The sequence below is a fragment of the Dactylosporangium thailandense genome, from assembly GCF_059739745.1.
Genome location: NZ_AP029195.1, coordinates 5,580,125 through 5,801,703, shown reverse-complemented (window position 1 = coordinate 5,801,703; position 221,579 = coordinate 5,580,125). Strand labels below are relative to the sequence as shown.

Sequence of the window (221,579 nt, the reverse complement as noted above, 5' to 3'; positions counted from 1 at the left end):
CCACGGTGCCGGGCAGCGTGCACACGGACCTGCTCGCCGCCGGGCTCATCGACGACCCGTACCGCGACGACCACGAGCTCGCGCTCGGCTGGATCGGGCGGACGCACTGGCGGTACACGGCGCAATTCCAGTGGCGGCCCGAGGGCTTCGACCGCGTCGACCTGGTCTGCGACGGCCTCGACACGATCGCCGCGATCACCGTGAACGGGCACCCGGCCGGCGAGACGCGCAACATGCACCGCCGCTACCGCTTCGACGTCACCGACCTGCTGCGCGAGGGCGCGAACGACCTCGAGATCGCGTTCACCGCGCCCTACGAGTACGCGCAGGCGCAGGCGGCGCGGCTCGGGGCGAGGCCGGGCCCGTACGACGAGCCGTACGCGTTCATCCGCAAGATGGCCTGCAACTTCGGCTGGGACTGGGGCCCCACGCTGGTCACCGCCGGCATCTGGCGCCCGATCGGCCTCGAGTCCTGGTCGGGTGCCCGGATCGCGCAGACCCGCACGAGCCCGCGCCCGGACGGCGTCGACGTCACCGTGGCCGTCGAGCGGACCGAGGAGTCCGCGGTGGAGGTGTCGGCCACGGTCGGCGGGGTGCGGGCCGAGGGCCGGCTCGCGCCGGGCGAGGACGAGCTCACGCTGCGCGTGGACATCCCCGAGCCGCGGCTGTGGTGGCCGCGCGGTCATGGGGAGCAGCACCTGTACGACCTCGTCGTCACCGCCGCCGGGGACACCCGCGCGAGCCGGGTCGGGCTGCGCGGCGTCGAGCTGGACCCGGACGCGTTCCGGCTCGTCGTCAACGGCGAGCCCGTGTTCGTGCGCGGCTTCAACTGGATCCCCGACGACCCCTTCCCGGCCCGCACCGGCCCGGCCGAGCTCGCCGAGCGCTTCGGCCAGGCGATCGACGCGGGCGCCAACGCGCTGCGGGTCTGGGGCGGCGGCGTCTACGAGTCCGACGACTTCTACGCGCTCGCCGACGAGCTCGGGCTGATGATCTGGCAGGACTTCCCGTTCGCGTGCGCCGCCTACCCGGAGGAGGAGCCGTTCGCCGCCGAGGTCGAGGCGGAGGCGCGGGACAACATCGCGCGGCTCATGGGCCATCCGAGCCTGATGCTGTGGTGCGGCAACAACGAGAACGTCGAGGGCCACCAGCACTGGGGCTGGCCCGCCGAGCTGGGCGGGCTCAGCTGGGGCGCCGGCTACTACTTCGGCCTGCTGCCGCGCCTGGTCGCCGAGCTCGACCCGGCCCGCCCGTACTGGCCCGGCACCCCGTATTCGGGCGCCCCCGACCGTGACGTGCACGACCCCGCCACCGGCACCATCCACATCTGGACAGTGTGGGGCTCGAAGGACTGGACGCACTACGCCGCCTATACGCCGCGGTTCGTCGCCGAGTTCGGCTTCCAGGGCCCGCCCGCCTACGCCACCCTGCGCGCCGCGGTCACCGACGACCCGCTCAGCCCCGACTCGCCCGGCGTGCGCCACCACCAGAAGGCGATCGACGGCAACGCGAAGCTGCTGTCCGGCCTCGGCGAGCACCTGCCGCGCCCGGAGACGTTCGACGACTGGCACTACTGGACGCAGCTCAACCAGGCCCGCGCGATGGCGTTCGGGGTCCGGCGGTTCCGGGCCCTGATGCCCTACTGCATGGGCACCGTCGTCTGGCAGCTCAACGACTGCTGGCCGGTGACCTCCTGGGCCGCGGTCGACGGCGGGCGGCGCCGCAAGCCGCTCTGGTACGCGCTGCGCCGCGCCTACGCCCCGCGCCTGCTCACCTTCCACGAGGACGGGGTCGCGATCGTCAACGACACCGCCGAGCCGTGGACGGGCACCCTGACGCTGACCCTGCGCACGCTGGACGGCGCGGTGCTCGGCGCCGAGTCCGTCGCGGTGACGGCGGGTCCGCGCTCCGTCGCCCACGTCCCGGCCCCGGCCGGCGACAAGGACCAGGTGCTCGAGGCGGCCTTCGACGGGCGGCGCGACCTGCGCTTCTTCGCCGAGGACCCGCACGTGCCGTTCCCGCCGGCCGCGTTCGACGCGCGGGTGGACGCGACCCCGGGCGGCTACGCCGTGCGGATCACCGCGCGCACGATCCTGCGGGACCTGGCGCTGTTCCCGGACCGCCTGCACCCCGACGCCACCGTGGACGATCAGCTGGTCACCCTGCTGCCCGGGGAGTCCGTCCGGTTCGCCGTCGCATGCCCGGCCGAGCTGGACGCGCGAGCGCTCGTGGCGCATCCCGTGCTGCGGTGCGTGAACGAGGCCCGGCCGTGACCCGCGTGCTCGCCGTCGGCGTGGGCGGGACGAAGTTCGAGGCCCGGCCGTGACCCGCGTGCTCGCCGTCGGCGTGGGCGGGACGAAGTTCGAGGCCTGGCCGTGACCCGCGTGCTCGCCGTCGACGTCGGCGGGACGAAGTTCGCGGCCGCGGTCATCGGCGCCGACGGCGAGGTCCACGCCCGCGCCGAGGAGCCGATCGCGGGCGCCGACCCGGTCGCGGTGCTGCGCCGCGTCATCGCCGCGACCGGGCCGCGGCACGTCGACGCCGCCGCGATCGGCTCGGCCGGGCCGCTGGACCGGGAGCGCGGGACCGTCAGCCCCGTGAACATCCCCGCGTGGCGGGACTTCCCGCTGACGGCGACGGTGGCCGGGTGGTTGCCGGCCGTACCGCTGAGCCTGGCCGGCGACGCCCAGTGCATGGCCCTGGGGGAGTGGTGGCGCGGCGGCCGGCCGGATTCGCTGCTCGGCGTCGTGGTGTCCACCGGCATCGGCGGCGGCCTCGTGCTCGACGGCCGCCCGCACCTGGGCCCGACCGGCAACGCCGGGCACATCGGCCACATCACCGTCGACCCGCGCGGCCAGGCGTGTCCGTGCGGCGCGGTCGGCTGCGTGGAGACCTTCGCCAGCGGCCCGGCGATGGTCCGCTGGGCGCGCGGGCAGGGCTGGTCCGGCCCCGACGCCCGGGCCCTGGCCGCCGCGGCGAGCGCCGGGGATCCCGTGGCGCGCCAGGCGTTCGACCGCGGCGCCGAGGCGCTCGCGACCGGGCTGCTCACGACGGCCGCCCTGTGCGACGTGGACCGGGTCGTCGTCGGCGGCGGCGTGGCCGAGGCCGGGGACGTGCTCTTCGAGCCGCTCCGGCGGGCGCTGCGGGCGCGGCGCGGCATGGCGTTCCTGCGCCGCCTGCGGGTCGAGCCGGCGGCCCTGGGCCGCGACGCGGGGCTGTTCGGGGCGGCCGCGCTGGCCCTTCAGGCATCGGTTGACTGAACTGCCTTTAGCTGCCTTACTCGGTTCAGTATCGGTTAAGCAGACGAAAGGACCTGGCTCATGCGATCACCCCGCCGAGCGGGCGCGGCCCTCGCCGCCGTCACCCTCGCCGTCTCGGCCGCGCTCGCCGCCGCCGCGCCCGCCAGCGCGGCCCCGACCCCGAGCGGCACCGCCACCGCCGCCGACGTCGTGAACTACCTGCAGAGCATCACCGGCCGCTCGATCATCTCCGGCCAGCAGGACGGCCCCAGCTCCGCCCCGAACACCTGGCAGCAGAAGGTCCACGACATCACCGGCGTGTACCCGGGCGAGTGGGCCGGCGACTTCGCGTTCGAGCAGAACGACATCAACGCCCGCCCGGCCGTCATCGCCCAGGCGAAGTCGGTGTGGGCGGCCGGCACCATCCCCGCGCTCGTGTGGCACATGTGCCCGCCGACCGTCGGCTCGGCCTGCCACTGGGACTACGGCACCGGCGCCATCGAGAGCAAGCTGACCGACGCCCAGTGGAACGAGCTCGTCACCGACGGCACCGGGCTGAACACCGCGTTCAAGCGCCGCCTCGACGAGGCCGTGCCCTACCTGCAGGACCTGAAGAACAACGGCATCCCGGTGCTCTTCCGGCCCCAGCACGAGATGAACGAGGGCTGGTCGTGGTGGGGCGGGCGCCCCGGCGCCAACGGCAGCCGCAAGCTCTTCCAGATCACCCACGACTACCTGGCCGGCACCAAGGGCCTGAGCAACCTGGTGTGGGTGTGGAACCTCAAGGACGTGGCCGGCGGCGAGAGCCACGTCGCCGACTACTGGCCGGGCGCGTCCTATGTGGACGTCGCCACGCTGGACGCCTGGGTGAACAAGCAGCCGACGCAGGCCTGGTACAACGCCATGCTCGGCATCGCCGGCGGCAAGCCGATCGGGCTGTCCGAGGTGGGCACGGTGCCGACGCCGGAGACGATCACGGCCCAGCCGCGGTGGACGTTCTTCAGCGTGTGGATCAGCTGGCTCACCGACCCGGCGTGGAACACCGACGACGGGATCAAGCGCACCTACTACGACCCGCGCGTGCTGCACCGCGGCGACATCCACTTCGGCGGCGGCACCACGAACCCCGGCGGCACCGGGCCGATCAAGGGCCTGGCCGGCAAGTGCCTCGACGTGGCCGCGGGCGGCACCGCGAACGGGACGAAGATCCAGCTGTACACCTGCAACGGCACCGGCGCCCAGAACTGGACGGTGGGGACCGACGGCACGCTGCGGGCCCTGGGCAAGTGCGCCGACGTGGCCGGGGGCGTGAACGCCAACGGCACCAAGGTCCAGCTGTGGGACTGCAACGGCAACACGCACCAGCAGTGGACGCGCTCGGGCCAGACGCTGGTGAACCCGGAGACGGGCAGGTGCCTGGACGCGACCGGGCAGAGCAGCGCCGACGGCACGCAGATCCAGATCTGGGCCTGCAACGGGCAGGCCAACCAGAACTGGGTGCTGCCATAGCCCGGTGGTGCCCCGGCGGCTCCCTCGCCGGGGCACCATTTCTTCCCGAGGAGGAGCGTCAGAGGCCGAGCCGCCCGGTGCCGGCGCCCGCGGACACGGTCGCCGGCCCCGCCGCGCCGAGCACGGCCCTGCGTCGCAGCGATCTGAAGGTAGCCACGACCGCGTAGATGACATCGGCAGCCGCCGGATAACAGGAAACGGCGCGGCGGTCCCGAGGCGGTCAGGTGGCGCGGCGGTGGTGCGCGAAAGTTCCAACGGCGGCGGCGAGCAGCGCGACCCCCACGAGCAACGCGGCCGCGACGCCGGCCCCGGGCCCGTCGCCGGAGCGCGGGACGGGGGCGGCGGCGACCCGGGTGGTGCTCGGGGACGGGGCGGCGCTCGGCTCGGGGGCGGCGGCCGGGCCGATGCGACCGATCTGGCCGGTCTTCGCGTCGGCGTAGTACAGGACCCCGTCGGCGGCGGCCAGGGCGGCGGCGCACACGGCGGGCGGCGGGCCGGCCGGGAGGCGGCGCACCGCGCACCCGTCGCTCGCGTAGAGCGTCCCGTCCGCGTCCACCGCGAGGGCCTGCGTCCGGCCGGTCGCGATCGGCGCGCGGGTCCCGGCCGCGGTGATCTCGAGGACCTGGGTGGCGGTCGCGACGAACACGTTGCCCGCGCCGTCGGCGGCGAGCGCGGCCGGGCGCGGCGCCTGCGCGAACCGGGCCGCGTGCCCGTCCGGCGTCGCCTTCCACACGGTGTTCGTCTCGGCCCAGTAGACGTTGCCGGCCGGGTCGATCGCCACCGCCAGCACGGCGCCCTTGCCCACGGCGAAGATCGTGCGGGCCCCGTCCGGCGTGAACCGGAGGATCCGGCCGTAGCTCGTGCCGACGTAGACGTTGTCGTGCCCGTCGACGGCGAGGCCCGCCGGGCCGGCGATCTGCTCGGCGAACATCGTCGTCGCGCCGTCGCGGACCGCCAGGATCCGGTGCCGGGCCGGGTCGGTGACGTAGACGGTCCCGTGGTGGTCCGGGCTGATGTCGTGCACACCGGGAACGGTCGCGACCGAGGTGACGGCGTCCGCGGCGGCGGCCGGGGGCGGGGCGGGGGCCGCCGCGAGCAGGCCCAGCCCGGCGCCGAGCAGTGCCGCCCGGAGTCTGTTCATCGTCGTCGCTCCCTGTCCGAGTCCGTGCCGTTCCTCGGCCTAACGACTGAACGAAATTTCGGACATGTCGGAAATTGCGGGAAGCGGCTGAGATCATGGAGCCGATGGAATCCGACGGGGAGGCGGCGCGGCTCGCCGCGCTGTACGCGACCGCGGTCCTCGACACCCCGCCCGAGGCGGACTTCGACGACATCGCGGCGATCGCGTCCGACATCTGCGGGACGCCCATCGGCATGGTGAGCCTCGTCGACGGCGACCGCCAGTGGGCCAAGGCCGGCGTGGGCTGGGACGGCTCCCCGCAGACGCCCCGCGACCTGTCGTTCTGCGCCCGCGCCATCGAGCACCCGGGCATCTACGGGATCGGCGACGCCGTCACCGCCGCGGACTGGGCCGCCAACCCGCTCGTCACCGACGAGGGGGTGCGCTTCTACGCCGGCGCCCCGCTGATCCTGCGGGACCGCCCGGCGCCCGAGGACGGGGCGCCGGGCCTGGCCGCCGGCACCGTGTGCGTGCTCGACCGCGAGCCCCGGCACCTCTCGTCGCAGCGGCGCCGCGCCCGGCAGTCCCGCGTCGCCGCCGACCCGCAGCCGACGCTCACCGTGGCCGACACCGGCGTCGGCATCCCGGCCGCGGATCTGCCGCACGTCTTCGAGCGCTTCCACCGCTCGGCGGCCGCCGACGACCTCGCCTCCCAGGGCGCCGGCGTCGGCCTGGCGATCGTCGAGGCGATCGTCGACGCGCACGGCGGCACCATCGCGGTCGCCGGCAGCACCGCGACCGCGGCGGCCTGACGGGTCAACTCGGCGTCGGCCCTGCCGATGTGCGGACGGTTCCGTCGCCACACAGGACAGGTCGCTCACACAGGACAGGTCGCCAAACAGGACAGGTCGCCACACAGGACAGGGAGGGAGGCCGGATGCACGCGTCATCGCGCCCGCACCGGATGCGGCGGGCGACCGCGACCGGTCTCACCCTCGTCGTGATCGCCCTCGCCGTGCTCAGCGTCGTCGGCGTCATGCGGACCCGCCGCGCCGCCGACACCGTGACCCGGGCCACCGCGCTCGCCGCCGCCTACGAGCGCGCCCACGACGCCGTCGCCGAGGAGAAGCTCGCCGAGCAGCACTACCGCCTCGAGCCCGGGCCGGACGTGCGCGCCGGCCATGCCGCGGCCGCCGCCACCCTCGCCGCCGCGCTGCGCGACGTCGACCGCCTCGGCGGCGCGACCGACCGGGCGCTCACCGCGCGGGTCCGGGCGCTGCAGGACGAGTACCTGGCCTCGATGAACAGCCTCTTCGCCGCGGTCGACGCCGGCGACGCCGCGCTCGTGCAGCGCATCGACCAGGACCTGACCGACCCGGTGTTCGACCAGCTCACCGGCGACGTGCGGGCCGCGAACATCGCCCACGCGACCGAGGCCGCCGACGCCGTCGCCGACCTGCGCCACACCGAGTCGATCGTGTTCACCACCACGACGCTGGGCTTCGCGGCCGGGCTCGTGCTCATCACCGGCTTCGCGCTCGCCGCCGCCGGATACCAGCGCCGGCTGCTGCGCCAGGCCGCCGCGAACGAGCACCAGGCGCTGCACGACGCCCTCACCGGGCTGCCGAACCGCATCCTGTTCAACCGGCGGGCCGACGCCGCGCTCGCCGACCCGGACGCGCCCGTCGCCGTGCTCATGCTCGACCTGGACCGGTTCAAGGAGGTCAACGACACGCTCGGCCACCAGTACGGCGACGACCTCCTGCGCCAGGTCGCGGCCCGCTGCACCGCCGCGCTGCGCCCCGGCGACCTGGTCGCGCGCCTGTCCGGCGACGAGTTCGCGGTCCTGTTGCCCGGCACCCGCACCGCCGAGGCGGCCGGGCTCGCCGCGGCCCTGCAGCAGCAGCTGCACCGCAGCTTCGTGCTCGGCGACGTGACCGTCGACGTCGAGGCGAGCATCGGCGTGGCCGGCGCCCCCGGCGACGGGCACTCCGCCGACGCCCTGCTGCGCTGCGCCGACATCGCGATGTACGCCGCGAAGGAGGCCAAGAACGGCGTCGCCGTCTACCGGTCCAGCATGCACACCGACGACAGCAGCCGCCTGCTGCTGCTCGGCGACCTGCGCCGCGCCCTGGAGGCCGGCGACCAGCTGACCCTGCACTACCAGCCGAAGGTGCGCCTCGACGACCACGGGCTCAGCGGCGTGGAGGCACTGGTGCGCTGGCAGCACCCGACCCGCGGCGCGATCCCGCCGGCGGAGTTCATCCCCGTGGCCGAGACGACCGGATTGATCAACCGCCTGACGCTGTACGTCCTGAGGCTCGCCCTGACCCAGGAGCGCGCCTGGCTCGACGCCGGCCTGTCCATCCCCGTCGCCGTGAACCTCTCGCCCCGCTGCCTGCTCGACGCCGAGCTGGTGCGGCACGTGACCGGCCTGCTCGACGAGTTCGGCGTGCCGGCCCGGCTGCTGCGGCTGGAGGTCACCGAGTCGGCCGTCATGGCCAACCCCGTCCAGGCCACCGCGACCCTCACCGAGCTGCACGACCTCGGCATCCACCTGTCGATCGACGACTACGGCACCGGGTACTCCTCGATGGCCTACCTCAAGCAGCTGCCCGTCGACGAGCTCAAGGTCGACCGCACCTTCGTGCAGCACATGGACATCGACCAGGACGACGCCATCCTGGTCCGGGGCGCGATCGAGCTCGGCCACAACCTGGGCATGACCGTCGTCGCCGAGGGCGTCGAGGGCACCGCGCACGCGGCCGCGCTGCTGGAGCTCGGCTGCGACATCGCCCAGGGCTACCACTACGCCCGCCCGATGCCCGGCGCCGACGTGGCCGTCTGGCTGCGCACCCACGCGGCCACGACCGCGATGCGCGAGGTCGCCCTCTAGAAGAGCTCGGCCTCGAGGTCGGCCGGGCACTGCCACAGCTCGTGCGGCAGCCGCATGTTGCTCGCCGACCAGATCATGCTCAGCCGCGCCGCGCCGTCGCGCAGGTCGAGGCCCACCATGGGCTTGGACTGCTGGTTCATGCCCTTGAGCCCGAAGAGCGCGATCGGCTCGCCCGTCGGCCGGCGCACCGCCCGGCGCTCGTCCTGGTGCACCTCGTACGCGGCGGCGAGCCGCCACGGCGCGCAGCGCTGCAGCTGCTCGAAGAGCCGCTTCACCCAGGTCTCGGTGTGCCGGGCGAAGCCGTAGGTGATCGGGTAGCCGGACAGCAGGGCGGTCAGCTCCTCGTCCAGCTCGACCCCGCACCGGGCCAGGGCCTCGGCGGGCGCGTGCCGGTCGAGCAGGCTCACGACGGGGCGGGCGCTTCCGGCGTCGGGCAGCTGCCACCGTACCGCCGCCGGAGCGTCGGCGTGCGTCGAGCTCCACAGCCACGGGAGCCGGTCCCAGCGGTGGTCCTGGTTCGCGCCGATGAGCCCCTCGACCCCGACGGCGAGCGTGTCCCCGTCGGCCCGCACGGCGAGCCAGGGCGCGCGTCTGCTCAGCACGGAGCCGTCGCCGGCGAGGGCGACGACGGCGCTGCGGACGTACTTGCCGCTGCGGTCCCGCGGGAAGTTGAACGCGAGCCGGGCGTCGTCGAGCCCGGCGAGGTGCTCCGCGAGCGCCCCCGGCACCTCGCCGGCGGCGGGCCGGCGCACCCTCGGCGCCGCGGCGGCGGTCCGGCGCGCGGCGGCCGTCCGCGCGCGCAGGGCCCGGCGGCGCTCCGGGGCCGGCTTCGGCGGGGTGGCGCGGAGCATGTCGCGGTACCCGTGCCAGAGCCGCACCGCGTCGACCACGGCCTCCTCGTCGCGCACGAGCTGCCGCGGCGCCCAGACCGACTCCGTCCCCGCCGCGTCCCCGAACCCGTCGAGCAGCGTCACCTCGAACACGACGTCGTCGGCGGCCGCGAGGTCGTGCTCGATGTCGACGTCCCGCGTCCACATGTGCCCGTCGGCGGAGAGCCCGCCCTCACCCGGCGGCACGAGCCGCCGCGCGGCCACGACGGTGACCTGCATCCGGCCCGTGTTGTGCGGCTCGCCGACGACGAGGCCGGTCAGGTTCGCGGGCACCCGCCCGTAGAAGTCGTAGGTCGGGGTGAGCGGGCCGAACGCGGGCTCGATGCCGACCTCGCGCAACCGGGCCGCCACCCCCGCGAGCTCCGCGCGGCGGCGCTGTTCGTGCCGGTCGGGGGCCTCTGCCACGCGCGTCATCCTGCCACAGTCCCGATACGGTGTCGTGATGGGTGATCTCGGCGAGTGGCTGGCCGCGGCGCTGGGCGGGGAGCGGGTCGTGGCCCGGCGGGAGCTCACCGGCGGCTACAGCAACCACAACGAGCTGCTCGAGACCGACCGCGGGCGGCGGTACGTGCTGCGGCGGTACAACGGCGCCAACGCGTGCGCGAAGGAGACCGCGCTCGCCGGGCGCCTCGCCGGGGTGGTGCCCGTCGCGGAGGTGGTCGCGGCCGACGCCGGCGCCGGGGTGCTGCTGTCGCGGTTCGTGGACGGGGGCGCCGCGCCGCTGGACGGGTTCGTGGTGGGGGAGACCCTCGCCCGCATCGGGTCCGTGCGCTTCCCGGCGCCCGGGTTCCTCGCGGACGCCGCGCTCGAGCCGGCCGGGCCCGAACCCACGAGCGGCCTGGACGCGTGGGTCGAGCGGTGCCTGCGCGAGGGCAACGCGGACGGGCACCTGAGCGCGGACGAGCGGGGGCGGCTGCTGCGGTACGCCGAGCGGGTCACCCCCGACCTCGCCGCCCTCGCGGGCGCGCGTCACCTGGTGCACGGCGACTACAACCCGAAGAACCTCGTCGCCGGCCCCGGCGGCGGGGTGGCCGCGGTGCTCGACTGGGAGTTCGCCTGCAGCAGCACCCCGCTCTTCGACGTCGCCAACATGCTGCGCGAGCCGCGCCCGCCGGGCTTCGCCGACGCGTTCGTGACGGGCTTCACAGCGGGCGGCGGCGAGCTGCCCGAGGACTGGCGCCACCTGTGCCGGGCCCTGGACCTCTTCTCCCTCGCCGACCTGCTCACCCGCCCGCCCGGGCACCGCTACTTCGCCAAGGCGATCCGGCACGTCAAGCGTCTGCTGTAGCAATGGTGGTATGGACTTCGGAGTCGGCTACTTCCCCACGCACAACGCCATGGCGCCCGGGGCGCTCGCCCGGCTGGTCGAGGATCGCGGGCACTCGGCGCTGTTCTTCGCCGAGCACACCCACATCCCGGCCGCCCGCGAGACGCCCGCCCAGGACGGGCAGGAACTGCCGCAGCGGTACTGGCACACCTACGACCTCTTCGTCGCGCTGACCGCCGCCGCGGCCGCCACCAGCCGGCTGCGGGTCGGCAGCGGCATCTGCCTCGTGATCGAGCGCGACCCCATCATCACCGCGAAGGAGGTCGCGTCGGTCGACCAGCTCTCCGGGGGCCGCTTCGAGTTCGGCGTCGGCGCCGGGTGGAACCGCGAGGAGATGCGCAACCACGGCACCGACCCGCGGGTGCGGATGGGCGTCCTGCGCGAGCGGGTCGAGGCGATGCAGGCCATCTGGCGCGAGGACGAGGCGACGTACCACGGCAAGTACGTGAACTTCGACCGCATCTGGTCCTACCCGAAGCCCGTGCAGCGGCCCCACCCGCCGGTCCTCGTCGGCGGCACCGGCCCGGGCGTGCTGGACCGGGTCCTCGCCTTCGGCGACGCGTGGTTCCCGAACTACGAGGAGGGCATCTTCGAGCGCATCGCCGAGCTGCGCTCGCGAGCGGAGCGCCCGATCGGCGTGCAGGTGCTCTCGGCGCCGAGCGACCCGGCGGTGCTGCAACGGCTCCACGAGGCCGGCGTGCAGCGCGCGAGCCGCTGGATCCCCTCGGGGCCGCGGTCCACGGTGGAGCGTGCCCTGGACGAGTGGGAGCACGCGATCGCCGTCTTCGCCGGTGAGGCCTCATGACCGAGCTGGCGGCGACGGAGGCGCGCCGGAGGTTCGCCGAGGCCCGGGTCGCGCACCTGGCGACCGCGTCGCCGGACGGTCACCCGCACGTGGTGCCGATCGTCTTCGCCCTGGACGCCGACACCATCTACCATGGCGTGGACGCCAAGCCCAAGCGGCATCTGCGGCTGCGCCGCCTGGCGAACCTGGCCGCCAACCCGCGGGCCGCGGTGCTGGCCGACCACTACGAGGACGACTGGTCCGCGCTGTGGTGGGTGCGCGCCGACGGCTCGGCCCGCGACGTCGACCCGGACGGCGCCGAGGGCCGGATGGCCCTGGACCGCCTCGGCACCCGCTACCCGCACTTCGAGCTGCGCGGCGGGCTGGTGGCGGTGGACGTCACCCGCTGGACGGGCTGGGCCGCCTCGGAGTCCGCGTGACCGGGTAGGCGCACCACGAAGCGGGTCCCCTCGGGCTGCGGCACCAGGCGGATCGTGCCGCGGTGCCGGTCGATGACGGCCCGGCTCAGGGCCAGGCCCAGCCCGGCGCCGCGAATGCCGCGGTCGCGGGTCCGCGTCGAGCGGTAGAAGCGGGTGAAGACCCGGTCGCGCTCGTCCTCGGGGATGCCGAGCCCGGCGTCGGCGACGGTCAGCTCGCCGCTCGCCGCTCGCCGCTCGACGCGGCCGGGGACGTGAGCGCCACGGTGACCCGGCCGCCGCCCAGGCTGTGCCGGATCGCGTTGTCCAGCAGGTGGATGACGACCTGGCCGAGCCGGGTGGCGTCGCCGAGGACGGTGACGTTCGGGGCGAGGACCGCCTCGATCGTCACGCGGCGACGCCGAGCTCGGCCTCGCGGAAGCGCTCGGCCCGGCGGCGCTCGGTGACGTCGTGCACGGCGATGACGGCGCCGGTGCGGGTGCCCGCCGCGCGGATCGGGGCGTCCGGCGGGACCCGGTGGTCGAGCTCCGCGTCGGTGACGATGAGCGGATGGTCGTTGGCGATCACCCAGCCCGCGAGGGTGGAGCGCGCCGGGGCGTACCGCTGCCGATCGAACTGCACCGGGAGCCCGGTGCCGCCGGCGTAATGCAGCGCCCCGGCCGTGGCCAGGTGGATCATCGCGGCGGGCGCCCCGGCGGCGCGCGCGGTCAGGGCGGCCAGCTGGTCGGCGGCGGCCTGGGACAGCGCGCCCGCGCTCAGCTGCAGATCGCCCAGGCACCGGCCACGGTCGACCGGCGTGAGCGCGTGCTTCTGCATGCGGCCTCCTCGCGCTCACGATATCCGGAAAGCGGCAGGTCAACGTCCAGATTGCGCACGCCTGCCGGGAGCGGTTCACACGGCGTCGGTAGAGTGCCGATCATGACCGACTTCTCCGGGGACCACCGGCGGCTCATCGACACCGTTGCGGCGCCCGACGGCGCCCGGCTCGAGGGGGCGGCGGTGACGTACGACCACGACGGCCGGCCCATGGAGGGCTACGCGGTGCACGACGCCGCCGTCGCCGGCCCGAAGCCCGCGGTGCTGATCGTGCACGACTGGACCGGCCTGCGCGAATATCCCAAGGCCCGCGCCCACATGCTCGCCCGGCTCGGCTACTTCGCGTTCTGCGCCGACGTCTACGGCGCCGGGCGCCGGTTCGAGGGCCACGAGGAGGCCGCCGCCGAGGCCGGCAAGTACTACGGCGACCTGGCGCTGCTGCGCGCCCGGGTCCGGGCCGCCTACGACGCCCTCGCCGCCGACCCGAACGTCGACCCCGACCGGATCGCCGTCATCGGCTACTGCTTCGGCGGCTCCGCGGCCCTGGAGTTCGCCCGCACCGGCGCGCCGGTACGCGGCACGGTGTCGTTCCACGGCGCCCTGATCGCCCACGAGCCCGCCGACGTCGCCGCGATCGCCGGCCCGCTGCTGGTGCTCACCGGCGGCGCCGACTCCGTCGTGCCGGACGCGGCGGTGGCGAAGTTCCAGGACGAGCTGCGCACCCGCGGCGACCTCGACTGGCAGGTGACCACCTACGCCGGCGCCGAGCACGGGTTCACGCTGCCCGGCGAGGCGTACCACGCGGCCGCGGACCGCCGCAGCTGGCGCGAGCTCGAGGGGTTCCTCGGCGAGGTGCTCAATGGCGGCTGAGGGCGGTAGTACGCGCGCGGTCGTCACGGCACTCGCCGCCAACCTCGGCATCGCGGTGGCCAAGGCCGTCGGCGCGCTCATCACCGGGTCGTCGTCGATGCTGGCCGAGGCCGTGCACTCCCTCGCCGACACGACCAACCAGGCGCTGCTGCTCGTCGGGGGCCGCCGCTCGCGCCGGGCCGCGGACGAGCAGCACCCGTTCGGGTACGCGCGGGAGCGGTACATCTACGCCTTCATCGTGTCCATCGTGCTGTTCACGCTCGGCGGGCTGTTCGCGCTGTACGAGGGCTACCACAAGATCCTGCACCCGAAGGACCTCGAGTCCCCGCTCGTCGCCGTGATCATCCTCGTGATCGCGATCGGGCTGGAGGGCTACGCCCTGATCACGGCGGCGAAGGCGGCGAACGAGAGCCGCGGCGGCCGCACCTGGTGGCAGTTCATCCGCCACGCCAAGGCCCCGGAGCTGCCCACGATCCTGCTCGAGGACGCCGGGGCGGTCACCGGCCTGGTGGTGGCGCTGCTCGGCGTCGGGCTGTCGGTGCTGACCGGCAACGCGGTCTTCGACGGCATCGGCACGCTCGTCATCGGCCTGCTGCTCGTGGCGATCGCGTGGATCCTGGCCATGGAGACCAAGAGCCTGCTCGTCGGCGAGGCCGCGTCGAAGGCGAACATCGCGAAGATCCGCGAGTCGCTGCTCGGCGAGCCGCTCTTCGACCGGGTGGTGCACCTGCGCACCATGCACCTCGGCCCGGACGAGCTGCTCGTCGCGGTGAAGGTGACGGTCCCCGAGGGCACCGTCGCCGAGGAGATCAGCCAGGCGACGAACAGCGCCGAGGCCCGCATCCGGGCGGCCGTGCCGATCGCCACCCTGATCTTCGTCGAGCCCGACATCTACCGGCCGAACTAGCCGGCGCACCCGGCACCGGGCGGCCACCGCACCCGCGCGAATCCCCGGCGACGATCGCGTCGCCGTGCGCAACGGCCGCCCGGTGCCGGTTCGTACGGTGTCCGCATCCGGCGACCCGACGTCCGCGGGCAGCCCGGTCCCCCCTCGCCGCGCGCGGACGGCCGCGTGGCAATCGGCAACGCGAACGTCCGCTGGTCTAGGGTCCCTGGGGTGGTTCTGAGCGCACAGGACGTTGTCGGCGTAATCGAGTCAGACCCGGGAGCAATGAGCGTCCTTCGGGCTACGGCCGACCTTGGATTACCGGACTGGTGGATCGGTGCCGGCTTCGTACGCAACCGCGTCTGGGACGCGATCAGCAGCCTCCCGGCCTCGCCGGAGCGCGACGTGGATGTCGCCTACTTCGACCCGGAGAAGCTGGACCCGCGCGAGGAGGAACGCGCCGAGGCCCGGGCCATGGAGGCCCTGCCTGGGGTGCCGTGGGAGATTCGCAATCAAGCACGGATGCATCTGCGCAATGGCGATGAGCCCTACACGTCCGCCCTGGACGCGATATCGCGCTGGCCCGAAACGGCAACGTGTGTCGCGGTTACGCTGCGAGGTGACGCTGTTCGCCTGGTGACCTGCCATGGGTTGGCTGACCTTGTGGGAATGGTTGTCCGCCCTTCTCCAGCCTTCAACAACGCAGCGGGCCGCGCGAAGGTACGGCGGCGCGTGGAGGTCAAGGGATGGGTCGGCCGATGGGCCGGGCTGCGGCTGGAGGTCTAGCGCTCCCGCCAAGCGAAGGTAGTTGGGTGACGGTCGGGATTGTTGCGCGCTTGGTCGTAGCGCATCGTGGTGCGCGGGTCGGCGTGGCGGGCGGCGATCTGCTCGTCGCGGAGGCTGGCCGCGGCCGGTCGCTGCAACATCATCTTTGGCGTCGGGTCTGGGTAGAGTGCCGCTGCATGGCCGCGGCAGTGTGGCACTCCGAGCCACGCGAACGCATCCGAAAACGCGCACCCGCTGCGGCATGAGCGTGCGTCATCGACGCCCGAGCGCCCGGGTCCGGTGGCGACTATTCAGGATGCCGTTCGCGCATCACGCGTGCGGCCGCCACCAGCCGCCTCGTACTGCCACCAGTTCGGCCGCTCGGCCTCGGGCGCCCCGGTACGCCTGTGTCGGGACCGCTCGACTCTGACAGCGGCGCAGCCGTTGCGATAGCGAAATATGGGGTCGACGGCTTCCACCGCTCGATCGTTCCGGTGTGCAATGGCAACGGCGTGTGCGGTTGCTTGGTGCGATGAGGCTCTTACACTGCCGGATTGACCGCTGCGGTGCGCAGAGTGTCGAGATCGGTGTGGTACCAGATGGATCGGATGAAGGCGTCTAGTTCCCCGCCTCGGGCGAGGTAGCGCAGTCTGCTGGTCTCCATGCCGTCGGGGAGCACGACTCGGCATTGTCCGCCCATCTGCGGCTGGTCGTTGCTGCTGATCCGTAGCATCGTCGCGATGTCGTACTCCGGGCCGACGCCCCTGATGAGGGCGAGGTCCGGGCCGTGCCTCAGGAGGTGATGGGCAGACCGGTACGGAGAAGGTCCCCAGTCAGTCACCTCGGCGCCGTTCGCCGACAGGATGTGGAACGAGCTGTACGGACAGAAATGTGCGGTTTCTCCGTCGACGTTGAGCGCGTAGCAGTCCGAGATGTAGGGCAGCCCGGAATTCAACGGGTAGAGCCAATCGATGGTCAGGTCGCTGTTGAAGCGCGCGAGCCCGTGTCCTTCCGGGCCGCTTCCGCCCATCGCCTCGTCGAAATAGCTGGTCCACACCTTGCCGGAGGGAGTGGCCAGCAGATCCTCGATCGCGTCACCGAGGTAGCTTCGGTGCTGGAGCTCGCCGGCGTCGGTCCACACCTCGGCGTTAGCTTCCCCGGACCGGGCCCGGGCAGCCGCCAGCAGCACGCGCCCCTCGGGCAGCGGCTGCACGAAGCTGACCCGCAGGTCGGATTCGACATCGACGGACCCGATGACACGCCGCCGACCCGCGGCATGCCGCGTCACCTGCTTACGGCTACCGTCTTCGCGGAACCGCCACACCGCCAACGCTGTCCCGTCGGGACCGACGCCGACCGCTTCCGGCTCACGCAGGGTGCCCGTTGGACTGGCGGGCATCACGAATCCATGGCGTCGCAATGATGCGACTGGTAGTTGCAAAGCCGCCAATCGCCGCAGAAGGTTGTCCCGGTCACGTTGCATGTCAGTCCTCACAGTGCCTGTCATCTTGACACGACATTCCCGCCAATCGTGCCTGCCAGACTCGCGCGAAGCGCGGCGGCGGACCGGCACCGAGCCACGGCGTGCGCGCTATCGGCAGTTCAGCGCATCGGGACATGCTCGGTACTCGTCACGCTAGGTGAGACAGGAGTCGGCCGGCCTGGCGCTCGCGATCGGCAGCATGAGCGCGCACGCTGTGCTCGGTATGGTGTGGCGATGTCCGTTGCCCAGGAAAGCAGCAAGTTGATCGTGGCAGCGGCAAGGTCTCGTTTGGTGCCGTACGGCATGGTGCACTTCGGACGCTCTAGGCTGTGGTACGCCGACCACCAGTGGTGGTTGACCGTTGTCGAGTTCCGGCCCGGACGCAGGCCAGGCACGTACCTCAATGTCGGTGCGATGTGGCTGTGGGCCGGCCGCGATCACTGGGCGTTCGACGAGGGCGCGCGGCTGTACTGGCGTCCGGACGGTGCCTGGACGTCCGAACCGCCGATCGGTGAACGAGGGTGGACCGAGCACGTCGACTTCCTGAATCCCGATCAGTTCGCGCGGGACGTCGCCGTAGTGGCTGACATCGCGGCCGGCCGGGCCGCCGAGCTTCGGCGGCAATTCCCCGACATCCATGCCGTCGCCGAGCAACGCCTCGCCCGGGTTGCCGCAGCAAATCTCTCAACTGACTGGGAGCAAACCTTGGCCGTCAAGGCATCAGAGATCCTTGATCTGCTGGGCGATCCTGCGATTCTGCATGAATACACTGCTCGTGTGGTCAATGACAGCAGGCAACGACTGAATCTTCCGGCCGTGCAGCTGGATCTCGATCGTCGGCCTTGATGTGAACGTCCCCCTCTTCGGCATGTCCGCGAGCAGGGCGACAAGACACGCCATGACGTTCCGTAGCGAGCCTCATCGCGGCTATGAGCGGATGCCGCCGGCGGCGATGCGCTCACCGGCGGGCTTCAGCGTCCACGGCCCTGGCGAGATATGCGTCGAGCTTGTCTCCCCACCAGGTCTCCTCCTGCTCAGCGGCGGTCCAGTACCGATCCGTCAGCTCAGCAAGCCGTTCGGCGTTGGACAGCCCGGCGTCCGGCCGCGCCACGGAGTGCTCAGGCAGGCCGTTCATCCCCTCGCGCCTGTCCGCCCACTCGCCGGTGACGGCGGCAACCGATGCGATCGCCAGCACCATCACGTCGGCCATCGCGGCCGCGCCGATGTCTCGCAAGGCCTGGACAGCCTGGGCGGCGTGCCGGCCGTGCGTATTGGAGAAGTACGCGAGCAGCGAGCCCTGGGAAATCTCGAAGTCGAGCCAGCTCAGGACCCACAGCACCCGCATCGGCGCGGGAAGACCCGCCAGCAGCTCGTCCTCGTCCCGCTCGGAACGACCGGCCATCACCACGTCGAGCTCGGTCAGCAGCACGGCCTGAAGATCACCGGCGGGCAGTCCACGCAGCTCCTGCCAGCTCAAACTCACAACCCGGATCTTCGCACCCGCCGAGACGGCTCCGGCCGACGGGCGACCTCACCAACGCAGCATGCGGATTGCGGCAAAGGCGGATGCCGGGTGCCGAGTCGTAGTCCCTAGTTCGGGGCGCGCCTCTCTCAGCCCGGGCGGTGTCACCACTGATTGGGCCAGCCGAGCACACTATGGCGATGATCGGCGGTTGGGTTCAGCGGCAGGCGTCAGCGTTCGTTGCACTGCAAGGACAGAATGTCGGCTCCTGGCAGGGCATCGAGATGGCCGTCCGCGGCGACGACGCACACTTCGAGTTCGGCGGCCCGGACGTACCCTGTCTGCAACTGCTCACACTGCGCATGACGCTCGCCGACGACTCGCCAGTGGTCGTCACCACGTACCAGGACGACGATGGGTTCGGGCTGGCGATCGACACCTGCAGCACCCGGCCATCCGAGGCTCCGGACGCCGGGTACCGGCTGCGGGCCCTGCCCGAGCTGCCCACGGGGCGAGTCCAAGAGGCCTCGACTTACCTGGATGGTGACCTGCTCGCTGAGGTGATGCTTCGGGTGGAAGGCCGGGAATTGCTGCTCGTCGCCGGCGAGGCAGACGAAGATCACTCCGGCCGACTCGTATGGCATCGCCTCGACGAGTCCGTGCTCGTCTTCACCCGGCCGGGCGACGCCGAAGCGATCCCGTGGGTGCCGGCGCGCACGCCGCTCCGTCTCATCGAGCGAAAGTGCCCGTGATCGGGTATCCGCTTCTCGGCATGAGCGCGAGCCGCAGGATCAGGTTCCGGACGGCGGCGTTCGACCGCCCGGGTCACCGCCGGCGGCAGCGGCATGAGGGCGACCGTGCCGCCCTTGCCGGCCGGAAACCGAGTTCGAGGACGGATGGCGTGTCGGCGGCGCCGCGGACGATCTCGCGGAGGTTCCACCACCCGACGTTCCGGCGGCGACATCCGCCGAGCTGCTCGCGACCCCGCGAGCACCTCGCGAGAGCCGCCGCTAGAGCATCGGGAGCAGGCCGATGCGGCCGTGGTACTCCCCGCCGATGCGGTCCGTGTCCGAGCCGACCAGCAGCCCGGCCGGGCACGTGACCAGGACGCCGACGCCGACGCCGCGGCTGTGCGAGGGGTTCCACGGCAGCGCGGCCCCGGTCGCGGGGTCCAGCGCGGCGATCCCGGAGCGCTCGACCGCGCCGGGGCCCTTGGACTTGTGCCCCTTCGGGTTGTCCATCCACTGCATGTGCCCGCCGACGTAGACGGCCGCGTCGGTCACGGCCACCGACCACAGCGTGTTCCCGCCGGTCCGGTTCACCCACACCGGCTGGTGGTTGCCGCTGCCGGCGACGTCGAAGCGGGCCGCGCTGTCGCACATCCGGGTCGGGCCGGACATGCCCCCGGTCGCGCTCACCACGATCCAGGTGCCGTCGGGCGCGAAGTCGACGCCGCGCAGATAGGAGTCGTACAGCGTGTTGCACCGCCCCGTGTAGGCGTCCGTCGACCAGCCGGAGACGGCCGGCGCGGCCCCGGCGTCGGCGACGACGAGCTGGGTGCGCTTCTGCCCGGCCGCGGAGTCGAACGCGCCCACCGCCGCCACCCGGGCGCCGTCGGCGCTGACCGCGACCTCCTCGACCTTCACCAGGCCCCGGTCGCGGCGGGCCAGCCGCAGGTCGAACGCGGCGTCGGTGGTCCCGGTCGCGGCGTCCACGCGGGCGAGCGCGACCCGGGGCAGGCCGCCGAGCTGGGTGAAACTGCCGCCGATGTACAGCCATGACCCCGCCGTCGCCAGGGTGCGGATCTGGCCCTTGCCGGCGGTCGCGGCGAACCCGGGCACCGTCGCGCCGGTGACCGCGTTCACCTCGGCCAGCCCGGTGCGCGGCTGGCCGTTGACCTTCGCGAACCGCCCCGCGACGAACACGCCGACGCCGTCGGGGGCCGGGGCGAGCGCGGTGACCGGCCCGTCCACCGTGGCGCTCGCATCGAGGATGCGCCCCGTGCCGAGCTCGAAGGCGAACAGATACCGCCGCTTGTACTTTACGCCGCTCGCCGAGTCCGCGACCTGCGTGAAGTCGCCCCCGACCACGACGTTGCCCCCGACCACGGCCATGGCGCTGACGGTGCCGTCGAGCACGTTCGGCGTCCACGCGACCGGCTTCTCGCTCACCACGCCGTGCTGGGCGACGCCCGCGGTCGCGGACCCGGCACCGGCCAGGACGAACAGCAGGACGGCTACGGCGAACAGGCGGCGCTTGGTGGACACGGACCTTCAACGACCCTTCGCGCAACTCGGTCACGGCGGCGTGCAGCCGTGCGGGGTCGGTCCTTCATGCCAGACTCGGCGGCCGATGGGCTTGTGACCGCGGTCTCAGTCCACGCGGCGGTCACCTCGCGGCAACAGGCTCGTGGCAGGCTCTGCCTCCTGGCCGACCAGGCCCATTCGCCACATTCCCCGTGCTTGGAGCCCCACCCCCATGACCCAGATCCAGGAGCCCGCCGTCGAGGCGCCGCCCGCGCCGGTCCGCGCCGCGTGGACCCGGCGGCAGCTCGTCGTCGTGCTCGTCATCGGCACCGCGGCGCTCATGGTGTCGCTGACCCAGTCGCTGCTGGTCCCGGTCCTGTCGGAGCTCGCCGTCGACCTGCGGGCGGGCGGGGACGGGGTGGCCTGGCTGCTCACCTCGACCCTGCTCGTCGGCGCGGTCGCGGTGCCCGCCTTCGGCCGCCTCGGCGACCTGTTCGGCACCCGCCGGATGCTGCTGGTGACCATCGGGGCACTGGTCGTGGGCTCGCTGATCTGCGCCCTGGCGGACAATCTCACCGTCATGATCATCGGACGGTCGGTCGTGGGCCTCGCCGTCGCCGCCGTACCGCTGAGCATCAGCCTCATCGGTGTCACCCTGCCCCGGGAGCACGCGCCCGCGGGCATCGCGCTGATCAGCGCCATGCTCGGCGTCGGCGGCGCGCTCGGCCTGCCGCTGGCCGGGCTCATCGCCCAGTACGCCGACTACCACGTGCTGTTCTGGATCTGCGTCGCCGGCGGCATCCTGACCGTGCCGGGCATCGTCCTGCTCGTCCGCGAACCGGCCCGGGTCGCCAAGGGCCGCATGGACCTGGTCGGCACCGCCCTGCTCGGCGCCGCGATGCTGGCCCTGCTGCTGCCGCTGGCCCAGGGCGCGTCGTGGGGCTGGACGAGCCCGTGGACCATCGGCCTGCTCGCCGCCGCCGTGGTACTGCTGGCCGTCTTCATCGCCGTGGAGCTGCGCCGCGCGTCCCCGCTCGTCGACGTGCGCACCACCGCCCGCCCGTCGCTGCTGCTGACCAACATCGCCTCGCTGTGCGTCGGCTTCGCCCTGTTCGCCACGCTGATCGGCACCGCCTCCTACGTGCAGGCCCCGGCGGCGACCGGCTACGGCTTCGGCCAGTCCGTCCTGGCCGGCGGGCTGTGCATGCTGCCGGGCGGCATCGCGATGCTGCTGCTGTCGCCGTTCTCGGCCCGCCTTCGCCCGCGCACCGCCCTCATCATCGGCTCGCTCATCATCGCCGCGGGCTTCGCGACCCGCATGGTCCTGGTCGACTCCCTGTGGCAGGTCGTGCTGGGCGCCACCATCTCGGGCGCGGGCACCGGCATCGCCTACGCGGCGATGCCGGGCCTCATCATCCACGCCGCCCCGCGCTCGGAGCTGGCCGCCGCGAACGGCCTGAACGCCCTCTTCCGCAGCGTCGGCAGCTCCCTGGCGAGCGCCATCGGCGGGGCGATCCTGGCGGCGCAGACGATCACGCTGGCCGGCCACGCCCTGCCGTCGCTGGCGGGCTACCGGACCCTGTTCGCCATCTGCGCGGGCGCTGCGGTGCTGGCCGCCCTGCTGGCGGTGTTCATCCCGAGGCACGCGGCCACCGCGGACGCGGCCCTGCCCGAGGACTGAGCCGTCACGCCCCGCCCGTCACGCCCCGGAGCCTAGAACGGGATCGCGGTCAGCCAGTCGCCGCCGCGCAGGGGGCGGTAGCCGAGCGGGGCCAGGGTGCGTACGACGGCGGGCATGTGCGCGGCGCCGTACACCACGGCGACCTCGATGTCCTCGGCCGCGCGCCGCTCGTGGATGCCGGCCAGGTCCGCGGTCAGGAGCCGGTCGCGCTCGACGAGCATGGTGCGGTTGAACAGCGGCGCCCGCACCTCGGAGTCGTCGCTCACCTCGAGGTTGCGGGCCAGCAGCCAGGCGCGGCCGCCGACGGCCATGCTGACGGTCAGGGCCGGCACCAGCAGGGCCAGGTCGAGCCAGCCCAGCAGCGGCATGCGGTCGCGGCGCCCGCGCAGGAGCAAGCCGTCCGGCCAGACGACCGGCACCCCGAGCGCGGCGTAGTCGATGTTCTGGTGCACGAGCCCGCCGGCCTGGCGCTGGCGGGTCAGGCGCATCGCGGTGACGTACGCCAGGCCGGTGGAGCTGGGCCCGTCGTACGTCTCCGCGACGATGAGCTGGGACCGCGCGATCCGCTCGGCGATGCGCCGGTAGTACTCCGGCCGTCCCATGTGGACGGTCGGGACGAGCACGAACCGCAGCGGTGTGTGCCGGTGCCGCAGCACCACGACCGCCGACCGCACGCCCAGCACGCTCACCTCGGTGATCTGCATGGCCGCCTCCCCGTGACGTGACCCCAGGGTAGGAAGGCGGCGCCGGGGTGTCAGGCCTCGACGGCAAACCTTTCCGCTTCCTTGAGCAGGCGGCGCGCGTCGGGCAGGGCGAGGTACCGCGTGTCGACCTCCATGATCAGGCTGACCGCGTCCGGGGAGTCCTCGACGTGGAACATGAGCTTCGGGCCCAGGAACGCGGCCGGCTCCTCGCGCAGCTCCGTGCGGGCCAGGGCGGCCCGCGGGTCCTCGGCGCCGGGCGGCGGGGCGGCGCTCGTGCGGCGGTCGTTGTAGAGCACCCGCAGGTCGACGCGGGCGCCGCGGTCGCGGCCGACGCGCTCCTCCAGGGCCTCGCGGTCGGCCGGGTCGTAGTAGGCGTACTTCGAGGCGCTCATCGACGCCGTCCGGACCCGCGCGATCGCCTCCTCCGCGCTCGCCCCGGTGACGTCGAGCACGCACAGGCCGTCCTGGGTCAGCGGGCTCACCACCTCGCGCAGGGAGGGCCGGAACCGGTTGCCGATGATGCCGAGCGCCACGAACGGGCTGCGGCCGACGCGGTGCAGGCCGGTCGCGAGCGCGGCCAGCAGGACCCAGGCCGGGTCGGCGCCGAGGCGGGCGGCGAGCCGGGCCGAGGCCAGGTGCAGCGCGGGGGAGCGCCAGTGCAGGCGGCAGAACGTCGGGTCGCCGTTGTCGGCGGCGTCCCCGAGCACGCTGAGCGGGACGGCGCGCAGGTGGTGCTCCCAGTACCGCATCGCCGCCGCCGTGTGCCGGCGCATCCCCGCCTCCCGTTGCGCCCGGGCCAGGTCCAGCGGCGACGGGGCGGTGTGCGGGCCGGGGTCGGCGGCGGCCAGGTCGCGCATCATGACCTCGACGCCGCCGAGGTCCGCGGCGATGTGGCACATGAGGGCGACCACGTGCGTGACGACGCCCCGGTGCCGGACCACGCCCATGCGCAGCGGCCACTCGGAGTCGTAGTCGAACTTGCGCTCCCGCCACCGCGCCGCGAGCGCCTCGGCGACCGCGGCCGGATCCTCGCCGGGGTCCTCGCCCTCGTGGATCTCCAGCGCCGTCTCGCCCTCGGCGAAGATCTCCTGGGTGACGGTACCGTCGCCGCCGAACCGCAGCAGCGTGCGCATCGACGGGTAGCGGCACATGTGGAAGCGCAGCTCGTGCACGAAGTCCTCGACGGTGCGCCCGTCGGTGACCGCGACGACGCCGCCCATCGGCAGCGACGAGCCGATGTCGACCATTGCCTCCCAGACCTGCTGCTGCCCCCACGCCAGCGGCCCGGTCCCGGCTCCGCGCCCCTCGAACGGCACGACGATGCGTTCCACCAGCACGGTGCGCTCCTGTCTGTTCACCCCCCGTTCCGACATCCGTCGCCCTGAATGCTGACACCACGCGATTCCCTTGCACGATCAGCCGTTCGGCTTAGTTCGTCACTTGAAATATCTCCCGATCCCCGGATATGGGTCCTTCCGGACACGCCCGCTCAGCGGAGGTGCGGTGGCGCGGCGGTGTGGTGCCGCGCCACCGCCTCGGGCGCTAGGTGCTACACGAGACCGTCGGCCAGGTCCAGTTGCCGTTGGTCATGATGGTCACGCCGAACGTGTTGCCGGCGCCGTTCGGTCTGCCCACCATCACCTGGGAGCTGGTCCAGGTCGCGTTCACGTTCCACGTCGCGCTGATCTTCGCCGGGCTCGGCACGGTCATGGTCACCGTCCACGCGTTGGTGCCCGAGACCGTCACGTTCAGGTTGTACCGGTCGCTCCACTGCTGGCCGGCCGAGAGAGTCGCCGTACAGCCGCCGCCCTGTGGAGGTGGCGTCGTGCCCCCGCCGCCGGGCGGAGTGCCGCCGCCGTCCGGGGCCACCGCGCGGCCCGTCTGCGGGGAGATCATGCCCGCGCACAGGTTCCGGCTCGCCAGGCCCTGCGCGATGCGCGGGATCGCGGCCAGGGTGTTGCCCGGCCACTCGTGCATGAGGATGATCTGGCCGTTGGTGAGGCGGGCGTTCGCGGCGACGATGGCGTCGACGCTCGCGCCGTTCCAGTCCTGCGAGTCGACGTCCCAGATGATCTGGGTCAGCCCGTACTTCGCCTCGACCGCCTGCAGCGTCCCGTTCGTCTCGCCGTAGGGCGGGCGGAACAGCCGCGGGGTGCCGCCGCCGGCGCTCGCGATCGCCTGCTGGGTGCGGGAGATCTCCGAGTCGATCTGGGCCTGGCTCTGCTGGATCAGGTGCGGATGGGTGTAGCTGTGGTTGCCGACCCACATGCCCGCGGTGACCTGGGCGCGGACCTGGGCCGGGTACGCGGCGGCGTACTGGCCCTCGTTGAACATCGTGGCCCGCAGACCGTTCTGGCGCAGGGCGTTGAGGATCGCGGGCGTGTGGTCGTTGGACGGGCCGTCGTCGAAGGTCAGCCCGACGTACCCGTTGCAGGTGGCGGCCCTCGCCGGGGCGGCCCCGACGACGCCGGTGGCGAACGTGGCGGCCGCGGCGAGCGCGAGGGCGCCGATCAGGAGACGGCAGGTGCCGTTGTTGGTGCGTCTGTTCATGTGCGCGCTTTCCTCCTCAGCAGGGCAGCGAGCCGTGACCCGGTGGGGCGGCCGGGTTTGACGGATGTCGATGGCGCAAGTATTGGGCGGCCCGTTCGGCGGTGTCAACGATTTCCGGAAGCGCCTGAGCCGGTTCAGCTGCCGTGACGTGCTGCTCCCCGGCTACGGGCACCTGAAAGTTCCGGAATTGGTTCCGAAAACGGCGGCGTGCGAAAATATCGAAAACTGTTGAAGGGGATGTGCGCGTGTCAGTCGAGGACGCAGGCCGGGTCACCATCACCGCGATCGCGCGCGAGGCCGGTGTGTCGGTGCCCACGGTGTCCCGGGTGCTCAACGGTCGCTCCGACGTGTCGCCCCAGACGCGCGAGCGGGTCGAGGCGATCCTGCGCGAGCACGGGTACCGTCGCCGGACCGCTCGCAACAAGCCCGCCGCGAACCTCATCGACCTCGTCTTCAACGATCTCGACAGCCCCTGGGCGGTCGAGATCATCCGCGGCGTCGAGGAGGTCGCCCACGCCACCGGCATCGGCACCGTGGTCTCGGCGATCCACGACAAGCCGGCCTCGGCCCGGCAGTGGCTGCAGAACCTGCGCGCCCGCGCGACCGACGGCGTCATCTTCGTGACGTCGGACGTGACCCCGCCGCTGCACGCGGAGCTGCGCCGCCTCGACATCCCGCTGGCCGTCATCGACCCGGCGGGCGTGCCGACCATCGACGTGCCGACCGTGGGCGCGACGAACTGGGCCGGCGGCCTGCGCGCGACCGAACACCTGCTGTCCCTGGGTCACCGGCGCATCGGCTTCATCGCCGGCCCGAAGCGCCTGCTGTGCAGCCGTGCCCGGCTGGACGGCTACGGCGCCGCCCTGGCCGCGGCCGGCCTCGACACCGACCCGTCGCTGATCCAGCAGGGCGACTTCTACCACGAGTCGGGCTGCTCGGGCGCCGAGGCCCTGCTGTCCCTGCCGGAGCCGCCGACGGCGATCTTCGCCTCGAGCGACCAGATGGCCTTCGGCGCGTACGAGGCCGTGCGCCGCCGTGGCCTGCGCGTGCCGGACGACGTGTCGGTGGTGGGCTTCGACGACCTGCCGGAGAGCCGCTGGACGTCCCCGCCGCTGACGACGGTGCGGCAGCCCCTGGCCGAGATGGGCCTGCTGGCCGCGCGTACGGTGCTGCGCATGGCCCACGGCGAGACGATCGAGACCCCGCGGGTGGAGCTGGCGACGGAACTGGTCGTCCGCGAAAGCTCAGCCCCACCCCGGCCGGCAGCGTGATGGTGCAATTACGTTCCGCTATTCGATTTCTGTCGATGTGTTAGGGTGAATCAATCAGGACAGGCACCCTCGGGACCCGCGTGGCCTACTCGCGCTGACCAATGTTCTCCATCAGTGGCGCTCGCAGCAGCCGGCCGATCGGCACGATGGTGGTGACAAGCGCCAGCACGGCGGTGCCGCCCAGCACCAGCGCCCACCCCAGCGGAGGCACATACGGCAGCAGGCTCCCCGTGAGCGCCTTGACCACGGCGATCAGCGTCACCGCGGCGATCGCGACTCCGAGCAGGAGCGCGGTGCCCAGCAGCCCGACCTGCTCGGCCCGCACCATCCGCGCCGCCTGCCGGCGGGTCACCCCGACCAGCCGCAGCAGCGCGAGCTCCCGCCGCCGGGACAGCGCCGCCATGACCATCACGTTCGCCGCCGCCAGCGCCGCGTAGCCGACCATCACCCCGATCAGCAGCCGGTTCAGCCACGCGCTGACGGCGAGGTCGTTGCCGACGCGGGCGGTGAGCTCCGAGGCGGCGGTGACCCGGCCGCCCGGGTAGCGGGCCGCGATCCGCGCGAGCGCGGCGTCGACGTCCGCGCTCGCCGACCCCGGGCCGCCCGAAGCCCCGGGGTCGGTGCGGACCAGGATCGCCTCGTCGGTCGCCGCCGCCGTGTGGCCCGCCACCGTCGCGCGGGACAGGGTGAAGTCGCCGAAGCCCAGGCCGCGGTCGTAGACCGCCGCCACCGTGAGCGTCACCGGCGTCCCGTCGCCGAGGCGGATCTCCGCCCGCGAGCCCGCGTGCCAGCCGTGCGTGCCCGCGCGCATCGACGACACCGCCATCGTGTCCGCGGCCAGGGCGTCCAGGCGGCCCTCCGTCACGCGCAGGTCCACGGTCCCGGCCAGGCCCGCCGGGTCGACGACCTGCGCGGGCGCCGTGTCCAGCTCGCCCATCAGGGTCACGAGAACGTTCGTGTGCGAAAGACCCGTCGCCGCCCGCACGCCCGGGAGCCGGCGGACCTCGTCGGCCGCGGACGCCGGCAGGCCGCCGGGCGCCGCCAGGGCGCGATCCGCGCGCAGGCCCGCCGCCGACTGCGACACCGTCCCGCGTTCCAGATTGTCCTGGACGAACCAGACGGACCCGCCGAAACCGACCGCCAGCACCAGCGCCGTCACCACCGCCCCCGAGCCGCGGGCGTTCGCGCGCAGGTTCGCCACCGCCAGGCGGCCCGGGGCCGTGCGGAACACGTGCGACCACACGCGCGCGGCGAACGTGTTGATCCACGGCGCCAGCAGGGCCACGGCCGCGGTGAACAGGTAGAGCATGCCCGTCGCCGCCGCCAGCGCCGTCTGGCCGCTCGCGGCCACGGTGAAGGAGCTCGACGTCGCCGTGCCGGCCAGGACCACCACGCCCGAGACCAGCCGCGCCCGGCCGCCGCGCGCCGGCTCCACCGCCGCCTCGCCCAGGGCCTCCGTCGGGCGCACCCGCGTGATGCGGCGGCCGGCCAGCAGCGCGGCCGCCACCGCCGCCACCACCGTCAGCAGCGCCACCGCGGCCGCCGCGACCAGCCCCGGCGACATCGGGAACGACGCCGGGACGAAGCCGCGCGACACCAGCGAACCGTGCACCCAGCGCGCCGCCAGCAGGCCCGCCGGAACGCCCAGCACCGCGGCCGCCGCGCTCACCCACGCCGCCTCGGCCACCAGCAGCCGGCGGGCCTGGCCCGGCGTCGCGGCGATCGCGCGCAACAGGGCCAGCTCGCGGCGGCGGTGGCGCACCGACAGCCCGACGGTGCCGGCGACCACGAAGACCACCAGCAGCACGACGTAGCCGCCGAAACTGGCGCCGGCCAGGATCAGCAGGTCGCGGGCCGCCCCGTCCGCCGACCGCAGCGCGCGGCCGCGGTCCTCGCCGGCGTACACCCGCAGGTCCGGGCCGGCCAGCTTCGCGACCGCGGCCAGGGACGGGGTGCCGAACACGGCGATCGCGCCCGGCCGCGGCGACAGGGCGGCCGCCCGCGCGTCGGTCAGGAACACCGCCGCGGCCGGGCCCGTGGCCACGCCGCTCACCCGGAACCGGAGCGGATCGCCGCCCACCACGGCGTCCACAGTGGACCCCGGGGCCAGGCCGAGCCGGGCGTCGGCCACGATCTCGTCGTCGCTCCCCGGTGGATTTCCTTGTTGCAAGGTGTACGGCGAGAGCCCCGCACTGTCCCACCCGTGCCCCTCGACGAATCCGCCCGCGACGAACACCGGCACGGTCACGTCGACGACGACGCGATCGACCGAGGGCAGCGCGCGGATTCGCTCGGCCAGCGAGATCGGCACCGTCCCGCCCTCCGGCAGGGTGATCGTGCTGGTCTGCGGGGAGCCGTCGAGGTCGCGGGACGAGACGGTCACGTCGGGCCGGGCGACGATGATGTCGGCCGCGGCGTACCGGCCCGCCGGGGGCACATAGCGCACGCCCGACTCGACCAGGACACCCATCGCCGTCAGGATCATCGCCCCGGCCACGAGCGCGAGCAGGGTCGCGACCGCCGAGCCGGGGCGGTGGCGCAGCATGCGGAAGGCCAACCGGCGCATGGCTAGGACCCCCGCACCATCGAGCGGCGGTCCAGGGACGCCAGCAGCGACGCGATCTGCGTGACGCCCGGCTGGGGCTGGTCGCGCACGATGCGGCCGTCGGCGAGGACGAGCACGCGGTCGGCGTAGGAGGCGGCGACCGGGTCGTGGGTCACCATCACCACGGTCTGGCCGTGCTCGTCGACGATGCCGCGCAGCAGCGCGAGCACGTCGGCGGCGGTGTTCGTGTCCAGCGCGCCGGTCGGCTCGTCGCAGAAGACCACGTCGGGGCGGCTCGCCAGGGCGCGGGCGATCGCCACCCGTTGCTGCTGGCCGCCGGAGAGCTCGGCCGGGCGGTGACCGAGCCGCTCGCCGAGGCCGACCCGGGCCACCACGTGCGCGAGCCACGCCGGGTCGGGCCGGGTGCCGGCCATGCGCAGCGGGAGCTCGATGTTCTCGGCCACATTCAGCGCGGCGATGAGGTTGAAGGCCTGGAAGACGAAGCCGATCCGGCCCCGCCGCAGCTCGGTCAGCCGCGTCTCGGACAGCCGCGACAGCTCGGTGTCGCCGATGAAGACCCGGCCCGACGTCGGCCGGTCCAGCCCCGCGGCGGTCTGCAGCAGGGTGCTCTTGCCCGAGCCCGAGGGGCCCATGACCGCGGTGAACGTGCCGCGGGCGAACGTGGCGTCGACGCCGGCCAGCGCGTGCACGGCCTGCGCGCCGGAGCCGTACGTGCGGGTCAGCGCCTCCACGCGCACCGCCGCCGCGGCCGCTGTCGTGACGGACATCGTCTCGTGTCCCTTCGTGTCGTCGAACCGGAAGTGCGCGCACCGAAAACGGTATGGCGCGGTTCGACGACGGGCGATGCAGCCCGCTGGCGGATCGTGGTACAGCAGGCGCTACCAACACCCCGTGCGAGTGACTGGTGCGGGAGGGCTAGGGCCAGGCGAGGGCGCGCAGGCCGGCCGGCCCGCCGTTGACCACGTCCCGGTCGTGGCTGTGCGCCTGATCCGGATTCCCCGGCGCGTACTGCCACAGCGCGAACGTCGTCCACCCGGCAGGCAGCTTCGGCGGCCCCTTGGTGTAGTTGGCGATGTCCAGCGGGTAGTCGCCGTAGGACGTGTCGTTGCCCGTGCAGGGGTTCCACCAGTACGTGTTCGTGTAGATCATCGGCTTGCGGCCGATCTCGCGCTCGATGCGGCCGATGAACGCGCCGATCCAGGCCCGCATCTGCTCCGGGCTCAGGTCGTAGCAGGGGCCCGCCTTGACCCCCGCGTAGGGCCACTCGAGGTCCACGAACGGCACCAGCGTGCGGGCGTCGCGGGTGAACCGGGCGTGGCGCAGGAAGTGCTCGGCCTGCCCGACCGGGTCGCCCTTGTCCGGCCGCGCGTACACGTAGGCGCCCACGTACCGGCCCGCGGCCCGGGCGGCGACGTAGTCGGCGGCGAAGTGCGGGTTGACGTACGACAGGCCCTCGGTCGCCTTCACGTAGACGAACTGGCTGCCGGCCGCCACCTCGGTCGGCCAGTGCACCGTGAACTTCCGGTGGTCGTGGCTGGAGATGTCGATGCCGCCGATCGGGTAGCCGGCCGGGCGGCCCTGCTCGATCGCGGCCACGGCCGTCGGCGACGGCGGCTCCGGCGGCGGGCCGGGCACCGCCGGACCGGGCGGCGCGGACCCCACGCCCCAGACGAACCCGGTGAGCACGAGGAGTACGAACGCGACCGAGCGCCGCTCGTGCGGGGTTCGGGCCATACGGCGCAGGCGGAGGCGTGTGACTCGCCAGGCCACCCTCCACCGCACCGCCACGAGATCCAGTGTGCCCCGAGTCCGCCGGCACGGCATGCGCACGGCGGCCGCGCGACCGGCGATGGTCACCCAGCGTGGTCGAGGCAGTCCCCGCACCATGTAGATGCCGGGGCGATGAGAGCGATAACACGTTTTCCGGAAGCAGTCTCGTTCAATGTTTCCGGCGCTTTACACGCCTGATGGGGTGTGCCAACATACGGCTCGGCCAGGGGTGCCGGGGCGGTGTGACCGCCGGCGCCGGCGGTCGCGGGTCGGAAGGGATCAGCGGTGACGCAGGGTGAGACCGTGCCGGTGCACGATACGACCTCGCTCGTGCGGTCCGCGCAGGCCGGAGACGAGCGCGCCCTCGACGCGCTCATCGCCGGGCACCTGCCGCTCGTCTACAACGTGATCGGCCGGGCGCTGAACCGGCACGCCGACGTCGACGACCTCGTCCAGGAGACGATGATCCAGGTCGTGCGCGGGCTGCCGGGGCTACGCGAGCCGGACCGGTTCCGCTCCTGGGTCGTGGCGATCGCCTACCGGCAGATCCAGATGCACCGCCGCGGCGCGACCCGGCGCCACCCGCCCGCGCGGGAGGTGCCGGAGGAGCTCGCGGACCCGGGCGGCGACTTCGAGGAGCGCAGCCTCACCGGGCTCATGCTCGCCGGGCAGCGCCGCGAGCTGGCCGAGGCGACGCAGTGGCTCGATGACGACGATCGGCATTTGCTGGCCCTGTGGTGGCAGGAGGCGGCGGGGGAGCTGACCCGGGCCGAGCTCGCGGCCGCGATGGGGGTGCGGCCCAACCACGCGGCCGTGCGGGTGCAGCGGATGCGGGCCCAGCTCGACGCCGCCCGCGGGCTCGTGCGGGCCCTGCACGCCAGCCCCCGCTGCCCCGAGCTGGCCGAGGTGCTCAAGCCGTGGGACAGCAGCACCGACGCGCTGTGGCGCAAGCGGCTCACCCGGCACGTGCGCGGCTGCCGGCGCTGCTCCGAGCTCGCCGCCGACCTGCTGGCGCCGGAGAAGCTGCTGCCGGGCATCGCCGCGCTGCCCCTGCCCGTCTTCGCGTTCGAGGGGTTCAAGGCCGCGGGGACGGCCGGCACCGGAGTGTTCGCGCACCTGCAGCACATCGTGCAGACCAAGGCCGCCGCCGTCGCCGCGGTCGTGGTGGTGGCCGGCGGCGGGCTCGCCTTCGCCGTCTACGAGACGCCGCTGTCCGGCGAGGACCGCCCGGGCGGGGTCGCCGCGCCGCCCGCGACCGGGGGAGCGGTCGCCCCCGACCCGCCGGGCTCGACCGCCTCCGCGGCGCCGGCCCCGCCCGGCCCGGCGAGCACCGCCGGCCTGGTCCGCGCCGAGTACTTCGTCGCCCCCGACGGCGACGACGGCGGCGACGGCGGCATCGAGCACCCGTTCGCCACGCTGACCAAGGCGGCATCCGTGGTCCGGCCCGGCCAGACGATCGCGCTGCGCGGCGGGACCTACCGGCCCACCTCGCCCATCGTGCTGGACACCAGCGGCGACGAGACGCATCGGATCACGCTCAGCTCGTACGGCGACGAGCACCCCGTCATCGACGCGAGCCGGATCCCGAAGGACAAGTGGGCGATCACCCAGCACGGCAGCTTCTGGACCGTGCAGGGGCTGGAGGTCAAGAACTCGGCCAGCCACGCCTACGTGTGCCTGTCGTGCAGGCAGAACCTGTTCGTGCGCCTGTCGCTGCACGACAACGTCGAGTCGGGCCTGACCCTGCGCGGCGAGGGCACGACGGGCAACCAGGTGCTCGACAGCGACTTCTTCAACAACCACGACCCGGCCGACCAGGGCCAGTCCGGCATCGGCATGGCCATCAAGTTCGGCTCCGGCGAGAACAACATCGTGCGCGGCAACCGCGCCTTCAACAACGCCGACGACGGCTTCGACTTCGGCGACTTCGCCAGCCCGATCGACATCCAGCACAACTGGGCCTACGGCAACGGCGTGAACCGCTGGGGCGTGGCCGGCTGGAAGAGCAACGGCAACGGGTTCACCTTCGGCGGCGGCAACCCGCCGGTCGCGGCGAGCCACAGCGTGCGCCACAACGCCGCCTGGGGCAACGTGCACAACGGCTTCGCCGACGGCGGGAACCCGGCCGAGCTGCGGCTGTCCAACAACACCGCCTACCGCAACGGCGCCACCGGCTTCGGCATGCCGACGACCCCGGCGACGCTGCGCTCCAACGTGTCGATCGGCAACGACGACTCCGTGTCGATGGGCTCGGGCGTGCACACGAGCCGCAACACCTGGGACGAGGGCACGTGGACCGCCGCGATGTTCCGCTCCACCGACGCGACCGCCGCGCAGGGCACCCGCCGCGCGGACGGCACCCTGCCGGCCACGGACTTCCTGACCACGGGCAACGGCATGGGCGCCTCCATGTCCGAGTCGTGAAACTTTCACCGTTGCATCAGCACTTTTGATATTTGTACCGGATTCGCGTTATCGACGGCTGGTCCCGCCATCTACGGGAGTGCGCCCCCGCGCCTCAGTCCCACCCCCGTAGGAGAGGACGACCATGTCGCCACAACCCGTCGCCGGTGCCCGCCGGCGGCCGAGACCCCGAACCATCGCCGCGGTCGCCGTCACGGCCGCGGTCCCCGCCGCCGTCCTGGCCGCGACCGTCTGGCCGTCGGAGGCGGCCACCACGCCGGTCGCCGGTGGCGTCTACACGCTGGCCTCCGGGGCCAGCGGCAAGTGCGTCGACGTCGCGGGCGCCTCGACCGCGAGCAGCGCCCTGCTGGTCCAGCTGGCGTGCAACACCGCGGCGGCGGACATGCGGTGGAAGGCCGTCGCGCAGAACTCGGGCCAGTTCCAGCTCGTCAACGGCAACAGCGCCAAGTGCGTCGACGTGCCGAGCGCGAGCACCACGCCGGGCACGCAGCTGCAGCAGTACAGCTGCGGCGACAACACGAAGACGAACCAGCTGTGGACGTTCGCCGCCTCGAGCGCCGCGGCCGGGAAGTTCATCGTGAAGTCGGTCGCGACGGGGCTGTGCCTCAGCGACAAGGACGGCTCGACGGCGGGGAACAACCCGATCGTCGAGGAGACCTGCTCGGACATCGCCCGGATGCAGTGGTCGTTCAACTACGTCACCGGCGCGACCTCGGGCCCGACGACCGGCACGGGGACCAAGCCGACGGTGGCCGCCGACGGCTCGGGGACGTACAAGACGGTGCAGGCGGCGATCGACGCGGTGCCCGCGAACAACACCACGCGGCGGGTCATCACCATCAAGGCCGGCACGTACCGGGAGATCGTGACGATCCCCGAGAACAAGCCGTTCATCACGCTGCAGGGCCTCGGGTCCGGGCCGGCGAACACGGTCATCGTGAACAACCACAGCTCGGCGGGCGGCTACGGCACCTCGGGCAGCGCGACCGTGTTCATCAACGGCCACGACTTCAAGGCGACCAACCTGACGATGTCCAACGACTACGGCGAGGGCAGCCAGGCGGTCGCCGCGAGCCTCAACGCCGACCGGGCCGTCTACGACAACGTGCGGTTCCTCGGCAACCAGGACACGATGCTGGTCTACCACTACCGCTCGTACCTCGTGAACTCCTACGTCGAGGGCACCGTCGACTTCATCTTCGGCGGCGGCACCGCGGTGTTCAACAAGAGCACCATCTACGAGCGGCGCAGCACCGGCGGCCCGATCACGGCCGCGAACACCGACGCCGGGCAGACCTACGGCCTGCTGTTCTACCAGTGCACCATCACCGGCGCGACCGCGAACGTCACGCAGCTCGGCCGGCCCTGGGGAGCCGCCGGGCAGGTGCTGTACCGGGAGTCGAACCTCAGCAACACCATCAAGACCGCGCAGCCGTGGACCGACATGTCCGGCAACTCGTGGAAGAGCGCGCGGTTCTTCGAGTACCGCAACACCGGCGCCGGAGCCGGGACCAACAGCAACCGCCCGCAGCTGAGTGACGCGCAGGCGGCGAACTACACCCCGCAGAAGTACCTCGCCGGAACGGACGGATGGAACCCGCTGTGAAGACAAGCAGGAAGCTCGCGATCGCCCTCGCGGCCGCCACGGTCCCGGTGACCGTGCTGACCGTCGCCGTCTGGCCCTCGCAGGCCGCGACCGCCCCGGCCGGCGGCGGCGTCTACACCCTTGCCGCCGGCGCGTCGGGCAAGTGCGTCGACGTGACCGGCGCCTCCATGGACAACAGCGCGCCGCTGGTGCAGGTGGCGTGCAACACCGCCGCGGCGGACCAGCAGTGGAAGGCCGTCGCGCAGGCGAACGGCCAGTTCAACCTGAGCAACGTCGGCAGCGGCCGGTGCATCGACGTGCCGTCGTCGAGCACCACGCCGGGGACGCAGCTGCAGCAGTACGGATGCGGCGACGGCACGAAGACGAACCAGCTGTGGACGTTCACCGCGTCCACCGCCGCGGCCGGGAAGTACCTCGTGAAGTCGGTCGCCACCGGGCTGTGCGTCAGCGACAAGGACGGCTCGACGGCCGGGAACAACCCGATCGTGGAGGAGACCTGCTCCGACATCGCGCGGATGCAGTGGAGCTTCAACTCCGTGACCGGCTCGACCTCGGCGCCGACGACCGGCTCCGGCGGGCGCACCTGGTCCAACACCGCGGACGGGTTCGCGAGCACCAACGGCGGGACGACGGGCGGCGCGGCCGGCAGCACGGTCACCGTCACCACCTACGCGGACCTGCTCAAGTACGCGACGTCCAGCTCGGCCTACACCGTGCGCGTGAACGCCACGATCACGGTGCCGCAGTACGGGTACGAGATCCCGGTGACGTCGAACAAGACCATCATCGGCGTCGGGAAGAACGGCCGGATCAAGAACGGCGGGTTCTTCCTCGGGGCCGGGGTCCACAACGTGATCATTCGGAACCTGACGATCGGGGACACGGCGGTGGCGTCGGACGACCCGGACGACAAGGACTTCGACTACGACGGCATCCAGATGGACACCGCCGACCACGTGTGGATCGACCACAACACGTTCACGAACATCAACGACGGGTACATCGACTCGCGCAAGGACACGTCGTTCGTGACCGTGTCGTGGAACCAGCTCGGCAACCACAACAAGGTTTTCGGCATCGGCTGGACCGACAACGTCACCGCCCGCATGACGATCCACCACAACTGGCTGCACGACAACAACCAGCGCAACCCCAGCGCCGACAACCTGGCCTACGCGCACCTCTACAACAACTACCTGGCCAACATCACCAGCTACGGCAACTACTCGCGCGGCTCGACGAAGATGGTGCTGGAGAACAGCTACTTCGACCACGTCAACAACCCGTACTACCCGGACAGCACCGCCCAGCTGAAGCAGTCCGGGTCCATCGTGGTCAACAGCACCGGGCGCAAGGACACGTCCGGCTCGGCGTTCGACCCGCACAGCTTCTACTCGTACACGCTGGACCCGGCGGCCGACGTGCCGACCCTGGTCAAGACGTACTCCGGCCCGCAGCCGAACATCGGGGTGTGACGTGAACCGGATGAGAGCGGCGGGGATCGCCGCCGCCGTGGCGGTGCCCGGCGTCGTGCTCGCGGTGTCGATCTGGCCGTCCGAGGCGGCCACGACGCCGGTGGGCAACGGGGTGTACACCCTGGCGTCCGGCGCGTCCGGCAAGTGCGTCGACGTCGTCGGGTCCTCGATGGACAACAGCGCGCTGCTGGTGCAGGTCGCCTGCGACGCCACCGCGACGCACATGCAGTGGAAGGCGGTCAGTCAGTCCTCGGGCTTCAACCTGGCCAACGGCAACAGCGGCCGGTGCATCGACGTGCCGTCGTCGAGCACCACGCCGGGGACGCAGCTACAGCAGTACGGCTGCGGCGACGGCACCAAGACGAACCAGCTGTGGACGTTCACGGCCTCGCCGGCCGCGGCGGGCAAGTACCTGGTGAAGTCCGTGGCCACCGGGCTGTGCGTCAGCGACAAGGACGGCTCGACGGCCGGGAACAACCCGATCGTCGAGGAGACCTGCTCCGACATCGCCCGGATGCAGTGGTCGTTCAACTACGTCGCCGGTCCCACGACCGGCACGACCACCGGTCCGCCGCCGGCCGGAACGGGGCGCCAGGCCGAGAAGCTCAACCGTGGCCTCGTCAGCGTGCGGTCCGGGTCCGGCAACTACGTGTCCTGGCGGCTGCTGGGCACCGACCCGGCCGGGGTGGCGTTCAACCTGTACCGCGCCGGAACCAAGGTGAACGCGAGCCCGATCACGAACTCCACCAACTACTTCGACTCGGGCGCGGCCTCCGGCGCCGCGTACACCGTCCGGCCCGTGGTCGGCGGCGCCGAGCAGGGCGATTCCGAGGCGGCGTTCCAGGTGGGCGCCAACGGGTACTTCGACATCCCCATCTCGCCCCCGTCCGGCGGCACCACGCCCGACGGTGTGGCGTACACGTACACGGCCAACGACGCGTCCGTCGGCGACCTCGACGGCGACGGGCAGTACGAGGTCGTGCTCAAGTGGGACCCGACGAACTCGAAGGACAACTCGCAGTCCGGCTACACCGGCAACGTCTTCGTCGACGCCTACCGGCTCACCGGGCAGCGGCTGTGGCGCATCGACCTGGGCCGCAACATCCGGGCCGGCGCGCACTACACGCAGTTCCAGGTGTACGACTACGACGGCGACGGCAAGGCCGAGATCGCGATGAAGACGGCCGACGGCACCAAGGACGGGGCCGGCACGGTCATCGGCAGCTCCTCCGCCGACTACCGCAACTCGTCCGGCTACATCCTGTCCGGCCCCGAGTACCTCACGATGTTCAACGGCCAGACCGGCGCCGCGATGGCCACCGTCAACTACGACGTGCCGCGCGGGACGGTGTCGAGCTGGGGCGACTCGTACGGCAACCGCGTCGACCGCTTCCTGGCCGGCACCGCGTACCTCGACGGGCAGCGGCCCAGCCTGATCGAGTCGCGCGGGTACTACACCCGCACCGTCATCACCGCGTGGGACTGGCGCGGCGGCAAGCTGACCGAGCGCTGGAAGTTCGACTCCAACAGCGCCGGCAGCCAGTACACCGACCAGGGCAACCACCAGCTGGCCATCGCCGACGTGGACGCCGACGGCAAGGACGAGATCGTCTTCGGCGCGATGGCGATCAACGACAACGGCTCCCCGCTGTGGAACACGGGCCAGGGCCACGGCGACGCCATGGACGTCGGCGACCTCGACCCGAGCCACGCGGGCCTCGAGGTGTTCAAGGTCGACGAGAACACCGGGTCGAAGGCCGGCTGGATGGCCGACGCGAAGACCGGCTCGCTGCTGTGGTCCTGGGCGAGCTGCGGCTGCGACAACGGCCGCGGCCGCTCCGACGACGTGTACGCCGGCAGCCCCGGCGCCGAGTCGTGGAGCACGTCGACGACGGGCATCTACAACACCAAGGGCGCCCAGATCAACACCCGGCGGCCGGGCGCGGTCAACTTCGTCGTCTGGTGGGACGCCGACCCGGTGCGGGAGCTGCTCGACGCCACGCACATCGACAAGTACACGCCGAGCGGCGACACCCGCCTGCTGACCGCGAGCGGCGTGCACTCCAACAACAGCACCAAGTCCACCCCGTCGCTGACCGCCGACCTGTTCGGCGACTGGCGCGAGGAGGTCATCTGGCCCACGTCCGACGACAAGGCGCTGCGCGTCTACGTGAGCACCGCGGTCACCGACCGGCGGCTGGTCACGCTGATGCACGACATCCAGTACCGCGAGGGCGTGGCGTGGCAGAACACGGCGTACAACCAGCCGCCGCACCCGAGCTTCTTCCTGGGTGACGGCATGAGCACGCCGGCCGCGCCGAAGATCTACACCCCGTGATTCACCGGGGCCGGCGGGCTCTGCTCGCCGGCCCCTTCGGTGGGGCCTGCCCGCGGGTGCTGTTGGCCGTCCGGCCACGCACGATGCCGATCATCTCCTCGACCAGCTCCGAGTGCCCGTCGATCGGCCACGCCAGCGCGACCGAGGACACCGGAGCGTCGACGACCGGTTTGTACTTCACGTCCTTGCGGTGATACAGCCGAGCCAGCGACTGCGGCACGACCATCAGCCCCACCTCGGCCGCGACCCACTCGACCGCCGTCTCCGTCGACTCGGGCCGCTCCACGCCCGGCGAGGGCGGCTCCCACGCCAGCACGTCGTCGAGCGGGTGCAGCAGCGGCTCGCCGAGCTCGGCCAGCTCGGCCACGCTCAGCTCGTCCGCGGCGTGCAGCACGTGGTCGCGGTGGGCCAGCACGACGCTCTGCTCCTGGTACAGCGGAATCGCATGCAGCACGTCCCGGTCCACGGGCAGCCGCAGCAGCGCGGCGTGCCCGGACTCGACCAGCCGCGCCGCGGCGTCGGCGGCCGCGACCGGCACGAGCTCGAGCGGCGTCTGCGGCCGGCGCTCCGCCCAGGTGTGCCGCCAGCGGTCGATGACGACGCCGGGCACGACGAGCAGGCGGAAGGTCATTGGCGTCACGCTACCCTTGCTCGGTGAGCAAGCCGAAGCAGACCCAGACGATGAAGCCCGCGACCGCCGCGCAGAAGCTCGACGTGTACCTGCCGGCGACCCCGCAGGAGTTCCAGGACCGCCTGGTGTCCCGCGACGAGCTCGACGAGCTGCAGCGCAACCCGCCCGAGTGGCTGGTCGAGCTGCGCCGCGACGGCCCGCACCCGCGCAACGTGGTCGCGGCCCGGCTGCGGGTGTCCAACAGCGGCCTGGCCCGCGGCGGCGTGACCGAGGCCCTGACCACCGCCGAGATCGCCGAGCTCAACGCGAACCCGCCGGAGTGGCTGGTCCGCGAGCGCGAGTCGTACGCCGAGGTCAAGCGCGAGCAGCGCCGCCTGAGCGAGCGCTAGCCGAGCACGGCTCGCAGCCGGTTCGCGTCGCCGGTGAGGTTGCGGCGCAGCAGCGGCGCGGCCAGGCGCTGCAGGCCGTGCAGGGTCACGGTCAGCTCGAGCCGCACGGTCGCGCCGTTGCCCTGCGGGGTGACCGTGCGGGAGCCGTGCGCGTCGGCGCCCTGCGTCGTGCGCCAGGCGAAGTGCCGGCCGGGGTCGACCGCGGTCACCACGCCGAGGTTGTGGTAGCCGCTGCCGGCCAGGCGCATCAGCTCGTCGGTGACCGTGCCCTCGCGGGCCGGGCCGGGCGGCGTCGGCACCATCCGGGTGACGCCGCGGCGCCAGGCGGGGTCGTTGGCGTAGTCGGCCACGTACGCCCACACGTCCTCGGCGGGCCGCTCGATGTATGTCTGCGCGCTCAGCGCGTAAGTAGTCATGCCTCGAATAATACGGCGTCGAACTATCTTGCCTCGAATAGTATTGTCGGCATGACGACGCCGCCGGACGACGTGGACCGGATCATCGAGCAGTGGCACCGCGAGCGGCCGGACCTGGACCTGGACGCCATGGCCACCTTCGGGCGGCTCGGCCGGCTGTACGGGCGGCTGGGCCGGGCCGTGGACGCCACGTTCGCCGGGCACGGGCTGCAGCGGGGCGAGTACGACGTGCTGGCGGCGCTGCGCCGGGCCGGGGAGCCGTACGAGCTGATCCCCTCGGCGCTGGCCGACACCCTGATGCTGTCCCGCGCCGGGATGACCAACCGCCTCGACCGGCTCGAGGAGGCCGGGCTGGTCGAGCGCCGGGCCAACCGCGACGACCGCCGCAGCCTGCGGGTCGCCCTGACCCCGGCGGGCCTGCGGCTGGTCGACGCAGTGACCACGGAGCACGTGGCGAACGAGTCGCGACTGCTGTCCGCCCTGAGTGCCGAGGAGCGCGCCGCGCTCGACGCCATCGCCCGCAAGCTCCTGCGGAGCCTGGACTGAGCCTGCTGCGCGGCCTGGATTGCCGCCCGTTCCGCGGAGATCGCGGGGTTCGCCGCCCGCCACGGCATCACCCTGACCCGCACCGGCCTGCGCCTCTTCCGCCACTAGGCTCGTGTCCGTCGGCGGGGACCGCGGGCGGGCGGTGGCGACGGCCCGGCGGTGGTCCCGGGAGGGTGGCGTGGCGTGAGGATTCGACGGTTCGAGGAAGCCGATGCGGTCGTCGTGGCGGGGATCATCGGGCGTTGTCTGCGTGAGACGAACAGTCGCGACTACCCGGCCGAGGTCATCGAGCGGATGTGTGCACATTTCACGCCCGGGCGGCTGGTCGAGCTGGCGGGGCTGCGGGAGATGTGGGTGGCCCCGCACGGCACGGTGTCGCGGGACGGCAACAAGGTCTACACGATGTTCGTCGACCCCCGGGCGGCCGGGAAAGGGATCGGGCGGGCGCTGATGGCGCACATCGAGGGCCTCGCCGAGGCCGAGGGGCACGCGTTCATGGAGACCGGGGCGAGCATCACCGGGCACGGGTTCTACCGGCGGCTCGGCTACGTCGACGTGCGCGAGAGCGAGACCGAGTTCGGGCTGAACTACATCCTGCGCAAGCCGCTCGGGTAGGGGGCGGTGCTCGCGCGCGTGATGAGGCGGGTCGGGACCAGGTCGGTGCCGGGGTGGGCCGGGGAGTCGCTGATCTGGGCCAGCAGGGCCTGCACGCAGCGGCGCCCCACCTCGGCGAAGTCCTGGTGGACCGTGGTCAGCGGCGGCAGGTAGGAGGCGGCGTCCGGGATGTCGTCGAAGCCGACCACGCTCACCTCGGCCGGCACCGGGCGGCCGGACTCGTGGAATGCGCGCAGCACGCCCAGGGCCATCTGGTCGTTCGCGGCGAAGACGGCCGTGCACGACGGGTCGGCGGCCAGGACGAGACCGGCCTCGTAGCCCGAGCGGGCCGACCAGTCGCCGCGGCGCAGGTCCGGGATCGGGCGGCCGGCCGACGACAGCACCGAGCGCCAGGCGTCGGCGCGGCGGGTGGCGGCGTACGACTCCTCCGGGCCGGCCACGTGGTGGACCGTCGGGTGGCCCAGGTCGAGCAGGTGGCGGACCGCCTGTCGGGCGCCGTCGGCCTGGTCGGTGTCGACGACCGGGTAGCGGTCGCCGGCGTCGGAGTCGACGACGACCACGTGGGCGCCGGGCGGTAAGGCGACCGTGCCGGCGTCCAGGAGGTGGACCTCCATGATGACCACGACGCCGTCGACCGCCAGCTCGTCCATGCGCGTGAACGCGCCGAGGACGTTGTCCTGTGTCGGTACGCCCACCGGGATGAGGGTGATGGCGTACCCGGCGGCGGCCGCGTGGGTCGCGATCGCCTCCACGGTGCGGCTGTTGCCCGTCGAGGACAGGCCGAACAGGATCACGCCGATGGTGTTGAACTGGCCGTAGCGCAGGGCCCGCGCCGCGCTGTTCGGGCGGTAGCCGAGCTCGCGCATCGCCGCGAGGACCTGCTGCCGCGTGGACTCCACGACCGCCGGGTGACCGTTGGACACGCGCGAGACGGTCTGGGCCGAGACGCCGGCCCGGGCGGCCACGTCGGCCATCGACACCCGTTGCTTGCGCCGGCCGCCGGGCACGCCGGCGCCGCCGCGATCCGCGGTGCGGGCCTGCTGGTCCATGCGTGCTCCAGGCGTGTCTTGACGGTTCATGTTGAGGGGTGCCACCATACCGCAACCAATGTTTGCGTAAACATCCACACGGATGCGCAGAAAGCGTCAGTCGATGTTTACGTAAACACGGCGGAGGGAGCGGCACCGTGCGGCGACGATCCTGGGCGGGCTGGCGGTTCGTGGCGCCGTTCATGGCGGTGTTCGCGCTCGTCTTCCTGGCCCCGATCGGCTACGCGATCTACCTGAGCCTCTTCCGCACCCGCCTGATCGGCGGCACCACGTTCGTCGGCCTCGACAACTACACCAAGGCCCTCGACGACCCGCAGTTCTGGTCGGCGTTCGGGCGGGTCGCGCTGTTCCTGGTCGTCCAGGTGCCGATCATGCTGCTGCTCGCGCTGCTGCTGGCCCTGGCCATCGACAGCGGGCGGCTGCACGGCGCCGCGTTCTTCCGCATCGCCGTCTTCCTGCCCTACGCCGTGCCCGCCGTGGTCGCCACCCTGCTGTGGGGCTTCATGTACGGCACCCAGTTCGGCCTGGTCGCGAACCTCGGCGACGCGCTCGGCGTCGACCTGCCCGACCCGCTGTCGCCCCGGTACGTGCTGGCCTCGATCGGCAACGTCGTGACCTGGGAGTTCGTCGGCTACAACATGCTGATCCTGTACTCCGCGCTGCGAGTCGTGAACCCGGCGCTCTACGAGGCCGCCGCGCTCGACGGCGCCGGGCAGCTGCGCGTCATCCGCGCCATCAAGCTCCCGGCGCTGCGCGGCCCGCTGCTCATCGCGACCATCTTCTCCATCATCGGCAGCTTCCAGCTCTTCGCCGAGCCGAGCATCCTGCGCATCCTCGCGCCGAACACGATCCCGACCTCCTTCACGCCCAACCTGTACGCGTACTACCTCAGCTTCGGCGGCCAGCAGTACAACTACGCGGCCACCGTGGCCATCGTCATGGGCGTGCTGACGATGGCCGTCGCCTACGCCGTGCAGCTGCGCGGGCTGCGGCGGGCCGCCTGATGCGACCCCGCCGCAGCGTCACCCTCACCGTGCTGTCGGGCGTCATGCTGGTCTACGCCCTGCTGCCCCTGGCGTGGCTGCTCGTCAACGCCACCAAGACGCAGCCAGACCTGCTGAGCACGTTCGGGCTGTGGTTCGGCCACGGCTTCGCGCTCTTCGACAACATCGCCGACACGTTCACGTACGACGGCGGCATCTTCACCCGGTGGCTGCTCAACACCCTGCTCTACGTGGTCGCCGGGGCCGGGGGCGCCACCCTGCTCGCCGCGCTGGCCGGCTACGGGCTGGCGAAGTTCGACTTCCCCGGCCGGCGGGGCGTGTTCGCGGTCGTCATCGGGGCGGTCGCGGTGCCGGGCACGGCGCTGGCGGTGCCGACGTTCCTGATGTTCTCGAACCTGGGCCTCACCGACACCCCGTGGTCGATCGTCATCCCGTCGCTCGTCTCGCCGTTCGGCCTGTATCTCATGTGGACGTTCGCGGCCGACGCGGTCCCCGACGAACTGCTCGAGTCCGCGCGGGTCGACGGCGCGGGCGAGTTCCGCACGTTCTTCCGCATCGCCGCGCCGCTGCTGGCCCCCGGCACCGTCACCGTCCTGCTGTTCAACGTCGTCGCGACCTGGAACAACTACTTCCTGCCGCTGGTCATGCTCAAGAACCCGGACTGGTACCCACTGACGCTGGGCCTGTCCGCCTGGAACCGGCAGGCCGTCACCGCCGGCGGCGACGTCGTGTTCAACCTCGTCATCACCGGCTCCCTGCTCACCGTCGTGCCGCTGATCGCCGCGTTCCTGCTGCTGCAGCGGTACTGGCAGTCCGGCCTGAGCGCCGGAAGCGTCAAGGAATAAGCCCTCGTACACCCCGCGAAGGGAACCGTCATGACGTCCATCCGCCGTAGAAGCCTGCTCTTCGCAGCCGCGTCCGCCCTGCTGGTTGCCGGCTGCGGACCCCAGGAAGAGGACAAGCCGACCGGTGCCTCCGACAACGACCTGCAGGCCGCGCTCGACGCGGGCGGCACCATCACCGTGTGGGCGTGGGAGCCGACCCTCAAGCAGGTCGTCGCCGACTTCCAGACCAAGTACCCGAAGGTGAAGGTCGACCTGCGCAACGTCGGCACCGGGGACAAGCAGTACACCGCGCTGCAGAACGCGATGAAGGCCGGCAGCGGCGTGCCCGACGTGGCCCAGGTCGAGTACTACGCGCTGCCCCAGTTCGCGCTGGGCAAGCAGCTCGACGACCTCGGCGGCTACGGCTCCGGGCTCGACGGGACCTTCACCCCCGGCCCGTGGGGCGCCGTGCACTCGGGCGGCACGCTGTTCGGGCTGCCGATGGACTCCGGCCCGATGGCGCTGTTCTACAACAAGGAGGTCTTCGACAAACACGGCGTCGCGGTCCCCGCGACCTGGGACCAGTACTACGAGGCGGCCCAGAAGCTGCACACCGCCGACCCGAAGGTCTACATCACCAGCGACACCGGCGACGCCGGGTTCACGACCAGCATGATCTGGCAGGCCGGCGGGCGACCGTACACAGTGGACGGCACCAGCGTCGGCGTCGACTTCACCGACGCCGGCACGAAGCAGTTCACCGCCCTGTGGCAGAAGCTCATCGACGGCAAGCTGCTCGCGCCGATCAACGGGTGGAGCGACGGCTGGTACAAGGGCCTCGGCGACGGCACGATCGCCACGCTCGTCATCGGCGCCTGGATGCCCGCGAACCTCGAGTCCGGCGTGAAGGCCGCGGACGGCAAGTGGCGGGTCGCGCCGATGCCGCAGTGGACGGCCGGCGGCAAGGTCGTGGCCGAGAACGGCGGCTCGTCGCTGGCCCTGCCGAAGCTCGGCAAGAACAAGCAGCTGGCGTACGCGTTCACGAGGTACGCCACCGTCGGCGCGGGCGCGCAGAGCCGGGCCGACAACGGCGCCTTCCCCGCGACCACCGCGCAGCTGAGCTCGCCGGCGTTCCGGGACAAGGAGTTCCCGTACTTCGGCGGCCAGAAGGTCAACCAGGTGCTCTCCGACGCGGCCGGGCAGGTCGCGAGCGGCTGGTCGTACCTGCCGTTCCAGGTGTACGCCAACAGCATCTACAACGACACCGCCGGCAAGGCCTACATCGGCGGGGCGACCCTGCAGGACGGGCTCAAGGCGTGGCAGGACGCGTCCGTGAAGTACGGGCGGGAGCAGGGCTTCACCGTCAAGTAAGGGAGTTCGTCCGTGCCGCAGCACCCCCGTCACCGATGGCTGCGCTGGCCGTCGGAGCCCGGCCGGCCGCGCCTCGCGTTCGGCGCCGACTACAACCCGGAGCAGTGGCCGCGCGAGGTCTGGCGCGAGGACATGCGGGCGATGCGGACGGCCGGGGTCAACATCGTGTCCCTGGCCATCTTCTCGTGGGCCCGCATCCAGCCCCGCGCCGGCGCCTGGGACTTCGCGTGGCTCGACGAGGTGATGGACCTGCTGCACGGCCACGGCATCGCGGCCGACCTGGCCACGGCGACGGCGTCCCCGCCGCCGTGGCTCACCGCGGCCCACCCCGAGATCCTGCCCGTCGACCGCGACGGGCGCACCGTGTGGCCGGGCGCGCGGCAGCACTGGCGGCCGACGTCGCCGGTGTTCCGCGCGCACGCCCTCGAGCTCGTCGCCGCGCTCGCCGAGCGCTACGGCACCCACCCGGCCCTGGCCGCCTGGCACGTGAACAACGAGCTCGGCTGCCACAACGTCTACGACTACTCCGACGACGCCGCCCGGGCGTTCCGGCTGTGGCTGCGGCGGCGGTACGGCACGATCGGTGCGCTCAACCACGCGTGGGCGACGACGTTCTGGTCCCAGGCCTACGGCGACTGGGAGCAGGTCCTCCCGCCGCGGCGGCCCGCGCCCGGGTCCTACCCGAACCCGACGCAGCAGCTGGACTTCAAGCGCTTCTCGTCCGACGCCCTGCGCGAGCATCTGCGGGCCGAGCGCGACCTGCTGCGGCAGTACACCCCGGACATCCCGGTGACGACGAACTTCCTGCTCATGGGCGACACCCGCGGCATGCACTACGCCGAATGGGCGGCCGAGCTCGACTTCCTCGCCAACGACCACTACGTGATCCCGGGGCCACAGGGCCTGGACGAGCTCTCGTTCTCCGCGAACCTGGTCGGCAACCTCGCCGGTGGGCGTCCGTGGTACCTCATGGAGCACTCCACCAGCGCGGTCAACTGGCAGCCGGTGAACAAGGCCAAGGCCCCGGGCGAGCTGGCCCGCGACTCGCTGACGCACGTGGCCCACGGCGCGGACGCGGTCTGCTTCTTCCAGTGGCGCCAGTCGGCCGGCGGGGCCGAGAAGTACCACTCGGCGATGATCCCGCACGCCGGCGAGGACAGCGACGTGTTCCGGGCCGTCACCGAGCTCGGCGCCACGCTGCGCGATCTGGCCCCCGTCGCCGGGACGCCCCGCGAGCCGGCCCGGGCCGCGATCCTGTTCGACTGGGAGTCCTGGTGGGCGTCCGAGCAGGATTCGCACCCCAGCGACCGGGTGCGCTACCGGCGCGAGGCCCTGGACTGGTACACGGCCTTCCTGAACCTCGGCATCCGCGCGGACGTGGTGCCCGCGCACGGCGCCTGGGAGCGCTACGAGCTCGTCGTCGCGCCGATCCTGTACATGGTGCCGCGGCCGCTGGCCGACCGGCTGGAGGCCTTCGTGGACACCGGCGGGCACCTGGTCACCACCTACTTCTCCGGCATCGTGGACGAGCACGAGCACGTGTGGCTGGGCGGCTATCCGGGCGCGCTGCGCGAGCTGCTCGGCCTGCGCATCGAGGAGTTCGGCCCGCTGCTGGACGACGAGCGCGTGGCGCTGGACGACGGCTCGACCGGCACGCTGTGGACCGACCGCATCGACGTGGTGGACCCGGCGACGGAGGTGCTCGTGCGGTACACCACCGGCGAGCAGGCGGGAAGACCGGCCGTCACCCGCCGGGCGCCCGGCCCCGGCTCGGCCGCGTACGTCTCCACGCGCCTCGGCCCGGCCGGCCTGACCCCGCTGCTGGCGACCCTGGCCGCGCGGGCCGGCGTGCCGAGCGAGCTGCCCGCGGCCCTGCGCGGCGCCGTCGAGCTGGCCGTGCGGGGCGCGCACCGCTTCCTCATCAACCGCACCGACCGCCCGCTGGACGTGTCCGCCCTCGCCGGCCCGGGCCGCGTCCTGGCCCCACGGGCGGTGATGGTGGTGACGTCCTGAGGCGCCACCCGGGCCGCGCACACCTGCGAGCTGCTGCGTCGCCGAACATCGCCTAAGATCGGGCGCGATGTCGCCTCGTATCCTCCAGTCCGCCCTCGGCGTCGCGATCGCCATCGTCGGCAACCTCCTGGCCGACGTGGCCGCGATCGTCGTCATGCGCGCGCACGGGAGCGACGGGCTCGGCTGCGGCTCGTCGCTGGACCCCAGCGGGCGGTTCAACCTGCTGACCGCGCTGATCCTGACGTACGGCGGCGCCCAGCTCGTCCTCGGCGGGCTCGCGTTCGGCGTGTCCCTGCTGCTCAAGCCGCCGGTCCCCTTCTGGGCGGCGCTGCGCGCGGGCTGGGCGGTCCTGGCCCTGCTCTCCGTGCTGTCCATGTTCTACCCGGGGTGCTGAGCCTTACAGTAGTTCGATGGCGGTTGATGCGCCGTTGCGGCAGCTCGCCCACCGGACGGGCTCCGGCGAGTCGGCGGGCGGATCCTGGAACACCTACGCCCTCTACCCCGTCGCGGCGCCCCGCCCGGCGACCGGCCGCGCCCGGTCCGAGCTGACCTGCCCCGAGTGCGGCGCGACCGTGGCGTTCACCATCGCCAGCCCCGGCATCGCCCGGCGCCGCCGCCGCTGGTGGCGCGCGGTGGCGGCCGGGCCGGTCGCGCTGGCTCCGGTGCTGTTCCTGCCGGCCGTGGCGGCGGCCACGACCTCACAGGCGGTGACGCTCGCGGTCCTCGGGGTGGCGCTGCTGCCGGTGCTGGGCGCGGGCGTGTTCGTCGCGTGGCGGCGCGCCCGCGAGGAGGACGGGCTGCGGCTGCGGCGCGCGGACGGCACCCACTCCCTGCGCCCGGCCGGTGCCACGTCCGACTTCAGCGCCGCGCTGGAGCCCTGACCCGCGGCGCTCACGGCGCCGGGGCCGGCTGCGGCGCGCCCGAGAGCCGCTGCTGCTCCTGGGCCACGATCAGGCGCGCCAGCTGTACCTCGGACATGTCCACCGCGCCCGGAGTGGCCTGCGCGATCGTGCTGTGCCGGACGTACGCGTCGAACAGCTGCGCCTTCGAGCCGAGCAGCTCGATCATCCGCTCGTCCACCGAGTCGGCGATGAGCAGGCGGTGGACCTGCACCGTGCGGACCTGGCCCATCCGGTGCGCGCGGGCGATCGCCTGGGCCTCGATCGACGGCTTCACCTGCGGCTCGCACAGGATCACCACCGAGGCGGCCTGGATGTTCACGCCGACTCCGGCGGCCTCGATCTGGCAGACGAGCACGGCCGGCTTCGCGGCGGCGGTGAACCGGTCCACGATCCGCTGGCGCTCGGCGACCGGGGTCGAGCCGGTGATCGGCCCGCACGCGGCGGCCCCGAGCGCGGCGCCGACGGTGGTGAGGACGTCGCGGAAGTACGAGAAGACGACGACCTTGCGACCGTTGGCCATGGCCTCCCGGGCCAGCTCGAGCAGGCGGGTCAGCTTGGCCGAGTCCTGCGGGCGGCGCACGGCGAACGCGGCCCGGCGCATGGCCATGAAGTTGCCGTCGCGCACCGCGTCGCGGTAGGCGGCTCCGTCCTCGGCGCCGAACTCCTCCCACTCGTCGACCTGCACCAGCTCCGGCAGCTCGGTGAGCACGTCGGACTGGTTGCGGCGCAGGTAGACCGGGGCGGCCGCGCGGCGGAACGCCTCGACGCTGATCGCCGCGTGCTCGGGCCCCATGCCGGCCGCGACCTCCGGGCGCAGGTGCTCGATGAGGGCGCGGAACTCGTCGATGCGGTTCTCCATCGGCGTGCCGGTGAGGAACAGCACCCGCTCGGAGTCCGCCGCGACCCGGTTGACCGCCTGGGACCGCTTCGCGCCCGGGTTCTTCACGTAGTGGGCCTCGTCGACGACCATCAGCGCGGGCCGGGGCGGCGGCAGCTGGAGCGCGCCGAGCGAGCCGAACGTGACCACCCCGGCGCCGCCCTGGGCCCGCCACCGGGCGACCGCCCGCGCCCGGCCGCTGCCGTGCAGGCTGACGACCGGGATCGACGAGTGCCGGGCGATCTCGCGGGACCAGTTGATCAGGACGCTGGCCGGGCAGACGACCAGGAAGTGGGTGGAGCCCCGCGCGGCCAGGTGGGCCATCGCGGCGATGGCCTGGACCGTCTTGCCCAGCCCCATCTCGTCGCCGAGCACGACCCGCCGCTGCACGAGCGCGAACCGGGCCCCGAACGACTGGTAGCCGCGCAGCCGGAGCCGGTCGTTGAGGCGGGAGGTGTCCAGCTGCTGCGCGCCGACCCGCTCGACGATGTCGGCCGGCAGGAAGCCCTCGCTCGCGGCGACGTCGCCGCCGAGGCCGACGACCTGGGCGAGCAGGCCGTAGTAGTCGGCCGAGTGCTGTTCGAAGTCGCGCCAGACCTGCTTGTCCCGGGGCGTGCGGACGTTGCGCACCGCCGCGGCGGCCGCGGGCAGGCCGCTCGCCTCGGCCGCGTCCACCAGCGCCCGGACCCGGCCGGCGGCCTCGTCGGCGACCGCCTTGTCCCCGGCCCGCATGAACAGCCGCCGTAGCGGCCCGGCCTCGGCGGGCCCGGCGATCGGCCGCTGCTCGGCCAGGTCCGCCGCGAGCCGCTTCGCCTCGGCCTCGTGGGAGCCGGCCGTGGTCCACACCGCGCCCCAGGTGTAGAGCGCCCGCACCAGGCGGGTCATGTCCGGGTTCTTCGGGTCGAAGTCGATGCGGAACTGCAGCGCGTCGCGGGCGGCCAGTTTGAGCTGCTCGGCGGCGTGGATGGTCTTGCGGGCCGTGCCCTCGCCGATGCCGGGCACCCGGGTCAGCCGCTGCGGCCCGGCGCGCAGCACGTCGGCGACCGAGGTGATGCCGTGCGCGGGCAGCTCGTCGAGCCGGGCCCGTCCGTCCACGGTGTCCTTGACCGTCTCGATCGACATCTGTTCGATCGCGGTCCACACCTGCGGCTCGCTCGCGACCGCGTAGGCCTCGAGGACCTCGGTCCGGGCCGCGTCCACGGCGTGCACGATCGCCTCGGCGTCGGCGTGCGTCCCGGCGGCCCGGGCCAGCAGCGCGCGCGTCTCGCGGCGGGTCGGGGCCGTCATGCCGTCGAACGTACCGGAACGGCCGGCATTCCTCAGGACGAGACGTCCGGGCCGGGCACCAGGGCGGGCTCCGCGGCCGGGGTCACCGACCGGAGCTCTTCGGCCACGCCGGCCTCGCCGTCGTCGTCCGCCCGGACCAGGGCGATCCCGGCGAGCACCACGACGCCGCCGGCCAGCTGCCAGCCGCCCGGGCGCTGGCCCAGGGCGAGCCACGCGAACAGCACGGCGAAGAGCACCTCGAGCAGGCCGACGAAGGAGGCCACCTTCGCGCCGAGCAGGCGGGTCGCGGCGATGCTGGTGGCGTAGGCGAGGGCCGCGGCGATGACGGCCAGCCCGGCGATCGGCACCGGCCAGGGCATCGCCCGGTCCAGCAGCGTGACGTCGGCGGCGCTGGTGCGCAACGGCAGCAGGCCGGTGACGTCGAAGACCGCGAGGCCGAGCGCGCCGACGACCATGCCCGCCCACGCCAGCGCGATCGGGGGCAGGGCGCCCTCGCCGCGGGAGGCCATCACGAAGTACACGGCCAGACCGGTGCCGGCCAGGATGCCCCACAGCACGCCGACCGGGTCGAGGCCGCCCCCGGCCGGGTTGAGCACCAGCAGGAGCCCGGCCAGCGCCGCGACGCTCCCGGCGACGGTGAGCCGCCGCGGCCGCTGCCCGTGCCGCAGCCAGGCCCACGCCACCACGAGCAGGATGCCGCCGTACTCCAGCAGCAGCGCGACGCCCACGTCGAGGCGCTGGACCGCGTTGAAGAAGAACAGCTGGCACCCGGCGACCGCGACCGCCCCGAACGCGAGCACCTCGCCGAGCGCCGAGCGCAGCAGCCCGAAGCGGCCCCGCAGCGACCACAGCGCGAACGGGGTGAGCACCAGCGCGGCGATCGCGATCCGGTAGGTGACCAGGGCGCCCGGCGTCCAGCCGGTGGCCATCAGCGCGTCGGCGAACACCCCGGAGGTGCCGAACATCGCCGAGCCCAGCACCGCGAGGCCGAGCCCGGCCGCGCCGCGCCCCCGGGCGTCATGGCCAAACCGCGTTATGCTCATGACAGCAACGTAGGCCCGCGCCGGTAAGGAGTCAAGAAGATTTTCACTCATGACACCGAACTCACGCTCACCGCGACCGCGGCCCTCGTCAACACCGACTCGGCCGACGACGGCGAGCTGCTGCCCGACATCGCCGCGCTCGACGCGTTCGTGCGCCGGCAGCGGTACACCGGCTCCCACCGCCACGACGAGGCCGAGCTCGAGGCCGTCCGCGCGCTGCGGCCCCGGCTGCGGGCGCTGTGGAACGCCGGCGAGGACGAGGCCGTCGAGCTCGTCAATGCCATGCTGCGCGAGGGCCGCGCCCTGCCCCAGCTCGTCCGGCACGACGAGTTCGACTACCACCTGCACGCGACCGCCGCCGAGCAGCCGCTCGACGTGCGGCTCATGGTCGAGTTCGCGATGGCGATGGTCGACGTCATCCGGGCCGGCGCCCTCGACCGCCTCCGCGTGTGCGCCGCCGACGACTGCCAGGACGTCGTCGTCGACCTGTCGAAGAACCGCTCCCGCCGCTTCTGCGAGTCCGGCTGCGGCAACCGGCAGAACGTCGCCGCATACCGCGCCCGGAAGGCCTCCGGCGGGTAACGTCACCTCCGTCTCAGTCCACCGGGGAGGATTGGCACATGGACGTTCACGTGACGGGGCGGCGGGTCGTCGCCACGATCATCGACGCGATCATCTTCGGCGTCATCAACTTCATCCTGCAGCCGATCTTCGGCGGCACCGACGCCTCCGGGTTCGACTTCACGCGGCTGTCCACCGGCAGCTTCGTGCTGTTCGTCGTCGCGCTGGCGTACTACATCCTCATGGAGGGCATGCTGGGCAAGACCGTCGGCAAGATGGTCACCGGCATCAAGGTCGTCGACGAGGCCACCGGCGGCGTACCGGGCGCGGGCAAGGCCGCCATCCGCACGATCCTGCGCATCATCGACGGCTTCTTCGCCTACCTGGTCGGCTTCATCGTGGTGCTCTCCTCGCAGCGCCGCCGCCGCATCGGCGACATGGCCGCCAAGACGCTCGTCGTGCGCGGCTGACTTAGAGCCGTTCGCCCGTGCCCATCGACACCCGGTCGACCGTGAGGTCGGCCCGGGTGGCCGGCTCCGAGCCGATCTTCACGATATCGGTGCCGCTGCCCTTGCTCGCCGCCCCGGACCAGCGCAGCATGCCGTCGACGTAGAGGTCGTACGTGTACGACGCGTGCACCACCACCCGGTACGTGTGCTCCGCCGTCGTGTCGAGCGTGAACGACTTCGCCGCGCTGCCGTAGCCGTCCGTGGCCGAGCCCGCGGTGCCGTGGTTGAGCACGACCCGGATGTAGTACGACCCCGAGCGGACCGCCACCTCGGCGCTGCCGGCCGCGTTCGTGTGCGCCACGAACTCGTAGGTGAAGGCCCCGGCCGGCGGGGTGGTGCCGGCGCGCGCGATCGCGTAGTAGTCCGTGGTGCTGGAGTCGACGACCCGCGCCGCCGAGCCCGTCCACGTCGTCGCCCCGCCGCCGCCCACGCCGGTCCACGCCGCCGGGGTGTCCATCCCGTCGTCGAACACGTCCCAGCCGGCCGCGCTCGCCACCGTCACGGGCAGGTCGGTCGCGCGCTGGTTGCCGGCGTTGTCGTCCCAGGTGAGGTACGCGTCCCACGCCCCGGCGCTCGGCAGCGCGGGGGAGTAGGTGATGGTCGCGGCCGCCCCCGGATCGGCGTAGAGCACGTCCCCGCCGACCGACGCCGGCTTCGCGGCGCTCGTCCACGTGCCGGTGCGCGCCGCCTGGTCCTCGTCGACCGTGACGGTGCTGCCCCCGCGGCGGAACTGCACCGCGTCGGCGACGACCCGCCCGTTGGCCGCGTTGCTGAGCCGCACCGAGCAGGAGGTGCCACCGCCGCAGGTGTACGTGCCGAGGTACTGCCACGTCGCCCCGTGCCCCGGCGCCCGGCTCTCGTCGACCTTCAGCGTCGTCGCCCCGCCCGTCACCCGCTGGAACGCGACCCCGTCGGCCACCAGCGCGGCCGCGGTCCCGCCGGGCACCAGTTCGAGGTAGTTCGCGGCCTGGCCCGCGCTCATCCGATACGGCCCGCCGGGCACCTTCACCCATCCGGCCGCGGCGGTGTCGACCATCGCGGAGCTCTGCACCAGCCCGCCGTCGTCGCGCACCACGTTCACCTTCTGGGTGCCGGACAGCCCGCCCGGCACGTGCATCCAGATGTCGTACTGCCCGGAGGTGCCCAGATACGGCGTGAACCGGGCCAGGTCGCCGGCCTGCGGAGCGGTCTTCGCCGTGGCGTCGAGCCCGTACGTGCCGGTGTAGGCGGTCGAGCGCGTCAGCCCGCTGGTGGCCGTGCCCGCCTCGCCGTTGTCGAGCACCACGACGTCGCCGCCGGGCACGGACTGGGTCGGCGGGGGCGGCGGGACGGCCCCGCCGAAGGCCAGGGTCTCGTCGAAGCGCACCGTGCCGGACTTGGCCGCGGTCAGGCGCAGCAGCACGTGCTGGGTCGCGGTCGTACCGGTGTCGACCGTGACGCTCGCCGAGCCGCCCAGCGGCACGCTCCGCACGGTCGAGCCGGAGCGGATGACCGCGCCGGAGTCCGCGTCGAGCAGGCTCCAGCCGACCGTCACGGCGGTCGAGCGGTCCCGCAGGTCGCTGTTGAAGACGAAGAAGGTGCGGCCGGTGCTGTACGGCGTGCTGAGCCCCGGCCCCGTCATGGCGGCGTCGACCCAGGCCTTGTCGAACACCGCGACGGGCGCGTAGGTGTCCTGCCACAGCTCCTGGGCGTCCCGCATGGCGGTCGTCGTCGGCGGGCTCGTGTACGGGTTCATGATGCTGTGCCACAGGTACTTCGCGTGGTACCCGGGCCCGGCGACGTCGGCGGCGCTCCACGGCACCGCGGAGGTGCCCGGCGGCAGCGAGAAGACCTTCTGGAAGTTGTAGAAGGCGAGTATGACCTTGGCGTCGTAGCCGAGGCTCATGCGCTGCTGGCGGAAGATGCGCATCGAGTCGATCACCGAGGCGCGGCGGGCGGCGTCGCCCAGCTTGAGGTACGACGCGTTCTCCTCGTAGGTGAACCACGTCTTCGGCGTCGGGTTGTTCAGGTAGCCGCCGAGGTAGCCGTCCGACTTCACCTCGGCCGTCTCGGCGTCGGCGGAGACGAGCTGGATGTCGGGGTTCACCGCGTCCTCGCCGCCGTAGCCGGTCTTCATGCCGGCGGTCAGCTCGGTGTTGTACGCCGGGTTCTCGTTCGAGATCGACCACATCACGATCGACGGGTGGTTGCGGTAGTGCCTGGCGATGCCGAGCACCGCCTTGAGGCCGGTCTCGCGCTGCGCGGCCGCGAGCGGGACCTCCCAGCTCGGGTGCGTGACGGGGTTCTCGGCGATGAGCATCATGCCCTTCTCGTCGGCGACGTCGACGATGTCGCGGTTGAGCGCCCAGCCGCGGTGGATGCGCAGGACGTTGATGTTCATCGCCTTGGCGACGTCGATGACCTGGCTGAAGTACGAGCGGGTCAGGGCCCAGTTGCCGTTGAACGTGAGCCCGTCGGCCTCGATCCCGCCGACGCCGGCGCCGTGCAGGTTGGTCTCGATGGACTCGCCGAACAGCGCGGTCCTGACCCCGTTGACGTAGACGCCCCGCACGTTCGGATCGCCGTCGCTGACCGCCTTCACGTCGCGCACGCCGAAGCGTTCCGTGTGCTGGATGCGGTCGGCTCCGACCTTGAGCGTGGTGACGAGGTTGTACAGCACCGGGTCGTCCGGCCACCACAGCTGGAACGTGGTCCAGGGCTGCGTGACGCTGACCTTCACGCTCTGCCCGGCCGGCACCGTGCGGGCCGCGCTGTCGGCGAACGTGAGCGCGGCGGCGCCGTCGGACCAGCGGTCGACCTGGTTGGCGACGACGACGCTCTGCGCGGCCGGGGTCGCGTTGTGCACGGTCACCTCGGCGGTGATCGTCCCGGCGGCGGGGTCGGGCCGCACGAAGACGTCCTCGACGGAGACGTCCGGCTCCCCGACCAGCTCCACGTCCTTGAACAGGCCGGACTTGGCCTCGTGGTAGAGCCGCGGGGCGGCGCCGTTGCTCTGGGGCCAGTACTCGCCGCGCACGCCCATCGGGTACTTCACGACGCTGTACTCGTTCGGCGCGGGCCCGATGAAGTTCGCGGTGATGTCCTGCACCACGATGTCGAGCGTGTTGTTCGTGGATCCCGGCGTGACGAGGTCGGTGATGTCCACGTCGAACGGGGTGAGCGCGAACTCGTGCGTGCCGGCGAGGGTGCCGTTGACCGTGATCGAGGTCTGCCAGTTGACGCCCTCGAAGTGCAGCTTGACCCGCCGGCCGGCGAACGAGGCCGGGACGGTGAACGTGCGCTTGTACTCGCCCTTGTGGATGTAGTGCCAGTAGCTCGGGAAGTCGAACTCCCCGACGCTGTTCCACGCCATCGGCACCCGCACGTCGTGCCAGGTGCTCCACTCGGTGGCCGGCACCGCGTCGATCGCGTCGCGGATGTAGGCCTGGGTCTCCCAGCCGAAGAACGGCATCTTGACGGCCTTGAACTGCCACTGGTCCCCGTTGAGGGACACCCTCGCGGCGGTGTCCGGCGTCGCCGCTCGGGCGGGCATCGGGTGCAGGAGGGTCAGGGTCAGGAGCGTGGTGACGAGCGCCCAGATCGTCACGTGGCGGCGTGCGGTCATGGCGGCGAGTCTCGATCCGCCGAACGGACCCCGTCAAGGGACTAATACGTATTAGTTCCTTGACTTGCCCGGCTCGGTTCCGCACGCTGATGTCGTGCCCAGACGGGTGACCCAGCGCGACATCGCCCGCATGACGGGCGTGAGCCAGACCCTGGTCTCGTTCGTGCTCAACGGCCGCGACGACCCGCGGCTGAAGATCGCCCCGGAGACCCGCGAGCGCGTCCGGCTGGCCATCGAGGCGACGGGCTACGTGGCCGACCCGGTCGCCCGGCGCCTGGCCGAGGGGCGCAACCGGATCCTGGGCGTCTTCACCTACGAGCCGGTCTTCCCCAGCTCCGCCCGCGACTTCTACCACCCGTTCCTGGTCGGCATCGAGCGCCGGGCGGAGGAGCTGGACATCGACCTGCTGCTCCTGACGAGCGGCCGGCGCCAGATCCTGCAGCGCCTGCGCCTGGCCGACGGCTGCATCCTCCTGGGCCGCGAGCTGGACCGCGCCGAGCTGGCCGCCCTGGTCCGCTCCGGCCCGCCGTTCGTGTCGATCGGCCGCCGCGACGACGCCGGCGGTCCGGTGCCGTACGTCGGCGCGGACTACGTCACCGCCACGGCCGCGGTCGTCCGCCGCGCCGTCGCGCTGGGCCACACGCGCCTGGCGTACCTGGGCGCGGGGGAGGGCGCCGAGGCCTGGACCGACCGGTGGCGCGGCTTCGAGCTGGGCGTCCGCGGTGGTGGAGCCGAGGCCCTGCGCCTGCCGACCCCGGAGGCGGTGCTGGCCTCGGGCGCGACGGCGGTGGTGTGCGAGGAGGCCGCGGACGGCCCGCTCCTGCACGCGCTGGCCCCGGCGCTGTCGATCGTCACCCTGGGCGAGCCGACCCGGGCGGTGCCGCCGTCGCCCGTGACGTTCACGGGCATCGAGATCCCGCGCGAGGCGATGGGCGAGCAGGCCGTGGACGTGCTGACCGCCCTGCTCGAGGGCCGCGCGGTGGACTCGCAGCGCCTCCTGCCCTGCACGCTGACCGAGGGCGAGACCCTACGGCCGGCGTAGGCCGGCGACGACGAGGCGCACCATGCGGCGGGCGTCGTAGCCGGGGGTGGACGCGCCGATGCACAGGTTGCCGACGCCGTGCATGAGCACCAGCGCGTCCATGCCGGGCGCGATCTCGCCCGCGTCGGCGGCCGCCTCGAGGAGCCGGGCGCAGACGGGGACGAGGCGTTGCAGGAAGTACGAGTGCAGGGTCTGAAATCCGGAGTCGTCGGAGCGCATCGCCTCGGCGAGCCCGTGCTTGGTCACGAGGAAGTCCACGAACAGGTCGATCCAGGCGGCGAGGGCCGCGTGCGGGGACGGGCTCGACGCGAGCAGCGCCGGTCCCGCCTCGGCGCAGGCCTCGACCTGGTGGCGGTACACGGCCACGATGAGATCGGCCCGGGTCGGGAAGTGACGGTAGATCGTGCCGACGCCGACCCCGGCCCGGGCCGCGATGTCGCGCACCGGGGCGTCGACGCCCGACGCGACGAACGCCGCGGCGGCCGCCTCGAGCAGCGCCTCCTCGTTGCGCCGCGAGTCCGAGCGGCGCTTGCGCGGCGTGTCGGCCACCGTAACCCCCGTCACATCCCCTGGTAGCGGAACCAGGTTCCGGATAAGTTTTAGCGGAACCGTGTTCCGCATCAACAGCGTACCCCTGGGAGCTTGCCATGCCGACGCCCGTGGTCTCCGTCCACCCGATCGCCCTGCCCGGCCTGACGGCGCGCGTCTCCGCGCCCGTCACCGGCACCGCCCTGCCCGTGATCGTCTTCTCGCACGGCTTCGGCCAGTCCGCGCGCAGCTACGAGCCGCTGGCCGGCTACTGGGCCGCGCACGGCTTCGTCGTCGTGCAGCCCACCCACCCCGACTCGCGGACCCTGAACCGCCCGCTGGACCCGGACACCTGGCGCACCCGGATCACCGAGCTCTCCCGCGCGATCGACGAGCTCGACGCGCTGGCGGCGGCCGTGCCCGGCCTGCCCGGACGCGTGGACCGCACGCGGGTGGCCGTGGCCGGGCACTCCTGGGGCGCCCAGACCGCGAGCACCCTGCTCGGCGCGCGCACCCCGAGCGGCGAGGACTTCACCGACCCCCGCGTCTCGGCCGGCGTACTGCTGGCGATCACCGGCCGCGGCGGCGACGACCTGAGCCCGTTCGCGGCCGAGCACTTCCCGTTCATGAGCCCGGACTTCGAGGGCATGAAGACGCCGGCCCTGATCGTGGCGGGCGACCACGACCAGTCGGCCCTGTCGACGCGGGGCCCGGACTGGTTCACGGACGCGTACCACCTGAGCCCCGGCGCCAAGACGCTGCTGACGCTGTTCGGCGCGGAGCACTCGCTGGGCGGCATCTCGGGCTACGAGTCGGCGGAGACCACGGACGAGAACCCGGCGCGCGTGGCCCTGATCCAGCGAGTGACCACGTCCTACCTCCACGGCGAACCCCTCGACGTCGACGAGACCCTGGGCTCCCTGACGTCCAAGTAGCCCCCGCGTGCTCTGGCGCACCGCGTTCGACGACCAGGTCCGGCTGCCCCTCGTCGCTCGCCACGCCGACGCCGAACTCGTCATCGAGACCCGTTCCTCCTGCGTCACGCGACCGGCGCGTGGCACGAGCTCGAACCCGGCAAAGGATCGAGCTCGCACCGCAGGTCCGCGGCCACGGCGCCCTCGCGTTCGCCTTTGACGACGGCTGCGAGGTCCTCGCCGGCGTGGACGACCGGTTCGAGTCCTGGCACCAGTCGGGCCACGGTGTCGACGACATTTTTGTCGGGCCCGGCGGGCACGTCTTCTGGCGGCGGCCGGACTGAGCCCGGATTTTTGAACCTCCGGCGCCGTCGCCCGCATCAGTCGGGTGGAGGTCACTGAGGGAGGCGGCGGTTGCGCACAGCGTACGAGAGCGAATACGTGGAGTACGTCCAGTCCCGGTTGCCGGCGCTGCGGCGCACCGCGTACCTGGTGCTCGGAGACGGTCACCGGGCCGACGATGCGGTCCAGGACGCGCTCACGGTGCTGTACCGGCGGTGGGGGCGCCTCGGCGACGTGGCGAACCTGGACGCGTACGTGCACACGATGGTGGTCCGGGCCTGCCTGGCGTACGGGCGGCGCGGCTGGTCGCGGGTCCTGCTCCGGGGCGACCCGCCCGACTCGGTGGCCGACTCCGACAGCGGCCGCGTCGACGAGCGGCTCATGGTCCGGGAGGCCCTGAACCGGCTGCCGGTCCGCCAGCGCGTCGTGGTGATGCTGCGCTTCCTGTGCGACCTGCCGGTCGCCGACGTCGCGCAGGTGCTCGGGTGCTCCGAGGGCACCGTCAAGAGCCGGACCCATCACGGGCTGCGAGCACTGCGCGCCGCGCTCGGCGACGGCGCGCCCTCGTCACTTTCCGTCACGACGGCACGCCAGAGGAGGCAGGCATGATCGAGGACACCTTGCACCGGTACGCGCAGCAGGACCCGCCGCCCTCGCCCCTGCGGGCCGCCGATGTGCTGGTCGAGGCGCGGCGCCGGACCCGGCGCCGGGGTGCGGTGGCGACCGTGGCCGCGTCGGCGGTGACCGCCCTGGCCGCGTTCGGCCTGGTGGGGGTGGTGCGCGCGGTGGGCCCGGCGCCGGTCGTCCCCGCGGGACCCGGCTGCGTCGTCGATGTGCTCGACCTGCCGAGCGGCACCGCCGGCGGGGTGACGGCCGTCGGGATCGACCCGTCCGGCCGTTACGTGATCGGGCTGACCGGGCAGCGGGACGCGCCCCGGGCGGTGCTCTGGATCGATGACGTGGCGGCGGTACTGCCCGAGCCGTTCACCCCCCAGGCCGTCAACGCGTCCGGGCTGGTCGTCGGCTTCACCGGCCCGGATCGGCACGGCTCCGAGGCCCAGCAGCGCCCCGTCGCCTACGACGGCACGCGGCTGCTCCAGCTGCCGCTGCCCGGCGGCGCGAGCGGCGGCGCGGCGTACGCGGTCAACACCCACGGTGACGTGCTCGGCACCGTGGCGCGCGCGGACGGCACCTGGCTCGCGGTGCGCTGGCGCACTACCGGCGGTACCGCCATCGTCACGACCGTCGCGAGCGCCTCCGGACTCGGGCTCACCGACGACGGCATCGCGGTCGGCTTCGACCAGGGCGCCCGGCACGCGCTGCGCTGGGCCGCCGACGGGGCGACGACGACGCTGCCGCTGCCGCGCGGGGCCGAGTCCGCCACCGCGTCCACCGCCGCCGGCGAGTGGGCCGCGGGCGACGTGTCGTCGCCCGTGACCGACAGCAAGGGCGACGACACGCACACGGCGGCCCGGTGGAACCTGCGCACCGGCGCCGTCGAGGTGATCACCGGCATCAGCGGCCGCCGGGTCAGCGCCACCGGCGTCGTCGCGGGCACCACCGGCTCGGGCGCGCCGGCGCTCTGGCGGGACGGCAAGGTCAACACGCTGCCGCTGCCCGCCGGCGCGGCACCGGCCGGCAGCACCCTGTCGGGCATCACCGCCGACGGGCGGGTGCTGGTCGGCGGGGTGGAGACGGGGCCGAATGCCTCCAGCGGGGCGGTCGGCGACCCGGTGGTCAGCGGCCGGACCGCGCCGGTCGTCTGGCGCGGCTGCTGAGCGTCTGGCGCGGTTGCTGAGCGGCCACGCCCGCGGCCGTCACCCGGCCGCGGGCGCCGCCGGACGGCGCCGGTTTCCCGGCGTGGCTGCTGAGCGGTAGCTACCCGGCGGCGGGCGCCAGGCCGGTGCAGCGGCGCAGGTCCGCGAAGCGCTGGGCCGCGGTCGTCGCGGCGGTTCCGGTCACCGGCCGGGGCTGGCCGGTGCCCGAGACCACGGCGGGGACGAAGTCCGCCCGGGTCGCCGCGCGGCCGTGGACCGTGACGCGCAGGACGCCGGTGTCGGCCGAGCCCACGTACCACACGAAGTTGCCCAGCCCGTAGGCCACGTAGGTCCGGCCGAGCCAGCCGTCGCCCTGCAGCACGTGGGCGTGCGCGCCGATGATGAGGTCGGCGCCCGCGCCGGCCAGGGCGGCGGCGAACGACTTCTGGTCCGCGTTCGGGCACGACACGGTCTCGGTGCCCCAGTGGTTGAACACGACCACCACGTCCGCCCGCGCGCGGGCGGACCGCACCGCAGCCACGGCGCGGGGCACGTCCCACGCCATCGCGATGCCCGGGGTCGACGGGCCCGCCTTCCAGCTCTCGGCGAGGGTGTGGATCTGGCTGAAGCCGAGCAGCGCCACCCGGACGCCCCGCACGGTGAGGACCAGCGGCGCGTACGCCTCGTCGATCGTCCGGCCCCCGCCGAACACCGGCAGCCCGCTCGCGGCCGCGGCGTCGAGGGTGTCGCCGAAGCCGGTGCGGCCGTAGTCGAGCGCGTGGTTGTTCGCGATCGTGACGGCGTCGATGCCGGCCGCCTTCAGCGCGTCGTACGCCACCGCCGGCGCCCGGAAGTGGAACTCCTTCGGCTCCGGCGTGCCCCGCTCGGTCACCGCGCTCTCGAGGTTCACCACCGCCAGGTCGGCTGCGGCCAGGACCGGCGACATCGGCCCGATCGCGGTCGCCGGGTCCCGCAGCAGGCTCGCGGTGCGCCCGGTGAAGTGCACGTCGCCGGCGAAGGCGAGCGTGAGGTCGACGGGCGCGGGGGAGGGCGAGACGGACGGCGACGGCGGCGGCGACGCGGAACGTGACGCGGACGGCGACGGCGGGGCGGAGGCGACCGGGGCCGGGGAGCACCCGGCCACCAGGACGACCGTCACCAGCGCGAGCCGCCTCACGACAGGACCGGCAGCCGGATCGTCATGACCGTCCCCTGCGGATCGTTCGGGGCGACGGACACCGTCCCGCCGTGGTGCGCGGCGGTCTGCGCGACGATCGCCAGGCCCAGCCCGGAGCCGGGCATGCCCCGCGCGGCCACCGCGCGGTAGAAGCGGTCGAACACGAAGGGCCGGTCGGCCTCGTCGATGCCGGGCCCCCGGTCGCGGACCGTCAGGCTGCCCCCGGATTCCAGGACCACGCCGACGGTACCGCCCGCCGGGCTCCACTTCGCCGCGTTGTCGAGCACGTTGACCACCATCCGCTCCAGCTCGCCCGGGCGGCCGTGCACGGTCACCGGGGCCAGCTCGACCGCGAACGTGAGGCCCGGCGCCCGAATCCGCACCCGCTCCACGGCCGCCGCGACGATGTCGGCGAGGTCGACCGGCTCCGGCTCCTCGCGGGTCGTCTCCTCCCGGGCCAGCTCGACGAGCTCGGTGGTGAGCGTGGCCAGCTCGCCGACCTGCGCCTCGAGGTCGGCCAGCAGCCGGGCGCGGTCCTCGGGCGGCAGCCGGTGCGCGAGCTCGGGCCGCCGCTCGACCGCCAGCAGCAGCTCGATGTTCGTGCGGATGCTCGTCAGCGGCGTGCGCAGCTCGTGGCTCGCGTCCTCGACCAGGGTGCGCTGGGCGCGGCGGGACGCGTCGATGGCGCCGAGCATCGTGTTCACCGAGCGGCCGAGCCGGGCGATCTCGTCGACGCCGTGCACGGGCACGGGACGGGTCAGGTCCATGGTGACGGCGACGTCCTCGACCGCCTCCGCCAGCCGGGAGACGGGCACCAGACCGGCCCGGGCGACGGCCCGCCCGAGCAAGGCCGCGCCCGCGATGCCGAGCGCGGAGCCGGCCGCGAGCAGCAGGCCGAGCTGGGCCAGGGTGCGTCCGGCCGGGTCCTGGTTGATGGCGACCTGCACCACGCCGCCGCCCGTGGCCGGGAGGGTCAGCATCTGGTACCGGTCCCCGTCCAGCACCACCGTCTCCTGCACGGAGCTGCGCCGGCCCGCGAGGACCTGCTTCGCCCCGGCGGTGATCGGCAGCGAGGCGGAGTCGCTGACGGCCGCCCCGTCGGCGCCGATGATCTGCCAGCGGGTACCGAGGTCGCGGGGGCCGGTGCCAGGGCGGCCCCTTGCCGTCGGGCGGCCCGAACTTCGGGCCGGTGTCGGGCAGCTGCGCGGTGCCGGCCCGCCACTGGTCGGGCTGGGCCGCGATCGCCTGCGCGTCCGTGGTCAGCTGGGACTGCAGCTGCCGGTGCTGGATCTCGAACACGGCCGCGAAGGCCACCGCGGCGACCACGAGCACCGCGACCGCGACGGCCCCGGAGACCAGCAGGGAGAGCCGGTCGCGCAGCGTCCGGCGGTGCCACCAGGCGATCACAGCGGCTCCTCCCGCAGCACGAACCCGACCCCGCGCACAGTGTGCAGCAACCGCGGCTCGCCCTCGGCCTCGAGCTTGCGGCGCAGGTACCCGAGGTACACGTGAATGCTGTTGCTCGTCTCCCCGAAGTCGTAGCCCCACACGTGCTCGAAGAGCACCTCGCGGGTCAGCACCTGCCGCGGGTGCCGCAGGAACACTTCCAGGATGCTGAACTCGGTGCGGGTCAGCCGCAGCAGCCGCTCGCCCCGCCACACCTCGCGGGTCTGCGGGTCGAGCCGCAGGTCGGCGAAGCGCAGCTCACCGTCGGCCGGCGCGGCCGCGGCCGGGCGCTGGGCCCGCCGCAGCAGCGCCCGCAGCCGCGCCAGGAGCTCTTGCAGCGCGAACGGCTTGACCAGGTAGTCGTCGGCCCCGGCGTCGAGCCCGGCGACCCGGTCGCCGACGCTGTCGCGGGCGGTGAGCATGAGCACCGGCACGAGCACCCCGCCGGCGCGCAGCTCCCGGCACGCCTCGAGCCCGTCCAGCACGGGCATGCTCACGTCGAGCACCACGGCGTCGGGCTCCTCGCCGCGGACGGCCCGGATCGCCTGGGCGCCGTCGGCGACGGTCTCCACCTGGTACCCCTCGAAGCGCAGCGTCCGCGCGAGCGAGTCCCGCACGGCCGCGTCGTCGTCGACCACCAGAATGCGCAAGCCCACTCCCTCGTACATGAGACCCGAGTCTTGCGCCGGCGCGTGAGAGCACCGGCGCGGCGGGCCTAAGAATTGCTTAAGATCTCGACTCTCTCACGCAATTCTTAGGTTCGCCGCCGCGCTGTCCTTAAGCGGGGGATCGATGCTTGGTTTTATGAGCGAAGACCCCTCGAAGCAACCCCCATTGCCCCCGCCTCCTGCGGCGGAACCGATCGAACCCGAGCCCCTGGCCGCGCACGAGCCTCCGCCCCCGGCAACCGCACCCACTCCGCCTCCGCCCGCGGCGGCGGCGGCCGAGCCTCCGTCCCCGGCGGCCGCACCCACTCCGCCTCCGCCCCCGCCGCCTCCTCCGCCGGGACGTCCGGCGTGGGGTGGATGGCCGGGCGGCTGGCGCGGCGGCCCGGGCCGGCGCAAGGGCATCCTGATCGCGCTCGTGGCCCTGGTCGTCGGCTGCTGCCTCGGCGCGGGCGTGACCGCGGTCGGCGCGCTGGTCGTCGGCCATCATCGCGGCCCGGATCGCGTCGGACCGGGCTGGGACCGCAACGGCCATGACCACAGGGGCGACCCGCGCGACGGTCGCGGTCCCGGGAACGGCTACGGTCCCGGCAACGGCTATGGTCCCGGCAATGGCCGCTTCGGCGACCGCGGCCGGCAGCCCGGCCCGGCCCCGACGACCGCCGCCCCGACGCAGCCCGCCCCGACCCAGGCCGCTCCGACGTCGGCCGCTCCGACGCCGACGGCCTGATCACGATAAGTCGGGCGCTCCGCGCCGCGACTTATCTGACTTATACCCCAACGGGGTGTAAGTCCGATTCTGAGACCTTGGCACTGGAACGGGCACAGGGACATCACGCTGGTGATCGTCGTGATGTCCCTGTGGCCGGGCATCATTTCAAAATGTTCGGTATGTGCGCGGGTGCGTGGTCGGGGATCGTGGTTTCGGGCGTATTCTGGGATAATTCTTGGTATGGGGCAGATGCAGTTGTTCAGTTCGCGGGAATTGGCTGCTCTGCGGGATCGGACGAAGGCCCGGAATTGGTGGCCGGGGAAGGATGAGTTCCGGAAGGAAGCGCAGCGGCGGCGTGAGTGGGGATTGGTGAGGCGGCACGCGGAGAAGCTGCGCCGCATTCACGGCGCCATGGCGCCTGCGCCCGGATCGTCAGCGCCGACGCCGTGTGTGTCCGCGCCGTCAGCGCCGACACCGTCAGCGTCTGCGCGGTCTGTGTCTGCGCCGTCAACGCCCACACCGTCAGCGTCTGCGTGCTCTGTGTCTGCGCCGCCTGTGCCGACGCCGTCAGCGTCTGCGCGGTCTGTGTCTGCGCAGTCAGCGCCGACACCGTGTGTGTCTGCGTTGCCTGTGCCGACGCCGTCTGTGTCCGCGCCGTCTGTGCCGGCGGTCGATCGCCGCGGTCCGGGCGGCACTGTGGCCGCATTGCTTTCCGGCCGGAGCACCGCAGAAACGGCCCCGGCGCAGCCATCATTCTACCAATCCAGACAATCGGGCGATGCGGCGATCCCGCCGGTCAGGAATACTCAACTCCGCCGCCGCGACGCCATTTTGCGAAGCCTGCCACAAGATACGATCCGAAAGCCGTCGGGTCCGGCTCGAAGCGATTGCACCGTTCCAATTGACGGTCGCTGTCCTCCGTTTTCTGCCGCGCCGGAACACGTCCCATCCGCAGAAGATCGCGGGCTTCGGCCCGGGCCTGCACGCGAGGCGGCGGCGGACCTGACATCGCCGGCAAGGCGCCGCTGCCGCGCTGCCCCGCCGATGAGTGCGAGGAGCCCCGAGCGAGGCCGCGCGTTTGGCCGGCTCATTGGCGATTCGGCCAGTCCGTGCGAGCCGACTCGGGAGCGCCGTGTGCGTGGCCGGGTCGTCGGCGATCGGCCGGTCCGCGCAGGCCAACGCAGGCCCGCGCAAGCCCTCGGGCCTCACCCTGCGCAGGTCCACGCAGGCCACGCAGGCCCGCGCGAGCCCGCGGGCCTCAGCCTTCGCAGGCCCGCGCAGGTCCGTGCAGGGTGAGGCGCAAGCCCGTGCAGGGTGAGGCCGAGGTAGTGCCGGGGCGTGCGTGGCCCCGCCGGCCGGCGCCGAGCGGTCAGAAGTTGTAGGCCGCGCCGGTCGGCAGGAGCCGGCTGTGGCGGCCCGAGCGGGTACGTGCCGCGCCCAGCACCAGTGCCGCCCCGCCGACCAGTGCGAGCAGGCCCGAGAGCGCCGTGCGCGCGACCGGGTCGCCGGTGACCGGCAGCGCCGCCGAGGACGTGGGCGGCGCGACGGTCACCGCGAGCTTCATCGCCCGCGCCGTCCCGTCGGGCGCGACGCCCTGGGCGAGGACCGTGTGCTCGCCCGCGGCCAGCCCGGCGGGCACGGTGACGGTCTTGGTGAAGTTCCCGCTCGCGTCGGTGACGGCGGTACCGAGCGACTGCGGCGCCGAGTACAGCGTGACCTCGACGGTCGAGTAGGCCGCGAAGCCGGTGCCGATGACGGTGAGCTGGGCGCCGGGCCGGGTGCTGGAGATGTCGCCCTGGTCCGTGGTGAGCGTGAGCGGCGTGTCCGGCACGGTCGCGGGCGCGGCCGGGGCGAGCGCGGTCACCGGCGCCGACGGCCCGGCCGGGGACGACGGGCCGGCGGCCGAGTTCGCCACGACCGTGACCGTGTACGTGGTGCCGGCGGTCGCCCCGAGCACGCACGTGAGCGCGCCGGTCGTGGTGCACGTGGCCGGGCCGGGCGAGGCGGTCGCGGTGTACCCGGTCACCTCGGCGCCCGAGCCGGGCGCGGGCGCCGTCCAGCTGACGGCGATCGAGGAGACGCCGGCCGTGGCGGTGACGGTGCCGGGCGCGGCCGGCACCGTGGGCTGCGCGGGCGCGGCCGGGGTGACCTGGCTGCCCGCGCTCGGGTCGCCGTTGCCGACGGCGTTCACCGCGCGGACCTTCACGGTGTAGAGCTGCCCGTTGGTGAGCCCGCTGACGGTGCCGGTGCGCGCCGCGCCCGAGCCGGTGGCCGTCGTCGCGAACTCCTGCCAGGTCGTGCCGTCGGCGGTGTACTCGTACCGCAGCACCGTGGAACCGCCGTCGGAGCCCGGCGTGAACGTGATCTCGGCTCCCTGGTCGCGCGCGGTCACCGACGTGATCGTGGGCGCGGCCGGCACCCGCGGCGCGGGGTTGAGCGCGACGACGCGGTGCTGGGGCGGGACGGAGACGAAGAGGGTTCCGGAGGCGTCGAAGGCCATGCCGTACGGCACGTTGATCGGCGAGTTCATGGCCGGCCCGGGCACGAGCCCGCCGGGCTCCCCGCTGCCCGCGAAGGTGCCGATCGAGCCGGTGTCCGGATCCACGACGCTGACCGCGCCGGCGCTCTCGGTCAGGTACAGCTCGCCCGCGTGGAAGCGCAGCCCGAGCGGCACGGCCAGGGCGCTCTTCGCGATCGACAGCGTGCCGCCCGGCGTGATCTTCACGATCTGGCCGTCCACGACGGCGGTGGTGACGTAGAGGTTCCCGGACGCGTCCATCGCCGCGCCGACCGGGTGGTCCAGCGGCGAGCTGGTGGCCGGCCCCGGGACCGGCGGGCCCGCGTTCGTGCCGGTGCCGGCGATGACCGTGAGCTGGCCGGAGGCGAGGTCGATGCGGCCGACCTGGCCCCATTCGCGCTCGGGCACGTAGAGGGCGCCGTCGGAGTACACCAGCTGCCCGGGCGAGTCCAGGCGGCTGCTCGTGGCCGGGCCGGTCGTCATGGCGCCCGGGGTGCCGGTGCCGGCGATGACGGAGAGCTGGCCGCCGGTCGACACCTTGTAGACGCGACCGGTGTCGGTCTCGCCGAAGTACAGGCTGCCGTCGGCCATGGGCAGGACGCTGCCGGGCGTGCCGATCGCGGTGCTCGCCGCGGGGCCCGAGGTCGCGCCGGGCGTGCAGGTGCCGGTGCCGGCGACGACCGACAGGGTGCCGCCCGGCGTGATCTTGTCGATCTGGCAGGTGCCGGAGGCGGTGACGTAGAGGTTGCCGGAGGCGTCGAACGTCACGTCGAGCGGGGCGGCGATCGCGGACTGGCTCGCGGGGCCGGGCGTCGCAGGGCCGGGACTGCCGGTGCCGTACGCGTAGGCCAGCGTGTAGTCGCCCGTGTCGGCGTGGGCGGGCGCCGGGACCGCGGCGGTGAGCAAGGGAAGTGCCCCGGCGGCCAGCAGCCGGGCAACGCGTGACGTCATGTCACGCATGGTAATCAAATGAACACGTGGTGTTCGTTCGATTCGGCGCTTATGGAGCCTGCGAGGTCCGGGACGTGCCGGTCCAGGGCGTCGTGGACCGGCGGCACCGTGGCCAGCGCGGCGCCCGCGACCGGGTCCGTCGCGCGCAGCCAGGCCAGGTGCCGGGCCGCGTGCGTGGCGACCGCGTCCGGGCACGCGTGCGGCGGGCTCGGCACGCGCGGGTCGGGGGAGCGGGCGATGCCGTGCTCGGGCAGCACCCGGGCGCCGGGACCGGGCCGGCCGTCGAGGACCGCGGCGTACGTGAGCACCACCTGACCGCCCGCGTACCGCCACGACGTCGAGTGCAGCAGCGTCAGCGGGTCGCCGGCGAGCGCCGCGGCGACCTCGTCCGGGGAGCGGGCGGCGACGTCGGCGCACCGCGAGTCGTAGTGCAGGCCGCCGTCGTCGGCGCCGAACACGAGCACTTCCACGCTGACCGGCGGCACCGCTGCAATCTATCGGCTGTTGCCAAGCATATGCAACAAGCCGCACCGGTCAGACCGGGACCTTCCAGGAGACGCGCGTGCCGCGGCCCTCCAGCGGCTCCACCGCGCACTCCCCGCCGAGGTCGGCCGCGCGGGCGCGCATGTTGGGCAGCCCGTGCCCGGCCGATGACCCGGCGGATGATCCTCCTGGCAGGCCGACGCCGTCGTCCTCCACGGTCAGGCTCAGCGCCCCGCCGCCCACGACGACGAGCACCCGGGCGGACGCGGCCCGGGCGTGCTTGGCGATGTTGCTCAGCGACTCGCGCAGCACCGCCAGCGCCGCCGTGCGCTGGGCGTCGGGCACCGCGGTGTCGACCGGCCCGTCGACGCGCAGCACCGGGCGGAAGCCGAGCGAGTCCTCGGCCTCGTCGACCAGGTCCCGCAGGGCCTTGCGCAGACTGTTGCCGGCCGCCCCGCGCAGCTCGAAGATGGCCCCGCGGATCTCCCGGATCGTCGTGTCCAGGTCGTCGGTGACGCGGCCGATGCGCTCGCGGACGTCGTCCTGGGAGCTGCGGTACGCCGCCCCCTGCAACTGCATCCCGGCCGCGAACAGCCGCTGGATGACCACGTCGTGCAGGTCGCGGGCGATGCGCTCCCGGTCGCCGACGACGGCGAGCATCTCCCGCTCGTCCTGCGCCCGGGCGCGTTCGAGGGCGAGGGCGGCCTGCCCGGCGAACGTCTCGACCATCGCCAGCTCCAGGCCCTCGGTGATCGGCGCGCTCTCCCGGCCGAACGCGACCACCAGCGCCCCGAGCGCCACCCCGCCGACCGCCAGGGGCACGAGCAGCGCCGTGCCCGTCGGCAGCAGGATCGGCCAGTTCGCCGCGGCCCCGAGGTCGGTGACGACGGCCACGTGCCGGTGCTCGAGCACCTCCGCGAAGTCGCTGCCGGCGACCGGGATCGACCAGCCGGCCGCGTCCGCCGGGCCGCCGACCGCCACCTCCACCACGAGACGGTCCTCGGCGGCCAGGAGCACCATCGCCAGCTCGGCCCCGGCGACCTCGCGGGCCCGGGTGGCGACGAGCTCCAGGGCCTCGGTGCGGCGCACCTCGCCCAGCAGGACGCCGGTGATCTCCGCCGCGGCGCCGAGCCAGCGCTGCCGCCGCTCCGCCTGGGCGTAGAGGCGGGCGTTGTCGATCGCGGCCCCGGCGGCCACGGACAGCGCCGCGACCAGGTCCTCGTCGTCCTGCGTGAACTGCTCGCCGCCGTGCTTCTCGGCCAGGTACAGGTTGCCGAACACCTGGTCGCGGATGCGCACGGGCAGGCCCAGGAAGCTGTGCATCGGCGGATGGTTGGGCGGGAACCCGTAGGCGCGCGGGTGCTCGGTGATGTCCTTGAGCCGGATCGGGCGCGGCTCGTCGATGAGCAGGCCCAGCACGCCGTGGCCGCGGGGCAGCTCGCCGATCTCGGCCCGCTGCTCGGGGGAGATGCCGTGGTTGATGAACTCCACCAGCATCCGGTCCGAGCCGATCACGCCGAGCGCGCCGTACCGCGCCCCGGCCAGGGTGCACGCCGCCGCCACGATGCGCTGCAGCGTGCTGTGCAGGTCGAGGTCGGAGCCGATCGCGACCACCGCGTCGAGCAGCGCGCGCAGCCGCTCCCGGCTGGTCTGCACCTCCCCGACGCGGGTGAGCAGCTCCTGCAGCAGCGCGTCGAGGTCGACGCGGGACAGTTCCGGCAGCGGCAGCGGCGAGTTCACGGCTTCTTTTGTAGCAACCGCGACGCGAGCACCGCCGCCTGCGTCCGCCGTTCCAGCCCCAGCTTCGCCAGCAGGCTGGAGACGTAGTTCTTCACGGTCTTCTCGGCCAGGAACATCCGCTCGGCGATCTCGCGGTTCGTCAGCCCCTCGGCCACGTGCAGCAGGATCTTGCGCTCCTGCTCGGTGAGGTGCTTGAACTCGTCGGGCTGCTCGGGACCGTTGCGGATGCGCTCGAGCACGCGCGCGGTCACCGCGGGGTCGAGCAGGGACTGCCCGGCCGCGACCCGGCGCACCGCGTCGACGAGGTCGGTGCCGTGGATCTGCTTGAGCACGTAGCCCGACGCGCCCGCCATGATCGCCGCGAACAGGGCCTCGTCGTCGTCGTACGACGTCAGGATCAGCGCGTTGATGGACGCGTCGATGGAGCGCACGTCGCGGCACACGTCGATGCCGCTGCCGTCAGGCAGCCGCCCGTCGAGCACGGCGACGTCCGGCCGCAGCGCCGGGATGCGGTGCGTGGCCTCGACAGCCGAGCCGGACTCGCCGACCACCTCGATGTCGCCCTCGCGCTCGAGCAGTTCCCGCAGGCCGAAACGCACGACCTCGTGGTCGTCGAGCAGGTACACCCGGATCATGCCTCCTTCATACCCAATCCGGGGGCCGGAAAGAAAGGACCTTCGGCACTGTCCTCCCCGCGGGCGGCGTGGCCTTGTTGGAGCATGGACATCACCGCGCGCGGGCTGCGCCCGCACGAGCGCACCGCCGCCGAGGCGCTGTTCGGCGCGCTCGCCACCCGGCACCGCGTCGACGGGGACCTGCGGCTGCGGCTCACCGGGGCCGCCGTGGCGGGCGGGCCGATGCTCGTCCAGGCCAACCTACGGCTCTTCGGCGCGCCCGCGCGCATCCAGGTCGCCGGCCGCGACCCCGCCGAGGCCATCGCGACCGGGGCCACGCGCCTGGACCGGCAGGTGCGCCGCCTGTCCACGCGGTGGGAGCCGTGGCCCTGGCCCGACCCGGAGCGCCGCCCGCTCGCCGTGCCCGGGCGGCCCGCGATCACCAGGATCAAGAGCCCGCGGTTGTACCGCCAGAGCTTCTGCCAGGCCGCCGCGCACCTGGCGGCCATGGACTACGACGCGTACCTCTTCGTCGACGCCGCCACGGGCGAGGACGCGCTGGTGCACCGGGCCGGCCCCACCGGGCTGCAGCTGACCCGGCAGCGCAGCATGCACCCGGCCGAGGGGCCAGGGACCCCGGCGCCGACGGTGAACCCGCGCCGGCCGCCGGTGCTGAGCCCGGAGGCGGCGGCCGCGCGCATGGCCGAGGGCTGGCTGCCGTTCCTGTTCTTCACGGATTCCGGGACAGGGCGGGGCAGTCTGGTGTACCGCCGCTACGACGGCGGCACCGGCCTGGTGCGGCCCGGAAAAGTCCCGCCGCGAATATGACCTTCGGCCCTGCGCGGGCCCCCCGGCAGGAAACAGAATCGCGTCATGGACAAGCTCGACCTGGCGCGGTGGCAGTTCGCGATCACCACCGTGTACCACTTCATCTTCGTGCCGATCACCATCGGCCTCTCGGCGCTCGTCGCCGGGTTGCAGACCGCGTGGGTGCGCACCGGCAAGGACCAGTACCTGCGCGCCACGAAGTTCTGGGGCAAGCTGTTCCTGATCAACTTCGCGATGGGCGTGGTCACCGGCATCGTGCAGGAGTTCCAGTTCGGCATGAACTGGAGCGCGTACTCGCGGTTCGTCGGCGACATCTTCGGCGCTCCGCTGGCCATCGAGGGTCTGCTCGCGTTCTTCCTGGAGTCGACGTTCCTCGGGCTGTGGATCTTCGGCTGGGACCGGCTGCCGAAGCGGGTGCACCTCGCCACCATCTGGCTCGCGTCGATCGGCACCATGCTCTCGGCGTACTTCATCCTCGCCGCGAACTCGTGGATGCAGCATCCGGTGGGGTACACGATGAACACCGCACGCGGGCGCGCCGAGCTGACGGACATCTGGGCCGTGCTGAGCAACAGCACCGCCCTGGTGACCTTCCCGCACACCCTCGCCGCGTGCTTCCTGACCGCCGGCGCGCTGCTGCTCGCGGTCAGCGCCTGGCACCTGCGCCGGCGCAACCAGACCGAGGTGTTCCGGCCCGGCCTGAAGCTCGGGGCCTGGGTCGTGCTCGTCTCCGGCGTCGCGGTGCTCATCACCGGCGACCTGCAGGCCCGGATCATGACCGAGCAGCAGCCGATGAAGATGGCGGCCGCCGAGGCGCTCTACGACACCAGCAAGCCCGCGTCGTTCTCGATCTTCACGATCGGCTCCCTGGACGGGCGCTCGGAGGTGTACAGCGTGCGCATCCCGTCGCTGCTGTCCTTCATGGCCACCGCCGACCCGCAGGGCGAGGTCGAGGGCATCAACGACATCCAGCGGCAGTACGCCGACAAGTACGGCGAGGGCGACTACGTGCCCTACGTGCCGATCACGTACTGGTCGTTCCGGCTCATGATCGGCTTCGGGGTGCTCGCGATGGCCGTCGCACTGCTCGCGCTCTGGAGCACCCGCAAGGGGCGGTTGCCCGGCGGGCGCTGGCTGTGGCTCGCCGCGGTGTCCACGGTCGCGATGCCGCTGCTGGCCAACTCCTTCGGCTGGATCTTCACCGAGGTCGGCCGGCAGCCCTGGACGGTGTTCGGGCTGTTCAAGACCGCCGACAGCGTGTCGCCGTCGGTGGCCACGAGCCAGGCCGCGTTCTCGGTCATCCTGCTGACCCTGTTGTACGGCGGGCTGGCGGTCATCGAGCTCGTCCTCATGCTGCGCTACGCCAAGCAGGGGGCGCCGGAAATTGTCGTACCCGACGGCGAAGATGACCCCGACCGCCCGCTCGCGTTCGCGTACTGAGCCTTTTGCGAAGGGAGGCATCGCTCATGGAGCTCACCACCGTCTGGTTCATCCTCATCGCCGTGCTCTGGGCCGGATACTTCCTGCTCGAGGGCTTCGACTTCGGCGTCGGCCTGCTGCTGCCCGTGCTCGGCCGCGACGACCGCGAGCGCCGGCTGCTCATCAACACCATCGGGCCCGTCTGGGACGGCAACGAGGTGTGGCTCATCGTCGCCGGCGGGGCCACGTTCGCCGCGTTCCCGGAGTGGTATGCCACGCTCTTCTCCGGCTTCTACCTGCCGCTGCTGCTGATCCTCGTCGCGCTCATCCTGCGGGGGCTCGCGTTCGAGTACCGTGGCAAGTCCGACAGTCCACAGTGGAAGCGCTGGTGGGACGTCGCCATCATCGGCGGCAGCCTGGTGCCCGCGGTGCTGTGGGGCGTCGCGTTCGGCAACATCGTGCGCGGGGTGCCGATCAGCGCCGAGCACGAATACGTCGGCGGCTTCTTCAACCTGCTCAACCCCTACGCGCTGCTCGGCGGGCTCACCACCCTGACGCTGTTCCTGCTGCACGGGGCCGTGTTCCTGGCGCTGAAGACCGACGGGGAGATGCGCGAGCGGGCCGGCAGGCTCGCCGTGCGGATCGCGGTGCCGGCGGTCGTCATCGCCGCCGCGTTCCTGCTGTGGACCCAGCTGACCCACTCCGACGCGTGGGGCTGGGCGCTGTCCGGCGCGGCCGCGGTGGCGCTGATCGGGGGCGTGCTCGCGGCTCGGGCGCGCCGCGAGGGCTGGGCGTTCATCGCCACCGGGGCGACCATCGTGCTCGCCGTCGCCGCCCTGTTCGTGACGCTCTTCCCCGACGTGATGCCGACGACGCTCGTGGGCGGCGACTCGCTCACGACGACCAACGCGGCCTCGACGCCCTACACGCTGAAGGTCATGACCTGGGTCGCGGTGTGCTTCACGCCGATCGTGCTGGTCTACCAGGCGTGGACCTACTGGGTGTTCCGGCGGCGGCTGACCGTCGAGCACATCCCGGCCGGCGGGCACTGATGCGGCCCCTGGACCCGCGGCTGCTGCGCTACGCCCGGGCGACGCGCACCTTCCTGGTGCTGTCGGTCGCCCTGGGCGTGGCCCTGGCCGGGCTCGTCGTCGCCCAGGCGACCCTCCTCGCCGAGGGGATCACGCGGGTGTACCTGCACGGTGCCGACGTCCGCGCGATCGGGCCCGTGCTGGGCTGGCTCGCCGCGGTGGTCGCGCTGCGCGCGGCGGTCACCTGGGCCCAGCAGGCGGCCGCGACCCGGGCCGCGGCCGCGGTCAAGCGGGAGCTGCGGGCCCGGCTGCTGGCCCACGCGGCCGCGCTCGGGCCGGCCGCGGCCCCGCCCAGCGGGCGCCTCGCGACCCTGGCCACGCGGGGGCTCGACGCGCTGGACGCGTACTTCGCGAAGTACCTGCCGCAGCTCGTCCTCGGCGTGCTGGTGCCGGTCATCGTGCTGGCCCGGCTGGCCCCGGCCGACCTGGTCGCGGCCGGCACCGTGGCGCTCACGCTGCCGCTGATCCCGGTCTTCATGGCCCTCGTGGGCCTGCACACGGAGGCGGCCAACCGGCGCCAGTTCCGGCTGCTGACCCGCCTGTCGCACCACTTCCTCGACGTCGTGGCCGGCCTGGCGACCCTGCGCGTCTTCGGCCGGGCCAAGCGCCAGGCCGCCGTCATCGCGCGGATCAGCGCCGAGCAGCGCCGCGTCACCATGCGCACGCTGCGGGTGGCGCTGCTGTCGTCGCTGGTGCTGGAGCTGCTCGCGACGCTGTCGGTCGCACTGGTCGCGGTCGGCATCGGCCTGCGCCTGGTCGACGGCGACCTCGGCCTCGCCACCGCGCTGCTGGTGCTGATCCTGGCCCCAGAGGCCTACCTGCCCCTGCGCCAGGTCGGGGCCAACTACCACGCGAGCGCCGAGGGCCTGGCCGCGGCCACGGAGGCGTTCGCGATCCTGGAGACGCCCCTTCCCGCGGCCGGGACCTCGGTTCCTCCGGCCGCGCCGGTGGTGTTCGACCGGGTCGTGGTCACCTACCCGGGCCGGCCGGCGCTGCCACCGTTCTCCGCGACGATCGAGCCCGGGGAGCTGGTGGCGCTGACCGGCCCGAGCGGGTGCGGCAAGTCGACGCTGCTGTCGGTGCTGATGGGGTTCGCGACGCCGTCCGGCGGCACCGTGACCGTCGGCGGCACCGAGCTGGCCGCCGCCGACCTGGACGCCTGGCGGCGCCGGGTGGCCTGGCTGCCGCAGCGGCCCTGGCTCGGCGCGGGCACCATCGCCGACAACATCCGCCTCGGCGCCGGGGACGTGTCGCTCGCCGCGTTGCGCGCCGCCGCCGCCGAGGCCGGCGCGCTCGGGTTCATCGAGGCGCTGCCGGACGGGTTCGGCACGCCGCTGGGCGACGACGGGGCCGGCCTGTCGGCCGGCCAGCGCCAGCGCATCGCCCTGGCCCGGGTGTTCCTGCGCGATGCGCCGCTCGTGCTGCTGGACGAGCCGACGGCGGGCCTGGACCCGGCGACCGAGGCCGAGCTCCTCGCCGCGATCCGGGCGCACGCCGCGGGCCGCACCGTCATCATGGCCGCGCACCGCCCGGCGCTGGTCGCCATCGCCGACCGGGCGATCGCGCTCCCGGCCGGTGCGGAGGTGGCCCGGTGAACCGATGCGGAGGTGGCCCGGTGAACCGGCTGGCGCTGCTGCGCCCGGCGGCGGGGCGGCTGTTCGTGGCGCTCGTGGCCGGGGTCGCGGCCGCGGTCTGTGCGGTCGGGCTCATGGCGACGTCGGCGTGGCTCATCTCCCGCGCGGCCCTGCACCCGCCGGTGCTGCACCTCATGGTGGCGATCGTCGCCGTGCGGGCGTTCGGGATCGGGCGGGGCGTGCTGCGGTACGTGGAGCGCGTCACCGGGCACGACGGCGCGCTGCGGGTGCTGGGGGAGCTGCGGGTGCGGGTCTTCCGCCGCCTCGAGCGGCTCGCGCCGGCCGGGCTGGCCGGGTTCCGCCGCGGCGACCTCGCGGCCCGGCTCGTCGACGACGTCGAGTCGATCGTCGACCTGGTCGTGCGCGTCGCGCTGCCGATCGCCGTGGCCGCCGTCACCGGGCTCGCCTCCGTGCTGCTCGTCTGGTCGCTGCTGCCCGCGGCCGGCCTGGCCCTGGCGGCGGGCGTGCTGGTGGTCGGCGTGGGGGTACCGCTGCTGCAGGCCGCCCTCGTCCGCCGGGCCGACGCTCGCCTGGCCCCGCTGCGCGGCACGCTGGCGGCCGGCACCGTGGACCTCGTGCAGGGGCTGCCGGACCTGATCGCCGCCGGGGCCGTCGGCGATGCCCTCGCCGCCCTGGACCGCACCGACCGCGAGCTGCTGACGGCCACCCGCCGCTCGAGCGCCGCGACGGGCGTGTCGGCGGCGGTGACCGCCCTGTGCACGGGCCTGGCCGTGTTGGCCGCCCTCGTCGCGGGCGCCCTGGCCGTGCGGGGCGGCACGCTGCACGGCGAGCTCCTGGCCGTGGTCGTGCTGACCCCGCTGGCCGTCTTCGAGATCGTCGGCGCGGTTCCGCCGGCCGCCCAGCACTTCGCCGCGGCCCGCACCGCCCTGCGCCGCCTCGCCGAGGTGGCCGCGACGCCGGATCCCGCACCCGACCCGGTGACGCCGGTCGCCCTGCGGCCCGCCGCGGTGGACCCGGCCGCAGCGCCGGTCGTGCGGGTCGAGGGGGTGGCGGCGCAGTGGGTGCCCGGGCGGCCGGTCGTGCGGGACGTCTCGTTCGTGCTCGAGCCCGGGGCGCGGGTCGCGCTCACCGGGCCCAGCGGGTCCGGGAAGTCGACGATCGCCTCGCTGCTCGTGCGGTGGCTCGACCCCTGCGCGGGACGGATCACGCTCGGCGGGGTCGATCTGCGCGACGCGCGGGGGGACGACGTGCGGCACATCGTCGGGTATCTCGGCGACGACGCCTACCTCTTCGACAGCACGATCGAGGCGAACCTCCGCATCGGCAAGCCCGGCGCCACCGAGGCCGAGCTGGCGTCGGCGCTGCGGCGGGCGCGGCTCACGGAGTGGGTGCGGAGGCTGCCCGACGGCCTCGCGACGAGCGTGGGCGAGCACGGCGTCGCGGTGTCGGGCGGCCAGCGGCGGCGGATCGCGCTCGCGCGGGCCCTGCTCGCGGACTTCCCGGTGCTCGTGCTCGACGAGCCCACCGAGCACCTCGACGAGGAGAACGCGGTCGCGCTGCTGCGGGACCTGATGGCCGCGACCCGGGGCCGGACGGTGCTGCTGATCACGCACCGCACGGACGCCCGCGACTACGTGGACTCGGTCATCGCCCTGCACCCGGCCGCCGGGTCGCTCGGGTCGGTCACGGATGTGAAGGGCGGTGACGGCGGTGGGGCTCCCGTGTTCGCGGCGGCGGTCGTGGGTTGAGCCGGTCGTGGCCTCGGTTCGCGGATTCGTCGCGTGCGGCGCGCATGCGTTGACAGTGGCTTCGGAGGGAGGTGATGGCGATGGGGTCGATGCGAGCGCTGGGGCGGCGGCGGTGTCTTGAACTGCTCGGCTCGGTGGCGGTGGGACGCGTGGTGTTCACCGACCGGGCGCTGCCCGCGATCCGGCCGGTCAACCACCTGCTCGACGGGGAGACGATCGTGATCCGCAGCAGCCTCGGCGGCGGCCTGGCGTCGGCCGCGACGGCGCACGGGTCGCTCGTGGTCGCGTACGAGGCCGACGAGATCGACGCCGGCACGCACGCCGGCTGGAGCGTCGTGGTGACCGGGACCGCGCGGCTGGTCATGGACGAGGAGCGGCTGCGGCGCTACGAGGAGGTCCTGCGGCCCTGGGTCGACGAGCCGATGAACTGCGTGATCGGCATCGAGTGCGACCTGGTCAACGGCTTCCAGCTCGCCGGGACGAACCCCGCGGGAGCGGGATGAATCGGGCATTCGCGCGGGAGGTCCCGGGGAATCAGTGACTTCCGGCCCTGCCCGGCGGCGCGGGTCCGGGCGACCGTTGGATGAACACCGCAAGCGCCCCGCCTGAGGAGACCGCCATGAACCGCAACCTTCGCGCCGAGCTCGATCTCGTGGCCGAGGCGTCCATCGCGGCGCTGCGGGCCCCCTCGATCCTCAACAGCCAGCCCTGGCGGTGGCGGCTGGCCGGGGACCACGCCGAGCTGTGGGCCGACCGGTCGCGGCAGCTCACCGGGCTGGACCCCGACGGGCGGCTGCTCATGCTCAGCTGCGGCGCCGCGCTGCACCACGCGGTCGTGACGCTGCACGCGGCCGGGTACGAGGCTGCCGTCGACCGGCTGCCCGACGCCGACCGGCCCGACCTCGTCGCGCGCTTCGGTCGCGGCCCGGCCCGCCCCGGCCACGTCCCGGAGGCGAACGCGAGCACGGACGATCGTGACGGTGACCCGGCCGCGGTGGGTGTGCGTAGTGGCGATCTGGTTCGTGACGGTGAGCCGGCCGCGGTGGGTGCGGGCGGTGGCGATCGGGGTCGTGACGGTGAGCTGGCCGCGGCGATCGAGTGGCGGCACACCGACCGGCGGCCGTTCGGCGACGAGCGGCCCGCCGACGCGGTGCTGGACGAGCTGCGGGCGGCGGCCGGGCGGCACGGGGTGCACCTGCAGATCGTGCGCGACGACCAGGTCACGGCGTTCGCGGGCGCGGTCGCCCACGCCGGGGAGGTCGAGCGGGAGGATCCTCGGTTCCGGGCCGACCTGCGGGCCTGGACCAACCGGGCGCACGGGGACGGCGTCACGACCCAGAATGTCGTGGCGACCACCCGGCGCACGGTCGCGCCGCGGGACTTCGCGCTCAAGGCGGGGCTGGCGGCCGGGCCGGGGAGTGACCGGGGCACCGTGTACGCGCTCTTCGTCACCGACGGTGATGAGGCCCGGGACTGGCTGGCGGCCGGGGAGGCACTCTCCGACGTGTGGCTCACGCTCACCGCGCGGGGGCTGGCCGCGTCGCCGATCAGCGAGGTCGTCGAGGTGGCGGGCGTGCGCAACGCGCTGCGCGGGCTGCTCGGCGGGGTCGGCAACCCGGCCGTCGCGATGCGTATCGGCGTCCCGGTGCAGGAGGACGCGCCGCCGGCCACCCCTCGCCGTTCGCCGTCCGCCGTGCTCAGCTGACGGGTCCCGCAGCAGTCACCGAGAGCCGGGTGCACAGAGGCGAACAAGCGCACAGACAATGGCTTCGTCCGATAGATCTTGAACGGCGGCGCTGAGGACCCGTGGGTCGCGCATTAGCGTCGAGCGGTGGGCACGCCGCTCTGAAAATGGTTCAAACTACCCGGATGAGTGATCGCCTGGCCTACTCCGATCTTGATGCTATCGACCTGCGGTGCGCGGCAGCGTTTGCCGTGGTGCCGACGCCGTGGACAGCTCATGTGGAGACCCGCTCGGGGATCGGCGGCAACAGCTTCGTCCAGGGTGGGGATCCGGACGTTGACCATGAGTTGTACCTGGATGTACGTGCGGGGACGGAACAGCTGCGTTCACCGGATGCTCGACTGGACGCGGTCGTTGGGTTTGTAGCCGCCGCGTCGGAGGACCTGCCACGGCTGCTGAGTGAGGTGAGGCGCCTGCGGTCGCAAGCGCCCGCAGAGCCGCAACTCGCGACACTCAGTGATTACCAGCGAGGACTACGAACGCGGTTTCTTCAAGCCCAGGTTGTTCCCCCGCCGCAGCCTTGGACGCCCGCAGCATCGCACTGCACGCCCGTCGGAGGCTTGCAGGGCGTGGGCTTTGCTGTGGACCCAGCCAGCCACAGAGACCTGCTTTTGGTGACTTCCATCGACGGGCACGGCTTGTTCGACACCGTCACCGGACAGAAGCTGGCTCGCGACCGCGATCCATACCCGGATCTGCCCTGCCCGGATGAAGATTTGAGCTGTCCGGGGCTGGGTCCGATAGCCGGAGTGCCCGTGCGGATCGCCGGGTTGCACGGAGGCGGGTTGCACACAGGCACGCAGGACGGCTGGGTGGTCGACACGGTCAGTCCCGACTGGCCGAGCGAGCGTGTTGTGCTGTCCCGTGACGGCAACCCCAACAGTGGGGAAGAGGGCAGCACCTGGTGGCTCATTTTCCACTCGACCTACTCAGAGCTGCGTGCAGTCGGTTTCTCTCCTTCCGGAAACACCTTGGTGGTCGCAACCAGCAGTGACGTCACCATATGGGCGAGAGAGGAACCGCGAGTCGGCTGATCTCAGGTACTCAGCAAGACGCGTTTGCGGAGTAGGTCAAAACCGGCTCGACCGTACATCTGTCGTTTGATCATCTTGATGCGGTTGACGTTGCCTTCGACCGGTCCGGAGCTGAAGGGCAGGCTGAGGCCAGCGGTGACCGCAGCGAGGTCTGCGTTCAGGCCGCACCCGAGACGACGCCACCGCGCACGCCTGACAACGGGCCTGATGACCTCGAACCCGAGCTGTGACGATCAGTTCGGAGCCAGCGTCCACGACCGCATCGATCTCGATACCGTTCAGATGAGGGAGTAGCTGTCCGACGGCATCGCGCACCGCGATGACGATCTATTACTCGGTACCCATCACACAGTTCGCGCCAGAACCGAGTTCCGGGACCCGTCCATGTAGATAAGCGCGGCGCTTGATTCAAGGGCCACCGCCGACTACGGCCCGTGCTGGGGGCGGCTGGCGCAGTCCGCGCAAGGCCACGGATCGCGGTATGAGCGGAAGTTGGATGGCCCGTGGCGCCGCTGCACCGAGCAGGTCGGATGATGTGAAGGTGTCGACAGACGAGTACGACGGCTACGAGCCGATCGGTCTGCGGGAACACCTGACTCGCCTGCTTGTCGAGTACGACCTCGATGAAGAGGAGCTCGAGGGCAGCGTCCGCACGCGCACGCTGCCCTCGGGTGTCGCCCACGCCGGCGAGATCGAGTATCTCGTGCATCGGTCGGTCCTTCGCCCGCACGGCGCGTTCCCCTGTGCCGGTGACGATGAAGCTCGCGAGTTCTGTGAGGACATAGCCGACAAGATGATGCACGCCTTCGGCATCTCCCGGACCGAGGCGGTAGCCCGTATCAATCGGCAATGGTCTGAACCGGGAAGTCCGGACGGTGATGTTCCTCGTGTATGGATCGTCGGCGACAGCCTGACCTACCACGACGAACCCGCTGATTGGGCTACGGGGATCTATTACGGATTCAATGGCCGCTGGTGGGACCCGGGCGGCGATCGGCAGCCTGTGCCACCGCCGGCCTCATGATCCGCTAGGCGGTCTCCCGCTGGTCCAGCCACTGCAGCATCGCCTCGGTCGTTTCCTGCGGCATCTCCTGCTGGATCCAATGACCGCAGTCCAGACTGACCACTTCCACATTCGGCACGAATTCCGTCAGTCGTTCCGCCCTCGCGACCGTGTCGCGGTCGCCGTAGATCATGAGCGTGGGCTGCCGGATGATCGGGTCCACGTCCGCCAGCAGGCGCCAGTTGCGGTCCAGGTTTCGGTACCAGTTGATTCCGCCCGTGAACCCTGCTGATTCGAAGGCGGAGACGAAGACAGCCAGTTCGCTGTCACTCATGACGGGGTCACCGAGTGGGGTTTCCGCTCTCGCGAGGTTCATCAACGCATTGCCCGGCTGAGGCTCTGCGAGGGGCACGTTCTTCCGGTACAGGTTCCGAAGGAACTGCAACGTGTTCTCCTCGAACACGGCGTCGGCGACGCCCGGCTGCCGGTTGAAGTGGACGAAGTAGAAGTCGGCGCCGAGCACGGCCTCCATGACCTCGATCCAGGGCATCTCTCCGCGCTCTTGGTATGGCACGCTCAGCGCTACCACGCCGTTGACCCGGTTCGGGTGCAGCAGGGTCAGGCCCCAGACGACGAATGCGCCCCAGTCATGGCCGACGAAGGTGGCATCCTCGTAGCCGTAGTGATCGAGGAGGGCGACGAGGTCACCCGACAGGTGCTCGATGTCGTAGTCCGTCACTTCGGCGGGACGGGACGAGTTGCCGTAGCCCCGCTGGTTCGGAACGATGACGTGGTAGCCCGCCGCGGCCAGGGCCGGCACCTGATAGCGCCAGGAAAAGGCATGCTCCGGCCAGCCGTGACAGAGCACGATGGGCCTTCCGGCATTTTCTCGGCCCGCTTCGAAGACTTCGAGTTCCACACCGTTGACCGAAATGAGGGTGGGCTCGGGAAGATCGATTGTCATGCCGGCATCATGCCGACCGATACCGGCCACCTCCTGACCGGTTTTATGTGGGAGTGTCGCCGGCGTGCGAGCTGACCGGTTGATGGCCATCCTCCTCCTGCTGCAACACCGCGAGCAGGTGACCGCAGCGGAGGTCGCCCGGGAGTTGGAGATCTCCGAGCGCACCGCCCGCCGCGACCTCGACGCCCTGGGCATGGCCGGCGTGCCGGTGTACTCCGTGCAGGGCCGGGGCGGCGGCTGGCGCCTCGTGGGCGGCGCCCGCACCGACCTGTCCGGGTTGACCGCGGGTGAGGCCCGCGCCCTGTTCCTGGTCGCCGGCCCGGCCTCGGCTGCCACGCCAGCCGTGAAAGCGGCGCTGCGCAAGCTCGTCCATGCCCTGCCGGAGCCGTTCCGGGTGCAGGCCGAGGCGGCGGCGTCGTCGCTCGTCACGGACCCGCAACGATGGGGGTCGAGCCGGGCCGAGTCCCGACCGCCTCGCTTCCTCGACGAGCTCCAGGACGCGGTGATCCGCGGCGTGCAGGTCCGGCTCGGCTATGTCGACCGCGAAGGCACCGAAACCGAGCGAACCGTCCACCCGCTGGGCATCGTCGCCAAAGGCCCGTCGTGGTACCTCGTCTCCAGCACCGAGGCCGGTCGGCGGACCTTCCGGATCGACCGGGTGTCGTCCGTCGACCCGACCGGCGATCCCGTGCACCGGCCCGATGACTTCGACCTCGCCGAGAGCTGGCGCGCGATCGCGGACGAGGTCGAACGCAAGCGAACACCCCTCGAGGCCCGGGCGATGTGCGCGCCTCACGGGATAGGCGTGCTCCGGATGGGGTTCGGCGGTCGTCTCGAGGTGGGAGGTTCCACGGCCGACGGCCGCATCGAGGTCGTGATCCGCGGCAACGACGAATACATCCTCGCCGGCGAGCTTGCCGGGCTGGTCGCATGGGTCGAGGTGACCAGCCCTCCGGGGGTGCGGGACCACCTGGCCTCGATCGGCAACGCGCTCGTCGAGCGATACGGCTCGTAAGGGCACGAGTAGACGCACGCTCATCGGCTACTTATAGGAAGCCTCGGCCTTTCGAGCTGGTCACGGCCGCTGACGCGATCGGGCTGCCTGTCGCGCGCCATCGGCGGCATGAGGGATGCTCGATAGGGGTGTGCTTGGTCTCGGCGGCCGCTCGGGCGGTCTCGGCGTCGATCAGCTGGCCGGTCAGGAACAGTATCGCCGCCACGCGCTGCAGCGGTGCCGGCGGCGTGTCCGAGCGAGCTCATTCCCGTGCGGCCGGTGCCGAGTGGCGATGCGGTCACCGGTGATCAGTCGTGCAGGGGCGTGCGCCGGGGACGCACGACGCGGTGTGCGATACGCCAGCCGGCTGCCGTCCGTTCGACGGTGTCCTCGTACGTGACACTGCCGGTCGAGCCGTCGGCCATGACTCCGAATCCTTTGGACAGGGCACTGACGGTGCCGTCCGCCGTCTCGCGCAGCACGATGTTGGTCACGTGGTGGGCGACCGGGTTGGCGTCGGCCAGGGCCAGCGCCGCTTCGCGAGCGGCCGCGAGACCGACCAATGTGCCACTGCCGAGGGCCGACACGTCGTAGACGACGTCTTCGGTGAAGAGCGCCGCCAGGCCGTCGAAGTCGCCGCGGTCGGTCAGGTGGCCGTGCGAGTTGATCAAGTCCGTGATGGTGATCCGGTCGTCTGCGGTGATGGCCATCGTGATCCCCTCCCGACCTAAGTGGGGTGCTCCCCGTTTAGCCTCCGGTACCGTATACGGGGATGTCCCCGGATAGCAAGCGAGGCCCTCGCTCCGACGCGACTCGCAACCGCTCGCGGCTCATCGCCGCGGCTCGTGAGGCGCTCACCGAAGCGGGCAACGACGTCGCATTCGACGTGATCGCCCGGCGCGCCGGCGTCGGCAACGCCACCCTGTACCGCCACTTTCCGACCCGCGCCGACCTGCTCGTCGCCGTCTACGCCGACGAGGTCGCCACACTGTGCCAACGCGGCGCACAGCTGCTGCAGTCCGCGGAGCCGGCGGACGCGCTGTTCGCCTGGCTCGACGATTTCGTCGTGCACGTGGCCACGAAACGTCCCCTTGCCCTGGCCGCGACGGAAGGCACCGGCGAACGCCGCACCATGCTGTTCCGTCAATGGCACGCGTCGATCACCTCAATAGCCGATCGCCTGGTCCGGCGCGCGCAGCCAGCCCTCCGTTCCGACCTCACCGCCGCCGACGTGCTGACCCTGGCCAGCGGCGCCGCCCTGACGGCCGACCCCACGCACGCCCGCCGCCTGGTCGCACTACTACGGACCGGCATTGCCGCTCCAACCGAAACCGCCACCGGCTGAAGTGCCCGCACAAGGACGGAGCCAGACAAACAAGCACTGCGACACAGCGCGGCAATCAAGAGGCAGACCAGCGCCGAGACAAGCACGCCGGGTGGTGCGGGAGGAGGCCGATGCGCGGATCCGTGCGGGGCTCGGGGTAGCGTCGGGCGCGTGGCGGGGCTCGCGGGGCGGATTCGGCAGCGGCTCGGGGTGCGCATGCGCTCCGCGCTCGCCGCCTCCGCCGTCGTCGCCGTCGCGTCCGTGCTCACCGGTGTCGCGTTCGTGATCGCCGCGCGGCTCATTCTCACCGGCAACGTCGACCAGGATACGAGCGACCGGGCCGCCCAGGTGGCCGGCGCGCTCGACGACGACGCCGCGCTCGCCGCCGTCATGCGGCCGTCGCTGCGGGACCGCACCGTCGTGCAGGTGCTCGGCGCCGACGGCCGGGTCCTGCGCGCCTCCGTGCTGATCGCCGGGGCCCAGCCGATCTCGTCGCTGCGCCCGGAGCCGGGGCAGACCAGGCGGGAGCAGCGCCGGCTGGCGGTGGCGCACGACGAGTACTTCCGGATCACCGCGCTCGGCGTGGACTCGGACGCGGGGCCGCGCACGGTGCTCGTGGGGCAGTCCATCGACGAGATCGACGACGGCACCGAGGCCGCGATCGGGGCCCTGGCCGTCGGGCTGCCGCTGCTGACCGTGATCGTGGGCATCGCGACGTTCCTGTTCGTGGGGCGCTCCCTGCGGCCGGTCGACGCGATGCGCCGGCAGGCGGAGACGATCACCGGGCGGAACCTGCACACGCGGCTGCCCGTACCGCCGACCGGTGACGAGATCGCCGCGCTGGCCGCGACCATGAACGGGATGCTCGACCGCATCGAGTCCGCTACGGCGGCGCAGCGCCGGTTCGTGGCCGACGCCTCGCACGAGCTGCGCAGCCCGCTGTCGACCGTGCTCGCGGGGCTGGACCTGCTCGGGGACGGGCCGCACGTGGTGCGGATGCGGCGGGAGAGCGACCGCATGGCCCGGCTCATCTCCGACCTGCTCCTGCTGGCGCGGGTGGACGAGAAGGGGCTGCGGCTGCGGCGGGAGGACGTCGACCTCGACGACCTCGTCTATCTCGAGCGGGAGCGGCTCATCGCCGAGCGGCCCGGGCTCCGGGTGACCGCGCGCTCGGCCCCCGTGCGGGTGAGCGGCGACCCGCACCACCTCCAGCGCGTCCTGCGCAACCTGCTCGACAACGCGGCCCGGCACGCGCGGGAGGCGGTGGAGGTGACGGTGGAGGCTCACGACGGTACCGCCGAAATCACGGTGTCCGACGACGGGCCGGGCATCGCCCCCGCGGACCGGGACCGGGTCTTCGACCGGTTCGTCCGCCTCGACGAGGATCGCTCGCGCACCGGCGGCGGGACCGGGCTCGGGCTGCCCATCGCCCGCGACATCGTGACCGCGCACGGGGGCACCCTGACGATCGAGGAGTCCGCGGCCGGCGGGGCGCTGCTACGGCTGAAACTGCCGCAATAAGACAAAGCTCCCGCCCCGAGCGGGCGATGAGCCGAGTGGATGAGACCTCGGACCGGCGGATGGACGGTGGCGCGCCTGCTCGCCGCCGGGTACCTGCTGGCCATCGGCGGGCTGCTGGTCGTCGGCGCGGCCGCGTACGTGCGCATCGGCACGCTGCTCGACGCCCGGGCCGCGGTCGAGGCCGGCCACGCGGTCATCGACGACATCGACGCGCTGCGCGAGGAGCTGCAGAACGCCGAGCGGGGCCAGCGCGGCTACGTGATCACGGGCAACGAGCGCTACCTGGAGCCGTACACGACCGCGGTCGCCGCCATTCCGGGCACGCTGGACCGGCTGGCGGCCCGGACCGCGGGCGACACGACCCTCGCGCAGGTCCGCGGCCGGGTCGAGGACAAGCTGAACGAGCTCGCCGACACGATCGACCTGCGGCGCACCGAGGGCTTCGCGGCCGCGCAGCGGGTCGTCGACACCGACCGCGGCGCCGCCGACATGGCCGCCATCGAGAGCGGGCTGAGCCGGATGCGCACCGCCCAGCAGGTCCGGCTCGCCGCCGACCAGCGCGAGTCGGCGGCCGCGGCGATCGCGACCCGCCGCTCCATCCTCGGCGGCGCCCTGCTCACCGCCGTGCTGGCCGCGCTGGGCGCCTGGTGGGTGACCCGGCAGGTGTCCCGCCCGATCGCCGCCGTCACCGCCGCCGCCCGCCGGGTCGCCACCGGCGAGGTGGTCGCGCCCGTGGCGGGCGGGGCGGCCGCGCGCGGGCCGGCGGAGCTCGCGGAGATGGCCGACGCGGTCGACGAGGCGACCCGGGTCGTGCTGCACGCGCGCGACGAGGCGATGGCCGCCACCCAGGCCAAGTCCGCGTTCCTGGCCACCATGAGCCACGAGATCCGCACCCCGATGAACGCCGTCATCGGCATGACCGGGCTGCTGCTGGACACCGACCTGAGCGCGCAGCAGCGCGAGCTGGCCGCGACCGTGCGCGACAGCGGCGAGGCGCTGCTGGCGATCATCAACGACATCCTCGACTTCTCCAAGATCGAGGCGGGGCAGCTGGAGCTCGAGGACGCCGTGTTCGACCTGCGGGAGTGCGTCGACAGCGCGCTCGCGCTGGTGGCGGTGCCCGCGGCCGGCAAGGGTCTCGAGCTCGTCGCCGACGTGGCCGAGAGCCCGCCGCTGTGCGGGGACGTGACCCGGCTGCGGCAGGTGCTGGTGAACCTGCTCTCCAACGCGGTGAAGTTCACCTCCAGCGGCGAGATCGTGGTGACCGGGTCGTTCGCCCTCGCCGGGGACCGCGTCCGGGTGGCACTGGCGGTCGCCGACACCGGGATCGGCATCCCGCCGGAGCGCATGGACCGGCTCTTCCGCTCGTTCAGCCAGGTGGACGCGTCGACGACGCGGACGTACGGCGGAACCGGCCTCGGCCTCGCGATCAGCCGCCGGCTCGCCCGGGCCATGGGCGGCGACCTCACGGTGGTGAGCCGGCCCGGCGAGGGCTCCACGTTCACGCTCACCGCGCTGCTGAGGATCTCGGCGACCGCGCCGCCGGCGGCGACCGCGGACCTCGGCGGGCGCCGCGCGCTCGTGCTGTCCGGCAACGCCACGCTCCGCCGGGTGCTGTGCGCCCAGCTCACGCAGTGGGGCATGGAGTGCACGCCGGACCCGTCGACCGCCGACGTCGTGCTGACCGACGGCCGGTCCGCGGCGTTCGACGGGCCGAGCATCCTGCTCAGCACCGTCGACGCGCCCCGGCCGCCCGGCTTCGCGGCGGTGCTCACCAAGCCCGTGCGCGCGGCGGCACTGCAGGCCGCGCTGGACCGCGTCCTCAACGGACCGGCGGAGTCCTCCGCGGCCGAGGATCCGGCGCCGGTACCGCCGGTGCGCCCCCTGCGCATCCTGGTCGCCGAGGACAACCAGGTGAACCAGACCGTCGCCACGATGATGCTGGCCAAGCTCGGCCACCGCGCCGACGTGGTCGCCAACGGCGCGGAGGCGCTCGACGCGGTGCGCCGGGTGCGCTACGACGTCGTGCTCATGGACGTGCAGATGCCGGTGCTCGACGGCCTCGACGCCACCCGGCGCATCCGCTCCGAGCTGCCGCCCGCCGCGCGGCCGCACATCATCGCGCTGACCGCGAGCGCGCTCATCGAGGACCGGGCCGCGTGCGAGGCGGCCGGGATGGACGACTTCCTCACCAAGCCGATGCGCCCGACCGACCTGGCCGCGGTGCTGTCCGCGTTCACCAGCGCGCAGTCCGTGGCGGGGCCCGCCCCGGCGGCGGAGCCGGACGGGCTCGAGGACGGCATCCGGGCCCGGATTCGCGAGCTGACCGACGACGATCCCTCGCCGCAGGAGCTGGAGCTGGTCGGGCGGGTGCTCGGCTCCTTCTGCGCCAAGGCCCCGGACACCCTCGCCCGGCTCGCCGACGCCGTCGGCCAGGGCGACTCGGCCGCCACCGTCGGCGCCGCGCACACCCTCACCGGCGCCGCGGGCAACGTCGGGGCGGCGGTGCTGGCCCGGCTCAGCGGCGAGTTCGAGACCCGGGCCCGCGGCGGGCTGCCGGACGACGCGACGCGGGCGCTGGACGAGCTGCGCCACGAGCTCGACCGCGTGGTGGCCGCGGTGACCACCGTCCGCGAGGGGCTCGCCCGGGACAGGGCCTAGAAGCCCATCACGGGCACGGCCTCCACGGCGCTCCAGGCCAGGGCGCCCGCCGTGCACGCGGCGAGCGCGGCGATCCCGTAGACCGGCCAGGCCCGCGGCCCGCGGCGGCGGGCGAAGGACCAGGTGGCCACCGTGATGCCCGCCGCGGCCTGCAGCGCGCCCTCGGCGGTCCCGCCGCGGAGCGGGTCGCCGGTGAACAGCGGCGTGACGGCGATCGCGATCCCGGCCCCGGCGAGCAGCCCGCACGCGATGCCGGCGGCGATCGCGGCGCGGCGGGCCCCGTCGGCGCGCACGGCGTGGGCGAGCGCGCCGAGCGGGGCGCCGCCGGCGACGGACAGCAGCATCCAGTAGCCGAAGGCCCGCAGCAGCGGCCCGAACTCGCCGCCCGGGCGCAGGCCGCCGGGCAGGTTGAGCCAGTAGTAGCAGCCGGTCGCGGTGCACAGCACGATGACCGCCGCGGCCGCCGCCCCGCGCCGCGTGCGGGCCCGGAGCGAGGTCATGGAAGCGGCCACGAACGCGGCGCAGCCCCAGGCGAAGCCGGTGCTGGCCACGAACTGCAGCACCGTGCGCAGGGTGCCGTCGACGAGATCGGCGCAGAAGGCGGCGATGCCGAGCGCCACGCCCGCGGTCAGGGGCCAGCCGATGCCGATCCGCTGCCGGGCAGCCGCCCCAGAGGACTCCACCATGAAGTCATGATCCAGCCGAACGCCGCGCGGCGCGGCCCCTTACAGGCTTTTGAGGGTCTGGATCACCGGCGCCGTCTCCAGGTGCTGGATCGCGGGCAGCGCGGCGATGCTCGTCGAGAGGTACCGGTAGAACGCCGCCGGGTCCGGGCACAGCACCGCCGCGTAGAGGTTCGTCGCGCCCGTCGTGGCACCCACGAACGCGGCCTCGGGGTGCGCGGCCAGGGCCGCACCCGCCTCGGCCAGGCGGTCGGGGGCGACCGACAGCCAGAGCATCGTCTGCATCGGCAGCCGCAGGGCGCGGTGGTCGATGTCGAGGTCGAAGTACAGCGCGCCGCACTCCCGCAGCTCGTGCACCCTCCGGCGCAGGGTGGTGTGCGGCCGGCCGGTGGCCGCGGCCAGCTCGGTGAACCCCATCCGCCCGTCGGCCGCGAGCAGTTGCAGCAGCCTGCGGTCATCGCCGGAGAGCTCGGCCCGCGCGCCGGGCGGCGGCTCCGGCATCCGCAGCGCCGCGACCTGCTGCGGGCTGAGGACGTCGATGAGGCTCTGCGGGCCGCCGAAGTACACGTGCAGCAGGCAGTTCGCGGTGACCCCGGTGACGTTGGGCGTCTTCGGCAGCTGCTCGAGCAGCAGCGCCCCCGAGTCGCGCTCGGACGCCGCGCGGACCACGCCCACGATCTCGGTGCCGCCCGAGGTCAGCTTCACCCACGACGTGTCCGGCCGCCGCGCGAGCGCCCGCCCGACGGTGACCGCCACGCTCGGCACGCACTGGATGCGCACGAACCACGACACCTCGCCGACCCGCTCGGGGTCGGTCCGCCCGGTGACGCGCACGCGCCCCTCGGCCCGCATCCGCGCGAACCGCCGCGCGACGGTCTGGTCGGAGATCCCGAGCACCTCGCCGAGGCGCGTGAACGACGCCCGCCCGTCCAGCTGCAGAGCGTGGAGAATGAGCAGATCGAGTTCATCAAGGTCGGATTTCGCCATTCGAACCCCAATGACGTGGTGCTGAGCCGCCGCCGCGCCACGATCGTACCCATGACGACCTTGGTGATCGGCGCCCGGGGCTCCATCGGCCGCCACGTGCTCGACCAGCTCCGCACCGCCGGCGACCCCGTCCGCGCCTCCGTGCGCGACCTGTCCACGGCGGGCGACATTCCGGCCGGTGTACCGGTCGTGCGGGCCGACCTCACCCGCCCCGAGACCCTGGGGCCCGCGCTGGACGGGGTGCGCCGCGTCTTCGTCTACGCCCTGCCCTCGGACCCGGCCCCCTTCGCCGCCGCGGTCGCCGCGGCCGGCGTCGAGCACGTGGTCCTGCTCTCCTCGGGCAGCGTGCTGCTGCCCTGGACCGCGGCCAACGCCATCGCGCGGGAGCACCGCGAGGTCGAGGCGGCCCTGCCCGGCTGCGTCCCGATCCGCCCGCTGGTGCTCGCGAACAACGCCCTGGCCTGGTCGCGCTCGATCCGCACGGAGGGCGTCGTACGCGTGGCGCACCCGGCCGCGGCGACGGCCCCGATCCACGAGCGCGACATCGCCGCGGTCGCCGTCGCGGCGCTGCGCGACCCGTCCACGCCCGGCGTGAGCGACCTGCTCACCGGCCCGGACGCGCTGAGCCAGCACGAGCAGGTCCGCGCGATCGCCGCCGCCGTCGGCCGCCCGATCCGCCTCGAGGAGCTGACCCCGGCCGCGGCGCGGGCGGCGTTCGCGACGTTCACGGACGCCGCGACGGCCGCGGCGATCCTCGAGTTCGTGGAGCACGCCCTGGAGCCGGGCGGCTCGCCGGTGACCGGCACCTTCACGCGCGTGACCGGGCGCCGCCCGGTGTCGTTCGCCCAGTGGGCGCGGGACCACGCGGCGGACTTCTAGGAGTCCTCGCGCCGCCTCACAGCTGCACGGTCTCCAGCGCCCGCACGGACTCGACGGCGAGCTGTTCGAAGTCGCCGAGGCCCGGCACCTCGTGCAGGGCGGGCGCGAGGTCGGCCAGCAGCCGCGCCGCGTCCAGCGCCAGGTGCGCCGCCTCGGTCGGGTCGTCGTCGCCGAGGCGGGCCTTGATCTCGCCGCCGAGGCTGGACAGCGTGGACTCGTCGGTCTCGGGCGGGAGGCGTTCGGCGAGCGCCGGCGGGTCCGGGGTGTGGACGCGGCGCTGGCGCAGGGCGGCGACGAGCGGGCGGCAGTCGCCGTAGCGGTCCAGCAGCCCCACGAGCTCGAGCGCCCGGGTCACGAGCCGGGGCCGGCCGGGGAACTGGTCGAGCCACGCGAGCAGCGCCTCGTCGCCGCCGACGTGCTCCATGATGTGCCGCAGGCAGGAGGCGACGGGCGTGCACGGCGGCTCGAACTGTCCGACGAGGTACGCCACCTGCCCGGCCAGCCCCGCCTCGCCGTCGGCGTCCAGGCGCCCGGCCCTGAACCTTCCGGCGGCCGTCAGGTCGAGACCGCCCACGGGAAAGGTCGTCACGGACGGCGGGCTACCCGCCCTCAGACCGGCGAAACCGTGCGGCCGAGGACCGTCCACGCCATCGCGGTGACCTCGATCGGGCCGGTCGCGGGCAGCAGCGTCGCGCAGCGCTCGCGCAGGGCCTCGCGGTGCGGCTCGTCCAGCGTGCGCACGTAGTCGCCGGCCGGCCCGACACCCAGCGTGAACGGCTCCCACCACTCGGCGAAGCCCGCGAAGGTCGTGCGCACCGTCAGCTCGGCCGGCTCGAGGTCCCGCAGGCCGGCCGCGGTGAAGAGCTCGGCCAGGTGGCCCTCGCGCGCGCCGGCGAGGCCGGACTCGTCGCGGGCGGCCGGGTCGAGCTCCAGCGCGGCGCGCCAGAACACGGCCAGCGGGCCGGCGCCGCCCGCGTGGTCCCACACGCAGGCGGCCACGAGGCCACCGGGCCGGGTGACCCTGGCCATCTCGCGCAGCCCGGCGACGGGGTCGGCCATGAAGTGCACGACGAGCTGAGCGAGCGCGAGGTCGAAGGTCCCGTCGGAGTACGGCAGCCGCTCCGCCGCCCCGCCGCGCACATCGGCGTCGGGGAAGCGCTCCCGCGCCGTGGCCACGAACGACTCGGACGGATCGACGGCGGACACGGACGCGGCCCCGAGCCGTCGCACGAGCTCGGCCGTGAGCGCCCCGGTGCCGCAGCCGACATCGAGCGCGCGCTGACCCGACGAGGCGCCCACGAGCTCGGCGAAACGCGTCGCCAGGGGGACCGAATACCGCCCCATGAAACGCCCGTAGGCGTCCGCCTGCACCTCAAAGCTCACCCCGGCGATGCTAGACCTGCATTCCAAGGGCTCGCAGTGGGCAAGATGGAGGTATGCCCCTGCCGCGTTTGTCGCAAGTCGTCGACCTGGCCGTGTCCGCCGCGGGCACCGCCGCCGGAACCGCCGCGGCCGTCGTCGCGCTGCCCGGGCGGGTGGTGCGCCTGGTCGGCGGCGCCGAGCTGCTCCTGGCCCGCGCCACCGCGACGCTCGACGCGGCCGACGAGGCGATCGGCCAGGTTCGCGCGCTGACCGCCTCGGCCGCGGGCCTGATCGACCAGTCGGGCCGGATCGTGGCGCAGGCCGCCCAGACGGCCGCGAGCGCCGACGCGCTCGTGGTGCGGGCCGGTGAGACGGCCGCGAGCGCGGACGCGATCGTCGTGCAGGCCGCCGAGACGGCCGCGAGCGCCGGAGCCCTGGTCAAGCAGGCCGGTGAGACGGCCACGAGCGCCGACGCGATCGTCGCGCAGGCCGAGCAGACGGCCACGAACGCGGACGCCGTCGTCGCCCAGGCCGCGCGCGCGGCGGGCACCGCGGAGGAGCTGCTCGGCGCGTACGCGCCGGCGCTGCGCCGGTTCATCGAGAACCTCTCGCCCGACGAGGTCGACGCGGCGATCCGCATGGTGGACGACCTGCCGCGGCTCGCCCACCACCTCAACACCGACATCCTGCCGATCCTCGCCACCCTGGACCGGGTCGGCCCCGACATCCACGAGCTGCTGAACGTCACCCGCGACCTGCGCCAGGCGATCGTCGGCATCCCCGGCTTCGCCATGTTCCGCCGGCGGGGCGAGCGGCACGAGAACGAGATCGAGGAGCACCACGACCACGGGCGCGAGGCCGGGGACGGGCGCTGAGGGCTACAGGGCGATCCCCGGCTCGGGAAGGGCGACGGCGGTCGCGCGCGCCGATGCCGCGCGAGCGCCGGCGACCGCCACGGCCGCCATGTTCGTGCCCACCACGATCGCGATGCCGGCCCAGACGTGCGCGGCGGGGACCTGGCCCAGGATCACCGCGCCCGCGAGCGCCGCGAACACCGGGTGCACGCTCTGCAACAGCCCGAAGAAGCGCGGCGGCACGCGGCGCAGGGCGATGACGTCCGCGGCGTACGGCACGACCGAGCACAGCACGCCGGCGCCGAGCGCGTAGAGCAGCCCGGCCGCGGTGAAGCGGCCCTGCACGGTCAGGACGACGGCGACCGGCAGGTAGAGCACCGCCGCGGCCGTCGTGCCCACCGCGGGGCCCTGCAAGCCGGGCAGGCGCGCGCCGACGAGCCGGTTGAGCAGGATGTACGCGGCCCAGCACGCCCCGGCGAGCAGGCCCAGGCCGAGCCCGGCGACGTCGGTGCTCGGGCCGGGCAGGACGAGCACGTAGACGCCGATCCCCGCGACGATCGCGCACAGCAGGTCGATCGGCGTGCGCGAGCCGCACAGCGCGACCGCGAGCGGGCCCAGGAACTCGAGGGTGACCGCGAGCCCGAGGCCGATGCGGTCGACCGCGGTGTACAGGCTGATGTTCATCGTCGCGAAGACCAGCCCGAGCAGCAGCGCCGGCCACCACTGCGACCAGGTCAGGCGCCGCAGGTTGGGCCGGGCCACGGGCAGGAGCACCGCGGCCGCCACGAGCTGACGGACCGCGACGACGCCCGCGGGCCCGATCGCGGGGAAGGCGCGCGCGCCGAGGGCGGCGCCCGCCTGGTTGCCGGCCGCGCTGGCGAACATGGTCGCGAGGGCGCCGACAGTGCCGAGGTTCAGCCTGCTCACGACCACGATTCTGGGCCGGGGGAGCGGGGCCGCGGAAATGCGTGCGATGCGCCATTCATACGCTGTACGCATGGATCTGGAGCTGCGGCAGCTGCGCGCGTTCGTCGCCGTCGTCGAGACCGGCACCTTCACCGACGCGGCCGGGGCGCTCGGGCTGTCGCAGGCGGCGGTGTCGCGGTCCGTGGCCGCGCTCGAGGCGGCGCTCGGCGCGCGGCTGCTGCACCGCACGACCCGGCACGTGCGCCTGACCGCGACGGGCACCCAGGTGCTGACCCGCGCCCGGGCGGTGCTGGACGAGGTCGCGCACCTGCGGCGGGTCGTCGAGCGCTCGCGCACCGAGCTGCGGGTGGGCTACGCCTGGGCGGCGATGGGCCGGCACACGCGCCGCATCCAGCGGGCCTGGTCCGGGCTGCATCCTGGTGTACCGCTGGTGTTCGTCCAGCACAACAGCCTCGCCGCCGGGCTGACCGACGGTACCGCCGACGTCGCCGTGGTCCGCCGGGCGCTGGAGGATCCGCGATTCGCCACGGCCGGGGTCGGCTTCGAGCACCGCTGCGCGGCCGTGGCCACCGAGCACACCCTGGCGCGCAAGCGGACGGTGCGGCTGGCCGACCTGACGCGGTACACGATGGCGATCGACGATCGAACGGGCACGACGAGTCTCGGCCTGTGGCCGGAGGGTGCGGGGCCGGCGTCGGTGCGCCCGACGCGGGGCACGGACGAGTGGCTCACGCTCATCGCGGCGAACCAGGCCGTCGGCGTGACCTCGGAGGCGACGGCGCACCAGAACCCGCGCCCCGGCGTGGCGTACCGCCGGATGAGCGACGCGCCGCCGATCGAGGTCCGGCTCGCGTGGTGGCGCGACGACCCGCCCGCGCACCTCGACGACCTGATCGCGCTGACCCGCGACGCCTACGGAACGTGAGCATTTGCGGGCTCCGGTACGCTGCCCCGCATGAGTCTGCCGCAGCGGACGGCGATCCTGGAGGCGATGCACCGCGAGGCGGAGGTCGGCGAGCAGACGCTGGCGCCCAACAGCTACCTCGTGCTCGTCGCGCCCGGCGACCACGCGCAGCTGGCGCAGTTCGCGGGGCCGCTGGCTCGCGCGCAGGCCGAGTTCCTGGCCGAGCAGCGCTGGGGCATCGCCGACGAGGTGGTCGTGGAGCTGCAGCCCGACGACACCGTCCCGCCGGGCTCTTTCAAGATCATCGCTGACGTGCGCAAGGCCCGGACCCGCCGCGAGGACGAGGCCGGGCGCGGGGTCATGCTGCTCATCGACGACGGCCGGCGGTACACGGTCCAGGCCGGCGAGACCGTCATCGGCCGCGGCCGCCAGGTCGACCTGCGCGTGCGCGACGAGGGCGTGTCGCGGCGGCACGCGGCGCTGCGGTACGACGGCCGGATGGTGGTGCTGACGGACCTCGGCTCGACGAACGGCACGCGGCTCAACGACCGCCCGGTGACCGAGCCCGTGGCCGTGAACCCCGGCGACGTGATCACCCTGGGCGGCGTGACCCTGACCGTCCAGGGCATGCGCGCTGACCCACCGCCCAACTAGGTCCACAGTGGACGCCATGGGCCGGCGATTCCAACCGGCAGGCCCATGGAGTCCGGCTCCCGGACGGCTAGGATCGAGCAGCATGACCCGCTCCGCGGACACCCTGGGCGATGCGCGCGAGATCCTGCTGGGTAAGCGTTCGGCGACGATCAAGATACTCGACAGGCTGCTCGGTGCCGGGATCCTCGCCGCGGGACCGATCGGCGTGGCCACGGGCCAGCCGTGGCTGCTCGCGGCGTGGGGCTGGGTCGACCAGAAGAACGAGCTCGTCGTCCGGCTGGACGAGCTGGTGCGCAAGGGCCGCGCGAAGCTGCGCAGGTCGTCGGGCCGGCAGCGGCACGAGCTGCTCGCGGCCACGCACGCGGCCCTGACGGTCGGCGCGTTCTTCGCCGCCCTGCGCGATGTGCTCGGCCCGATGTACGACGGGCTGGAGCTGACCGAGGCCGACATCGAGCGCCTGAGCGCGAACTCGACCCATCACGGGCTGCTGCGGCGCACCGTCGACGGCGTGTTGTGGACGCCCATCGACCTGCCGTGGTCCGGTCGTGGCTTCGAGGCGAACCTGGAAGGCGGGATCAGGCCGTACTACGCGGACCTGGCCGGCCGGTGCCGCACATTCTTCGCCGGACTCAGGGCGTTCTCCCCGGGAAGCGGTTCCTCCGTCACCGGGGACGTCGTCGAACGCGCGGTCCGGCGGTACCGCGCCGACTACCTCGGCCTCGCCGCGGAGGTTCCGGAGTTCCGGATCTGGGCGGAGTTCGGCGAGCACCTCGCCGAGCAGAACGCCCTCGGGCGGATCGAGGAGCTGACCCGGTTCCTCGCCGCCCCGGCCAAGGCCGCCCGCCCGGCGCTGCGCAGCCTCCATCGCGCCGTCCTCGCCGCTCCCATCGTCGATCTCGAGGAGGCGACCGGCGATGTCACGGCCGTGCGGGTGCCGAGCGTCGAGCGCGGGTACATCGAGCCGGAGTTCCGCTGGGCGGTCATGGGCCCGGCGTCGCTGCCCGCCCACGAGGACTGGTGGGGCCGGCAGCCCCTGGGGTCCGACCTCGCCGGGTTCGTCGCGGCCCACGTCGTGTCGCCCGCCGCCGCCGAGCGGCCGATGGTCGTGCTCGGCCACCCGGGCAGCGGCAAGAGCCTGTTCACGAAGGTCTGCGCCGCGCGGCTCGACGCGTTCGTCACCGTCCGGGTGCCGCTGCGGGACGTTCCCGACCCGACGGCCGGCGTGTACCGCCAGATCGACGACGTCCTGCGCGAGGCCACCAACGACCAGGTCCAGTGGCGGACGCTGTGCGAGTCGAGCGGCCCCGCGGTGCGGGTCGTGCTGATCGACGGCCTCGACGAGCTGATGCAGGCCACCGGGGCCACCGAGTCGCGCTACCTGCGCAACGTGATGGACTTCCAGCGCACCGAGGCGGCCGTCGACGGCCCGGTCGCCGTCATCGTCACCTCCCGGACGCTCGTCGCCGACCTGGCCGCGATCCCGGAGGGCTGCCTCGTGGTGCGGCTGGAGGAGTTCACCGACGAGCAGATCGACGCCTGGGCCGAGCGCTGGGCCGAGGCGAACGAGCCCGGCGTCGCGGCCGGTCACGTGCGCCCGGTCGCGGCCGGCGCGCTGCGGGGCTACGGCGACCTGGCCCGGCAGCCGCTGCTCCTGCTGCTGCTGGCGATCGTGGCCGCGGAGCGGGAGCTGCCGGCCGACGGTACGTCCGCCGGGCTCTATCGCATGCTCCTCGACGACTACATCCGCCGCGAGCTGGCCCGGCCCGACAACCAGGCGTCCGGCCTCGCCGAGGACGAGCGACGCGAGGCGGAGCTGTGGAAGCTCGGCCTGGTCGCCTTCGGCATGCTCAACCGCGGCCGCCAGCACCTCTCCGAGCGCGACCTCGAGGCCGACCTGCTGGCCCTCCCGGGCCCGATCCCGGTCACCGAGTCCCGGCCGCGCGACCTGGCCCGCCCCCTCGACCCGGCGCGCCGCATCATCGGCCGCTTCTTCTTCGTCGCCGCGGCGGAGGCCGAGGGTGGCGTCGGCGGCCGCAGCTACGAGTTCCTGCACGCCATGTTCGCCGACTATCTGGTCGCCTTCCACACCGTGGAGCTGCTGCGGGACGCGGCCGCCGCCCGCTCGCTGCGCACGGCGTCGCAGTCCTGGGACGACGACCTGCTGTTCGCGCTGCTGTCCCAGCGGCTGCTGGCGGGGTACGGCTCCCGCGCCCTCGACCTCTTCGCCGAGCAGGCGCGCGGTGACGCGGCCGTCGCGGGCGTGCTGGAGCACATCGCGGCCATCGTGCAGGACCGCTGGGGCCCGGGCCGCCACGCCGCCTACGCCCCGTCGAGCCGGGTGGCCGTCCAGCGCATCGCGACCTACGCGGCCAACATCGTGTCCCTGCGGCTGGCCATGGCCGACGAGCCGGTGGAGGTCGCCCGCCTGTGCCCGCCGCACGCCGACGTCCGCCTGTCGTGGGCCAACCAGGTCCGCCTGTGGGACGCCGTGCTGAAGCCCTCCGCCGGATGGGGCGCGTTCATCAGCGCCCTGCAGGTGGTGGACGGCGACCGGCCGACGGCGGCGTGGCGCCCGTCCGCCGGCTACTGGGAGGACATGGTGGAGATCGCCGCTCTGGCCGAGGCCCGGGCGATGCAGCTCGCCGTGGGGCGCACCGTGCTGTTCGACAGCACGAGTCCCATGGACCAGCCCGGCCCGGCGATGGCCCGCGCTCTGACGGAGGTGCTGCTGCGCGGTTACGCCTCCCCGGAAAGCCTCGCGATCCTCACCGACGTGAGCCGCATTCCCGGCCCGCTGCACGGCCTCGCGCTGAGTGCGGCGGCCCGGCACGGCGCGAGTCTCGACGCCGCGACGGCCAACGATGTGCTGAACCTTCGCGGCAAGCGCATGGACGAGGCCGTCGCGATGCTGGCGATGCGGCACGCGATCCAGGTCAAGCGGATCTTCTCGGACGAGTTCTGGGATGTCATGGTCCGCCTGGAGGCCGTGCTCGACGGAGGGTACGCGGGCAAGATCCGCGAGACCCCCGAGGGCCGGGCGATGCGCGCGCTGCCGCCGGAGCTCGCCCGCAAGCTCATTCCGGAGCTCGCGGCCTCGCTGCTGTCAGCGCAGGAGCAGGACCAGGCGTGAGGTGGCCGAGCCCGTGGACTGGGCGTGCCAGGCGGCCGGAGCGTCGGACAACGGGACGGCCTCGTACGAGACGGTCAGGCGGCCCGCCGCGGCGTGGGCCGCGATCGTGCGCATCGTCTCCGCCCGCTCCGGCTTCGTCAGGGAGTTGTTCGTGTAGCCCAGAATCCGCAGCGAGCCGCTGCGCAGCGTGGCCGAGTCGAAGGGGGCCGTCGGGGCGGCCGAGCCCCCCAGGTTGACCAGGCGGCCGCCCGGGCGCAGCACCTGCAACGCCGCCGCGGCCGGCACGCCGAACAGCGGGTCCAGCACCAGGTCCAGCGGGCCGTCCAGCGCCGGGCGCAGCCGTGCGGCCAGGTCGGGCACGGTGTCGTCGTCGAGCAGGGGCACCACGGCGTCCGCGCCCAGGGCGGCGGCGCGCGACCGGGCCCGCGAGGAGCGGCAGGCCGCCACCACGCGGCGGGCGCCGAGCAGGCGGGCGATCTGGATCGCCGCCTGCCCGACGATGCCGCCGCCGCCCAGGACCAGCACCTGCTCGCCGGTGCGCAGGTCGCCGCACGAGGTGAGGGACTGCCACGCCGCCACGGCGGACAGGCCCAGCGCGGCGACCAGCGCGGGGTCGGCGTCCGGCGGCAGTTCGACGATGTCCGCCGGGGGCACGTGGCAGTACTCCGCCATGCTCCCGTCGCCGGGGCGCATGCCGGCGTCGGTGGCGAACCACACCGGCGTGCCGTCGGCCAGCGCTCCAACGCCCTGGACTCCGGGGACGTAGGGGACCGGCGGGGCGCCGAAGTACGACGTCCCGCTCGCGCACAGCACGTCCAGCGGCGTGATCGGCGCGGCGGTCACGGCCACCCGGACGCCGCCGGACGGCGGGGGCTCGTGCGCGGCCACGACCGGCGGCTGTCCACATTGGAGGATCAGGGCGGCCCGCATGTCAGGTCGCGATGTCCGGGTACGGCAGGTCGAAGTGCGCCAGCCGCAGCGCGTACTCCTTCTGGAACCCCAGCGGCTCGGGGTGGTCGCGCTCGAACATCGCGATGAACAACGTCAGCGTCAGGAACGGGTGCGCGCCGAGCTCGAACAGCGTCACATAGTCGTGGCCCGCCAGCGCGGCGCGCTCCCGCGGCGAGAAGGCCTGCCACGTCGAGGCCTCGCCGGTGTGGCAGTTCAGCAGCGTGTTGGCCATGGTGGACTCCCACCACGCGACCGTCTCGGCGGGCTCGGTCCGGTAGCGCTCGACCAGCTCCGGGTCGCGGTCCACGGTGAAGAGGAACTTGTCCAGCAGGTACTTGCTCATGCCGGCACCCCCGACGGGTACCAGGTGAAGTACGCCTCCATGGTGTGGAACAGGTCGTAGGTGTCGACGTAGTCCGGCTTCCGGCCGGCCCCGGCGACGCCCATCATGAGCATGAAGTCCATGAACCCGTGCGTCGCGTTGCCCGGCGCGTGCAGGCTGTCCAGCGTCACCTCCGACAGGCACCCCTCGAGGTCGCCGTTGGCGATCCACTCCACGGCGCGGGCGTCGAACTCGGGGTCCGGGCCGTGCGGGCCGAACTGGCGCGGGCCGCCCAGCTCCAGCGACAGGTGCCCGGTGCCGATGACGGCCACGCGCAGGTCGCTTGGCCATGACTCGACGAGCTCGCGGATCGTCTGGCCGAGCTGGACGAAGCGCTTCGGCTGGGGCAGCGGCGGGGCGAAGATGTTCGTGTACACCGGCACGATCGGCAGGTCCGCCTCCGGCCGCAGGGTGATGATCGGGCAGGTGATGCTGTGGTCGATGCGCAGCTCGTTGCTGAACGCGAGGTCGAAGCCCGCGTCGAGGCCCTCCCGCAGCATGTACGCCGAGAGGTCCTCCTGCCCCGTGAGCCGCATCCGCGGCAGGCCGAACTCGCGCTCCTCGTTGTACCAGTTGGCGTCGTAGAACGGCGCCTTGCCGATGAGGAACTGCGGCATGTTGTCCAGCCACAGCTGGTGGAAGTGGTCGGAGCCGACCATCACCAGCACGTCCGGGCGGGCCTTGGTGAGCGTCTCCCGGAAGCGCAGGATCTTCGCCACCCACTCGTCGGCGAACGGCGGCCGGTCCTCGCCGGTGGCCGTGCTGGCCTTGTAGTAGAAGGGGTGGTGCGTCGAGGCGATCACCGCGACGATCTGGGCCACGGCGACTCCTTCCTTGAGGGGGTGTACCGCGCGTTGCGGTCGACGGTCTTGTAGATCTCGAGCCCGAGGTTCGTGCGCCGCTCCTCGGCCAGGTGCCCGAGCAGGCCGGCCGCGCGCGCCAGCAGCGCGAACCCGCGCAGCATCTCCACCGGCAGGCCGAGGTCCGCGAGCGCGGCACCGCAGATGCCGGCGCCGTTGAGCGGCAGGGTGCGGCCGAGGACCGCGGGGTGAACGCGGCCGATGGCCTCGAACAGGCGCAGGTGCGGGCCGCGCAGGCCCTCGGCCTCGGCGATGCCGATGAGCGCGGGGGTGCGCGGGTCCTGGACCTTGTGCACGGGGTGGCCGAGTCCGGGCACGAACTTGTCGGCCGCGCGCTGGTCCCGGACCGCCCGCTCGGCGAGTGCGTCCCAGTCCGCGTCGGTCGCGGGAAGGTCGCCCTGCGCGTGCAGTACATCGGAAAGGAACCGACCGCAGTCCTCGGTCACGCCCAGGAACCGGGAACCGCCGCCCAGCAGGCCCGCGGCCAGGGCGCCCTGGAGGGCCTCGGGGGCGCTGGCGTAGGTGACGCGCGCGGCGATCGCGGTGGGCGTGAACCCGTGGTCGGCCAGGGCGACGAGCACCGCCTCGAACACCCGTGTCTCACCCGGCGAAGGGCGGCGGCCGGCCACCAGCCAGAAGGCCAGCTCGCCGAAGCCGACCTTGCCCATCAGGTCGGCCGCGAGGTCCTGGCCCAGCAGCCGGATCTGGTCGGCGTCGGACGTGCCGATGCCGGTGGGGAAGCTCAGCTCTTCAGCCATTGGCGGATCTCCTCGCCGTGCTCGTCCAGGGACGGTGGGGGCAATTCGTAGCGCGGCGGTGTCGCCGAGAACGTGATCGGGTTGCGCACGCCGGGGATGCCGCCGGTGACCACCACGGGGTCGAGCCCGAGATGCTCAGCGTAGGCGACGCCGCCGTCGATCGTGTTGATCGGCGCACACGGCACCCCGGCCGCGGTCAGCAGCGTGAACCACTCGTCCTTGCCCTTGGTGGCGAGCACCTCGACGAGCAGCGGGCGCAGGGCCTCGCGGTTGGCGGTGCGGTCCTGGTTGTGCGCGAACCGCGGGTCGTCGAGCAGGTGCTCCAGGCCGAGGACGCCGCACAGCTTGCGGAACTGCGGGTCGTTGCCCGCGATCACGATGAGGTCGCCGTCGGCGGTGGGCAGCGGCTCGTACGGGAACAGGCTCGGATGCGCGTTGCCCATCCGGAACGGCACCGTGCCGCCGGCGACGTAGCCGCTGCTGTGGTTCACCAGGCCCGACAGCGCCGAGGAGAGCAGGTTGACCTCGACGTGCTGGCCGCGCCCGCTGCCGGCCCGGTGGTGCAGCGCGGCGAGGATGCCCAGGCCCGCGTGCATCCCGGCCATCACGTCGAACACGGAGATGCCGGCCCGGAACGGCGGTCCGTCGGCGTCGCCGGTCAGGCTCATGAGGCCCGAGATCGCCTGGACCATGAGGTCGTACCCCGGCAGCGACGCCCCGGCCGCCGTGCCGAAGCCGGAGATGGACGCGTAGACGAGCTTCTCGTTGCGCTCGGCGAGGGTCTCGTAGTCCAGCCCGAAACGCTTGAGGCCGCCGGGCTTGAAGTTCTCGATGAGCACGTCGGCGCGCCCGGCGAGGGCCCGCGCGGCCGCGAGGTCGTCCGGATCGCGGAAGTCCAGCGCGATCGACCGCTTGTTGCGGTTGATGCCGAGATAGTAGGTGGAGAGGCCGTCGCGGATCGGGGGCATCCACGTGCGGGTGTCATCCCCGCCCGGCCCCTCCACCTTGATGACGTCGGCGCCGAGGTCGGCCAGCAGCATCGTCGCGTACGGCCCCGCGAGGATCCGCGAGAAGTCCGCGACGAGCAGCCCGTCCAGTGGTCCCACGCTGCCTCCGTCCGCTCTGCGGACAACCGTCCGCAACTCGTTGACACGGTACATCACCGGGAACAGAATCTCACTACCTACCCAATCTGCCCGCCAGGCGGACGGACGTCCGAGATTGGAGCCCGCGATGGGCGCAGTCATCTTCCGCAACGCACTGGTCCTCACCATGGACGACACCCACACCGTGCTCCCCGGCACCGATGTCCTGATCGTCGACGAGCGCATCGCCGAGATCGGCGTCGGCCTCACCGCCCCGCCCGGCGCGCAGGAGATCGACGCGTCCGGCGGCATCCTCATGCCGGGCATGGTCGACACGCACCGCCACATGTGGCAGACCGCGATGCGCGGCTACGGCGCGGACTGGACCCTGACCCAGTATTTCGTCTGGTACTACCTGGAGTCCGGCAAGCACTTCCGCCCCCAGGACATCTACGCCGGCAACGTGCTCGCGGCCTGGGAGGCCCTCGACGCCGGCGTCACCACGACCGTCGACTGGTCGCACGGCCTGCAGACCACCCAGCACGCGGACGCGGCCGTCGACGCCCTGGAGTCGGTGCCGGGCCGGTTCGTGCTCGCGTACGGCAACATCCAGCGGGGCCCGTGGGAGTGGTCGGCCGCGCCCGAGTTCCGCGACTTCGTCAGCCGCCGCATCACCGGCTCGGACCTGCTCGGCTTCCAGATGGCCTTCGACGTCACCGGCGACCCGGCGTTCCCGGAGAAGGCCGCGTTCGAGGTGGCCCGCGACCTCGGCGTGCCCGTCACCACCCACGCGGGCGTGTGGGGCGCGACCAACGACGACGGCATCCGGCTCATGCACGAGCACGGGTTCATGACGCCGGAGACGGTCTACGTGCACGCGGCGACGCTCACGCACGACTCGTACCACCGCATCGCCGCGACCGGGGGCAGCGTCTCGGTGTCGACCGAGAGCGAGCAGAGCGCCGGGCAGGGCTACCCGCCCACCTGGACCCTGCGCGACCACGACATTCCGGTCTCGCTGTCGATGGACACCAGCGTGTGGTGGAGCGGCGACCTGTTCTCCGCCATGCGCACCACCCTCGGCGCCGACCGGTCCCGCGAGCACCTCGTGGCCCACGATCGCGCCGAGACCGTCACCCACGTGCACCTGCGCGCCGAGCAGGTCGTGGACTGGGCGACCCGGGGCGGCAGCCGGGCCCTCGGCCTCGACGACAAGATCGGCAGCATCCAGACGGGCAAGAAGGCGGATGTCGTACTGCTCAAGAACGACGCCAGCCCCGTGATGTTCCCGATCCTCAACCCGTACGGCCACGTCGCCTTCCAGGCCCAGCGCGGCGACGTGCACACCGTCGTGGTCGACGGCCGCGTGGTGAAGCACGAGCACCGCCTCGTCGGCGCCGACCTCGCCAAGGCCCGCGCCGACGTCGAGGCGACCGTCGAGCACCTCATCGCCACCATGGGCCGGGATGCGTGGGAGAAGGGCATGAACCCCGACATCCCGGAAACCAAGGTGATGGACAATCCATACACGTACACCGACTACGACGCCGGCTCGGCGCAGTGGAAGCAATAGGGAAGGGTCTTCATGCCACGCGAAGCGGGACCGGACTTCATCGAGGCTCTCGCGCGCGGTCTGGACGTGGTGCGCTGCTTCCGGCCGGGCCGGCCGGTGATGACCCTCAGCGAGGTCGCCACCGCCACCGGCCTGGCCCGCCCCACGGTCCGGCGGATCCTGCTCACCCTGGAGGAGCTCGGCTACGTCCGCTCGGGGGGTGAGCGCGGTTTCGCGCTCACCCCCCGGGTGCTGGAGCTCGGCATGGCCTACGTCAACGCGCTGTCCGTCTGGGACGTGGCCCGCCCGCACATGGAGCGCCTCGTCGCCGCCACGGGCGAGTCGACGTCCCTGGCCCAGCTCGACGGGTCCGACATCGTGTACGTGGCGCGGGTGGCGGTACCGAAGATCGTCACCCTCGCGGTCAACATCGGCACCCGCTTCCCCGCCCCGGCAACCTCGATGGGCAAGGTCCTCCTGTCCGCCCTCACCCCCGACGAGCTGACCGCCCGGCTGGCCGAGCCGACCCGCTCGGGCATCACCCCGCGCTGGCTCCCGCCGCGCGAGGAGCTCGACGCGGCCCTGCGCGAGGTCCGCACGAAGGGCTGGGCCCTCGCGGACCAGGACCTCGCGCCCGGCATCCGCTCGGTCGCCACCGCCCTGCGCAACGGCGAGGGCCGCGTGGTCGCCGCCATGAACGTGACCGTCCACGCCGCCGAGACGACCGTCGAGCACCTGCTGGAGCACCATCTGCCGCTGCTGCTGCGCGCCGCGGCCGACATCAGCCACGACTGGTCCCTGCTCGACACCGTCCCGCTCGCCACGGCCCCGGCCAGGACCTCCTGACCGGCAACTCAGAATCCAGCGCCGGTCCGGGCGCCGAACACGACCTCGTACACCCCGGCTCGGCCGGCCACCTCGACCGAGTTCCGGCTGACGACGCCGACGACCTCGCCCGGCCATTGGGTGGCTCCTCTCGCCCCGTCGGCGGTCGACCAGCGGATGCCCTCCAGGTCCTCGGCTCGCGCCGGGTCGATCACCGCGAGCCGAAGGTCTGCACCCTCGAAGTCGTTCAGCGTCTCCAGGAACCTGCCAATGCCGCCCAGGAGCCGATCGGCCGCGGCCAGGGACAGTGACCGCTCGGTCGGAGTGGCCGGGCCGTGCTCCCGTACCCGGTCGAGCAGCCGGTCGAGATCCTCTGCGGTCTTGTGCAGGTCGTGCTCGACATTCGAGAGGGCGTGGTGATACGGGTCAGTTGCGTCGAAGCCGAGGGAAACATGCGCCTTGATGTGGATGATGTCGACGGGGTTGTGCGGCGGCTTACGGAGCAGGTCGCTCAGGCGCGCTTCGGCGTACGAATGGCCGGCTTCGGCGCGTTGCCGCAGCTCGTCCACCATGCGCCGTTCGTGCAGCACGTCCACGAGCCGTCCGGCGGCGTACGGATCGCCGGCGTCAGCGAGCGTGGTCAGCTCGTCGATGCGGCCTTCGGCGACGAGCTGCTCGACCAGCTCGGCGTGGGACTCCTCCGGGCTCGTCTCCGTGGATGGATCTCGGCCGACGCCGTTGGCGGCCCGAGTCGCCATAGGCGCCGCAAGCACCGCTGCGGCCGCCATGACGCTGTCGTACCGTCGATCCAGCTCATCCGGCAGCGGGAGCAGCCGGGCGGACGGTTCGGGCGTCGGGAGCGGCCAGGCCAGGAGCTCACGGATGTCGCGGACGATCTCCCGGCTTCGCACCAGGAGCCTGTTCAGGTCCGCGCTACGCACCTGGATGCGATCCGTCGGTGGTGCGGCACGGATTGTGAACAGGTGGACATCGGCCTGACTATCCTTCTTCGCTGGAAGCGGAGTCGGCTGCGGCTCGGACTGGGTGCCGATGATGCCGGCCAGGCCGTGACCGATGCCAAGCCTTGAGGTCAGCGTCCGGACGAGGCCGGCGTGACCGGCTTCGGCGGCCAGCAGACCGTCGCGGCCCTCGCCGAGGCGCAGGTTGTGACGAAGATCGGCGACCAGCGCGGCGTGCGCGTGGTCGGCGGGCGCTGCGACCGGCCCGGGCGACGCCGTGCGGGTGATTGCTCGCAGGCCAGCCTCGACGTCGAGCGCGCGGCCCAGGTCGTCCACCAGCGCCGCGTGGTCGCGGGGATCCGCCGTTCCGGTCGGGTCGGGGCGCTGTGACGTCATCGGTCCTCCCGGTCGTACGCGAGACCGACCGCAAGCCGGGCCTTGCGGAGCAAGGACCGTACCGTCGCGGGTGATTTGCCGAGCTGTGCGGCGATCTCGGTTGGCTGGAAGCCGTCGTAGGTCCAGGCGATGACCTGGCGCTGGGCCATGGGCAGGCGCTTGACCAGGGCGACGAAGTCGTGCCGGGCCTCGATTTCCAGGGCAACGTCGGACTGCAGGATGACCTCGCCCTCGGGCAGCCGCTCAGTTGGCGCCTCCCGCTCGTCGCGCTGGGCCCGGCGCCACCACATGCGCGCAGCGACCTTTCGTACCCACGCCCGAGGGGCATCGAGACTGTCCCACTGCCGGAATGCCTCGGTCATGGCCTCCTGAGCGACGTCGGTCGCCGTCGCGATGGGCACGCCATGGACCGTGAGGAAGGCGACAAGTCTCGGAAAATCGTTCTCGTAGAAGAGGGAGAACTCTGCTTTTCGGGCGGCGAGGCCGGGATCTACGTCCGAAGGATTCGATCTCGGACCGGTGTTTGTGCCGACCTCGAGCCGGTCATCGTCCATGGCCATCCGTGGCCTCCGAATTCGTGTGCGTCATCGGGCGAGCACCTGGTGCAGGGCAGGCGCGCTGATACCGGCAGTGCCAAGCGCGGTGAGCAGGGCCGTCGGCCACGCGCCCTGCTGCAGCAGCACCAGGGCGCTCGCCAGCGTGGCCGTGTACGTCGTGGCGAGGATGATGACCGCCCAGCGCAGCGGCAGCCGGTCGGATGATGAAGGAGGTGCGTCGGACATGATCGGGTGGCCTCTCGGAGAGTGTCGACGGGATTGGGTCGCCCGCCGGACCGCGGTGGCGGTCTCCGAGAGTTAGTGCCGCGATCGTCCGCGATCGTGCACGGGTTCAGCGCAGGGACGCCACCTCGGCGGCGGTGGGGAGGGCGGCTCGCGCGCCCACGGCCGTCGTGGCCAGGGCGCCCGCGGCGCAGGCCAGGCGGGCGGCCTCGTCGAGGTCGTGGCCCGCGTCGAGGGCCCACGCCAGCGCGCCGCAGAAGGCGTCGCCCGCGCCCGTGGTGTCGACCGTGGGCACGTGGTGGCCGGGGATGTCGACGGTGCCGGACGGGCGGTGGATGCGGCACCCGGCCGCGCCGAGGGTGACGACCACGGCCTTCGCGCCCGCGGCCAGCAGGTCCTCCGGCGCGCCGAGCACGGCCAGCTCGTGCTCGTTCGGCACCAGGACGTCCACGAGGGACAGCAGTTCGGGCGGCAACGGTACGGCCGGTGCCGGGTTGAGCACGAACGTCCATCCGCACCGGGCCGCCGCCAGCACCGCGTCCAGCGGCACCTCGAGGCTGGCCAGCAGCACCCCTTCGCCGGTGAGGGCGGGAACATCGGCGGGGGAGAGGTTCGCGTTCGCGCCCGGGACGACCGTGATGGCGTTCTCGCCGGTGTCGTCGACCAGCACGACCGCGAGGCCCGTCGGGGCGGTGTCCCGCACCACGCAGGACAGGTCCACAGAGGACAGTGAGGCCGCGTCGAAGTCGAGGCCCACGCGGGCGATGAGCGCGCACGAGCCGCCCAGCCGCGCGACCGCCGCGGCCTGGTTGCCGCCCTTGCCCCCGTGGCCCGCCGAAGAGCCGGTCGCGATGACGGTCGAGCCGGGCGGGGCGATCCGGGGCACGCGCACGACAAGGTCGGCATTGACCGCCCCAATCACCACGACGCTCACAAACGGGGATCGTACGTGAGGGCGAGCAGCGCCGCGTGGGTCTCGGCGTCCGCGGCCGCGATCAGGCCGCCCGGACCGGGCGTCACGGGGCGGCCGCGCAGGTCGGTCACGACGCAGCCCGCGGCCTCGCACAGGGCGATGCCGGCCGCGAAGTGGACGCTGGCGGCGACGTCGCCGTCGGTGAGGTACGCCGCCCGCCGGCCCGTCGCCACCCAGGCCAGGGCCAGGGTCGTGGACAGGACGCGGGGGCGGAACCGGGCCTCGAACGCCGGGTTCGTGAGCAGGCGGGCGACCCGGATCTCGGGGGCGTTCGGGTACGGCGGGTCCAGGTTCAGGTCGACGAGGGCCGTGTGCGCGGAGGGGTGGAGGGGGCCCTGTGCGGAGTACACCTGCCGGGAAAACGGATCGCAGACGGCGGCGGCGACGGTGCGACCGGCGTCGCGCAGGGCGACGTTGACCGCCACCGCCATCGTGCCCGAGGCGAAGTTCAGGGTGCCGCAGAGCGGGTCCACGAGCCAGGTCCGGCCGGTGGATGCGGGTCCGCTGTGGCCGCTCTCCTCGCCGAGGACCGCGTCGCCGGGGCGGGCGGCGCGCAGGACGGCGAGGATCGCGGCCTCGGCCTCCAGGTCCGCCGCGGTCGCGAAGTCCCCGCCGCCCTTGTCGACGCGGGCCAGGTCGTCGCCGAAGCGGGAGCGCACCACGGCGGCCCCCGCCTCGGCCGCGGTCACCGCGAGCTCATGATCGCTCAGCATCCGGCGAGTGTACGGTCGCGGGCCCCCGAGCCTGAACGCCGCGCACCGGCCGGGCGCCGAACCGGATCAGCGGCCCGGCGCCCGGACTCTGACCTCCTGCAGGAACCAGCCGTTGCCGTCCGGGTCGCTGAACGCGGCGAACGAGCCGTAGTCGCCGCGGGCCGGATGCGGACCGGGCACCCGGCCCTCGGTGCCGGCGTGGTGGAAGACCCCGCCGGCGTCGTGGAACGGCTCGCTGACGTCCACGCCGCGCTCGGCGAGCTCGGCCCGGGCCTTCTCGATGTCCTTCACGACGAGGTGCAGCCCCTGCGCGGAGCCGGGCGCGGCGGTGGTGAGCCGGTCCCCGAAGATGACCGAGGCCTCCGACCCGGGCGGCGTCAGCTGGACCACCCGCAGCCCGTCGGGCGCCGGGAAGTCGGCATCGAGCCGCCATCCCAGCCCCGTGTAGAACGCCTTGGCGCGGTCGACGTCGGCCACCGGGAGCACCACTACCTCGAGTTTCATGTCCACGCGGCCACGATCCCGCGCCGGGGGTGCCCGCGCCGCGTGGACGGTCGCGGGCTCGCCCCGCAACTCCCCCCGAGGCTAGAGGCCGAGCTCGTTGAAGAGGTACAGCCAGATCTCGCTGCGCGTCGGGAACGCGGGGATGGCGTGGCGCAGGCGGCCGAGCGGCACCTCACCCACCACCGCGATCGTCGCCGCGTGCAGGAAGTCCGCGACCTCCGAGCCGGTGATCGTGGCCCCGACGATGACCTGGCGCTCCTCGTCGATCACGAACCGGCTCGTGCCGCGGGCGCCGTTGCCGTAGTAGGAGCCGCCCGCGTTGCCCGACGTCGGCAGGTCGACCACGCGCACGGTGATGCCGGCGGCGCGGGCCGACTCGGTGGTGTGCCCGACCGCGGCCACCTGCGGGTCGGTGAAGATGACGCGCGGGGCGCCGCTGCCGTCGGCCAGGTGGGTCGCGGCCATCGGCCGGCCGAGGATGTGCCCGGAGGCCAGCGCGGCCTGGTACTTCGCCATGTGCGTGAACAGCGCCCGGCCGTTGAGGTCGCCGACGACGTACAGCCAGTCGTGGCCCGGCACCCGCGTGTGCTCGTCGACGGTGACGTACCCGTTCTCGGCGAGCCCCACCGAGGAGAGCCCGAGCCCGCTCGTCTCCGGCACCCGCCCGGTCGCCACGAGCAGCTCGTCGCCGGTCGCGGTGGTGCCGTCGCCGAGGGTCACCACGACCGTCTCGCCGTCACGGCGCACCGCGGTCGCCTTCTGCGCGGTGCGGATGTCCACGCCCTGTTCGCGCAGCGACGCCGTGACCTGCTCGCACGCGAACTCCTCCTCGCGGGGCAGCAGCCGCCGCTCGCCCTCGATGAGCGTCACCTTCGAACCCAGGGAGACGTACGCCTGCGAGAGCTCCGCCCCGACCACCCCGCCGCCGAGCACCACCAGCCGCCCCGGCAGCGTCTTCGCGGTCGTGGCCTCCCGGTTGGTCCACGGCCGCGCCTCGGCGAGCCCCTCGATCGGCGGCATCGCCGGCGCGGTTCCGCCCGCGAGGATCACCGCCCGGCGCGCGACCAGCGCGGTGTCGCCGACGACGACCCGCCGCTCCCCGTCGAGGCGCCCCCGCCCGCGGAACAGGGTGATGCCCCGCTCCTGCAGCCACGGCAGCTGCCCGGCGTCGTCGAGGTTGCCGATGAGCTCGTCGCGGCGGCGCAGCACCGCGGATGCGTCCAGCGGCCCGGTGACCGCCTCCCGCACGCCCGGCACGCGGCGCACCTCGGCCAGCAGCTCACCCGGGCGCAGCAGGGCCTTCGACGGGATGCAGGCCCAGTACGAGCACTCCCCGCCGACCTTGCGATCCTCGACGATCGCCACGTCGAGCCCGGCCTCGGCGAGCCGCCCGGCCGCGACCTCGCCGCCGGGTCCCGCTCCCACGACCACGACGTCGAAGCTGTGTTCCTGCATCACGGTTCCCTTCGCGTTCGCCTCCTCGGTATCTCGACCGTACGCGCAGGGGTTGCGGGGTTGCGCAGGGGCGGAACAATGCGGGTGTCGGTTCTTACAGGGGAGGCACCCGGTGCACGTTCAGGACTATCTGTCCGCCATCGTCTTCGGCGCCGTCATCGGCGTCGTGGCGCGCATCATCCTGCCCGGCCGCCAGTCCATCGGCATCATCCTGACCACCCTGATCGGCATGGGCGCCGCGGTGGCCGGCACGTGGGCCGCGGACCGGTGGGACCTGCACAGCGACAAGCACTTCACGGTCGCCGGGCACAACTACGACTGGCTGGTCGTCGGTGTCCAGGTCGGCATCGCCGTCGTCGGTGTCGGCGTCGCCGCCGCCCTGACCAGCGTCTTCCGCTCGGACGACCGGCACCACCACCACGACCGCTACGACTACGACCGGTAGCCTCAGCGCTCGTTGAGCAGCCGGGCCAGGTGGGCCTGGTCCTCCAGGATCGCGGTGATGCGCGTCTGGACCGCGTCCATCTGGCCGATCGTGTCGCTCGTGGTGTGGATGCCGGCCGAGACCGAGCGGGCGCTGCCCTGAATCCCGGCGATCTGCTCGGCCACCTTCTGCGTCGCCGCCGCCGTCTCGCGGGCCAGGTCCTTCACCTCGCCCGCGACGACCGCGAAGCCCTTGCCGACGTCGCCAGCCCGGGCCGCCTCGATCGTGGCGTTCAGGGCGAGCAGGTTGGTCTGGTCCGCGATCGAAGAGATGATCTTGATGACGTCGCCGATCGCCGCCGACGCCCGCCCGAGCGCGTCGACCTCGCCCGTCATCGTCGAGGCGCGGCTCACCGCCTCCTGGGCCACCCCGGTCGCGTCGCTGCTCGCCTCCCGCAGCCGGGCGATCGAGTCCAGCAGCATCCGGCCGTTGCGCTCCGCGGCCTCCCCGGCCCGCACGATGTCCAGCCGCTGGGAGACCAACTGCTGGACGTTGCGCAGCGCCGAGGCCCGCGACTCGCTCAGTGAGATCCGCTCCGTGGTGAAGAAGTCCATGGTGCCGACCACGCGGCCGCCCGACTGGATCGGGAAGCAGACACCGGAGCGCACCCCGGCCCGCTGCGCCGCCGGCGCCCGCACGCAGTCGGTCAGCTCGGCGAGGTCGGCCACGAACACCAGGTCGCGCGCCCTCCACGCCCGGCCCGACAGGCCCACGCCCTCGGCGAACGTGGCCGCGAGCGTCACCTCGCGGAACTCCGGCCCGGCCGAGCCGGACTCGTAGCGGAACGCGAGGACCGGGCCGGAGCCGCGGTCCTCGATCTCCCAGTACGACCCGTAGGCCCACCCGAACGAGCTGCGCACCTTGTCCAGGGCCGCCCGGATCGCCGCCTGGCTGTCGCTGGAGTGCCCGAGCGCGGTCACCACCTCGGTCACCGCCGCGCGGTCCTTCGCGTCCTGGCGCAGCTCGGCCGCCGCGAGGACCTGGCTGCGCGCGAGCTCGGCGATGCGCAGGATCGCGTTCCACTTCTGCGTCCTCGGTTCGTCGACGTGGAAGCGGTACGGCGAGTAGTACTCGAACACCGCGACCACGCGCCCGTCCCGCACGACGGGCACGACCGAGGCCGCGACCATCCCGGCCCGCACCGCCTCCGCCGCCCGCGGGCAGTCCCGCACCTCGGTCAGGTCGCCGGCGTAGATCGCCTGCCGGCTCTGGTACGCGCGCATGACCAGTCCCGTCGGGGCCGCCCGCACCTGGTCGACCACCGGCCCGGTCGCGAACCCGATCGCCAGCGCGCCGCCGGGCCCGGCCGGCAGCCAGACCGCGCCGTACTCGTAGCCGTACGAGCGCACCAGCGACTCGACGGTGATCCGCCAGGTGCTCGCCTCGTCGGCCGCCCCGCTGAGCGCGGTGACGAGCTCCTCGAGCGCCTCGACGTCCCGCGGCGCCGGCTCCTGGCGGGCCGGTGATTCCGAACGCGACAACAGCCTCACGCCAGGCCATCGTCACTCGGGAGCGCTTCTGTAGCCATTCGGTTCGCATATGGAACTTCCAGGAAAACGGACATGACCCGCCGATTCGCCTAGACCGTCGAAAACCCTGCGCGATTGGGCGGGCGGCAGCGATGTGATCGACAACGGTCGCGCCGGTGCGGGACGCGTGGGTGCCGGAACCGCTACCGTGTGCGCCATGGCAACGATCGGTGACGTGGCGAAGCAGGCGGGAGTCTCCCCGAGCACGGTCTCGTATGTCCTCAGCGGCAAGCGGACCATCTCGGAGGAGACCCGCGCGCGGGTCCTCGCCGCGATCGAGGTGCTCGGCTACCACCCGCACGCCGGGGCACGGGCGCTGGCCAGCAACCGGTCCAACGTGATCGCGCTGATCATGCCGCTCTACACCGGCCTGTACGTGCCGATCCTCATGCAGTTCGTGATCTCCGTGGTGACCGCGGCGCGCCGCTTCGACCACGACGTGCTGCTGCTCACCCAGGACGAGGGGGAGAAGGGGCTGGAGCGGGTGGCCGCGAGCTCCCTCGCCGACGGGCTCATCGTCATGGACATCGAGGAGCACGACCCCCGCCTGCCGCGGCTGCGCACCCTCGGCCGGCCGTCGGTGCTCATCGGCTTCCCGGCCGACGGGACCGGTCTGACCTGCATCGACCTCGACTTCGCGGCGGCCGGGGCGCGGTGCGTGGACCACCTTGCCGACCTCGGGCACCGGTGCGTGGCGCTGGTCGGGTCGCCGCCGGAGGTGTACGAGCGCGGCCTCGGCTTCGCCCGCCGCACCGCCGACGGGTTCCACGAGGCCCTGCGCCGCCGGGGACTCACCGGGTCGACGGTGCCGTGCGAGCCGTCCCCGGACGCCGTGCACGCCGTGGCGGAGTCGCTGCTGGCGCGCCATCCGGACCTCACGGCGGTCGTGGTGCACAACGAGCCGGCGGTACCGCTGCTGCTGGACGCCTTCGCCGCGCTCGGCCGGTCCGTCCCGCACGACGTGTCGGTGGTGGCCATCGGCCCGGACGACCTCGCCGAGCGGTCCAAGCCCCGGCTCACGTCGGTCGGCATCCCGGCGGAGGAGATCGGCCGGCGCGCGGTGGAGCTGGTCGCGGCGAAGCTCGACGGCCGCCCCGTCCCGGATGCGACGCTGGTCGAGCCGGTGCTGGTGCCGCGGGACAGCGCGGGTCCGACCCGCTGAGGGGACAACCCGCAAGAGCATGATCCGGTACCGTGTGCGACCGCCCCACGTCCGCAAGCCCACCGGAGCTGAGCCGTTACATGTCCGAACTCTCCTGCCGCATCTGTCACCGCTCGCCCGCCGCGAACGTCCGCTTCCACGGCCACCAGGGCATGCTGGTCCTGATGCGCTTCAGCCGCCTCGACGGCCCCTTCTGCCGCGACTGCGGGCTGGCCGCCTACCGCGACCTGAGCGCCGCCACGATGGTGCGCGGCTGGTGGGGCGTCTTCTCGCTGTTCGCCACCGCGGGCGTGCTCGTGCTCAACACGGCGCGCCGCGGCCGGGTGGCGGCGCTGCCGGAGCCGCAGCGGGAGCGCAACGAGCACACCCTGGACCCCGGCAAGCCGCTGCTGGACCGCACCGCCGCCTACGGGCTGCTGGTGCCCGCCCTGCTGCTCGTCTTCGTCGGCTGGTCCCTGGTCAACGGCGGGTGAGCCGAAGCCCCTGGGTCGCCGCGCGGCCGGTCAGGCCAGGTACTGGGCGACGGTGATCGACCGCTGGCGGGCCAGCAGCTCCGAGATGCCCTCGGCGGTGAGCGGCTCGGCGAGGTGGTAGCCCTGGCCGAGGGTGTAGCCGAGCTCGCGCAGCACCGCGGCCTGCTCGGCGCTCTCCACGCCCTCGGCCACCGTGTCCAGGCCGAGGGCCCGGGCCAGCTGGATCACCGCGCGGGCGACCGCCTGGCGGGCGTCGGCCGCCGCGGGCTGGCCGTCGTCGATCTCGATGCCGTCCACGAAGGACTTGTCCAGCTTCACGATGGCGGCCGGGAAGGCGCGCAGCAGGCTCAGCGAGGACTCGCCGGTGCCGAAGTCGTCGAGGGCGAGCCGGACGCCGAGCCGGTCGAGCTCGTGCAGGGTGCGCGACACCTGCTGGCCGCGCAGGACCGCCGACTCGGTCACCTCCAGCACCAGGTGCTCGCACGGCAGGCCGGTGTCGGCCAGGGCGGCGGTCACGTCGGCGACGAAGTCGGGGTCGTGCAGCTGGCGCGCGGAGACGTTCAGGCCCGCCTCAAGCAGGCTGCCGGGGCCGAACTCGGCGCGCCAGCGGGCCGCCTGGCGGCAGGTCTCGCGCAGCACGAACAGGCCCAGCGGCACGATGAGGCCGGTGCGCTCGGCGGCCGCGATGAACTCGGCCGGGCTGATCACGCCGCGGGCCGGGTGGTGCCAGCGCACGAGGGCCTCGACGCCGACGACGCGGAGGTCGGCGAGGCGCAGGATCGGCTGGTACACCACCCGGAACTCGTCGTTGTCCAGTGCCCGGCGCAGCTCCCCGCCGAGCTGCATGTGGGCCAGCACCGGCTCGCCCATGCCGTCGACGTACCGCACGAACCCGGCCTTGCCCCGCTGCTTGGCCGTGTACATGGCCACGTCGGCGTCGCGCAGCACCGAGTCGACGGTCGCCCTGATCGGCTGGTCGGGCCCGGCCGTCGCGATGCCGATGCTGGCCTGCACGAGCAGCCGGTGCGCGCTGATCGGCTGGTCCAGCGCGGCCAGCAGCCGCCGGGCGAGGCCCTCGGGGTCGGTGCCGGCCCCGGTGAGCAGCACCGCGAACTCGTCGCCGCCGACGCGCACCGGCAGGCCGTCCGCGCCGACCTCGGCCCGCAGCAGCCGGGCGACGGAGACCAGCAGCTCGTCGCCGACGCCGTGGCCGAGCAGGTCGTTGACGGTCTTGAAGTCGTCGAGGTCGACGAGCAGCACGTGGGCGGGCTCGGCCGCGGCCAGGGCGGCGGCGATCCGGTCGCGGAACAGCGCCCGGTTGGCCAGGCCGGTGAGCCCGTCGTGGCTGACCTCGTACTGCAGCCGCTCCTCCTGCACCCGCGTGCTGTGCAGCAGCCGGGCGTTCTCCCGGAACGCGAGGTACTGCCGCAGCGTCACCAGCACCGTGACGAGCACCGCGGCGAGCAGCACCACGCGGCTCGGCCAGCTCAGCGGCGCGCCGAGCGCGACGGCCACGAGCGGCACGTCGGCCGCGGCCACGGCGAGGTAGGGCAGCAGCACCCCGCTGCGGCCGCGGGCGCGGCGCAGGCCGAGGTCGGCCCGCACCTGGGCGAGGACGGCGAGGGTGGCCAGCAGCGGGGTCAGCGGCATCACGATCGCCTGGGCGGGCACGCTGCCGGCCGCGCCGAGCCGGACCGCGAGCACGGTGACGATCGCGGCGGTGACCCCGCCGGCGGCCGCCATGAGCCGGATGGCGTCGCGGTCGACGGGCCCGCCGGCGACGTAGGAGACCTTGGTGGCCGCGCCGACCGCGACGAGGAGCCCGAGCCCGGTGAGCACCATCGCCTGCGGGCTCCACGGCTCCGCGGCCCCGATCATGGGGGCCAGCCCGGCGTACCAGAGCACGACCGCGCAGCCGAGGAACCCGATGGTGCGGTCCAGCAGCATCCGCCACCACTCGACGCCCTCGGCGGCGACGACGGGCACCCGGATCATGGCCCAGATGGCGACGAGGAACCCGATCGCGGCGCAGGCGGCGGCCGGCACCGGCATGGGGTGGGTCCGGGCCTCGGTGTAGTGCACGAGGATGTCGACGGCGAACCAGGCGTACCCGAACGAGATGAGCGCGACGGCGGCGAGCATGGTGCGCCAGAACCGGCGCGCGACCGGCTGGAGGTCGCCGGTGCGCACCAGCCGGGCGACGCTCGCGGTGGCGAACACGCCACCCAGCGGGGCGAAGACGTAGGCGATCGCCTCGGTGCCGGCACCCACGGTCAGGTGGGCCACACACCACACGGTGCCGAGGGCGGCAACCACGGCGTCGGCGAGCACATAGCGCCGGGCCTCCCGCGTCACGGATGGAACGATAGCGTGCCGGTTGCGTACCGGATCTCACCCGAACGTTCCGTTTCCGGCCAGCGCATCAGCGCCGAATGGGCGGGCCTCCCGTCGATGCCTGCGCGGGGCCGCCCGCCGGCGCGGCGGCCGGCCGCGGGCGGGACCACCACTGGGCGAGGGCCACCGCGGCGAGCACGAGCAGCGCGCCGGCGAGGGCGAACCACACACTGATCTCCGTCTTCCTGTGCTGCAGGGTCACCTGGCTGGGCAGGTCGCGCAGCACGTCGCCGAGGGCCTTGGCGTTGTCGGCCTTGAAGTACTTGGCCCCGGTCATCTCCGCGACCTTGGTCAGGGTCGGCTCGTCCATGTCCTGGAACCGCCCGCGGCCGCCGAAGCCGAACCCGCCGCCGCCCGGCCCGCCGCGGAAGCTCTGGTTGCCGCTGATCTGGTTGCTGGAGCACACCATCGGCGAGGGCTGGTCGGTGCCGAAGCCGATGGTGAAGACCCGCAGACGGCGGGCGGCGGCCTGCTCGGCGGCGGTGATCGGGTCCACGCCGTCGGTGTTGCGCCCGTCGGTGAGGATGACGATCGTGTCGGGCTCGTAGTCGCCGCCGCCCGGCCCGCCGCCGGTGCCGCCGTTGTCGGGGACCTCGACGCCGGTCGGGGGCACGTCGGGGTTGATCTCGGCGATCGCGTCGATCGAGGCGAGGATGGCCAGGCCGATGGCGGTACCGCGGGAGGTCCGCAGCCCGTCGATGGCCTTGGCGAGCTTGTCCTTCTCGGTGGTCGGCGGCACCAGCAGGCCCGCGGTGCCGGAGAAGGCGACCAGGCCGATCTTCGCGCCGCCCTCGTGCTCGGCGATGAACTCCTTGGCCGCCGCCTGCGCGGCGGTCAGCCGGTTCGGGTCGACGTCGGTGGAGCACATCGAGCCGGAGACGTCGATGGCCAGCAGGATGGTCGCGGCGTCGTCGGGCACGAGCACCGACGCCTGTGGCCGGGCGGCGGCCGTGCCGGCGAAGAGGATGCCGACGGCGAGCAGGGCGAGCGGGACGCGCCGGCGCCACGAGGAGCGGCCGGGCAGCGCGGCGCGCACGAGGGCCACGCTGGACAGGGTCACGGCCACCTTGCGGCGCCGGCGGCGGCTCCACCAGCGGTAGGCCAGCAGCAGCGGGAACGCCAGCAGGATCGCGAGGGCCCACGGCCAGGTCAGCGACATCAGAGGATCCGTCCGAACCAGGTGGTCATCAGTATGCCCCCGATGGTGAGCAGCAGCACCGCGATCGCCGCGGCCGCCCCGGTCAGCTCGACCGGCTTGCGCTCGGTGGTCAGCCGCAGGTCCAGCGACTGGTACACGTCGTGCAGCGCCTGCGCGTTCTCGGCGCGGTGGTAGTTGCCGGCCGTGGTCTGCGCGATCTGGGTGAGCAGGTCCTCGTTGAGCGACGTCGCCACCTGGTAGCCCTCGACCTCGACGGTCGCGCCCTCGACGGTGCCGACGCCGACGGTCTCGATGCGCACCCCCGCCTTCGCGGCCAGGCTCGCCGCCGCGAGGGCGTCGGGGCCGCCGGTGTCCTCGCCGTCGGAGAGCACGACGATCGTGGCGTTGCCGAAGTACCCGATGTCGGGCGCCGCCTCGCCCGTGTCCTCGTTCGGCAGGCTCACCGGCTTGCCGACGACGACCGTCAGCGAGGCGAGGATCGCCTGGCCCAGCGAGGTGCCCCCGTTGACCTGCAGGCGCTTGATCGCGGCGGTGGTCGCGTCGTGGTCGTCGGAGGGCTGCTGGGTGGTGAGCGCGCCCTGGTCGAAGGCGACGATGCCGATCTTCACGGTGTCGGGCTGGGCCGCGACGAACTCGGTCGCCGCGGACTTGGCGGCCGCGAGCCGGCTGGGCTGCACGTCGTCGGCCTTCATGCTGTTGGACACGTCGAAGGCGAGGATGACGGTGCCGGCGGCGCGCGCGACGGGCAGCGTGGCGGCGGGGCGGGCGACGGCGAGCAGCAGCAGGGCCGCCGCGGTGAGGAACATGACCTGCGGCAGGTGCCGCCGCAGCGCCGACCCGGCCCGCAGCGCGGCGGGGCGGCGGCGGTGCATCCGGAAGTACACGATGAACAGCGCGACGGTCACGACCACCGCGACGGCCACGAGGACCGGGTATTCGAACGTCATCGGCGCCTGCGCTTGGTGTCGCGGACCATGGCGACCAGCGCCTGCAGCGGGTCCTCGTCGGTGCTGACCACGTGCCCGCGCACCCCCGAGCGGCGCATGGCCTCGGCCACGCCGGCCTCGCGCGCGTCGACCTCGGCCCGCAGCCGCAGCCGGAACTGCGGGTCGCCGGTGTCGACGAGGATCTGCTCGCCGGTCTCGGCGTCCTCGACGACCACGAGCCCGAGGTCGGGCAGGTCCAGCTCGATCGGGTCGACGACCCGGATCGCGATCACCTCGTGGCGGAACGTGAGCCGGGTCAGCTCCGGCTCCCAGCCCTCGCCGATGAAGTCGGAGATGACGAACACGAGGCTTCTGCGCCGCGCGGTCGACGCGGCGAGGCGCAGCATGGCGGCCAGGTCGGTCGCGCCCCGCTCGGGGCCGCGGGCGGAGGCCTTGGCGATCTCATGAGCCAACCGCAGCACGTGTACCCGTCCGGCGTGCGGCGGCAGCACGAGCTGTTTCGCGTTGTCGTACAGGATCGCGCCGACCCGGTTGCCGCCGTAGGTGAGCAGCCGGGCCAGGCTGACGGCGAGCTCGGTGAGCGTCGCGTCCTTGCCGTTCTCGGCCGTACTCACGCGCATCGAGGCCGAGAGGTCCAGCACCAGCCAGGCCGTGAGCTCGCGGTCCTCGGTGTACTGGCGCACGAACGGCTCGTCGAGGCGCGCGGTCACGTTCCAGTCGATGTGCCGGACGTCGTCCTCGGCGGTGTACTCGCGCAGGTCGGCGAAGTCGATCCCGGTGCCGCGGAAGACCGTGCGGTACGACCCCTGCAACTGCCCGTCGAGGCGGCGCAGGATCTGCCACTCCAGGCGGCGCAGCAGGCGATCCTCGGCCGTGGTCATGCGCTCAGCGGCTTCCGTTGCGCGCCGGGGTCGGGGCGGGCACGGCGACCGCGGCGAGCACCCGGGCCACGACCATGTCCGGGGTGACGTCGTCGGAGAGGGCCTCGTAGGACAGCACGAGCCGGTGGCGCAGCACGTCCGGGGCGAGCTCGTGCAGGTCCTCGGGCACCACGTAGTCGCGGCCGCGGATGAACGCCAGCGCCCGCGCGGCCAGCACCAGGTTGATCGAGGCGCGCGGGCTGGCCCCGAAGGTGACGTAGCGGGTCAGGTCGCCGAGCCCGACGTCGGCCGGGTTGCGGGTCGCGTTCGTGAGCCGCACCGAGTACTCGATCAGCGACGGGTCGACGTAGACCTCGTCGACCTGGCGCTGCATCTCGACGAGCCGGTCGGGGTCCACGACGGCCTGGGTGACGGCCTCGGGCAGGATGGCCCGCTCGACGATCACGAACTCCTCGGTCGGGCTCGGGTACCCCACCAGGACCTTCATCATGAACCGGTCGACCTGCGCCTCGGGCAGCGCGTAGGTGCCCTCGGACTCGATCGGGTTCTGGGTGGCCATGACCAGGAACGGCTTGGGGATCCGGTGGGTCTCCCGGCCGATGGTGACCTGCCGCTCCTGCATCGTCTCCAGCAGGGCGCTCTGCACCTTGGCCGGGGCCCGGTTGATCTCGTCGGCGAGCAGCAGGTTGGTGAAGACGGGGCCGAGGCTCACCTGGAACTCGCCGGAGGGCTGGTGGTACACCCGCGTCCCGACGATGTCCGCGGGCACCAAATCCGGGGTGAACTGCACCCGGTGGAACTGCCCGCCGATGGCCGCCGCGAGGGCCTTCACGGCGAGGGTCTTGGCCAGGCCGGGGACGCCCTCGACGAGGATGTGGCCGCGGCTGAGCAGGGCGACCATGAGCCGCTCGAGAAGCCCGTCCTGCCCGACGATGGTCTTGCGGACCTCGTAGAGCACCTGCTCGACGGCGGTCGCGTTCGGAACGTCCATGCTCTTCCTTACCGTCATTGTTCCGGTCCTGGTTCACCGGCCCGGTCGAGCCCGGGGCCGCGCCGATAGGCGCCGATCTTCCTTGCCGTCATTGCTCTGGTCCTGGTTCACCGGCCCGGTCGAGCCCGGGGCCGCGCCGATGGGCGCCGATCTTCCTTGCCGTCATTGCTCCGGTCCTGGTTCACCGGGCCCCGTCGAGCCCAGGGCCGCGCCGATGGGCACCGCGAAGCCGACGCCGACGAACGTGCCGGCCGAGGTGGGGTTGGCCAGCGCCACCACGATGCCGATGACCTCGCCCTTCGCGTTGACCAGCGGCCCGCCGGAGCTGCCCGGGTTCACGGCCGCGTCGAACTGGATGAGCCCCGTGAGCTTCGTGCCGTCCGGGTTGGCCGCGGCCCGGTTGAGCCCCGAGATCACGCCGGTGGTGGTGCTGCTGGTCAGGCCGAGCTGGTTGCCGATGGCCACGACGTCGTTGCCGACCGCGATCCGCCCGGAGTTGCCCAGCACGGCCGGGACGAGCACGTCGGGCAGGGTCGCCGGGGTGAGCGTCGCGATGTCGAGCTCCGCGTTCGACCCGGCGACCTGCGCGGCCGACTCGGTGCCGTCGGCGAACCGGACCTTGATCGCCGTGCCGCCCTTGACCACGTGGAACGCGGTCAGGATGGTGCCGGTCGCGTTGGCGACGACGCCGGTGCCGGTCGCGCCCCCGTCCGGCAGCGTCGTCTCGATGGTCACCACGGACGGCGCGACGGCCTGGTAGATCTGCGCCGTGGTGGGCGGTCCGGACGCGCTGGGGGAGGCCGCGGCCGAGGGCCTGGTCGCGGCGGGCGCCGCGCCCTCGCCGCCGGCCCGGAACGCGAGGATGCCGGTCGCGACGATGGCGAGCACGACAACGCCGACGCCGATGCCCAGGTCACGCCGGGTGAGCGCCACCGGTGCCCGGCTGCTCTTGCCGTCCGGCTCTGGGTGCGGATTCGGGTCCGGGTCCGGGCTGCTCGGTTTCGGTCTGGGCCATCCCGCGGGTGCGGGTTTCGCGGGCTCGGGCTGTTTGGGGCCGGGTTCCGCGATGATCGTCACCTCGGGGCCGGCCCACTGCTGCTCGGGCTTCCCGGCTGGGCGCATGGGCCAAAGATAGCCTCGGTACCTCGGAGAACGGTAAGAGTGCGCTTGGCCGTTGCGGCCTAGTGTCGTGCACATGGTTCGTGTTCCGGACGGGTTCGCGTTCGTGGTGGAGCGGGTGGGAAAGTACTCGCGGACCCTGCCGCCGGGCCGGCACTTGCTCGTGCCGGGGGTGGATCGGGTTCGGGCCCGGGTCGATCTGCGCTTTCGGCCGCTGGCGTTCCGGCCGCAGCCCGTTTCGACGTCGGACGGTTTGCGGGTGGAGGCCGCGGCCACGGTGTGGTGCCGGGTGGTCGATCCGGTGCGGGCGACCTACGAGATCTCCGACTATGTCAACGGACTCGAGCAGCTGACGGCTACCGTCTTGCGGGCCGCGTGCGCCGAGCTGACGCGGCCGGACGCCCTCGCGTCGCGCTTCGACCTGAATCGGCGGCTGGCGGGGGAGCTGTCGGGGGTCGTCGGGCGCTGGGGCGTGGAGGTCGGCAAGACGGAGATCACGGTGCTGCGGCCGTCGGATCGTTAGCGCCTTCGGTTTTGCCGCTGGGCGTTGCCACCACCTTCGTTCGCCGCCGGCGCTGCGGTCTCGCTTGTGGCCTGCGCTGCGGGCCTGCCCTGCGGTCTCGCTTGCCGCTGGCGTTGGCGTCTCGCTTGCCGCCTGCGCTGCCATCTTCGTCCGCCGCCTTCGTCCGCCGCCTTCGTCCGCCGCCTTCGTCCGCCGCCTTCGTCCGCCGCCTTCGTCCGCCGCCTTCGTCCGCCGCCTTCGTCCGCCGCCTGCGTCCGCCGCCTGCGTTGCGGTCTCGCTTGCCGCCCGTGTTGCCGCCGTCGTTGCTGTCGCCGCTCTGCGGGTTCGCTTGTCCGGGGGCGCTGCCGCCTCGACGTCGGGAGCCGAGTGTCAAAATCGGACAAGCGCCGGCGAGGCCCCCGTCCGGTGATTACTGAATTATCGGATTGCCGGTAATCAGTAATCGGTAATTCGGCGAGCGTCACAGAGCGTGCATCCGCGGCCGGGATGGTCTGACCTGGCCGCCTTCAAGCAGATTGTCCCGGCACCACGAGCGGGCCCGTGTGCGGCCGATCACTGAGCGAATCCGCGGCGGGGGAGCGCTCGCGAGGGAGGATGGACCGGTGGCGGAGCTGATGCGGGTGGATCTGGGCGAGGTCGAGTACGTCGAGGCCGTCGAGGCGATGCGAGGCTGGGTCACGGAGCGTCAGGCCGGCGCCGCCCCGGACCGGCTGTTTCTGCTCACGCACCCGCCGGTCGTCACGTACGGGCGGCACACCGCGCTCTCCGACCTCCCGCAGGACGGATCACTGCCCGTCATCGAGGTCGACCGCGGCGGGCACGCGACCTATCACGGGCCGGGTCAGCTCGTCGGCTACCTGGTCATGAACCTGCGCGACGGCGGCCCTGGCGATGTCGTGCGCTGGCTCGAGCTCGCGCTCATCGAGGCGCTCGGGGATCTCGGGTTCGCGGCGGTGCGCCGGGACACGCCGAAGGGCGCGGACAGCCTCGTCGGGGTGTGGACGCCCGAGCACCACAAGATCGTGTCGATCGGGATGCGTATCCGGGGTGGCGTCACGAGTCATGGGTTTGCCATCAATGTCGACTCGGATCTCGGGGTGTACGAGCGGTTCGTGGCCTGCCGGCTTGATGGGGTGACGATGACGTCGCTGCGGAAGATGGCCGAGGATGCCGGGGTCGCGGTGCCGGGCATGGGGTGGGTGCGGGACGCGGTTGCCCGGCGGCTCGGGGCCACCGTCGGTGCGGCTTCCGCTCCGAGCGCCGGGGCGGCGTAGCCGAGGCGCGGTCGGTGGCCGGCCTGCTCCGCTCTGAGCGCTGGGACGGTGTAGTCGAGGTGTGGCCGGTGGTGGCCCAGTCCGCTTTGAGTGCGTGGGTGGCGTGGGTGATGCGCGGTCGGTGGCACGCCTGAGCAGTCGAGCGTGTGCGGGGCGGTCGAGCGATCAGAAACGGCCACTACACGACCAACGCGGGGCGCCGCCGTCGTGGGAGTCGGAGATCAGCTGCCCGTGGGCGCGACGCTGGGCATGCCACGGGCTGAAGGCTCGGATGGCGACGCCTGGGCGAACAGCGCGGGGCGCCGCCGTCGTGGGAGTCGGAGATCGGCTATCCGTGGGCGCGACGCTGGGCATGCCACGGGCTGAAGGCTTGAACGGCGACGCCTGTGCGAAAGCGGGCGAATGCCCCGGCGGGCGAAAAATGCGGATATGTCGTGGCGCGGAGCGCCCGACATATCCAGCATCCAGCCGCACCCCGCGAAATGGAGATCTGGAAGTTTCTCGATCAGACCCCGCCGCACCAGCACCAATTCGATCGACTGTTGACAATCACCCCGAGAGTTCGTAACTTGCCAGTCGAAGCGCTTCGATACGATTTCGACAAACCCCATCGGAAGCCGCGAAGACGCACCAGTGAACGAGACCGACTGCGCACCGCAACCGCGCGCGGCGACACCCCCCGCCGCGTCACACCCTTCCAATCAGGAGCAGACGTGTTCACGCGCATCCGCAGCGCCGCTGTAGCCGCGGCGGCCATGCTCGCCATCGCCGGCTCGCTCACCGCCTGTGGTGGTGACGACGCCCAGGGCGATGGGAAGACCCTGAAACTCTGGCACTACGAGGGCGCGTCGAGCGCCATGGGCATTGCCTGGGCCGAGGCCATCAAGCTGTTCGAGGCCGCCCACCCCGGCGTCAAGGTCACGTTCGAGGAGAAGAGCTTCGAGCAGATCCGCCAGAGTGCCAGCATGATCCTCAACTCCAACGACGCGCCGGACGTCATGGAGTACAACAAGGGCAACGCCAGCGCCGGCCTGCTCTCGAAGCAGGGGCTGCTCACCGACCTTACCGCCGAGGCCGACCAGCGCGGCTGGAGCAAGACGCTCTCGCCCGGCCTCGCGACGACCGCGAAGTACGACACCCGCGGCGTGATGGGCAGCGGGAAGTGGTTCGGCGTGCCCAACTACGCCGAATACGTGATGGTCTACTACAACAAGGACCTCTTCGCGAAGTACAACATCCAGGTTCCCACGACGCTCGAGCAGCTCGAGACCGCGATGTCCACGTTCAAGGGCAACGGCGTCACGCCGATCAGCCTCGGCGGCGCCGAGTACCCGGCCCAGCAGATCCTGTACTCGCTCGCCCTGTCGAAGGCGTCCCGCTCCTGGGTCGAGGACTACCAGCTGTACAAGAACAGGGTCGACTTCCACGGTCCGGAGTGGACGTACGCGGCGAACACGTTCAGCGACTGGGTGTCGAAGGGCTTCATCGACAAGAGCTCGGCCGGCATCAAGGCCGAGGACATGGGCCAGGCGTGGGAGCAGCAGAAGTTTCCGATCATGATCTCCGGCAGCTGGTGGTACGGCCGGGTGGTCAAGGAGGCCTCGTTCCAGTGGGGCACGTTCCTGTTCCCGGGCAGCAAGCTCTACCCGGGCTCGAGCGGCAACCTGTGGGTCGTGCCGGCCAAGGCGAAGAACAAGAAGCTGGCGTACGACTTCATCGACATCACGATGAAGCCCGAGATCCAGAACCTGCTGGGCAACTCCGGCGGCATCCCCGTCGCCGCCGAGACCGACAAGATCACGGATGCCAAGAGCAAGGAGCTGATCGCCAACTACGAGACCATCGCCAAGCAGGACGGCCTCGCCTTCTACCCGGACTGGCCGGCCCCCGGCTACTACGACGTGCTCGTGGCCGGCGGGCAGAAGCTCATCAACGGCTCGGCCAAGCCGGACGCGGTGCTCGACGAGATCGCCAAGCCGTACAACGACAACTTGGCGAACGTCGGCAAGTGATGAGCCGCCGCAAGGGCTACTGGCCGTTCCTGGTTCCGGGTCTCCTGCTGTGCACGCTCGTGGTGGCGGTACCGCTGCTCATGACGGTGGGCACGAGCTTCACGCAGTGGTCCGGCGTGGGCACCCCGCGCTGGGCCGGCCTGGCCAACTACGACCGGTTGCTGCACGACGACAGGTTCTGGAAGTCCTTCGAGAACATCGCGTTCATGATCGTCGCGATGGCGGTGGTACCGACCCTGCTGGGCCTGTTCCTCGCCGCCCTGTTGTTCGACTACGTCGCGCCGCGCCTGGGTGGCCGCACCGCCCGGGCGCTGCGCTCCGGCTTCTACCTGCCCCAGGTGCTGCCGCTCGCCGTCACCGGCATCGTGTGGGGCTGGATCCTGCACCCGAACTACGGCGTGCTCAACTCCATCCTGGACAAGGCGGGCCTGGGCTCGCTGGCGCGCAACTGGCTCGGCGACGAGCACTACGCGCTGTACACCGTCATGGCCGTCATGGTCTGGGTGCAGATCGGCTACCCGGTGGTCATGTTCATGGCCGGGCTGCAACGGGTCGACCCCGAGCTGTACGAGGCCGCCTCCCTCGACGGCGCCGGCTGGTGGCAGCGCTTCACCCGCATCGCGCTGTTCCAGATCCGGCCGGAGATCGGCGTCGTGCTCATCACCACGACGATCGCCGCGCTGAAGATCTTCGCCCAGATCTTCGTGCTCACCGGCGGCGGCCCCGGCAACGCGACCCTGGTGCCCTCGTACTTCGCGTGGCAGAACTACTTCCAGAACGCCAACGTCGGCTACGCCTCGGCCATCTCCACCGTCCTCGCGGTGCTGATCGTCGGGCTGACGTTCGCGTTCATCCGGGTGCAGCGATGAGGAGGTACCTCGTGCTCGCCGCGCTGCTCGTCGTCGTCCTGCTCGTCGTGGCGCCCTTCGCGCTGATCCTGCTCAACGCGGTCAAGACGCCGCAGGACTACGCCGCCGTCGGGCCCCTCGGCCTGCCGACCCACATCTCGTTCGCGGGCATCAAGGCGTTCTGGATTCGCGCCGACTTCGGGCAGGTGCTCGTCAACAGCGCCGTCATCGCCGGCTCCGTGGCCGTGCTGGGCGTCGGCTTCTCGCTGCTCAACGCCTACGCGCTCGGCATCGGCCGGGTCCGCGGCCGCCGCTGGTTCCTGGCCGCCTTCCTGGTGGCCAACCTCGTACCGCAGGAAAGCCTCATCTACCCGCTCTACCACATCGCCACACAGATCGACTTGTACGACTCCCAGATCACGATGATCATCATCTTCACCGCGATCCAGAGCGCGTTCGGCACCTTCCTGCTCTCCTCGGTGCTCGCGGAGTTCCCGCCGGAGCTGCTGGACGCGGCCGCGATGGACGGCGCCGGCCGGCTGCGCACCCTGGTGCGCGTCGTCGCCCCGGTCAGCCGCCCGACCCTCGCGGTGCTGTTCACGTTCTTCTTCATCTGGACGTGGAACGAGCTGTTCATCCCGCTCGTCTTCCTCGTCTCCAACAGCAACCAGACCGTGCCGCTCGCGCTCGCCCTGCTGCAGGGCGAACACGACCTCGACGCGACCGCGACGAGCGCCTCCGCGCTGCTGGGCATCCTGCCCGCGGTGCTGTTCTTCCTCGTCTTCCAGCGCACCCTGACCCGGGGTGTCACGGCGGGCGCGGTCAAGTGAAAACCCAAATGGAGCCCGCATGAAGTTCACCGACGGGTACTGGCAGCTGCGCCCCGGCGTCGAGCCGCAGTACCCCGTGCACGTCCGCGACGTCGAGGTCCGCGCCGACCGGCTCACGGTCTACGCGCCGGCCAAGCGCATCGTGGAGCGCGGCGACACGCTCAACATGCCGCTGCTGACCGTGCGGTGCACGGCCCCGGCCCCGGACGTGATCGCCGTGCGCGTCACCCGGTACGCCGGCGGCGTCGACCGCGGCCCGCACTTCCGCATCGAGGCCGACCCCGCCGCCTCGCCGAAGGTGACCCGCGACGAGGAGTACGCCACGTTCACCTCCGGTGAGCTGTCCGCCCGCTTCGCCCTCGGCGACGAGTGGCGGCTGGAGTTCACGGCCGGTGGCCGGGTGCTCACCACCAGCCCGCGCAAGGCGATGGCGGCACTGTCCACCGGGGACGGTCACTTCCTGCGCGAGCAGCTCGAGCTCGGCGTCGGCGAGACCGTCTACGGCCTCGGCGAGCGCTTCGGCCCGCTGGTGAAGAACGGCCAGACCGTCGACGTGTGGAACGCCGACGGCGGCACCAGCAGCGAGCAGGCGTACAAGAACGTGCCGTTCTACGTCACCAGCGGCGGCTACGGCGTGTTCGTCAACGATCCGGGCCCGGTCTCGTTCGAGGTCGGTTCCGAGGCGGTGTCGCGGGTGCAGTTCTCGGTGCCGGGGCAGGTGCTGGAGTACTTCGTGATCTACGGCCCGACCCCGAAGGACGTGCTGCGCAAGTACACCGCGCTGACTGGCCGCCCGGCACTGCCGCCCGCGTGGTCGTTCGGGCTGTGGCTGTCCACCTCGTTCACCACGAACTACGACGAGGCCACCGTCACGTCCATTGTGGAGGGCATGGAGCAGCGCGGCCTGCCGCTGTCGGTGTTCCACTTCGACACGTTCTGGATGCGCGAGTTCCACTGGTGCGACTTCGAGTGGGACCCGGAGACGTTCCCGGACCCGGCCGGCATGCTCGCCCGGCTCAAGGCCAGAGGGCTGCGGATCTGTGTGTGGATCAATCCGTACATCGCGCAGCGCTCCGCCCTGTTCGCCGAGGGGGCCGCGAACGGGTACCTGGTCACGTACCCCGGCGGGGACGTCTGGCAGTGGGACCGCTGGCAGGCCGGCATGGGCCTGGTCGACTTCACCAACCCGGAGGCGAAGGCCTGGTACCAGGCGAAACTCCGCGGCCTGCTCGACCTCGGCGTGGACGCGTTCAAGTCGGACTTCGGCGAGCGCATCCCCACCGACGTGGTCTGGCACGACGGCTCCGACCCGGTGCGGATGCACAACTACTACACGCACCTGTACAACGAGGCCGTCTTCGACGTCCTGCGCGAGCACCGCGGCGACGGCGAGGCCGTGCTCTTCGCCCGCTCGGCGACCGCCGGCGGCCAGCAGTTCCCGGTGCACTGGGGCGGCGACTGCTCCTCCACCTTCCCGTCGATGGCGGAGAGCCTGCGCGGCGGGCTGTCACTGGCGATGTCCGGGTTCGGCTTCTGGAGCCACGACATCGGCGGCTTCGAGGGCACCCCGGATCCGGCCGTGTTCATCCGCTGGATCCCGTTCGGGCTGCTGTCCTCGCACAGCCGCCTGCACGGCAGCGGGTCCTACCGGGTGCCGTGGCTGTTCGGCGACGAGGCGGTCGCCGTGCTCGGCGAGTTCACCCGGCTCAAGGCGCGGCTCATGCCGTACCTGTTCGCGGCCGCCGTCACCGCCCACCGCGAGGGCGTGCCGATGATGCGGCCGATGGCGCTGGAGTTCCCCGACGACCCGGCCTGCTCGCACCTGGACCGGCAGTTCATGCTCGGCGGCTGCGTCCTCGTCGCCCCGGTGTTCAGCGCCGGCGGCGACACCACGTTCTACCTGCCCGCGGGCCGCTGGACGGACCTGCGCGGCGGGGAGGTGCTGACCGGGCCGGGCTGGGTCAGCCGCCGGTACGGGATCGGCGACCTGCCGGTGCTCGTCCGGCCCGGCTCGGTCATCGCACTGGGGGCGCGCGACGACCGCCCCGACTACGAGTACGCCGACGGGGTGACCCTGCGCGTCTTCGAGCTCGAGGACGGCGCGGCCACGACCGTCGAGGTCCCGACCCCGCAGGGCCGGCCCGCCGCCACGTTCACCGTGCGCCGGGCCGGGACCGTCGTCGAGGTGCGCCGCGGCGGGAGCGCGGCGCCCTGGCGGGTGCAGCTGGCCGGCGTCGACACGGTGGCGGCCGTGGACGCCGGCCGGCTGGCTCCCGCGGACACGGACACGGACACGGACACAGACACGGTGTCGGCCGGCGTCGTCATCGAGGCGGACGCCGACGTCGAGCAGGTGATCGTCCGCCTCCCATAGGCCTTCTCGCTCCGCGGGTGGAACCGGGGCCGGCGCTCACGTGTGGGGTGGCGCCGGCCCTGTTCACCAGGGCTCACTCCGGGCTCACTCCAGGTCTACCCGAGTTCACCCCAGCCATCGCCGGATGCCGTCGAACGTGCCCGGGCCGTAGTCGCTCGTCACGCCGGCCGCCAGATCCGCGATGGTCACGTCCCGCAGCGCCCCTCGCCAGGCCTCGTCGGCGGCGATCATCGCGCGATGCACGGGGCACGGGACCGCGCACGCCTCGGCCGGGGTGGCCAGGGGGCCGCGCTGGCGGATCTCGGTACAGGTGAAGGCCGGGGCGGCACCGTCGACCGCCTCGACCACGTCCAGCACCGTGATGTTCGCCGGATCCCGGGTCAGCGCGTAGCCGCCGGCGTGGCCCTGCACCGAATGGACGATCCCGGCGCGGGCCAGGCTCTGCAGCTGCTTGGCCAGGTAGCTGCCGGAGACGTCGTGCAGCTCGGCCAGGCGGGCGGCGGGCACCGGCCCGGCGGCCGCGGTCAGGACCACGCAGCAGTGCAGCGCCCACTCGACTCCACCCGACATCTTCACCCGGCCATCCTACTTGACTCGGACATGATGTATCCGGGTACAGTCGGTCTCGGACAAAACTTATCCGAGTTGGAGGATGGTCATGAAGGTTGTGGTCTTCGGCGGCACCGGGCTCATCGGCCGCAAACTGATCGCGCTGCTCACGGCGGCCGGGCACGAGGCGGTCGCGGCGTCGCCGAGCTCGGGGGTCGACACGGTCGCGGGCACGGGCCTGGACGAGGTGCTCGCGGGCGCCGCCGTCAGCGTCGACGTGACGAACTCGCCGTCGTTCGCCGACGACGACGTGCTCGCGTTCTTCCGCGCGTCGACGGCGCACATGCTGGAGGCGGCGGCGCGGGCCGGCGTCGGGCACCACGTCGCCCTGTCGATCGTCGGCGCCGACCGGGTGCCGGACGGCGGCTACCTGCGGGCGAAGGTCGCGCAGGAGGACCTGATCACGGCCGGGCCGGTGCCCTTCACCATCGTGCGCGCGACGCAGTTCTTCGAGTTCGCCGCGGGCATCGCGGCCTCGTCGACCGGGCCGGACGGCACGGCCCACCTGACGCCGGCGAAGCTGCAGCCGGTGGCGGCGGACGACGTGGCCGCGACGCTGGCCGACGTCGTGCCGGGCGAGCCGGTGAAGGGCATCGTGGAGGTGGGCGGCCCGGAGAAGATCGGCCTGGACGAGTTCGTGCGCCGGGCGGTCGGGTCGGCCCCGCAGGTCGTGACGGACGCGACCGCGCCCTACTTCGGCGCCGTCATCACCGACGACTCCCTGGTGACGGGCCCGGGCGCGCGCATCGGTGGCATCACCTACGCGTCCTGGCTCGCGGCCCGCTGACTCAGGCGTACGCCGCGCGGTCGTAGGGCAGGCCCAGCTCGCGGAAGACCAGGCCGGCCGAGCCGTTGCGGGGGTCCCACAGGTCCTCGTTGGCGGCCAGGGCGCGCAGGTACTCGGCGCGCTGCGGCTCGGGCAGGACCTTGAGCAGCAGGCCCCAGTCGCTGCGCGCGGTGTGGATGGACGCGACCGGGGCCAGCGCGAGGGCGGCCGGGAGCAGGCGCGCCGGGTCCGCGACCCGCTCCACCGCGGCGACGATCAGCGGGAACCGCACGCGCATCGGGAACTGCGGCGGCCTCGACGTGAACCAGGAGTCGGTCGCGGCCGGGTCCAGTAGCGCCGTGAGGATCTCCTCCGTCGCGGCCTCGTCGCCTGGAAGGGCCAGGGCGGCACAGGCGCGTACACCCGGATGCGGATCGGACAGGAACGCCCTCGGCGCCAGGCCCAGCTCGCCCATGGCCAGCACCAGGGCGGCGCGCTCGTCCGGGCCGGCCGCGGCGGCGTGGGTGGCGAGCAGCTCCTCCAGCCCGGGGGCCGGCGGCAGCACCGCGGCGCAGGCACCGATGGCGTGACCGGCAGCAGCGCGTACACCCGGATCCGGATCGGACAGGGCGGCCTGGGCGGCGGCCAGGATCGCGGGGACGGCCTCGCGGCAGCCGGCGATCGCGCGGGCGTAGACGGCGTTGCCGAGGAGCTCGTCGCCGTAGATCGCCTCGTCGTCGTCCTCCTCGATGGCCGCGTTGACGGCCGCCTCGACGTCCTCCCACGCGGCGAACTCGGTCAGGTCGAGGGTCGGCTGGGCGGCCTCGGCCACCGCGGCCAGGAAGTTCAGCAGGTTCGCGCGCAGCGCGGGGTCGGGCACGTCGGGGAGGAGCTCGGCGACGGTGGCGGCGGCCGGCGGGGTCGCGATCCACGGGGTGCCCTGGTGGATGATGGCGCCCCACAGGTGCTGCGCCGCCGCGCCGCGCGCCGCCTCGTCGTCGCCGGTGAGGGCGGCCAGGTGACCCGGCGTGTCCTCGGCCCGGCCGTACGCGTGCAGCAGCATCCCGTAGTCCGTCACGCCGAGAACGGTACCTCCGGGGCGCCGCATCCAGTTCGAGTGCTGACTTTCAGCTACGCTCATCGATATGAAGCGGGTGCTGCTCGTGCTGGCGCTGGTGGCCGGAATCATGCCGCTCGTCAGCTTCCGAACGACCGCGACCGCCGCGGAACCGCAGTGGACGCCGCCGCTGAGCACGCGGGGGCGGTACATCGTGGACGCCGACGGCCGCCGGTTCAAGCTCAAGGCCGGCAACTGGCACGGCGCGAGCGGCACCTGGAACGGCTCCGGCGATCCCGAGGCCGACGCGAACCACCACGCGGGGGAGAACTCGGGCCGGGTCCCGCTCGGGCTGGACCGGGTGGCGCTGGACACGATCGTGGCGCAGTTCGTGGCGACCGGGATCAACAGCGTCCGGCTGCCCTTCTCCAACGAGATGGTGCACGACACCCGGCCGGTCACCGACGCGGCCGTGGCCGCCAACCCGGCCCTGCGGGGGCTCACGCCGCTGCAGGTGTACGACGCCGCCGTGGCCGCGCTCACCGGGGCCGGGCTCGCGGTGATCCTCAACAACCACACCAACACCACCCGCTGGTGCTGTGGCGTGGACGGCAACGAGCGGTGGAACGCGAGCCAGTCCGACGACACCTGGCAGTCCGACTGGCTGTTCATGGTCCGCCGGTACCGCACCAATCCGCGCGTCGTCGGCGCCGACCTGTACAACGAGGTCCGCCGCAACGTGTGGGACGACCCGAACTGGGGCCTCGGCGACGACCACGACTGGTTCGCCGCCGCCCAGCGGCTCGGCGACCGGATCCTGGCCGAGGCCGACCCGGACATGCTGATCATCATCGAGGGGATCAACTGGACCGGCATCCCCGTCGACGGGTTCGCGCACGGCCGCCCGACCCTGGAGCCGGTCCGCACCCTCTCGCCGGCGCTCGTGCGCTCCGGCAAGCTCGTGCTGGCCGCGCACTTCTACGACTACACCGGCCCGCACCACAGCGGCGCCACCGGCGTCGGCGAGACCAGCGACCCCCGCTACCGCGACCTGAGCCGCGACGAGCTGTTCGCGACCCTGCAGCAGGAGGCCTTCTACGTCGCCGACGAGGCCGCCCGCCACTACACCGCGCCGCTGTGGGTGAGCGAGTTCGGCATCGGCCGCTTCGGCAGCGACGCGAAGAGCCGGGCCTGGTTCGCCAACTTCGTCGACTATCTCATCGCGCACGACACGGACTTCGCGTACTGGCCCCTCGTCGGCTGGCAGGACAACGGCACCGGCAACGGGTGGGCGCTGCTGAGCTGGGACCGCTCCGGCCACCTGCTCGGCATCGACGACGGCGGGGACTGGCGGGCCGCGGACTGGCACCGGCTCGTCGCCGCGCCGGGCCGGACCGGCGTCGTCGAGCCCGCCGCGCACTGGTCGATGCTCAGCCCCGACCACGGCGACTTCGTGCAGTCGCTGCGGATGCGGGCGCTGCCCGACTGGGACCCGGGCGCGCGCAAGGCCGCCTGCCCCGACGGGCAGCGGCTGGCCGGGCTCGCCCGCGACGGCAACCGGGGCCTGTGCACCGACGCCGGACGGGCGCCCGCGTGGCCGTCCTCGACCGCGGCGCAGGTGGTCACGAGCGAGCGCTACGTCACCACGGACTGGGCGGGCGGCTACACGAAGTTCCAGTGTCCGGACGGGTCGTTCCTCATCGGGTACGCCGTGCGCGGCGCGACGGTCTCCAGCGCCCTGTGCGCCCCGTCGGGGGCCGCGATGCCGTCCGGCGGCCGGACGGTGTGGTTCGACCGCGGCGACAACCGGCCCGCCGATGCGCACGGCGGGGACTTCGCGAGCGGACACTACAAGGGGCAGTGCGGCGACGCGGAGTACGCGGCGGGCATCGCCTTCACCCGGCGGATCGGCTCCAACGGCGCCCCGGCCGCGCTGTTCTGCCGCGGCCTGTAGACCTGCCGCGGGCTTTAGGACTTAGCGGCGGCGGGCGCCGGCCATCGTGACGCCGCCCGAGATCGCCAGCACCAGGCCGATGCACAGCGCTCCGCCCGCGACCGCCAGGTTCGCGTAGCCGAGGTCCGCGAGCGGGGCGCTCACGTCGTAGAAGCCCTGGGTGAAGTAGTACACGACGGTGTACACGACACCCCCGGCGAGCAGCAGCAGACCCAGGACAAGCATCGATCGGCCGGCATTCATGCGCCGATGCTACTGAGCCGCCGCCACCCGCACCGACGCCGCGGCGTCCTTCGCCACCGTGGCCCAGTCCGCGCCGAGGGCCGCCCCCGCCGCCGCGTCTGGGCTCACGCCCTTGCGCACGACCTGCGTGAAGAACGCGAACAGCTTCGCCTCGCCGAAGTGCTGGGCCAGGTACGTCACCGCGAGCAGCGCGATGCCGTAACGGGCCACGGTGTCCTCCAGCGACGTGCCGTCCGCGGGCGCCCCGAGCGCGACGGCGCCGTCCCACCGGCCGGCCTTCACGTACGCCCGCACAGCCCGCAGATCCTTGCGCAGCGCGGCCCCGTCGGCGTTCGCGACGTACTCGGCGATGCCCTCCACCAGCCACCACGAGCCGGGAGCGGGCCGGTTGCCGTCGAGCGTCACCACGTGCGCGAACTCGTGGGTCATCAGCTGCGTGTTCCACGCGTCGGACAGGATCTGGCGGTGGTCGACGACGACGTCGGCGGTGCCCGGCTGCAACGGGATCGCATAGGCGGCCGCATTCTCCGTTTCGCCGTCGTACCACGTCGTCCACTCCTCGTCCCCGGCGACGAACACGTGGTACCGCCGCGGCGCCCCGCCGAACGACCGCGCGACCCGATCGTCGGTAGGCGCGGCGGCCTCGGCGGCGCGCAGCAGCGTGCCGAGCGCGTCCGGGTCGACGGACTCGGCCCCGGCGACGGTCACCCGCTCGCCCCGGCGGACCGTGAGCCTCGTGGTGTCCCAGGGCCGGTCGGTCTGCTCCCAGCCCGCGAGCCGTACCCGCCCGTGCGCGACCGTCCACTCCGTGTCGAGCAGCAGCGGCAGCGGGGTGCAGTCCGGGGTGTCGAAGCAGTAGCCGACCGAGACCGGCAGCCGCCACACGCCGTTGAGCAGGCCGGGCACCCCGTTCGTGGTCAGGTCCCAGCGCCGCACGCCGAGCGCGGTCAGCGAGTCGAACCGCCGCCCGGCCCGTTCCCGCAGCTCCGCCGCGGCTACGGGGAACGCGGCGAGGTACCCGTCGCGGTCGCCCCTGACCATCGCCTCCGACTGCCCCTGCAGGACGGCCCGGATCGCGTACAGGGGGTTCTCGCCCGCCCCCACGACGGGCCCGGTGCGCTCGAACGCGGCCGCGGCGTACGCGGCCGGCGCCGAGCCCAGGCTGATCAGCTGGGCACCGAGGACGGCCGCGGCCGCCACCACGGCGGCCGCCAGCGCCACCAGGATGCCGGTGCGACTTCTCGTCATGCCGGGAACGTATGGGCTTCCCACCGCGGCGCCGGCCCCGTCCCGACGCCCTGGCACTATTCCGGGAAGAAACCCGGTGCGGAGCCCTCGCCCCGGTGCCTAGACTTGGCATCGATCGCGGTGCGCAGCCGGCGGATACTTCTGGTGAAATCTGGGTTCAATTCCCTCACCGCCGGCGCCCGGACCTCGCGATCACCGACGCTGCCGACCCCACCGGCACCCGCACCGCCGCCGGCGGCCCCACCAGCACCGCCGCCGCCGGCCGGACCGGCACCGGCGCCGCCGACCCGCCCGCCGCCGCTGGTTCGACTGACGCCGTCGGTTCGAATGACGCCGCCGGCCCGCTTAGCACCGGCGCCGCCAGCCCGACCGGCACCCCGTCCGTCTGCGCGCACGCCGGGTTCGCCGTCGAGCGGCACATCGTCGGGCTCCGCCGGAAAGTCGACGGTGATCCGCAGACCGCCCTGCGGCCCCGGCCGCGCGTCGAGCGGCGCCCGGTGCGCGTGCGCGATGGCGGCGACGATGGCCAGCCCGAGGCCGTGCCCGTCGGTCTGGTCGGTGCGGTCGGTGCCGAGCCGCTGGAACGGCTCGAACAGCCGGCCGAGCTCGGCCGGCGGGACCGCGGGCCCGGTGTTGGCGACCACGAGGCGGCCCGGGGCGATCGTGACCACCTCGGCGGTGCCGCCGGGCGCGTTGTGCCGCACGGCGTTGCCGACCAGGTTCGCCACCAGGCTCGCGACCAGGCGCGGATCGCCGCTCACCTCGGCCGGGTCGAGCGCGGTGCGCACGCCGACGCCCCGGGCCTCGGCCTCGGCCGTGCTGTCGAGGACCGCCTGGCGGGCCACGGCGGCGAGGTCGAAGCGCTCCCAGCGCTCGACCGGCCGGTAGCCGGAGGCCAGGGTCAGCAGCGCGTCGATGAGGTGCTCCTGCTGGCGGCCGAGGTCCAGCAGCTCGTGGCAGGTCGCCCGCAGCGTCTCCGCGCTCGCGTCCGGGTCGGTGACGGTGAGCTGGAGCAGGGTCCGCTGCACGGTCAGCGGGGTGCGCAGCTCGTGGGAGGCGTTGGCGACGAACTGCCGCTGCGCGGTGAGCGCCGCGTGCAGCCGGTGCAGTAAGCCGTCGAGGGTGTCGGCGAGGTCGGCGAACTCCCGATAGCCGGCCGGGACCCGCGGCCGGTCGGTCAGGTTGTCGGCGGACAGGCGGCGGGCCGTGTCGGTGATGACGCGCAGGGGCCGCAGCGCCCGCCCGGCGACCATCCAGCCGAGCACGAAGGACGCCGCGGCGATGACGACGAGCGCGACGGCGTCGTACCGCAGCACCTGACCGAGGTTGCTCACCGCCCGGGCGTCGCCGGGCCGCCCGGCCGGGCTCGTGTGCCCCGCGACGAGCAGCGGGATGTCGACGAAGATCAGCAGCAGGACGCCGCCGGCGAAGGCGATCGCGCCGTGCGCCAACGCCAGCCGGGTCCGCAGCCGGCGCCGCGGCCTCACGGCTCGCCGATGCGGTAGCCGCCCTCGCGGACGGTGTGGATGGCCGGCGGCGGGCCGAGCTTGCCCCGCAGCCGGCCGACGGTGGTCTTCACCGTGGTCGTGAACGGGTCGGCGGCCTCGTCCCACACCCGGTCGAGGAGCTCCTCGGCGGAGACCACGCGGCCGGCCGCGGCGAGCAGGTATTCCAGCACCGCGAACTCCTTCGGGCTCAGCTCCAGCCGCCGCCCCGCCCGCGAGGCGACCCGGCGGTTCGGGTCCACGGTCAGGTCGCCGTTGTCCAGCACCGGCGGCAGCGCCGGGGCACTGCGGCGGCCCAGCGCCCGGATGCGGGCCACGAGCTCGGCGAAGTCGAACGGCTTCGCCAGGTAGTCGTCGGCGCCGAGGCCGAGCCCCTCGACCCGGTCGCGGACGGTCCCGGCCGCGGTGAGCATGAGCACCCGGGCGCCCGACCCGCCGGCCACGATCCGCCGGCACACCTCGTCGCCGTGCACGCCGGGCAGGTCGCGGTCGAGCACCACGACGTCGTAGCGGGTCGCGGCCAGCCGCGTCAGCGCCGCGGGCCCGTCGACGGCGGCGTCGACCGCCATCGCCTCGCGCCGCAGCCCGCCGGCGATCAGCGTGTTGAGCGCCCGATGATCCTCCACGACCAGCACCTTCATGCCACCACCATGCCAGGCGGGAGGTGACAGCACGGTCACAGACTTTGGCACCGGGCTGTGACCGCTCGCGGCGTAGAACTTCGGACCATGAGTGATGCCACGATCGCGGTGGCCGGGCTGCACAAGCGGTACGGCTCCACCCTCGCGCTGGACGGGATGACGTTCACCGCCGGGCCCGGGCGGGTGACCGGGTTCGTCGGGCCCAACGGCGCCGGCAAGTCCACCACCATGCGGATCGTCCTGGGGCTGCACGCCGCCGAGGCGGGAGAGGCGCTGGTCGGCGGCCGCCCCTACACATCGCTGCGCCGGCCCCTGCGCCACCTCGGCACCCTCCTGGACGCGTCCGCGCTGCACCCCGCCCGGACCGGCCGGCACCACCTGCTCTGGCTCGCACAGTCGCAGGGGCTGGGCCGCCGGCGCGTCGACGAGGTGGTGGAGCTGGTCGGGCTCGGCCCGGCGAGCCGGCGTCCCGCGGGCGGCTACTCGCTCGGCATGCGCCAGCGCCTCGGCCTGGCCGCCGCGATGCTGGCCGACCCACCGGCGGTCATGCTCGACGAGCCGTTCAACGGCATGGATCCCGAGGGCATCGTGTGGCTGCGCGGCTTCCTGCGCGCCCTCGCCGCGCAGGGCCGGGCGGTGCTCGTGTCCAGCCACCTGATGCGGGAGCTGCAGGGGATGGCCGACCACGTGGTGGTGGCCGGCCGCGGGCGGGTGATCGCCGACGGCGGCGTCGCCGAGCTGACCGCGGCCGCGTCCGGCGATCGCGTGCTCGTGCGGACCGCGGCGCCCGAGGCTGCCGCCGCGGCCCTGTCGGCCACTGGCGCGCAGGTGACGGCCGCGGACGGCGCGCTGACCGTGCGGGGGCTCGCGGCCGAGCGGGTCGCGGCCGTGCTCACCGCCGGCGGGCTGGCCTTCTCCGAGCTGACGCCGCACCGGGCCACGCTCGAGGAGGCGTATTTCGAGCTGACCCGCGCGTTCGTCGACTACCGGGCGGGAGAGCCGTCGTGAGCCGGTTGTCGGCCGAGTGGACGAAGTTCCGCACGGTGCCCGGCTGGCTGCGCGGCACCGTGATCGCGGCGCTGATGATCCTCGTGTTCCCGGCGACCGGGCTGGGCGGCGGGCCGCCCGAGCACGCGTCGCCGATCCCGATCGGGCCGGACGGCGGGCCGGTCAGCGCCGCCTACTACTTCGTGCACCGCACCCTGACCGGCGACGGGCAGATCACCGTGCCGGTCGGCTTCGACGGGCCGGCCGCGCCGTGGGCCAAGGCGGGGCTGATCGTGAGCGCGGGACCGGAGCCGGGCGCGCGGTACGCCGCGGTGATGGCCACGGGCGGGCACGGCGTGCGGATGCAGTACGACTATGTCCACGACCGCGCCGTGGGCCCGGCGGGGCTGCGCTGGCTGCGGCTCACCCGCGCGGGCGATACGGTCACCGGCGAGGCCTCGGCCGACGGGACGCGCTGGACGCCGGCCGGGTCCGTCCGGCTGCCCGGGCTGCCGGCGACCGTCCGGGCCGGGCTGTTCGTCGCCTGCCCGCCGAAGGTCGACGGCCTCGGCACCGCCGTCGACGCGGCCACCGCGACCTTCGGCCCGCCCGGGCTCACCGGCGGCTGGGCCGCGGGCGACTGGACCGGCGAGCAGGTCGGCGCCGGCACCGCGACCATGGGCGGCTACCCGCGCGGCGTCACCGGCGGGTACACGCCGGCCGGCGACGGGTTCACCGTGACCGGAGCCGGCGATCTCGCCCCCGCCACGCGCAACGACATCGCCGTGGCGGCGTCCGCCGCAGATCTGCTCTTCGGAACGTTTCCGGCCCTGATCGTCCTCGTCGTCGTGGGCACGCTGATGATCACGACGGAGTACCGGTACGGCATCATCCGCACCAGCCTGAGCGCCGACCCGCGCCGGATTCGCGGGCTCGCGGCCAAGGCGGCCGTCCTCGCCGCGGTCACGTTCACCACCAGCCTGGCCGCCGCCGCGGTCGCGCTGCCGCTGTGGCTGCGGCTGGTGCGCGGGCTCGGCATCTACGTGTTCCCGGCGGCGCCCGGCACGCTGGCGCGGGCCGCGGCCGGCACCGCCGCGGTGCTCGCGATCACCGCCGTGCTCGCGCTGGCCGTCGGCACCATCCTGCGCCGCAGCGCCACCGCGGTGACCACCGTCGTCGCCGCCACGGTGCTGCCGCACCTGCTGGCCCGGACCCCGTTCCTGCCGGCGCCGCTGGCCGGGTGGCTGACGACGTACACGCCGGCCGCGGCCCTGGCCGTGCAGCAGACCCTCACCCGCTACCCCCAGGTCGACAGCGTCTACACCCCGGCCGCCGGCTACTACCCGCTGTCACCCGGGGCCGGCCTGGCCGTGCTGGCCGCCTACACGGTGCTCGCCCTCGCCGTGGCCGCGGTCCTGCTGCGCCGGAGGGACGCGTGAGCGCCGTGCGCGCGGAGTGGACGAAGCTGCGCACCACGCCCGGCCCGGCGTGGCTGCTGCCGGCCGCCGCGTTCGTCACCGCCGCGCTGGGCGCTGCCGTGTCCGCCGTCGCGCCCGGCCCGGGGACCGACCCGGCCCGGCTCGCCCTCAGCGGCGTCTACCTCGGCCAGGCCCCGGTCGCGGTGCTGGCCGTGCTCGCGGTCAGCGGCGAGTTCAGCACGGCCCTGATCCGCACGACGCTGACCGCGATCCCGAACCGCGCCGCGGTCCTGTCGGCGAAGGCTTCGGTACTGGCCGTGGCCGTGTTCGCCGCGGCCGGCGTGGCCGTGCTCGCCTCGCTCCTCATCGCGCGCGTCCCGCTCACCGAGGGCCCGGTGCTCCGCGCCGGCGTGGGCACCGTAGCCTACCTGGTGCTGGTCGCGCTGCTCAGCCTCGGGGCGGCCGCGGCCGTGCGCGACTCCGGGGGCGCGATCGGGGTCGTGCTGGGGCTGCTGTACCTGCCGCCGCTGCTCACGCAGATGGTGCCCGACCCGCACCTGCAGCGCCTGCTGGAGCGCGGTTCCCCGATGAGCGCGGGCCTGGCCGTCCAGGCCACGACGAACCTCGACCGGCTGCCGATCGGCCCCTGGGCCGGCCTGGGCGTGCTCGCCGCCTGGTCGGCCGCGTCACTGCTGGTCGGCGGGATCCTGCTGCGGGCTCGTGATGTCTGAGCACTGCGGGCGCCACTGTCGCCCGGTGACGGATCATGGTCACATGTGCCGCTGCTGCGGCGAGCGGCACGAGGGCCTGTCGTTGTCGTACGGCTCGGACGCCCCGGCACCCTGGCACGACGGCCGGGCCGGCGACGAGCGCAGCATGCTGGACAAGGACATGGGCATCATCGAGGCCGAGCACTTCTTCGTCCACGGCCGCCTGGTCATTCCCGTGCACGACGCGGAGCACGACTTCGTCTGGACCGTGTGGGTCTCGCTGAGCAGGCCCAACTTCGCGCGCTCACTGGACCTGTGGACGACACCCGGCCGCGAGCAGGAGCCGCCGTACTTCGGCTGGCTGTGCACCGAACTACCCGTGTACCCGACGTCCACACGCAGCCCGTCGGCTCCCGGCCGCTCGTCGAGCTGGAGGCCACGGGCCATCCCCTCGCGGTGGAGCGGCGCACCGGCATCACCGTCGATCGGGTCCAGCAGTTCGCCGAGCTGCTGCTCCACCCGCAGGCCCGACCGTGTGCCACCCCGGCGACAGTCAGCCGGCGATGACAGGAGTGGTGGCGAGCCGTCAGCGGCGCGAGCGCGCGCCGCTGTCGCGGTTTTCAGTGCGTCGCCGTCGTCGGTGGAGGCGGGTCGGCCTCGTCGAGCGCTTCGATCGCTTCGGCCCAGAAACGTTCCGTCGCCGCGCGTGTCTCCGGGGCGAGGTTACGGTGGACGATCCACTTGGCGTCGCCGATGCCCATGCCGGTCGCCAGAGCGATGGCGCGGATCGCCGCGATCGGCGAACTGGTGTGCCGGAGCAACTCCGCGGCGACCTGATCCGGGTCGGCGCCGGAAGCGAACATCGGCCGAGCCAAGTCCGCCAGGAGGCGGCTTCGTGCAAGGAACTCGTCCAGCTCGGTCACGAAGGAAGCGTATCGCCGGCAGGGAACACGGCGTCGCCATCGCCGCCACGAACACATCCCGCCGCGGGTCACCGGGCGGCCACGCCATAGTCCTCGCGACGGGAAGACCCACACCACGTCGTGCGCCGTACTTGGCCTTCGACACCGCCGACTTCTGGCGCAATGGTTCGGCCAGCAGGTCGAACTCCAGAAAGTCCACGGGGCAGCACAGGTCGCGAGAGCGTTTCCGATCCAGTGCCAACCCCGGACGCCGCAAGTCTCGTGTACCGGGGTGAGACGACGTTTTGAGGGGTGCTGGTGGACGATGAGGCAGGGTTCCGGGAGTTCGTGTCGGCACGGCTGGGGCGGCTGTCGCGGATCGCGTACTTGTTGACGGGCGACCATCACGCGGCCGAGGACCTGGTGCAGGTCACGCTCGTCAAGGTGGCCCGGCACTGGCGCCGGGTGAGTCAGGCGGGTGCGCCGGACGCCTACGTGCGGCGGGCGCTGTACCACGAGCACGTCTCGTCGTGGCGGGGCCGGCGCGTGCTGGAGATGCCCACGACGGACCCGCCCGAGCGGGCGACCGGGCGGGACGAGTCGGCCGAGGCGGTACGCCGGATCGTGTTGCGCACCGCGCTGGCGAAGCTGGCTCCGGGGCAACGGGCGGTGATCGTCCTGCGGTACTTCGAGGACCTGTCCGAGGCCGACACCGCCGACGCGCTCGGCTGCTCGGTCGGTTCGGTCAAGAGCCAGACCCACCACGCGCTGGCCCGGTTGCGGGTCATCGCGCCCGAACTCGCTGAACTCATTGAGGATTCGGAGGTACTGGCGTGACCGGGCTGAGGGACCTGCTGGTCGAGGAGGCGGGCGACGCGCGCACCTATGACGTGACCGACCGTGCCCTGCGGGTGGTCAGGCGCCGGCGGATGATGGCGCGTCTGGTGCCGGCCGCGGCGGCGCTGCTCGTGGTCGCCGGACTGATCGGGGTCGGAGTGCCGTTCGGCGGCAAGGACGATCAGGGCCCGATGTCGACTGTTGCGGGGCTGCCGGGGCGCCTGGTCCCGCAGGCGTCTCCGCCGATGCTGCCCGAGGATCGTGGCGTCGGGCCGGCCGCGCTGGCGTACCTGGGCGACGATGGCGACGAGAACCGCTGGGTCCTGGTGACCGCGGACGGCAGCCAGTACCGAATCAATGGGTTGAGCGTTGACGGGATTTCGCCGGACGGGCGGTGGCTGCTGGTGCAGCGCCCCGACGGGTCGAGGGTCCTGCGCGATCTGACCGGCACCGCGCGGCACGAGTTCGCCGGCGGGGACACGAGGTCCGGCGCGAGCTGGTCGCCGGACAGCCGGCGGCTGGTGGTGCAGATCGCCGACGGGTCCGCGGCGACGAACTCCGTCGTCACGTACATGGTCGACCTCGGTACCGGGGCACGCACGACGGTACCGCTGGATCCTGGGCTTTCCGGCCGGGTGTGTGCGGTGCGCGACTCGGGTGTGCTGGTGCTGTGCCCGTCGCCCGAGTCCTCCTTTTCCGGGCTGCGCCTGGCCGACGGCACGACCGGGCGGGTCATTCGCGACATTCCCGCCGCCGATCTGGGGCTGCGCCCTACAGAGGCGGTTCTGGCCGAACTCGGGACGCCGGTGCTGGGCCCGGACGACCATACGCTGTTCATCGGCACCCACGACACGGCCGCAGGGGAGCGGAACCGGTTCCTCGTGGGGTTCGACATCGACAGCGGAACACTGACCGGGCGGTACCCGCTGCCCGACCGAATCCCCGCGGCCCAGCGCTCCGCCGCGAACGGGGGTGTCGAGTACGGACAGCCGGACGAGCGCTACCTGCTCGGCATCCACGCCGACGGGCCGCTGCTGCTCCACATCGCGCCGAGCCGCAGCGACCCGTTCACCGCCGGGTCCGTGTCCGTCGAGCTGATCGCCCGCGACACCGGCGCGCTGCGCACCGTCACGCTGGTGTCGAGGCCGATAACGCTGATCCGGTACCCCGGCTGAGTGGGCCACGCCGGCCGGGACCCCGATCATCGTCCCGGCCGGCGGGGTGCTGCGGCGCGCGAGCTGGACCTCCCGTCAGGGCCGCGGCTCACACCAGGCCCAGCATCCACTCCACACCGTGGCGGGCGGCGGCGACGCCGGGCTCGCGGGACTGTGCGGTGAAGACGAGCACGCGGCCGTCCTTGCGCGGGTACAGGTACACGCCCTGCCACCACGGTTCGCCCTCGTGCTCGTACGCCAGCTCGAGGACCCGCACGCCCCGGCCCATCGTGCGGCGGGCGACGACCGCCTGGCCCTCGGCGATCATCACGTCCGGGTCGGCGATGTGCGCCGGGCCCTGCACGGAGATGGACGCGTCGTGCTCTCCGGCGAGGCAGTACGGGTCCATGGTCGACTCGACGCTGAAGCCGTCCGGCCAGACCGCGTTGAAGCCGGTCGTCTCGATCACCCATCCGCCTTGACCTTCTCACTGTGTCAAGGCCTTGACTGGTTCGCATGAACTCGGCATCCGGCTACGAATACGACACGCGGCTCGCGGACGCGCTCGGCGCGTCCAAGGCGTCCACGCGGCTCAAGGCGGCGCTCGCGATCGGGACGCGGCCCGGCGACGGGTACGCCGACGCGCTCGTGGCGCGGTGTGCGGTCGAGCCGGACTTCTTCGTGCGCGACATGCTCACGTGGGCGCTCACCCGCCTGCCGCGCGAGGTCACCGTGCCGCGCCTGCTCGCGGAGCTCAAGTCCGAGCGGGCGCAGGCGCGCAGCCAGGCGCTGCACACGCTGTCGAAGATCGGGGACGCCGGGGCCTGGCCCGCGGTCACGGTCGCGTTGCTGCGCGACGGGGACGACGAGGTCGCCCGGGCGGCATGGCGGGCGGCGGTCGTGCTCGTGCCCGACGGTGAGCGGGCGGCGCTCGCCGCGGAACTGGGTACGCAGCTCGGGCGGGGCGACCGGGAGGTACAACTGAGCCTGAGCCGGGTCCTCGCCGGGCTCGGGGAGGTCGTCGAGCCGGTGCTGCGGGCGGCCGCGGCGCACCCCGACGCCGGGGTGCGGGCGCACGCGGCCGCGACCGAGCGGCTGCTGCTCGATCCCGACGCGGCGTTCGCGCCGGACGTGGACGCGGCGAGGCGGGTGGACGCGCTCGGGCGGGAACGGGAGGAGCAGTTGCGTGCTGATCGGTGAGGTGGCGCGCCGGTCCGGGGTGAGTGCGCGGATGCTGCGGCACTACGACTCCCTCGGGCTGGTGCGCCCGACCGGGCGGACGGTGGGCGGATACCGGGAGTACACCCAGCAGGACGTCCGGCGGATCTTCTACGTGGAGGGCCTGCGGTCGCTCGGGTTGTCGCTGCGGGAGATCGCGCGCACGCTCGAGGACCCCGGGTTCACGCCGTCCGCGCTGGTCCGCGACCTCATTCGGCGGACCGGGGAGCGCCTTGAGCGGGAGCGGGAGCTGCTCGACCGGCTCCGGACGGTCGACGCGGCCGGGCCCGCCGCCTGGCCAGACGTCGCCCGGGTCGTGGAGCTGCTGCACGGGCTGGCCTCGCCGAGCGCGGCGCGCCGGCAGCAGGCCGCCCTCGCGCCGGCCGAGGCCGCGCCCGTCCCGGCCGACGTGCTCGCCCGTGCGGTGCTCACCGAGTCGGACCCGAACGTGGCCGGGGCGCTGCGGTGGGCCCTGGCGCGGGCCGGGGGCGAGGGGGTCGCGGGGCTGGCCGCGGGGCTGCGCTCCGGCGACGCGGAGGTCCGGCGGCGGGCGGTGCTGGCGCTCGCGGAGCTGCCCGGGGAGGAGGCGACCGAGCTGCTGGCGGGGGCGCTGGAGGACGAGGACGCCGCGATCCGGCGGCAGGCCGCGCTCGCGCTGGGCGCGCGAGGGGTGACCGCGGCCGTACCGACGCTCGTCGGGATGGTCGTCGAGGGGCCGAACGACGTCGAGGCGGCCGAGCTGCTCGGGGCGCTGGCCCGGGAGGGGGAGTGGGGCGGGCGGATCCTCGGCGCGCTCGTCGCCGAGCTCGACGCGCCCGGGGCCGGCCCGGCCGAGCGGATTCGGCTGACGCAGGCGCTGGCCGAGCTGCCCGGAACGGTGGCGCTGGACACCCTGCGGCGCCTGGCCGGCGACGACGACCGGCCCGTGGCCCTCGTCGCCGGGGCCCTCGCGCAGATGATCGCGGCCGGGGACGGTTGACGCCCGGGGGCTACAGCAGCCGCAGGCGCTCGGCGTGGGCAGTGCCCGGCTCGGCGGTGAACACCAGCATGACCGGGCCGGGGTTGCCCGGCAGCGGGTACGTGTCCCAGTCGAGCACGACGTCGCCGACCTCGGGGATCCGGAACGTCTTGGTGCCGCTGACCGATTCGCGTACGTCGTGGCGCCCCCACAACCGCCGGAACTCGGCGCTGCGGATGCTCAGCTCGCCGACGATCGCGGTGGCCCGCGGGTGCGTGGGGTCGGTGGCGACCGCGGCGCGCATCATGCCGATGTAGTCCAGGGCCTGCTGCTCCCAGTCGGGGCAGCTGCGCCGGCTCGTGAGCGTGTCGTCGAACATGAGCAGCAGCATGTTGAGCCGGTCCGGCGGGTAGTCGTCCGGGTCGCCGAGCAGCGCCACCGCCTTCGGGTTCCAGTCCAGCAGGTCCAGGTGGCGGCCGAGCACGACCGCCGGGGTGTCCATCACGCGCAGCAGCCGCCGGGTGCTGTCCGGCACCCGCTCCGGCACGCGCTCGACCCGGGCCGGCATCGGCCGGCGCGCGGCCTGGGCGAGGGTGAACAGGTGCCGGCGCTCCTGCTCGTCGAGGCCGAGGGCACCGGCGAGCGCGTCGAGCACGTCATCCGACGGCCGTACCTCGCGCCCCTGCTCCATCCGCTGGTAGTAGTCGGTGCTCAGCCCGGCCAGCAGGGCCAGCTCCTCGCGGCGCAGCCCGGCGACCTTGCGGCGGCCGCCCGGCTCCAGGCCCACGTCGCGCGGGCGGAGGCGGTCGCGGCGGGCGCGCAGGAAGTCGCCGAGCTCGCGGGCGTACGGATGGGTCATGGGGCAAGTGTGCCGCGCCGCCGGGCGCCCAGGGTAGGTCTGGCAGAACGACGGAAGCCGGGCCCGGCGGCTCTAGCGTCGTGTCGACCACGAACGTTTGGAGGCCGCAGATGACCGGATGGACCACCGCCGACATGCCCGCCCAGCACGGCCGGGTCGCCGTCGTGACCGGCGCGAACTCGGGCCTCGGCCTGGTCACCGCGACCGAGCTGGCCCGGCACGGCGCCCGGGTCGTGCTCGCCGTGCGCAACACCGCCGCCGGGGCCGAGGCCGCCCGGCGCATCGGCGGCGACGTCGAGGTCCGGGAGCTGGACCTGGCCTCGCTCGCCTCGGTGCGCGCGTTCGCGGCGGGGCTGGCCGCCGACCACCCCGTCCTCGACCTGCTGGTCAACAACGCCGGCGTGGTGCTGCTCGGCCCCCGCCGGACCACCGCCGACGGCTTCGAGCTGCAGCTGGGCACCAACCTGCTCGGGCACTTCGCGCTGACCGGGCTGCTGCTGGGCAATCTGGCCGCGGCCCCGGCGCCGCGGGTGGTGAACCTGAGCTCGATCACGCACAAGACCGCGCACCTCGACTTCGACGACCTGATGTTCGAGCGCGGCTACCGGGCCTCGCCCGCGTACGGCCGGTCCAAGCTCGCCACCACCGTCTTCGGCGTCGAGCTGGACCGGCGCCTGCGCGCGGCCGGGTCGCCGATCGTCAGCGCCCTCGCGCACCCGGGGCTGACCCGCACCAACCTCACGCCGCGGGCCTGGGAGCACCGCGGGCGGCTCGGGCGCGTGATCGCCCGGGCCGGGCTGCTCGCCACCCAGCCGGTCGAGCAGGGCGCGCTGCCGCAGCTGCGGGCCGCGACCGACCCCGGCGTGCGGGGCGGGGAGTTCTTCGGGCCGGCCGGGCTCTTCGAGACGCGCGGGCGGGTCACCGCGGCCCGGCTCAGCCGCGAGGCGGCCGATCCCGAGGTCGGCCGGCGGCTGTGGGCGGCGGCCGAGGAGCTGACCGGGGTCAGCTTCCTATGAGCGAGACGACGAGGTTGTGGTCCGACAGGCCGCCCGCGTCCTCGACCGTCGCGAGTCCGGGAACTCCTTCGCGGACCGCGATGTGGTCGATGTACGGACTGCGAGCCCCCGGCCGCGTCGGCGGCGCCCCGGGCGCGAACTCGGCGAGGGTGAACCCGGGCCCGAGCCCGGCCGCGATCGTCTCGCGGTCCGCGTTGAAGTCGCCCAGCAGCACCGCCGGGCCGTCGCCGAGGGACGCGAGCCGCGCCAGCTGAGCCGTGCGGGCGTCGCCGAACCCGACGTGCGCCGAGACGACGAGCGCCGGCCCGGTCCGCACGGCGAGGAAGCCCTTGCCCGGGTCGCCGTCGAACGCGTCGCCGGCCACCCGTTCGCCCCGCGCGATCACGACGAGGTGCTCGCGCACGTCGCGAAGCCGCGGGGTGCCGCGGCGGACCGTCGGCACGCGCGGGTACGACACGGCATGCACCTGCTCCGGCGCGAAGACCTCCCGGAGGCTCGCGAGCTGGTCGCCGCTGACCTCCTGCAGCGCGATGACGTCCTCGTCCCGCTCCGCGAGCCGCGCGGTGACGGCCGCGATGCGCCGCGCCTCGTCCGGCCAGGCGGCCGCGACCGGCTCCGCGTAGTTCTCCGCGTGCACGCGGTGCAGCACATTCCAGGTGGCCACCGTGATCACGGCAGCCAGCCTAGGCCCGCGGTGCCCCGGCGCCGACGCGTGGCTCGCGGACGCGGTCGAACGGTTGCCCGCCGCGGTGCAATAATCCGGGTCCATGCGCGTGCTCTTCACCGCCGTGCCGATCCACGGGCATCTGCTGCCGCTGCTTCCGCTCGCCGAGGCCGCCGCGGCCGCCGGGGACGACGTGGCGTTCGCCGTCCCCGAGTCGCTGACCGGGCTGGTCGGCGGGCTGCCGGTGCTCCCCGCCGGGCCCGGCGTCGACGAGCTGCTCGCCGAGAACGACCGGCGCACCGGCGGCGCCGACATGAACTCGGGCTTCGAACCGGTGGCCGAGCTGTTCGCGGGGACCCTCGTGGACACCTCGTTCGACGCGGCACTGCGCCGGGCGCGGGAGTTCGGGGCCGAGGTCGTGGTCGCGGACGAGTACGACACGATCGGGCCCATGGTCGCGGCCACCCTCGGCGTGCCGCTCATCCGGCACGCGGTCGGGCTGCCCGTGTCGCCGCCCGAGCTCGGGCCGGCGATGGAGGCGCGGCTGGCCCCGCGGTACGCCGCGCGCGGCCTCGCCCGGCCCGCCCGCCTGGCGCTCGTGGACCTCTGGCCGCCGGCGCTGCACGGGCCGGAGTGGGTGCCGGCGGACGACCGGCTGGCGATCCGGCCCAGGGCGTACACCGGGACCGAGCCCTTCGACCTGCCGGCCCCGGCCGGTTTCCGGGTGCTCGTCACGCTCGGGACGGTCCTGCTCGAGGCCGGGCCGCTCGACGCCCTCGTCGACGCGGTGGCGGCACTGGACAATGTGGACGTTCTGGCCACGGTACCGGCCGGGCTCCCGCGCTCACTCGCCGACGCGCGGGCGAACGTGCGGTTCGTCGGCTTCGTGCCGATAGCGCAGCTGCTCGACGCGGGCGTCTCCGTGGTCCTCGCGGCCGGCGGCGCCGGGACCGTGCTCGCCGCGCTGAGCCGGGGCGTCCCGATGGTGCTGTGGCCGAAGGGCGCCGAGAAGCCGCAGAACGCCGAGCGGGTCGTCGCCGCCGGGGCGGGCGTCGCGATCGACGATCCCGCGCGCGCCGCCGGGGCGGTCGCCGAGGTGCTGGCCGATCCGTCGTACCGTCTGCACGCCGAACGCGTCGCCGGCCAGATCGCCCAGGCCCCGGATCCCGCGGCGGTCTGGGCGGCCCTGCGCCCGCGCATCGGCGCCGCCCGAACCTGAGCCGTTCGGCGGAGCGATTCCGGGTGTCGCAACGCATTGCGCGGCCGGGCCGGGCGGCCGGACAATCGTCGCGTGCACACCGCCTATGCGGAGATGGTGGCCGCGTTCACGGAGAGCCGCCTGCCGGTCCCACCGGTTCCCGAGTCGCTGCGGCCGCGGCTGCGCACCGTGCGCGACTGGTGCTGGGCGACGCGCGAGATCGACGGTTTCCGGATGTACATGTTCGAGCCCGACTTCCCCGCCGCCGTCCTCGCGGCGCGCGTGCCCGACTACGTCGCCGTGAGCCACGCGGGGCACGGCGTGAACTCGTACGCGATCAACTACCACCTCGTCCACGGCCCGCTCGCCGTGCTCCTGCAGGTCGGCTGGGGCGGCATCTACACCGACAACAGCGCCGCGTCGCGCCGGCTCGCCGAGCTGTTCCGCCGCTGCGAGTCCCTGCACGAGGCGGCCGCGGCGACGGCCGGCGGCCGGGTCCTGTGCGTGTTCAGCCAGTTGCGCGGCATCTCGGCGTGCGGCCGCGTGCCCGCGCTCGCCGACGGCGACGTCCACGCGTTCGTGACCGAGCACCGCACCGCGGGCGAGGAGGCGTTCGACGTCGCCGAACGCCTCCTGACGCCCTGACCGCGCGGCGGCGCTCAGCTGGTGCGGGTGGTGCCGAAGGTCGTGCTCGGCGGCGTGGCGATGTTGCGGGCCGCCTCGCTGAGCTGGCCCAGCGTCGGGTTGGCGCGGACCTGGCGCGCGTTGTCCACGATCTGCTCGTACTTCGCGCGGCCGGCGCGCGTCCCCAGCACGTAGCCGACGGCCAGGCCCGCGGCGATGGGCAGCAGCTTCATCATGTCTCCCTCAAGAACGTCGGTTCGGGCGGCGGCCGCGCAGGGCGAGCGCGACGATCGCTCCCACGACCATCGTCGCCCCGGCGGCCAGGACGATCCGGGTGCGACGCGCCGAGAGGCGCGCCACGGTGCGGTGCACGGTGCGGTCGGCGGCGGCCCTCGCCCGGGCCTTGACGTCGGCCTTCGCGGCCAGGGCCTCGAGCGTCTCCCCGAGCGCGGCGCGCGTGCGCACGATCTCGGCCCGCAGCGCCTCCGGGTCGTTGACCCGTCCGTCCGCCGTCACCCCGCCACCTCCCCGCATTCGCCGCAGCTGGCGTTCCCCCGGGCGAGGAAGCCGAAACCTATCCCAGTTGTACCGCCAGTGCCGTCGCGAAACAGGCGAAGCCCACGATCGCGGCCGAGGACCGCAGCACGTCGAGGCGCTGCCACCGGGTGACGGTCGCGCCAGTCCGCGGGCGGGGCGTCGGGGTCCCAGCCGGCGACCTTCATGTTGATCGGGACCGTGCCCAGGAACGAGAAGCCCAGGAACGCGGCGAGGGCTGCGACCCCCGCCCATCGCCACGCGGTCCCGGGGCCGTCGGCGAGCACGAGCACCGCGACCGCGACGGCCACCGCCGGGAGCATGATCGCGGGCACCACGACGCGCAGGCTGCGCACGAGCGCGACCCGGGCCTGGATGTGCGCGCGGTCGTCGAGGCGGAGCAGGGCCGGCTGCACCCCGTACCGGACGATGAACTCCTCGCCGGCTAGCAACCCCGCGAGGATCAGGCCGAACGCTTGCAGCACCGCCATGGGACACCTTTCTTTCCGCGCCTGGGGCGTCTTCTTTCAGCTCCGCCCCGCACCTGAGGTCGCTTGCTTCCAGCCCCCGGGTGCGGGGTCCGCCCTCTTTCAGTTCCCGCACCCGGGTCACCTTCTTTCAGTCGCTGCAAGTTTACGGTAGCAGGATTTCTGCAGCCGCTGAAGTACGATGGCGGGATGAGCGACACGGCGGTCACCTGGCTGCCCGACGGCGCCGCGGCCGAGGAGACCGGGGGCCTGCGAGAGCGCAAGAAGCGGCAGATGCGGGCCCGGTTGTCGGCCACGGCGACGCGCCTGTTCCTGGAGCGCGGCTTCGACGACGTGCGGGTCACCGAGATCGCCGAGGCGTGCGGGGTGTCGGAGCGGACGGTCTTCAACTACTTCCCGACGAAGGAGTCGCTGCTCCTCGACCGCTTCGACGACACCCTGACCGCCCTGCGCACGGCCCTGGCCGACCCGGGCTCGCCGCCGCTGCCGGCCGCGCTCGCCGTGCTCGACGCCGAGCTGGACGGACTCACCGCCTGGCTCGCGGGCCAGCCGGACCCGGCCGCCGCGAGCGAGACCCTCCGCCGCTTCCGCGAGCTGAGCACGAGCACCCCGGAGCTGCGCTCGCACCAGCACGACATGATCGACCGCCTCACCGAGACGGCCGCGCGCCTGCTCGCCGACCGGTCGTCCGCGCCCGAGCCGGCCCCGGCGGCCCACATCGCGGCCGTGGCGCTGCTCGGCCTCTGGCGCGTGCAGGCCGCCAGCCTCCAGCGCCGTCTCGCCGCGCACCACCCGCCCGACCGCCTGCGCACCCTGGTCTCCGCGGACGTCCACATCGCGGCGGCGACCATCGAGCCGATCTTCCGCGGGTTCGGATAGAAGCGGGTTCGGGTGGAGACGGGTTCGGGTAGAACTGGTCGCGTGACGACTGCCGCGGCTGCCTGGTTGCTGCGGGCCGCGACGGCCGTTCGGGTGACGGCTGCCCGCCGCGACGCGGGCCGGGGCGGCCGATCTTTCGCGGGTTCGGGTAGAACTGGTCGCATGACGACTGCCGCCGCGATGCGGGCCGAGGCCGCCCGGCTACTGCGGGCCGCGCCGGCCGGTGTGCGCGCGCCGTTCGAGGACGTGGCGAAGCGGCGCTGGATCGAGTATCGGCCCGCGCCGCGCCCCGGCGTCTCGCTCGGCGAGCTGGACCCGGACGCGCGCAAGGCCGCCCACAGGCTGCTCGCCACCGCGCTGCGCCCGCACGCGTTCGCCCAGGCGATGGGCGTCGTCGCGCTCGAGGAGGTGCTGGACCGCGAGGAGGGCTACGGCCGCGGGCGCCACAGCGACGACTACCGCGTCATCGTCTTCGGCGAGCCCGGCCCGGCCGGCCGCTGGGGCTGGCGCTTCGAGGGCCATCACCTCTCCGTCACCATGACCCTCGACGGCGACGCGGTCTCCCCGACGCCGGTGTTCCTCGGCGCCAACCCCCTGGCCACGTACTACCGCGGCCGCCCCGTCCTGCGCCCCCTCGGCCCCGAGCAGGACCTCGCGTTCGAGCTCCTCGACGCGCTGCCCGAGTCGCTGCGCGGGCACGTGCTGCGCCGGCCCGAGGCGCCGGTCGACATCTACAGCGGCCCGCGCGCCGACGTGGTGCCGCCCCCGCCCGGCGTGCCCGCGGCCGAGCTGCCGCGCGCGGCCCGGGAGCGGTTGGACGACCTCGTCGCGCTCTACCTCGACCGCCTCCCCGCCGACGTCCGCCTCGCCGTCGACCGCGACGCCCTCACCTTCGCGTGGGAGGGTCCACCGGAGCGCGGCGGGCGCCACTACTATCGGGTGCAGGGGCCCGATCTGCTCATCGAGTACGACAACACGAGCGCCGACGGCAACCACGCCCACACGGTGCTGCGCCGCCCGGAGTCCGACTTCGGCGGCGACCTCCTGCGCGAGCACCGGGCCGAGCACCCGCACGCCTGACACCGCGTTGATCCCGCGTCGGCACGCTTGACCGCACGTCGGGCCACGCCGCGCCGGCACGCTTGGTCCCGCCCCAGGCCGCCCCGCGCCGCATCGGGCCGGGCCGCCCCGCATCGGGCCGCCCCGCGCAGAGCGGGCCGGGCCGCCCTGCTCCCGCGCCGCTCTGCTCCCGCGCCGCTCTGCTCCCGCGCCGCTCTGCTCCCGCGCCGCTCTGCTCCCGCGCCGCCCCGGCCCGCGCCGCATCGGGCTGCCCCGCGCCGCTCTGCCCCGCGCAGAGCGGGCCGGGTGAGCGTGGGCGGCCGTCCGGGCACGGCGAGCGGCGACCGGCCGAGCGCTCGCGTGGGTCAGGGGAGCGAGACCGGGCTGGTGCCGTCGTCGAACGGCAGGTCGCCGCCGGCGATCGCGTGAACCTCCATCGTGGACAGTTCGGCGAGGCCCGACTGCACCGTGGCGAACGCCGTCGTCGCCGCGTCCGGGCCGGTCGCGATGCGCAGCAGGCTCGGCCGCGGGGCGAGCCGCGTCGCGTCGACGACCCGCCACACGCCGCCGATCGCCACCTCGGCGACGGCGTGGAAGTCCATCGGGGACAGCCCGGGCGCGTACACGGCCGCGGTGCGCGCCGGGATGTCCAGGGCCCGCACCAGGGCGGCGACGAGGTGCGCGAAGTCGCGGCAGACCCCGGCGCCGGCCAGCAGCGTGTCCGCCGCGTCGGTGGAGCCGGTGCTCGCCCCGGCCCGGTACTCGGTGTGCTCGTGCACGTACGCCACGACCCGCGCCACGGCCCCGGCCACCGCCTCGGCGTCGAAGGGGTCGACGGGCCCGAACTGCCGCAGCGCGAAGCCGAGCATGCGGTCCGACGGGCAGTACCGGCTGGGGCGCATGCCGACGATCCGCTCCAGCGGCGTGACCCGCGCCGGCTCGGCCGCGAGGGAGGCGTGCGCCTCGTAGGTGATCTCCAGCCGGCCCGGCTCGCTGCGCACCGTGTGCAGCCGGCCGCCGTCGCCGGTCTCGACGAGCGTGACCGGCACCGGCTCGCCGTTGAGGCGCACGCCGAGGTCGTCGCTCACCCGGACTCCGGGCCGGCGCGCGGCGGCCACCTGCAGCACGATCTCCGCCGCCCGCTCGACATCGAACGCGAGTGAACAGCCCGCCGTCACGTCGGTCACGAGCGCACCGTACCGACTATGTTGCATCGGCGCCATCGGGGGTATCGAGGCCGCATGGACGAGGTCGAGAAGCTGCTCGACGCCGTGTACACCGGGCGTGAGCGGGTCACCCGCGAGGAGATCCACCGCCACGCGGTCGCGGTCGACGCGCCCGCCGGGGTCATCGACGCGGTGGAGACGCTGCCGGAGGGGGAGTACGCCTACGACGAGGCGGCCGAGGCCCTCGCCCAGCTCGCCCCGCCCGTCATCACCTCGGGTGGCGTCCCGGCCCGGGCGCTGGACGACTCCGATCTGTCGCGGGAGCTGCGGCACCTGCACGAGACCCGCGACGACACGTTCCGGCACGGCTCCGCGCAGGCCCTCGCGAACCACGACAGCCGCACGGCCGAGCTCGAGGCCGAGTACCTGCGCCGGTTCCCGGACCGGGCCGTCGACCCGCAGCGGATTCGCCCCGATTGACCGGGATCGGGCGGGTATCCGGGCAAGCTGAAAGGAGCCGCGCCATGGCGCTCGACGACGATGACGTCACCAGCACACCCGCGGGATCCGGGCCCGAGGGTCCGGTGGACGGTGGCGCGAGGACCGGCGAGGGCACCGCGGACGGCGGCGCCGACGTCGAGGGCCACGACGGCGGGGCCGACGACGGCGCCACCGAGGGGATCGCCGACGGCGGCGCGGCCCCCGGCACCCACGACGGCGGCGCGGACGGCGCGGCCCGGTAAGCGGCCGGCAAGAGGGCGGCCCGGCCCCGTAAGAGGGCCGGTAGGAGGCGATGACGATGCGCGTGGTCGTGGTCGGGGCGTCGGGCAACGCCGGCACCGCGCTGCTGCGGCGTCTGCGCGCCGACGGCGACCACCGCGTCGTCGGCGTGGCGCGGCGGATTCCGGGCGGCTCGGAGTACGCCGAAATGGTCTGGCACCCCTGTGACATCGGCGCCCCGGAGGCCGTCGGCACGCTGACCGACATCTTCCGCGGGGCGGACGCCGTGGTGCATCTGGGCTGGCAGATCCAGCCGAGCCACGACCGGGCCGTGCTGCGGCGCACCAACGTGGACGGCAGCCGGGCCGTGGTCGACGCCGCGATCCAGGCCGGGGTGGGCGCGCTCGTCGCGGCGTCGTCGGTCGGCGTGTACGCGCCCGGCCCGAAGGATCGCCGCGTCGGCGAGGACTGGCCCGCGACCGGGGTCGCCGCCTCGTCGTACAGCCGCGACAAGGTGGCCCTCGAAGGCCTCCTCGACTCGGCCGAGGAGCGGCTGCGGGTGGTGCGGCTGCGGCCCGGGCTGATCTTCCAGCGCGACGCCGGCACGGAGATCGCCCGCTACTTCCTCGGCCCGCTCGTCCCCGTGCGGCTGCTGCGCTTCGGCCGCGTCCCGGTGGTCCCCGCGCACCCGCGGCTGCGGCTGCAGGCCGTGCACGCCGACGACGTCGCCGACGCGTACGTGCGCGCGCTCACGTCGGACGCCCGCGGCGCCTTCAACATCGCCGCCGACCCGGTCCTCACGCCCGAGCTGGCGGCCGAGCTCTTCCACGGCCGGACGATGCCGGTTCCGGCGGTGGTACTGCGCGCCGCGGCCGCCGCCACCTGGCACGCCCGCCTCCAGCCCGTCGACGCCGGCTGGGTGCGGCTGGCGCTGTCCGCGCCGCTGCTGGACACCACCCGCGCCGCGACCGAGCTGGGCTGGCGGCCCGCGGTCGACGCGTCCGAGGCCCTGCGCGAGCTGGCCGCCGGCATGGCGCACCGGGCCCACGCCGGCAGCGCCCCGCTCTCCGGCGCGGCGGGCCGCCCCGGCCGCCTCGGCGGGCTGTTGCGCGGACGGCTGCCCGGCACCGGTAACCCGTACTGAGTAGGCCCTTCGGGGGACCACGGACGTCGACCGTCCGGCATTTCGCGACCTCGAAGGGGGTACTGCGGCCCGGCGGCACGGCCTACCGTGACCGGCGGTGATGCTGCATGAACTTCGAGACCATGGAAGTGACGACGGTCGTGCGCCGCGAGTCCCCGCGCGTCGTGCGGATGGCGGTGCGCGGTGACCTCGACGCGGCCAACGCCGACCTGCTCCGGGGCGCGTTCGAGGCCGCCGCGGGCGACGGCCGGACCCGGCTCGAGGCCGACCTGAGCGGGGTCACGTTCTGCTCGCTGGCCGGGCTCAGCGTGCTGCTCGGCACGCGCCGGACGCTGGGCGAGCGGTTCGTGGTGCTGGCCGCCCCGCCGGGCGTGCGCCGGATGCTCTCGGTCCTGCGGATGCCCGACGCGCTGGGGCCGGCGCTCACGAGCCCAGCGTGAGGACCACCTTGATGTCGTCGGGCCGCGACTCGAGGGCCTCGGCGAAGCGCTCCAGCGGCACCCGCCGGGTGATCAGGCTCGCCAGCCAGGCCGGGTCGGCGGCGGCCAGGGCCTGCGCCGCCGCGCTGTAGTGCCCGTCCCGGACACGCCGAGGGCCACGCAACGAGGGCCGATGCGCGCATGCCGCGGTGGTGCCCGCCCAGCCCGCCGCGCACTCGCCCGCCGTCGGCTGTCTAGGCCGCGAGGGATTCGGCCGCGTGCGGTTCCGGCGGGGACGGCTCACGGAGGCGCTCGGGGAGCCGGCGGGCGAGCACGCAGCCGGCGGCGACGATGGCCAGGGCCCACACGGTGCCGCACAGCAGCCCGGGGACCATGCCGGCGTCGGGCAGGTTGACGGCGAGCGCGGCACCGTAGGCGGCGGCGGTCGCGAGGAACAGCACGGTGGCGGTGCCGGCCCGGGAGCGCGGGCGGCTCAGCAGGCCCCACACCAGCACGACGGCGGCGGCGAGGGCGGCCGCGGGCCAGGTCGGGTCGAACGGGGCCGGCTCGGTGCTCAGGCGCGGCACCGGCGTGTAGAAGCAGCAGCCCTCGCCCGAGTCGGGCGCGCCCAGCCGGTGCCAGGCGTTTCCGGCGTCACGGTACAGCAGCCCGTCGCGGCCGTTGGCGACGAACAGCACGTGCCCGCCGGGCACCGCGTGCGCGACGATCGAGCGGGAGGCGAGGTGCTCGGCCCGGTCGCCGAGGCCGGGGTAGCCGTCGGCGAGCGCCGTGTAGGCGGGGCCGGCGATCTCCCACACGGTCCGGTATTCGCCGCTGCCGCCGTTGTCGCTGCGCTGCACCTTGAGCTCGCCGCGCCACACGCGGTAGCAGGCGCCGGCCGCGCAGCCCTCCTCCATCGCTCCACTGTGGACCTGCCGCTCGTCGGCGGCGTCGACGGGCTCGCCGCGGTCGTCGACGACCCACCAGGCGCCGCGGCCGGACCGCTCGGTGCGCACGAGCACGGTGCCGGGCCGCGCGCCCTCGACGACCTCGGTCACCTCGCCGATGTGCCGGAGGTTCTGCACCCGCAGCTGGGCGATGAAGCCGTGCAGCCCGGCGCACGCCAGCAGCACGGCGGCGAGCAGCGCGGCGACGATCCCCCGTTTGCGCATGGGACCACGATCGCAGGGCTACATCAGGACCACGTAACGAATGGGGCGGCGGATCCGGGCAGAATCCGCCGCTCCCGTCTTCGATTCCGCCCGCGGTTCGCAGTCGATAAGGCAGTACGAATGCGGGGGTTTCCGCCGGCGCCTCGTCGCACCGGCTTGCAATTTGCATTCCCCGGCGCCGATGCCGCGAAACACGGCGGCCCGGGAATCTTCGTCGATGCCCGCTACCGGCTATTTGATGCCGGTCTGGGCGGGGTCCTGCAGAGCTTCGTCGATGTCGGCGGTGGTGCGTTTCAGGATGTCCTCGACCTGGGCTCTGGTCAGCGCCTGCTCGGCATGCCACAGGTCGGCGAGGTCCTTGGCGATGATGCTCTCGACCACGATCCAGGCCGGGATCGACGGGTACATGCGGCCGGCCTCGATCATCGTGCGGAAGGCCGCGTACGCCGGGTCGGACTCCAGGCGGGTGCCCTTGATGGCCGCGGTGCGCGCCGGCCACAGGCCCGAGGAGACGCTGTAGCGGCGCTGGCTCTCCTCGCCGGTCAGGAACTTCACCCACTCGAAGGCCGCGTCCGGGTGCTTCGCGGCCTTCAGGATCGCCAGGCCCGAGCCGCCGAAGAAGCCGAAGCGGCCCATCTTGCCCGCGGGCATGGGCGCGGTGCCCCAGCCGTTCTTCAGGCCCGGCCGGTCCGGGTCGGCCAGGTAGTCGCCGACCGACTGGGAGTTGTCGATGGTGATGGCGCCGATGCCCTTGGCGAACGCCTCCGGCACGTCGCTGGAGGTCAGCTTCATCGCCTCGGGGTCGTCGTAGAGGTGGACCAGGCGCTGGTAGTAGGCGACGCCGTCGACCGCGGGCGGCTGGTCCAGCAGCGACTTGTCGCCCGCCTCGTCGAGCAGATTGCCGCCGGCGCCCCAGATGAAGGGGGCCACGTTGTGGATGATGCCGAAGTTGTTCTCGTTGCCGATCGCGAGCGGCCAGACGGGACCGCCGGAATCCTTGATCTTCTTCAGGGTGGCCTCGAAGGCGTTCCAGTCCGTGAAGGCGGTCGCGGGGTCGATCCCGGCCGCGGCGAGCACGTCCTTGCGGTAGAACAGGGCGCGCACGTCGGTCAGCCAGGGCAGCGCGGTGATCTCGTCCGAGCCGAGGCGGTGGCTGGCGCTCCAGCTGGCCGCCGCGAACACGTCCTTGCCGCCGACGGCCGCCAGCTCGGCCTCGGTGTAGGGCCGCAGCGCGTGCAGGGCGCTGAACCCGCCGACCCAGGTCGTGCCGAGCACCGTCACGTCCGGGCCCTCGCCGCTCGTCGTGGCGGTGCTGAGGCGGGTGAGGGCGTCGCTCCACTGGATGCGCACGGGCTTGATGGTGATGTTGGGGTGCGCCTTGTGGAACTCCTCGGTCTCCTGGATGACCGCGCGGTCCTGGATCGGGCCGCCGTAGGGCATGTACCAGAACTCGAGCTCCACGGCCGGGCGGTCCGCGGCGTAGCCGACGGTGTCCCCGGCTCCGCCGCCGTCGCCGCCGCCCTTCGCACACCCGGACAGCGCCAGGGCGGCAACGGTCGCGGCGGCCACGGACCTGAGCACAGTGCGCCTCATCACACCCGTCCTATCGACCGGCGGCCCGGGCGGCTGAGCCCAGACGACCGGCGGAAAAACTCGTAGGTCGGCGCCGTGGCGGTCGATAGTCGGACCGTGCGCGGGAGAGTGAGGGACACGTTGGCGTGGAGGTGGCCACGCGTGCTGGCGCTCGCCCTGGTGCTGCTGGCCGCGGTCACCGTCGCCAACATCGAGCTGCACGGCCGCAGCCGCGCCCACGAGGGCACGCGCGCCCAGCTCAACGAGCTCAACATGCTGCTGCACGAGGAGAGCTCGCTGCAGTGGAAGACCCTCGCCAGCCGCAACACCCCGGTGAAGGTCGCCCGGGAGCTCGGCGGGATCCGCCTGCGCGAGCGCGACATCCTCGACAAGCTGCCCGGCTCCGAGGCGCTGAGCCGGCAGGTCGAGAGCTACCACGCGGTGCTCGACGACGAGCTCGGCCTGCTCGGGGTGGGCAAGACCGCCGAGGCGCTCGCGCTGGAGCAGCAGCGGACCGACCCGGCCTTCGTCGTGCTCGCCAACACCCTGCAGCGGCTCGAGGAGTCCGAGACCGCCGACGCCGACCTGGCCAAGAGCCTGGCCGACTTCACGCTGATCCTGGCCATGGCGTTCGCGGTCGCCGCGATCGGGCTGCTGCTGTACCGCTTCGAGCGCGAGCACCGCGCCTCGATGCGCGCCCGCGAGGAGCTGCTCCGCCAGCAGCAGGAGGCGCTGGACACCCTGGCCGAGCACGAGGCCCTCGTGCGCCACCAGGCCGCGCACGACCCGCTCACGGGCCTGGCCAACCGGCGCGCGCTCACCGAGCTGCTCACCGGCTCGACCGGCCCGCAGGCGCTGCTGCTGATCGACTTGGACGAGTTCAAGCCCGTCAACGACCGTCTCGGCCACGCCGCCGGCGACGAGCTGCTCATCGCGGTCGCCGGGCGGCTGCTGGAGGCCGCCCCGGACGGCGCCGTGGTCCGCCTCGGCGGCGACGAGTTCGCGGTCGTGCTGGCCGGCGGCGAGCCCGAGGGGGTCGCGCTGGCCGAGCGGATCGTGGCGGTGCTCGGCGAGCCGTTCGACATCGCCGGCACCACCGTGCGCATCGGCGCGAGCGTCGGCCTGGCCAGCGCCGAGGAGGCCGGCGACGGCGTCGGGGACCACCTGCTGCGCGAGGCCGACGAGGCCATGTACCGCGTCAAGCAGTCCACCAAGGGCGGCTTCGCGGTGTCCTGCGTCATGACCGCTCGGTAACTTCGCGTCGCTGCCGATGTCAGGCGCAGGCGACGATCGCGGTTCCAGTACCGATGAGGCCCGCACACAGCGGACTCTCAGCTTTCCGACGCACCCTTGCAGTACGCACCCGTTCCGCTACGGAGGTCAACAGTGGGTCTCGTCCTCGGCATCGTGAGCCTGGCGCTGCTGGTGTTCCAGCTGCTGCTCATCGCCCGCGCCGTCCTCGACTGGAGCGTGGTGCTGGCCGGACCGTCGGCGCCGGGCGGCGTGCGGTCGAAGCTGATCGCCGCCGTGTGGCGCGTCACCGAGCCGGTGCTCGCCCCGGTCCGCCGCGCCCTGCCCCCGCTGCGCTTCGGCGGCGTGGGCATCGACCTCGCGTTCATCGTCGTCTTCCTGGGTATCATCCTGCTCCGGGCGATCCTCGGCTGGCTCTACTGAGGGTGGGGTGACCATCCGCGGACCTGGCAGCGACGGCGCGCAGCGCCGAGCGGTGTCTGGCGGGAGCGACGGTCCGGACCAAGACGGACCCGAGCCATGATCTGGCGCTTCCTACGCGGGCTCGGGCACGCCACCGTCCGGCGGCGGGTCCTCGTCGCCGGGCATCGGCTCGGCGGGCGCGGGCGGCAGCGTGTCGGGCGTGTCCGGCAGCAGCTCACCCGGGTCGTCGGGGACCGGCTCGCGCGGGTCGATCGGCGGGTACTGCTCGGGGTCGAGCTCCGGTTCGGTCATGATCCCGAGTATGCCGCCCCGGGCCGTCGCCCGCCCGGTATGACACAACGGCCCGGGACCTCACGGTCCCGGGCCGCCGTCACTGCGCCGCCGTCAGCAGGCGCCGTTGTCCGTCCAGACAGCCTGGCTGTTGTTGCCGGGGATGTCGCCCTGGGTCCACCACTTGGCGGTCCACTTGTGGCCGTTGTAGGACACGACCGCGCCGCCGTTGTAGGCGGTGGCCGAGCTCCACGCCGCGATGCCGGCGCAGCCGGTGCCGCCGGTGGGCGTCGGCGAGGTCGTCGTGCCGCCGCACGCGCCGTTGTCCGTCCACACGCCCTGGCTGTTGTTGCCGGGGATGTCGCCCTGGGTCCACCACTTGGCGGTCCAGGTGTGGCCGTTGTACGACACGACCGCCCCGCCGTTGTAGGCGGTGGCCGCGTTCCACGCCGCGGCCGAGCAGGTGCCGGTGGTCGGGCTCGGCGACGGGCTCTTGGACGGCGAGGCCGACGCCGACGGGCTGGCCGAGGTGCTCTTCGACACCGAGGGCGAGGCCGTCGGGGACGAGGTCGAGCAGCCCGCGGTGGCCCCGTTGGTCGAGTTGACGACCGCGTTGAACAGGGTGGCGGCCGGGTCGAGGGCCTCCAGCGAGTACATCATCGCGCCGGCGAGCCCGTTGCAGTGCTGGTAGTCGGCGCGCAGCTGGATCGACGCCGGTGAGTCGCCGGCCCAGAACGTGGTGCCGTCGTAGAAGTACGCGCCCTTGGTGACGGGGTCGAGATAGGTGTACGACGGGTTGTTCACGAAGCCGGTGAGCTCCTTGTAGAACGACACGCCCGCCACGTTGCCCGACAGGGCGTGGCCGGTCGCCGGGCCCGAGGCGGTCTGGTAGAGCCCGTGGTTCGAGCCGGCCGGGACGCCGGTCCAGCCGCGGTAGTAGAACGGATAGCCGAGCGTCAGCTTGCTCGCCGGGAATCCGCCGGGGATGCCGTAGGCCGAGTCGCCCGTCGTGTACGCCTTGACGGCGGCGTCGATCGAGTACTTCCCGTTGCCCGGCGGGACCGGGGTGCTCGGGTCGCTGGGCGAGCCGTACAGCGGGTCCTGCAGGTTCGTCGGGCCCGTCGACTCCCAGCCGCCGTGCATGTCGTAGGTCATGGCGTTGGCGTAGTCGAGGTACTGCCCGACCTTGTTCGTCTCGATCTGCGCGATCTTGTCCTGGCCGGCGGGCACCGCGGCGGTGAGCCACTTCTTGCCGCCGCCGAGCGCGTCGAGCTGGGCCCGGAACTCGGCCATCAGCAGCGTGTAGTTCTGCTTGTCGGCCGCCTTGAAGTGGTTGCCGGTGTGCCCGGCCGCGCCCGGGTACTCCCAGTCGATGTCGATGCCGTCGAAGACCCCGGCCGCGGAGGCCGGGCCGCCGAAGCCGTTGCGGACCGGCAGGTTGCCCTTGATGAACATGTCGATGCAGGAGCTCACGAGCTGCTTGCGCGACGCGTCGGTCGAGGCGGCGTCGGAGAAGTACTTCGAGTACGTCCACCCGCCGATCGAGACCAGGATCTTCAGGTTCGGGTACTTCGCCTTGAGCTTCTTGAGCTGGTTGAAGTTGCCGACGAGGGGCTGGTTCCAGGTGTCGGCGACCCCGTCGACGCTGATGTCGGCGCCGTAGGACTTGCCGTAGTCGGCGAACGAGTCGCCCGCGTTGTCCCCGGCGTTGGGGTTGTTCTCGTCGGGCGAGGCGGCGGAGTCGTTCTCGAAGCAGCTGAGCGTGGTGGGGTTGATGTTCTCGAACGCGTACACGAGGAAGTCGAGCTTGCCCGCCATGCCGCTGGTGTCGAGGTTCTTGGGGTAGAAACCGTTGGCGTAGATGCCCCACTGCGTGAAGTAGGCGAACTTGACGCCGCCACTGGTGGTGGCGGCCTGCGCCGTGGTGTTCAACGTTGCGGTGGTCCACGCGGCAGCGGCCGTGAGCACGGTGGCTGCGATGGCGGCGATGAGCCGGCCGGGTCTGCGCATCTCGCTCCTCCTGTACCGAGAGCACTCCCATGTAAACAGTTAAGGTTGTTAACTGTTTTCCGGGATTTTATAGCGGTCGATGCCCCGGTACAAGGGTGTGATTGAACCGCGCGCTGAGGGGCATCCATTTCTTGACGGATCGAGTGACTCAGGAGGAGCGATGGCCGAGAACACCAAGCAGACCAGTGAGCAGGCGGCCCACGCGGCCAGCGAGGTGCTGCGCGACCCGACGGCGACGAGCGCGGACAAGAAGGCCGCGGGCAGCGCGCTGTCGCAGAAGCCGTCGAAGCCGAAGTCCGGCAGCTGACCCGTCGCATGCGAAAGGCCCGGCGCGCTCGTCGCGCCGGGCCTTCGCCGTGCACTCAGGCCAGGTCCTGCACCGACCGGGACAGGATGCAGAACTCGTTGCCCTCCGGGTCCTGCAGCACCACCCAGGACGCGTCCGGGCCCTGGCCCACGTCGGCGCGCCGGGCACCGAGCGCGAGCACGCGCTCGACCTCCTGCGCCTGGGTGCTGCCGTCCGCGCGCAGGTCGAGGTGCAGGCGGTTCTTGACGCTCTTGCGCTCGGGCACCCGCACCACGTCGATGCCGGGCATGGCCCCGGCCGCGGGCGCCAGGCTGATGATGTCCGCCTCCTCCTCGACGATCTGCCACCCGAGCACGGCGCACCAGAAGTCGGCGACGGGACGGGGCTCGATGGCGTCGATGGCGATGACGGCGAGTCGACTGGTCATGATCTACACCGTACGTGGGGGTCGCAGGCCGTCCATCATGATGTTGAGCAGGCGGTTCGCCCTGGCGTTGTGCTCGGGCGGGCGGGCCACCGTGAAGATGCCGATGAGGCCGGCGGCGATGTCCTCGGCGGTGACGTCGGTGCGCAGCTCGCCCGTCGCCCGGCCGGCGCCGAGGATCTCGTCGATCGCCGCGAGCAGCTCGGTCTGGGTCCGGGCATGGGCGATCTCGCCGGACTCGATCATCGCGAGCAGCGTGTCGAGCATGCCGTTCTTCGTGGCGATCCAGCTGCCGAACAGCTCCATCCAGCGCCGGAGCGCCGCGGGCGGGGGTAGCTCGGCGAGGAGTTCGCGGGCGCCCTCGGTGAGCCGCGTGACCTGGTCGCGGTAGACCGCGTCGACGAGCGACTCGCGGGTGGGGAAGTGCCGGTAGAGCGTGGCGATGCCGACCCCGGCCTCGCGTGCGATCGCGCGCATGGACGGTTCGGTGCCGGCGGACTCGAACACGCGGGTCGCGACCTCGAGCAGCTGGTTGCGGTTGCGCGCCGCATCCGCCCGCGGGGCGCGAGTTTCTGCGTCGGTCAAAACGGATCACGCTCCGGTTGTGGTACGGTGCCTGTTGTAAACGGAGCATAGTCCGTTTTTCGTTGCCGTCGTGCGCCGCCCAAGGAGACACGTGAACATGCAGCAACCGAGCGCCAATACGCCGGCGACCATGAGCCGGGCGGTCCTGCTCGAGTCGTTCGGCGGCCCCGAGGCCCTGAACGTGCGCGAGGTGCCCGCGCCGCAGGCCGGCCCGGGGCAGATCCGCGTGCGAGTCACCGCGGCCGGACTGAACCCGATGGACTGGTTCATGACCTCCGACGCGGAGACCGCCGCTCGATTCGGCCTGAGCCTGCCGTCCGGGTTCGGAACCGACTACGCCGGCGTCGTGGACCAGGTCGGTGACGGCGTGACCGGGTTCGCGGCCGGCGACCGAGTGTTCGGCGGCGCCCTCTCGCGCGCGGTCGCCGACCACGTGGTGATCGACGCGGCGGGGACCATCGCGGTGGGCGGCGACGCGCACCACACCCCCGACGGTGTCGACGACCGCACGGCCGCCGTCCTCGCCATCGGAGGGTGCACGGCCGCCGCCGCGCTCGCCGTCGTCAAGCCCGCCCCGGGCGACACCGTGCTCATCGGCGCCGCGGGAGGCGGGGTCGGCGTGTTCGCCGTGCAGCTCGCCCGCCTCGCGGGCGCGCGGGTGATCGGGACGGGCTCGCCGGCGTCGGCCGATGCCCTGCGCGCCCTCGGAGCCGAGCCGGTCGCCTACGGCGACGGCCTCGCCGACCGGGTCCGCGCCCTGGTTCCCGGCGGCGTCACCGCGGCCGTCGACCTGTACGGGACGGAGACGGCGCAGGCGGCCCGGGCACTTGGCGTCCCGGACGAGCGCATCACCACCATCGCCGCACAGCTCGACGGCATCACGCCCGCCAACGGCGCCAACGCCGCCCCCGGCGCCATCGAGGAGATCGCTCGCCTCATCGCGGCGGGCCGGCTCCGTGTGCCGATCGCGGCCGCCTTCCCGGTCGAGCAGATCCGCGCCGCGGTCGAGCTCCAGGCCGCCCGGCACGTGCACGGCAAGGTCGTCATCGACCTCTAGCCGCCCCCGGGTTGTCAGCTCGGCCGCAGGATCTGCAGCTTCTCCTTCGGTCCGGAGAAGTTGAACACCACGTTGGGACCGGCGACCAGAGGCGCCACGGCGGCGGCGGTCAGCGTGCGGACGGAGACGCCGTCGTCGAACCCGTTGTGGTCGCATCCGGAGTACCGCAGCAGGATCTCGGTCGGGCCGGCGGCGGACCGGACGAGCAGGACGATGGCCTCGTTGCCGTAGGAGACCTCCGGCGAGCAGGTCTGCGGGGCGTTGGGGCCTCCGCCGGCCGGCGCCTTCGCGATCTCGCGGACCGCCCCGGCAGCCGCGGAGCCGTCCAGTCGCAGCGACGAGACCAAACGCGGGCTCGAATTGCCGGTTCCCTCGGCGACCTCGTACTTGCAGGCCGATACGCTCGCCACATCCCGCAGCGACGCCACGTCCACCGGCTTCGGCGGCCGCTGCTGCGGGTGGATGCCGATCGGGTGCTCGGACGGGCAGCCGTAGCTGTCGACGTCCACCCGGCGAATCGTGTCGACGATGCGTTGCCGCAGCTCCTGGGGCGCGTTGACGGTGATCATGACACCGTCGCGGAGTACGACCGTCTGGTCGCCCTCCTGCCGCACGCCGGGCGGCTCGGTCGTGCGGTCGAAGGTCACCAGCTGACCCGTCTTCCGGACCAGCGTGCTGGGGTCGGGCGGGTCCCCACCCAGGCAGCCGATCGCGGGAATCGCACCGGGGCGCCCGACCACCGGCTGCGCGAGCTCGTCCTCGCGCGTGATGCACCACGCGTGCAGCCGCTGGCTGCCGTTGGCCCAGCCCCAGCTCCTGGGCACGGCGATCTCGATCCCGCCGTAGGACTCCCAGCGCCAGCCCTCCGGCGCAGCGGAGGCGCCCACCTGCGGCCCGGCGGAGGCACTCGCCTCCTGCGGCGCCTGGTTGCGCGCCGCACACGCGGACGTCGTCAGGACCAGCAGCGTGAACGCGGCCGCGGCCGAGCGTCGCATGATTTCCCCCATCGCCCGATGACTCGCCCGGTCGGACGCGGCTGACGTCCCGACGGTTCCCCGGGCGCCTATCTTCCTACGCGGCGGGCTCAGGGGATTGCCTAGTTCGACTGTCCGCGTCTGATTCCGGCTATGCCGGCTGGCCCGACGGCGTAGCGTCTGGAGGAGTACGTGTCGGCGCACCCTTGGTGCGGTGGTGACCGGCCCGCGGTCTGGCTCTGTGTATCTGGCGTTTCGGAGCCGGTCGGCGGCCCGGCACAGATGCCAGGAAGGTAGCCGCCACATGAGCACGCCGGAGCCCGGCACGGTAGCGGACCCACCGCGACACGTGAAGCCGGCACGCCGCCGGCGGCGATGGCCGTTGCGGTCCTACCTGATCGGGTTGCTGGTGCTGTTCGTCGTGACTGCCGGGGCAGGCATCTGCGCCGGCTGGGTGCAGGCCCGGCACGACGCCGTGTCCGCCGCCCGGGCGGATGCTTCGATGGCGGCCGGCCTGGCGGCGCGGCAGATCGGCGAGAGCCTCGCCACTGTACGCGGCAGCGTCGATTCCGTCGCGTCCAGCCCGGGCGTAGCGCAGGTTTTCGCCGACCCAGGCGACTGCCGGCTGGCGTTCTCCCTCGGCGGCGCCGATGACGGGCACCTGGACGTCCTACGCACCGACGGGACCGTCGTGTGCTCGTCCACGCCACTCTCCGACGGCAAACCGGCCAACGCTTACGCCGGGTCTTCCTGGCTGTCCGATGCGGTGCGTACACCACAAGCCCTCGCCCCGGTCCGCGACGATCGCACCGGACGTCCCGCCTTCCTGATCACCGCCGTAATCCCCGCGCTCGGACTGGTGGCGGCATTCGTCGACCTGCCCGCACTCGGCGCGGCGGCGGGCCGACTGTTCGGCGGAGCCCGCCAACTCGAGTTGCTGATCACCACCGAGGGCCGCACCGCCGTGCTGACGCGCTGGCCCGACGGACTCCGGTGGGCCGGCACGCAGGTGGGCCACGCCCGGCTCACGACGACCGGCGACGGCGTCGACGTGACCGGGCTGCCCCGGTTGTATGGGCAGGCGGCCGTCGAGGGCACCGGCTGGCAGGTCTTCGCCGGCGCAGACCGGTCCGCTGCGCTGGCGGACGCCGATCGGCTGGCACGGCGCCAAGCCTTGATCGTGGCGCTCGGCCTGTTCGCGGGGCTACTGGCTACGATGGTCGTGCAGCGACGCGTCACCGCCCCGATCGCCAACCTCCGCAGCTCGGTGCGCACCGCCACCTCCGGCAACCTGGACACGACCGTCGCGGTCACCGGCCCGCGGGAGGTCGCCGAGCTTGGCGAAGAGTTCACCGCGCTGCTGGCCACTGTCGACCGGGAGCTGCACGAACGCCGCAGCGCAGAAGACACCGCCCGGGAACACGAACGCAACTACCGGCAGATGTTCGACGCCAGCCCGAACCCGATCGTGCTGTTCGACGTCGACACCCTCGGCATCGTCGCCGCGAACGCGGCCGCCCTGGCCTACTACGGCCGGTCCGGCGACGCCCTCCTCACGATGGCCTACACCGATCTGCTCGCACCGGACGATCTCGACGAGGCAAGCGCCGACGGCGCGGCAGCCGAGCCGGTCGAACGCGACCGGCCGCAACGCCACATCAAGCACGACGGCACGATCGCCGAGGTGAGCGTCACCACCTACCTGACGTCGTTCGCTGGGCGGAGGGTCCGCTGTGCCGTCATGACCGACGTCACCGAACGCGAGCACCTGCAACGACGGCTGCGCCAGTCCGACCGGCTGGAGAGCCTCGGCCAGCTCGCCGCCGGTGTCGCGCACGACTTCAACAACCTCCTCGGCATCATCAACGGCTACGCCGGCATGGCCGCCGCGGACCTGGAACCGGTGGCCGCGGCAGACCCCGCGTGGCGCACGCTGCACGCGGACCTCACCGAGATCGTCGCCGCAGGCGACCGCGCGACTGCCCTCACCCGCCAGCTGCTGGCCTTCGCGCGCGCCGACCCCGCGCCCGAGGCCCGCACCTTGGATCTCAACACCGTCGTCATCGACCTCGATACCCTGCTGCGCCGCGCCCTCGGCGAGGACATCGCCCTCACCACGGATCTCACCGCGCAGCCGTGGCCGATCAGAGCCGACCCTGGTCGCCTCGAGCAGGTCCTGGTCAACCTTGTGGTCAACGCCCGCGACGCCATGCCCGGCGGCGGCACCCTCAGCATCGAGACCGCACCGGTCACCGTCGACGAGCACTACGCCGCCCAGCACCCCGGCGTGCGAACCGGGCGGTACATGCGGCTGCGGGTGAGCGACACCGGTACCGGTATGAGCAAAGCCACCCTGGAGCGGGCGTTCGAACCCTTCTTCACCACGAAACCCAAAGGCCACGGCACCGGTCTCGGCCTAGCCACCATCTACGGCATCATCACCCAGGCCGGCGGCCACGCCCAGATCTACTCCGAACTCGGCCGGGGCACCACCATCACCGCGCTGCTCCCCGCCACCGACGACCTCGCCGAACCGGACACCACACCCGCGGAACATCCGCGGTCAGGCGCCGGCGAAACGATCCTGCTCGTCGAGGACGACGACAGCCTCCGCGCGATCACCGAACGCATCCTGAACCAGGCCGGTTACACCGTCCTGTCTGCCGCCACGGGTACCGATGCCCAGCGCCCGGCCGCGACACACCCCGGGATCGCGCTGCTGCTCACCGACGTGATCCTCCCCGACATGCACGGACCCGCCCTCGCCGCCGCCCTGCACAGCACGCATCCGGGACTGCCCGTCGTCTACCTGTCCGGATACACCGAGACGATCCTCGCCACCCGCAGCACCATCCCCACCGGCGCGACCCTGCTCACCAAACCGGTCAGCGCCCAGCAGCTCCTGCATACCGTCGCCCGCGTTCTGGACCACGCGGTCGCGGTAGGCGGATCGGCTCAGGGGGATGCGTGACCGGCGATTGTTTCGGGGTCCGCGCCGATCCTGCGGAGCAGGTCGGCGGCTGGGTCGTCGCCGTCGCGAAGCATGGTCACCAAGAGGTGTGTTGTGCCGGCGAAGGGATCACCTGCCTGCCGCGCCGCCGTGCTGGCCGAGCGCAGCGCGCGCAATGCGCCTTCGTCCAGGGGTGGCGTGGGGCGGCGGGTCTTCCGCTCCCGCGGCCAGCCTTTGGCCGGGACCGCTTCCGGGTCTCGGACAGGTTGCGGTGCGGGCGCCGGCTGGGCCGCGGCCATGGTGGCGGCGAGCAGGGTGACGCCGTGCTCGCGCAGGATCTGACCGGCGGTGTTGTGGCGGGCGACCGGCTCCGGCAGCACCGCGCCCGCGGCGTGCAGCTGCTCGTGCAGGTCCAGCACGCTCAGGAGCAGCTCGACGGTCCCGGTGTGGGCGTGCCCGAGGCGGACGGCCTGTCTGCCGGCGTCGCGTTCGATCAGTTCCAGGATGGGGTGGCCGTAGCGGGCTCCGTGCCGAAGAAAGGGTCGCCGCAGCGTGACGTACAGGCCGGCCGCTACGGCGGCTCGCCAGGGCGGTCGCAGCGCGCGGGGCGCGTTCGACGGCAGGACGCACAGCGCCTTGAGCGCCTGTGGTGCCCAGTTCGGGGGGTCGTCGCCGGCGCGGTACCTGGGTGCCTGCCGGTCCAGAGCGAGGCGGTCGTGACCGGCCACCCACATGCGCCTGGCGAGTTGGGCGGCGGCGTTGCCGGGCTCGGCGAAGATCGCGGCGAGCAGGTGACGTGCGCCGGCGGGTACGCCGTCGCGGCGGCTCGCCTCGTGGACGGCCTCGTAGACCGCGTGACGGACCAGTGGGGAGAACACGGCGACGCCGGGACCGCCGAGGTGGGCCGCCTCTCGCAGCGCCCCGTCGGCGAACACCGCCACCTGCTGGTCGAAGGCGGGACGCAATCGGGACCGCTGCCAGGGCCGGTCGTCGTCGATCAGATCCCGGCCCTGCTGCCAGTCACGAGACCGCGGTGGCGGGAACTGGCCCAGTTCCGGCACCCGCGGCGCACCGTGCCGCAGCACTTCCGCCGAGCTGACCACGGTCTGCCCGTCACGCACCGCCCGCCGGTACGCACTCTCCAGTGTCCCGACAAGACCACGACCCGGAGGCACACCTACCACGTCCACACCGTCGATTGTCGCTGCCGCGATCAACCGTTTTCGGAAGCGGTGAGCATGCCCGCTGCGGTGGTGTCGATCCGGACGTCGAATCGGGCGCTGACCGAGTTGAGGACGGCCCGGAGATACTCGGTGTCCTCGGCGCAGGCGCGTTGCAGCCGCAGACGCCGGGCTTGCATCGGCGCCATGCGCAGGCCCAGGAGCGCGCCCGTGGGCGCGATGGACGCCAGGTACATCAGCCGCAGGTCGTCGCGGTATTGCTCGTAGCCGCGGATGCCCTCGTAGTCGTTGATGAAGTCACCGCAGCCGTACAGGATGAGCCGGTTGCGGTACACCTCCATCGGCCGGGGATGGTGCGAGGAGTGCCCGTGCACGATGTCCGCGCCGTTGTCGATGAGCGCGTGGGCGAAGCGGATCTGCTCCGCCGGGATGTCGTAGCCCCAGTTGGATCCCCAGTGGATGGAGACGACCGCGATGTCGCCGGGCCGCTTGTGCTGCCGGATGCGGTCGGCGAGCCGTTCGACGCCGTCCTCGGAGAGCTCCGGCAGAACGTCGAGACCGGCTCGATCCTCGGTCGCCGCCCAGTCCAGCGGAGTACCGCTGGACGTCGCCCCGCACGCGAACACCAGGACGCGGGCGTGGCCGACGCTCACCGTGGCGGGCCTGCGCGCCTGATGCGCGTCCAGGCCGCCGCCGGCCACCTGGAGGCCCGCGTCGCTCAACACGCCGAGCGTCTCTTCGAGGCCGCGGAGTCCGAAGTCCAGGGCGTGGTTGTTGGCCAGGACGCACACGTCCGGACGCGCCGCCGTGAGGCAGGGAAGGTTCGCGGGACTCATGCGGTAGTGGACCGCCTTGCCCGCCGCGAACTGGTCGCTCCCGGTGACGCTGGTCTCCAGGTTCACGATCCGGGCGTCCGGCGCGGCGGCGGCCAGGACGTCCAGCGCGTCGCCCCAGGGCCAGGAGAAGTCCACGGGGCGGGGGACGGGGCCGTTCGCGGCCTCCGCCAGCGCGACGTAGTCGCCTGCGCCGTCCACGTACCGTTCTTGTAGCGCCGGGTCGAGGGGGTGCGGCAGGATCTGGTCGATGCCGCGACCCAGCATCACGTCGCCGCACAGGAACAACGTCAACGGACCGGGTGGCCTGCCGCTCACGACCGCGCTGCCGCCGTTCGCTTGGCGTCGATGTGGGCGCGGAGGCGCTCGATCGGCCAGGTGTTGACCACGTCGTCGGCGGTGAGCCAGCCGCGCTGGGCGGTACCGATGCCGTATCGCAGGTGGTCCAGGTGCACCGGTGCGTGCGCGTCGGTGTCGACGGCGAAGCTGACACCATGGCGCTTCGCGCGCAGGATGAGTTCGTCGGGCAGGTCGAGCCGGTCGGGGAAGCTGTTGATCTCCAGGATGGTGCCGGTGCGGGCGGCGGCGGCGAACACGGCGTCGAAGTCCGCGTCCAGCGGTGGCCGTTTGCCGATCAGGCGGGTGGTCGGGTGGCCCAGGATGGTGACGTACGGGTTCTCGCACGCGCTCACAAGCCGCTGGGTCAGCTGCGCGGACGGCTGGTTGAAGTGGGAGTGTACCGACGCGACGCACAGGTCGAACCCGGACAGGAACGCTCCCGGCCAGTCCAGCTCGCCGTCCGGGCCGATGTTGAGCTCCGTGCCGTGCAGCAGCACCGGGCCGCCGCCGGTCTCCAGCTCCCGCAACGTGCGGCGCTGCGCGAGCATCTTGTCGTCCGTCATGCGCTGCATGGGCATGTTCTTGGCGTGGTCGGTCACCGCGTAGTACTCGTAGCCGCGGGCCCGGGCCGCGGCCACCATGTCGGCCAGCGGTGCCACGCCGTCGGTGAGGTCGGTGTGGGTGTGCAGGTCGCCGCGGATGTCCGCCGCGGTCACCAGCGCCGGCAGCGCCCGGTCCCGGGCCGCCTCGACCTCGCCCCGGTCCTCGCGCATCGGGGGCGGGACCCACTGCAGGCCGAGCCGCTCGTACACCGCCTCCTCGGTCTCGGACGCCACGAGGCTGCCGTCGTCGACGCGGAACAGCCCGTACTCGGAGAGCTTGAACCCGGCTCGCACGGCGATCTCACGCACCCGCACGTTGTGCGGCTTGGATCCGGTGAAGTACTGCAGCGCGGCGCCCCATGCCGCGGGCGGGATCACCCGAAGGTCCACCTGGAGGTCTCCGTGCAGCCGTACCGAGGACTTCGTCGCGCCCTTGGCCAGTACGTCGGCGACCATGGAAAGCTGCGTGAACGTGTCCATCAGCGGACCCGGCTCGGTCGCCGCGGCGAGGATGTCGACGTCGCCGACGGTCTCGCGGAACCGGCGCAGCGAGCCGGCCCAGGTGCACCGGACGCACCCCGGTACGCCGCGCAGCGCCTCCACGACCTGCTCCGCCGCCGCGGTGGCCACCGACAGCAGTACCCGGCCGTGGCTGCGCTCCAGCACCTCGATGCCGTGCAGGATGTTCTCGGCCGTCTTCGCGCCGAATCCCCGGTGGCCCGCCAGCTTGCCGGCGGCGATCGCGTCCCGCAGTTCGTCGATCGAGGCCACGCCGAGCTCGTCGTGCAGTTGCACGGCCCGCTTCGGGCCGAGTGTGGGAATCCGGATGAGTTCCAGCACGCCGCTGGGCACCCGCAGCCGCAGGGTGTCCACCGCGGCCACCTGGCCGGTGTGCAGGTACTCGACGATCTTCTCGGCGATCGAGGTGCCGACGCCCGCGATCTGCCGCAGCCCGCCGTCGTCCATGGCCGCGACGTCCAGCGGGTGCCCGGCGACCGCCCGGGCCGCCTTCTCGTACACCCGGCTCTTGAACGGTTCTCCGCCGGTGACGATCAGCAGATCGGCGTATTCCTGCAGCAGCGCCGCGACGGCGTCGTTCGCCCGCGCCATGCCGCCAAGTCTAGGCCGGCTGCCAACGCCGGCAAGGGCGCGCGTCTGTGCCAGAACCGCCGACATGCGCTATACCGGCACTGTGCCGAACGCGTTTGTGCAGAGCATGGCCCACAACTTCGAACAGGCGCTGCGACTGATGGAGACGGCGCTGACCGACTGCCCCGACGAGCTGTGGCAGACGGACTTGTGGCCGGACGAGGCGCCCACGGCTCCGGCGCCGCACGGGGGATTGCACGGCTCGGCTCCCTGGTTCCTCGGCTACCACGCGCTGAGCACGCTCGACTATGACCTGGCCGGCGAGTTCGAGCCGTGGGCACCGCCGCAACCGTTCGACGACAACACGTACGGCTTCCCGAACCGCAGGTTCACCAAGCCCGAGCTTCTCGGGTACGTCGACTGGTGCCGCGGCCGCGTACGCCGGACCCTTGACGGCCTCACCGAGGAGATGGCCGCTCGGCCGCTTCCGAGCGCCCATCGATACCACGGCATGCCGTTCGCGGTGCTTGTCGGCAGCATGCCGCTGCACGTCGTTGAGCATGCCTCCCAGATCCGTCAGTTCCTCACCGCCGCGGGCCTCACCGTGCAACCCATGCCCGGTGACCGTGGGCACGCGGGTTGACCGCGACGGCCTTCCGGCGGATGCCGACGAGGCATGGGACCTGGCTACATCTTCAAGGCTGGGCAATACGGCTTGACCGCGGCATCTGCCTTGACCTTCGCGATCTGCTGCTGGTCATGGCTGAGCGACGCCTTGGCCATGGCACTGCCGAGCGGCAGCAGCTGGCCCTCTTCTGCCTTGTAGGCGGCCGCCACCGCCTTGCACACCGCCTCGGTGTTGGCTTGCACGTCAACGGTGGCGCTCGGTGCGGCCGCCGTGCTCGTGGCTGCCCCGCTCGCAGCCGCCCCGTTCGTGGCCGTTGTGCTGCCCGGCTCGCTGGTGCATCCGGTGGACAGGCCGAGCGTCGTGGCAAGCAGTAGCACCAGCAGCGTGGACTTGCTCAGCCGGGTTCGGTAGGAGCGTGGCATGCGAGTGCGGTCACAGTGACGGTGGAAGTCCGAAGGCAGGGAAATGCTCGGCGCCGAGAAACGCGGTGATCGCGGCGATGCGGTCGGCGCGGAGTGTCAGCGCGGTGATCGACCAGGCGATGTGGTCGCTGCCGGCGTCCGGGCCCACGTAGAACGCCACCGCTGGTTGCCCGTTGGCGCTGATCGGCCGGTACCGCCAGCTCGGGCAGCGGGTCATCGGGACCGCGAGGGCGAAGTCCGCCACCGCGGCTCGGCCGCGGTACCAGTGTCGCAGCGGCGGCATGGACCAGGTCACATCACCGGTGAGGAGCGCGACGAATCGGTCGATGTCGCCGCGTTCGAGGGCGTCGGCGAACTCGGTGACCGTCTGGCGCACCCGTGCGTCACCCAGCTTCCGGACAGCCTCTTGCTGGGTCGGGCCGGTTGCCTTGTCCGGCGGTGCCGCGTACCTCGAACACCTGAGCGGCCCCGGCACACCGATGCTCGCGGCCCGATGAGACCAGAGCCGGGAGTTGGGCGCCTAGCCCGGCCTCAGGCCTGCTTGAGGCGCCAGGTCTTGCTGTCGAAGACCACGCACACGCTCGGCGACATCACGATCACTCGCAGGGTGCCGTCGGCCGCCTGGTAGTCGATGCCCTCGACCTCGAACGAGCCGGAGCAGGCGCTCGACAGCGGCAGCTGCCGCAGGGCGGTCACGTGGCCGGTCAGGTCGGTGCCGTCGGGGGCTCGGGCCAGGTCGATCCGCAGCAGCGGCTTGGTGATGCCGAACAGGGTGCCGTCGGGGTCGTCGGACGCGCACAGCAGGGCGGTCGCCGAGAGGAAGTCGCAGCCCTGCACATCGCGCACGGCGTGGTCGAGGCGCACGGTGAACGCGAGCGGCAGGTTCGCGCCCGCCACGGCGGCGGGGTTGAGGCCGGGCGTGGGGAAGCCGAGCAGGCGGTCCATGGTGCCCCACTCGCCGGCCAGCATCCACGTGCCGTCCGGGGTGATCGCGGACCACGAGTTGTTGTACGCCTCGCCCGCCGTCAGCGCGTGGCGGTACTCGGTCCAGGCCCCGGCCGGCGACTGGGCGCGGAACATCTTGCCGTTGTGGTCGCCGCGCTCGTACGGCTCCACGTACCAGCCGGCGACGGAGTCGGGATCGCCGACGTGGTCGAATCCGCGCGCGGCCACGTCGGGCGGGATGGTGCCGACGCCGGTGTAGCGGTACTCCACGGTGCTGCCCCGGCGGATGACGGTCAGGCCCTGGCTCTCGTCGAGCGGGCGGGCGCGATCGGAGCCGACGGTCACCCAGTTCGTCGCGGCGTGCGCGGGGACGGCGGGCGCGAGGACCGCGGCGAGGACGGCGGCGGCGACGACCGCGCGCCGCGCGAAGGAGTTCTGCATGGCGGGCAGCGTGCCAGATATAGATGTACGTCGCTAGTATGCGCCGTTGAGGCACGATGGACCGATGACGGACAATGTGCTGGCCGAGCAGGTGGGGTACTACCGCAGCCGCGCCGGGGAGTATGACGCCACGGCCTACGGGGACGTGGACGCGGCCCGGGTGCGGATCGCGCGGCTCGTGCGCGCGATGGCGCCGCGCGGGCGGGTGCTCGAGCTCGCCTGCGGCACCGGGATGTGGACGGAGGCGCTCGCGCGCGAGGCCGGCTCGGTGCACGCCGTGGACGCCGCGCCCGAGGCGATCGCCATCGCCCGGGAGCGCGTGCGGGAGGGCGAGGTCGCCTTCGAGGTCGCGGACGTGTTCGGGTTCCGGGCCGGGCCGGCGTACGACGTCGTGTTCTTCTCCGCCTGGCTCTCCCACGTGCCGCAGGAGCGCTTCGAGGAGTTCTGGCGCCTCGTGCGCGATCGGCTCGCCCCCGGCGGGCGCGTCCTGTTCGTCGACGAGCACGTGGACGAACAGCCCAAGGAGGCCTTCGTCGGCGACGAGGTGGTCGAGCGGCGGCTCACCGACGGGCGCACGTTCCGCATCGTCAAGCGCTTCATCGACCCGCCGGCGCTGCGGGACCGGCTGCGCGGGCTCGGGTGGGAGTGCCGCATCGAGCGCGACGGCAACGACTGGATCCTCGGCGAGGCGCGGATCGGCGACGGGCGCCGCGACTGACCGCGACGCCCGCCGGACACGACGACGACCCGCGGCCACGCCCGCTGCGCATGACCGCGACCGACGCCGCGTGCGCCGTGAGTGTCGGAGGAGGTCGTGGCGTCGTGGCGTCAGCGGGAGCCGCGGATGAGGAAGCTGCGCGCGGCCCACAGCACGCCCAGCACGATCGCGCCGATCACCGCGAAGGTGCCCACGGCCGAGGAATCGGTCAGCGCCACGATCGCCACCGCGGCGCCGTAGCAGACGGACAGGATCAGCATGATGTTCATCGACAGACGAGGACTCATGGCCATCACCATCCCGCCGCCGGGCGCCCCGCACATCCAACGACCGTTGGATGCGCCGCCCGCGCGCATTGGCGATGCTGGTGGGATGGACGATCCCGATGGGGCCGGCGATCCTGGGCAGCACGAGTGGCATCGGCTCGCGGCGGGGTGGCATCTCGCGTTCGCCGCGCTGGCCGTCACCGCCGCGGGGCTCATCGCGTTCGACGGGGATCTCGGGGCCGGGCGCCGGGTGCTCGGGGTGGCGATCGTCGCCGCGCTCGCCGCGTGGTACCCCGTCGCCGGTGCCGGCCTGCTGCGGCGCCCGCGGGACGGCAAGGGGTGGCTGTACGTCGGGATCGCCGTCGTCCTGAGCACCGCCGCCGTCGCCGTGTCGCCCGCCGGGGCCGTGCTGTTGTTCCTGCTCTTTCCGCACGTGTGGGCCATGCTGCCCGCCCGGCAGGCGATCGCCGGCTCCGTCGCCGCCGTGGTGGCGATCGGGGCCGTGTTCGCGCTGCGGTACCCGCCCGAGACGGTCCTGCTCCCGGCCGCCCTCGCGCTGGTGTGCGCCGTCGGCGTCGGGCTCTGGATCAGCCGCATCATCGACCAGAGCGCGCACCGGGCGCGGCTCGTCGCCGAGCTCGACGCCACCCGGGCCGAGCTCGCCGAGGTCAGCCGCGAGGCGGGCGCGCTCGCCGAACGCGAGCGCATGGCCCGCGACATCCACGACACGGTCGCGCAGGGGTTCACGAGCGTCCTGCTGCTGCTCGACGCGCTCGAGGCCGAGCTGGGCGACGGGAACGGGGCGGCGCTGGCGTACCTGTACCGAGCCCGCGACACCGCCCGCGACAACCTCGGCGAGGCGCGCTCGCTCATCGACGCCGCGACTCCTCCGGCGCTGCGGGCCGCCTCGCTGCCGGCCGCGCTGCGGCTGGTCGTCGACCGCATCGGCCCCGACCTGCCCGGCGGCGCCACGCTGACCGTCGAGGGCGAGCCGCGGCCGCTGCCCGCCGAGCTGGAGGTGGTGGCGCTGCGGGCCGGCCAGGAGGCGCTCGCGAACGTGCGCCGGCATGCGGGCGCGTCGCGGGTGGAGGTGTGCATACGGTACGGCGGCGGGCTCTTGGGTCTTCGCGTCAGCGACGACGGGCGCGGCTTCGACGCGGGCGCCCGCCCGGCGGGCTTCGGCCTGGCCGGGCTGCGCGAGCGCGTGACGGCCGCGGGCGGCTCGGTCGCGGTGCGCACCAGCCCCGGCCAGGGCGTGACCGTCGACGTGGAGCTGCCGGCGTGAACGGCCGGGCCGGTTGTTCACACAACGCGCGGCGGGCGGCGGCGTGAGCGGCCGGCAGGGTTGCTTTCTCGACGCGCGGCGGGCGGCGGCGTGAGCGGCCGGGACGGTTGTTTTCTCGACGCGCGGCGGGCGGCGGCGTGAGCGGCCGGGATGGTTGTTTTCTCGACGCGCGGCGGGCGGTGGCGTGAGCGGCCGGGACGGCTGCCCTCGCGGCGCGTGGTGTGCGGCGGCGGTCGCTCTGATCGGCGGCGTGCCGGTCGACTGGGAGCCGGCGGCGTGAATGGCGGGGGCGGCTTCCTCGGGGCATCGGCGGCCGGGGTGGCGGCGTCAGCACGATGGCGTGCCGGTCGACGCGGTGTCGGCGACGGCGAAGGCGGTCGCGGCGGGTGCGACCGGGTCGGTGTTCCTGCGGTGGCATCGGAGGCGGTGGCGTGAGCGGCCAGGACGGTGACGGCGTGACGGTGCGGTTACTCGTGGTGGACGACCACCCTATCGTCCGGGAGGGTTTACGGGCTGTGCTGGACCGTGAACCCGACCTCGTGGTCGAGGCTGACTGCGGCCGCGGGTACGAGGCGGTCCGGCTCGCCGCGGCGCTGCGGCCCGACGTGGTGCTCATGGATCTGCGGCTGCCCGACCTCGACGGGATCGCCGCGATCGAGCGGATCACCGCCGACGGTGCGGCCAAGGTGCTCGTGCTGACCAGCTACGACACGGACGGTGACGTGGTGCGGGCGGTGGCCGCGGGCGCGGTCGGATACCTGCTCAAGGGGTGCAGCCGGGAGGAGCTGACCGCGGCCGTGCGCACGGCGGCGCGGGGCGGCACCGCACTCGCCGCGCCGGCCGCCGACCGGCTCGTGCGGGCCCGGCGCGGGGACGTGCCGCAGCTGACCAACCGCGAGCTCGACGTGCTGCGCTGCCTCGCCCGCGGCCTGTCCAACCCCGAGACCGGCCGGGAGCTGTTCGTGAGCGAGGCGACGGTGAAGAGCCACGTCATGCGCATCTTCGACAAGCTCGGCGTGAAGGACCGGACGGCCGCCGTCACCGCTGCGATCGCCCGGGGCCTGCTCCCTCCGCCGCAGTAGGTCGCCGGTGACCGTCCGTGCTCGCCGCGACCAGCTGTCGGGGCGGCTGTGGCGGTCACCGTGTGTGCAAGATCGGCTGCGGCACTCGGACCGTCGCGAAACTCGCCGCAGGAGCCCGGCCGTGCCGCGAGGGGGCCTTGTCGTGCGTGAGGAAGCCCTGCCGCGCCGCGAAAGGAGAGGGCACTGCCGCGCCGCGAGAGGAGAGGGCACTGCCGCGCCGCGAGAGGAGAGGGCACTGCCGCGCCGCGAGAGGAGAGGGCACTGCCGCGCCGCGAGAGGAGAGGGGCCTGTCGCGCCGCGAGGGGAGAGGGCCGTGCCGCGAGGGGAGAGGGCCGATGCGGGTGAGGAGCCCGTGCGCGTGCGAGGTGAGCAGTGTCGGGTCGCGCGTGCGAGGGCCGCGCGCGGCTGTGCGGCGAATGGGGAAGCGGCAAAAGCCCCGCCGTGGTGGGCGAACGGTGGGGTCAGGCGTCCACGCCGATGCGTTCGCGCAGATCCTCGGCCCACAGGTCCGCGGTGTAGACCGGCGTCCCCGGCTGGTGTTTGCGACCCCCGTCGGCCAGCCCGCCCGCGTCGACCGGCTCGAAGCCGAGCTGCTCCACCAGGTCGAACACCTTCCACTTGGCGTCCGAGTCGTCCGCCGACACGGGGATGCCGTAGCGGCGGTTGGCGCCGGCCGAGTGGCCGTAGCTGCGCAGGTGGTCCCACCGCATCGCGTTGAAGGCCTTCACCACGTGCGCGCCCGGCAGCTCCCACTGCACCAGCTCGCTGCTGGTCACGTGGCCGTCCTCGAGCTCGGCGAACCGGCCGTCGCGCTGCGGGTAGTAGTTGCTCGCGTCGATCACGGTCTTGCCGTTCAGCTCGGCCGCCGGCAGGTCCCGGTACTGCCCGAACGGCACCGCGAGCACGACGATCTCGCCGAAGCGTGCGGCCTCGTCGGGTGTTACCGCGTGTACCCGGCGGCCTAGGTCGAGTTCGAGGTCGCGCAGGGTGTCCGGGCCGTGGCGGTTGGCTATCGCGACGTCGTCGCCGGCCTCGGCGCACAGGTAGGCGAGCGTCGAGCCGATGTGGCCCGCTCCGATCAGTCCGATTCTCATGCGCTCCGGCTACCCGGGCCGGACGCGTTCACCCAAGAACCGGCCCGTGCCGGACGCGTTCACCCGAAACCTGCCCATACCGAACGACATCACCGAACGGCCGCTCATCCCGGACCCGTGAACCGAATGCGCGCCCGGCTCGGGACGCGAGGACCGGATACGCGCCCGCCCGCGACGCGAGGATCGGATACGCGCCCGGCCCGGGACGCGAGCATTGAATACGCGCACGCCCGGGGACGCATGGGTCGAGCCGGAGTCGCCAAGCCGAAGCGCGCGCCCGAAAACACGCTCGCATAGGGCGCGCGTGAACCAGGCAAGAGGCGGTTCCGGACCCGGGAGCGCCCGGGAGCGCCTGGAGCGCGGGAACGGCCCCGCACCAGGGCCGTTCACGTGCAACGCTCCAGCCGCTAGGCTCTCACCGTGCGTAACCTCGCCACCGACCAGCACATCTGCTGGACGTATGACGACCCCGGGCAAATGCACGCTTACGCACGGTCATACCTCGATGCCGGGCTCGCGGCCGGACAGCGGGCCTGGTTCGCCGGCCTCGCCGACCCGGGCTGGCTGCCCGAGGGCGCCGAGTTCGTCTCGCTCGATTCCACCTACGCGGCCGGTGTCGCCGTCGACCCGAAGGCCCAGGTCGCCGCGTACGCCGCGGCCACCGAAGCGGCGCTCGCCGCCGGGCACACCGGGCTGCGCGTGTTCGCCGACTGCACCGCGCTCGTGCGCACCGACGCGGAGCTGGACGCGTTCGCGCGGTACGAGGCCCTGGTCGACCGCTTCATCGCCGTCGCGCCGATGCAGGCCGTGTGCGCGCTGCGCCGGGCCGAGGCCGGTGCGCGGGCCGTCGGCGAGCTCGCCTGCCTGCACCCGCGCACCAACGCCGCCGAGGCCCCGTTCACCTTGCGCGGCGACCCTCACGCGCCCGGCGCGGTGCTGGTCAGTGGCGAACTCGACAGCGCCGCCGACCTGCTGTTTCCCGTCGCGCTCGATCGGGTAGAACCACATCCTGAGCACGGGCAGATCATCTTCGACGCGCACGGCCTGCGGTTCGTCGACCACCGGGCGCTGCTGCACCTGCAGCGCTACGCGGAGCGGCGCGACGTCACCGTGGTGCTGCGCACCTCGCTGACGACCGCGGCGCACCTGGTCGAGCTGCTGCGGCTGACGCGGATCCGGATAGAGGCGGCGGGATGAGAACGGGGGCCGGAGCCGGGCACACCGGCTACCTGCACGAGGCGGTGTGCTACGACTCCGACGAGCACCTGCTCGCCGTGGTGATGCCCTTCCTGCTGGGCGGCGTCGAGGCCGGCGAGCCCACGCTGGTCTCGTTCGGCGCTCGCAACGCGGCCCTGGTCCGTGACGCCCTGCCGGCCGGCTGCCCGGTGACGTTCCTCTCCGGCGGCGAGGTCTATGCCCGCCCGGCCGGGGCCATCCGCTCCTACCGCGACCTGCTCGCCGGGCACGTGGCCGCCGGCGCCGGGCAGATCCGCATCGTCGGCGAGCTCGGCCGCGAGCAGTTCGGCGACACCTGGGACTGGTGGGCCCGATACGAGTCGGCGATCAACCACGCCTACGACGATTTCCCGCTGTGGAGCATGTGCGCGTACGACACCCGCAGCACGCCCGCCCGCGTGCTCGCCGACGTGCTGCGCACCCACCCGCAGACCGCCGGGCCCGGCGGGCGGCACACGGCCAACGACGAGTACACCGACCCCGAGACGTTCCTGCTGGAGAACCGGCCCGAGATCGCCGACCCGCTGCAGTGGCATCCCCCGGCCGCCGACGTGCTCGACGCGCCGCCCGAGGAGGCCCGCCGGATCGTGCGCGCGGCCGGCGAGGGCCGGGTCGGCCGGGCGCGGCTGGACGACCTCACGCTCGCGGTGAGCGAGATCGTGGCGAACGCCGGCCGGTACGGCCGGCCGTCGACCCGCCTGCGTGTGTGGGCCGCGGACGGGCGCGTGATCGTGTCCGTGGCCGACACCGGCGCCGGCCCGAAGGACCCGTTCGCGGGGCTGCTGCCCGCAGCCAGCGAGCACTCCGCCGGCTTCGGGCTGTGGATCACCCACCAGATCTGCGACCACGTCACCCTGCAGCGCGCACCCGGCGGATTCACGGTCCGGATGACCGTACAGAGCTAGACCGGCTGCGCGGCCGGCTGGAGCCGCGCCTCGAGCTCCTCCGGGGCGAGCGGGCGGGCGTAGAGGTACCCCTGCCCGAGCTCGTACCCCTGCCGCCGCAGCAACTCGGCCTGCGCCGGGGTCTCGATGCCCTCCGCGACCGCCGCGAGATCGAGCGTCTTCGCGATGTGGATGACCGCCTGGGCGACCGCCGCCGGCCGGCCCGCGGTCGTGATCTCCTCCACGAAGCTGCGGTCGAGCTTGAGCGTGGTGACGGGGCAGGTCAGCAGCAGCCCGAGCGAGGACGCGGCGGTGCCGAAGTCGTCCAGCGCGATGCGCACCCCGAGCGCCCGCAGCTCGTGCAGGGTCGCGATCGCCTGCCCGTCGTTGAGCACCGCGGTCTCGGTCACCTCGACCAGCAGCCGCTGCGCCGGCAGCCCGGCCGCGGCCAGGGCGGCGCGCACGTCGTCGACGAACCCGGGGTCCTGCAGCTGGCGCCCGGCCACGTTGACGGTGATCGAGCGCAGGGCGTCGTCGCCGTACCGCCGCAGCCACTGCGACGCCTGCAAGCACGCCTCGCGCAGGGCCCAGCGGCCCAGCGGCACGATCAGGCCGGACTGCTCGGCGACGGGGATGAACTCGGCCGGCGAGACCGGGCCGCGCGTCGGGTGCTCGAAGCGCATCAGCGCCTCGGCCCCGAACAGCGCACCGTCCTCGAGCCGGACGATCGGCTGGTACCGCAGGTAGAGCCGATCGGTCCCGATGGCGTCGCGCAGATCCGCACCGAGCTCGGCGTGCGCCTGGATGCGGGCCGCCATGTCCGGCGTGTAGCCCACGGAGTTGCCCTTGCCGCGGTCCTTCGCGGCGTACATCGCGATGTCGGCCTTGCGCAGCAGGGTGCCCAGGTCGTCGCCGGTCCCGGCGGGCGCGACGCCGATGCTGGCGTGCACGAGCAGGTGGTGCCCGGCCGCGCTCACGGGCGGCACGAGCAGCGACAGCACCCGCTCCGCGGCCCGGTCGGCGTCCCCGCCCGGCGCGTGGCGCAGCAGGACCGCGAACTCGTCCCCGCCCAGGCGGGCCACGACGTCGCCGCCCCGCACCGCGGCCCGCAGCCGCTCGGCGACCGCCACGAGCACGGCGTCGCCGACGTCGTGCCCGAGCGTGTCGTTGACCTCCTTGAAGTCGTCGAGGTCGATGAGCAGCACGGCCGCGCTCGCGTCGCGGGTCAGGGCCTCGTCGACGAGCGCGCTGAACCCGGCCCGGTTGGCCAGGCCGGTGAGCGTGTCGTGGGTCGCCTGGTGCTGCAGCTGCTGCTCGTGCCGGCTGACCGAGTCGAGCAGGTGCGCGTTGTCCCGCAGGGCGAACAGCTGCCGCGCGACCACGATCCCGGTGATGAGGATGGCCCCGAGCGCCACCGGCGCGATGTCGACGACGCCGTGCTCCCGCCCCGCGCGGAAGCTCTGCACCGCGAGCAGCAGCGAGGTGGCCCCGACGGCGACGTACGGCAGCATCGAGAACCGCCGCTGGCGCCGCGCGCCGGCCCGTGGGTCGGCGGGGTCGTCGCTGCGGCGGCGCTGGACGTGCGCGGACCAGGTGACGATGAGCATGTTCACGATGATGCTGATCGGCTGCAGCCCGACCCAGCGGGGCTGGTTGGTGATCGGCGCCGCCGCGGAGGCGAACACGCCGATGAGGATGGTGAGCGCCAGCAGCCGCAGCGACGCCGAGCTCACCGGCCCGCTGCCGACCATCACCACCTTCATCACCGCGACCAGCGCCAGCAGGCAGACCAGGGAGATCAGCAGGATCCCGAGGAACTTGGGCACGTCGGTGTGGCTCTGCGCGAGCGGCCGGAGCACGAGGTGCCACAGGAACAGCGCCGCGGCGGCCGTGACGGTCGCCCCGTCCAGCGTGAGCCGCACCCACTCGTTGCGGCTGCGCTCGCCGACGGGGAGCCGCAGCAGCGCCCACATCACGATCAGCAGCCCGATGGCGAGCAGCGGCACGGCGGTACCGACGAAGAGCAACGGGCGCGAGGACCACTGGGCGAACGTGGCCACGGTCATGAGGCTGGCCCCGGTCAGCACGAGCACCTCGACGGCGGTGAGGGTCGCCCAGAACCGCCGCGCGGCCGGGTGCAGCCCCGGCGAGCGGGACACCCGCAGCGTGGTGAGCATGGCGACCACGCTGGTCGCGGGCACCGTGAGCCACATCAGCACCTTCGGCGCCGGCAGCCCCGCGGCGAAGAACGCGGTCCAGACGCAGCCGAGCCCGAAGATCGTGATGCAGGCGATCAGCAGCGGCCGGGTGTCGGCGCGCTCGGCCCGCAGATGTGTGTCGCCCATCCCGCCGCGCCTCCCTCTCGTCCGTCTGATCGGCCGCCTGCTGGATCGGCCGCCTGCTAGATCGGTCGCCGCGCCAGGATATGAAGGAAACGCCTGTAGCCCCATCGGTCAATCCGCCACCACCGGTCACGGCCCGGATGCGCGCCGCTGACGACCACGCGACCGCCCGGCGCTGTCGACCGGCGGCGGCCGTTTCGCGTTCGTCGCGGAGCGGGAGCGGGGTGGTTGCCGGGATCATGGGCGCGCCCGGGTGTGCCGATGCTCACGCCGACCGGGACTCCGACGGACGGGCAGGGATGGCATGGCGGCACGGCGCACGGTGGCAGGGATCGGGGCAGTCATCGCGGGGGTGGCGCTCGGGGCGCCCAGCGCGTACGCGGCGGACGCCGTGGTGTCCAAGGGACGGCCCGTGGCCGCGTCGGCCGGGAGTGCGGCGCGCGCGGTCGACGGGAAGCCCTCGACGCGGTGGACGACGAGCGGGCGCGGCACGCAGTGGCTGCGGGTCGACCTGGGGGCCGTGAGCGCCGTCAGCCGCGTCAAGCTGTCCTGGGGTTCCGCCTTCGCCAAGGTGTACCGCCTGGAGACCTCCGCCGACGGGAGCACCTGGACGCCGCTGTACGCCACCGGCGCCGGCGACGGCAAGACCGACGACATCGCCGGGCTGGGCGGCACCGGGCGCTACGTGCGGCTGACGGCGACCCCGCGCGGCGCGAAGGGACTCGCGCTCGGCGAGCTGGAGGTCTACGGGCACCGGGCCGAGGCGGCCCCGGCCCCGGCACCGTCCCCGGTGACCAGGGCGGACCTGAGCACGGACGTCGCCATGCGGCTCGTGTCCTCGGCGGAGAACTCCAGCCTCGACTGGCAGGCCCAGTACCAGTACATCGAGGACATCGGGGACGGCCGCGGGTACACCGGCGGCATCATCGGCTTCTGCTCCGGCACCGGCGACATGCTCGAGGTCGTCGAGGCCTACACCGCGGCCGCGCCCGGCAACGTGCTGGCGAAGTATCTGCCGGCCCTGCGCAGTGTCAACGGCACCGCCGCGCACACCGGGCTCGGCGAGGCCTTCGTCGCCGACTGGAAGCGCGCCGCGGCCGACCCGGCGTTGCGCAAGGCCCAGGACGACGAGCGCGACCGGGTGTACTTCAACCCGGCGATCGCCCAGGCCAAGGCCGACGGGCTGCGGGCGCTGGGCCAGTTCGCCTACTTCGACGCGCTCGTCATGCACGGCCCCGGCAACGACGCCGCCAGCTTCGGCGGCATCCGCAAGGCGGCCCTGGCCAAGGCGAAGAGCCCGGCCCAGGGCGGCGACGAGACCGCGTACCTCAACGCGTTCCTCGACGCCCGGGTCGCCGCGATGCGCACCGAGGAGGCGCACAGCGACACGAGCCGCGTCGACACCGCCCAGCGCGCGTTCCTGGCCGCGGGCAACCTCGACCTGCGGCTGCCGCTGTCGTGGAAGGTGTACGGCGACTCGTACACCATCACCGCCTGACCGATCGGCCGCCGCCGCTCTACGACGCGGTGCGTGACGCTCGTCGTGCGTGACCTGCTGGCCGGGATCGCGGCGCTGCCCGGGTGCCGGGTGCTGCCCCCGGCCGGCCCGGTCGCGACCCGGCCTTCGCGCGCCTCCAGCACCGCCCCGAAACAAAGCCCTACGAGGCCGGGGGCGGTGGGAGCAGCCGGCGCAGGGTCGGTGCGACGGCCGCGACGAGGACCGGATCCTCGCCGGTCGTCATGAGCAGGTTGACCACGCCCATCGCGACGGGGCCGGTCCGCACCGCCGCCGCGGCGGCCGCGATGTCCGGCGCGGCGATGTCGGCGAGCAACTGCCGCACCAGTGCGCCTTCGCCCAGTAGGCCTCCGCCGGGACCGTCAGCCGGCCGAGCCAGGACAACAGGGCCGCCGCTCGCTCGGCCGGTGACGGTGTCGCGGCGGCGAGCAGCCGACCCAGGCCGAGGATCTGCGGCTCGGCCAGCTCGCCCGCCTGCTGGCCGGTCAGGCGGCCCAGCGTCGCGTGCAGTTCGACGGGGACCCGGCGCTCGGCAAGGTACCGGCGGCCGGCCTTGCCCGCGGGACGAAACTGCGGCCGCCGGCCGGTCTCGTGCCGGCGCAGCAGATCCATCAGCGGGGACAGGAACCGCTGGACCTGCCCGCGCACGCCGTGCTCGGCGAGCAGCAGGTGCAGCCCCGCGGCGTCATCCACCTCGAGGTCGTTGCGGAATCGTGGGCGCTCCCAGCTGACCGAACCGTAGGCGTGCAGGCTGGCCGAGGCCAGGGCCTCGCCCGCGGTGCCGCGCAGCACGACGGTCGTGTGGCCGTGACAGCGGCAGATGTCGCCGGTGAACCGGCCGGTCGTGCTCAGCGCCCGGAGCGCGCCGAGCGCCGGGGGCTCGCGCAGCTCGGCCAGCACGGCCCGCCCGGGCTGCGGACCGTCCGCCTCACCGCCCTCGACGATCTGCACGAGACGCGCGCTCGTCCAGACACCGTCGAGCCAGCCGATCATTCCAGTCTGCTCCACCGGTGCGCGATCTTACGCGTCGCGGCCGGGCAGCGCGTCCGCGGTGAGGCCGGACTGTCAGCCGCCGAGCGTGAGGTGGACCGGGCCGCCGGTCGGATCGGCGGGCCGGACCAGCGCGTACGGCACCCGGAACACGCGCCCGGGGGCGGCCGGCCACGGCAGGCGCCGCGAGCCGAGCCGGCGGCCGTCCTGCGTGGCGGTGACGCGGGGCAGGCGGCGGTGCTCGGTGGTCCACAGCAGCAGCCGGTCCCGGGCCGGCGGCGGGCCGCCCGGGTGGATGAGCTGCGGGGCCACCCAGCGCAGCGGCGGCTCGGCGACCAGTTCGACGCCCGCGCTCCCGGGCCGCCCGGCGCCGGCCAGGTGCCGCAGCACGGCGGCGGCGACGTGGCGGCCGTCGAGCGCGGCGACGTCGGCGGTGTCGACCGGGTGCAGCAGGTTGCCGGCCGCGAAGACGCCGGGGCGGCTCGTGCCCAGGGCGGCGTCGACGCGGGGGCCGAGCGTCGCCGGGTCGAGCGCGAGCCCGGCCGCGCGGGCCAGCTCGTGGTCGGGGATCCAGTCGCCGGTGAGCACGACGGTGTCGCACTCGACGCGCTCGCGGCGCCCGGTGCGCAGATCCTCAAGCTCCACAGTGGACACCCGGCCGCGCCCGTGGATGGCGGCCACGCGCGTGCGGGTGCGCACCGGGCGCAGCGGCAGCCGCAGCTCCGGCCGGGGCAGCTCGGTGGTGAGCAGGACCGTCCGGCAGCCGGCCGCGCGCAGGGTGAGCACCGCCGACCAGCTCACGAGCTCGGCCCCGACGACGACCGCGCGGCGGCCGACGGACCGGTGGTGCAGGTGCACGAGCTGCTGGAGCTGCCCGGTGGTGTAGACGCCGGCCGGCCGGTCGCCGGGGATTCCCCGCGCGGGGCGGGGCCGCTCGCGGGCGCCGGTAGCGAGCACGATCGCGTCGGCGCTCACCGTGCGCCGCCCGCGCGGCGAGGTCACCTCGAGCGCGCGGTCGCCCGCCCAGCCGGTCACCATCGCCTCGGTCTCCAGCACCGCCCCGGCCGCCGCGGCCCGCCCGGCGAGGCGGTCCGCATAGGACGGTCCACTGAGGACCCGGTGCAGATCCCGGATGCCGTACCCGCTGTGCGCGCTGTGCCGCGCAATCCCCCCGGGCGCGGCCTCCCGCTCGAGCACGAGCACCGTGCCGTCCACGCGCCCGGCCAGGGCCGCGGCCGCCGCGAGCCCGGCGGGCCCGCCCCCGACGATCGCGACGCGCACGTGCTCGCTCACTGCGGCCTCCCGCCCGACTCGGCCAGGGCCGCGACCTCGGCGCCGCAGGAGAACCCCTGGCAGCGGCCGTTCATCGCGCGGGTCCGGCGCCGCAGACCGTCCACGGTGGACGGCGGAATCGGCGAGGCGAAGGCGTCGCGGATCTCGCCCCGCGTCACCCGCTCGCAGAAGCACACGATCCGGCCGTACTCCGGGTCGGCCGCGATCGCCGCGGCGTCCTGGTAGGGCCGGGGGCCCGCCTCGCCCAGGTTCGGCATCCGGGGCGGGGGCGGCAGGCCGGGGCGCTCGGCCAGGTCCAGCACCCCGTCCACGAGGGACGCGACGTGCTCGGCGATGGCCAGGCACGCGGTGAGGCCGGTGGAGCGGATGCCGCCGGCGAGCACGTACCGGCGGGGCTCGTCCACGTCGATCAGGTAGTCGTCGGCGTCGATCGCGGCGCGCAGGCCCGCGTAGGCGGCCGTGACCTCCTCGTCCAGCAGCGTCGGCATGAGCGCGGCGCCCTTCTCGCGCAGGAACGCGAACCCGGCCTCGGAGGTGCCGGTGGCGGCCCGGTCCTCGAGGTCCTCGGCGGTCGGGCCGAGCATCACGTTGCCGTAGATCGTCGGGCTGATGAGCACGCCCTTGCCCACCTTGGACGGCACGGGCAGGACGATCCGCGGCGCCTTGGGCCGGGCGAGCTTGTCGAACACGAGCAGCTCGCCGCGGCGGGGCGTGACGGTGAACCGTTCGTGGCCGAAGAGCCGGTCGACGGCGTCGGAGCCGAGCCCGGCCGCGTTGACGACCCAGCGCGCCCCGATGTCGCCGTGCGCGGTGCTCAGCCAGGTGCGCGTGCCGTCGTCGCGCACGGCGGTGACGCGGTGGCCGCGCAGCAGGGTGACGCCGCGCCCCACCGCCTCGGTCGCGAGGGCCAGGTTCGTCGTCCACGTGCAGGTGATCGACTCGCCCGGCACCGTGAGGCCGCCGAGGGCGCCGGGGGCCAGGTCGGGCACCTGGTGGTACACCTGCCGGGAATCGACGATCGAGCACTCGGCGTAGCCGTTGCGCCGGGCCTTGTCCCGCAGGCCGGGCAGGGCCGCGAGCTGCTCGTCGTCCCACGCGACCAGCAGCGCGCCGGTGCGCTCCACGGGGATGCCGGTCGCCGCGGCGTAGTCGCCGAGCAGGTGGTAGCCGCGGGCGACCAGGCGCGCCTCGAGCGTGCCCGGTTTCGCGTCGAAGCCCGTGTGCAGGATCGCGGTGTTGGCCTTGCTCGTGCCGTCGCCGACGTCGTCGCGGGCCTCGATGAGGACCGTCGACAGGCGCGTGGCCCCGAAGCGCCGGGCGATCGCGGAGCCGACGAGGCCCGCCCCGATGACGGCGACGTCGAAGGTGCGGGCGGTCATGCCGCGGCCCTCGCGGCCTCGGCGTGCCAGCGGGCCAGGTGCTCGGCGGCCCGGTCCGGGGGCCACGCGGGCTCGAACGTGGCCGCGGGGCGCCAGCCGCCGGTCGCGTCCACGATGGACAGTCCGGGCTCCAGGGCGAGGCGGGCGCAGGCGGCGGCGCCCAGGGCGGTCGCGTGCGGGGAGGGGTACACCTCGATCGGCAGCTGCGCGAGGTCGGCCTGGGCCTGCATGAGCACGCGGGACCGGGTGAGGCCGCCGTCGACGCGCAGCCGGGTCAGCGGGGTGCCGAGGTCGTCGCCGGTGAGCGCGACGAGCGCGGCGACCTGGGCGGCGACGCCCTCCAGCACCGCGCGCACCAGGTGGCCCCGGCCGGTGCTCAGCGTCATGCCGGTGAGCGAGGCCGTCGCGGACGCGCTCCACCACGGCGCGGCCAGGCCGGCGAGCGCGGGCACGCAGAGCACGCCGCCGCAGTCGGGGGCCGCGACCGCGTCGAGCTCGGCGGCGCCGCGGATCAGGCCGAGGTCGGCGAGCCAGCGCACGGCGGAGGCGGCGGTGTAGACCTGGCCGTCGGCGCAGTACGCGGTGGTGTCCCGCAGCCGCCAGGCGACCGACGTGGCCAGGCCCTGCCGCGAGCGCGCGGCGCTCGCCCCGAGCTGGGCGAGCAGGAACGCGCCGGTGCCGTAGGTGCACTTGGCGGTGCCGGGCTCCAGGCACGCCTCGGCCAGCAGCGCGGCCTGCTGGTCGACGACGAGACCGGTGACGGGGACCTCGCCGCCGAACGCCGTGGTGGTGCCGACGATCCGGTCGCTCGGCACGATGTCGGGCAGCTCCTCGCCGCCGAGGCCGAAGAGGTCGAGCAGCTCTTCGCTCCACGCGACCCGGTCGAGGTCGAGCAGCAGGGAGCGGCTCGCCGTGGACGCGTCGGTGACGAACGCGCCGCAGAGGCGGTGGACGAGCCAGGTGTCGGTGGTGGTGACGACGCCCTCGGAGGTGCGGTGCTCGCGCAGCCAGCGCATCTTCGGGGCCGAGAAGTACGGGTCGAGCACGAGGCCGGTCAGCTCGGCGACGCGCGGCCCGGCGCCGGCGCGGGCGGCGCAGATCGCCTCGGCGCGGCGGTCCTGCCAGACGACGGCCGGGCCGAGCGGCTTGCCGGTGGCCCGGTCCCAGGCCAGCACGGTCTCGCCCTGGTTGGCCAGCGCCACCGCGTCCAGGGGGACGCCGGCCTCGGCCGCCGCCCTCCGCCCGGCGTCGAGCACGGAGCGCAGCAGCGCGTGCGGGTCGACCTCGACGCCGCCGCCGTCGAGGTAGACGGGCCGCAGCTCCTCCTCGGCGGTCGCGAGCACGCGCCCGGCGGCGTCCGTCACCACCGCCTTGGTGCCGGACGTGCCCTGGTCGATCGCGAGAACGTGCACGGCTTACCGCGCGGCCGCGGCGAAGAGCTGGATCAGGTCGAGGGCGGCCTCGCCGGTCCAGACGAGGGACGAGAGGCCGACCAGGACCGGGATCACGGCCAGGACCCGCGGCAGGACGGCGGGGTGGGGGCGCAGCAGGTGGCTCACCCGGCGGGGCACCACGCCGCCGACGCTCGCCGCGTGCAGGCCGGCCGGGTGCGGCGTGGTGCCGGCGAGCGCGGCGGCGCCGATGGCGTGGGCGACGGTACGGCGATCGCCCAGCGCGGCCGCGGCCCGCTCGTCCGCGGCCCGCTCGACGAGGTAGTCGACGTGGCGGCCGACCCACCACAGCGCCGGGTGCGCGGCGACGGCGAGCTCCGTCATGCGCACGAGGCGGTGGTGGCGCTCGGCGAGGTGGGCGCGCTCGTGGGCGAGCAGCGCCTCGAACTGCCGGTCGGTGAGCAGGTCCCGCATCCCGGTCGTGACCACGACGTGCCCCGGGCGGCCGGGGACCGCGAACGCGCCCGCGGTCGCGTCGGGGACCATGACCACGGGCTCGCCGGGGCCGGACGGCAGCAGGCGCAGGAGGTGGCGCTGGCGCATCCAGCGGTACGACACCGATCCGGCGGCGACCGCGAGCAGCCCGATGCTGAGCCACGGCACCCAGGGCTCCGACGCCGTGTCCCGCGCGACGATCCGCGTGGACCAGCCCAGGGCCCGGCCGACGAACGGCACCTCGGCCGCGGCGTGCGCCGCGAACAGCGCCAGGTTGACCGTGCTGCCGATCGCGGCCGCGGCGGCCGACCAGGCCACGGCCCGCGCCGCGGCACCCGGGGCGAGGCGGTCGGCGAGCAGCCGGACGGCGACGACGAGCAGCGGCGGGACGGCGAGGACGGACCAGACGAAATGGTCGAACATGATTGCGGCGCACCCTTCCCGCTACAGTCGTGCCCGTGACCCCAGACGAGGCGCGACCGAGGCGGCGGCCCGGCCAGCTCGAGGCCGAGATCCTGACGGTACTCGGCTCGGCCGGTGCTCCGCTCACCCCGGGGGAGGTCCGGGACCGTGTCGATCCCGCGGGCGGCCTGTCCTACAGTGCGGTCGTCACGACGCTGACCCGGCTGCACGAGCGCGGGGCGGTGACCCGGGAGCGTGCCGGGCGGGCGTACCGGTACGGCGCGCTCAGCGACCCGGCCGGGCTCGTCGCGGATCGCATCAGCCGCCTGCTCTCGGCCCAGTCCGACCGCGCCTCGGTGCTGCGCCGCTTCGTGAGCCGCCTGTCGGAGCAGGACGAGCGCCTCCTGCGGGACCTGCTGAACGAGGAGCCGGACTGCTAACTTCTACACGACTGTAGAAGTTCCCGGCGGAGGTCCTCATGACGGTGGTACTGGACGATGTCGTCCTGGTACTGCTGGCGGAGGGCCCGAGCAGCGCCTACGACCTGTGGCACCGCCACTCGGCGATCTTCGGCTCGGCCCGCCGCGTCGACCTGAGCCGCGTGATGATCAGCGTGACCCGCCTGGAGCGGGCCGGTCTGCTGCGCGTGGAGGCTCCCACGACACTGCGTCACGGCAGCGGCAACCGCCTGCCGTGCTGGCTGACCGCGGAGGGCCGCCGGCGCCAGGCCGCGTGGTTGTGCGCGGTGGACCCGGACACCGACGTCGACGACCTGTATGTGCGCGGGATGCTGGCGGTGGACGCCGCGAACCCGGCGACGTTCGACGCGTTCCTGTCCAACAGCCTGACCGCGACCCGCACGCGCATCAGCCGGCTGGCCGCCGGCGAGGACGGCGACCCGGCGCACCGGGCGCGGACCGCCTTCGACCAGGAGGTCGCGCGGGCCCTGGCCCTGTGGCTCAACCAGCTCCCGGAACACCGCCGCCCCGCCTGACGCCATCGACATGGATGTGGAGCGACGGGTGGTGGGTGCCGCGGTGCTGGCGTTGGTGGTGCTGTTTGAGCTTGATGCGTCGCAGATCGACGTGGATTCGCGCTTGCAGGCCATCGAGGGCGTCGAATTTGAGCTGGGGCAGATGGACGCGGGCGAGGTTCGGGAGTTCCGTACCGCGCTGGACGGCACGGAGATGGACGGTTCGGGCATTGTCGAATCCCTTCGGCACATGGCGGAGTCGGTGGCCGAGCTCGCGGCGGACTCGGCCGTCCACGACCACCGTGACCTCAGCGACCGGTTGGTATCGGTTCTCCTTGCGCCGTGTCGTGTGCTGTTCGATCTGGAGCCGCCGTTGATCGATGCGCGGGCTCAGGCAGAGGCGACGTCGCGGATCGTCGACGAACTCAGGCGCTTGGGCGCCGACGAGCGAAGGGCGGTCTTGGCGGCTTTCGATCGTCTGGAAGTTGCGGAACCCAGCGATGCGCCGTTTCTGGGTCGGCTCCGGGATCGGCTCATCCTAGCGTCCTAGGATGTCATAGCGAGCGTGGCTCAAGCCACGCCTTTTTCTTGGCCGCTACGCGGCAGGCTGCACCGCTGGCGAACTTCTAGCCGGGGCCGGACCAGACGGCGTCGAGGCGGAGGGCCGGGTCGCCGGGACCTCAGCGTCATCGGCTGCGACGACGTGCTGGCGACCCGGACCCACCCGCGGCTGACCACGGTGTCGGCGCGCTCGGCGGAGGCCGGCGCGCCGGCGAGGTGCCGCACGGCGAGGGCCGACGGCTGCTCACCACGAACCTGATCCCGGGCGCCACGACCGCCCCGCCGCGCGAACGGCCGCCGCGCCGCCGCCCGGGCCGCCCGGCGAACTAGCCGGCGGCCGGACGCTACTGCCAGGTGGCGGTGTCGGGGTCGATGCCGTGGGCGCGTGCGGCGGCATCGACGATGTGGCGCAACCACGTGGCCAGGCCGGCGCGGACGCCGTCGTAGTGGGCGGCGAAGTCCGGGTCGGCCTCGTACCGGCGGGCGAGACAGACCTGCATCTGCCGGGTGAGGGGGAAGTACGCGGCGAACACCTCGCGGTGCCGCTCGGCGAGCCGGTTCGCCTCCGGGCTGCCGGGTGCGACACCGGCGTCCATCGCGTCGCCGAGGGCGCGGTCGAGGTCGGCCACGGCGTCCGCGACCGCCTGCCACTCCTGCGGGGTGCGGGCGGTGGAGCGTTCGGCGTACTGCCGCCACTGCGTCGTGCCCGCGTAGCGCTGCCGGGCCTGGGCCGGCCAGTCCGGGTTCCACTCGGGGCCGAAGATCGCGGCCTGCTGCTCGGTAGTCAGCAGCAGACCGCGCTCGTGGGCCTCGATCATCCGGTCCAGCCCGGCGCCGAGTCGCTGGAGGCGGTCGATGCGCTCGGCGATCTGGGTGCGCTGCGCCCGCAGGGCACCCGGCGCGTCCGCGGCCGGGTCGTCCAGGACGGCCCGGATCCCGTCCAGGCCGAGGCCGATCTCGCGGTAGACGACGATGCGCTGCAGGCGCTCCAGGTCGGCGGCGGTGTAGAGCCGGTAGCCGGCGGTCGTGCGCAGCGACGGCCGGGCCAGGCCGATGTCGTCCCAGTGGTGCAGCGCGCGGACGGTCACGTCCAACCGCGTCGCGACCTGGCCGACGGTCAGGCCGTCGGCGTCGGCGGCATCAGGCATGCCCCTCATTGTCGCCGCGGCCGGCGCCCGGCGGGGTGATCCCGACGGCCGCGAGGTTGCGCGCCTCCTGGCCGGCCGGGTCGAAGGGCTTCGCCGCCGTGAACACGACCCGGGCGTGCTCGGGTGTGATCACCTCGACGTCGCGGGTGTTCCAGGGCGTGTCCCGCGGGCCCTCGACGCAGTCCGGGCGCAGCGCACGGCACGCCTCGACGAGCGGGTCGAGCTGGCCGAGCACGCACGCGAAGCTGAGGCTCATCGCCGGTACCGCCGCCGGAGCCTCCGCCGCCGGGACGAGGAGGACGTCCTGGAACGCCCACCGGCGCAGGTGCACGAGCCGGCCGGGGATGCTGAACAGGTCGATGAACCCGAACCCGCGGATCCAGAAGTCCGTCGACGCCGTCAGGTCGCCCGTGGGGATCGTCGCGAACGCGGGCATCCCGTAGATGCCCCGGAACGGCTCCGGCGCGACCGCGTCCGGGCCGGGGACGGGCACGGGGCTCATCTCGAACGCGTTGTAGTACTCGCTCATGCGCCCACCCTCCCGCCTCACGGTACGTGAGGGTCAAGCCCGTACCGTCGCCAGGAACGACACCATCGCGGCGACGACCTGCTCGGGGAACTGGACGTGCGGGTAGTGGCCGGCTCCGGCGATCATTTCCAGCCGCCCCAGGCCCGCCGGGAGCGCCGCGACGATCGCCTCGCCCTCGGCGCGGGGGTTCACCCAGTCCGGGTCCTGGGCGCCCTCGATGATCAGAACCGGGCAGCGGACGTTGCCGAGCTGGGCGGCGGCGTCGGCCGGCGTCGAGCGGCCCATCAGCTGGAAGGACTGCATGCGGCCCGGCTCGCGCAGCTTCGACTCGATGTGCGCCAGGCTGGTGTCCCAGTCCGCGGGGCGGGGCTGCGGGTAGGCGATCTCCAGGTAGCGCCGCCAGCGGGCGATGCTGCCGAAGAGGCCGGCGCCCAGCAGGTTCAGGGCGCCCTGGCGGTAGCGTGCGACGCGGAAGTCACCCAGGGAGTAGCTCAGCTTGCGTGTGAAGGGGGCCAGCTCCACCACCGCGGTGATCAGCGTGGGGGCCTTCGCGGCGGCGATCGTGGCCGCGCCGCCGGAGATCGAGTGGCCGACCAGCACGGCCGGGCCGCCGAGGTGGGTGATCAGGGCGATCAGGTCGCCGGCGATGTCGGTCCTGGTGCAGGACTTCCAGCCCACGCTCGACTCGCCGCAGCCGCGCAGGTCCAGGGCGGCCACCCGGTAGCCGGCCGCGACCAGCAGGGGCGTCACGAAGCGGAACGCCTCGCGGTCGTTGCCGATGCCGTGGGCGAGCACGACCAGCGGGCCCGAGCCGGTCACCTCGTAGGCCAGGGTGCCGCCGTCCACGTTCAGGTACTCGGTCATCGCGATCTCCAAGAGGCTCTGGCTAATGGCGTTAGCCAAAAGCTAATGGCATTAGCTAACCGTGTCAAGGGCGCGTTATACATGGGGCATGAGTCCTCGCCGGCGGCTGATGTTCGCGGTGCTCGCGGCGATCGTGGTGCTGGCCGCCGGGGGCTTCGCGCTGCGCGCCGCGCTGCGGGAGCAGCCGGTGCGCATCCCGGACCAGGCGGTCCCCGGCCCGGTGCTGCTCGTGCCCGGCTTCGGCGGCGGGACTGCCGGCGTGGACCGGCTCGCCGCGGCCATCCGGGCCACGGGGCGGACGGCCACCGTCGTCGAGATGCCCGACGGCGGCACCGGGGACCTCGCGGCCCAGGCCGACGTGCTCGACGCGGCCGCGACGCGGGCCCTGCGCGGGGCGCCCTCCGTCGACGTGATCGGGTACTCCGCCGGGGGAGTCGTCGCCCGGCTCTGGGTGCGCGACCACGACGGCGTGCACAAGGCGCGGCGCGTCGTCACCCTCGGCTCGCCGCACCAGGGGGCCCAGCTCGCCGCGGCCGGGGCCGCCGGGCTCCCCGGCGCGTGCCCGGCCGCCTGCCAGCAGCTCGCGCCCGGCAGCACGCTCCTGCGGCAGCTGGGCACCAGCGTGCCGAACCCGCCGCAGTGGCTGAGCATCTGGACCGAGCAGGACCAGACCGTCGTGCCGCCGGACTCGGCCCGGCTCGACGGGGCCGTGGACGTCGACATCCAGCAGGCGTGCCCGGGGCGGGACGTCGGGCACGGGGACCTGCCGACCGACGACTACGTGACCGGGCTCGTGCTCGACGCCATCGGCACGGCGCCCATCGGACCGGCCCCGCCCTGCTAGCTGGTCACGTCCTTGGTCGCGAAGTTCGCCCAGGCGAGGCCCAGGAAGACGGCGACGTAGACGGCCTGGATGCCGACGCCCCGCTCGATGTCGCGCCACAGGATCGGCTCGCGGAAGAAGTCGATCCAGGCCAGCCAGTAGCGCGTGGGCAGGTACGGGCGGATCGCGGCCGCCGCGTCCAGGGCCGTGAACAGCTGGCTCGCCACCAGCGCGGCCAGCGCGCCCAGGGTGGCGCCCAGCGACGAGTCGCTCACCGTCGACAGGAACAGGGCGATCGCGCCGACGCCGAGCATCGACAGGGCGACGTACAGCGTCGCGGCCCCGATGCGCAGCGTCACCTGCTGCGGGGTCAGGGCCGGTCCCGACACCGACGTCACCACCTCGGCGCCCGGCTGGGCGGGGAAGAGCAAGATGCCGATGACGTACCCGCTCAGCACGACGGCCACGACCGCGCCCAGGACGTACACCATGATCGAGACGAGCTTCGCCAGCAGCAGCCGGGTCCGGCCCACCGGGCGGGCCACGAGGTAGCGCAGCATGCCGCTGGCCGCCTCGCCCGCGACCGCGTCGCCGCCGATGACCGCTACCGAGACCGGCAGGAACAGCGGCAGCACGATCGCCAGGGCGGCCGCGGGGAACAGCGAGCCGTTGCTCAGGACCGCGGAGAGGAACGCGGGGCCCTGGGCCGCCGCGGTGCCGATCCGGGTGGTGGCCAGCAGGATCGCGACCGCGAGCGGCAACCCGCACAGCAGCGCCAGGCTGACCAGGGTGCGCGGCCGGCGGTACAACTTGCGCAGTTCGACGAGGATCACCGTCGCTCCATCCGGTCCGTGCCCGCCCCGGTGCGCTCGAGCACGACCTGCTCCAGCGTGCGCCGCTCGGCCGCGATCTCCGCCACCCGCAGCCCGGCCGCCACGAGCTGCGCGTTGAGCGCGGCCGCGTCCGGGTGGGCGATGGCGAGCCGGTCGCCGTCGCGGTCCGCGACCCGCCCGTCGAGCAGCGCGACCACCCGGTCGGCGTCGGGGCTCTCGAGCACGACCCGCCCGGTCGGCACCCGCAGCGCGGCCAGCTCGTCCTGCCCGACGAGCCGCCCGCGGTCCATGATCCCGACCCAGGTGCACAGCTGCTCGATCTCGGCGAGCAGATGACTGGACAGCAGCAGGGTGCAGCCGGCCGCGCTGATCTCCAGCAGCAGCTCCCGGATCTCGTGCATGCCCTGCGGGTCGAGCCCGTTCGTCGGCTCGTCCAGGATCAGCAGGCGCGGGGTGCGCAGCAGGGCCGAGGCGAGCCCCAGCCGCTGGCGCATGCCGAGCGAGTACGCGCGCACCGGCCGCCCGTCGACCCCGCCGAGCCCGACCCGCTCGAGCGCCTCCTCGACGCGCCGGCGACGGGTGCCGCGCACCGAGGGGCCGGCCGCGTCGAGCAGACGCAGGTTCGCGCGGCCGGACAGGTGCCCGTACGCGGCCGGGCCCTCGACCAGCGCGCCGACGTCCGGCAGGATCTCGTGCAGCCGGCGCGGGACCGGCTTGCCCATGATGGAGATCTCCCCGCTCGTGGCGAAGACGAGGCCGAGCAGCATCCGGATCAGCGTGGTCTTGCCGGAGCCGTTGGGGCCGAGCAGCCCGAACCGCGACCCCTCCGGCACCGTGAGGTCGACGCCGTCGACGGCCCGGATGCGGCCGAAGGTCTTGGTCAGCGCGACGGTCTGGATCACCGCAGCTCCCCGGCGGCCGGTATGCGGCCGAGTGTCTTGGCCGGTGTGTCGGTGTGGTTCACCGCAGCTCCCCGGCGGCCCGTGTGATCAGGTCGGCGGTGACGAACCCGGCGACCAGATACGTGCGCCGCCCCGAGCGGGTGACGGCGAGGGTGAGCACCGAGGAGCGCAGCAGATATCCGGTCGCGATAGGTGTACCGCCGGCGTTGCGCAAAGCGTTCAGCGTGCGCTCGCCGAGGCGCCCGGGCACCGCGACGACGACGAGCCGTGAGAGCCCGTCCCCGTACACCGCCAGCGCGCTCAACGGCCCCGGCACCCGTGCGCGCCCGGCGAGCGAGCCCGGCAGGTTCGCCCGGGCCACCGAGTTCAGCGACGAGGTGATCTCGGACTGGGTGGTGGCGGCGAACCCGCTCGACCCGGAGGCGCGGGGCTGGACGACGTCCTCGGCGGGCGGCGCCGCGCTGGCGTCGAGGAACCGCGTCGTGAGCGCCCCTCCCACGTCGACCTCGAGGGCGAGCCCGGTGCGCGGATCGGCCCACACGTCGACGGCGCCGATGGTGGAGTCCGGATCCGCCGCCGTGACCCGGATGCCGGCCGCCGCGACTCCCGCGATGCGCCGGTCCGCCAGCGCGGCGATCCTGGCCCCGGCCCCGGCGTCGCGCAGCAGGCGCAGCGCGAGCTCGGGCGGCACCAGGTCGGGCGCCTGCGGCGGTCGGGCCGCCGGCTCACCCGCGCTCCCGGTCCACAGATTGCGGCCGTAGTCCCAGGTGAAGGACCCTTCGGGAGTGCGGAACCAGTCCTTCTCGCCGACCGGGTCGAGCACCGCGACCCGCCAAGCGTCCGGCCCGGCGTGCCAGACGCGCATACTGGTCGTACCGCTGAAGAGCGCGGCCGTGTCGGCCAGCTGCGGCAGGTCGGGGAGCACCATGGAGCCGCGACTCTGGACGTATCCCTGATAGGGCCCCCGCGCCGCGACCATGATCCGGTCCCGCAGCACCGCCGGCTCGACGCGCTCGGCCGTCACCGGTGCGAACGCGACCACGAGCGGCACCGCGACGAGCGCGCCGACCAGCGCCGCGACGACCGCCCACCGCCGCCGCGCCTCGCGCCGGACCACGCTCATTGGCCCAACAGTACGTCGGGCCCGATGGTCCTCCGTCGCAGCCGAACGCGCCGCAGCCCCGGCATCGCGGCGTCGTCGCCCCCGAACCGCACCACCGCCCGGCCGCCGCGACCCCGTCGCCGACGTCCGGTGCTCGGAGCTGCTCGTGGCGGCGATTCGCCCGTCGAGCTCTCCGACCACGTGTTGCCGCGCGGGGTCACGGCCGACGTGCTCGATGGGCGGCCGGTGGCCGCGCTCTCTCCGACCGCGTGCCGCCGCGTGGGGTCACGGCCGACGTGCTCGATGGGCGGCCGGTGGCCGTGATCGCCGGGACGCTCGGCCCGATCATCGCGTGGGATCTCGTGGCCCACCGCGAGATCGCGACCCCGGCCGGTGTGTCGGCACCGGCCTGGTCACCGCGCTCGACGGGCGGCCGGTGGCCGTGATCGCCGGGACGCTCGGCCCGATCATCGCGTGGGATCTCGTGGCCCACCGCGAGATCGCGACCCCGGCCGGTGTGTCGGCACCGGCCTGGTCACCGCACACGGTGGGTGCGTCCGGGTGCGCGACGCTGTGACCGGATTGGTGACCGCTTCGTCGGTCAGGCCCTTGACCGCGCCGCCGTCGTCGGTGATCGTCAGCCGGTCGGCGCGCGCCTGGCCGGGCTGATCCTTACGCACGACGATCGGCACACTCCCGCGTAGTCGGCATGACACCCGCACAATTGCTCGCGCATATCGGGTGCAGTTTATGCTCGCCGAGTCGGCGGATTCCCGCGCTCCTGGGCAACGGGTTCGTCGAAGGCGCTGTGCCCCGTATTGTTTCGATGGCGGGAAACGGTTCGCTCCCGTGCGACGGTCGGTATTCGTCGGCCGGGTATTCTGGGTAAGACTTCGAACGGCAGACGGTGCGGTAGCAGTTGACGTCCTGGACCGCGCGGGCGCGAGCGGCGCTGATGAAGAGGCGCAGGCGTAGGCGCGGCCGAACATGGGCGGGACGGGCTCCGAGCGGACCGGGACCGCGCGGCTGGCGTGGGCGGTGTTGACACCGGCGGCGCAGGCTTCGGCGGGGTGGGCAGTGTGGGCGATGCTGGAGTGGGCGGCTTGAGCGCGGCCGGCGTAGGCGCTGCGGGCACGGGCGGTGCCGGCGTGTGAGACGCGCGTGGCGAGGGCCCGGACGGTGCAGGCATGCGGGTCGGGCGCGGCGTGGGCCCGGACGGTGCAGGCTTGTGGGCCGGACGCGGCGTGGGCCCGGACGGTGCAGGCTTGCGGGTCGGGCGTGGCGTGGGCGGAGCGGGTAGCGCTGAGACGCTCAGGCCTGACTTGGGCCGGGCTGGCACCATTGCTTCGTTCGCGGGTGTCCCGGTCCCGCAGACGCGGCGCAGCTTCTCCGCGTGCCGTCTCACCAGCCCCCAGTCTCGCCGCCGTTGCTGTTCCTTCCGGAATTCGTCTTTCCCTGGCCACCAATTCTTGGCCTTCGTCCGATCCCGCATAGCAGCCAATTCCCGAGAACTGAACAACTGCATCTGCCCCATGCCAAGAATTATCCCAGAGTGCGCCTCCGAACGACGTCTCGCACCACGCCCCAGCGCAAATGGCGAACATATCGGCGACGGTCCCGTCCGAAGATCAGCCCGCCTCGCCGCGCTCAACCTGGAATCGCGCGGCCTGCCCGCCACTGAGCTATCCCGCGCAAGGTAGCGGTATTCCCACTGATCATTCGTCCGGGGGAGGGGGCCGACCGGGTCGTCGCAAATCGTCATGTTGCGGTCCAAGGCGCGGACAGTAACGGACGATTGATCACCAGCGCTCACTGAGCCGGCGTATACCCCGTCGGGCGAAAAATCCGACAAGTCGCGGCGCGGAGCGCCCGACTTGTCGTGTGACGGTGGCGGTCGTGTCACAGGGAGCGCGTCGCGCGAAAGCCCAGGAGTTGCTCAATAGCCCCGGTGTCGATCGGCGTCGCGGTGCCGGGGATCGGGGCGCGCAGCTCGGTCCCCGGGTGGTACCGCGCGATGAGGTCCATTGTGGACAGTACCGACATCGTGTGCGGAGCGGCCAGGAGTAGGGGGTGGAAGCCGGTCACCGGGCGCGTCAGGGCCAGCCACACCGCCTCGGCGGCGTCGTCCACGTGCAGGTACGACCAGGAGTCCGCGGCCATCGTCGACGGGTCGCGATCGCACGTCGAGGCGGTGGTGCGCAGCCGGTCCCAGCCGGCCGTGAACGGGAAGCGCAGGGCCACGATGTCCAGGCCGTGGCGGCGGTGCATCATCGCGGCCGTCGCCTCGTCGGCGTGCTTCGACAGTGAGTATGCGTCCTCGATCTGCGGCGGGGTCCGCTCGTCGATCGGGTAGTAGGCCGGGTGCAGCTCGCGCTCGGCGAAGCGCAGGCCCAGGATCGAGTAGCTGGACGCGATCACCGCGCGGCGCACGCCCGCCCGGGCGCACTCCTCCAGGACGTTGAACGTGGCGCGGGTGTTGCCGGCGAAGACGTCGAGCGGGGGGTCGTTCAGCGGGCTCGGAATGGCGGCCAGGTGTACCACCGCGTCGACGCCGGCGCCGAGCGCCGCCCGGACCGTGGCGGGGTCGCCGGCGTCGCCCGTGACCGAGTGCTCCACTGTGGACGGTGCGGGCTCGGCCAGTACCAAAGCGTGGGTCTGCACCTGTTCGGCCGCGAGCCGGGCGCAGACGGCGCGGCCGATGTTGCCGCCCGCGCCGGTCACCAGGACCCTCACGGGGCCTCCAGTGCGCCGTCGGGGCGGCGCACCACGGCCGCCCAGCGGTCGAACAGGAACTTGGTCGGCGGGAACTGCGCCGCCTTGCGCTCGTCGAGGTCGACGCCCCAGCCCGGCTCGTCCGACGGCTGCATGTAGCCGCGCACGACGTCCGGGCAGCCGGGGAAGACCTCGTGGGTGGCCTCGTTGTACTCGTGCGACTCCTGGAACCCGAACGCCGGGCTGGAGACGTCGACCGCGAGGTTGGCCGCGACCCCGACCGGCGAGACGTCAGCGGGGGAGTGGAACGCGGTCCGCACGCCGCACAGCTCGGCGAGGGCGGCGAGCTTGCGGGTCGGGGTCAGGCCGCCGATCGCCGACGTGTGCAGGCGGATCAGGTCGACGCCGCCGTCGCGGACCAGCCGCGCCGCGTCCGGCACCGAGCCGACCTGCTCGCCGACGGCCAGCGGCACCGGGGACGCCGCCCGCACCTCCGGCAGGCGGTCGTAGTGCTCCGGCGGGATCACGTCCTCCAGGAACGACAGCCCGAAGGGCTCCAGCGCCCGCGCCAGCACGACCGCCTGCTTCGGGGTGAGCCGGCTGTGCACGTCGTGCATGAGGTTGATCTGGAGGCCGAGGCGCTCGCGGGCGGCCGCGAACAGCGCCGGGGTCCCGCGCAGATACCGCTCCGGGTCCCAGCCGTCCGGGTTCGGCGAGCCCGGGTAGTGCCCGCCGGTGCCGGGCGCCCCGTAGCTGCCCAGCCCGGGCTCGGCGCGCTGGATGCGGATGCAGCGGTAGCCCTGGGCGATGAGCCGCTCGGCCTCGTCCAGGACCTCCCCGGTCGTGTCGCCCGACGCGTGCGTGTAGACCTCCACGCCGCCGCGGACCCGGCCGCCGAGCAGCTCGTAGACCGGCACCCCGGCGCGCTTGCCGGCGATGTCCCACAACGCCTGGTCCAGCCCCGAGAGGGCGTTGTTCAGCACCGGGCCGTTGCGCCAGTACGACGAGAAGTGCACCGTCCGCGTGATGTCCTCGATGTCGGCCGGGTGCCGCCCGATCGCGAGCGGCCCCACGTGCTCGGCCACGGCCGCGGCGACGGCGGCGTAGCGCTGGGTGAAGGTGGCGCAGCCGAGCCCGTAGAGCCCGGGCTCGCTGGTCTCCACCTTCACCACCACGAGCGGCAGCCCCTCGGGCGCGGTGACGATCGGCCGGACGGCGGTGATGCGCAGCCGGTCGCGGGCCGGCCACGGCGGGCGCGCCTCGGGCAGTCCACCGTGTTCGTCGAGCAGGGCGTTGGGATCGTGTGCGGCGCTCACCCGCCCAGTCTAGGAGGGCCGCTCCTGCACCAGGTATGCGAAGGGGCTACCGTCACCGCTGTGGAGATCGAGAGGTTCTGGGAGCTGATCGAGGGCGGGGCGGACCTCGCCGAGCTGACGCCCGACGAGATCGTGGCCTTCGCGCGGCGATACTCGCAGGTGCTCGACGCCGCCTACCTCGGGCCGCTCTGGGCCGCCGCGTACCTCATCGAGGGCGGCTGCGGCGACGACGGCTTCCGGGACTTCCGGGCCGGGCTGATGCTGCAGGGCCGGGCCGCCTTCGAGGGCGCGTGCGCCGATCCCGACTCGCTGGCCGACCTGCCGATCGTGCGGGAGATGGCGGCCGGCTCCGGCTGGCTCGGCTACGAGGCCCTGCACTACGCCGCCCGCAACGCCTACCGCGCCCGCACCGGCGACGTGGACGCGTTCGACGCCGCGCTCGCCGCCGGGCGGCCGGCCGGGCCGGCGGGGCCGGCCCGGGGCGAGCGCTGGGACGTCGAGGACGAGGCCGAGAACGAGCGGCGGCTGCCCCGCCTCGCCGCCCTGTTCCAGTAGTCCAGCGGCCTCAGCGGCCGCGGGCGCCGATCACGCCCCGGGCGCGCAGGGCCGCCTGGAGCTTGCCCACGTCCACCGCGTGCGCGTCGAAGCCGCCGAGCGCGGCCAGGGCCGCCGCCGTCCCGGCCGCCTCGCCCGTCGTGAAGCAGGTGGCGGTGATGCGGGCCGATCCGTTGGCCTCGTGGGTGGTCGAGATGCAGCGGCCGCCGGCCAGGAGGTTGGTCAGGTCCTGGGCGACGAGGGTGCCGAACGGAATGTCGTACGCGGCCGGCAGCCCGTCGGTGTGCGAGAGCCCGGGCGCGTCGGCGTCGTGCACGTCGATCGGGAACGCGGCCATGCCGATGGCGGTGTCGTCGCGGCGGGCGCCGAGCACGTCGTCCTGGGTGAGCGTGCGCCGGCCGAGCATCCGCCGGGACTCGCGGACTCCGACGCGGTCGGCGACGGCGGCGAGGTACGCGTTCGCGCCCCCGGGCACGTAGCGGCGGAACCAGTCCACGGTCTCCAGCACCTGCCGGGCCAGGACGGTGTACCCCGACACCGTGCGGGTCACGTTGAGCACGGCCTCGCCCCGGGTCGGCCAGCCGGCCAGGTGCAGCTCGGTGCGCCGCCACGACAGCCGGCCGTCGGCGTGGCCGGCCGCGAGCAGCGCGCCGAGGCCCCACAGGTTCACGTGGTCGTCGTCGGCCGCCCCGACGCGGCCGCCGGGGCGGAGGTCGTCCGGGTGGGTCCGGGCGTAGTCCAGCAGCGGGCCGAAGTCGACGCCGCCGAGCTTCAGCAGCAGCGAGACCGGCTGGGTGCGGCCCGGGCGGTCGGTCTGCATCGCGGCGCCGGCGAGCGCGAAGACGACGGCGTCGCCGGAGCAGTCCACGACGAGGGCCGGGCGGATGACGGTGCCGCCGACGCCGGCCGTCTCGACGCGGACCTCGGTCACCGCCGAGCCCTCCGTGGACACGCCGGTGACGGCCGTGTTGAGCATCAGGCGCGCGCCGGACTCGTGCAGCAGCACCGCCTCGGCCATCGCCAGCTCGGCGTGGTTGACCGGGGTGCGGGTCGCGGTGTAGCCGACGTCGTCCGGAATGTGCCCGGGCGAGCCGCCGTAGCGCTGCAGCAGCGCGACGATCCGCTGCCCGACGCCGCCGGTGACCTGGTTGCCGGCGGCGTCGTGGAAGCCGGCGCTGTGCTCGAGCAGCTGCCACGCGAGCGTCCCGCCGACGTGGCCGGTCGCCTCGACGAGCAGGGTGTCGGCGCCCGACTCGGCGGCCGCGACCGCCGCGGCGACGCCGGCCGATCCGGCGCCGACGACGAGCACCTGCGGGGTGACCGGCGGCTCGGGAGTGAGGTCGGTGGAGGTGGGGCTCACGGGAGACTCAGCCTTTCACGCTGCCGGCCGTCAGGCCCTTCTCGTAGTAGCGCTGCAGTACGAAGAAGAGGACGACGACGGGGATGGTCACGAGGGTGCTCAGCGCCATGATGGCGCCCCAGCGGATGTCGAACGAGGTCACGAGCCCGGCCATGCCGACCGGCGCGGTGACGGTGTCGCCCTGGGCGATGACGCTGGCGAGCAGGAACTCGTCCCAGGACAGGATGAAGGCGAACATGGCGGTCGTGGCCAGGCCGGTGCGCAGCAGCGGCAGCGTGACGCGCACGAAGGCGCCGAAGTAGCCGAGGCCGTCGACCCACGCGGCCTCCTCGAGCTCGCGCGGTACCGCCTCCACGAAGCTCTTCATGAGCCAGGTCGTGAGCGGCAGCGTGATTGTCAGGTGCGCGATGACGATGCCGAGCAGTGAGCCGGCCAGGCCGAGCGAGGCGAGCACCAGGTAGAGCGGGACGAGCAGCAGGATCGCCGGGAAGAGGTACGAGATGCCCAGGCAGGCCAGCAGCACCCGCCGCCCCGGGAAGGTGAAGCGGGTGACCGAGTATCCGGCCGCCGTGCCGAGGGCGAGCGAGACGAGGGTCGTCACGACCGCGACCACGAAGCTGTTGGCGAACCAGCGCAGCGCGCCGGAGCCGAAGACCTCGTCGTACCAGGCGCCGGTGACCGCGGTCGGCACGACCGACGGGTGGCTCTGGAAGAGCTGGTCGGCCGGGCGTACCGAGCTCACGACCATCCAGAGGATCGGCCCGACGGCGAAGAAGACGATGAGGGCGAGCGCGACGACCCGGCCGGCGATCCCGGCCACGGCCGCCTTCGTCCGCCGCCGCTCAGGCCGCGCGACGGACCCGGACCCGGTGGAGGATCCAGCCGACGAGCCCGACGAAGCCGAGGAAGAGCCCGGCAAGGGATGCGATCGCTGCTGCGTAACCGACGCGGAACTCACCCATGACCACCTTGTAGATGTATGTCGACAGGACTTCGGAGGACCCGGCCGGGCCGCCGCGGGTCAGCAGCCACACCAGCTCGAAGTACATGAGGGTCCAGATGCCACGCAGCGCCAGCAGCGACAGCGCGGCGGAGCGCAGGTTGGGCAGGGTCACGTGCACGAACTCGCGCCACGGACCGGCGCCGTCGACGCGCGCCGCCTCGTACTGCGCCTTGTCGATGCTCTGCATGCGCGCCCAGAACACGAGCATCGCGAACGGGAAGCCGCGCCAGATGTTGACCAGCACGACGGTGGCGAGCGAGGTGCTCTCCTGCCCCAGCGGGTTGGCGCCCGGGTCGAGCGCGCCCCAGGTCTGCAGGCTGGTGCTGATGATGCCGTAGTGCCCGTCGAGCATCCACTGCCACACCAGGGCGCTGGCGATGACCGGCACCACGTACGGGATGAGCAGCAGCTGACGGATCCAGCGCATGCCGGGCCAGTCGGCGTCGATGAGCAGTGCGGCGGCGAGCCCGAGCCCGAGCTGGCCGGCGAGCGACAGCACCGTCCACACCAGGGTGTGGCCGATGGTCGACCAGAGGGTCCGGTCGGCGAACACGTCGCCGAAGTTGCCCAGGCCCACGAACGACGCGTCGCCGGTGAGCAGATCGATCGAGAACAGCGAGGTGCGGAAGCTCTCGAAGATGGGGTACGCCAGGATGACCGCGAACAGCAGAGCAGCGGGCAGGGCGAAGGCGATGCCTGCCCGCTGCTGCCGTCCGGTCAGCCCGCGCGTGAGGATCGCGGGAGTGGAGGCCATGGTTCCGCCGTTCAGTTCACTTTGGCGAGACGCTTCATCTCGGTGTTGATCTTGTCGAAGGCCTGTTCGGCGGTCAGGCTTCCGGCCGCCGCGGCCTGCAGGTTGTCGCCGACGAACGTGGTCGCCTCGATCTGGCCGGCCAGCGGGTTCAAACCGGCCTCCATGCCGTAGCGGTACCACTCAGGCAGCGAGTCGTCGCGGATCGTCTGGATCTGCGACGACAGCTTCTGCACCGTCGGGTTGCCGGTGAAGACCGGCGAGGCCGCGGCGCTGGTGGTCGCCGGCAGGGCGAACACGGGCCGGGTGTTGACCCGGGCGGCCTGCAGGTCGGCCGCCATCATGCAGGTGACCAGGGTCTTGGCGGCCTTCTGGCGGCGCTCGTTGCTCTTGCCGACCATGTAGAAGTAGCCGCCGCCGATCGAGCCCTGGGGCTTGACGTCGGCCGCCGGGCCGGGCAGCTGGAACACCCCGATGTTGTCGAGCATCCCCGGGTTCTGCTCGTTGGCCATGCCCACGACGGCGCCGAAGTCGAGCGTCATCGCGGACTTGCCCTGCACGAACGCGGTGCGGAAGTCGGTCCAGGTCCAGGTCCGCGACTCCGGCGGGGACGCGGCCTTGTAGAGGTCGAGCATGAACTGGGTGGCGGCGACGGCCTTGGGCTTGTCGCGGTCGAGCGCGTACTCCCCGGTCTTGGGGTCGAACGTGTGCACGCCGTTGGCGTAGAGGAACTGGTAGTACGTCTGCGGCGCCACGAGCGCGGAGGCCATCGGCACCGTGAAGCCCCGCACGCCGCCGGCCGGGTTGTCGAGCTGCTTCGCGGCGGCGAGCAGCTCGGGCCAGCTCTTGGGCACCGCGATGCCCTTGGCGGCGAAGAGGTCCTTGCGGTAGTACACCTCCTGGTGCAGCGCCCAGTCGGGCACCGCCCAGGTCTTGCCGTCCTTGCTCACCGCGTGCAGGAACGAGCCGACGAAGTCGCTGCGGCCGTGCTCGTCGACCACGTCGTCGACCGGCACGATGTAGTCACCGGCCTGGGCCGCGGCGACGCCGCCCTCGATGGTGTTCATGACGTCGGGCCCGTTGCCGGCCCGGAACGCCGTGACCATCTTCGGGTACATGCTGTCGAACGGCACCGCCTCGAACGCGACGGAGACGTCCTGCTGCTTGGCGACGCACTGGTCCGCCTGCTGCTTGATGACGTCCGCCTGCGCCTTGACGGTCAGGTTGGTCCAGAAGGTGAGCTTGATCGGGCCGCCGTTGTCGGCCGCCGCTCCGCCCGGGCTCTTCGCGGACGGTGGAGAACAGGCAGAGGTCAGTGCGAGAGCGCCGGCGACGGCGGCGGCCGTCAGGGTGTGCCGCGCTCTCGGAGGGCGTCGAAACATGTCATGTCCTCGCTGTTGCCGGTTGATTGCCACCACGTGTTATCGGTTACACCGTGACGTCCGGCCATCCTCATGTCAAGGCCTCAAGCCGAAACACTGCTGCTCACGACTTTGAAATCTGCCGTTGACACGACGGTTCCGATCGGCAACAGTGTTCGCAGATGTAACCGGTGACATGATCGTCGAGGCACGGAAAGGCCGCCATCACATGACCCTGGCAACGAAGACCACCTTCAAGGGCGTCATCCCGCCGCTCGTGACCCCGTTCGACGCCGACGAGAACATCGACGTCGAGGCGCTGCGCGCGGAGGTCCGCTACCACCTCGCCGCCGGCGTGCAGGGCCTCTGCGTCACTGGTTCGACCGGTGACGGGCAGATGCTCTCCCTCGAGCAGTCCGTGACCATCGCGAAGGTCGCCGTCGAAGAGGTCGCCGGGGCGATCCCCGTCATCGCGGGCATCATCCGCGACTCCACCGCCGAGGTGATCCGCTACGGCAAGGCGATCGCCGAGACGGGCGTCGACGCGCTGCAGGTGACGCCGGTGCACTACCTCTTCCAGCCGGACGAGGACACCACCGTCGAGTACTACCGGCGCATCACCGAGGCCACCGGCACGCCCGTCATCGTGTACAACGTCATCCCGTACGCGCTGATCCCCGCCACGACCGTCTACCGCATCCTGCAGGAGGTCGAGCTCGTCGTCGGCGTCAAGCAGTCGGGCGGCAACATCCACCAGCTGGCCGACCTGCTCAAGGCCGCGCCGACGGAGGGTGCGGTCCTCACCGCCGTCGACGACCTGCTCTACCCCGCCTACCTGCTCGGCGCCCAGGGCGCGGTCAGCGCCACGCTCACGGTGGTGCCCGAGCTGTGCGTGGCCCAGTGGGACGCGGTCCAGGCCGGCGACCACAAGACCGCCCTGGACATCCACAACAAGCTCCTGCCGGTGTGGCGCTCGATCGACGGCCCGAACATGACGGTCCGGATCAAGGCCGCGCTCGCCCTGCAGGGCCGCAACGGTGGTCTCGGGGCGCACCCGCTGACGCCGGTCAGCGACGCCGAACGGGCGACCATCCGCGCGGCCCTGGTGGAGGCGGGCGTTCTTCCGGTTTGATGGAAGCGCTCTCCCCGGCGAGTTGAGGAGTACGTGTGGCAGGCATTCGCGACGTGGCCCGACTGGCCGGAGTGTCGACCGCAACCGTGACGCGCGCGCTGCGCGACGAGCCGTCGGTGACCGCGGAGACCAAGGCGAAAGTCCTGGCCGCCGCGGCCCGGCTCGACTACGTGCCGAGCGCGGCGGCCCGGGCGCTGTCCCAGGGCCGCTCCAACGTGCTCGGCCTGTTCGTGCCGGACGTCGTGAACCCGTTCTACGCCCTGGTCGCGCAGGGCATGGCCGACCGCGCCGCGGATGCCCGCTACCAGCTCGTGATCGCCGGGTCCCACCTCAACCCGGAGCGCGAGCGGCAGATGGTGACGTCGCTGCACGACGGCACCTTCGCGGGCCTCGCCGCCACCACGGTGGGCACCGACGAGAGCTTCACGTCGGCGCTCACCGGGCAGCGCGGCCCGCTGGTGCTCGTCGACCGCCGCCCGCGCGGGCTGCACGCCCCGCTGGTGCGCACCGACAACCGGAGGGTCACCCGCGATGCGGTCGGCCAGTTCTTCCGGCTCGGCCACCGCAAGGTCTCGATGATCTCCGGACCGCGCGACTTCGACACCGCCTGCCAGCGGCTCTCGGGCTTCCGGCTGGCCTACCGCGACGCCGGGCTGGCCGTGCGTGAGGACTACATCAGCCACGGCCACCTCGGCGAGGAGGGCGGCTACCGGGCCATGAACGAGCTCCTCGCGATGCCCGAGCCGCCCACCGCGGTGTTCTGCTTCAACAACCTCGTCACCGTCGGCGCGCTCAAGGCCATCCGGGCGGCCGGGCTGAAGATCCCGACCGACATCAGCCTGCTCGCCTTCGACGACATGAGCCTCTTCCCGCTCGTCGAGCCGCCGATCACGGCGATCGCCCAGCCCGCCTACGAGATGGGCCGGGCCGCCGCGGACCTGCTGCTGCGGCGGATCGCCGGCGAGACGGACCTCGCCGACATCGTCCTGCCCGCGACGCTCGTCACCCGCGAGTCGCTGGGCCCGCCCCTGAGCTAGGAAAGCCGACCCTCACATGGCAGCACCGTTCCTCGCGTCCGCGAGCGACTACGTCGACCGGGCGCTGGGCGGCTTCGCGCGCGCCAACGCCGACGTCGTCGCCCTGCACACCGATCCCGTCTACGTCCGGGCCGTCGCGCCCGCACCGGGCCGCCGCACCGGGCTCGTCTCCGGCGGCGGCTCCGGCCACGAGCCCATGCACGCCGGGCTCGTCGGCCGCGGCATGCTCGACGCCGCGGTGCCGGGCAAGGTCTTCGCCTCCCCGCACAACCGGCAGGTGTACCAGGCCAGCCGCGCCGTCGCCGGGCCCGAGGGCGTCCTGCACATCGTCAAGAACTACACCGGCGACCGGATCAACTTCGGCATCGCGGCCGAGCGGCTGCGCCACGACGGCATCCGCGTGGAGCGGGTGCTCGTGGACGACGACATCGCGACCGACAGCGCCGACACGGCGACCGGGCGGCGCGGTACCGGCGCCACCATCCTGGTCGAGAAGCTCCTCGGGGCGGCCGCGGACACCGGGCTGGGCCTGTCCGAGCTCGCGGCGCTCGGCACCCGGGTCGTGGCCCGCTCTCGCAGCATCGCCGTCGCCGCCCAGGCGCACACCTCGCCCGCCACCGGCCGGCTCGCGTTCGAGCTGGACGAGGCGGAGGTCGAGTACGGCGTCGGCATCCACGGCGAGCGCGCCGCCCGCAGCGTCCCCCGCCCGCCGCTGGAGGAGTTGGTCGGGCGCATGGTCGACGACCTGCTCACCAAGACCCCGGCCGGCGACCGGGCGCTGCTGCTCGTCAACGGGCTCGGCGCGACGACCGCGATCGAGCTGCACAACGTCTTCGCCATCGCGGCCGACGTCCTCGCCGAGCGCGGGGTGGGCCTCGGCGGCAGCCTCGTCGGCACCTGGACGCCCGCGCTGGACATGAAGGGGTTCTCGCTGACCCTGACGATGCTCGAGGACGACTGGCAGTCCCTGTGGGACGCGCCGGTCTGGACCGCCACGCTACGGAAGTGACTGCCCCGATGTTGATGGATACCTTTCTGCGCCTGGCCGAGCGCGAGCACGCGGCGCTGACCGCGATGGACCAGACCGCCGGCGACGGCGACTTCGGCGACAACCTGTGCGGCGCCCTGCGGCTCGTGGTCGCGCGGGTGCCCGCCGGGGCGGAGCCGCGCACCGAGCTGGCGGTCGCCGCCACCTGCTTCCTGGACGAGGTCGGCGGCACCAGCGGACCGCTGATCGGCCTGCTGCTGCAGGAGATGGCGGCCGCGCCGACCCTCGCCCAGGGCCTCACCGACGGGATCGCGGCGATCCAGCGGGTGGGGGAGGCGAAGCTGGGCGACCGCACGATGCTCGACAGCCTCATCCCCGCCCGCGACCACCTCGCCGCCCACCCGCACGACGTGGCCGGCGCCGCCGCGGCGGCCGAGCGCGCCGCGGAGTCCACAAAGGACCTGCGGGCCCGGGCCGGCCGCGCCAGCTACGTCGGCGACCGCGCGCTGGGCACGCCCGACGCGGGCGCGACCGGCATGGCGCTGTTCCTCGCCGCGCTCGCCGAGGCGGGTGCCCGATGACGGAGCTGACCGGAGCGATGTTCATCGGCTTCAAACGCGTCCACGGTACCGCCGGCAGCGAGCACTCCCGCGACGCGTCCACGGGCGCGCCGATCGGGCCCGCCTACGGGATGGACGACGGCAGCGCCACGGACGCGGCCACCCGGCTCGCCGCGGACGCGTTCGACGCGTACCGGTCCCGGCCCGCCGCCGACCGCGCCGCGTTCCTGCGCGCCATCGCCGACCGGCTCGCCGAGCAGGAGGACGCGTTCGCCGCGCTGGTCGTGGCCGAGACGGCGCTGCCCGAGGCCCGGGCCCGCGGCGAGCTCGCCCGCACCACCGGCCAGCTGCGCCTCTTCGCCGCGCTGCTGGACGAGCCGGGCTGGGAGGACCGCCGGCACGTCCCCGGCTCGCCGGACCTGCACGCCCGGCGCATCCCGCTCGGCCCGGTCGCGGTCTTCGGCGCGTCGAACTTCCCGCTGGCGTTCTCCGTCGCCGGCGGCGACACGGCGTCCGCGCTCGCGGCCGGGTGCCCGGTCGTGGTGAAGGCCCACCCGGCGCACCTGCAGACCGGCGAGCTCGCCGCCGCCTGCGTGGCCGCGGCCGCCGCCGAGACCGGCATGCCCGACGGCACCTTCTCGCTCGTCTACGGCGCCGGCAACGAGATCGGCACGCGGCTGGTCGCCGCCCCGCCCATCGCCGCCGTGGGCTTCACCGGCTCCCGGTCGGGCGGCCTCGCCCTCATGGCCGTGGCGCAGGCGCGGCCGGTGCCGATTCCGGTGTACGCCGAGATGTCCAGCGTCAACCCCGTGTTCCTGCTGCCCGGGCGCCTGGCCGCCGCCCCCGCCCAGCTCGCCGAGGCGTTCGTCGCCTCGCTGACCGCGGGCGCGGGCCAGTTCTGCACGAACCCGGGCCTGCTGCTCGCCGTCGACGGACCCGGCCTGGCCGAGTTCCGCGCCGCGCTGGCCGCGCTGCTCGAGGACAAGCCACCGGCGACGATGCTCACCCCGGCCATCGGCACGGCCTACCGATCCGCGCTGCGGGCCCGCGCCGAGCACCTGATCGCCGGCGCCGCGGACGCCTGCACGCCGGCCGTGTTCGCCGCGACGGCCGCACGCTTCGGCCGCGACCCCCTGCTGCGCGAGGAGGTCTTCGGCGCCGCGTCCCTGCTCGTGACGTGCGCCGACGCCGACGAGCTGGTCGCCCTGGCCGAGTCGCTGGAGGGCCAGCTGACCGCGACCCTGCACGCGGAGCCGGCCGACCACCCGCTGGCCCGGCGGCTGCTGCCGGTGCTGGAGCGCCGGGCGGGCCGCATCATCTACAACGGCTGGCCGACGGGCGTGGAGGTCAACGCCGCGATGGTCCACGGCGGCCCCTTCCCGGCGACGTCGGACGGCCGCTCGACGTCGGTGGGCACGATGGCGATCGAGCGGTTCCTGCGCCCGGTCTCCTACCAGGACCTGCCGCCGGACCTGCTGCCCTGACCGGCCGCGGTCGCGATGCGGTAGCGCTCGTCGGCGACGGGGCCGCCTCAGAGGGCCGGGTCGGTCAGACGGATCGGCTCGGCCTCGCGGCCCTGGCGCCGCAGCAGCTCGACGCGCGCGGCGATCACCCGGCCGGGCCCCGCACGGCCGGGCGGTCTCATGGCGACTCGCCCGGCCCGCGCCGCTGCGCCAGCGCCGCCATGAGGCGGGCGAGGCCGGCGTGCGGGGCCAGCCGGAAGCTGTAAAAGTAGGCGTCGTCGTCGGCGTCGGCCCACGCGTTCCCGGCCGCGTCCCGGTGCCAGGTCACGCCGCGCCCGCGGAAGTCGGCGAACGGGAGCCAGTCGTCGCCGCGGGGCCAGTAGCCCGTCCACCCGGCCGGGCGCAGTCCCGCGTAGGCCGCGTCGACGGCGGCGAGGGCCGCGTCCACGTCGTCGTCGTCGAACACGGCGGCGAAGGAGCACAGCAGGGCCATCGGCGCGCCCGGCGGCCATGCGCCCGGCTCGTGCGCCGCGACGGCCCGGCAGACGGTTTCGAGCTCGGCCCAGCGCAGCGCGTACGGCCACGGATGCGCCATGTCGACCCAGCCGAGCTCGGCCGGTCGCTCGTCGCCGGGGCCGATGACGCCCAGCTCATAGGTGCCGAACCGCACACTGACGCGCAGCGTGAGGGCGTGGCCGCCGCCGACCGCGAACACCGCCTCGTAGTCGCCGTGCCCGCGCACCCGGTCGCGCAGGGCGCCGAGGCGCTCGTGGCCGGGGCCGGACTCGATGGCGAACGTGTAGTGCGCCCAGAACTCCGGGTCGCGCAGGCGCTCGATCAGCGGCATCGGATCATCATGCCGGAGCGCGGCGGGCCGGTCACAGGGGGCGGCGGTAGCGCAGCTCCTGCAGCGGTACACCGTCGAAGTCCTCGGTCTGGGTCGCGCCGTCCGGGTGCCAGCCGGCGGCCTCGTAGAAGCGGCGCGCGCGCCCGTTCGTGGCCAGGACCCACAGCACCGCCTCGGTGCAGCCCGCCGCGCGCAGGTGCTCCAGCCCCGCGGCCATCAGGGTGCGGCCCGTGCCCCGGCCCCAGGCGTCTGGGCGCACGTAGATGGCCGTGATCCGGCCCGTCGCCGGGTCGGGGTGCACGAGGGTGGAGACGAAGCCGGCCAGCACGCCGGCCTCGTCGTCCACCACGTAGACGGCGGCGGCCGGCGGGAGGTTGCTCAGCCGGTTGTGCCATTCCCGCGCGCGCTCGGCCGGGTCGAGGGCGTCGAGGCGGGCCTGGGGGATCTGGCCGCGGTACGCCGCCTGCCAGGCGTGCACGTGCAGCGCGCCGAGCGCTTCGGCGTCGGTCTCGGCCGCGGGCCTGACGGTCACGGCGTCCTATCATACGGACCCGATAATCTGACTGGATGAGCATGATCGGCAACTACCTGCGCATCACGCCGCTGGAGCTCGATCGCGCGCGCCTGGATCCCGACTGGGCGATGGAGTACGCCGACGAGCTCGAGGCCGCCGAGATCGACGAGCCGGACAGCCCCGCCGGGCAGCTCGCCAAGGACCGCCTGCACCGCACCGACAAGTCGTGGGACGCGCTGCGGTGGCTCCTCGAGCGCGCCGCCTGCCCGATCGACGTTGTGCATGGCGAGGACGAGTTCACCGAGGACGACTGGGGCTACGGCCCGGCCTTCCTGCTCACCCCGGACCGTGTCGCGGAGGCCTCGGCGTTCCTGTCCGCCCTGCCGTACGACCGGCTCATCGACGGCGTGACCGGCGCCGCCCTGGACGCGGCCGACGTCTACCCGAAGGCGTGGAGCGAGCCGGACGCCCTCGACCACCTGCGCAAGTACTACGACGACCTGGTGCGGTACTTCGCCGCCGCCACGGCCACCGGCGACGCGATGGTGGTCTGGCTGAGCTGACCCGGGCTACGGCGTGACGCGCCCGGTGCGGTAGGCGTACCCGACCAGCGCCGCCCGGTCCCGGCACCCGGTCTTGGCCAGCCGGTGCGTCGCCTCCACGCCGTCGGTGCCCGGCATGCTCAGGTCCATCAGCACCACGTCGGGGTCGCCGGCGAGGGCCTGCCGCACGGCGTCGGCCCCGTCCACCGCGGTGCCGACGACCTCGATCCCGTCGAGCAGGCCGAGCAGCATGGCCAGCCCGTCGCGGACCACCTTCTGGTCGTCGGCGATGAGCACGCGGACGGCGCCGGTCATGTGCGGTCCTCCAGAGCCATGGGCAGCACGAGGGTTACCCGCCAGCCGTCATCGGTCGGGCCGGCGTCGAGGCGGCCGCCGCCGAGGGCCGCCCGTTCGGCGAGACCGGCGAGGCCGTAGCCGCCGGACGGCAGCCCGGCCGCGACCCGGTCCCCGCCGGCGTCGGTGACCTCCGCGGCTCGCCGTGCACCCGCAGCGTCACCGGCAGCCCGCCCAGCCGCGCCTGCTCGACCAGCGCCGGCACCTGGGCCGGGCCGGGCAGCGCCTCCCCGCGCAGGGTGGCGACCGCGCGCCGCGCGTTGACCATGCCGTCGCGGGCCAGGCGCTGGGCGTTGGTGACCTGGTCGGCGAGGCGTGGGTCGGCGCCGGTGCGCTCGGCCAGCAGCCGCGCCCCTTCCAGCTGCACCGCGAGCCCGGACTGGCGTTCGTGCTGTGGTCCGACCTCGGCACCCGGGCCGTGACCCGGGCCCGGTTCGCGCTGCCGTTGCTGCTGGTCGCGGTGGCGGCCTGGTTCTTCCTGCGTGACCTGCCGAACCTCGGCAACGACCTGCGGCTCGAGCTGGCCGGGGCCGGGGTGGGCGCGGTGCTCGGCCTGGCCGCGGCCGCGCTGATCCGGGTCGGCCGGGACGCGGAGGGGCGCCTGGTGATGCGGGCCGGGGCCGCGTACGCGGCGCTGTGGATCGCGGTCATCGGCGGCCGGGTGCTGTTCGCCTACGGCGCCGAGTACTGGTTCCCGGCCGCGATCGGCCGCTTCTCGATGACCCACGAGATCTCCGGCGCCGCGGCCTGGACCGCCGCGTTCGTGCTGATGGCCCTCGTGATGGTCGTCGTGCGCGTCGCCGCCTCGGCCGCGCTGGCGCTGCGGGCCCGGCGGGCGGCATGACCTCGCCCCGCACGGCCGCGATCGGTCTCGGCCTGGCCGACATCGCCGTCACCACCCTGGGCGCGCTCGCGGTGACCGCCCTGTTCCCGTCCGCCTCGGCGTGGACCGCCCGCCTGATCGTGGTCCTGCTGCTCGCCGCCGCCGTCGCCGTCCTGCTCGCCACGACCCGGGTCTGGCGCACGACCGGCCTGCGCGAGCCGCGCCTGCTGTGGCTGCCCGCGCTGCTCGCCGTGCTCCCGCTCGTGGACGGGGTCCATCTCCCGGGCGCCGGGCTGCTGGCGGTGCTCGTCGCCGGATACGCCGCGACCGGCTTCGTCGAGGAGGCCCTCTTCCGCGGGCTGATTCCGGGTGTACTGCGGCCGGCCGGCGTCTGGCCGTCGGTCCTGCTGTCCTCGTTGCTCTTCGCCGCGGCCCACCTGCCGAACATGCTCTTCGGCCAGGCGCCGGCCATCACGATCGCCCAGGCCGTGGGCACCTTCTGCTTCGGCGTCGGCTATGGCGCCCTGCGCCTGCGCACCGGCGCGCTGTGGCCGCTGATGCTCCTGCACTTCCTGACCGACCTGTTCCTGCGCGTCGACGCGCTGCCGGCCTGGGCGCACTGGACCGTCATGGTCGGCGGCGACACGGCGTTGCTGGTCTACGGCCTGTACCTGCTCCGCAACCCGCTCGTGCCGCCGCCGGCCGAGGCCGGGGTCAGTCCTCGACGGTGACGACGATCTTGCCGCGGGCCTGGCCCGACGCGATGGTGGCGAGGCCCTCCGCGGCGCGGTGCAGCGGGAGCACGGTGGCCACGTCGACGGCCAGGGTGCCGGCCGCGGCCCGCTCGGCCAGCGGGGCGGTGACCTCGCGGACCGGGCCCGCGAAGACGCCGCCGCCGGTCAGGCCGGCCGCGGCGAGGGCGTCCTCGGTCGCGGCCTGGGTCAGCGCGGCGACCTTGCCGCCCTTGCGCACGGCGGCGAAGGCGGCCGCGTCCGGGGTCTGCGCGGCGAGCTCGACGAGGGCGTCGACGCCGTCGGGGTACGCGGCCAGCACCTGTTCGGCGACGGAGCCGGCGGTGTAGTCGACCACGGTGGCCGCGCCGAGGCCGGTGAGCTTGCCGGCGTCGGCGGGCGTGCCGGTCGCCATCACGGTGACCCCGCGCGCGGCGAGGAGCTGCACCGCGTAGTTGCCGACGCCGCCGGTGGCGCCGCTGACGAGCACGACCTGGCCGGGCTGGGGGTCGATCGCGTCGACGGCCGCGACGGCGGCGGCGCCGGCCAGCGGGAGGGCGGCGGCGGTGACGAAGTCGAGGCCGGCCGGCTTCGGGGTGACGGCGGCCGCGGGCAGCAGCGCGTACTCGGCCAGCGTGCCGTGCCGGACCGGCGGGGCGAGCAGGACGTGGCCGATGACCTCGTCGCCGGGCTGGACGTGCTCGACCCCGGCGCCGACCGCCTCGACCACGCCGGCGGCGTCGCGGCCGAGCACCAGCGGGTACTCGTGCGGGAACATCCCGGCCATGTAGCCGGCGGCGATGATGTTGTCGACCGCGTTCAGCCCCGCGGCCTTGACCTTGATCAGCACCTGGCCGTCGGTGACGGCCGGGGTGGGCAGGTCGGCGAGCTCGGGCTGGGCTCCGGCGGCGGGAACGTGCAGTGCGCGCATGGCGGGATCTCCCTCGAGTCGGTTGACGCTCGACGTGGAAGCTAGCGCCGTTTGACTTCAAGATGCAAGTGAACCGGTAGGTGACTTCACTTCAATCATTAAGTCACATGCGGTACCGTGGAAGCATGAACGACCAGGAAGAGCCCCGCTGGCTCGACGATGACGAGCGGGAGACCTGGTTCGCGTTGGTCAGTCTCATGATCCGGCTCCCCGCGGCGCTGGACCATCAGCTGCAGCGCGACGCCGGGATCACGCACTTCGAATACCAGGTGCTGGCCGGCCTGTCGATGGCGCCCGGGCGGACGCTGCGCATGAGCGTGCTCGCCCAGTTCGCCGAGGGCACGCTGCCGCGGCTCTCGCAGGTCGTGGCCCGGCTCGAGAAGCGGGGCCTGGTCACCCGCCGGCCCGATCCGGACGACGGGCGGTACACCCTGGCCACCCTCACCGACGAGGGCTGGGCGATCGTCGTGGCCACCGCGCCCGGCCACGTCGCCGAGGTCCGCCGGCTCGTCTTCGACCCGCTCACCAAGGCCCAGCTTCGCCAGCTGCGCGCGGCCGGCGAGCGCATCGCCCGCGCCGCCGACCCCGGCGCCCCGTGTCCCGGCAGCATCTTCAGCGAGAGGTCCCCCTCATGATCCCGGCCGGTGCCTACGACCAGTTCCTCGTCGACGCGCTGGAGCAGTCCCGCGCCCATCGCGGGTGGGAGCCCGCCGACGGGCCGCTGCCCGCGCTCTACCTCAGCCACGGCGCCCCGCCGCTGTTCGACGACGCCGAGTGGCTGCGGCAGCTGTTCGGCTGGGCGCGGGCGCTGCCCAAGCCGCGCGGCATCGTGATCGTCTCCGCGCACTGGGAGACCGCGCCGCTCGCGCTGTCCGCGACCGGGGCCGCCACGCCGC

General features: G+C 73.4%; 219 protein-coding genes and 1 pseudogene (2 of these 220 running past the window's edge). 113 read left to right on the top strand and 107 right to left on the bottom strand.

Annotated elements, in window-relative coordinates; all coding sequences use genetic code 11:
• From AC6JBM_RS25345 to AC6JBM_RS25335, 3 genes are all read left to right on the top strand, one after another.
• Nucleotides 1–2,273, top strand: partial view of a glycoside hydrolase family 2 protein gene (locus tag AC6JBM_RS25345; protein ID WP_497986063.1) — the 3' portion only. The gene continues 109 nt to the left of window position 1, outside the view; the window shows 2,273 of its 2,382 coding nt (coding positions 110–2,382); the start codon falls outside the window, past its left edge; its stop codon occupies nt 2,271–2,273.
• A gap of 102 nt (nt 2,274–2,375) precedes the next feature.
• Entirely contained in the window at nt 2,376–3,260 is an 885-nt protein-coding gene (locus AC6JBM_RS25340) for an ROK family protein (RefSeq protein WP_497986062.1), read from the top strand.
• Nucleotides 3,261–3,320: 60 nt separating this feature from the next.
• On the top strand, nt 3,321–4,748 hold the full coding sequence (locus tag AC6JBM_RS25335; protein WP_497986061.1) for a glycosyl hydrolase: 1,428 nt from the start codon (nt 3,321–3,323) through the stop codon (nt 4,746–4,748).
• Between the two features lie 220 nt (nt 4,749–4,968).
• On the opposite strand, the gene AC6JBM_RS25330 is transcribed toward AC6JBM_RS25335, so the two are convergent.
• Entirely contained in the window at nt 4,969–5,889 is a 921-nt protein-coding gene (locus tag AC6JBM_RS25330; RefSeq protein WP_497986060.1) for an NHL repeat-containing protein, read from the bottom strand.
• A gap of 104 nt (nt 5,890–5,993) precedes the next feature.
• On the opposite strand from AC6JBM_RS25330, the gene AC6JBM_RS25325 reads away from it, so the two are divergent.
• Both AC6JBM_RS25325 and AC6JBM_RS25320 read left to right on the top strand, forming a co-directional pair.
• Nucleotides 5,994–6,680: a GAF domain-containing protein gene (locus AC6JBM_RS25325; RefSeq protein WP_497986059.1), complete on the top strand. Its 687-nt coding sequence runs from the start codon at nt 5,994–5,996 to the stop codon at nt 6,678–6,680.
• A 125-nt stretch (nt 6,681–6,805) separates the two neighbouring features.
• On the top strand, nt 6,806–8,764 hold the full coding sequence (locus AC6JBM_RS25320) for a putative bifunctional diguanylate cyclase/phosphodiesterase (RefSeq protein WP_497986058.1): 1,959 nt from the start codon (nt 6,806–6,808) through the stop codon (nt 8,762–8,764).
• On the opposite strand, the gene AC6JBM_RS25315 is transcribed toward AC6JBM_RS25320, so the two are convergent.
• On the bottom strand, nt 8,761–10,068 hold the full coding sequence (locus AC6JBM_RS25315; RefSeq protein WP_497986057.1) for a hypothetical protein: 1,308 nt from the start codon (nt 10,066–10,068) through the stop codon (nt 8,761–8,763). The two genes, AC6JBM_RS25320 and AC6JBM_RS25315, sit on opposite strands and share 4 nt — an antisense overlap.
• Nucleotides 10,069–10,096: 28 nt before the next feature.
• Between AC6JBM_RS25315 and AC6JBM_RS25310 the strand changes: the two genes are divergently transcribed.
• Genes AC6JBM_RS25310 through AC6JBM_RS25300 form a run of 3 tightly spaced genes read left to right on the top strand, consistent with a single transcriptional unit; the run spans nt 10,097 to nt 12,205 of the window.
• Complete coding sequence (locus AC6JBM_RS25310) at nt 10,097–10,942, top strand: phosphotransferase family protein (RefSeq protein WP_497986056.1); 846 nt, start codon at nt 10,097–10,099, stop codon at nt 10,940–10,942.
• A 10-nt stretch (nt 10,943–10,952) separates the two neighbouring features.
• Nucleotides 10,953–11,786 carry a TIGR03619 family F420-dependent LLM class oxidoreductase gene (locus AC6JBM_RS25305; RefSeq protein WP_497986055.1) on the top strand — a complete coding sequence of 278 codons (834 nt, stop codon included), beginning with the start codon at nt 10,953–10,955 and terminating at the stop codon, nt 11,784–11,786.
• A complete protein-coding gene (locus AC6JBM_RS25300; protein ID WP_497986054.1) occupies nt 11,783–12,205 on the top strand; it encodes a TIGR03668 family PPOX class F420-dependent oxidoreductase in 423 nt (140 codons plus the stop codon). Before AC6JBM_RS25305 ends, AC6JBM_RS25300 begins: the two co-directional genes overlap by 4 nt.
• Here the strand turns inward: AC6JBM_RS25300 and AC6JBM_RS25295 are convergent.
• The 3 genes from AC6JBM_RS25295 to AC6JBM_RS25285 are packed head-to-tail and all read right to left on the bottom strand — an operon-like array spanning nt 12,121 to nt 13,018.
• The gene (locus AC6JBM_RS25295) at nt 12,121–12,390 is read right to left on the bottom strand and encodes an ATP-binding protein (RefSeq protein ID WP_497986526.1); all 270 of its coding nucleotides are present in this window, start codon (nt 12,388–12,390) and stop codon (nt 12,121–12,123) included. The two genes, AC6JBM_RS25300 and AC6JBM_RS25295, sit on opposite strands and share 85 nt — an antisense overlap.
• 23 nt (nt 12,391–12,413) lie before the next feature.
• Entirely contained in the window at nt 12,414–12,593 is a 180-nt protein-coding gene (locus AC6JBM_RS25290) for a hypothetical protein (protein WP_497986053.1), read from the bottom strand.
• Entirely contained in the window at nt 12,590–13,018 is a 429-nt protein-coding gene (locus tag AC6JBM_RS25285; RefSeq protein ID WP_497986052.1) for a GAF domain-containing protein, read from the bottom strand. The genes AC6JBM_RS25290 and AC6JBM_RS25285 overlap by 4 nt, the downstream gene beginning before the upstream one ends.
• 102 nt (nt 13,019–13,120) lie before the next feature.
• Here AC6JBM_RS25285 and AC6JBM_RS25280 point away from each other — a divergent pair, with 102 nt between their 5' ends.
• The 3 genes from AC6JBM_RS25280 to AC6JBM_RS25270 all read left to right on the top strand — a co-directional run bounded on the left by AC6JBM_RS25280 (nt 13,121) and on the right by AC6JBM_RS25270 (nt 15,560).
• On the top strand, nt 13,121–13,888 hold the full coding sequence (locus tag AC6JBM_RS25280) for a dienelactone hydrolase family protein (protein ID WP_497986051.1): 768 nt from the start codon (nt 13,121–13,123) through the stop codon (nt 13,886–13,888).
• Complete coding sequence (locus AC6JBM_RS25275; RefSeq protein ID WP_497986050.1) at nt 13,878–14,795, top strand: cation diffusion facilitator family transporter; 918 nt, start codon at nt 13,878–13,880, stop codon at nt 14,793–14,795. The genes AC6JBM_RS25280 and AC6JBM_RS25275 overlap by 11 nt, the downstream gene beginning before the upstream one ends.
• Nucleotides 14,796–15,005: 210 nt before the next feature.
• Complete coding sequence (locus AC6JBM_RS25270; RefSeq protein ID WP_497986049.1) at nt 15,006–15,560, top strand: nucleotidyltransferase family protein; 555 nt, start codon at nt 15,006–15,008, stop codon at nt 15,558–15,560.
• 520 nt (nt 15,561–16,080) lie between these two features.
• On the opposite strand, the gene AC6JBM_RS25265 is transcribed toward AC6JBM_RS25270, so the two are convergent.
• Complete coding sequence (locus tag AC6JBM_RS25265) at nt 16,081–16,938, bottom strand: hypothetical protein (protein ID WP_497986048.1); 858 nt, start codon at nt 16,936–16,938, stop codon at nt 16,081–16,083.
• Nucleotides 16,939–17,256: 318 nt separating this feature from the next.
• On the opposite strand from AC6JBM_RS25265, the gene AC6JBM_RS25260 reads away from it, so the two are divergent.
• Nucleotides 17,257–17,868, top strand: a complete 612-nt coding sequence (locus AC6JBM_RS25260) for a hypothetical protein (RefSeq protein ID WP_497986047.1) — start codon at nt 17,257–17,259, stop codon at nt 17,866–17,868.
• 112 nt (nt 17,869–17,980) lie between these two features.
• Here AC6JBM_RS25260 and AC6JBM_RS25255 read toward each other — a convergent pair whose 3' ends face one another.
• Nucleotides 17,981–18,451 (bottom strand): DMP19 family protein, encoded by a 471-nt coding sequence (locus AC6JBM_RS25255; RefSeq protein WP_497986046.1) that lies wholly within the window; start codon nt 18,449–18,451, stop codon nt 17,981–17,983.
• Between the two features lie 227 nt (nt 18,452–18,678).
• Here AC6JBM_RS25255 and AC6JBM_RS25250 point away from each other — a divergent pair, with 227 nt between their 5' ends.
• On the top strand, nt 18,679–19,236 hold the full coding sequence (locus AC6JBM_RS25250; RefSeq protein WP_497986045.1) for a hypothetical protein: 558 nt from the start codon (nt 18,679–18,681) through the stop codon (nt 19,234–19,236).
• Between the two features lie 258 nt (nt 19,237–19,494).
• Here the strand turns inward: AC6JBM_RS25250 and AC6JBM_RS25245 are convergent, their stop codons facing one another.
• Nucleotides 19,495–20,457 (bottom strand): PKD domain containing protein, encoded by a 963-nt coding sequence (locus AC6JBM_RS25245; protein WP_497986044.1) that lies wholly within the window; start codon nt 20,455–20,457, stop codon nt 19,495–19,497.
• 505 nt (nt 20,458–20,962) lie between these two features.
• Between AC6JBM_RS25245 and AC6JBM_RS25240 the strand changes: the two genes are divergently transcribed.
• Complete coding sequence (locus AC6JBM_RS25240) at nt 20,963–22,411, top strand: MFS transporter (protein WP_497986043.1); 1,449 nt, start codon at nt 20,963–20,965, stop codon at nt 22,409–22,411.
• A 32-nt stretch (nt 22,412–22,443) separates the two neighbouring features.
• Here the strand turns inward: AC6JBM_RS25240 and AC6JBM_RS25235 are convergent, their stop codons facing one another.
• From AC6JBM_RS25235 to AC6JBM_RS25225, 3 genes are all read right to left on the bottom strand, one after another.
• On the bottom strand, nt 22,444–23,115 hold the full coding sequence (locus tag AC6JBM_RS25235; RefSeq protein ID WP_497986042.1) for a hypothetical protein: 672 nt from the start codon (nt 23,113–23,115) through the stop codon (nt 22,444–22,446).
• A 50-nt stretch (nt 23,116–23,165) separates the two neighbouring features.
• On the bottom strand, nt 23,166–24,473 hold the full coding sequence (locus AC6JBM_RS25230; RefSeq protein WP_497986041.1) for a condensation domain-containing protein: 1,308 nt from the start codon (nt 24,471–24,473) through the stop codon (nt 23,166–23,168).
• A gap of 184 nt (nt 24,474–24,657) precedes the next feature.
• Nucleotides 24,658–25,665: a polysaccharide deacetylase family protein gene (locus AC6JBM_RS25225; RefSeq protein ID WP_497986040.1), complete on the bottom strand. Its 1,008-nt coding sequence runs from the start codon at nt 25,663–25,665 to the stop codon at nt 24,658–24,660.
• 64 nt (nt 25,666–25,729) lie between these two features.
• Between AC6JBM_RS25225 and AC6JBM_RS25220 the strand changes: the two genes are divergently transcribed.
• Both AC6JBM_RS25220 and AC6JBM_RS25215 read left to right on the top strand, forming a co-directional pair.
• The gene (locus AC6JBM_RS25220) at nt 25,730–25,897 is read left to right on the top strand and encodes a hypothetical protein (protein WP_497986039.1); all 168 of its coding nucleotides are present in this window, start codon (nt 25,730–25,732) and stop codon (nt 25,895–25,897) included.
• A gap of 13 nt (nt 25,898–25,910) precedes the next feature.
• Nucleotides 25,911–26,936: a LacI family DNA-binding transcriptional regulator gene (locus AC6JBM_RS25215; protein WP_497986038.1), complete on the top strand. Its 1,026-nt coding sequence runs from the start codon at nt 25,911–25,913 to the stop codon at nt 26,934–26,936.
• Between the two features lie 85 nt (nt 26,937–27,021).
• On the opposite strand, the gene AC6JBM_RS25210 is transcribed toward AC6JBM_RS25215, so the two are convergent.
• The 3 genes from AC6JBM_RS25210 to AC6JBM_RS25200 form a co-directional block, all read right to left on the bottom strand.
• Entirely contained in the window at nt 27,022–29,502 is a 2,481-nt protein-coding gene (locus AC6JBM_RS25210) for an FtsX-like permease family protein (RefSeq protein WP_497986037.1), read from the bottom strand.
• A 2-nt stretch (nt 29,503–29,504) separates the two neighbouring features.
• Entirely contained in the window at nt 29,505–30,269 is a 765-nt protein-coding gene (locus AC6JBM_RS25205) for an ABC transporter ATP-binding protein (RefSeq protein WP_497986036.1), read from the bottom strand.
• Nucleotides 30,270–30,417: 148 nt separating this feature from the next.
• Entirely contained in the window at nt 30,418–31,236 is an 819-nt protein-coding gene (locus AC6JBM_RS25200) for a GH25 family lysozyme (protein WP_497986035.1), read from the bottom strand.
• 321 nt (nt 31,237–31,557) lie between these two features.
• On the opposite strand from AC6JBM_RS25200, the gene AC6JBM_RS25195 reads away from it, so the two are divergent.
• The 4 genes from AC6JBM_RS25195 to AC6JBM_RS25180 all read left to right on the top strand — a co-directional run bounded on the left by AC6JBM_RS25195 (nt 31,558) and on the right by AC6JBM_RS25180 (nt 39,115).
• Nucleotides 31,558–33,696, top strand: coding sequence for a sigma-70 family RNA polymerase sigma factor (locus AC6JBM_RS25195; protein ID WP_497986034.1), 2,139 nt, complete (start codon nt 31,558–31,560; stop codon nt 33,694–33,696).
• Nucleotides 33,697–33,820: 124 nt separating this feature from the next.
• On the top strand, nt 33,821–35,302 hold the full coding sequence (locus tag AC6JBM_RS25190; RefSeq protein ID WP_497986033.1) for a pectinesterase family protein: 1,482 nt from the start codon (nt 33,821–33,823) through the stop codon (nt 35,300–35,302).
• Nucleotides 35,299–36,777 (top strand): RICIN domain-containing protein, encoded by a 1,479-nt coding sequence (locus AC6JBM_RS25185; RefSeq protein WP_497986032.1) that lies wholly within the window; start codon nt 35,299–35,301, stop codon nt 36,775–36,777. The genes AC6JBM_RS25190 and AC6JBM_RS25185 overlap by 4 nt, the downstream gene beginning before the upstream one ends.
• Before the next feature lie 10 nt (nt 36,778–36,787).
• The gene (locus tag AC6JBM_RS25180) at nt 36,788–39,115 is read left to right on the top strand and encodes a rhamnogalacturonan lyase family protein (protein WP_497986031.1); all 2,328 of its coding nucleotides are present in this window, start codon (nt 36,788–36,790) and stop codon (nt 39,113–39,115) included.
• A gap of 1 nt (nt 39,116) precedes the next feature.
• Here AC6JBM_RS25180 and AC6JBM_RS25175 read toward each other — a convergent pair whose 3' ends face one another.
• The gene (locus AC6JBM_RS25175; RefSeq protein ID WP_497986030.1) at nt 39,117–39,746 is read right to left on the bottom strand and encodes a LysR family transcriptional regulator substrate-binding protein; all 630 of its coding nucleotides are present in this window, start codon (nt 39,744–39,746) and stop codon (nt 39,117–39,119) included.
• 23 nt (nt 39,747–39,769) lie between these two features.
• Here AC6JBM_RS25175 and AC6JBM_RS25170 point away from each other — a divergent pair, with 23 nt between their 5' ends.
• Nucleotides 39,770–40,135, top strand: coding sequence for a DUF5997 family protein (locus AC6JBM_RS25170; protein ID WP_350614578.1), 366 nt, complete (start codon nt 39,770–39,772; stop codon nt 40,133–40,135).
• Here AC6JBM_RS25170 and AC6JBM_RS25165 read toward each other — a convergent pair.
• Entirely contained in the window at nt 40,132–40,551 is a 420-nt protein-coding gene (locus AC6JBM_RS25165) for an SRPBCC family protein (RefSeq protein ID WP_497986029.1), read from the bottom strand. The two genes, AC6JBM_RS25170 and AC6JBM_RS25165, sit on opposite strands and share 4 nt — an antisense overlap.
• A 51-nt stretch (nt 40,552–40,602) precedes the next feature.
• Between AC6JBM_RS25165 and AC6JBM_RS25160 the strand changes: the two genes are divergently transcribed.
• Together AC6JBM_RS25160 and AC6JBM_RS25155 are read left to right on the top strand one after the other, a co-directional pair.
• Nucleotides 40,603–41,097: a MarR family winged helix-turn-helix transcriptional regulator gene (locus AC6JBM_RS25160; protein ID WP_497986028.1), complete on the top strand. Its 495-nt coding sequence runs from the start codon at nt 40,603–40,605 to the stop codon at nt 41,095–41,097.
• 183 nt (nt 41,098–41,280) lie between these two features.
• Complete coding sequence (locus AC6JBM_RS25155; protein WP_497986027.1) at nt 41,281–41,712, top strand: GNAT family N-acetyltransferase; 432 nt, start codon at nt 41,281–41,283, stop codon at nt 41,710–41,712.
• Here the strand turns inward: AC6JBM_RS25155 and AC6JBM_RS25150 are convergent.
• Nucleotides 41,685–42,686, bottom strand: a complete 1,002-nt coding sequence (locus AC6JBM_RS25150) for a LacI family DNA-binding transcriptional regulator (RefSeq protein ID WP_497986525.1) — start codon at nt 42,684–42,686, stop codon at nt 41,685–41,687. The two genes, AC6JBM_RS25155 and AC6JBM_RS25150, sit on opposite strands and share 28 nt — an antisense overlap.
• Before the next feature lie 212 nt (nt 42,687–42,898).
• Between AC6JBM_RS25150 and AC6JBM_RS25145 the strand changes: the two genes are divergently transcribed.
• The 6 genes from AC6JBM_RS25145 (at nt 42,899) to AC6JBM_RS25120 (ending at nt 48,854) form a co-directional block, all read left to right on the top strand.
• Complete coding sequence (locus AC6JBM_RS25145; RefSeq protein ID WP_497986026.1) at nt 42,899–43,765, top strand: carbohydrate ABC transporter permease; 867 nt, start codon at nt 42,899–42,901, stop codon at nt 43,763–43,765.
• Nucleotides 43,765–44,610 (top strand): carbohydrate ABC transporter permease, encoded by an 846-nt coding sequence (locus AC6JBM_RS25140; protein WP_497986025.1) that lies wholly within the window; start codon nt 43,765–43,767, stop codon nt 44,608–44,610. Before AC6JBM_RS25145 ends, AC6JBM_RS25140 begins: the two co-directional genes overlap by 1 nt.
• A 177-nt stretch (nt 44,611–44,787) precedes the next feature.
• Nucleotides 44,788–45,960, top strand: coding sequence for an ABC transporter substrate-binding protein (locus AC6JBM_RS25135; RefSeq protein ID WP_497986024.1), 1,173 nt, complete (start codon nt 44,788–44,790; stop codon nt 45,958–45,960).
• A 12-nt stretch (nt 45,961–45,972) separates the two neighbouring features.
• Nucleotides 45,973–47,973 (top strand): beta-galactosidase, encoded by a 2,001-nt coding sequence (locus AC6JBM_RS25130; protein ID WP_497986023.1) that lies wholly within the window; start codon nt 45,973–45,975, stop codon nt 47,971–47,973.
• 67 nt (nt 47,974–48,040) lie between these two features.
• Nucleotides 48,041–48,367, top strand: a complete 327-nt coding sequence (locus AC6JBM_RS25125; protein ID WP_497986022.1) for a hypothetical protein — start codon at nt 48,041–48,043, stop codon at nt 48,365–48,367.
• Between the two features lie 16 nt (nt 48,368–48,383).
• Nucleotides 48,384–48,854 (top strand): hypothetical protein, encoded by a 471-nt coding sequence (locus AC6JBM_RS25120; RefSeq protein WP_497986021.1) that lies wholly within the window; start codon nt 48,384–48,386, stop codon nt 48,852–48,854.
• A gap of 10 nt (nt 48,855–48,864) precedes the next feature.
• Here the strand turns inward: AC6JBM_RS25120 and AC6JBM_RS25115 are convergent, their stop codons facing one another.
• Both AC6JBM_RS25115 and AC6JBM_RS25110 read right to left on the bottom strand, forming a co-directional pair.
• Nucleotides 48,865–51,039, bottom strand: a complete 2,175-nt coding sequence (locus AC6JBM_RS25115) for a DEAD/DEAH box helicase (RefSeq protein ID WP_497986020.1) — start codon at nt 51,037–51,039, stop codon at nt 48,865–48,867.
• A gap of 32 nt (nt 51,040–51,071) precedes the next feature.
• The gene (locus AC6JBM_RS25110; RefSeq protein WP_497986019.1) at nt 51,072–52,082 is read right to left on the bottom strand and encodes an EamA family transporter; all 1,011 of its coding nucleotides are present in this window, start codon (nt 52,080–52,082) and stop codon (nt 51,072–51,074) included.
• A gap of 39 nt (nt 52,083–52,121) precedes the next feature.
• Between AC6JBM_RS25110 and AC6JBM_RS25105 the strand changes: the two genes are divergently transcribed.
• Both AC6JBM_RS25105 and AC6JBM_RS25100 read left to right on the top strand, forming a co-directional pair.
• The gene (locus AC6JBM_RS25105) at nt 52,122–52,664 is read left to right on the top strand and encodes a CGNR zinc finger domain-containing protein (RefSeq protein WP_497986524.1); all 543 of its coding nucleotides are present in this window, start codon (nt 52,122–52,124) and stop codon (nt 52,662–52,664) included.
• 38 nt (nt 52,665–52,702) lie between these two features.
• Nucleotides 52,703–53,113: an RDD family protein gene (locus AC6JBM_RS25100; protein WP_497986018.1), complete on the top strand. Its 411-nt coding sequence runs from the start codon at nt 52,703–52,705 to the stop codon at nt 53,111–53,113.
• A 1-nt stretch (nt 53,114) separates the two neighbouring features.
• Here AC6JBM_RS25100 and AC6JBM_RS25095 read toward each other — a convergent pair whose 3' ends face one another.
• Nucleotides 53,115–56,756, bottom strand: a complete 3,642-nt coding sequence (locus AC6JBM_RS25095) for a golvesin C-terminal-like domain-containing protein (protein WP_497986017.1) — start codon at nt 56,754–56,756, stop codon at nt 53,115–53,117.
• A 94-nt stretch (nt 56,757–56,850) separates the two neighbouring features.
• Between AC6JBM_RS25095 and AC6JBM_RS25090 the strand changes: the two genes are divergently transcribed.
• Nucleotides 56,851–57,798 (top strand): LacI family DNA-binding transcriptional regulator, encoded by a 948-nt coding sequence (locus AC6JBM_RS25090; protein WP_497986016.1) that lies wholly within the window; start codon nt 56,851–56,853, stop codon nt 57,796–57,798.
• On the opposite strand, the gene AC6JBM_RS25085 is transcribed toward AC6JBM_RS25090, so the two are convergent.
• The gene (locus tag AC6JBM_RS25085) at nt 57,784–58,347 is read right to left on the bottom strand and encodes a TetR/AcrR family transcriptional regulator (RefSeq protein ID WP_497986015.1); all 564 of its coding nucleotides are present in this window, start codon (nt 58,345–58,347) and stop codon (nt 57,784–57,786) included. The two genes, AC6JBM_RS25090 and AC6JBM_RS25085, sit on opposite strands and share 15 nt — an antisense overlap.
• A 98-nt stretch (nt 58,348–58,445) precedes the next feature.
• On the opposite strand from AC6JBM_RS25085, the gene AC6JBM_RS25080 reads away from it, so the two are divergent.
• The 4 genes from AC6JBM_RS25080 (at nt 58,446) to AC6JBM_RS25065 (ending at nt 61,360) form a co-directional block, all read left to right on the top strand.
• Nucleotides 58,446–59,261 (top strand): alpha/beta hydrolase family protein, encoded by an 816-nt coding sequence (locus tag AC6JBM_RS25080; protein WP_497986014.1) that lies wholly within the window; start codon nt 58,446–58,448, stop codon nt 59,259–59,261.
• 119 nt (nt 59,262–59,380) lie between these two features.
• A complete protein-coding gene (locus tag AC6JBM_RS25075) occupies nt 59,381–59,584 on the top strand; it encodes a DUF6188 family protein (RefSeq protein ID WP_497986013.1) in 204 nt (67 codons plus the stop codon).
• 70 nt (nt 59,585–59,654) lie between these two features.
• Nucleotides 59,655–60,191, top strand: a complete 537-nt coding sequence (locus tag AC6JBM_RS25070; protein ID WP_497986012.1) for a SigE family RNA polymerase sigma factor — start codon at nt 59,655–59,657, stop codon at nt 60,189–60,191.
• Nucleotides 60,188–61,360 (top strand): hypothetical protein, encoded by a 1,173-nt coding sequence (locus AC6JBM_RS25065; protein ID WP_497986011.1) that lies wholly within the window; start codon nt 60,188–60,190, stop codon nt 61,358–61,360. The genes AC6JBM_RS25070 and AC6JBM_RS25065 overlap by 4 nt, the downstream gene beginning before the upstream one ends.
• 100 nt (nt 61,361–61,460) lie before the next feature.
• On the opposite strand, the gene AC6JBM_RS25060 is transcribed toward AC6JBM_RS25065, so the two are convergent.
• The 3 genes from AC6JBM_RS25060 to AC6JBM_RS25050 all read right to left on the bottom strand — a co-directional run bounded on the left by AC6JBM_RS25060 (nt 61,461) and on the right by AC6JBM_RS25050 (nt 64,630).
• Entirely contained in the window at nt 61,461–62,516 is a 1,056-nt protein-coding gene (locus tag AC6JBM_RS25060; protein WP_497986010.1) for a CapA family protein, read from the bottom strand.
• Entirely contained in the window at nt 62,513–63,535 is a 1,023-nt protein-coding gene (locus AC6JBM_RS25055) for a HAMP domain-containing sensor histidine kinase (RefSeq protein ID WP_497986009.1), read from the bottom strand. Before AC6JBM_RS25055 ends, AC6JBM_RS25060 begins: the two co-directional genes overlap by 4 nt.
• 384 nt (nt 63,536–63,919) lie before the next feature.
• Complete coding sequence (locus AC6JBM_RS25050) at nt 63,920–64,630, bottom strand: response regulator transcription factor (protein WP_497986008.1); 711 nt, start codon at nt 64,628–64,630, stop codon at nt 63,920–63,922.
• Nucleotides 64,631–65,045: 415 nt separating this feature from the next.
• On the opposite strand from AC6JBM_RS25050, the gene AC6JBM_RS25045 reads away from it, so the two are divergent.
• The gene (locus tag AC6JBM_RS25045) at nt 65,046–65,357 is read left to right on the top strand and encodes a hypothetical protein (RefSeq protein WP_497986007.1); all 312 of its coding nucleotides are present in this window, start codon (nt 65,046–65,048) and stop codon (nt 65,355–65,357) included.
• A gap of 1,351 nt (nt 65,358–66,708) precedes the next feature.
• Here AC6JBM_RS25045 and AC6JBM_RS25040 read toward each other — a convergent pair.
• From AC6JBM_RS25040 to AC6JBM_RS25025, 4 genes are read right to left on the bottom strand one after another with little or no spacing between them, the layout of a single operon-like run.
• On the bottom strand, nt 66,709–68,808 hold the full coding sequence (locus AC6JBM_RS25040; RefSeq protein WP_497986006.1) for a fibronectin type III domain-containing protein: 2,100 nt from the start codon (nt 68,806–68,808) through the stop codon (nt 66,709–66,711).
• A 14-nt stretch (nt 68,809–68,822) separates the two neighbouring features.
• Nucleotides 68,823–69,293 carry a hypothetical protein gene (locus tag AC6JBM_RS25035; RefSeq protein ID WP_497986005.1) on the bottom strand — a complete coding sequence of 157 codons (471 nt, stop codon included), beginning with the start codon at nt 69,291–69,293 and terminating at the stop codon, nt 68,823–68,825.
• A gap of 49 nt (nt 69,294–69,342) precedes the next feature.
• Nucleotides 69,343–71,013, bottom strand: coding sequence for a sensor histidine kinase (locus AC6JBM_RS25030; RefSeq protein WP_497986523.1), 1,671 nt, complete (start codon nt 71,011–71,013; stop codon nt 69,343–69,345).
• 14 nt (nt 71,014–71,027) lie between these two features.
• On the bottom strand, nt 71,028–71,666 hold the full coding sequence (locus tag AC6JBM_RS25025; protein ID WP_497986004.1) for a response regulator: 639 nt from the start codon (nt 71,664–71,666) through the stop codon (nt 71,028–71,030).
• Nucleotides 71,667–71,750: 84 nt separating this feature from the next.
• Between AC6JBM_RS25025 and AC6JBM_RS25020 the strand changes: the two genes are divergently transcribed.
• From AC6JBM_RS25020 to AC6JBM_RS24980, 9 genes are all read left to right on the top strand, one after another.
• Nucleotides 71,751–72,473 (top strand): sigma 54 modulation/S30EA ribosomal C-terminal domain-containing protein, encoded by a 723-nt coding sequence (locus AC6JBM_RS25020; RefSeq protein ID WP_497986003.1) that lies wholly within the window; start codon nt 71,751–71,753, stop codon nt 72,471–72,473.
• Between the two features lie 45 nt (nt 72,474–72,518).
• Nucleotides 72,519–73,913, top strand: coding sequence for a cytochrome ubiquinol oxidase subunit I (locus AC6JBM_RS25015; protein ID WP_497986002.1), 1,395 nt, complete (start codon nt 72,519–72,521; stop codon nt 73,911–73,913).
• Between the two features lie 26 nt (nt 73,914–73,939).
• Nucleotides 73,940–74,944: a cytochrome d ubiquinol oxidase subunit II gene (cydB, locus tag AC6JBM_RS25010; protein WP_497986001.1), complete on the top strand. Its 1,005-nt coding sequence runs from the start codon at nt 73,940–73,942 to the stop codon at nt 74,942–74,944.
• Nucleotides 74,944–76,578, top strand: a complete 1,635-nt coding sequence (gene cydD / locus AC6JBM_RS25005; protein WP_497986000.1) for a thiol reductant ABC exporter subunit CydD — start codon at nt 74,944–74,946, stop codon at nt 76,576–76,578. Before cydB ends, cydD begins: the two co-directional genes overlap by 1 nt.
• 20 nt (nt 76,579–76,598) lie before the next feature.
• Nucleotides 76,599–78,326, top strand: coding sequence for a thiol reductant ABC exporter subunit CydC (gene cydC / locus AC6JBM_RS25000; protein ID WP_497985999.1), 1,728 nt, complete (start codon nt 76,599–76,601; stop codon nt 78,324–78,326).
• A gap of 80 nt (nt 78,327–78,406) precedes the next feature.
• Nucleotides 78,407–78,829 carry a pyridoxamine 5'-phosphate oxidase family protein gene (locus AC6JBM_RS24995; protein WP_497985998.1) on the top strand — a complete coding sequence of 141 codons (423 nt, stop codon included), beginning with the start codon at nt 78,407–78,409 and terminating at the stop codon, nt 78,827–78,829.
• Between the two features lie 116 nt (nt 78,830–78,945).
• Nucleotides 78,946–80,031 carry a hypothetical protein gene (locus tag AC6JBM_RS24990; protein WP_497985997.1) on the top strand — a complete coding sequence of 362 codons (1,086 nt, stop codon included), beginning with the start codon at nt 78,946–78,948 and terminating at the stop codon, nt 80,029–80,031.
• A 164-nt stretch (nt 80,032–80,195) separates the two neighbouring features.
• The gene (locus tag AC6JBM_RS24985) at nt 80,196–81,104 is read left to right on the top strand and encodes a hypothetical protein (RefSeq protein WP_497985996.1); all 909 of its coding nucleotides are present in this window, start codon (nt 80,196–80,198) and stop codon (nt 81,102–81,104) included.
• A 541-nt stretch (nt 81,105–81,645) separates the two neighbouring features.
• Nucleotides 81,646–82,128: a hypothetical protein gene (locus AC6JBM_RS24980; RefSeq protein WP_497985995.1), complete on the top strand. Its 483-nt coding sequence runs from the start codon at nt 81,646–81,648 to the stop codon at nt 82,126–82,128.
• 4 nt (nt 82,129–82,132) lie between these two features.
• On the opposite strand, the gene AC6JBM_RS24975 is transcribed toward AC6JBM_RS24980, so the two are convergent.
• Nucleotides 82,133–83,071: an alpha/beta fold hydrolase gene (locus tag AC6JBM_RS24975; RefSeq protein WP_497985994.1), complete on the bottom strand. Its 939-nt coding sequence runs from the start codon at nt 83,069–83,071 to the stop codon at nt 82,133–82,135.
• Nucleotides 83,072–83,153: 82 nt separating this feature from the next.
• Between AC6JBM_RS24975 and AC6JBM_RS24970 the strand changes: the two genes are divergently transcribed.
• A complete protein-coding gene (locus AC6JBM_RS24970) occupies nt 83,154–84,086 on the top strand; it encodes a helix-turn-helix transcriptional regulator (RefSeq protein ID WP_497985993.1) in 933 nt (310 codons plus the stop codon).
• A 287-nt stretch (nt 84,087–84,373) separates the two neighbouring features.
• Here AC6JBM_RS24970 and AC6JBM_RS24965 read toward each other — a convergent pair whose 3' ends face one another.
• Complete coding sequence (locus AC6JBM_RS24965; RefSeq protein ID WP_497985992.1) at nt 84,374–84,775, bottom strand: nuclear transport factor 2 family protein; 402 nt, start codon at nt 84,773–84,775, stop codon at nt 84,374–84,376.
• Nucleotides 84,776–84,837: 62 nt separating this feature from the next.
• On the opposite strand from AC6JBM_RS24965, the gene AC6JBM_RS24960 reads away from it, so the two are divergent.
• The 3 genes from AC6JBM_RS24960 to AC6JBM_RS24950 all read left to right on the top strand — a co-directional run bounded on the left by AC6JBM_RS24960 (nt 84,838) and on the right by AC6JBM_RS24950 (nt 89,571).
• Nucleotides 84,838–85,410: a TetR/AcrR family transcriptional regulator gene (locus tag AC6JBM_RS24960; RefSeq protein WP_497985991.1), complete on the top strand. Its 573-nt coding sequence runs from the start codon at nt 84,838–84,840 to the stop codon at nt 85,408–85,410.
• A 150-nt stretch (nt 85,411–85,560) separates the two neighbouring features.
• Complete coding sequence (locus AC6JBM_RS24955; protein ID WP_497985990.1) at nt 85,561–86,910, top strand: sensor histidine kinase; 1,350 nt, start codon at nt 85,561–85,563, stop codon at nt 86,908–86,910.
• A 39-nt stretch (nt 86,911–86,949) separates the two neighbouring features.
• Nucleotides 86,950–89,571: an ATP-binding protein gene (locus AC6JBM_RS24950; RefSeq protein ID WP_497985989.1), complete on the top strand. Its 2,622-nt coding sequence runs from the start codon at nt 86,950–86,952 to the stop codon at nt 89,569–89,571.
• Here the strand turns inward: AC6JBM_RS24950 and AC6JBM_RS24945 are convergent.
• Nucleotides 89,568–90,257: a DUF6518 family protein gene (locus AC6JBM_RS24945; protein WP_497985988.1), complete on the bottom strand. Its 690-nt coding sequence runs from the start codon at nt 90,255–90,257 to the stop codon at nt 89,568–89,570. The two genes, AC6JBM_RS24950 and AC6JBM_RS24945, sit on opposite strands and share 4 nt — an antisense overlap.
• 39 nt (nt 90,258–90,296) lie before the next feature.
• On the bottom strand, nt 90,297–91,241 hold the full coding sequence (locus AC6JBM_RS24940) for an Lrp/AsnC family transcriptional regulator (protein WP_497985987.1): 945 nt from the start codon (nt 91,239–91,241) through the stop codon (nt 90,297–90,299).
• A 51-nt stretch (nt 91,242–91,292) separates the two neighbouring features.
• On the opposite strand from AC6JBM_RS24940, the gene AC6JBM_RS24935 reads away from it, so the two are divergent.
• Nucleotides 91,293–92,120 (top strand): SDR family oxidoreductase, encoded by an 828-nt coding sequence (locus tag AC6JBM_RS24935; protein WP_497985986.1) that lies wholly within the window; start codon nt 91,293–91,295, stop codon nt 92,118–92,120.
• Between the two features lie 16 nt (nt 92,121–92,136).
• On the opposite strand, the gene AC6JBM_RS24930 is transcribed toward AC6JBM_RS24935, so the two are convergent.
• Both AC6JBM_RS24930 and AC6JBM_RS24925 read right to left on the bottom strand, forming a co-directional pair.
• Nucleotides 92,137–92,709, bottom strand: a complete 573-nt coding sequence (locus AC6JBM_RS24930; RefSeq protein WP_497985985.1) for a hypothetical protein — start codon at nt 92,707–92,709, stop codon at nt 92,137–92,139.
• A 20-nt stretch (nt 92,710–92,729) separates the two neighbouring features.
• A complete protein-coding gene (locus AC6JBM_RS24925; RefSeq protein WP_497985984.1) occupies nt 92,730–93,503 on the bottom strand; it encodes a class I SAM-dependent methyltransferase in 774 nt (257 codons plus the stop codon).
• Nucleotides 93,504–93,556: 53 nt separating this feature from the next.
• Between AC6JBM_RS24925 and AC6JBM_RS24920 the strand changes: the two genes are divergently transcribed.
• Nucleotides 93,557–94,357: a hypothetical protein gene (locus tag AC6JBM_RS24920; RefSeq protein ID WP_497985983.1), complete on the top strand. Its 801-nt coding sequence runs from the start codon at nt 93,557–93,559 to the stop codon at nt 94,355–94,357.
• 3 nt (nt 94,358–94,360) lie between these two features.
• Here AC6JBM_RS24920 and AC6JBM_RS24915 read toward each other — a convergent pair whose 3' ends face one another.
• A complete protein-coding gene (locus AC6JBM_RS24915; RefSeq protein WP_497985982.1) occupies nt 94,361–95,263 on the bottom strand; it encodes an EamA family transporter in 903 nt (300 codons plus the stop codon).
• Nucleotides 95,264–95,333: 70 nt separating this feature from the next.
• On the opposite strand from AC6JBM_RS24915, the gene AC6JBM_RS24910 reads away from it, so the two are divergent.
• The 3 genes from AC6JBM_RS24910 (at nt 95,334) to AC6JBM_RS24900 (ending at nt 99,951) form a co-directional block, all read left to right on the top strand.
• Nucleotides 95,334–96,188: a LysR family transcriptional regulator gene (locus AC6JBM_RS24910; RefSeq protein ID WP_350614679.1), complete on the top strand. Its 855-nt coding sequence runs from the start codon at nt 95,334–95,336 to the stop codon at nt 96,186–96,188.
• A gap of 30 nt (nt 96,189–96,218) precedes the next feature.
• Entirely contained in the window at nt 96,219–96,821 is a 603-nt protein-coding gene (locus AC6JBM_RS24905; RefSeq protein ID WP_497985981.1) for an FhaA domain-containing protein, read from the top strand.
• A gap of 82 nt (nt 96,822–96,903) precedes the next feature.
• Nucleotides 96,904–99,951, top strand: coding sequence for an NACHT domain-containing protein (locus AC6JBM_RS24900; protein WP_497985980.1), 3,048 nt, complete (start codon nt 96,904–96,906; stop codon nt 99,949–99,951).
• Here AC6JBM_RS24900 and AC6JBM_RS24895 read toward each other — a convergent pair.
• From AC6JBM_RS24895 to AC6JBM_RS24875, 5 genes are read right to left on the bottom strand one after another with little or no spacing between them, the layout of a single operon-like run.
• Complete coding sequence (locus tag AC6JBM_RS24895; RefSeq protein ID WP_497985979.1) at nt 99,925–100,881, bottom strand: quinone oxidoreductase family protein; 957 nt, start codon at nt 100,879–100,881, stop codon at nt 99,925–99,927. The genes AC6JBM_RS24900 and AC6JBM_RS24895 overlap by 27 nt on opposite strands.
• A 1-nt stretch (nt 100,882) precedes the next feature.
• Nucleotides 100,883–101,245 carry a hypothetical protein gene (locus AC6JBM_RS24890; RefSeq protein ID WP_497985978.1) on the bottom strand — a complete coding sequence of 121 codons (363 nt, stop codon included), beginning with the start codon at nt 101,243–101,245 and terminating at the stop codon, nt 100,883–100,885.
• Entirely contained in the window at nt 101,242–102,105 is an 864-nt protein-coding gene (locus AC6JBM_RS24885; protein ID WP_497985977.1) for a DODA-type extradiol aromatic ring-opening family dioxygenase, read from the bottom strand. The genes AC6JBM_RS24890 and AC6JBM_RS24885 overlap by 4 nt, the downstream gene beginning before the upstream one ends.
• Entirely contained in the window at nt 102,084–102,902 is an 819-nt protein-coding gene (locus tag AC6JBM_RS24880; RefSeq protein ID WP_497985976.1) for a citryl-CoA lyase, read from the bottom strand. Before AC6JBM_RS24880 ends, AC6JBM_RS24885 begins: the two co-directional genes overlap by 22 nt.
• Nucleotides 102,887–104,008: a CaiB/BaiF CoA transferase family protein gene (locus AC6JBM_RS24875; RefSeq protein WP_497985975.1), complete on the bottom strand. Its 1,122-nt coding sequence runs from the start codon at nt 104,006–104,008 to the stop codon at nt 102,887–102,889. The genes AC6JBM_RS24880 and AC6JBM_RS24875 overlap by 16 nt, the downstream gene beginning before the upstream one ends.
• A gap of 127 nt (nt 104,009–104,135) precedes the next feature.
• Between AC6JBM_RS24875 and AC6JBM_RS24870 the strand changes: the two genes are divergently transcribed.
• On the top strand, nt 104,136–105,560 hold the full coding sequence (locus tag AC6JBM_RS24870) for an amidohydrolase family protein (protein WP_497985974.1): 1,425 nt from the start codon (nt 104,136–104,138) through the stop codon (nt 105,558–105,560).
• 12 nt (nt 105,561–105,572) lie between these two features.
• Complete coding sequence (locus tag AC6JBM_RS24865) at nt 105,573–106,385, top strand: IclR family transcriptional regulator domain-containing protein (RefSeq protein ID WP_497985973.1); 813 nt, start codon at nt 105,573–105,575, stop codon at nt 106,383–106,385.
• 8 nt (nt 106,386–106,393) lie between these two features.
• Here the strand turns inward: AC6JBM_RS24865 and AC6JBM_RS24860 are convergent, their stop codons facing one another.
• The 7 genes from AC6JBM_RS24860 to AC6JBM_RS24830 form a co-directional block, all read right to left on the bottom strand.
• On the bottom strand, nt 106,394–107,719 hold the full coding sequence (locus tag AC6JBM_RS24860) for a hypothetical protein (RefSeq protein WP_497985972.1): 1,326 nt from the start codon (nt 107,717–107,719) through the stop codon (nt 106,394–106,396).
• The gene (locus AC6JBM_RS24855) at nt 107,716–108,279 is read right to left on the bottom strand and encodes an RNA polymerase sigma factor (protein ID WP_497985971.1); all 564 of its coding nucleotides are present in this window, start codon (nt 108,277–108,279) and stop codon (nt 107,716–107,718) included. The genes AC6JBM_RS24860 and AC6JBM_RS24855 overlap by 4 nt, the downstream gene beginning before the upstream one ends.
• Before the next feature lie 24 nt (nt 108,280–108,303).
• On the bottom strand, nt 108,304–108,501 hold the full coding sequence (locus AC6JBM_RS24850) for a hypothetical protein (protein ID WP_497985970.1): 198 nt from the start codon (nt 108,499–108,501) through the stop codon (nt 108,304–108,306).
• A 106-nt stretch (nt 108,502–108,607) separates the two neighbouring features.
• Nucleotides 108,608–109,432 carry a ribokinase gene (locus AC6JBM_RS24845; RefSeq protein WP_497985969.1) on the bottom strand — a complete coding sequence of 275 codons (825 nt, stop codon included), beginning with the start codon at nt 109,430–109,432 and terminating at the stop codon, nt 108,608–108,610.
• Nucleotides 109,429–110,184, bottom strand: coding sequence for an inositol monophosphatase family protein (locus AC6JBM_RS24840; RefSeq protein ID WP_497985968.1), 756 nt, complete (start codon nt 110,182–110,184; stop codon nt 109,429–109,431). Before AC6JBM_RS24840 ends, AC6JBM_RS24845 begins: the two co-directional genes overlap by 4 nt.
• A 66-nt stretch (nt 110,185–110,250) precedes the next feature.
• A complete protein-coding gene (locus tag AC6JBM_RS24835) occupies nt 110,251–110,688 on the bottom strand; it encodes a VOC family protein (protein WP_497985967.1) in 438 nt (145 codons plus the stop codon).
• An 81-nt stretch (nt 110,689–110,769) separates the two neighbouring features.
• Nucleotides 110,770–112,143 carry a dihydrolipoyl dehydrogenase family protein gene (locus tag AC6JBM_RS24830; RefSeq protein WP_497985966.1) on the bottom strand — a complete coding sequence of 458 codons (1,374 nt, stop codon included), beginning with the start codon at nt 112,141–112,143 and terminating at the stop codon, nt 110,770–110,772.
• Nucleotides 112,144–112,255: 112 nt separating this feature from the next.
• On the opposite strand from AC6JBM_RS24830, the gene AC6JBM_RS24825 reads away from it, so the two are divergent.
• Nucleotides 112,256–112,588, top strand: coding sequence for a GlsB/YeaQ/YmgE family stress response membrane protein (locus AC6JBM_RS24825; protein ID WP_433606530.1), 333 nt, complete (start codon nt 112,256–112,258; stop codon nt 112,586–112,588).
• Between the two features lie 2 nt (nt 112,589–112,590).
• On the opposite strand, the gene AC6JBM_RS24820 is transcribed toward AC6JBM_RS24825, so the two are convergent.
• Nucleotides 112,591–114,117, bottom strand: coding sequence for a methyl-accepting chemotaxis protein (locus tag AC6JBM_RS24820; RefSeq protein WP_497985965.1), 1,527 nt, complete (start codon nt 114,115–114,117; stop codon nt 112,591–112,593).
• A 196-nt stretch (nt 114,118–114,313) separates the two neighbouring features.
• On the opposite strand from AC6JBM_RS24820, the gene AC6JBM_RS24815 reads away from it, so the two are divergent.
• Nucleotides 114,314–115,318, top strand: coding sequence for a LacI family DNA-binding transcriptional regulator (locus AC6JBM_RS24815; RefSeq protein ID WP_497985964.1), 1,005 nt, complete (start codon nt 114,314–114,316; stop codon nt 115,316–115,318).
• Between the two features lie 80 nt (nt 115,319–115,398).
• Nucleotides 115,399–115,791, top strand: a complete 393-nt coding sequence (locus AC6JBM_RS24810; RefSeq protein ID WP_497985963.1) for a hypothetical protein — start codon at nt 115,399–115,401, stop codon at nt 115,789–115,791.
• A 30-nt stretch (nt 115,792–115,821) separates the two neighbouring features.
• Here the strand turns inward: AC6JBM_RS24810 and AC6JBM_RS24805 are convergent, their stop codons facing one another.
• From AC6JBM_RS24805 to AC6JBM_RS24780, 6 genes are all read right to left on the bottom strand, one after another.
• Nucleotides 115,822–118,146, bottom strand: a complete 2,325-nt coding sequence (locus AC6JBM_RS24805; protein WP_497985962.1) for a putative bifunctional diguanylate cyclase/phosphodiesterase — start codon at nt 118,144–118,146, stop codon at nt 115,822–115,824.
• Between the two features lie 67 nt (nt 118,147–118,213).
• The gene (locus AC6JBM_RS24800; protein ID WP_497985961.1) at nt 118,214–119,344 is read right to left on the bottom strand and encodes a VWA domain-containing protein; all 1,131 of its coding nucleotides are present in this window, start codon (nt 119,342–119,344) and stop codon (nt 118,214–118,216) included.
• Entirely contained in the window at nt 119,344–120,291 is a 948-nt protein-coding gene (locus AC6JBM_RS24795) for a vWA domain-containing protein (protein ID WP_497985960.1), read from the bottom strand. The genes AC6JBM_RS24800 and AC6JBM_RS24795 overlap by 1 nt, the downstream gene beginning before the upstream one ends.
• Entirely contained in the window at nt 120,288–121,172 is an 885-nt protein-coding gene (locus AC6JBM_RS24790; protein ID WP_350614719.1) for a DUF58 domain-containing protein, read from the bottom strand. Before AC6JBM_RS24790 ends, AC6JBM_RS24795 begins: the two co-directional genes overlap by 4 nt.
• A 4-nt stretch (nt 121,173–121,176) precedes the next feature.
• Complete coding sequence (locus AC6JBM_RS24785) at nt 121,177–122,163, bottom strand: AAA family ATPase (protein WP_497985959.1); 987 nt, start codon at nt 122,161–122,163, stop codon at nt 121,177–121,179.
• Nucleotides 122,164–122,325: 162 nt separating this feature from the next.
• Nucleotides 122,326–123,285: a S1C family serine protease gene (locus AC6JBM_RS24780; protein WP_497985958.1), complete on the bottom strand. Its 960-nt coding sequence runs from the start codon at nt 123,283–123,285 to the stop codon at nt 122,326–122,328.
• Nucleotides 123,286–123,358: 73 nt separating this feature from the next.
• Between AC6JBM_RS24780 and AC6JBM_RS24775 the strand changes: the two genes are divergently transcribed.
• The 6 genes from AC6JBM_RS24775 to yicI all read left to right on the top strand — a co-directional run bounded on the left by AC6JBM_RS24775 (nt 123,359) and on the right by yicI (nt 131,143).
• Nucleotides 123,359–123,805, top strand: coding sequence for an SPFH domain-containing protein (locus AC6JBM_RS24775; RefSeq protein ID WP_497985957.1), 447 nt, complete (start codon nt 123,359–123,361; stop codon nt 123,803–123,805).
• A 602-nt stretch (nt 123,806–124,407) separates the two neighbouring features.
• Nucleotides 124,408–125,079 carry a lipoyl(octanoyl) transferase LipB gene (gene lipB / locus AC6JBM_RS24770; RefSeq protein WP_497985956.1) on the top strand — a complete coding sequence of 224 codons (672 nt, stop codon included), beginning with the start codon at nt 124,408–124,410 and terminating at the stop codon, nt 125,077–125,079.
• Between the two features lie 713 nt (nt 125,080–125,792).
• Nucleotides 125,793–127,091 carry an ABC transporter substrate-binding protein gene (locus AC6JBM_RS24765; protein WP_497985955.1) on the top strand — a complete coding sequence of 433 codons (1,299 nt, stop codon included), beginning with the start codon at nt 125,793–125,795 and terminating at the stop codon, nt 127,089–127,091.
• Nucleotides 127,091–127,960, top strand: a complete 870-nt coding sequence (locus AC6JBM_RS24760) for a carbohydrate ABC transporter permease (protein WP_497985954.1) — start codon at nt 127,091–127,093, stop codon at nt 127,958–127,960. The genes AC6JBM_RS24765 and AC6JBM_RS24760 overlap by 1 nt, the downstream gene beginning before the upstream one ends.
• Nucleotides 127,957–128,769, top strand: a complete 813-nt coding sequence (locus AC6JBM_RS24755; RefSeq protein ID WP_497985953.1) for a carbohydrate ABC transporter permease — start codon at nt 127,957–127,959, stop codon at nt 128,767–128,769. Before AC6JBM_RS24760 ends, AC6JBM_RS24755 begins: the two co-directional genes overlap by 4 nt.
• 19 nt (nt 128,770–128,788) lie before the next feature.
• A complete protein-coding gene (gene yicI, locus AC6JBM_RS24750) occupies nt 128,789–131,143 on the top strand; it encodes an alpha-xylosidase (protein WP_497985952.1) in 2,355 nt (784 codons plus the stop codon).
• A 105-nt stretch (nt 131,144–131,248) separates the two neighbouring features.
• Here yicI and AC6JBM_RS24745 read toward each other — a convergent pair whose 3' ends face one another.
• Nucleotides 131,249–131,713: an RrF2 family transcriptional regulator gene (locus AC6JBM_RS24745; protein WP_497986522.1), complete on the bottom strand. Its 465-nt coding sequence runs from the start codon at nt 131,711–131,713 to the stop codon at nt 131,249–131,251.
• Nucleotides 131,714–131,801: 88 nt separating this feature from the next.
• On the opposite strand from AC6JBM_RS24745, the gene AC6JBM_RS24740 reads away from it, so the two are divergent.
• Nucleotides 131,802–132,539: an SDR family oxidoreductase gene (locus tag AC6JBM_RS24740; RefSeq protein WP_497985951.1), complete on the top strand. Its 738-nt coding sequence runs from the start codon at nt 131,802–131,804 to the stop codon at nt 132,537–132,539.
• Nucleotide 132,540: 1 nt separating this feature from the next.
• On the opposite strand, the gene AC6JBM_RS24735 is transcribed toward AC6JBM_RS24740, so the two are convergent.
• Nucleotides 132,541–133,596 (bottom strand): hypothetical protein, encoded by a 1,056-nt coding sequence (locus AC6JBM_RS24735; RefSeq protein ID WP_497985950.1) that lies wholly within the window; start codon nt 133,594–133,596, stop codon nt 132,541–132,543.
• Nucleotides 133,597–133,663: 67 nt separating this feature from the next.
• On the opposite strand from AC6JBM_RS24735, the gene AC6JBM_RS24730 reads away from it, so the two are divergent.
• Nucleotides 133,664–135,529: a glycoside hydrolase family 5 protein gene (locus tag AC6JBM_RS24730; RefSeq protein WP_497985949.1), complete on the top strand. Its 1,866-nt coding sequence runs from the start codon at nt 133,664–133,666 to the stop codon at nt 135,527–135,529.
• Nucleotides 135,530–135,550: 21 nt separating this feature from the next.
• Here AC6JBM_RS24730 and AC6JBM_RS24725 read toward each other — a convergent pair whose 3' ends face one another.
• The 4 genes from AC6JBM_RS24725 to AC6JBM_RS24710 are packed head-to-tail and all read right to left on the bottom strand — an operon-like array spanning nt 135,551 to nt 139,166.
• Nucleotides 135,551–135,772, bottom strand: a complete 222-nt coding sequence (locus AC6JBM_RS24725) for a hypothetical protein (protein ID WP_497985948.1) — start codon at nt 135,770–135,772, stop codon at nt 135,551–135,553.
• A 9-nt stretch (nt 135,773–135,781) separates the two neighbouring features.
• Complete coding sequence (locus AC6JBM_RS24720) at nt 135,782–137,020, bottom strand: hypothetical protein (RefSeq protein ID WP_497985947.1); 1,239 nt, start codon at nt 137,018–137,020, stop codon at nt 135,782–135,784.
• A gap of 56 nt (nt 137,021–137,076) precedes the next feature.
• Complete coding sequence (locus AC6JBM_RS24715; protein ID WP_497985946.1) at nt 137,077–138,507, bottom strand: sensor histidine kinase; 1,431 nt, start codon at nt 138,505–138,507, stop codon at nt 137,077–137,079.
• Nucleotides 138,504–139,166, bottom strand: a complete 663-nt coding sequence (locus AC6JBM_RS24710; protein WP_497985945.1) for a response regulator transcription factor — start codon at nt 139,164–139,166, stop codon at nt 138,504–138,506. The genes AC6JBM_RS24715 and AC6JBM_RS24710 overlap by 4 nt, the downstream gene beginning before the upstream one ends.
• An 87-nt stretch (nt 139,167–139,253) precedes the next feature.
• On the opposite strand from AC6JBM_RS24710, the gene AC6JBM_RS24705 reads away from it, so the two are divergent.
• From AC6JBM_RS24705 to AC6JBM_RS24690, 4 genes and pseudogenes are all read left to right on the top strand, one after another.
• Nucleotides 139,254–140,174, top strand: coding sequence for an ABC transporter ATP-binding protein (locus tag AC6JBM_RS24705; RefSeq protein WP_497985944.1), 921 nt, complete (start codon nt 139,254–139,256; stop codon nt 140,172–140,174).
• Nucleotides 140,171–141,592, top strand: coding sequence for a DUF1349 domain-containing protein (locus AC6JBM_RS24700; RefSeq protein WP_497985943.1), 1,422 nt, complete (start codon nt 140,171–140,173; stop codon nt 141,590–141,592). The genes AC6JBM_RS24705 and AC6JBM_RS24700 overlap by 4 nt, the downstream gene beginning before the upstream one ends.
• Nucleotides 141,589–142,302 carry an ABC transporter permease gene (locus AC6JBM_RS24695; RefSeq protein WP_497985942.1) on the top strand — a complete coding sequence of 238 codons (714 nt, stop codon included), beginning with the start codon at nt 141,589–141,591 and terminating at the stop codon, nt 142,300–142,302. Before AC6JBM_RS24700 ends, AC6JBM_RS24695 begins: the two co-directional genes overlap by 4 nt.
• Nucleotides 142,295–142,615, top strand: a pseudogene (locus tag AC6JBM_RS24690) (DUF2199 domain-containing protein); the annotation flags it as partial. The gene AC6JBM_RS24695 and the pseudogene AC6JBM_RS24690, both read left to right, overlap by 8 nt.
• Before the next feature lie 286 nt (nt 142,616–142,901).
• On the opposite strand, the gene AC6JBM_RS24685 reads toward AC6JBM_RS24690, so the two are convergent.
• Nucleotides 142,902–143,204 (bottom strand): hypothetical protein, encoded by a 303-nt coding sequence (locus AC6JBM_RS24685; RefSeq protein WP_497986777.1) that lies wholly within the window; start codon nt 143,202–143,204, stop codon nt 142,902–142,904.
• Nucleotides 143,205–143,501: 297 nt separating this feature from the next.
• Between AC6JBM_RS24685 and AC6JBM_RS24680 the strand changes: the two genes are divergently transcribed.
• Entirely contained in the window at nt 143,502–144,020 is a 519-nt protein-coding gene (locus AC6JBM_RS24680) for a SigE family RNA polymerase sigma factor (protein WP_497985941.1), read from the top strand.
• On the top strand, nt 144,017–145,195 hold the full coding sequence (locus tag AC6JBM_RS24675) for a TolB-like translocation protein (protein WP_497985940.1): 1,179 nt from the start codon (nt 144,017–144,019) through the stop codon (nt 145,193–145,195). The genes AC6JBM_RS24680 and AC6JBM_RS24675 overlap by 4 nt, the downstream gene beginning before the upstream one ends.
• Before the next feature lie 88 nt (nt 145,196–145,283).
• Here AC6JBM_RS24675 and AC6JBM_RS24670 read toward each other — a convergent pair whose 3' ends face one another.
• Entirely contained in the window at nt 145,284–145,643 is a 360-nt protein-coding gene (locus AC6JBM_RS24670; protein WP_497985939.1) for a hypothetical protein, read from the bottom strand.
• A 47-nt stretch (nt 145,644–145,690) separates the two neighbouring features.
• On the opposite strand from AC6JBM_RS24670, the gene AC6JBM_RS24665 reads away from it, so the two are divergent.
• Nucleotides 145,691–146,374 (top strand): HEAT repeat domain-containing protein, encoded by a 684-nt coding sequence (locus AC6JBM_RS24665; protein WP_497985938.1) that lies wholly within the window; start codon nt 145,691–145,693, stop codon nt 146,372–146,374.
• On the top strand, nt 146,361–147,371 hold the full coding sequence (locus AC6JBM_RS24660) for a MerR family transcriptional regulator (protein ID WP_497985937.1): 1,011 nt from the start codon (nt 146,361–146,363) through the stop codon (nt 147,369–147,371). Before AC6JBM_RS24665 ends, AC6JBM_RS24660 begins: the two co-directional genes overlap by 14 nt.
• A 10-nt stretch (nt 147,372–147,381) precedes the next feature.
• On the opposite strand, the gene AC6JBM_RS24655 is transcribed toward AC6JBM_RS24660, so the two are convergent.
• Nucleotides 147,382–148,209, bottom strand: coding sequence for a helix-turn-helix transcriptional regulator (locus AC6JBM_RS24655; RefSeq protein ID WP_497985936.1), 828 nt, complete (start codon nt 148,207–148,209; stop codon nt 147,382–147,384).
• 110 nt (nt 148,210–148,319) lie between these two features.
• On the opposite strand from AC6JBM_RS24655, the gene AC6JBM_RS24650 reads away from it, so the two are divergent.
• Entirely contained in the window at nt 148,320–149,225 is a 906-nt protein-coding gene (locus AC6JBM_RS24650; protein WP_497985935.1) for an oxidoreductase, read from the top strand.
• On the opposite strand, the gene AC6JBM_RS24645 is transcribed toward AC6JBM_RS24650, so the two are convergent.
• Nucleotides 149,212–149,898, bottom strand: a complete 687-nt coding sequence (locus tag AC6JBM_RS24645; protein WP_497985934.1) for an endonuclease/exonuclease/phosphatase family protein — start codon at nt 149,896–149,898, stop codon at nt 149,212–149,214. The genes AC6JBM_RS24650 and AC6JBM_RS24645 overlap by 14 nt on opposite strands.
• A gap of 94 nt (nt 149,899–149,992) precedes the next feature.
• On the opposite strand from AC6JBM_RS24645, the gene AC6JBM_RS24640 reads away from it, so the two are divergent.
• Both AC6JBM_RS24640 and AC6JBM_RS24635 read left to right on the top strand, forming a co-directional pair.
• Nucleotides 149,993–151,108, top strand: a complete 1,116-nt coding sequence (locus AC6JBM_RS24640) for a glycosyltransferase (RefSeq protein ID WP_497985933.1) — start codon at nt 149,993–149,995, stop codon at nt 151,106–151,108.
• 72 nt (nt 151,109–151,180) lie between these two features.
• A complete protein-coding gene (locus AC6JBM_RS24635) occupies nt 151,181–151,732 on the top strand; it encodes a hypothetical protein (protein ID WP_497985932.1) in 552 nt (183 codons plus the stop codon).
• A gap of 14 nt (nt 151,733–151,746) precedes the next feature.
• Here the strand turns inward: AC6JBM_RS24635 and AC6JBM_RS24630 are convergent, their stop codons facing one another.
• From AC6JBM_RS24630 to AC6JBM_RS24620, 3 genes are read right to left on the bottom strand one after another with little or no spacing between them, the layout of a single operon-like run.
• Nucleotides 151,747–151,944: a hypothetical protein gene (locus tag AC6JBM_RS24630; protein ID WP_350627126.1), complete on the bottom strand. Its 198-nt coding sequence runs from the start codon at nt 151,942–151,944 to the stop codon at nt 151,747–151,749.
• A gap of 10 nt (nt 151,945–151,954) precedes the next feature.
• Nucleotides 151,955–152,227, bottom strand: coding sequence for a DUF3618 domain-containing protein (locus AC6JBM_RS24625; RefSeq protein ID WP_350627128.1), 273 nt, complete (start codon nt 152,225–152,227; stop codon nt 151,955–151,957).
• Complete coding sequence (locus tag AC6JBM_RS24620; RefSeq protein ID WP_497985931.1) at nt 152,224–152,736, bottom strand: anthrone oxygenase family protein; 513 nt, start codon at nt 152,734–152,736, stop codon at nt 152,224–152,226. The genes AC6JBM_RS24625 and AC6JBM_RS24620 overlap by 4 nt, the downstream gene beginning before the upstream one ends.
• A gap of 186 nt (nt 152,737–152,922) precedes the next feature.
• On the opposite strand from AC6JBM_RS24620, the gene AC6JBM_RS24615 reads away from it, so the two are divergent.
• Complete coding sequence (locus AC6JBM_RS24615; RefSeq protein ID WP_497985930.1) at nt 152,923–153,612, top strand: TetR family transcriptional regulator; 690 nt, start codon at nt 152,923–152,925, stop codon at nt 153,610–153,612.
• A gap of 162 nt (nt 153,613–153,774) precedes the next feature.
• Nucleotides 153,775–154,692: a DUF3500 domain-containing protein gene (locus AC6JBM_RS24610; RefSeq protein ID WP_497985929.1), complete on the top strand. Its 918-nt coding sequence runs from the start codon at nt 153,775–153,777 to the stop codon at nt 154,690–154,692.
• A 344-nt stretch (nt 154,693–155,036) separates the two neighbouring features.
• Here AC6JBM_RS24610 and AC6JBM_RS24605 read toward each other — a convergent pair whose 3' ends face one another.
• On the bottom strand, nt 155,037–155,858 hold the full coding sequence (locus AC6JBM_RS24605) for a transglutaminase-like domain-containing protein (RefSeq protein WP_497985928.1): 822 nt from the start codon (nt 155,856–155,858) through the stop codon (nt 155,037–155,039).
• 54 nt (nt 155,859–155,912) lie between these two features.
• On the opposite strand from AC6JBM_RS24605, the gene AC6JBM_RS24600 reads away from it, so the two are divergent.
• The 4 genes from AC6JBM_RS24600 (at nt 155,913) to AC6JBM_RS24585 (ending at nt 158,141) form a co-directional block, all read left to right on the top strand.
• On the top strand, nt 155,913–156,317 hold the full coding sequence (locus AC6JBM_RS24600; RefSeq protein WP_497985927.1) for a DUF6158 family protein: 405 nt from the start codon (nt 155,913–155,915) through the stop codon (nt 156,315–156,317).
• Nucleotides 156,318–156,361: 44 nt separating this feature from the next.
• On the top strand, nt 156,362–156,580 hold the full coding sequence (locus AC6JBM_RS24595) for a hypothetical protein (protein WP_497985926.1): 219 nt from the start codon (nt 156,362–156,364) through the stop codon (nt 156,578–156,580).
• Nucleotides 156,581–156,636: 56 nt separating this feature from the next.
• On the top strand, nt 156,637–157,701 hold the full coding sequence (locus tag AC6JBM_RS24590) for an NAD-dependent epimerase/dehydratase family protein (RefSeq protein WP_497986521.1): 1,065 nt from the start codon (nt 156,637–156,639) through the stop codon (nt 157,699–157,701).
• A 107-nt stretch (nt 157,702–157,808) separates the two neighbouring features.
• Nucleotides 157,809–158,141, top strand: coding sequence for an STAS domain-containing protein (locus AC6JBM_RS24585; RefSeq protein WP_497985925.1), 333 nt, complete (start codon nt 157,809–157,811; stop codon nt 158,139–158,141).
• On the opposite strand, the gene AC6JBM_RS24580 is transcribed toward AC6JBM_RS24585, so the two are convergent.
• From AC6JBM_RS24580 to AC6JBM_RS24570, 3 genes are all read right to left on the bottom strand, one after another.
• Complete coding sequence (locus AC6JBM_RS24580) at nt 158,125–158,304, bottom strand: hypothetical protein (RefSeq protein ID WP_497985924.1); 180 nt, start codon at nt 158,302–158,304, stop codon at nt 158,125–158,127. The genes AC6JBM_RS24585 and AC6JBM_RS24580 overlap by 17 nt on opposite strands.
• Nucleotides 158,305–158,374: 70 nt before the next feature.
• A complete protein-coding gene (locus AC6JBM_RS24575; protein ID WP_497985923.1) occupies nt 158,375–159,292 on the bottom strand; it encodes a hypothetical protein in 918 nt (305 codons plus the stop codon).
• Nucleotides 159,293–159,523: 231 nt separating this feature from the next.
• A complete protein-coding gene (locus AC6JBM_RS24570) occupies nt 159,524–160,885 on the bottom strand; it encodes an extracellular solute-binding protein (RefSeq protein WP_497985922.1) in 1,362 nt (453 codons plus the stop codon).
• 141 nt (nt 160,886–161,026) lie between these two features.
• Here AC6JBM_RS24570 and AC6JBM_RS24565 point away from each other — a divergent pair, with 141 nt between their 5' ends.
• Complete coding sequence (locus tag AC6JBM_RS24565; protein ID WP_497985921.1) at nt 161,027–162,118, top strand: diguanylate cyclase domain-containing protein; 1,092 nt, start codon at nt 161,027–161,029, stop codon at nt 162,116–162,118.
• 132 nt (nt 162,119–162,250) lie between these two features.
• Nucleotides 162,251–162,538, top strand: a complete 288-nt coding sequence (locus tag AC6JBM_RS24560) for a YggT family protein (RefSeq protein WP_350626311.1) — start codon at nt 162,251–162,253, stop codon at nt 162,536–162,538.
• A gap of 111 nt (nt 162,539–162,649) precedes the next feature.
• On the opposite strand, the gene AC6JBM_RS24555 is transcribed toward AC6JBM_RS24560, so the two are convergent.
• Together AC6JBM_RS24555 and AC6JBM_RS24550 are read right to left on the bottom strand one after the other, a co-directional pair.
• Entirely contained in the window at nt 162,650–162,829 is a 180-nt protein-coding gene (locus AC6JBM_RS24555) for a hypothetical protein (protein WP_497985920.1), read from the bottom strand.
• Between the two features lie 93 nt (nt 162,830–162,922).
• Nucleotides 162,923–164,818 (bottom strand): glycosyl hydrolase family 18 protein, encoded by a 1,896-nt coding sequence (locus AC6JBM_RS24550; protein WP_497985919.1) that lies wholly within the window; start codon nt 164,816–164,818, stop codon nt 162,923–162,925.
• 160 nt (nt 164,819–164,978) lie between these two features.
• On the opposite strand from AC6JBM_RS24550, the gene AC6JBM_RS24545 reads away from it, so the two are divergent.
• Nucleotides 164,979–165,125, top strand: coding sequence for a hypothetical protein (locus tag AC6JBM_RS24545; RefSeq protein ID WP_433606420.1), 147 nt, complete (start codon nt 164,979–164,981; stop codon nt 165,123–165,125).
• A 55-nt stretch (nt 165,126–165,180) separates the two neighbouring features.
• Here the strand turns inward: AC6JBM_RS24545 and AC6JBM_RS24540 are convergent, their stop codons facing one another.
• Complete coding sequence (locus tag AC6JBM_RS24540; protein ID WP_497985918.1) at nt 165,181–165,552, bottom strand: VOC family protein; 372 nt, start codon at nt 165,550–165,552, stop codon at nt 165,181–165,183.
• A gap of 3 nt (nt 165,553–165,555) precedes the next feature.
• Nucleotides 165,556–166,134: a TetR/AcrR family transcriptional regulator gene (locus AC6JBM_RS24535; protein ID WP_497985917.1), complete on the bottom strand. Its 579-nt coding sequence runs from the start codon at nt 166,132–166,134 to the stop codon at nt 165,556–165,558.
• Nucleotides 166,135–166,231: 97 nt separating this feature from the next.
• On the opposite strand from AC6JBM_RS24535, the gene AC6JBM_RS24530 reads away from it, so the two are divergent.
• Nucleotides 166,232–167,191, top strand: a complete 960-nt coding sequence (locus AC6JBM_RS24530; protein WP_497985916.1) for an NADP-dependent oxidoreductase — start codon at nt 166,232–166,234, stop codon at nt 167,189–167,191.
• 14 nt (nt 167,192–167,205) lie between these two features.
• Here the strand turns inward: AC6JBM_RS24530 and AC6JBM_RS24525 are convergent, their stop codons facing one another.
• On the bottom strand, nt 167,206–168,186 hold the full coding sequence (locus AC6JBM_RS24525; RefSeq protein WP_497985915.1) for a hypothetical protein: 981 nt from the start codon (nt 168,184–168,186) through the stop codon (nt 167,206–167,208).
• Between the two features lie 388 nt (nt 168,187–168,574).
• Here AC6JBM_RS24525 and AC6JBM_RS24520 point away from each other — a divergent pair, with 388 nt between their 5' ends.
• Complete coding sequence (locus AC6JBM_RS24520) at nt 168,575–171,136, top strand: ATP-binding protein (RefSeq protein ID WP_497986520.1); 2,562 nt, start codon at nt 168,575–168,577, stop codon at nt 171,134–171,136.
• Here AC6JBM_RS24520 and AC6JBM_RS24515 read toward each other — a convergent pair.
• The 3 genes from AC6JBM_RS24515 to polX are packed head-to-tail and all read right to left on the bottom strand — an operon-like array spanning nt 171,121 to nt 175,180.
• Nucleotides 171,121–172,332, bottom strand: a complete 1,212-nt coding sequence (locus AC6JBM_RS24515) for a Clp protease N-terminal domain-containing protein (RefSeq protein ID WP_497985914.1) — start codon at nt 172,330–172,332, stop codon at nt 171,121–171,123. The two genes, AC6JBM_RS24520 and AC6JBM_RS24515, sit on opposite strands and share 16 nt — an antisense overlap.
• Nucleotides 172,329–173,447: a CapA family protein gene (locus AC6JBM_RS24510; RefSeq protein ID WP_497985913.1), complete on the bottom strand. Its 1,119-nt coding sequence runs from the start codon at nt 173,445–173,447 to the stop codon at nt 172,329–172,331. The genes AC6JBM_RS24515 and AC6JBM_RS24510 overlap by 4 nt, the downstream gene beginning before the upstream one ends.
• On the bottom strand, nt 173,444–175,180 hold the full coding sequence (gene polX / locus AC6JBM_RS24505) for a DNA polymerase/3'-5' exonuclease PolX (protein ID WP_497985912.1): 1,737 nt from the start codon (nt 175,178–175,180) through the stop codon (nt 173,444–173,446). Before polX ends, AC6JBM_RS24510 begins: the two co-directional genes overlap by 4 nt.
• 64 nt (nt 175,181–175,244) lie before the next feature.
• Between polX and AC6JBM_RS24500 the strand changes: the two genes are divergently transcribed.
• Nucleotides 175,245–175,802 carry a DinB family protein gene (locus tag AC6JBM_RS24500; RefSeq protein WP_497985911.1) on the top strand — a complete coding sequence of 186 codons (558 nt, stop codon included), beginning with the start codon at nt 175,245–175,247 and terminating at the stop codon, nt 175,800–175,802.
• A gap of 44 nt (nt 175,803–175,846) precedes the next feature.
• Here the strand turns inward: AC6JBM_RS24500 and AC6JBM_RS24495 are convergent, their stop codons facing one another.
• The 3 genes from AC6JBM_RS24495 to AC6JBM_RS24485 all read right to left on the bottom strand — a co-directional run bounded on the left by AC6JBM_RS24495 (nt 175,847) and on the right by AC6JBM_RS24485 (nt 177,595).
• A complete protein-coding gene (locus AC6JBM_RS24495; RefSeq protein WP_497985910.1) occupies nt 175,847–176,209 on the bottom strand; it encodes a hypothetical protein in 363 nt (120 codons plus the stop codon).
• 10 nt (nt 176,210–176,219) lie between these two features.
• Nucleotides 176,220–176,585 (bottom strand): nuclear transport factor 2 family protein, encoded by a 366-nt coding sequence (locus tag AC6JBM_RS24490; RefSeq protein ID WP_497985909.1) that lies wholly within the window; start codon nt 176,583–176,585, stop codon nt 176,220–176,222.
• A gap of 155 nt (nt 176,586–176,740) precedes the next feature.
• The gene (locus tag AC6JBM_RS24485) at nt 176,741–177,595 is read right to left on the bottom strand and encodes a hypothetical protein (protein ID WP_497985908.1); all 855 of its coding nucleotides are present in this window, start codon (nt 177,593–177,595) and stop codon (nt 176,741–176,743) included.
• 64 nt (nt 177,596–177,659) lie between these two features.
• On the opposite strand from AC6JBM_RS24485, the gene AC6JBM_RS24480 reads away from it, so the two are divergent.
• Nucleotides 177,660–178,313: a class I SAM-dependent methyltransferase gene (locus AC6JBM_RS24480; RefSeq protein ID WP_497985907.1), complete on the top strand. Its 654-nt coding sequence runs from the start codon at nt 177,660–177,662 to the stop codon at nt 178,311–178,313.
• A gap of 110 nt (nt 178,314–178,423) precedes the next feature.
• Here the strand turns inward: AC6JBM_RS24480 and AC6JBM_RS24475 are convergent, their stop codons facing one another.
• Entirely contained in the window at nt 178,424–178,600 is a 177-nt protein-coding gene (locus AC6JBM_RS24475) for a hypothetical protein (RefSeq protein ID WP_497985906.1), read from the bottom strand.
• Nucleotides 178,601–178,685: 85 nt separating this feature from the next.
• Between AC6JBM_RS24475 and AC6JBM_RS24470 the strand changes: the two genes are divergently transcribed.
• Nucleotides 178,686–179,864: a sensor histidine kinase gene (locus AC6JBM_RS24470; RefSeq protein WP_497985905.1), complete on the top strand. Its 1,179-nt coding sequence runs from the start codon at nt 178,686–178,688 to the stop codon at nt 179,862–179,864.
• Between the two features lie 455 nt (nt 179,865–180,319).
• Nucleotides 180,320–180,946: a response regulator gene (locus tag AC6JBM_RS24465; protein ID WP_497985904.1), complete on the top strand. Its 627-nt coding sequence runs from the start codon at nt 180,320–180,322 to the stop codon at nt 180,944–180,946.
• A gap of 461 nt (nt 180,947–181,407) precedes the next feature.
• Here AC6JBM_RS24465 and AC6JBM_RS24460 read toward each other — a convergent pair whose 3' ends face one another.
• On the bottom strand, nt 181,408–182,040 hold the full coding sequence (locus tag AC6JBM_RS24460) for an NADPH-dependent F420 reductase (protein ID WP_497985903.1): 633 nt from the start codon (nt 182,038–182,040) through the stop codon (nt 181,408–181,410).
• 420 nt (nt 182,041–182,460) lie between these two features.
• Between AC6JBM_RS24460 and AC6JBM_RS24455 the strand changes: the two genes are divergently transcribed.
• Nucleotides 182,461–183,237 (top strand): MEDS domain-containing protein, encoded by a 777-nt coding sequence (locus tag AC6JBM_RS24455; RefSeq protein WP_497985902.1) that lies wholly within the window; start codon nt 182,461–182,463, stop codon nt 183,235–183,237.
• Nucleotides 183,234–184,181, top strand: a complete 948-nt coding sequence (locus AC6JBM_RS24450; protein ID WP_497985901.1) for an anti-sigma factor RsbA family regulatory protein — start codon at nt 183,234–183,236, stop codon at nt 184,179–184,181. Before AC6JBM_RS24455 ends, AC6JBM_RS24450 begins: the two co-directional genes overlap by 4 nt.
• On the opposite strand, the gene AC6JBM_RS24445 is transcribed toward AC6JBM_RS24450, so the two are convergent.
• The gene (locus tag AC6JBM_RS24445) at nt 184,178–186,505 is read right to left on the bottom strand and encodes a putative bifunctional diguanylate cyclase/phosphodiesterase (protein ID WP_497985900.1); all 2,328 of its coding nucleotides are present in this window, start codon (nt 186,503–186,505) and stop codon (nt 184,178–184,180) included. The two genes, AC6JBM_RS24450 and AC6JBM_RS24445, sit on opposite strands and share 4 nt — an antisense overlap.
• Nucleotides 186,506–186,806: 301 nt before the next feature.
• Between AC6JBM_RS24445 and AC6JBM_RS24440 the strand changes: the two genes are divergently transcribed.
• Nucleotides 186,807–188,000, top strand: a complete 1,194-nt coding sequence (locus tag AC6JBM_RS24440; protein WP_497985899.1) for a chitosanase — start codon at nt 186,807–186,809, stop codon at nt 187,998–188,000.
• A 240-nt stretch (nt 188,001–188,240) separates the two neighbouring features.
• Here AC6JBM_RS24440 and AC6JBM_RS24435 read toward each other — a convergent pair whose 3' ends face one another.
• The 5 genes from AC6JBM_RS24435 to AC6JBM_RS24415 are packed head-to-tail and all read right to left on the bottom strand — an operon-like array spanning nt 188,241 to nt 193,989.
• On the bottom strand, nt 188,241–189,026 hold the full coding sequence (locus AC6JBM_RS24435; RefSeq protein ID WP_497985898.1) for a hypothetical protein: 786 nt from the start codon (nt 189,024–189,026) through the stop codon (nt 188,241–188,243).
• 57 nt (nt 189,027–189,083) lie between these two features.
• A complete protein-coding gene (locus AC6JBM_RS24430; protein ID WP_497985897.1) occupies nt 189,084–190,301 on the bottom strand; it encodes an NAD(P)/FAD-dependent oxidoreductase in 1,218 nt (405 codons plus the stop codon).
• Entirely contained in the window at nt 190,298–191,680 is a 1,383-nt protein-coding gene (locus AC6JBM_RS24425; RefSeq protein WP_497985896.1) for an NAD(P)/FAD-dependent oxidoreductase, read from the bottom strand. Before AC6JBM_RS24425 ends, AC6JBM_RS24430 begins: the two co-directional genes overlap by 4 nt.
• Nucleotides 191,677–193,092 (bottom strand): FGGY family carbohydrate kinase, encoded by a 1,416-nt coding sequence (locus tag AC6JBM_RS24420; protein ID WP_497985895.1) that lies wholly within the window; start codon nt 193,090–193,092, stop codon nt 191,677–191,679. Before AC6JBM_RS24420 ends, AC6JBM_RS24425 begins: the two co-directional genes overlap by 4 nt.
• A 3-nt stretch (nt 193,093–193,095) precedes the next feature.
• The gene (locus tag AC6JBM_RS24415) at nt 193,096–193,989 is read right to left on the bottom strand and encodes a M48 family metalloprotease (protein ID WP_497985894.1); all 894 of its coding nucleotides are present in this window, start codon (nt 193,987–193,989) and stop codon (nt 193,096–193,098) included.
• 35 nt (nt 193,990–194,024) lie between these two features.
• Here AC6JBM_RS24415 and AC6JBM_RS24410 point away from each other — a divergent pair, with 35 nt between their 5' ends.
• Genes AC6JBM_RS24410 through AC6JBM_RS24400 form a run of 3 tightly spaced genes read left to right on the top strand, consistent with a single transcriptional unit; the run spans nt 194,025 to nt 195,491 of the window.
• On the top strand, nt 194,025–194,408 hold the full coding sequence (locus AC6JBM_RS24410; RefSeq protein ID WP_497985893.1) for a BlaI/MecI/CopY family transcriptional regulator: 384 nt from the start codon (nt 194,025–194,027) through the stop codon (nt 194,406–194,408).
• Between the two features lie 38 nt (nt 194,409–194,446).
• Nucleotides 194,447–194,962 carry a hypothetical protein gene (locus AC6JBM_RS24405; protein ID WP_497985892.1) on the top strand — a complete coding sequence of 172 codons (516 nt, stop codon included), beginning with the start codon at nt 194,447–194,449 and terminating at the stop codon, nt 194,960–194,962.
• A gap of 10 nt (nt 194,963–194,972) precedes the next feature.
• Nucleotides 194,973–195,491 (top strand): hypothetical protein, encoded by a 519-nt coding sequence (locus AC6JBM_RS24400; RefSeq protein WP_497985891.1) that lies wholly within the window; start codon nt 194,973–194,975, stop codon nt 195,489–195,491.
• A gap of 355 nt (nt 195,492–195,846) precedes the next feature.
• Here AC6JBM_RS24400 and AC6JBM_RS24395 read toward each other — a convergent pair whose 3' ends face one another.
• From AC6JBM_RS24395 to AC6JBM_RS24385, 3 genes are read right to left on the bottom strand one after another with little or no spacing between them, the layout of a single operon-like run.
• A complete protein-coding gene (locus AC6JBM_RS24395) occupies nt 195,847–196,650 on the bottom strand; it encodes a MerR family transcriptional regulator (protein ID WP_497985890.1) in 804 nt (267 codons plus the stop codon).
• Nucleotides 196,643–197,179: a hypothetical protein gene (locus AC6JBM_RS24390; RefSeq protein ID WP_497985889.1), complete on the bottom strand. Its 537-nt coding sequence runs from the start codon at nt 197,177–197,179 to the stop codon at nt 196,643–196,645. Before AC6JBM_RS24390 ends, AC6JBM_RS24395 begins: the two co-directional genes overlap by 8 nt.
• A gap of 33 nt (nt 197,180–197,212) precedes the next feature.
• Entirely contained in the window at nt 197,213–198,043 is an 831-nt protein-coding gene (locus AC6JBM_RS24385) for an alpha/beta fold hydrolase (protein WP_497985888.1), read from the bottom strand.
• An 88-nt stretch (nt 198,044–198,131) separates the two neighbouring features.
• On the opposite strand from AC6JBM_RS24385, the gene AC6JBM_RS24380 reads away from it, so the two are divergent.
• Nucleotides 198,132–198,887 (top strand): esterase/lipase family protein, encoded by a 756-nt coding sequence (locus AC6JBM_RS24380; RefSeq protein WP_497985887.1) that lies wholly within the window; start codon nt 198,132–198,134, stop codon nt 198,885–198,887.
• On the opposite strand, the gene AC6JBM_RS24375 is transcribed toward AC6JBM_RS24380, so the two are convergent.
• From AC6JBM_RS24375 to AC6JBM_RS24365, 3 genes are read right to left on the bottom strand one after another with little or no spacing between them, the layout of a single operon-like run.
• Entirely contained in the window at nt 198,884–199,699 is an 816-nt protein-coding gene (locus AC6JBM_RS24375; protein WP_497985886.1) for an ABC transporter permease, read from the bottom strand. The genes AC6JBM_RS24380 and AC6JBM_RS24375 overlap by 4 nt on opposite strands.
• Nucleotides 199,696–200,601, bottom strand: a complete 906-nt coding sequence (locus AC6JBM_RS24370; RefSeq protein WP_497985885.1) for an ABC transporter ATP-binding protein — start codon at nt 200,599–200,601, stop codon at nt 199,696–199,698. Before AC6JBM_RS24370 ends, AC6JBM_RS24375 begins: the two co-directional genes overlap by 4 nt.
• Nucleotides 200,602–200,659: 58 nt before the next feature.
• Nucleotides 200,660–201,724 carry a hypothetical protein gene (locus tag AC6JBM_RS24365; RefSeq protein WP_497985884.1) on the bottom strand — a complete coding sequence of 355 codons (1,065 nt, stop codon included), beginning with the start codon at nt 201,722–201,724 and terminating at the stop codon, nt 200,660–200,662.
• Between the two features lie 331 nt (nt 201,725–202,055).
• On the opposite strand from AC6JBM_RS24365, the gene AC6JBM_RS24360 reads away from it, so the two are divergent.
• Nucleotides 202,056–202,280: a hypothetical protein gene (locus AC6JBM_RS24360; RefSeq protein ID WP_497985883.1), complete on the top strand. Its 225-nt coding sequence runs from the start codon at nt 202,056–202,058 to the stop codon at nt 202,278–202,280.
• Between the two features lie 1,322 nt (nt 202,281–203,602).
• Here AC6JBM_RS24360 and AC6JBM_RS24355 read toward each other — a convergent pair.
• Nucleotides 203,603–204,436, bottom strand: coding sequence for an NAD-dependent epimerase/dehydratase family protein (locus tag AC6JBM_RS24355; RefSeq protein WP_497985882.1), 834 nt, complete (start codon nt 204,434–204,436; stop codon nt 203,603–203,605).
• Nucleotides 204,433–205,731 (bottom strand): enolase C-terminal domain-like protein, encoded by a 1,299-nt coding sequence (locus tag AC6JBM_RS24350; RefSeq protein WP_497985881.1) that lies wholly within the window; start codon nt 205,729–205,731, stop codon nt 204,433–204,435. Before AC6JBM_RS24350 ends, AC6JBM_RS24355 begins: the two co-directional genes overlap by 4 nt.
• A 60-nt stretch (nt 205,732–205,791) precedes the next feature.
• Here AC6JBM_RS24350 and AC6JBM_RS24345 point away from each other — a divergent pair, with 60 nt between their 5' ends.
• Entirely contained in the window at nt 205,792–206,286 is a 495-nt protein-coding gene (locus tag AC6JBM_RS24345; protein ID WP_497985880.1) for a DUF4240 domain-containing protein, read from the top strand.
• A 10-nt stretch (nt 206,287–206,296) separates the two neighbouring features.
• On the opposite strand, the gene AC6JBM_RS24340 is transcribed toward AC6JBM_RS24345, so the two are convergent.
• Genes AC6JBM_RS24340 through AC6JBM_RS24325 form a run of 4 tightly spaced genes read right to left on the bottom strand, consistent with a single transcriptional unit; the run spans nt 206,297 to nt 210,782 of the window.
• Nucleotides 206,297–207,646, bottom strand: coding sequence for an FAD-dependent oxidoreductase (locus AC6JBM_RS24340; RefSeq protein WP_497985879.1), 1,350 nt, complete (start codon nt 207,644–207,646; stop codon nt 206,297–206,299).
• Between the two features lie 7 nt (nt 207,647–207,653).
• Nucleotides 207,654–208,466 (bottom strand): carbohydrate ABC transporter permease, encoded by an 813-nt coding sequence (locus AC6JBM_RS24335; protein WP_350623729.1) that lies wholly within the window; start codon nt 208,464–208,466, stop codon nt 207,654–207,656.
• Between the two features lie 22 nt (nt 208,467–208,488).
• On the bottom strand, nt 208,489–209,403 hold the full coding sequence (locus tag AC6JBM_RS24330) for a carbohydrate ABC transporter permease (RefSeq protein WP_350623727.1): 915 nt from the start codon (nt 209,401–209,403) through the stop codon (nt 208,489–208,491).
• A gap of 11 nt (nt 209,404–209,414) precedes the next feature.
• Nucleotides 209,415–210,782, bottom strand: a complete 1,368-nt coding sequence (locus tag AC6JBM_RS24325; RefSeq protein WP_497985878.1) for an ABC transporter substrate-binding protein — start codon at nt 210,780–210,782, stop codon at nt 209,415–209,417.
• Between the two features lie 208 nt (nt 210,783–210,990).
• Between AC6JBM_RS24325 and AC6JBM_RS24320 the strand changes: the two genes are divergently transcribed.
• The 5 genes from AC6JBM_RS24320 to AC6JBM_RS24300 are packed head-to-tail and all read left to right on the top strand — an operon-like array spanning nt 210,991 to nt 215,962.
• Nucleotides 210,991–211,893 carry a dihydrodipicolinate synthase family protein gene (locus tag AC6JBM_RS24320; protein WP_497985877.1) on the top strand — a complete coding sequence of 301 codons (903 nt, stop codon included), beginning with the start codon at nt 210,991–210,993 and terminating at the stop codon, nt 211,891–211,893.
• Between the two features lie 35 nt (nt 211,894–211,928).
• Nucleotides 211,929–212,930: a LacI family DNA-binding transcriptional regulator gene (locus AC6JBM_RS24315; RefSeq protein WP_497985876.1), complete on the top strand. Its 1,002-nt coding sequence runs from the start codon at nt 211,929–211,931 to the stop codon at nt 212,928–212,930.
• 16 nt (nt 212,931–212,946) lie between these two features.
• Complete coding sequence (locus AC6JBM_RS24310; RefSeq protein WP_497985875.1) at nt 212,947–213,939, top strand: dihydroxyacetone kinase subunit DhaK; 993 nt, start codon at nt 212,947–212,949, stop codon at nt 213,937–213,939.
• A gap of 14 nt (nt 213,940–213,953) precedes the next feature.
• The gene (locus AC6JBM_RS24305; RefSeq protein WP_497985874.1) at nt 213,954–214,499 is read left to right on the top strand and encodes a DAK2 domain-containing protein; all 546 of its coding nucleotides are present in this window, start codon (nt 213,954–213,956) and stop codon (nt 214,497–214,499) included.
• Entirely contained in the window at nt 214,496–215,962 is a 1,467-nt protein-coding gene (locus tag AC6JBM_RS24300; RefSeq protein WP_497985873.1) for an aldehyde dehydrogenase (NADP(+)), read from the top strand. The genes AC6JBM_RS24305 and AC6JBM_RS24300 overlap by 4 nt, the downstream gene beginning before the upstream one ends.
• A 157-nt stretch (nt 215,963–216,119) precedes the next feature.
• Here AC6JBM_RS24300 and AC6JBM_RS24295 read toward each other — a convergent pair whose 3' ends face one another.
• Nucleotides 216,120–216,788 carry a hypothetical protein gene (locus tag AC6JBM_RS24295; RefSeq protein WP_497985872.1) on the bottom strand — a complete coding sequence of 223 codons (669 nt, stop codon included), beginning with the start codon at nt 216,786–216,788 and terminating at the stop codon, nt 216,120–216,122.
• Nucleotides 216,789–216,819: 31 nt separating this feature from the next.
• On the bottom strand, nt 216,820–217,320 hold the full coding sequence (locus tag AC6JBM_RS24290; RefSeq protein ID WP_497985871.1) for a GNAT family N-acetyltransferase: 501 nt from the start codon (nt 217,318–217,320) through the stop codon (nt 216,820–216,822).
• A 35-nt stretch (nt 217,321–217,355) separates the two neighbouring features.
• Here AC6JBM_RS24290 and AC6JBM_RS24285 point away from each other — a divergent pair, with 35 nt between their 5' ends.
• Nucleotides 217,356–217,865: a YfbM family protein gene (locus AC6JBM_RS24285; protein ID WP_497985870.1), complete on the top strand. Its 510-nt coding sequence runs from the start codon at nt 217,356–217,358 to the stop codon at nt 217,863–217,865.
• Between the two features lie 6 nt (nt 217,866–217,871).
• Here the strand turns inward: AC6JBM_RS24285 and AC6JBM_RS24280 are convergent, their stop codons facing one another.
• On the bottom strand, nt 217,872–218,159 hold the full coding sequence (locus AC6JBM_RS24280; protein WP_497985869.1) for a response regulator: 288 nt from the start codon (nt 218,157–218,159) through the stop codon (nt 217,872–217,874).
• Nucleotides 218,160–218,193: 34 nt separating this feature from the next.
• Complete coding sequence (locus AC6JBM_RS24275; RefSeq protein ID WP_497985868.1) at nt 218,194–218,565, bottom strand: hypothetical protein; 372 nt, start codon at nt 218,563–218,565, stop codon at nt 218,194–218,196.
• Between the two features lie 21 nt (nt 218,566–218,586).
• On the opposite strand from AC6JBM_RS24275, the gene AC6JBM_RS24270 reads away from it, so the two are divergent.
• Together AC6JBM_RS24270 and AC6JBM_RS24265 are read left to right on the top strand one after the other, a co-directional pair.
• Nucleotides 218,587–219,042, top strand: coding sequence for a hypothetical protein (locus tag AC6JBM_RS24270; protein ID WP_497985867.1), 456 nt, complete (start codon nt 218,587–218,589; stop codon nt 219,040–219,042).
• Nucleotides 219,039–219,752, top strand: a complete 714-nt coding sequence (locus AC6JBM_RS24265) for a CPBP family intramembrane glutamic endopeptidase (protein ID WP_497985866.1) — start codon at nt 219,039–219,041, stop codon at nt 219,750–219,752. Before AC6JBM_RS24270 ends, AC6JBM_RS24265 begins: the two co-directional genes overlap by 4 nt.
• Here AC6JBM_RS24265 and AC6JBM_RS24260 read toward each other — a convergent pair.
• Nucleotides 219,736–220,683, bottom strand: a complete 948-nt coding sequence (locus tag AC6JBM_RS24260) for an NADP-dependent oxidoreductase (RefSeq protein ID WP_497985865.1) — start codon at nt 220,681–220,683, stop codon at nt 219,736–219,738. The two genes, AC6JBM_RS24265 and AC6JBM_RS24260, sit on opposite strands and share 17 nt — an antisense overlap.
• A gap of 125 nt (nt 220,684–220,808) precedes the next feature.
• Between AC6JBM_RS24260 and AC6JBM_RS24255 the strand changes: the two genes are divergently transcribed.
• Together AC6JBM_RS24255 and AC6JBM_RS24250 are read left to right on the top strand one after the other, a co-directional pair.
• Nucleotides 220,809–221,318, top strand: coding sequence for a MarR family winged helix-turn-helix transcriptional regulator (locus AC6JBM_RS24255; RefSeq protein WP_497985864.1), 510 nt, complete (start codon nt 220,809–220,811; stop codon nt 221,316–221,318).
• On the top strand, nt 221,315–221,579 hold the start of the coding sequence (locus tag AC6JBM_RS24250; protein WP_350623689.1) for a dioxygenase family protein. 593 nt of this gene lie beyond the right edge of the window; 265 of the gene's 858 nt are visible here — the first part of the coding sequence; it begins with the start codon at nt 221,315–221,317; its stop codon lies off the right edge, out of view. Before AC6JBM_RS24255 ends, AC6JBM_RS24250 begins: the two co-directional genes overlap by 4 nt.

Excerpts from the sequence above, each read along its gene's own strand:
- AC6JBM_RS25335 (WP_497986061.1), top strand. The coding sequence starts at position 3,321 with ATGCGATCACCCCGCCGAGCGGGCGCGGCCCTCGCCGCCGTCACCCTC.
- AC6JBM_RS25330 (WP_497986060.1), bottom strand. The coding sequence starts at position 5,889 with ATGAACAGACTCCGGGCGGCACTGCTCGGCGCCGGGCTGGGCCTGCTC.
- AC6JBM_RS25325 (WP_497986059.1), top strand. The coding sequence starts at position 5,994 with ATGGAATCCGACGGGGAGGCGGCGCGGCTCGCCGCGCTGTACGCGACC.
- AC6JBM_RS25320 (WP_497986058.1), top strand. The coding sequence starts at position 6,806 with ATGCACGCGTCATCGCGCCCGCACCGGATGCGGCGGGCGACCGCGACC.
- AC6JBM_RS25315 (WP_497986057.1), bottom strand. The coding sequence starts at position 10,068 with ATGACGCGCGTGGCAGAGGCCCCCGACCGGCACGAACAGCGCCGCCGC.
- AC6JBM_RS25310 (WP_497986056.1), top strand. The coding sequence starts at position 10,097 with ATGGGTGATCTCGGCGAGTGGCTGGCCGCGGCGCTGGGCGGGGAGCGG.
- AC6JBM_RS25305 (WP_497986055.1), top strand. The coding sequence starts at position 10,953 with ATGGACTTCGGAGTCGGCTACTTCCCCACGCACAACGCCATGGCGCCC.
- AC6JBM_RS25300 (WP_497986054.1), top strand. The coding sequence starts at position 11,783 with ATGACCGAGCTGGCGGCGACGGAGGCGCGCCGGAGGTTCGCCGAGGCC.
- AC6JBM_RS25285 (WP_497986052.1), bottom strand. The coding sequence starts at position 13,018 with ATGCAGAAGCACGCGCTCACGCCGGTCGACCGTGGCCGGTGCCTGGGC.
- AC6JBM_RS25280 (WP_497986051.1), top strand. The coding sequence starts at position 13,121 with ATGACCGACTTCTCCGGGGACCACCGGCGGCTCATCGACACCGTTGCG.
- AC6JBM_RS25275 (WP_497986050.1), top strand. The coding sequence starts at position 13,878 with ATGGCGGCTGAGGGCGGTAGTACGCGCGCGGTCGTCACGGCACTCGCC.
- AC6JBM_RS25265 (WP_497986048.1), bottom strand. The coding sequence starts at position 16,938 with ATGCCCGCCAGTCCAACGGGCACCCTGCGTGAGCCGGAAGCGGTCGGC.
- AC6JBM_RS25260 (WP_497986047.1), top strand. The coding sequence starts at position 17,257 with ATGTCCGTTGCCCAGGAAAGCAGCAAGTTGATCGTGGCAGCGGCAAGG.
- AC6JBM_RS25250 (WP_497986045.1), top strand. The coding sequence starts at position 18,679 with ATGGCGATGATCGGCGGTTGGGTTCAGCGGCAGGCGTCAGCGTTCGTT.
- AC6JBM_RS25240 (WP_497986043.1), top strand. The coding sequence starts at position 20,963 with ATGACCCAGATCCAGGAGCCCGCCGTCGAGGCGCCGCCCGCGCCGGTC.
- AC6JBM_RS25235 (WP_497986042.1), bottom strand. The coding sequence starts at position 23,115 with ATGCAGATCACCGAGGTGAGCGTGCTGGGCGTGCGGTCGGCGGTCGTG.
- AC6JBM_RS25225 (WP_497986040.1), bottom strand. The coding sequence starts at position 25,665 with ATGAACAGACGCACCAACAACGGCACCTGCCGTCTCCTGATCGGCGCC.
- AC6JBM_RS25220 (WP_497986039.1), top strand. The coding sequence starts at position 25,730 with ATGTCGATGGCGCAAGTATTGGGCGGCCCGTTCGGCGGTGTCAACGAT.
- AC6JBM_RS25210 (WP_497986037.1), bottom strand. The coding sequence starts at position 29,502 with ATGCGCCGGTTGGCCTTCCGCATGCTGCGCCACCGCCCCGGCTCGGCG.
- AC6JBM_RS25205 (WP_497986036.1), bottom strand. The coding sequence starts at position 30,269 with ATGTCCGTCACGACAGCGGCCGCGGCGGCGGTGCGCGTGGAGGCGCTG.
- AC6JBM_RS25200 (WP_497986035.1), bottom strand. The coding sequence starts at position 31,236 with ATGGCCCGAACCCCGCACGAGCGGCGCTCGGTCGCGTTCGTACTCCTC.
- AC6JBM_RS25190 (WP_497986033.1), top strand. The coding sequence starts at position 33,821 with ATGTCGCCACAACCCGTCGCCGGTGCCCGCCGGCGGCCGAGACCCCGA.
- AC6JBM_RS25180 (WP_497986031.1), top strand. The coding sequence starts at position 36,788 with ATGAGAGCGGCGGGGATCGCCGCCGCCGTGGCGGTGCCCGGCGTCGTG.
- AC6JBM_RS25175 (WP_497986030.1), bottom strand. The coding sequence starts at position 39,746 with ATGACCTTCCGCCTGCTCGTCGTGCCCGGCGTCGTCATCGACCGCTGG.
- AC6JBM_RS25165 (WP_497986029.1), bottom strand. The coding sequence starts at position 40,551 with ATGACTACTTACGCGCTGAGCGCGCAGACATACATCGAGCGGCCCGCC.
- AC6JBM_RS25160 (WP_497986028.1), top strand. The coding sequence starts at position 40,603 with ATGACGACGCCGCCGGACGACGTGGACCGGATCATCGAGCAGTGGCAC.
- AC6JBM_RS25150 (WP_497986525.1), bottom strand. The coding sequence starts at position 42,686 with ATGGCCGACGTGGCCGCCCGGGCCGGCGTCTCGGCCCAGACCGTCTCG.
- AC6JBM_RS25140 (WP_497986025.1), top strand. The coding sequence starts at position 43,765 with ATGCGACCCCGCCGCAGCGTCACCCTCACCGTGCTGTCGGGCGTCATG.
- AC6JBM_RS25125 (WP_497986022.1), top strand. The coding sequence starts at position 48,041 with ATGTCGCCTCGTATCCTCCAGTCCGCCCTCGGCGTCGCGATCGCCATC.
- AC6JBM_RS25120 (WP_497986021.1), top strand. The coding sequence starts at position 48,384 with ATGGCGGTTGATGCGCCGTTGCGGCAGCTCGCCCACCGGACGGGCTCC.
- AC6JBM_RS25115 (WP_497986020.1), bottom strand. The coding sequence starts at position 51,039 with ATGACGGCCCCGACCCGCCGCGAGACGCGCGCGCTGCTGGCCCGGGCC.
- AC6JBM_RS25110 (WP_497986019.1), bottom strand. The coding sequence starts at position 52,082 with ATGAGCATAACGCGGTTTGGCCATGACGCCCGGGGGCGCGGCGCGGCC.
- AC6JBM_RS25100 (WP_497986018.1), top strand. The coding sequence starts at position 52,703 with ATGGACGTTCACGTGACGGGGCGGCGGGTCGTCGCCACGATCATCGAC.
- AC6JBM_RS25095 (WP_497986017.1), bottom strand. The coding sequence starts at position 56,756 with ATGACCGCACGCCGCCACGTGACGATCTGGGCGCTCGTCACCACGCTC.
- AC6JBM_RS25080 (WP_497986014.1), top strand. The coding sequence starts at position 58,446 with ATGCCGACGCCCGTGGTCTCCGTCCACCCGATCGCCCTGCCCGGCCTG.
- AC6JBM_RS25065 (WP_497986011.1), top strand. The coding sequence starts at position 60,188 with ATGATCGAGGACACCTTGCACCGGTACGCGCAGCAGGACCCGCCGCCC.
- AC6JBM_RS25050 (WP_497986008.1), bottom strand. The coding sequence starts at position 64,630 with ATGTACGAGGGAGTGGGCTTGCGCATTCTGGTGGTCGACGACGACGCG.
- AC6JBM_RS25040 (WP_497986006.1), bottom strand. The coding sequence starts at position 68,808 with ATGACGTCACGCGTTGCCCGGCTGCTGGCCGCCGGGGCACTTCCCTTG.
- AC6JBM_RS25025 (WP_497986004.1), bottom strand. The coding sequence starts at position 71,666 with ATGATCCGGGTGTACCTGCTCGACGACCACGAGGTCGTGCGTTTCGGC.
- AC6JBM_RS25020 (WP_497986003.1), top strand. The coding sequence starts at position 71,751 with ATGGACATCACCGCGCGCGGGCTGCGCCCGCACGAGCGCACCGCCGCC.
- AC6JBM_RS25015 (WP_497986002.1), top strand. The coding sequence starts at position 72,519 with ATGGACAAGCTCGACCTGGCGCGGTGGCAGTTCGCGATCACCACCGTG.
- cydB (WP_497986001.1), top strand. The coding sequence starts at position 73,940 with ATGGAGCTCACCACCGTCTGGTTCATCCTCATCGCCGTGCTCTGGGCC.
- cydD (WP_497986000.1), top strand. The coding sequence starts at position 74,944 with ATGCGGCCCCTGGACCCGCGGCTGCTGCGCTACGCCCGGGCGACGCGC.
- AC6JBM_RS24995 (WP_497985998.1), top strand. The coding sequence starts at position 78,407 with ATGGGGTCGATGCGAGCGCTGGGGCGGCGGCGGTGTCTTGAACTGCTC.
- AC6JBM_RS24990 (WP_497985997.1), top strand. The coding sequence starts at position 78,946 with ATGAACCGCAACCTTCGCGCCGAGCTCGATCTCGTGGCCGAGGCGTCC.
- AC6JBM_RS24985 (WP_497985996.1), top strand. The coding sequence starts at position 80,196 with ATGAGTGATCGCCTGGCCTACTCCGATCTTGATGCTATCGACCTGCGG.
- AC6JBM_RS24975 (WP_497985994.1), bottom strand. The coding sequence starts at position 83,071 with ATGACAATCGATCTTCCCGAGCCCACCCTCATTTCGGTCAACGGTGTG.
- AC6JBM_RS24970 (WP_497985993.1), top strand. The coding sequence starts at position 83,154 with ATGGCCATCCTCCTCCTGCTGCAACACCGCGAGCAGGTGACCGCAGCG.
- AC6JBM_RS24965 (WP_497985992.1), bottom strand. The coding sequence starts at position 84,775 with ATGGCCATCACCGCAGACGACCGGATCACCATCACGGACTTGATCAAC.
- AC6JBM_RS24960 (WP_497985991.1), top strand. The coding sequence starts at position 84,838 with ATGTCCCCGGATAGCAAGCGAGGCCCTCGCTCCGACGCGACTCGCAAC.
- AC6JBM_RS24950 (WP_497985989.1), top strand. The coding sequence starts at position 86,950 with ATGAGACCTCGGACCGGCGGATGGACGGTGGCGCGCCTGCTCGCCGCC.
- AC6JBM_RS24945 (WP_497985988.1), bottom strand. The coding sequence starts at position 90,257 with ATGGTGGAGTCCTCTGGGGCGGCTGCCCGGCAGCGGATCGGCATCGGC.
- AC6JBM_RS24940 (WP_497985987.1), bottom strand. The coding sequence starts at position 91,241 with ATGGCGAAATCCGACCTTGATGAACTCGATCTGCTCATTCTCCACGCT.
- AC6JBM_RS24935 (WP_497985986.1), top strand. The coding sequence starts at position 91,293 with ATGACGACCTTGGTGATCGGCGCCCGGGGCTCCATCGGCCGCCACGTG.
- AC6JBM_RS24920 (WP_497985983.1), top strand. The coding sequence starts at position 93,557 with ATGCCCCTGCCGCGTTTGTCGCAAGTCGTCGACCTGGCCGTGTCCGCC.
- AC6JBM_RS24910 (WP_350614679.1), top strand. The coding sequence starts at position 95,334 with ATGGATCTGGAGCTGCGGCAGCTGCGCGCGTTCGTCGCCGTCGTCGAG.
- AC6JBM_RS24905 (WP_497985981.1), top strand. The coding sequence starts at position 96,219 with ATGAGTCTGCCGCAGCGGACGGCGATCCTGGAGGCGATGCACCGCGAG.
- AC6JBM_RS24900 (WP_497985980.1), top strand. The coding sequence starts at position 96,904 with ATGACCCGCTCCGCGGACACCCTGGGCGATGCGCGCGAGATCCTGCTG.
- AC6JBM_RS24895 (WP_497985979.1), bottom strand. The coding sequence starts at position 100,881 with ATGCGGGCCGCCCTGATCCTCCAATGTGGACAGCCGCCGGTCGTGGCC.
- AC6JBM_RS24890 (WP_497985978.1), bottom strand. The coding sequence starts at position 101,245 with ATGAGCAAGTACCTGCTGGACAAGTTCCTCTTCACCGTGGACCGCGAC.
- AC6JBM_RS24880 (WP_497985976.1), bottom strand. The coding sequence starts at position 102,902 with ATGGCTGAAGAGCTGAGCTTCCCCACCGGCATCGGCACGTCCGACGCC.
- AC6JBM_RS24870 (WP_497985974.1), top strand. The coding sequence starts at position 104,136 with ATGGGCGCAGTCATCTTCCGCAACGCACTGGTCCTCACCATGGACGAC.
- AC6JBM_RS24865 (WP_497985973.1), top strand. The coding sequence starts at position 105,573 with ATGCCACGCGAAGCGGGACCGGACTTCATCGAGGCTCTCGCGCGCGGT.
- AC6JBM_RS24860 (WP_497985972.1), bottom strand. The coding sequence starts at position 107,719 with ATGACGTCACAGCGCCCCGACCCGACCGGAACGGCGGATCCCCGCGAC.
- AC6JBM_RS24855 (WP_497985971.1), bottom strand. The coding sequence starts at position 108,279 with ATGGCCATGGACGATGACCGGCTCGAGGTCGGCACAAACACCGGTCCG.
- AC6JBM_RS24850 (WP_497985970.1), bottom strand. The coding sequence starts at position 108,501 with ATGTCCGACGCACCTCCTTCATCATCCGACCGGCTGCCGCTGCGCTGG.
- AC6JBM_RS24840 (WP_497985968.1), bottom strand. The coding sequence starts at position 110,184 with ATGCTGAGCGATCATGAGCTCGCGGTGACCGCGGCCGAGGCGGGGGCC.
- AC6JBM_RS24835 (WP_497985967.1), bottom strand. The coding sequence starts at position 110,688 with ATGAAACTCGAGGTAGTGGTGCTCCCGGTGGCCGACGTCGACCGCGCC.
- AC6JBM_RS24830 (WP_497985966.1), bottom strand. The coding sequence starts at position 112,143 with ATGCAGGAACACAGCTTCGACGTCGTGGTCGTGGGAGCGGGACCCGGC.
- AC6JBM_RS24815 (WP_497985964.1), top strand. The coding sequence starts at position 114,314 with ATGGCAACGATCGGTGACGTGGCGAAGCAGGCGGGAGTCTCCCCGAGC.
- AC6JBM_RS24810 (WP_497985963.1), top strand. The coding sequence starts at position 115,399 with ATGTCCGAACTCTCCTGCCGCATCTGTCACCGCTCGCCCGCCGCGAAC.
- AC6JBM_RS24800 (WP_497985961.1), bottom strand. The coding sequence starts at position 119,344 with ATGTCGCTGACCTGGCCGTGGGCCCTCGCGATCCTGCTGGCGTTCCCG.
- AC6JBM_RS24795 (WP_497985960.1), bottom strand. The coding sequence starts at position 120,291 with ATGACGTTCGAATACCCGGTCCTCGTGGCCGTCGCGGTGGTCGTGACC.
- AC6JBM_RS24790 (WP_350614719.1), bottom strand. The coding sequence starts at position 121,172 with ATGACCACGGCCGAGGATCGCCTGCTGCGCCGCCTGGAGTGGCAGATC.
- AC6JBM_RS24785 (WP_497985959.1), bottom strand. The coding sequence starts at position 122,163 with ATGGACGTTCCGAACGCGACCGCCGTCGAGCAGGTGCTCTACGAGGTC.
- AC6JBM_RS24780 (WP_497985958.1), bottom strand. The coding sequence starts at position 123,285 with ATGCGCCCAGCCGGGAAGCCCGAGCAGCAGTGGGCCGGCCCCGAGGTG.
- AC6JBM_RS24775 (WP_497985957.1), top strand. The coding sequence starts at position 123,359 with ATGGTTCGTGTTCCGGACGGGTTCGCGTTCGTGGTGGAGCGGGTGGGA.
- AC6JBM_RS24760 (WP_497985954.1), top strand. The coding sequence starts at position 127,091 with ATGAGCCGCCGCAAGGGCTACTGGCCGTTCCTGGTTCCGGGTCTCCTG.
- AC6JBM_RS24755 (WP_497985953.1), top strand. The coding sequence starts at position 127,957 with ATGAGGAGGTACCTCGTGCTCGCCGCGCTGCTCGTCGTCGTCCTGCTC.
- yicI (WP_497985952.1), top strand. The coding sequence starts at position 128,789 with ATGAAGTTCACCGACGGGTACTGGCAGCTGCGCCCCGGCGTCGAGCCG.
- AC6JBM_RS24745 (WP_497986522.1), bottom strand. The coding sequence starts at position 131,713 with ATGTCGGGTGGAGTCGAGTGGGCGCTGCACTGCTGCGTGGTCCTGACC.
- AC6JBM_RS24740 (WP_497985951.1), top strand. The coding sequence starts at position 131,802 with ATGAAGGTTGTGGTCTTCGGCGGCACCGGGCTCATCGGCCGCAAACTG.
- AC6JBM_RS24730 (WP_497985949.1), top strand. The coding sequence starts at position 133,664 with ATGAAGCGGGTGCTGCTCGTGCTGGCGCTGGTGGCCGGAATCATGCCG.
- AC6JBM_RS24725 (WP_497985948.1), bottom strand. The coding sequence starts at position 135,772 with ATGAATGCCGGCCGATCGATGCTTGTCCTGGGTCTGCTGCTGCTCGCC.
- AC6JBM_RS24720 (WP_497985947.1), bottom strand. The coding sequence starts at position 137,020 with ATGACGAGAAGTCGCACCGGCATCCTGGTGGCGCTGGCGGCCGCCGTG.
- AC6JBM_RS24710 (WP_497985945.1), bottom strand. The coding sequence starts at position 139,166 with ATGAAGGTGCTGGTCGTGGAGGATCATCGGGCGCTCAACACGCTGATC.
- AC6JBM_RS24705 (WP_497985944.1), top strand. The coding sequence starts at position 139,254 with ATGAGTGATGCCACGATCGCGGTGGCCGGGCTGCACAAGCGGTACGGC.
- AC6JBM_RS24665 (WP_497985938.1), top strand. The coding sequence starts at position 145,691 with ATGAACTCGGCATCCGGCTACGAATACGACACGCGGCTCGCGGACGCG.
- AC6JBM_RS24655 (WP_497985936.1), bottom strand. The coding sequence starts at position 148,209 with ATGACCCATCCGTACGCCCGCGAGCTCGGCGACTTCCTGCGCGCCCGC.
- AC6JBM_RS24650 (WP_497985935.1), top strand. The coding sequence starts at position 148,320 with ATGACCGGATGGACCACCGCCGACATGCCCGCCCAGCACGGCCGGGTC.
- AC6JBM_RS24640 (WP_497985933.1), top strand. The coding sequence starts at position 149,993 with ATGCGCGTGCTCTTCACCGCCGTGCCGATCCACGGGCATCTGCTGCCG.
- AC6JBM_RS24630 (WP_350627126.1), bottom strand. The coding sequence starts at position 151,944 with ATGAAGCTGCTGCCCATCGCCGCGGGCCTGGCCGTCGGCTACGTGCTG.
- AC6JBM_RS24620 (WP_497985931.1), bottom strand. The coding sequence starts at position 152,736 with ATGGCGGTGCTGCAAGCGTTCGGCCTGATCCTCGCGGGGTTGCTAGCC.
- AC6JBM_RS24615 (WP_497985930.1), top strand. The coding sequence starts at position 152,923 with ATGAGCGACACGGCGGTCACCTGGCTGCCCGACGGCGCCGCGGCCGAG.
- AC6JBM_RS24610 (WP_497985929.1), top strand. The coding sequence starts at position 153,775 with ATGACGACTGCCGCCGCGATGCGGGCCGAGGCCGCCCGGCTACTGCGG.
- AC6JBM_RS24600 (WP_497985927.1), top strand. The coding sequence starts at position 155,913 with ATGGACGAGGTCGAGAAGCTGCTCGACGCCGTGTACACCGGGCGTGAG.
- AC6JBM_RS24595 (WP_497985926.1), top strand. The coding sequence starts at position 156,362 with ATGGCGCTCGACGACGATGACGTCACCAGCACACCCGCGGGATCCGGG.
- AC6JBM_RS24590 (WP_497986521.1), top strand. The coding sequence starts at position 156,637 with ATGCGCGTGGTCGTGGTCGGGGCGTCGGGCAACGCCGGCACCGCGCTG.
- AC6JBM_RS24585 (WP_497985925.1), top strand. The coding sequence starts at position 157,809 with ATGAACTTCGAGACCATGGAAGTGACGACGGTCGTGCGCCGCGAGTCC.
- AC6JBM_RS24575 (WP_497985923.1), bottom strand. The coding sequence starts at position 159,292 with ATGCGCAAACGGGGGATCGTCGCCGCGCTGCTCGCCGCCGTGCTGCTG.
- AC6JBM_RS24570 (WP_497985922.1), bottom strand. The coding sequence starts at position 160,885 with ATGAGGCGCACTGTGCTCAGGTCCGTGGCCGCCGCGACCGTTGCCGCC.
- AC6JBM_RS24555 (WP_497985920.1), bottom strand. The coding sequence starts at position 162,829 with ATGACCGAACCGGAGCTCGACCCCGAGCAGTACCCGCCGATCGACCCG.
- AC6JBM_RS24550 (WP_497985919.1), bottom strand. The coding sequence starts at position 164,818 with ATGCGCAGACCCGGCCGGCTCATCGCCGCCATCGCAGCCACCGTGCTC.
- AC6JBM_RS24545 (WP_433606420.1), top strand. The coding sequence starts at position 164,979 with ATGGCCGAGAACACCAAGCAGACCAGTGAGCAGGCGGCCCACGCGGCC.
- AC6JBM_RS24540 (WP_497985918.1), bottom strand. The coding sequence starts at position 165,552 with ATGACCAGTCGACTCGCCGTCATCGCCATCGACGCCATCGAGCCCCGT.
- AC6JBM_RS24530 (WP_497985916.1), top strand. The coding sequence starts at position 166,232 with ATGCAGCAACCGAGCGCCAATACGCCGGCGACCATGAGCCGGGCGGTC.
- AC6JBM_RS24525 (WP_497985915.1), bottom strand. The coding sequence starts at position 168,186 with ATGCGACGCTCGGCCGCGGCCGCGTTCACGCTGCTGGTCCTGACGACG.
- polX (WP_497985912.1), bottom strand. The coding sequence starts at position 175,180 with ATGGCGCGGGCGAACGACGCCGTCGCGGCGCTGCTGCAGGAATACGCC.
- AC6JBM_RS24500 (WP_497985911.1), top strand. The coding sequence starts at position 175,245 with ATGCGCTATACCGGCACTGTGCCGAACGCGTTTGTGCAGAGCATGGCC.
- AC6JBM_RS24495 (WP_497985910.1), bottom strand. The coding sequence starts at position 176,209 with ATGCCACGCTCCTACCGAACCCGGCTGAGCAAGTCCACGCTGCTGGTG.
- AC6JBM_RS24485 (WP_497985908.1), bottom strand. The coding sequence starts at position 177,595 with ATGCAGAACTCCTTCGCGCGGCGCGCGGTCGTCGCCGCCGCCGTCCTC.
- AC6JBM_RS24480 (WP_497985907.1), top strand. The coding sequence starts at position 177,660 with ATGACGGACAATGTGCTGGCCGAGCAGGTGGGGTACTACCGCAGCCGC.
- AC6JBM_RS24475 (WP_497985906.1), bottom strand. The coding sequence starts at position 178,600 with ATGAGTCCTCGTCTGTCGATGAACATCATGCTGATCCTGTCCGTCTGC.
- AC6JBM_RS24470 (WP_497985905.1), top strand. The coding sequence starts at position 178,686 with ATGGACGATCCCGATGGGGCCGGCGATCCTGGGCAGCACGAGTGGCAT.
- AC6JBM_RS24460 (WP_497985903.1), bottom strand. The coding sequence starts at position 182,040 with ATGAGAATCGGACTGATCGGAGCGGGCCACATCGGCTCGACGCTCGCC.
- AC6JBM_RS24450 (WP_497985901.1), top strand. The coding sequence starts at position 183,234 with ATGAGAACGGGGGCCGGAGCCGGGCACACCGGCTACCTGCACGAGGCG.
- AC6JBM_RS24445 (WP_497985900.1), bottom strand. The coding sequence starts at position 186,505 with ATGGGCGACACACATCTGCGGGCCGAGCGCGCCGACACCCGGCCGCTG.
- AC6JBM_RS24440 (WP_497985899.1), top strand. The coding sequence starts at position 186,807 with ATGGCGGCACGGCGCACGGTGGCAGGGATCGGGGCAGTCATCGCGGGG.
- AC6JBM_RS24425 (WP_497985896.1), bottom strand. The coding sequence starts at position 191,680 with ATGACCGCCCGCACCTTCGACGTCGCCGTCATCGGGGCGGGCCTCGTC.
- AC6JBM_RS24415 (WP_497985894.1), bottom strand. The coding sequence starts at position 193,989 with ATGTTCGACCATTTCGTCTGGTCCGTCCTCGCCGTCCCGCCGCTGCTC.
- AC6JBM_RS24405 (WP_497985892.1), top strand. The coding sequence starts at position 194,447 with ATGACGGTGGTACTGGACGATGTCGTCCTGGTACTGCTGGCGGAGGGC.
- AC6JBM_RS24400 (WP_497985891.1), top strand. The coding sequence starts at position 194,973 with ATGGATGTGGAGCGACGGGTGGTGGGTGCCGCGGTGCTGGCGTTGGTG.
- AC6JBM_RS24395 (WP_497985890.1), bottom strand. The coding sequence starts at position 196,650 with ATGCCTGATGCCGCCGACGCCGACGGCCTGACCGTCGGCCAGGTCGCG.
- AC6JBM_RS24390 (WP_497985889.1), bottom strand. The coding sequence starts at position 197,179 with ATGAGCGAGTACTACAACGCGTTCGAGATGAGCCCCGTGCCCGTCCCC.
- AC6JBM_RS24385 (WP_497985888.1), bottom strand. The coding sequence starts at position 198,043 with ATGACCGAGTACCTGAACGTGGACGGCGGCACCCTGGCCTACGAGGTG.
- AC6JBM_RS24380 (WP_497985887.1), top strand. The coding sequence starts at position 198,132 with ATGAGTCCTCGCCGGCGGCTGATGTTCGCGGTGCTCGCGGCGATCGTG.
- AC6JBM_RS24365 (WP_497985884.1), bottom strand. The coding sequence starts at position 201,724 with ATGAGCGTGGTCCGGCGCGAGGCGCGGCGGCGGTGGGCGGTCGTCGCG.
- AC6JBM_RS24330 (WP_350623727.1), bottom strand. The coding sequence starts at position 209,403 with ATGGCCTCCACTCCCGCGATCCTCACGCGCGGGCTGACCGGACGGCAG.
- AC6JBM_RS24325 (WP_497985878.1), bottom strand. The coding sequence starts at position 210,782 with ATGTTTCGACGCCCTCCGAGAGCGCGGCACACCCTGACGGCCGCCGCC.
- AC6JBM_RS24320 (WP_497985877.1), top strand. The coding sequence starts at position 210,991 with ATGACCCTGGCAACGAAGACCACCTTCAAGGGCGTCATCCCGCCGCTC.
- AC6JBM_RS24310 (WP_497985875.1), top strand. The coding sequence starts at position 212,947 with ATGGCAGCACCGTTCCTCGCGTCCGCGAGCGACTACGTCGACCGGGCG.
- AC6JBM_RS24305 (WP_497985874.1), top strand. The coding sequence starts at position 213,954 with ATGGATACCTTTCTGCGCCTGGCCGAGCGCGAGCACGCGGCGCTGACC.
- AC6JBM_RS24300 (WP_497985873.1), top strand. The coding sequence starts at position 214,496 with ATGACGGAGCTGACCGGAGCGATGTTCATCGGCTTCAAACGCGTCCAC.
- AC6JBM_RS24295 (WP_497985872.1), bottom strand. The coding sequence starts at position 216,788 with ATGCCGCTGATCGAGCGCCTGCGCGACCCGGAGTTCTGGGCGCACTAC.
- AC6JBM_RS24285 (WP_497985870.1), top strand. The coding sequence starts at position 217,356 with ATGAGCATGATCGGCAACTACCTGCGCATCACGCCGCTGGAGCTCGAT.
- AC6JBM_RS24280 (WP_497985869.1), bottom strand. The coding sequence starts at position 218,159 with ATGACCGGCGCCGTCCGCGTGCTCATCGCCGACGACCAGAAGGTGGTC.
- AC6JBM_RS24265 (WP_497985866.1), top strand. The coding sequence starts at position 219,039 with ATGACCTCGCCCCGCACGGCCGCGATCGGTCTCGGCCTGGCCGACATC.
- AC6JBM_RS24260 (WP_497985865.1), bottom strand. The coding sequence starts at position 220,683 with ATGCGCGCACTGCACGTTCCCGCCGCCGGAGCCCAGCCCGAGCTCGCC.
- AC6JBM_RS24255 (WP_497985864.1), top strand. The coding sequence starts at position 220,809 with ATGAACGACCAGGAAGAGCCCCGCTGGCTCGACGATGACGAGCGGGAG.